Source organism: Micromonospora sp. WMMD956, assembly GCF_029626125.1.
GTDB classification, from domain to species: Bacteria; Actinomycetota; Actinomycetes; order Mycobacteriales; family Micromonosporaceae; genus Micromonospora; species Micromonospora carbonacea.
In genome coordinates this window covers 5,105,752-5,336,437 of sequence record NZ_JARUBI010000005.1, presented here as the reverse complement: position 1 = coordinate 5,336,437, position 230,686 = coordinate 5,105,752, and the positions used below count along the sequence as shown (strand labels likewise).

Annotated in this window: 76 protein-coding genes, 3 pseudogenes and 1 CRISPR repeat array (2 of these 80 running past the window's edge); of the genes and pseudogenes, 38 read left to right on the top strand and 41 right to left on the bottom strand. The window is 75.7% G+C overall.

Features of this window, described 5'->3' with window-relative positions:
- From O7628_RS23405 to O7628_RS23365, 9 genes are all read left to right on the top strand, one after another.
- Positions 1 to 993, top strand: partial view of a glycosyltransferase gene (locus O7628_RS23405; protein WP_278133676.1) — the 3' portion only. 150 nt of this gene lie to the left of the window's left edge; the window shows 993 of its 1,143 coding nt (coding positions 151-1,143); its start codon lies beyond the left edge, outside the window; it ends in the stop codon at positions 991 to 993.
- Positions 990 to 1,589: a GNAT family N-acetyltransferase gene (locus tag O7628_RS23400; RefSeq protein ID WP_278133675.1), complete on the top strand. Its 600-nt coding sequence runs from the start codon at positions 990 to 992 to the stop codon at positions 1,587 to 1,589. Before O7628_RS23405 ends, O7628_RS23400 begins: the two co-directional genes overlap by 4 nt.
- The gene (gene pseI, locus O7628_RS23395; RefSeq protein ID WP_043962757.1) at positions 1,586 to 2,635 is read left to right on the top strand and encodes a pseudaminic acid synthase; all 1,050 of its coding nucleotides are present in this window, start codon (positions 1,586 to 1,588) and stop codon (positions 2,633 to 2,635) included. The genes O7628_RS23400 and pseI overlap by 4 nt, the downstream gene beginning before the upstream one ends.
- Positions 2,636 to 2,824: 189 nt before the next feature.
- A complete protein-coding gene (gene pseB / locus O7628_RS23390) occupies positions 2,825 to 3,808 on the top strand; it encodes a UDP-N-acetylglucosamine 4,6-dehydratase (inverting) (RefSeq protein ID WP_074475803.1) in 984 nt (327 codons plus the stop codon).
- A gap of 5 nt (positions 3,809 to 3,813) precedes the next feature.
- Entirely contained in the window at positions 3,814 to 4,962 is a 1,149-nt protein-coding gene (locus O7628_RS23385) for an aminotransferase class I/II-fold pyridoxal phosphate-dependent enzyme (protein WP_278136390.1), read from the top strand.
- A 10-nt stretch (positions 4,963 to 4,972) separates the two neighbouring features.
- Complete coding sequence (locus O7628_RS23380) at positions 4,973 to 5,815, top strand: hypothetical protein (RefSeq protein ID WP_278133654.1); 843 nt, start codon at positions 4,973 to 4,975, stop codon at positions 5,813 to 5,815.
- The gene (locus tag O7628_RS23375; protein WP_278133653.1) at positions 5,805 to 7,730 is read left to right on the top strand and encodes a class I SAM-dependent methyltransferase; all 1,926 of its coding nucleotides are present in this window, start codon (positions 5,805 to 5,807) and stop codon (positions 7,728 to 7,730) included. Before O7628_RS23380 ends, O7628_RS23375 begins: the two co-directional genes overlap by 11 nt.
- Positions 7,727 to 8,458 (top strand): NTP transferase domain-containing protein, encoded by a 732-nt coding sequence (locus O7628_RS23370; RefSeq protein WP_278133652.1) that lies wholly within the window; start codon positions 7,727 to 7,729, stop codon positions 8,456 to 8,458. The genes O7628_RS23375 and O7628_RS23370 overlap by 4 nt, the downstream gene beginning before the upstream one ends.
- Positions 8,455 to 9,510 carry a spore coat protein gene (locus tag O7628_RS23365; RefSeq protein WP_278136389.1) on the top strand — a complete coding sequence of 352 codons (1,056 nt, stop codon included), beginning with the start codon at positions 8,455 to 8,457 and terminating at the stop codon, positions 9,508 to 9,510. Before O7628_RS23370 ends, O7628_RS23365 begins: the two co-directional genes overlap by 4 nt.
- Positions 9,511 to 9,559: 49 nt before the next feature.
- Here the strand turns inward: O7628_RS23365 and O7628_RS23360 are convergent, their stop codons facing one another.
- Positions 9,560 to 11,539 carry a hypothetical protein gene (locus tag O7628_RS23360; RefSeq protein ID WP_278133651.1) on the bottom strand — a complete coding sequence of 660 codons (1,980 nt, stop codon included), beginning with the start codon at positions 11,537 to 11,539 and terminating at the stop codon, positions 9,560 to 9,562.
- Positions 11,540 to 11,663: 124 nt separating this feature from the next.
- Here O7628_RS23360 and O7628_RS23355 point away from each other — a divergent pair, with 124 nt between their 5' ends.
- Both O7628_RS23355 and O7628_RS23350 read left to right on the top strand, forming a co-directional pair.
- Positions 11,664 to 12,296 carry an alpha-ketoglutarate-dependent dioxygenase AlkB gene (locus tag O7628_RS23355; RefSeq protein ID WP_074475798.1) on the top strand — a complete coding sequence of 211 codons (633 nt, stop codon included), beginning with the start codon at positions 11,664 to 11,666 and terminating at the stop codon, positions 12,294 to 12,296.
- 80 nt (positions 12,297 to 12,376) lie between these two features.
- The gene (locus O7628_RS23350) at positions 12,377 to 13,699 is read left to right on the top strand and encodes a solute carrier family 23 protein (RefSeq protein ID WP_278133650.1); all 1,323 of its coding nucleotides are present in this window, start codon (positions 12,377 to 12,379) and stop codon (positions 13,697 to 13,699) included.
- A 20-nt stretch (positions 13,700 to 13,719) separates the two neighbouring features.
- Here O7628_RS23350 and O7628_RS23345 read toward each other — a convergent pair whose 3' ends face one another.
- The 4 genes and pseudogenes from O7628_RS23345 to O7628_RS32715 form a co-directional block, all read right to left on the bottom strand.
- Positions 13,720 to 16,209: a DNA topoisomerase IV subunit A gene (locus O7628_RS23345; RefSeq protein ID WP_278133649.1), complete on the bottom strand. Its 2,490-nt coding sequence runs from the start codon at positions 16,207 to 16,209 to the stop codon at positions 13,720 to 13,722.
- An 83-nt stretch (positions 16,210 to 16,292) separates the two neighbouring features.
- A pseudogene (locus tag O7628_RS32725) lies at positions 16,293 to 16,931 on the bottom strand (toprim domain-containing protein); the annotation flags it as partial.
- Between the two features lie 6 nt (positions 16,932 to 16,937).
- Positions 16,938 to 17,567, bottom strand: a pseudogene (locus O7628_RS32720) (Hint domain-containing protein); the annotation flags it as partial.
- Positions 17,541 to 19,001, bottom strand: a pseudogene (locus tag O7628_RS32715) (ATP-binding protein); the annotation flags it as partial. The pseudogenes O7628_RS32715 and O7628_RS32720, both read right to left, overlap by 27 nt.
- Before the next feature lie 314 nt (positions 19,002 to 19,315).
- On the opposite strand from O7628_RS32715, the gene O7628_RS23335 reads away from it, so the two are divergent.
- Positions 19,316 to 20,572 (top strand): hypothetical protein, encoded by a 1,257-nt coding sequence (locus O7628_RS23335; protein WP_278133647.1) that lies wholly within the window; start codon positions 19,316 to 19,318, stop codon positions 20,570 to 20,572.
- A 52-nt stretch (positions 20,573 to 20,624) separates the two neighbouring features.
- Here the strand turns inward: O7628_RS23335 and O7628_RS23330 are convergent, their stop codons facing one another.
- Both O7628_RS23330 and O7628_RS23325 read right to left on the bottom strand, forming a co-directional pair.
- Positions 20,625 to 21,263 carry a class I SAM-dependent methyltransferase gene (locus O7628_RS23330; protein ID WP_278133646.1) on the bottom strand — a complete coding sequence of 213 codons (639 nt, stop codon included), beginning with the start codon at positions 21,261 to 21,263 and terminating at the stop codon, positions 20,625 to 20,627.
- A 53-nt stretch (positions 21,264 to 21,316) separates the two neighbouring features.
- Positions 21,317 to 21,772: an Rrf2 family transcriptional regulator gene (locus tag O7628_RS23325; RefSeq protein ID WP_278133645.1), complete on the bottom strand. Its 456-nt coding sequence runs from the start codon at positions 21,770 to 21,772 to the stop codon at positions 21,317 to 21,319.
- Between the two features lie 204 nt (positions 21,773 to 21,976).
- Between O7628_RS23325 and O7628_RS23320 the strand changes: the two genes are divergently transcribed.
- The 4 genes from O7628_RS23320 to O7628_RS23305 all read left to right on the top strand — a co-directional run bounded on the left by O7628_RS23320 (position 21,977) and on the right by O7628_RS23305 (position 26,248).
- Positions 21,977 to 23,200 carry a globin domain-containing protein gene (locus O7628_RS23320; protein WP_278133644.1) on the top strand — a complete coding sequence of 408 codons (1,224 nt, stop codon included), beginning with the start codon at positions 21,977 to 21,979 and terminating at the stop codon, positions 23,198 to 23,200.
- 82 nt (positions 23,201 to 23,282) lie between these two features.
- The gene (locus tag O7628_RS23315) at positions 23,283 to 24,548 is read left to right on the top strand and encodes a glycosyltransferase (protein ID WP_278133643.1); all 1,266 of its coding nucleotides are present in this window, start codon (positions 23,283 to 23,285) and stop codon (positions 24,546 to 24,548) included.
- Positions 24,549 to 24,679: 131 nt separating this feature from the next.
- Positions 24,680 to 25,543, top strand: coding sequence for an alpha/beta fold hydrolase (locus tag O7628_RS23310; RefSeq protein ID WP_278133642.1), 864 nt, complete (start codon positions 24,680 to 24,682; stop codon positions 25,541 to 25,543).
- Between the two features lie 75 nt (positions 25,544 to 25,618).
- The gene (locus tag O7628_RS23305; RefSeq protein ID WP_278133641.1) at positions 25,619 to 26,248 is read left to right on the top strand and encodes a hypothetical protein; all 630 of its coding nucleotides are present in this window, start codon (positions 25,619 to 25,621) and stop codon (positions 26,246 to 26,248) included.
- A 214-nt stretch (positions 26,249 to 26,462) separates the two neighbouring features.
- On the opposite strand, the gene O7628_RS23300 is transcribed toward O7628_RS23305, so the two are convergent.
- On the bottom strand, positions 26,463 to 27,371 hold the full coding sequence (locus O7628_RS23300; protein ID WP_278133640.1) for a DUF72 domain-containing protein: 909 nt from the start codon (positions 27,369 to 27,371) through the stop codon (positions 26,463 to 26,465).
- A gap of 126 nt (positions 27,372 to 27,497) precedes the next feature.
- On the opposite strand from O7628_RS23300, the gene O7628_RS23295 reads away from it, so the two are divergent.
- The gene (locus O7628_RS23295; protein WP_074475787.1) at positions 27,498 to 28,001 is read left to right on the top strand and encodes a DinB family protein; all 504 of its coding nucleotides are present in this window, start codon (positions 27,498 to 27,500) and stop codon (positions 27,999 to 28,001) included.
- Between the two features lie 59 nt (positions 28,002 to 28,060).
- Complete coding sequence (locus O7628_RS23290) at positions 28,061 to 28,972, top strand: hypothetical protein (RefSeq protein WP_278133639.1); 912 nt, start codon at positions 28,061 to 28,063, stop codon at positions 28,970 to 28,972.
- A gap of 167 nt (positions 28,973 to 29,139) precedes the next feature.
- Here O7628_RS23290 and O7628_RS23285 read toward each other — a convergent pair whose 3' ends face one another.
- Both O7628_RS23285 and O7628_RS23280 read right to left on the bottom strand, forming a co-directional pair.
- Positions 29,140 to 31,197, bottom strand: a complete 2,058-nt coding sequence (locus tag O7628_RS23285; RefSeq protein WP_278133638.1) for a glycogen debranching N-terminal domain-containing protein — start codon at positions 31,195 to 31,197, stop codon at positions 29,140 to 29,142.
- The gene (locus O7628_RS23280) at positions 31,194 to 31,604 is read right to left on the bottom strand and encodes an SCP2 sterol-binding domain-containing protein (protein ID WP_278133637.1); all 411 of its coding nucleotides are present in this window, start codon (positions 31,602 to 31,604) and stop codon (positions 31,194 to 31,196) included. Before O7628_RS23280 ends, O7628_RS23285 begins: the two co-directional genes overlap by 4 nt.
- A 187-nt stretch (positions 31,605 to 31,791) precedes the next feature.
- On the opposite strand from O7628_RS23280, the gene O7628_RS23275 reads away from it, so the two are divergent.
- Complete coding sequence (locus tag O7628_RS23275; RefSeq protein WP_278133635.1) at positions 31,792 to 32,841, top strand: NAD(P)-dependent alcohol dehydrogenase; 1,050 nt, start codon at positions 31,792 to 31,794, stop codon at positions 32,839 to 32,841.
- Here O7628_RS23275 and O7628_RS23270 read toward each other — a convergent pair.
- On the bottom strand, positions 32,828 to 33,340 hold the full coding sequence (locus O7628_RS23270) for a DUF664 domain-containing protein (RefSeq protein ID WP_278133633.1): 513 nt from the start codon (positions 33,338 to 33,340) through the stop codon (positions 32,828 to 32,830). The two genes, O7628_RS23275 and O7628_RS23270, sit on opposite strands and share 14 nt — an antisense overlap.
- A gap of 104 nt (positions 33,341 to 33,444) precedes the next feature.
- Here O7628_RS23270 and O7628_RS23265 point away from each other — a divergent pair, with 104 nt between their 5' ends.
- From O7628_RS23265 to O7628_RS23255, 3 genes are all read left to right on the top strand, one after another.
- Positions 33,445 to 33,960: a 2'-5' RNA ligase family protein gene (locus O7628_RS23265; protein ID WP_178064111.1), complete on the top strand. Its 516-nt coding sequence runs from the start codon at positions 33,445 to 33,447 to the stop codon at positions 33,958 to 33,960.
- Between the two features lie 228 nt (positions 33,961 to 34,188).
- On the top strand, positions 34,189 to 35,019 hold the full coding sequence (locus O7628_RS23260; RefSeq protein WP_278133631.1) for a glycosyltransferase family 8 protein: 831 nt from the start codon (positions 34,189 to 34,191) through the stop codon (positions 35,017 to 35,019).
- Positions 35,020 to 35,158: 139 nt separating this feature from the next.
- Positions 35,159 to 37,435, top strand: a complete 2,277-nt coding sequence (locus O7628_RS23255) for an ATP-dependent RecD-like DNA helicase (protein ID WP_278133629.1) — start codon at positions 35,159 to 35,161, stop codon at positions 37,433 to 37,435.
- 90 nt (positions 37,436 to 37,525) lie between these two features.
- Here O7628_RS23255 and O7628_RS23250 read toward each other — a convergent pair whose 3' ends face one another.
- The 4 genes from O7628_RS23250 to O7628_RS23235 form a co-directional block, all read right to left on the bottom strand.
- Positions 37,526 to 37,831: a DUF5988 family protein gene (locus O7628_RS23250; protein ID WP_246384528.1), complete on the bottom strand. Its 306-nt coding sequence runs from the start codon at positions 37,829 to 37,831 to the stop codon at positions 37,526 to 37,528.
- Between the two features lie 280 nt (positions 37,832 to 38,111).
- Positions 38,112 to 38,849: an ABC transporter permease gene (locus O7628_RS23245; RefSeq protein WP_278133625.1), complete on the bottom strand. Its 738-nt coding sequence runs from the start codon at positions 38,847 to 38,849 to the stop codon at positions 38,112 to 38,114.
- The gene (locus tag O7628_RS23240; RefSeq protein ID WP_074475777.1) at positions 38,846 to 39,787 is read right to left on the bottom strand and encodes an ABC transporter ATP-binding protein; all 942 of its coding nucleotides are present in this window, start codon (positions 39,785 to 39,787) and stop codon (positions 38,846 to 38,848) included. The genes O7628_RS23245 and O7628_RS23240 overlap by 4 nt, the downstream gene beginning before the upstream one ends.
- Positions 39,788 to 40,072: 285 nt before the next feature.
- On the bottom strand, positions 40,073 to 40,855 hold the full coding sequence (locus O7628_RS23235) for an HAD-IA family hydrolase (RefSeq protein WP_278133621.1): 783 nt from the start codon (positions 40,853 to 40,855) through the stop codon (positions 40,073 to 40,075).
- Positions 40,856 to 41,011: 156 nt separating this feature from the next.
- On the opposite strand from O7628_RS23235, the gene O7628_RS23230 reads away from it, so the two are divergent.
- A complete protein-coding gene (locus tag O7628_RS23230) occupies positions 41,012 to 42,421 on the top strand; it encodes an acyl-CoA synthetase (protein WP_178064108.1) in 1,410 nt (469 codons plus the stop codon).
- 36 nt (positions 42,422 to 42,457) lie between these two features.
- Here O7628_RS23230 and O7628_RS23225 read toward each other — a convergent pair whose 3' ends face one another.
- Entirely contained in the window at positions 42,458 to 43,120 is a 663-nt protein-coding gene (locus O7628_RS23225; protein WP_278133620.1) for a 4'-phosphopantetheinyl transferase superfamily protein, read from the bottom strand.
- A gap of 175 nt (positions 43,121 to 43,295) precedes the next feature.
- Here O7628_RS23225 and O7628_RS23220 point away from each other — a divergent pair, with 175 nt between their 5' ends.
- On the top strand, positions 43,296 to 43,748 hold the full coding sequence (locus O7628_RS23220) for a cold shock domain-containing protein (RefSeq protein WP_074476007.1): 453 nt from the start codon (positions 43,296 to 43,298) through the stop codon (positions 43,746 to 43,748).
- Between the two features lie 31 nt (positions 43,749 to 43,779).
- Here the strand turns inward: O7628_RS23220 and O7628_RS23215 are convergent, their stop codons facing one another.
- On the bottom strand, positions 43,780 to 45,183 hold the full coding sequence (locus O7628_RS23215) for an AMP-binding protein (RefSeq protein WP_278133618.1): 1,404 nt from the start codon (positions 45,181 to 45,183) through the stop codon (positions 43,780 to 43,782).
- A 1,513-nt stretch (positions 45,184 to 46,696) separates the two neighbouring features.
- Here O7628_RS23215 and O7628_RS23210 point away from each other — a divergent pair.
- Both O7628_RS23210 and O7628_RS23205 read left to right on the top strand, forming a co-directional pair.
- A complete protein-coding gene (locus tag O7628_RS23210; RefSeq protein ID WP_278133616.1) occupies positions 46,697 to 49,537 on the top strand; it encodes a LuxR family transcriptional regulator in 2,841 nt (946 codons plus the stop codon).
- Between the two features lie 518 nt (positions 49,538 to 50,055).
- A complete protein-coding gene (locus O7628_RS23205; RefSeq protein WP_278133614.1) occupies positions 50,056 to 52,881 on the top strand; it encodes an AAA family ATPase in 2,826 nt (941 codons plus the stop codon).
- Positions 52,882 to 52,951: 70 nt separating this feature from the next.
- On the opposite strand, the gene O7628_RS23200 is transcribed toward O7628_RS23205, so the two are convergent.
- The 11 genes from O7628_RS23200 to O7628_RS23150 form a co-directional block, all read right to left on the bottom strand.
- Positions 52,952 to 54,379, bottom strand: a complete 1,428-nt coding sequence (locus tag O7628_RS23200) for a glycosyltransferase (RefSeq protein ID WP_278133612.1) — start codon at positions 54,377 to 54,379, stop codon at positions 52,952 to 52,954.
- Positions 54,380 to 54,392: 13 nt separating this feature from the next.
- Positions 54,393 to 55,226 carry an ABC transporter permease gene (locus O7628_RS23195; protein WP_178064103.1) on the bottom strand — a complete coding sequence of 278 codons (834 nt, stop codon included), beginning with the start codon at positions 55,224 to 55,226 and terminating at the stop codon, positions 54,393 to 54,395.
- The gene (locus O7628_RS23190; RefSeq protein ID WP_278133609.1) at positions 55,223 to 56,260 is read right to left on the bottom strand and encodes an ATP-binding cassette domain-containing protein; all 1,038 of its coding nucleotides are present in this window, start codon (positions 56,258 to 56,260) and stop codon (positions 55,223 to 55,225) included. The genes O7628_RS23195 and O7628_RS23190 overlap by 4 nt, the downstream gene beginning before the upstream one ends.
- A gap of 84 nt (positions 56,261 to 56,344) precedes the next feature.
- Positions 56,345 to 60,334, bottom strand: a complete 3,990-nt coding sequence (locus O7628_RS23185) for a beta-ketoacyl synthase N-terminal-like domain-containing protein (RefSeq protein WP_278133607.1) — start codon at positions 60,332 to 60,334, stop codon at positions 56,345 to 56,347.
- Between the two features lie 25 nt (positions 60,335 to 60,359).
- Positions 60,360 to 69,911 (bottom strand): type I polyketide synthase, encoded by a 9,552-nt coding sequence (locus O7628_RS23180; RefSeq protein WP_278133605.1) that lies wholly within the window; start codon positions 69,909 to 69,911, stop codon positions 60,360 to 60,362.
- A 46-nt stretch (positions 69,912 to 69,957) separates the two neighbouring features.
- A complete protein-coding gene (locus O7628_RS23175) occupies positions 69,958 to 74,955 on the bottom strand; it encodes a type I polyketide synthase (protein WP_278133604.1) in 4,998 nt (1,665 codons plus the stop codon).
- Between the two features lie 36 nt (positions 74,956 to 74,991).
- Positions 74,992 to 85,932 (bottom strand): type I polyketide synthase, encoded by a 10,941-nt coding sequence (locus O7628_RS23170; protein ID WP_278133603.1) that lies wholly within the window; start codon positions 85,930 to 85,932, stop codon positions 74,992 to 74,994.
- 83 nt (positions 85,933 to 86,015) lie between these two features.
- On the bottom strand, positions 86,016 to 100,427 hold the full coding sequence (locus O7628_RS23165; RefSeq protein WP_278133602.1) for a type I polyketide synthase: 14,412 nt from the start codon (positions 100,425 to 100,427) through the stop codon (positions 86,016 to 86,018).
- A 43-nt stretch (positions 100,428 to 100,470) separates the two neighbouring features.
- On the bottom strand, positions 100,471 to 111,747 hold the full coding sequence (locus O7628_RS23160) for a type I polyketide synthase (protein ID WP_278133600.1): 11,277 nt from the start codon (positions 111,745 to 111,747) through the stop codon (positions 100,471 to 100,473).
- Positions 111,748 to 111,792: 45 nt separating this feature from the next.
- A complete protein-coding gene (locus O7628_RS23155) occupies positions 111,793 to 126,711 on the bottom strand; it encodes a type I polyketide synthase (RefSeq protein ID WP_278133598.1) in 14,919 nt (4,972 codons plus the stop codon).
- A 42-nt stretch (positions 126,712 to 126,753) separates the two neighbouring features.
- Positions 126,754 to 137,196 (bottom strand): type I polyketide synthase, encoded by a 10,443-nt coding sequence (locus O7628_RS23150; RefSeq protein ID WP_278133596.1) that lies wholly within the window; start codon positions 137,194 to 137,196, stop codon positions 126,754 to 126,756.
- A gap of 1,248 nt (positions 137,197 to 138,444) precedes the next feature.
- Here O7628_RS23150 and O7628_RS23145 point away from each other — a divergent pair.
- From O7628_RS23145 to O7628_RS23105, 9 genes are all read left to right on the top strand, one after another.
- Positions 138,445 to 139,356: a transketolase gene (locus O7628_RS23145; protein ID WP_083303085.1), complete on the top strand. Its 912-nt coding sequence runs from the start codon at positions 138,445 to 138,447 to the stop codon at positions 139,354 to 139,356.
- Positions 139,340 to 140,281, top strand: coding sequence for a transketolase C-terminal domain-containing protein (locus O7628_RS23140; RefSeq protein WP_278133593.1), 942 nt, complete (start codon positions 139,340 to 139,342; stop codon positions 140,279 to 140,281). The genes O7628_RS23145 and O7628_RS23140 overlap by 17 nt, the downstream gene beginning before the upstream one ends.
- Before the next feature lie 11 nt (positions 140,282 to 140,292).
- A complete protein-coding gene (locus O7628_RS23135) occupies positions 140,293 to 141,060 on the top strand; it encodes a hypothetical protein (protein ID WP_074479204.1) in 768 nt (255 codons plus the stop codon).
- The gene (locus tag O7628_RS23130) at positions 141,057 to 141,722 is read left to right on the top strand and encodes an SIS domain-containing protein (RefSeq protein WP_278133590.1); all 666 of its coding nucleotides are present in this window, start codon (positions 141,057 to 141,059) and stop codon (positions 141,720 to 141,722) included. The genes O7628_RS23135 and O7628_RS23130 overlap by 4 nt, the downstream gene beginning before the upstream one ends.
- Positions 141,723 to 141,777: 55 nt before the next feature.
- Complete coding sequence (locus O7628_RS23125; protein ID WP_278133588.1) at positions 141,778 to 142,863, top strand: MFS transporter; 1,086 nt, start codon at positions 141,778 to 141,780, stop codon at positions 142,861 to 142,863.
- 72 nt (positions 142,864 to 142,935) lie between these two features.
- Entirely contained in the window at positions 142,936 to 144,306 is a 1,371-nt protein-coding gene (locus tag O7628_RS23120; RefSeq protein WP_278133586.1) for a glycosyltransferase, read from the top strand.
- 14 nt (positions 144,307 to 144,320) lie between these two features.
- The gene (locus O7628_RS23115; protein ID WP_074479208.1) at positions 144,321 to 145,151 is read left to right on the top strand and encodes a phytanoyl-CoA dioxygenase family protein; all 831 of its coding nucleotides are present in this window, start codon (positions 144,321 to 144,323) and stop codon (positions 145,149 to 145,151) included.
- Complete coding sequence (locus O7628_RS23110; RefSeq protein WP_278133583.1) at positions 145,148 to 145,852, top strand: HAD-IA family hydrolase; 705 nt, start codon at positions 145,148 to 145,150, stop codon at positions 145,850 to 145,852. Before O7628_RS23115 ends, O7628_RS23110 begins: the two co-directional genes overlap by 4 nt.
- Before the next feature lie 2 nt (positions 145,853 to 145,854).
- Entirely contained in the window at positions 145,855 to 146,835 is a 981-nt protein-coding gene (locus tag O7628_RS23105; RefSeq protein ID WP_278133581.1) for an aldo/keto reductase, read from the top strand.
- Between the two features lie 77 nt (positions 146,836 to 146,912).
- On the opposite strand, the gene O7628_RS23100 is transcribed toward O7628_RS23105, so the two are convergent.
- From O7628_RS23100 to O7628_RS23090, 3 genes are read right to left on the bottom strand one after another with little or no spacing between them, the layout of a single operon-like run.
- Positions 146,913 to 148,133, bottom strand: coding sequence for a helix-turn-helix transcriptional regulator (locus tag O7628_RS23100; RefSeq protein ID WP_278133579.1), 1,221 nt, complete (start codon positions 148,131 to 148,133; stop codon positions 146,913 to 146,915).
- Positions 148,120 to 148,425 (bottom strand): hypothetical protein, encoded by a 306-nt coding sequence (locus tag O7628_RS23095; protein WP_278133577.1) that lies wholly within the window; start codon positions 148,423 to 148,425, stop codon positions 148,120 to 148,122. The genes O7628_RS23100 and O7628_RS23095 overlap by 14 nt, the downstream gene beginning before the upstream one ends.
- Positions 148,418 to 148,822 (bottom strand): DivIVA domain-containing protein, encoded by a 405-nt coding sequence (locus O7628_RS23090; RefSeq protein WP_278133575.1) that lies wholly within the window; start codon positions 148,820 to 148,822, stop codon positions 148,418 to 148,420. The genes O7628_RS23095 and O7628_RS23090 overlap by 8 nt, the downstream gene beginning before the upstream one ends.
- Before the next feature lie 143 nt (positions 148,823 to 148,965).
- On the opposite strand from O7628_RS23090, the gene O7628_RS23085 reads away from it, so the two are divergent.
- On the top strand, positions 148,966 to 149,190 hold the full coding sequence (locus tag O7628_RS23085; protein WP_178064083.1) for a winged helix-turn-helix domain-containing protein: 225 nt from the start codon (positions 148,966 to 148,968) through the stop codon (positions 149,188 to 149,190).
- Positions 149,191 to 149,383: 193 nt separating this feature from the next.
- Positions 149,384 to 150,631: a CRISPR direct-repeat array (repeat unit 28 nt; unit sequence GGATCACCCCCGCGTGCGCGGGGAACAG).
- A 312-nt stretch (positions 150,632 to 150,943) separates the two neighbouring features.
- Here O7628_RS23085 and O7628_RS23080 read toward each other — a convergent pair.
- A complete protein-coding gene (locus tag O7628_RS23080; RefSeq protein ID WP_278133573.1) occupies positions 150,944 to 151,069 on the bottom strand; it encodes a hypothetical protein in 126 nt (41 codons plus the stop codon).
- An 83-nt stretch (positions 151,070 to 151,152) separates the two neighbouring features.
- Between O7628_RS23080 and O7628_RS23075 the strand changes: the two genes are divergently transcribed.
- Positions 151,153 to 151,485 carry a hypothetical protein gene (locus O7628_RS23075; protein WP_278133572.1) on the top strand — a complete coding sequence of 111 codons (333 nt, stop codon included), beginning with the start codon at positions 151,153 to 151,155 and terminating at the stop codon, positions 151,483 to 151,485.
- A gap of 72 nt (positions 151,486 to 151,557) precedes the next feature.
- On the opposite strand, the gene O7628_RS23070 is transcribed toward O7628_RS23075, so the two are convergent.
- The 7 genes from O7628_RS23070 to O7628_RS23040 all read right to left on the bottom strand — a co-directional run bounded on the left by O7628_RS23070 (position 151,558) and on the right by O7628_RS23040 (position 227,602).
- On the bottom strand, positions 151,558 to 151,977 hold the full coding sequence (locus O7628_RS23070) for a hypothetical protein (RefSeq protein WP_278127552.1): 420 nt from the start codon (positions 151,975 to 151,977) through the stop codon (positions 151,558 to 151,560).
- The gene (locus O7628_RS23065) at positions 151,974 to 152,807 is read right to left on the bottom strand and encodes an IS5 family transposase (protein ID WP_278127551.1); all 834 of its coding nucleotides are present in this window, start codon (positions 152,805 to 152,807) and stop codon (positions 151,974 to 151,976) included. The genes O7628_RS23070 and O7628_RS23065 overlap by 4 nt, the downstream gene beginning before the upstream one ends.
- 281 nt (positions 152,808 to 153,088) lie before the next feature.
- Positions 153,089 to 183,118 (bottom strand): type I polyketide synthase, encoded by a 30,030-nt coding sequence (locus O7628_RS23060; protein ID WP_278133570.1) that lies wholly within the window; start codon positions 183,116 to 183,118, stop codon positions 153,089 to 153,091.
- A 25-nt stretch (positions 183,119 to 183,143) separates the two neighbouring features.
- Positions 183,144 to 206,747: a type I polyketide synthase gene (locus O7628_RS23055; RefSeq protein WP_278133568.1), complete on the bottom strand. Its 23,604-nt coding sequence runs from the start codon at positions 206,745 to 206,747 to the stop codon at positions 183,144 to 183,146.
- A gap of 243 nt (positions 206,748 to 206,990) precedes the next feature.
- On the bottom strand, positions 206,991 to 207,848 hold the full coding sequence (locus O7628_RS23050) for a metallophosphoesterase (RefSeq protein ID WP_278133566.1): 858 nt from the start codon (positions 207,846 to 207,848) through the stop codon (positions 206,991 to 206,993).
- A 311-nt stretch (positions 207,849 to 208,159) separates the two neighbouring features.
- On the bottom strand, positions 208,160 to 222,028 hold the full coding sequence (locus O7628_RS23045) for a type I polyketide synthase (protein WP_278133564.1): 13,869 nt from the start codon (positions 222,026 to 222,028) through the stop codon (positions 208,160 to 208,162).
- 45 nt (positions 222,029 to 222,073) lie between these two features.
- Positions 222,074 to 227,602 (bottom strand): type I polyketide synthase, encoded by a 5,529-nt coding sequence (locus O7628_RS23040; RefSeq protein ID WP_278133562.1) that lies wholly within the window; start codon positions 227,600 to 227,602, stop codon positions 222,074 to 222,076.
- A gap of 285 nt (positions 227,603 to 227,887) precedes the next feature.
- On the opposite strand from O7628_RS23040, the gene O7628_RS23035 reads away from it, so the two are divergent.
- A complete protein-coding gene (locus O7628_RS23035) occupies positions 227,888 to 228,646 on the top strand; it encodes an alpha/beta fold hydrolase (protein ID WP_074478938.1) in 759 nt (252 codons plus the stop codon).
- A gap of 55 nt (positions 228,647 to 228,701) precedes the next feature.
- Here O7628_RS23035 and O7628_RS23030 read toward each other — a convergent pair whose 3' ends face one another.
- Positions 228,702 to 229,589 carry a class I SAM-dependent methyltransferase gene (locus O7628_RS23030; RefSeq protein ID WP_278133561.1) on the bottom strand — a complete coding sequence of 296 codons (888 nt, stop codon included), beginning with the start codon at positions 229,587 to 229,589 and terminating at the stop codon, positions 228,702 to 228,704.
- Between the two features lie 23 nt (positions 229,590 to 229,612).
- Positions 229,613 to 230,686: the 3' portion of a bifunctional 3-(3-hydroxy-phenyl)propionate/3-hydroxycinnamic acid hydroxylase gene (locus tag O7628_RS23025; RefSeq protein ID WP_278133559.1), read on the bottom strand. It continues 516 nt past the right edge of the window; only the last 1,074 of its 1,590 coding nucleotides appear in the window; its start codon lies beyond the right edge, outside the window; it ends in the stop codon at positions 229,613 to 229,615.

Genomic DNA, 230,686 nt, shown 5'->3' with positions numbered 1-230,686 from the left:
GCCTCCCCGGACCGGTGCGGGGAGATGCTGCGGTCGTACGCGGCGGGGCGGCCCCAGGTGCGGGTGGTGTCCCTGACCCGCAACGTGGGGCTGGGGCTGGCCCGCAACGCGGGGCTGGCGGAGGCGACGGGCCGGTACGTGTGGTTCGTCGACAGCGACGACTGGCTGCCCCCGGGCGCCCTGCCGGCGGTGCTGGCGCGGCTGCGCCGCGACGAGCCGGACGTGCTGCTGGTGGACCACCTGCGGGTGCACGAGGGCGGCCGGCTGGAGGTCGACGCGAGCAGCCACCTGCTGCGCGGGGTCGACGGGTGCGTCCGGCTGGCCGACCGGCCCGAACTGCTGCGGGTGCAGCACACCGCCTGGAACAAGGTGGTCCGCCGGGCGTTCCTCGACGAGTTGGAGCTGCGCTTCCACCCCGGCTGGTACGAGGACATCCCGTTCAGCCACCCGCTGCTCATCGCCGCGGACCGGATCGGGGTGCTGGACCACGTCTGCTACCACTACCGGCAGGGCCGGCTGGGGGCGATCACCTCGACCCGCAGCGGCCGGCACTTCGACGCGTTCGTCCAGTACGAGCGCCTCCAGCAGTGGGTGGCGCGGCACGTCACCGAGGAGTGGATCCGCACCGACCTGTTCGGTCTGATGATCAACCACTACCTGGTGGTGGTGGGCAACGACGGCCGGGTGCACCCGAGGCTGCGGCGGGGGTTCTTCCGCCGGGTCGCCGAGCACTACCGCCGCTACCTGCCCTCGGGCGGGTACGCCCGGCCGGGCGGGGTGGCCGGGCTGAAGCACCGCCTGGTCGCCCGGGACAGCTACCTCGCGTACAAGACGTTGCGGCGGGCGCACCGGCTGGCCGGGTCGCTGCGGCCGGCGTCGCCCGCCGGGGCGGTGGCCCCCGACGCGGCGTCCGGCGGGAGCGGGCCGCTGGCCGCCGACGCCGCCGCGCCGTCCGAGGCGGACCGGGGCAGCGCCCTGGCGGGCCGGGGATGACCGGGCCGGGACCGGGCGGCACCGCCACCAGCGCCTCCAGCCCCAGCCGCGCCGGCACCGCCGCCGACAGCGCCGGAAGCGCCACCACAGGGGCCGGCGGCGGGCTGCGGCCGGCCCGCGAGGCCGACCTGGCGACGATCCTGCGCTGGCGCAACCACCCGCAGGTCCGCGAGGTCAGCCTCACCCGGCACGAGATCGGCGCGGCCGAGCACGCCGCCTGGTGGGCGGGCGTACGCGTCGACCCGGACCGGCGGGTGCTGGTGCACGAGCACCTCGGGCAGCCCTGCGGCGTGGTGACCTTCTCCGGCGTGACCAGCCCCGACCGGGCGCTGACCTGGGGCTTCTATCTCGACGTCGAGGGGCTGGACGCCCGGCGGGCGCTCCTGCCGGCCTGGCTGTCGCTGGAGGAGGCGGCGATCGCGTACGCGTTCGACACCCTCGGCGCGCGCACCCTCGGCGGGGAGACGCTGGCCACCAACCGGCCGGTGCTGGCGCTGCACCGGCGCTTCGGGTTCACGATCGTCCGGCGCTACGAGCGGGACGTCGACGGCACGCCGCACCAGGTGGTGTGGACGCAACTGAGCAGGGGAACATGACGACAGTCAAGATCGGCCCGCACGCGGTGGGCACCGGCGAGCGGCCCTTCGTGGTGGCCGAGATGTCCGGCAACCACAACGGCAGCCTCGACCGGGCGCTGGCCATCGTGGACGCGGTGGCGGCCAGCGGCGCGCACGCGCTCAAGCTCCAGACGTACACCCCGGACACGCTGACCATCGACGTGGACGCGCCGGAGTTCCGCATCTCCGGCGGCCACGAGCTGTGGGGCGGCGAGCGGCTCTACCAGCTCTTCGAGCGGGCGCACACGCCGTACGAGTGGCACGGGCCGATCTTCGAGCGGGCCCGTCGGCACGGCCTGACGGTCTTCTCGTCGCCGTTCGACGCCACCGCGGTGGAGCTGCTGGAGGAGCTGGACGCCCCGGCGTACAAGATCGCCTCGTCGGAGCTGGTGGACCTGCCGCTGATCCGGCTGGTGGCCGCCACCGGCAAGCCGATGGTGATCTCCACCGGCATGGCCACGGTCGGCGAGATCGACGCCGCGGTGACCGCCGCCCGCGAGGGCGGGGCGGGCGGCATCGTGCTGCTGGCGTGCACCGCGTCGTACCCGGCCCCGCCGCAGGACAGCAACCTGCGCCGGCTGCCGGTGCTGGCCGACACGTTCGGCGTGCCGGTCGGGATCTCCGACCACACGCCCGGCATCGGGGTGCCGGTGGCGGCGGTGGCGCTGGGCGCCTGCCTGATCGAGAAGCACGTGACGCTGCGCCGCGCCGACGGCGGGGTGGACTCGGACTTCTCGCTGGAGCCGACGGAGCTGGCCGACCTGCGCGTCGAGTCCGAGCGGGCCTGGGCGGCGCTGGGCGTCACCACGATCGGCCCGACCCCCACCGAGCGGGAGGGGCTGCGGTTCCGCCGGTCGCTGTACGTGGTGGCCGACGTGCGCGCGGGCGAGCCGGTGACCCGGGACAACGTGCGTTCGATCCGCCCGGCCGGCGGCCTGCCCCCGGCCGACCTGGACCGGGTGCTGGGCCGCACCTTCCGCCGCGACGTGCCCCGGGGCACCGCGCTGGGCTGGGACCTGGTCTGACCGGCGGACATGTCCCGTTCACCTGGCGGCCCGCTGTCGACGCGGGACGGGCATGACGCATTCACCGCCCGCGTCGCGCCCGTTCACCGTCCGGGGTGGGGCCGTTAACTCTGCCGGCTTAGCGTCACGAACCGTCCGCCGGCCGGCACCGTCCCCGGCCGGAAGATCAACCGACCTTGGGAGCACCAGTTGAGCGAGTTGAATGGGTCCTCCATTCTGATCACCGGGGGCACCGGGTCCTTCGGCCGCACCTTCCTGCGGCACGTCCTGGCCGAGGCCGACCCGGCCCGGGTGGTGGTGTTCTCCCGCGACGAGCTCAAGCAGTACGAGCTGCGCCAGCAGCTCGGCGACGACCCCCGGCTGCGCTGGTTCATCGGCGACATCCGGGACCGGCACCGCCTCACCCGGGCCATGCACGGCGTCGACCACGTCGTGCACGCCGCCGCGCTCAAGCAGGTGGACACCGCCGAGTACAACCCGTCGGAGTTCATCGCCACCAACATCACCGGCTCGCAGCACGTCGTCGACGCGGCCATCGAGGCCGGGGTGAAGAAGGTCATCGCGCTCTCCACCGACAAGGCGTCCAGCCCGATCAACCTGTACGGGGCGACGAAGCTCGTCGGCGACAAGCTGTTCGTCTCGGCCAACCACTACGCCGCCCACCACCCGACCCGGTTCGCCGTGGTGCGCTACGGCAACGTGGTGGGCAGCCGGGGCTCGGTGGTGCCGCTGTTCCGCCGGCTCGCCGCCGAGGGCAGGAGCCTGCCCGTCACCGACAAGCGGATGACCCGGTTCTGGATCACCCTGGACCAGGCCGTGCAGTTCGTCGTGGACTCGTTCGACCAGATGCAGGGCGGGGAGCTGTTCGTGCCGCGCATCCCGAGCATGCGCATCCTCGACCTGGTGGAGGCCGTCGCCCCGGACGCCACCACCCACGAGATCGGCATCCGGCCCGGCGAGAAGCTGCACGAGGAGATGATCGCCCCGGACGACAGCCGGCGGACCCTGCGCACCCCGGACCGGTTCATCGTCCAGCCGACCATCGCCACCTGGGGCTACCAGCCGCCCGCGCACTGCGAGCCGGTGCCGGACGGCTTCGCCTACCAGTCGGACAGCAACGACGAGTGGCTCGGCGTGGAGCAGTTGCGCGACATGCTCGGCATCGCCGCGTGATGGCGATGCTCCCGTACGGGCGGCAGTCCGTCACCGACGACGACGTCGCCGCCGTGGTCGCCGTGCTGCGCAGCGACTGGCTCACCACCGGCCCGCAGGTCGACGCGTTCGAGGCGGACCTGGCCGGCTGGACCGGCGGGGTCGGCTGCGCGGCCGTGTCCAACGGCACGGCCGCCCTGCACGTGGCGTACGCGGCGGCCGGCGTCGGCCCCGGCGACGAGGTGGTCGTGCCGCCGATGACGTTCGCGGCCACCGCCAGCACCGCCGTCGCGCTCGGCGCGCGGGTCGTCTTCGCCGACGTCGAGCCGGAGACGTACACCCTGGACCCGGCGGCGGTCGGCGCGGCGCTGACCGGCCGGACGAAGGTGGTGGCGGCGGTCGACTACGCCGGCCACCCCGCCGACTACGACGCGCTGCGCGCGGTGCTCGGCGGCGGCGACCCGCTGCTGCTCGCCGACGCCGCCCACTCGATCGGCGCGGCCTACCACGGCCGGCCGGTCGGGTCACTCGCCGACCTGACCACGTTCTCGTTCTTCCCGACGAAGAACCTCACCACCGCCGAGGGCGGCGCGGTCGCCGCCGTCAGCCCGGCCCTGCTGGAGCGGGCCCGCAGGTTCCGCAACCACGGACTCGTGCGCGACCGCGCCGCGCAGCGCTGGCCGGACGAGGGCGGCTGGCACCAGGAGATCCACGAGTTCGGGCTCAACTACCGGCTGCCGGACGTGCTCTGCGCGCTGGGCCGCAGCCAGCTGCGCCGGCTGCCCCGGTTCCTGGACCGCCGCGCCGAGCTGGTCGCCCGCTACGACGCGGCCCTGGCCGACCTGCCCGGCGTCTCGGTGCCCGGCCGGCGGTCCTGGGCCGAGCCGGCCTGGCACCTGTACCCGATCCGGGTGCACGAGGGCCGCCGCCGCGCCGTCTACGACGCGATGCGGGCCGCCGGGATCGGCGTGCAGGTCAACTACGTCCCCGTGCACTGGCATCCGGCGTTCGCGGAGCTGGGCTACCGGCGCGGCTCCTGCCCGGTGGCCGAGGGGTTCTACGCCGAGCAGCTCTCCCTGCCGCTGTTTCCCGACCTCACCGACGCCGACCAGGACCGCGTCGTCGACGCCCTGGCCGCCGCCCTGCACGCCGCCCCGGCGCGCGCCGCCGCCTGAGGGGACCGGGATGCACCACGCGAACCACTTCTACGGCCACGCGCACGTGCTGGCCCGCTACTGCGGCCTGGGCGACGGGCACCCGCCCCGGATCAACGGGTACGTCCAGCACGGCTGGAACATCGGCGACGGCCTCGCCCCCGGCCACCCGTACGTCGACGGCACGCCGAGCCTGCTGTGGTCGGAGCAGACCCGGCGGCGGGCCTGGTCGGTGGGGCGGCGCAACGTCGTGGTGACCGGCGCGCCGTTCGCGTACCTGCTGGCGTTGCGCGCCGACGACCCGCCCCAGGCGCAGCGGGAGGGCACCATCTGGTATCCGTTCCACGGCTGGGAGGGCCAGCACGTGCGCGGCGACCACCGGGAGCTGATCGCCCGCATCCGCGCCACCGAGCCGGGCCCGGTCACCGTGTGCCTCTACTGGCACGAGTACGGCATGCGCCGGGTCCGCCGCCTCTACGAGCAGGCCGGGTTCCGGGTGATCTGCCACGGCTACCGGGGGCACTGGTGGAAGGACACCGACCCGCTCTTCCTCGACAAGCAGCTCACCGAGCTGCGCCGGCACCGCCGGGTGGCGTCCAACCGGCTGACCAGCGCCATCTTCTACGGCATCGCGGCCGGTTGCGAGCCCGCCGTCTACGGCGACCCGATGATCCTGGCCGACGAGGACCCGACGTTCGGCGGCACCGCCCGCATCCGCCGGCAGTGGCCGGACCTGCACGGCGAGTCGGTGCACCTGCCGACGGCGGTCGAGACCGCCCGCGCCGAACTGGGCACCGACCACCGTTGCACGCCGGCCGAGCTGCGGGAGCTGCTGGGTTGGGCGACCCTCCAGGAGGAACACGTTGACCACTGACACCTCGACCCGCATCGCCCTGCCCGGCGGGGAGATGCTGGCCTGGTCGGACCTGACCGGCCGGCGGCTGCCCGGCGGCGGGCCCCTCGCCGCGCTGGCCGCCCGGGTCGTCCCGGCCGGCGCGCGGGTGCTGCTGGCCGGGCCGCACGACCCCGGGCTGGTCGACCGGCTGGCCCACGCCGACGTGACCTGCCTGCTGCGCAGCTGGCCGGACGGGTCGGCGCTGGCCGAGGACCGGCCCGTGCGGGTGGTCGTCGGCGGCCCCGGCGGGCTGCCGGCCGACGAGACGTTCGACGTGGTGATCGCCGCCGCCGGCCTGGACGCGGTGGAGTCGGTGGAGGGGACCCCGGTCGGCTGGGACGGGCTGCTGCGCCGGCTCGCCGCCGTGCTCGCCCCGGGCGGGACCCTGCTGCTGTGGCTGGACAACCCGGTGGGGCTGACCCGGATGGTCGACACCGCGCCCTGGTACGCCGGCCGCGACGACGCCGACTGGGCGATCGGCGGGGCGCTGGACGCCGGCCGCCCCGCCAACCTGGAGCAGGCGCGGGAGCGGCTGGCCGGGGCGGGGCTGCGCCCCGGCGGCTGCTTCGCCGCGTACCCCGAACCGGGCGCGCCGACCGCGCTCGTCGACGCCGACGCGCTGGCCGCGCACCCCGGCAGCGGGCTGCTGGACGCGGTGCTGCACGGCGCGTGCGCGCCGGGCCGCGCCGACCGTCCCGTGCTCCAGGACCCGGCCCGGCTCGCGGTCGACGCGCTGCACGCCGGGCTGGGCGCCGCGCTCGCCCCGGGCTGGCTGCTGCTGGCCCACCGCCCGGCCCCGGCCGTTTCCGCCTCGGCCGCCCCCGCGGCGGGCGACCCGCCGGACCCGGCCGGCACCGCCCCGGGTGCGGCCCGGACCGCGCCGGCCGGCCCCGGCGGGCTGCCGGTGCTGTGGGTGCAGACCGGGCCGCCCGGGATCGGCGTGGTGGAGGTGACGGCGGCGGCGGACGGCTGGCGGTGGCGGGTGCCCGGCCCGGTCGCGGCGGCCGCCGACGCGCCGTTCGCCACCCGCGCGGCGGCCTGGCGGGACCCGGCCGTGCTCACCGGCGCGGTGCCCGAGGGGCGGCTGCTGCGCACCGTGCTGCTCGACGCCTGCCTGCGCCGCGACCTGGCCGCCCTGCGCCGGCTGCTGCGCGGGTACGCGGCCTGGCTCGACGCGCACGCCGACGACGCCGGGCGGCTCACCGGCGCGACGGCCCTGGCCAGCCTCGACAACGTGGTGCTCGCCGGCGGCGGGGCCTGCACGGCCCGGGACGCCACCGGTGCTCCCCCGGCGTTCGCGGTGCTCGACCCGAGCTGGCGGGCCAGCGACCCGTGGCCGCTGGACGTGACGCTGGCCCGGGGCCTGTGGCGGTTCGCCGCCGCCCTGGCCACCGGCGGGTACGCCCACCCCTGGTCGTCCACCCTCGACGTGGCCGGGCTGACCGTGGTGCTGGCCGGCACCGCCGGGCGCGACCTGGACCGGGCGACGGTGACGGCCGCCGTCGACGCGGAGGTGGCGGTCACCGCGGCGCTGCGCGGGTTGGACAACGCCGACCGCGTCGCCCTCGCCGACGAACTGCGCGCCGTGGAGCCCACCGCGCCCCCGGTCGGCCTGGACAGCCACCAGCAGCTGCGCGAGGCGTGGCTGCGGCAGCGCGCCGAGCTGACCCGGGTGACGGCCCTGCTGCGCTGGACGGAGGAGCTGCTCACCTCCCGGGAACGGGCGCTGCGCCGGGCCGAGGCGACCATCAACCTGCTCAGCGGCTCGATCAGCTACCGGGTCGGCCGGCTGGCGATCACCCCCGCCCGGCTGGCCAAGCGGGGCGCCCGCGCGGCGAAACGGCGGGCCAAGGACGCCCTCGCGCCCCGCCGCGCCGAGGAGGAACAGCAGTGACCCGGATCGTGGGGATCGTGCAGGCCCGGATGGGCTCGTCCCGGCTGCCCGGCAAGGTGCTGCGACCGTTGGCCGGGCGCTCGGTGCTCGGCCGGGTGGTCCGGGCCGCCGCCGACGGCGGGGTGCTCGCCGACCTGGTGGTCGCGACCAGCACCGAGGCCGCCGACGACGCGGTGGCCGCCGAGTGCGCCCGGCTCGGCGTGGCCTGCCACCGGGGCCCCGTCGACGACGTGCTCGACCGGTTCGTGGGCGCGCTCGACGCGCACCCCGGCGACGCGGTCATGCGGTTCACCGCCGACTGCCCGCTGCTCGACCCGGAGATCGTCCGGCTGGTCGCCGACATGTACCGGGCCGTGCCGGGGCTGGACTACGCGAGCACGTCGATCGCGCGGACGCTGCCGCGCGGGCTGGACGTGGAGATCATCCGGGCGGACACGCTGCGGACGCTGCACCGCATCGCCACCGACCACCACCGGGTGCACGTGACCTCGTACGCGTACACCCATCCGGAGCTGTTCCGGGTGCTCGGGGTGACGCTCACCCCCGACCGGTCGGCCCTGCGGCTCACCCTCGACACCGAGCAGGACTGGGCGCTGGTGCGGGCGGTGACCGACCACTTCGGCGACGTCAGCGTCCCGCTGGCGAAGCTCGCCGACTGGCTGGCGGGCCAGCCGGCCCTGCGCGCCCTGAACGCCGCCGTGCGGCAGAAGCGGCTGGAGGAGTCCTGAGCACCGTGCGCGTCGGGGTCCGCTGCGACGCCGGGCCCACCCGGGGGGTGGGGCACCTGGTGCGCTGCCTCGCCCTGGCCGAGGAGTTCCTCGCCCGGGGTCACCGCGTCGAGTTCTTCGGCACCGTCGAGGGCGTCGGCTGGGCGGGCCGGCAGCTCGCCGCCCGGGGCATCCCGCTGCACCCCGGGCTGCAGCGCCCCGCCGACCTCGTGGCGGCGGCCCGCCGGCACGGCCTCGACGTGGTGGTGCTCGACTCGTACGAGCTGGACCCGGCCGGGGCGGGGGCGCTGCGCGCGGCGGGGGTGGTGACCCTCGCCGTGGTCGACGGCGACACCCGGGGGCAGGACGCCGACGTCTACCTGGACCAGAACCTGGGCGCGGCGCACGGGCCGCTGCCCGGCCGGCTGCTCGCCGGGACGGCGTACCCGCTGCTGCGCGACGCGGTGGTGGCCGCGCGGCCGGCGACGCCCCGCCCCGCGACGCCCGTGGCCCGGCCCCGGGTGCTGGCCTTCTTCGGCGGCACCGACGCGTTCGGGGCGGCCCCGGTGCTGGCCCGGGTCCTGCTGGCCACCGGGCACCCGATGGACCTGACCGTGGTCGTCGGCCGCGCCGACGTCGAGGCGGAGCTGGCGGCCCTGACCCCGGGCCGGGGGCAGGCGGTGCGGCCCGTGCCGCCCACCGACGACCTGCCCGCCCTGGTCACCGCCGCCGACCTGGTGGTCAGCGCCGCCGGCACGTCCACCTGGGAGTTGTGCTGCCTCGGCGCGCCGGCCGCGCTGGTGTGCGTGGTGGACAACCAGCGCGAGTCGTACGGCCGGGTGGTGGACGCGGGGCTCGTGGCCGGCCTCGGCGAGCTGCCCGCGCTGGCCGCCGCCGGGCTGCCCGGCCGGACGGCCCGCGCCGGGGCCGCGCGGACGCTGCGCGCCCTGCTCGACTCCCCCGAGCGCCGGGCCGCTCTGGCCGCCCGAGCCTGGGCCACGGTCGACGGGCGCGGCCGGGCCCGGGTCGCCGACGCGGTGCTCGCCCTCGTCGGCGCGCCCAGCCGCAGCTAGCCGCCCACGGAACGCCCCGCGCCGCCGCCCGCCGGGCAGCCGCTCCGGCTCAGGGCAGCCGCTCCACGCTGACCCGTTCGCGCAGCTCGGGCCGGGCGGCGAGCAGGTCCTCGACGATCCTGGCCGCCGCCGCGTCGACGGCCAGGAACCGGATCGGCCCCGGGACCGCCGCCACCACGGCGGCGCTGCGGGCCGGCTCGGCCAGCGGCAGCCGGTACACCGCCGGCCCCGACGCGCCGGCGGTGCCCTGGAGGGTGGAGACGAACAGGGTGACCAGGTAGCCCTCGCGGCGGCGGTCGCTCACCACCACCGTCACGGTGCCCGGCGCGGCCGGCGGCCGGGCCAGCGCGCGGACCGTCAGCGCCGCCGGGCCCGGGCGGGCCAGCGACCCCGACCACCAGGCCGCCGCCCAGGTGGTGACCCGGTCGCCGAACGGCTGGGCGAAGAGCCCGGTGCCGCGCGGCAGCCCGGCCGCCCCGGCGCAGGCCGCCACCACCGCGACCGCCACCGCCCACCGCGCGCCGGCCCGCTGCCCTGCGGCCCGCCGGCCCGTCCCGCCGCCGGCCCGCGTGCCGGGCACGGTCCGCCCCGGTGGTGGCAGCAGCAGGGCCAGCGCGCCCGCGCCGACGAGCAGCACCGCCAGCAGCAGGTGCAGCGTCTTGCCGTAGTAGTAGCGCGGGTCGGTGCCCAGCGCCCGGAAGTAGAGCAGGAACCCGGCCGCGAACACGCCCGCCGCGGCGAGCGCGCCCGCGTAGCGCCGCCACACCGGCAGCCGCCGGCCCGCGACCAGACCCGCGCCGACCAGGCCCACGAGGGCCAGGAACGCGTCGTAGCGGGGGAACACGCCGCCGCCGGTGGCCACGTTGTCGACCTGGTCGGTGCGCAGCAGGCCGGCGACGGCCGGCAGCGGCGTCAGCACCGCCGCCACCGACATCACCACCGCCAGCAGCCGCGGCCGGCGACGCAGCCGCCGCCGGTCCCGGACCAGCCACGCCGCCACCAGCGCCGCGACCACCGGCAGGAACATCAGGTACGCGAAGCCGACCGTCACGCACAGCGCCCCGACCACGGCCACCTGGGTGCCGGTGCGGGCCACCGGCCGGCAGGTCACCGCCACCAGCAGCACCGTCGCCGCCAGCCCGAGGCTCTCGCCGGGATAGCCGTAGACGACGAAGCGGGCCAGCTCGGAGCCGAGGCAGGCGGCCGTGACCGCGCCGGTCAGCGCGAGGGCGCGGGGCAGGTCGAGCCACGGGCCGGCGAGCCGCTGCGCCGCCCACGTCACGGCGAGCACCAGCAGCCCCCACGCCCCGACCGACCAGCCGAGGTAGTGGTCGAGGGCGTCGGCCGGGCCGGCGGGGGCCGTCGAGGAGCGCAGGAACGTGTCCAGCAGCGCGGCGGTGAGGTGGAAGCCCTGCGGATACCAGACCATCGGCTCCGGGGCGATCCGCGCCGCCGCCTGCGGGTCGGTGAACAGATACCCGCCGACCGCCCGGATGCCCTCCACCGTGGCCAGGTGCCGGCTGTTGTCCTCGCCGGTCATCGCGTACGCGAGGCGGCCGGCGAGGTCACCCGCGCGCAGGTACGGCCAGGCCAACGCGCCGGCGGCCAGCAGCGCCGCGCCCACCGGCAGCGCGTCGGCGGCGACCGGACGGGGCAGCCCCGGCCGGCGGCCGGTGGCCGCCGCGATCCCGAGCAGGACCGTGGACGCGGTCCCCGCCACCGGCACCGGGTGCAGCCCCCACGGCCAGGCCGAGAAGAGCAGCCCGGCGGCGCACGTCGCGCCGGCCAGCAGCGCGCCGGCCAGCACCAGCCGGTCCAGCAGGGTCCGGCCGCCGCGCAGCAGCCCGGCCGTCAACCCGAGCAGCACCAGCGGCAGCAGCCCGGCCAGCCCCGCCGCGTACGCCAGCAGGGGCCCGACCCACGCGGCGACGAGCCAGCCGACCAGCCGGCGGGCGGGCCAGGCCGGGCGGCCCGGCGGCGGCTGCGGCGGACCGGCCGGCGCGACGACGGTGGCGGACTGGCTCTGCACCCGGTCACGCTAGGCCCGGCCCGGCGACGGGCGGCGACGTCCACGTGTGCGGCAGGTGACCGGCGGGTGACAGGGCCGGACCGCGCTCGCACGCGTGTACGAAAGACCAGGTAGGCTGCGGGGCATGTCCGGTGCCGCCTACCAGCCGTCGATGCTCGACCTCGCCGCCGACGGGCCGTCGCCGGGCCCGCTCGCCGGGCTGCGCCGGCACCCGCTGAGCCGGGGCGCCTGGGTCGACCACCTGCCCGGCTGGGTGCGCGGCTCCGACGCCGTCCTCGACGTGCTGCTCGCCGACGTGCCCTGGCGGGCCGAGCGCCGCACGATGTACGACGCGCGGGTCGACGTCCCCCGGCTGCTCTGCTGGTATTCCGGCCACCGCGAGCTGCCCCACCCGGTGCTCACCCGGGCGCGGGCGGCGCTGACCGCCCACTACGCCCCCGAGCTGGGCGAGCCGTTCGTCACCGCCGGCATGTGCCTCTACCGCGACGGGCGCGACAGCGTCGCCTGGCACGGCGACACCCTCGGCCGCTCGGCGCACACCGACACCATGGTCGCCATCGTCTCGTTCGGCGCGCCCCGCCCGCTGCTGCTGCGCCCCCGCGGCGGCGGCCCCGGCCTGCGCTTCCCCCTCGGCCACGGCGACCTGGTGGTGATGGGCGGCTCCTGCCAGCGCACCTGGGAGCACGCGGTCCCGAAGACCGCCCGCCCCGTCGGCCCCCGGGTCAGCGTCCAGTTCCGCCCCGCCGGGGTCGCCTGAGCGCAGCCCACGGCTCCTCTGCTAGAAACGACTTCCAGGGTCCCCGCCCCACACCGCCGTCGACGCGAAAGGGCGCCGCGATGACCCAGACCCCCGCCGAGCCACGCTCCCGCTGGTCCCCCTGGTCCCTGCACGGCGACGGCCGCTCCGTCACCCCCGGCGACGTCGTGCACCCCGGCGAACGGCTCTCCTGGCCGCGCACCCTCGGCATCGGCGTGCAGCACGTCGTGGCGATGTTCGGCGCCACCTTCACCGTGCCGCTGATCACCGGCTTCCCGCCGGCCACCACCCTGTTCTTCTCCGGCGTCGGCACCCTGCTCTTCCTGCTGATCACCGGCAACCGGCTGCCCTCGTACCTCGGGTCGTCGTTCGCGTTCATCGCCCCCGTCCTGGTCGCGAAGGCCGGCGGCGACATCGGCCCCGCGCTCGGCGGCATCGTCGTGGCCGGCGCCGCCCTGGCCGCCGTCGGCCTCGTCGTCCAACTCGCCGGGGCGCGCTGGATCGACGCGCTGATGCCACCCGTGGTCACCGGCGCCATCGTGGCGCTGATCGGGCTCAACCTCGCCCCCGTCGCCTGGGACGGCGGCGGCAGCGGCACCGGCGTCAAGGCCCAGCCGCTGATCGCCGTGTTCACCCTGGTCGCGATCCTGCTCGCCACCGTCGCGTTCCGGGGCTTCGCGGCCCGGCTGTCCATCCTGCTCGGCGTCGTCGCCGGCTGGCTGTTCGCCGCCGCCCTCGGCGGCCTCGACCCGAAGGCCGTCGACGGGCTGCGCGAGGCGGCGTGGGTCGGCCTGCCCGAGTTCCACGCGCCGAGCTTCAGCCTGCGCGCGACGGTGCTGGTGATCCCCGTGATCCTCGTGCTGATCGCCGAGAACGCCGGGCACGTCAAGGCCGTCGCCGCGATGACCGGCCGCAACCTCGACCGGGACATGGGCCGGGCGTTCCTCGGCGACGGCCTGGCCACCATGCTCGCCGGCGCAGGAGGCGGCTCCGGCACCACCACCTACGCGGAGAACATCGGCGTGATGGCGGCGACCCGCGTCTATTCCACCGCCGCGTACTGGGTGGCCGGGCTGGCCGCCGTGCTGCTCGGGCTCAGCCCCAAGTTCGGCGCGCTGATCCTCACCGTGCCGGCCGGGGTGCTCGGCGGCGCGACCACCGCCCTGTACGGCCTCATCGCCGTCCTCGGCGCGCGGATCTGGATCGAGAACCGGGTCGACTTCCACGACCCGGTCAACCTGATGACCGCCGCCGTCGCCCTGATCGTCGGCGCGGCCAACTACACCCTCACCAGCGGCGAGCTCTCCTTCAACGGCATCGCCCTCGGCACCGCCGCCGCCCTGGCCACCTACCACGGCATGCGCCTCGTCGCCCGCCTGCGCGCCCCCACCCCGTCGAGCTGACCGGGCGGGGGCGCGGCGGGTCAGTCGCGTTCGATCTGGTGGCCGACCACCGTGGGGCCCAGCATCACGGCGAAGCCGCTGCCGTCGCGGCGCGGGTCCGCCGGGGGCAGCTCCACCGGGTCGCCGGTCGCCGTCGCGCCGACCGGCCGGGGGCCGACCCACGCCACCACCAGATCCGTCTCGCCCTTGAGGAACCGCTGCGCCCGCACCCCGCCGGTCGCCCTCCCCTTCGCCGGGTACGCCCCGAACGGCGTCACCTTCACCGTCGCCCCGGTGGACGTCACCACCATCGGCTCGCCGTGGGCCGGATCGTCCTCCCGGACCGCGCCGAAGAAGACCACCCGCGCCCCCGCCGGCAGGTTGATGCCGGCCATGCCGCCGCCCTTCGTCCCCTGCGGACGCACCGCCGACGCCGGGAAACGCAGCAGCGACGCCTCGGACGAGACGAACGCCAACGCCTCCGCGCCGTCGGTCAGCCAGGTCGCCCCGACCACCTCGTCGCCCTCGCGCAGGCCGATCACCTCGAACTCGTCGGAACGCACCGGCCAGTCCGGGGCGCACACCTTCACCACGCCCTGCCGCGTGCCCAGCGCCAGCCCCGGCGAGCCCTCCCCGGTCGCGCCCAGCGGGGCCAACCCCACCACCGACTCCCCCGGCTCCAGCGGCACCAGCTCGGCGGCGGACATCCCGCCGCGCAGCGACACCGTGCCGGCCTGCTCCGGCAACACCGGCAACGGCAACACGTCGATCTTGAACGCCCGGCCGGCGCTGGTCACCAGCAGCACCCGACCCCGGGCCGTGGAGTGCACGAGCGCGCGTACGGCGTCGTGCTTGACCCGGCCGCTGCGCCGACGCCCCTCGGACGCCTCCTCCGACTCGGCCGCGGTGCGGGCGACGAGCCCGGTGGCCGAGAGGATCACCTGGCACGGGTCGTCGGCCACCTCCAGCGGACCCGCCGGCGCGGACGCCGCCAGCACCTCCTTCAGGTCCCCGTCGACAAGCGTCGTGCGCCGCTCGGTGCCGAACTTCTTCACCACGGCGGCCAGCTCGTCGGAGACGACCTTCCGCAGCACCTTCTCGTCGTCGAGGATCGTGGAGAGCTGCGCGATCTCCTTGCGCAACTGCTCCTGCTCGGCCTCCAGCTCGATCCGGTCGAACTTCGTCAACCGCCGCAGCGGAGTGTCCAGGATGTAGCTGGCCTGGATGTCCGACAGCTTGAACTGGCGCATCAGGCCGTCCTTCGCGGCCTGGGCGTCGTCGCTGCCCCGGATCAGCCGGACCACCTTGTCGATGTCGAGCAGGGCGATCAGCAGGCCGTCGACCAGGTGCAGCCGCTCCTCCCGCTTGCGCCGCCGGTAGGCGCTGCGCCGGGTCACCACGTCGTAGCGGTGCCGCAGGAAGACCTCCAGCAGCGCCTTCAACCCCAGCGTCTGCGGCTGCCCGTCGACGAGGACCAGGTTGTTGACGCCGAACGACTGCTCCAGCGGGGTCAGCCGGTAGAGGTCGGCCAGCAGCGCCTGCGGGTTGACCCCCACCTTGCACTCGACGACCAGGCGGGTGCCGTTCTCCCGGTCGGTGAGGTCCTTGACGTCGGCGATGCCGGTGAGCCGCTTCGTCTTGTTGACCTCGTTGGTGATCGCGGCGATGACCTTCTCCGCGCCCACGCCGTAGGGCAGCTCGACCACGGTGATCGCCTGCCGGCCCCGGCTGCCCTCCACCGGGCCGATCTCCACCCGGCCGCGCATCCGCACCACGCCGCGCCCCGTCTCGTACGCCCGGCGCACCTCGTCGAGGCCGAGCAGCACGCCGCCGGTCGGCAGGTCGGGGCCGGGGACGAACTCCATCAGCTTGTCCAGGTCGGCGTCCGGGTGGTTGATCAGCCACCGGGCGGCGGAGACGACCTCGGCCAGGTTGTGCGGGATCATGTTGGTCGCCATCCCGACCGCGATCCCGGACGCGCCGTTGACCAGCAGGTTGGGGAACGCCGCCGGCAGCACCGTCGGCTGCGTGAGCGAGCCGTCGTAGTTGGGCTCGACGTCGACGGTGTCCTCGCCCAGCTCGCCGACCAGCAGCATCGCCTCGTGCGACATCCGCGCTTCCGTATAGCGCGCCGCTGCCGGGCCGTCGTCCGGGCTCCCGAAGTTTCCATGCCCGTCGATGAGTGGGACGTTGAGCGAGAAGTCCTGGGCGAGCCGGACCATCGCGTCGTAGATCGCGGTGTCGCCGTGCGGGTGGTAGCGGCCCATCACGTCGCCGACCACCCGGGCCGACTTCACGTGCGCCCGGTCGGGCCGGTGCCCCGCCTCGTGCATCGAGTAGAGGATGCGCCGGTGCACCGGCTTCAGGCCGTCGCGGGCGTCGGGCAGGGCCCGGGAGTGGATGACCGAGAACGCGTACTCCAGGTAGGAGTCGGAGACCTCGGTGACCAGCGGGTTGTCGAAGACCCGCGCGCCGGCCTGGTCGAAGGCGGCCAGGTCCGCCCGGGGACCGGTGTTCTTACGGCGTGCCATGGTTCAGCTCTCTCCTGCGCGGGCCACGGTCGGGCGGCGGTCGTCGGCCCGGCGGGCCGGGGCGGGGCGGGGGTGGGTGGTCGTCATGCGTCGATCGCGTCCCGGTCGACCCGGTCGGCGGACTCGATCAGCCAGTTGCGGCGCGGCTCGACCTTCTCCCCCATCAGCAGCTCCAGGATGCGCTCGGCGGCGTCGACGTCGTCGAGGGTGATCCGGCGCACCGCCCGGGTCGCCGGGTTCATCGTGGTCTCCCACAGCTCGTCGGCGTCCATCTCGCCGAGACCCTTGAACCGGGGGATCGGGGTGACGATCTGCCTGCCGGCCTTCTCCAGCTTGCGGACCGTCGCCTCCATCTCGGCCTGGGTGTAGGTGTAGGTCGTCTGCGGGTTGCGCCCCTTGGTGGTGATCTTGTGCAGGGGCGGCATCGCGGCGTAGAGCCGGCCGGCCTCGATCAGCGGTCGCATGTACCGGGCGAACAACGTGATCAGCAGGGTGCGGATGTGCGCGCCGTCCACGTCGGCGTCGGCCATGATCAGCACCCGGCCGTACCGCATGGACGACAGGTCGAAGGTGCGGCCCGAGCCGGCCCCGAGCACCTGGACGATCGCGGCGCACTCGGCGTTGTCCAGCACCTGCTGGAGGTTGGCCTTCTGCACGTTGAGGATCTTGCCGCGGATCGGGAGAAGCGCCTGATATTCGGCGGTACGCGCGACCCGGGCGCTGTTGTGGACGAACACCCCGGCTTCGAGGGCGAAGTTGTGGTAGCCGTCGACCGTCAGGTCGTAGACGTCCGCCGTCTCGTCCAGCGGCTCGACCGACACCACACGGTGGTTCACCAGGGAGGCCGCCTCGTTGTTGCGCTTGTCGATGTGGTGGCGGACGTTGCCATTGGTCGCGTTGTCCCGGCCGTGCCGCAGGTTCCACGCGTCCGCCAGGTAGTGGGTGTAGACCCACTCCTCCTTGTCGTTCATCCAGACCCGCTCGTACCCCTGGAGCTTCTGCCCCTCCGCCTTGCTGGACAGGCTGCGGTAGAGCGGCATCAGGGAGTCGCCTGGCACCAGCGCGTCGGCGCGCCGGTAGGAGCCGTCGCGCAGGCGGAACAGGTGATCGGGGGTGCAGCGCACCGCCTCGCCGTTGTCGATCGTGACCCGCACCAACGGGGCGTCGCGCTTCGTGAGCCGGGGCTCCACCAGCGGAGCGACGACGACGCGGCCGGCCTTGTTGGTGGTGTAGCCGAAGTGGCTGATGCCCTGGGCCCAGTCGGCGGCAAGATCGGCGAAGGAGCGGCTCCGGCCGGACGCCAGGGCGACCATCGTGTCGCCGGTGAAGCACCCGAGCGCGCTGTCGCCCTCGACGATGAACAGCTCGCTCCGGTCCACCCCGGTCGCGCGGCAGTCGACCAGTTTCGGCGGCATCGACGCGCCCTCCAGGGCGGTCTTGCGGCGGGCCGCGTCCTTCTGCTGCTTCTGGGTGAGCCGGACCCGGGCCGCGTCGACGATCTTCTGGAGCACCGTGCGGGCCTCGGCCTTGGTGCGCCGGTCCTCCAGCCACGCCTTGACGTGCGCCTCGACGAGGCCCTGGAGCACCTTCGTGATGCCGGCGGTGGACAGCTCGTCCTTGGTCTGCGAGGTGAACTGCGGCTCGGGGATGCGCACGTGCACCACGGCCGTCATGCCCTCCAGGACGTCGTCCAGGGTGGGCGCGTCCTCCTTGGGGCGCAGCAGGCCCCGGGCGGAGCGGGCCGCCTCGGCGAGGGTGCGGGCCAGGGCCCGCTCGAAGCCCTTGCGGTGGGTGCCGCCGTGGGCGTTGCGGATGGTGTTGGTGAAGCACTCGACGGTGCGGTCGTAGCCGGTGCCCCAGCGGAACGCGATCTCGACCTCGGCCCGCCGCTGCACGTTGGACTGCATGACGCCGTTGGCGTCGGCGGCGTTCTCCCGGTAGGTGCCCTCGCCGGCGACCAGCAGCGTGCCGGTGACCGGCCGGTCGCCCGCCGGGGCGAGGAACTCGACCATGTCGGTGAGGCCGTTGGGGAAGTGGAAGGTCTCCTCGACCGGCTCCTCGCCGGTCTCGTCGCGCAGCAGGTAGCTCACGCCGGGGACCAGGAACGCGGTGTTGCGCACCTTGAGCCGGACGGCCTCGGCGTCGAGCGTCGCGCCGGTCTCGAAGTAGCGGGCGTCGTGCCAGTAGCGGATCGAGGTGCCGGTGCGCTGGCCGCGCTTCATCGGGCCGAGGACCTGGAGGCCGGGGCCGGGGGTGAAGGCGGCGTCGGGGCCGGGGCCGGCGAAGACGCCGGGCACGCCGTGCCGGAAGGACATGGCGTGCACCTTGCCGCCGCGGCGCACGGTGACGTCGAAGCGCCGGGAGAGGGCGTTGACGGCGGACGCGCCGACGCCGTGCAGGCCGCCGGAGGTCTTGTAGCCGGAGCCGCCGAACTTGCCGCCGGCGTGCAGGCGGGTGAGCACCAGCTCGACGCCGGAGATGCCGGACTTGGCGTGCACGTCGGTGGGGATGCCCCGGCCGTCGTCGTCGACCTGCACCGAGCCGTCGGCGTGCAGGATCACCTCGACGCGCGTGGCGTGACCGGCGACACCCTCGTCGGTGGAGTTGTCGAGGATCTCGTTGACGAGGTGACCCACGCCACGGCTGTCGGTCGAGCCGATGTACATGCCGGGGCGCTTGCGGACGGCGTCCAGCCCCTCGAGGTGCGTCAGGTCGTCGGCCCCGTAGAGCGTCTCAGGCTGTGCGGTCAACTGGTCGTACTCCCAGGTCTCGGCGGTGGTGGTGCCGCTCACCGGCTCGATCACCTCGCGCGGCGCGCCGCAGCGAGCCTAACGGGCAGGTGGGACAGGACGCCGGCACCCCGCACCCCGGGCCGCGCCGCCTGCGGCGCGGGCGCCCGGGCCGGCGGGCCCGTGAGCGCCCCGGCACCGGGGGTCAACGCCGCCGGGTCCGCGGTTCATCCCGTTCCCCGACGGTACGCCGCCCGCCGGCCCCGGCCGGCGACCCCCTGATCCGGCCACGGGTCGTTGACGCCCGTCACGCGCCCGTGATGTGATCACCGTCTCGTAGAAACTTTCATATTTCCATGGATGGATGGAGGACGCGCATGTCCGTGTTCCGTCGTACCGCGCTCGCGGCGGCGCTGACCGTCGCGGCGGCGGCGCTGTCGACCGCCGTCGCGCCGGCCTTCCCGGCGGCGGCCGGCCTCCCCACCGCGGCCGTGGCGCTCGGCGACAGCTTCATCAGCGGCGAGGGGGCCGGGTCGTACTCCCCCGTCGTGGACGTCAACGGCGTCAGCCAGGGCTTCCCCGGCTGGGACGCGCCGAACAGCAACGCGTACTTCTGCCACCGCTCGCCCAACGCGTCGCTGTTCCAGGCCGACCTGCCGGGCATCACCGACCGGTTCAACCTGGCCTGCTCGGGCGGCCAGCCGTACGACATCGCCGGGGCCTCGGTCAGCCGGGCCAAGGGCCGCTCGGTCGCCTCGCAGCTCGACCAGCTCCGCGCGGTCGCGCAGACCCACGACATCGACCTGGTGCTGATCGGCCTCGGGTCGAACAACAGCTCGTTCACCTTCGGCAGCGTGGCGGAGAAGTGCGCCAACCGGTTCATCGCCGACGCCTGGACGGGCTGGTGGGAGTTCTGGGCGTACCTGGGCGGGCCGGTGCCGCAGGAGCCGTGCACCGACGCGGACCTGGCCACCTCGGCGCAGTTCAGCGCGGCCACGGCGGAGACCACGGCCGCCGTGCGGCAACTGCTGGCCACCCTCGACCAGATCGACGCCGACGGCCAGCACCGGGTCGTGTTCCAGGACTACACCAACCCGCTGCCGTTCGACCTGGCCTCGAACTACTGGGAGGAGGACGGCCGGGAAGACGACCGGGACAAGTTCCGTGACCTGGGCGCGGAGCGGTACGCGGCCGGCTGCCCGATCCACCGCGCGAGCCTCGCGCCGGGGCACCGCTTCTCCACCGGCCTGGGCACGCTGGTCCGCTCGGTGCGCGACAGCCTGGCCGGCGAGTTCCCGGCCGACGACCTGGTCTACCTGAACGTGCAGCGGGCGTTCGACGGCGCCCGGCTGTGCGAGCAGCCGACCAGCCCGTCGGGGGCGCTCGCCACGCCGATCCGGCTGATGGACGGCCCGAGCGGCAGCTTCGTGACCAGCCTCTCGGGCAAGGACAAGATCGACATTCAGCGGATCGCCAACACCTGCGTGTCGTACTTCCAGACCTGCCAGGAGTCGTGGCACCCGAACGTGGCCGGGCACAAGGCGCTGGGGCGCTGCCTGACCGGCGCGGCCGTCACCGCCAGCCGGGCGGTGGCCTGCGTCCGCGGAACCGACGGCACGATCACGGTCAGCTGAGGCGCAAGGAGGGGCCCCCTGTTAACGCATTCTGTTGCACAGGGGGCCCCTCCTAACCACGGCGGGCGGCGCCGAGGACGTGCGGGGAGGCCGGCATCGGCACCGGCGTGTCGGGGAAGTGGAACCGGTCCAGGCCGGTCAGCGTGAAGCCGGCCGCCTCGATCGCGGCGACGGTGTCCCGCCCCGTGTGGCAGCCGCCGCAGACCAGCGGCCAGCAGGTGGCGTCGACGAGGCGCTGCGCCCGGCGCAGCGGGCCGGGCCGTTCGGCGCGTACGTGCTCGAAGAAGCGCAGCTGCCCACCGGGGCGCAGCACCCGGTGGGCCTCGCGCAGCGCGGCGGCCTGGTCCGGCACCGAGCAGAGCACCAGGCAGAACACGACGGCGTCGGCGCGGCCGTCGGCGACGGGCAGCGCATCGGCCAGCCCGGCCGCCACGGTGACCGGCACCGGCGCGGCGGTGGCGGCGTCCCGCGCGGCCCGGCGCAGCCGGGGTTCCGGCTCGACGGCGAGCACGGCGGCGACCGTCGGCGGGTAGTGCGCGAAGGCCCGGCCGTTGCCGGCGCCCACCTCGACCACCCGGCCGTGCAGCCCGGCCGCGGTCCGGCTGCGGTGCGCGCCGACCCCGGCCCGGTCCATCACGTCGGTGGCCCGGCGGTAGAGCCGGGCGAAGACCGGACGGGAGACCCCGGACATCGCACCCCCTCTCGCCCGTCCGAGCCTAGCCCGCCGGCTCACGGGCGGGCCGCTCAGAGCGGCAGGGCGGCCGGCGGCGGGGTAGGTCGGGGGCCGAGGGTGAGCAGCAGCGGGCCCGCCGCCCCGTCGACCAGGTCGGCCAGCCGTGTCTCGTCGAGCACGGCGAGGAACGCCGCCTGCGCGCGACGCAACTGCCCGCGCAGCCGGCAGTTCACCGCCAGCGGGCAGGCGGGCTGCTCGCAGGGGACCACCTCGTCGTCGCCCTCGAACGCGCGGACGACCGCGCCCACGGTGAGGTCGCCGGCCGCCTCGGCGATGGCCACCCCGCCCGCGCGGCCCCGGATGGTGACCAGCACCCCGAGGCGCTGCAACCGTTGGACGACCTTGGCGACGTGGCTGCGGGGCAGCGCGAGCCGTTCGGCGAGCTCGTCCACCGTCGTGCGCGCCGGGGCGACGGCGGCCAGCATGGCGATGCGCAGCGCCATGTCGGTGGACCGGTTGAGCTTCACGCACCGACCCTAGCCAGCGGGTCCGTCCTGCGGCACGGGCCGGAGGGCCGGTGCCCGCTGTGATCCGGGCTACGCCCGACCCGGGACCTTCGACCCTGAAGGGGAATCTGAGATTCCTGTTTATTGGGCGCATCGGGAGCCCGGCGGACCGCGCCGGGCCCGGAGAGCGCCGGGCGGCAAGCCGGCCCAACCGCAGGAGGACGCGTGCTCACGGAATCTTCGGCAGCAGTGGTACGGGCGACCCTGCCCGCGGTGCAGGCGCACGGCGCGGCGATCACCGGCCGGTTCTACCAGCGGATGTTCGCCGCCCATCCGGAGCTGCTGGACCTGTTCAACCGGGGCAACCAGGCCACCGGGGCGCAGCAGGCCGCGCTGGCCGCCGCCGTGGTCGCGTACGCGGAGCACCTGGTCGGCGCGAGCGACGTGCCGTGGGGGCCGATCATGGACCGGATCGCGCACAAGCACGCCTCGCTCGGCATCACCCCGGCCCAGTACACCATCGTGGGGCGGCACCTGCTCGCCGCCGTCGGCGAGGTGCTCGGCGACGCGGTCACCCCGGAGGTCGTCGCGGCGTGGGACGAGACGTACTGGCTGCTGGCCTGCGAGCTGGTGGCCCGGGAGGCCCGGCTCTACCAGGGCGCGGGGGTCGCCGAGGGCGAGCCGGTCTGGCGGGCCTGGCGGGTGGCCGAGCGGGTCCGGGAGACCGCCGACGTGGTCTCCCTCGGCCTGGAGCCGGTCGACGGCGGCGACGTGCCCGGCTTCGTCCCCGGCCAGTACGTCTCCGTCGCGGTCGACCTCGACGGCGGCCGGGGCCGGCAGATCCGGCAGTACAGCCTCTCCGGCCGCCCGGGGGCGGCACGCTGGCGGATCACCGTCAAGCGGGTCCGCGGCGTGGCCGGCGCGCCCGACGGGATGGTCTCCGCCTTCCTGCACGACCGGGTCGCCGCGGGCGACGCGCTGCGGCTGAGCCCGCCGTTCGGTGAGGTGAGCGCGGTGGCCGGGGACGGGCCGCTGGTGCTGGTCAGCGCCGGCATCGGGCTCACCCCGGCGATGTCCGCGCTGGAGCACCTGGCGGCCACCGCGCCGCAGCGGCCGGTGACGCTGGTGCACGCCGACCGGGCCGGCACCGCGCACGCGCTGCGCGACGAGCTGCCCCGGCTGCACCACGCGCTGCCCAACCTGCGCACCGCGCTGTGGTACGAGGAGCCGGACGGGGCCGACGGTCGCCTCACCGGGCTGCCCGTGCGGGTCAGCGCCGGGCGGGTCGACCCGGAGCTGATCCCGCTCGCCACCGACGCCCACGTGCACCTGTGCGGGCCGCTGCCGTTCATGAACCAGGTCCGGGGCGGCCTGCTGCGCCGGGGCTTCCCGAGCGACCGGATCGCCTACGAGGTGTTCGGCCCCGGCATGCTGCGCGACGCGGAGTAGGGCGGGGAGGGCGACGCGGAGCAGGGCGGAGAAGTCGGCGGTCCGCCGGTTAGGCGGCGGGGGCGAGGGTAGGGACTCTGCCATGCGCATCGCGATGATCTCGGAGCACGCCAGCCCGCTCGCCGTGCTCGGGGGGCAGGGCACCGGGGGGCAGGGCGCCGGCGACGGCGGCACGGGCGGGGAGGACGCCGGCGGGCTGCACACCCACGTGGCGGAGCTGGCCGCGGAACTGAGCGGCCAGGGCCACGACGTGCGCGTCTACACCCGCCGCGACTCCCCGGCCCTGCCCGACGCGGTGCCCACCGGCGACGGTTACCAGGTGTGGCACGTGCCGGCGGGCCCGGCCCGGCGGCTGCCCTCGGACGAGCTGCTGCCGCACCTGGGCGAGTTCGGCCGGTGGCTCGCCGGCCAGTGGCGCGACGGCGGGTGGCTGCCCGACGTCGCGCACGCCCACTTCTGGACGAGCGGGCTGGCAACCGTGCACGCGGGACGCCGCGCCGGGGTGCCGGTGGTGTTGACGTACCACGCGTTGGGCGCGGCGGCGGCCCGCCGGCAGCGGGACCCGCGCGACACCGGCCCGCCGGGGCGGCTCGGCTATGAACGCGCCCTCGGCCGGGCGGCGGACCGGGTGGTCGTGCAGTCCCAGGAGGAGTTCGGCGAGCTGGTCCGCCTCGGCGTTCCCCGGTCCCGGATGGCGCTGGTCCCGGCCGGGGTCAACGAACGGATCTTCCGGCCGGACGGCCCGGCCGCCCCGCGCGACCCGGCCCGCCCGCGCGTGCTCACGGTCGGCCGGCTGGTGGAGCACAAGGGCCTCCAGGAGGTCGTCCGCGCGATGCCGGCCGTGCCGGACGCCGAGTGCGTGATCGTGGGCGGGCCCCCGGCGAGGCTGCTGCCCGCCGACGGCTTCGCCGGCCGGCTGACCGCGCTCGCCGAGTCCTGCGGGGTGGCCGACCGGGTTCGGCTGGTCGGCGCGGTCCCGCGCGCGGAGCTGGCCGCCTGGTACCGCTCGGCGGACGTGCTGGTCGCCGCCGGCTGGCACGAGCCCTTCGGGTCGACCGCGCTGGAGGGCATGGCCTGCGGGGTGCCGGTGATCGGCACCGACGTGGGCGGCATCGCCGACGCCGTCGTCGACGGCCTCACCGGCGACCTGGTCCCGCCCCGCGACCCGCGCGCGCTGGGCGTGTCCATCCGCCGGCTGCTCGCCGACAACGTGCGCCGTTTCGCGTACGCGACGGCGGCGCTGGACCGGATCCGCAGCCGGTACTCCTGGCAGCGCTGCGCCGAGCAGCTCGCTGCCGTGTACGCGTCGGTGGGCGCCGTCGCCCGGCCGGCGCCGGCGCTGGCCTGACGGCCCCGGGCCCGCCCGGCCGCGCCCGGCGACGCACCCCGCCCACCGCCCGCCGCGCCCGGCGGGCCGGCGAGGGCCCCGCCGACCACCCCAAGCTACCCGTCGGTAGCTTACGGCCGTAGGCTGGGCCGGTGAGCGCGCCCGGGGAGTACACGCAGGAGTACGTCGACGTCGACGGGGCCCGACTCGGGGTGCAGGTCCACCCCGAGCCCGACGGCCCGCCCGGCGCCCCGGTCGTGGTGATCTGGCCCGCCATGGGGGTGCGCGCCCGCTACTACCGGCCCTTCGCCGCGCACCTGCGGGACGCCGGTCTCGCCGTGGTCGTCGCCGACCTGCGCGGCACCGGGGAGAGCACGCCCGCGCCGAGCCGCGCCTGCCGGTACGGCTACGCCGAGCTGGCCGCCGACGTGGGCGCGGTGCTGGCGGCGCTGAAGCCCCGGCTGGACGGCCGGCCCACGATCCTGCTCGGGCACTCCCTCGGCGGCCAGGCCGCCCTGCTGCACCTGGCCCTGCACGGCACCGGCGCGGTGGACGGGCTGGCCCTGGTCGCCGTCGGCGTCCCCTACTGGCGGCACTACCAGGGGCCACGCCGGTTCGGGGTGCTGCCGTACAGCCAGGGGATCGCCGCGACCGCCCGGCTGCTCGGCGTCTGGCCCGGCTGGGGGTTCGGCGGCCGGCAGGCGCGCGGGGTGATCCGGGACTGGGCGTACACCGCCCGCGCCGGCCGCTTCCCCGCCCTCGACGGGGTGGACGTCGAGGCGGCGCTGCGCACGCTGGACCTGCCGGTGCTGGCGCTGAGCGTCGACGACGACCAGTACACCCCGCACGCCGCGCTGGACCACCTCTGCGGCAAGCTCCCCGTGGCCACCGTCGTGCGCGAGCGCCTCACCTCGGCGCAGGTGGGCGCCTCGCTGGACCACTTCGCCTGGGTACGCGCCAGCGGGCCGGTGGCCGCCCGGGTGGCGGCGTGGGCGGCCGGCCTGCCGAAGGCGTGACCGGCTCCCCTCCCCGTGCGTAGTCGCGCGATCGGTGGGTATGCCGCAGCGCCCGTACGGTTGGAAGGGGATCAGATGTCCGAACGACACACCGCCCTGCGCTCGATGCACGACCTCGGCCTCGCCGCCTGGTTCGGCGGCTCGCTGATGGGTGCGCTCGGCGTCAACGGCGCGGCGGCGCAGATCAACGACTCGACCCAGCGGCTCCCGGTGGCCTCCGCCGGGTGGTCCCGGTGGACGCCGATCAACGCGGCGGCGATCGGGGCCCACCTGGCCGGCGCGGTCGGCGAGCTGGCGACCGAGAGCCCCCGCATGCTCGCCCAGTCCGGCGTGGGCCGGATGAGCGCCGTGAAGACGGCCCTCACGGTCGGCGCGCTGGCGGTCACCGGCTACAGCCGGCTGCTGGGCATGCGGCTGCAACGGGCCGGCGGCCCGTCGGTCGAGGGGATCACCGAACCGAACCCGCAGACGCCGGCCGACGTCGCCTCCTACCAGCGGCAGATGCGGCTGCTCCAGTGGACGATCCCGGCGCTCACCGGCGCGCTGGTGGTGGTCACCGCGTACATGAGCGAGCAGCAGAAGCCCGGCCAGGTGTTCCGGGGGATGATCGGCCGGGTCGGCGGACTGGCGAGCGCGCCGAAGACGATCGGCAAGGTGGCGGCGATGGGCGCGGCCAAGCGCCAGATGGCCATGTCCGGCCGCTGACCGTCCACCGCGCGCCGCTCCTGCCCCGCCGCCGCCACGCCGCGGGGCGGGAGCGGCGCGGGCGGGCGACGCCCGTACGCAACCGACCAGCCGGCGGGGCCGGGCGCGCCACCCGACCCCGCGCCGTCGGGGCGCGCCTTCCCCGACGACAGCGCGGACGGTGACCTGCCGGACAACGCCCTGGAGGAGGCGACCGGCATGCGCCCGGAGGGGATCAGCCGCCGCGGCTGACCCCGGCGGGCGCGACGGCCGCCCCGCCGACGAGCTCGGCCAGCCGGGCGGCGTCGCGCTGGGCCTGGCCGCCGCAGCAGTTGTTGAACAGCACGTGCAGCTCGTCGACGCCGCCGGCCAGCTCGGTCAGCAGCTCCGCCCAGGCGCGCAGCTCCCGCTCGTCGTAGGCGTACCGGAACCTGTCCTGCTTGTCGCCGCTCTCCCAGGCCGCGCTGTGGCCGTGGAACCGGACCACCGCCGGGTCCGCGGTGGCGACCAGGATCGGCGGCACCGACGAGGCGAACCCCTGTGGCATGTCCACGCAGACGAAGGAGAGGTCGTGCTCGCGCAGGTGGGTCAACGTGCGCAACGCGGTGGCCTCGTCGGCGAACCAGGAGCCGTGCCGCAGCTCGACGCTCACCCGCCAGGGGCGCAGCCGCGCGGCCGTCTCGACGATGCGCCGCTCGGCGGCGGCGCTGCGCGCCAGCCACGGCGGAAACTGCAACAGCACCGCGCCGAGCCGGTCGGCCGCCGCGATCGGCTCCAGCGCCGCGCGGAACCGGCTCCACAGCTCGTCGTACGCCCCGGCGGGCAGGTCCCGGCGGCGCACGCGCGACGGGCCGCCGGCCGGGCGCAGGTCCCGGGGCAGCACCGAGACCGGGGTCGGGTGGCCGGTGAAGAGGCTGAACGCCTTGACGTCGAAGGTGAAGCCCGGCGGGGTGGCGGCCACCCACCCGGCGGTGGTCTCGGGCGCGGGCACCGCGTAGTACGAGGTGTCCACCTCGACCAGCCCGAACCGTTCGGCATAGAAGCCGAGGCGGCCGGCGGGGGTGTTGACGGCGCGCGGATACCACCCCGAGCGCAGCAGCAGCTGGTCGGCCCACGAGGACGTGCCCACCCTGATCTCACCCATGTGGATCAGTGGACCGCGCCCCGGCCGGATCGGCAACCGGAGCGCCGCCCGCCCGGCCGTCGGGTGGCGGAGAGTGTCGGTGGGTCCGCATAGGTTAATCGGGTGATGACCAGTGAGGATGGTGGCATGACCAGTCCCGAGCAACTCCGCACCGGCGAGCGGGCCGACCTGTTGCAGGCCCTGCGCCAGCACCGCGCGTTCCTGCGCAGGACCGTGGACGGCCTCACCGACGAGCAGGCCGCGCGGCGCAGCACCGTCAGCGAGCTCTGCCTCGGCGGGCTGATCAAGCACGTCGCCCTCACCGAGCAGTCGTGGCTGCGGTTCGCCGTCGACGGCGCCGACGCGATGCGGGCCGGCCAGGAGGACTGGGCCGACGGGTTCCGGATGGGCGACGAGACCCTGGCCGCCCTGCTCGACCGCTACGCCCGGGTGGCCGCGACGACCGACGAGCTGGTCGCGACGCTCGACCTGGACGCCGCCCACGCGCTGCCCGCCGCCCCCTGGTTCGAGCCCGGGGCGACCTGGTCCGTGCGCCGGGTGCTGCTGCACGTGATCGCCGAGACGTCCCAGCACGCCGGGCACGCCGACATCCTCCGCGAGGCCATCGACGGCGCGAAGATGATGGGCTGAGCCGGCCCGTCCGGTGGCGATGTGACGCCCGCACGCCCGATGGCGCTGAGGGACACGAGATGAACGCACACCGGATGGACCAGGAGACCGTCGAGCGCCTGCTCGCCGGCTCCGCCGGTGACCCCGTTGCCGGCCCTGTCGGCAGCTCCGTCGGCGGCCCCCGGCGCGACCAGGAGCCGCTGGTCCGGCTCCTGGCGGCGGTCCGCGCCGCTCCTAGCCCCGACGAGCTGCGGGGCGAGGGCGCGGCCCTGCACGCCTTCCGGCTGGCCCGCGCCGGGTCGGCCGGGCCGGTCCGGGCGCGGCCCACGCTCCTCGCCTGCCTGTTGGGCGCGAAGGCCGCGCTCGCGGCGCTGGCCGTCGCCGCGACCGGCGGGGTCGCGCTCGTCGCCACCCACGGCGCGCTGCCCCAGCCGCTCGACGGGGCGGGCGAGCGGGCGGAGGCACCGGCGAGCGGGCGGCCCGCGCCGAGCCGGTCGCCGGGGCGCACCGCCGGCTCGCCGGGGGGCGTCCGCGACCCCCGGGTCCCGCCGGCCCCGCTGGTCGTGCTCTGTCACCGCCTGCGCGCCGAGGCCACGGTGGACGACGCCCTTGCCGCGCCGCGCTACGCGGACCTGGTCGCCGCCGCCGGCGGCCCGGACCGCGTGGTGAGCTGGTGCGCCGAGGCGGTCGCGGCGTCCGCCCCGGCCGCCGCCACGACGCCGACGGGTCAACCGGGCGTCGACGGAAGGCCGGACGGGCGGCCCGGCCGGTCCCCGGCCACCCCCACGCTGCCGGCTGGCCCTCCGCCGGGCGGCCCCGCGTCGCCAGGGCGGCCCACGGTGCCGGCGACCCCGCCGATGCCGGGAACTCCGTCGGCGCCGGCGGGCCGACCCGCGCCGGCCGACCGGTCCATGCCGGCGACCCCGGCGGGAGGCCGGCCCACGACGACACCCACCGGCCGGCCCGTCCCGGCCACGCGCGGCGCAGGGTGACACGCCGAGTTGGCGGTACGTTGTCACCGGAGACCGCCATTGCGGTGCACAGTGTCACCTTCCCGCCCTCATTCAGGTAGCGTCCGAAGTGGCGAGTCGTCGGACGAGGGGCGAAACGACCCCAGTTCGCCCACCCGGGAGGCAGCCATGCGCACCACGATCGGCGATCACCAGTGGCGGGCTCGGTCGCCCGGCGTGCGGTCGCGGCCGTACGCGTCGGCGTGCCCCCAGCGGCCCGGGACGTCGAGCAGCTCGATCCGCCCGGCCCCCCTCGGCAACGCCGGGTTGACCAGCAGGTTCTCGCCGCAGGGCGCCAGCCCGAGGACGGTGCCGAGCAGCATCAGCAGCGCGCCCGACGACCACGACTGGGGTCGGCCGGCGTGCGGGAGCTGGACGGGGAAGCGGGTGAGGTCGCGGTGGTAGCCGGCGATCACCTCCGGCACCGGGTTGCCCAGCATCTGCACGACGTCGAAGATGCCGGCCGCGATCTGGGCCGCCGCCTCGTCGCAGCCGTACCGGCGCAGCCCGGCCGCGATGATCGCGTTGTCCGACGGCCACACGGAGCCGAGGTGCGCGCCGACCGGGTTGTAGGCCCGCTGCCCGTCGGCCAGGGTCCGCACCCCCCAGCCGGAGAAGAGCCGTGGCCCGAGGAGGTGCCGGGCCACCGCCTCGGCGTGCTGCTCGGCGACGATGCCGCTCCACAGCAGGTGCCCCATGTTGGAGGCGAGCGCGTCGACCGGCTCGCCGTCGGGCCCCAGGGCCAGCGCGTAGTACTCGCGGTGGGGCAGCCAGAAGTCCCGGTTGAACCGTGCCTTCAGCTCCGCCGCCTCCCGTTCCAGCCGGTCGGCGTACGCCGGGTCGTCCCAGAACTCGCGGGCCAGGCGCGCGCCGCGCCGCTTCGCGTCGTACGCGTACCCCTGCACCTCGCAGACGGCGCGGGGCAGCGCCGGCGCGCGTCCCTCGGCGTCGACGATCGCGCCGGGCGAGTTCTTCCAGCACTGGTTCTCCAGCCCGGTGCGGGTGTTGCGCCGCTGGTAGCGCACGTAGCCGTCGCCGAGGATGTCGCCGTACTCGTCGATCCAGTCCAGCGCCATCCGGGCGGGGTGGCGCAGCTCGCGGACCAGGTCCGCGTCGCCGGACCAGCGCTCGTACTCGTCGAGCAGGATCACGAACAGCGGGGTGGTGTCGGCCGCGCTGTAGTGCAGGTAGGTGGGTGACTCGCCGAAGACGGCGTTCTCGCCGTAGCGGTACTCGGCAACGATCTTGCCGGGTTCCTCCTCGCGGTGGTCGTCGAGCCGGCCGCCCTGGCCGAGGGCGAGCAGCCGCAGGGTGGGCGGGGCCAGCTCCGGGGTGAACGGCAGCGTCTCCAGGCAGGTGATCAGGGCGTCCCGGCCGTACAGCGCCATCGCCCACGGCAGGCCGCCCACCGGCAGCTTGCCCCGGATCGACAGCGGCGTGTACCGCAGCGCGGCGAGGTCGTCGAGGGTCCCCTCGTACGCCGCGCGGAGCCCGTCGTGCTCGGCGACCAGCTTCGGGGCGCGCTCGTGCCAGCGGCGCAGGTCCTCCCGCATGTCCCGGCGGATCTGCTCGCGGTGGGCCTCCAGGCTGGACCGCAGGTCCCGGGCCCCCGCCCCCCGCATGATCATGCCGATGTGCAGGTCGGTCGTCCACGACCCGTTCGGGGGGACGCGGATCCGGAAGGTCATCCCGTCGGGGTCCACCTCCACGGGGGCGGTGGACGAGACGACGGTCTCCCGGCCGAACCGCTCCCGCTGGTAGGTCAGCCGGAGCTGCCCCTCGGCCGACATCGGGACGGCGACGATCCGCCGTTCCCTCGGCTCCTTGATCTCGGCGGTGTCGGCGAAGTCCGAGGCGATCTCCATCCGCACCGTGTATTCCGCCGGCTCGGCCGAGTGGTTGAGCACCACGATCCGCTCGTTGAAGCTGTCGTCGATGGACCGGTGCCGGATCACCGAGACGTCGGCGTCGACGTAGTGGCTCGCCGCGCCGGGAACCAGCACGAACCTCGTCTCGAAGTACGTCATCTCGTCGCGGGACAGGGCCTTCAGCCGCTTGCCGTCGATGGTGAGCACCCAGCGGGACAGGAACCGGGTGTCGAACGAGAAGAGGCCGATGGGCGCGAGCGGATCGGGCGTCATGTCGCCCTGCGCGTCGCTGACCGCGAAGGAGTTGCCGGTCAGCACGTTGACCAGTTCCTGCTTCACGGCCGCTCACCCCCGTGCGACCCCGACGTACGCCGCGCCGCGGCCGCCCTGACCGCCGGCTCCCGGGGGTGGCGGGCGTCTGGCGGGCCGGGGAGGAGCCGGCGCAGCAGCATCAGCAGCCGCAGGTCCCCCTGGGCGGTGACGTCGTTGCGGACCAGCGCCGCGCCGATGTGGGTGCCCTCGGCGACGATCCGGTCGAACACCTCCCGGTCCCCCGCGACGACGAGGTCCGCCGCCTCCGCCGACCGGCTCACCCCGACCTGCTGGTCACCGATGGTGAGGAACCAGTGGTCGGTGCTGCCGTCGTCGCGGATGTCGAGGCGCACCGTGCCGCTGACGGTGTCCGGCAGGTCCTCGTGGCGTCCCCCGACCCAGCAGGCCAGGTAGTCCGCGGCGGATGCGGTCATCGGCCCTCCCCCTCCCGGACGACACAGGTCGTTTCCGGAGCGTTCCCGCCCGGCGGGTGATCCCGGGTCACCCGGTCCGGGTGAATCCCGGCCGGCGCGTCCGGGCCGGGCGCGGCGGCGGCCGTTTGCCCGGACGTCGAACGGGCACGCCGACGGCACGAGCCGAGCGACGGAACAGGAGAGACCCATGCGCGCGCTGCGATTGCCGGGCTGGAAGTCGGAACCCGAGCTGGTCGAGGTGGCCGAACCCACCGCCGGCCCCGGTCAGGTGGTGGTGCGGATCGGCGGGGCGGGGGCCTGCCACTCCGATCTGCACCTGATGCACGATTTCGACGCCGGGGCGGTGCCCTGGAACCCGCCGTTCACCCTCGGCCACGAGAACGCCGGCTGGGTGCACGACCTCGGCGCCGGGGTGACCGGCCTGGAGGTCGGTCAGCCGGTGGCGGTCTACGGCGCGTGGGGCTGCGGCTCCTGCGACCGCTGCCGGGTGGGCGTCGACCCGTACTGCGAGAATCCCGCCGGCGCGCCGGTGCCCGGCGGGGGCGGCGGCCTCGGCCTGGACGGCGGCATGGCCGAGTACGAGCTGGTGCCCGACGCCCGGCACGTCGTGCCGCTGCCCGACGGGCTCGACCCGCTGCACGCCGCGCCGCTGACCGACGCGGGCCTCACCCCGTACCACGCGATCCGCCGGTCGTGGCACAAGCTCGCGCCCGGCAGCACCGCGGTGGTGATCGGCGTCGGCGGCCTCGGCCACGTCGGCGTGCAGATCCTCAAGGCCACCACGGCGGCGCGCGTCATCGCCGTGGACACCCGGCCCGAGGCGCTCAAGCTGGCCGAGGAGTACGGGGCCGACCTGACGCTGCGCTCCGGCGAGGAGACCGCGCAGGAGATCCGGGGGGCCACCCCCGGCGGGCGGGGCGCGGACGTGGTCCTCGACTTCGTCGGCGCGGACGCCACGCTGCGGCTCGGCGCGGCGGCCGCCCGTACGCTCGGGGACCTCACCATCGTCGGCATCGCCGGCGGCACGCTGCCGGTGTCGTTCTTCTCCGTGCCCTACGAGGTGAGCATCCAGACGACCTACTGGGGCAGCCGGCCGGAGCTGATCGAGGTGCTCAACCTGGGCGCCCGGGGTCTGCTGCGGCCGAAGACGACCACGTTCCCGCTGGACCAGGCGGTCGACGCCTACCGGCGGCTGCGGGACGGCTCGGTGGAGGGGCGCGCGGTCATCGTCCCGTGAGCAGCAGCCCGCGCACGTAGGCGGCCTGGCCGACGTGCTGGAGGTCGTCCTCGGCGACGCTGACCAGCCGGACCCCGAGGGTCACCGGCGGGTCCCACGCCTCGTCGACCACCCGGTCCAGGTCCGCCGGCCGCAGCCCCGCCAGGAATCCCCGGGTCCGCTCCGCGACCGCGTCGTGATAGTCGACGAGCGCCCGGGCGCTCTCCGGCGCGACGGCGGCGACCTGCTCCGGGGTGTGCGCGTAGCCGGTGTCGTCCGGGTCGGCGGGCAGCCCGAACCGGTCCGCCCAGTCGCCGGTGACCCAGATCTGCTCGGCGTCGAGCACGTCGGCGACGTGGTGGTCCTGCACCCGGGTCAGGTGCCACACCAGCCAGCCCACCGGGTTCGCGCCGGGCGCGGGCGCGCGGCGTAGCTGCTCCGGGGAGAGGCCGTCGACCGCGGCGCGGACCAGGGCGGGCAGCCGGCCGTAGGTCTCGGTCAGTACGTCGCTGATCTCCACGCGCTTCCTCCTCGGTCGGGTGTGCGGTCCCCACGCCAGTACCGCAGGGGCGGGCGGCCAAACCTGGTGGCCGGCGCGGCGGGGCCCGGCCCTAGGGTGTTCGGGTGGTCGCCGCGCTGGAGCTGTATCTCGACACCGACGCGACCCGGCGGATCCGGGTCCTGTGGGACGCGTTGGAGTCCGAGGGCGTGCAGAGCATGCGCAGCCTGCTGGAGCGGCGGCACCGCCCGCACGTGTCGCTCGCGGTGGCCCCGCGGCTGGACCCGGACCGGGTGGCCGACGCCCTGGCCGGCACGACGGTGGCGGCCCCGCTGCGGCTGTCGTTCCGGCACGCCGGGCAGTTCGTCGGCCGGGTGCTCTGGCTGGGCCCGTCGCCCACGGCCGGCCTGCTGGCCCACCAGGCGCTCGTGCACGACCGGCTGGCCGCCGCCGGGATCGCGGTGGCCGAGCACTACCGGCCGGGGCGCTGGGTGCCGCACTGCACGCTGTCGATGCGCGTGCCCAACGCGCTGATGGCCGCCGCGGTGCGGCGCTGCCTGGAGGTGCTGCCGCTGGAGGCGACGGTGGTCGGCGCGGCGGTGACCGACCACGCCCGGGACATCTGCCGGCCGCTGCCCTGATCCGTCGGGACAACGACGCCGAGCTATGCGAGGAATCCTCACGGACCGTAGGCGACCGACCGAGTCCAGCACTTAAGGATGATTCAGGGGTCAATTCTGGGGGTCGATTGATCCCACCTCGCACGCGACTCAGATTACGGGTCACCGAATGCGCGATCTCCTTGCCGAAAGCGAATTCCGTACTTACATTTCACGGAGTTTACGCTCAGCCTGTGCGGAGGAGAGCACGTGGAAATCACATTGACCTTCGACGCCGCGTATGCGGCCCACGCGGCGGTCGTCATGTCGACCGTCGCCGAGTCGAACCCGGGCCAGGCGGTCCGCTACTGGCTCATCGCGGCCGACGACGTCAGCCCCTCGGCCCGCGCCGCCCTCGGCCGGGCGGCCGGGCTCGACGCCACCGTGGAGTACCTGCGGGTGGACACGTCCGTGGTGAACCTGCCGAAGGGCAGCGACCCCGTGATGGCCTACCTGTCCCCGGCGATGTACCTGCGCCTGCTGGTCCCGGCCGCGCTTCCCGACGAGGTGCGGCGGGTCCTCTACCTCGACTGCGACACGATGTGCACGAACAGCCTGGCCCCGCTGTTCGACGTGGACCTGGGCGGCGTCCCGCTGGGCGCGGTCCGGGACCCGTTCAACCGGCGGCTGCTCGACATGGGCGGAATCCCCGGCCTCGCCGATTACCGCGACCTGGACCCGTGGGCCTTCTACTTCAACTCGGGGGTGCTGCTGATCGACGTGCACCGGTGGCGGGAGTGCGAGGTCACCGAGAAGGCGCTGGCGTACCTGACCCGGCACGCCCACGAGTCGCGGTATCCGGACCAGGACGCCCTCAACTACGCCGTGTACGACAACTGGCTGCGGTTGCCCCGGCAGTGGAACGACCTGATGGCCTGGCGGCTGGAGCCCGAGTTCGGCGGGAAGCTCTCCGACTCGGCGGTGCTCCACCCGGCCGGGCCGATCAAGCCGTGGCAGCCCGGCTTCCCGAAGGGGGCCCGGCGCGACCTGTACTGGCGGCACCGCCGCCGCAACGGCGGGCTGGTCGCCGCCCGCCGCTGACCCGGCGCGCCCGGCCACCGCGCCGCCGACCCCGCCCGGGGACCGCCGCGCCGCCGGCGCCGGGGCCCGACCGCCGGACCGGACCGCAACCCGGACCGGCGGGACGGGTCACGGCGGGCGTTCTGCCATCATCGTCACGATGTCCGCCACCCCACCCGCGCCGGCCGCCGCCCGCGCCGCCGCGCCCCCGGCCGGCCCCGCCGCCCCCGCGCGCGGCGCCGTGCTCGAAGCGGTGCTGGAACGCGTCACGTACGTCAACGAGGAGACCGGGTACACCATCGCCCGGGTCGCCACCGACCGCTCCGGCGACGACCTGCTCACCGTGGTCGGCGCCCTGCCCGGCGCGCAGCCCGGCGAACGGCTGCGGCTGGTCGGCCGGTGGGGCTCGCACCCGAAGTACGGGCGGCAGTTCGAGGTGCACCAGTGCACCACCGTCCTGCCGGCGACCGTGCAGGGCATCGAGCGCTACCTGGGGTCGGGCCTGATCAAGGGCATCGGCCCGAAGATGGCGGCCCGGATCGTGGCCTCCTTCGGCGTGGACACGCTGCGCGTCATCGAGGAGGAGCCCGGCCGGCTGATCGAGGTCCACGGCCTCGGCCGCAAGCGCACCGCCGCGATCGGCGCGGCCTGGCAGGAGCAGAAGGCCATCAAGGAGGTCATGGTCTTCCTCCAGGGCGTCGGCGTCTCCACCTCACACGCCGTGCGCATCTTCAAGCAGTACGGCGACGAGTCCATCGCCGTGGTGCGCGACGACCCCTACCGCCTCGCCGCCGACGTGTGGGGCATCGGGTTCCGCACCGCCGACAACATCGCCAAGGCGGTGGGCATCCCCCACGACAGCCCCCAGCGGGTCCGCGCCGGCATCCGGTACACGCTCTCCGAGGCCGCCGACGGCGGGCACTGCTACCTGCCCGAGCCGAACCTGGTCGCCGACGCCGCGGCGATCCTGGAGGTCCCGGCGGACCTCGTCGCCGCCTGCCTGGCCGACCTCGTGGCGACCGAGGACGGCGTGGTCGGCGAGGCGGTGCCGAACCCGAGCAGCGAGGGGGCGGTCATCCCGGCCGTCTACCTGACGCCGTTCCACCGGGCCGAGTCGGCCCTCGCGGCGAGCCTGGTCCGGCTGCTGACCGACCGGGCGGACCGGATGCCGGCCTTCGCGGGCGTGGACTGGGGCCGGGCCCTGGCCTGGCTGAAGGCCCGCACGGGCGCGGAGCTGGCCCCCGAGCAGGAGCAGGCCGTGCGGCTGGCGCTGACCTCGAAGGTCGCCGTGCTGACCGGCGGCCCCGGCTGCGGCAAGTCGTTCACCGTCCGGTCGATCATCGAGCTGGCGGCGGCGAAGAAGGCGAAGATCGTGCTGGCCGCGCCGACCGGCCGCGCGGCGAAGCGGCTCACCGAGCTGACCGGCCACCCGGCGACGACCGTGCACCGGCTGCTCCAGTTGCGCCCCGGCGGGGACGCCACCTTCGACCGGGACAACCCGGTCGACGCCGACCTGATGGTGGTCGACGAGGCGTCCATGCTCGACCTGATCCTCGCCAACAAGCTGGTCAAGGCGGTGCCGCCCGGCGCGCACCTGCTGCTGGTCGGCGACGTCGACCAGTTGCCGTCGGTCGGCGCGGGCGAGGTGCTGCGCGACGTGCTCGCCGCCGGGACGGTGCCCCGGGTGCGGCTGACCCGCATCTTCCGGCAGGCCCAGGAGTCGGGCGTGGTGGTCAACGCCCACCGGATCAACGCCGGTCAGGCCCCGGTGTTCGGCGAGCACCCCGACTTCTTCCTCTTCCCCAGCGACGAGCCGGAGGTCACCGCCGAGCAGGTGGTCGACATCGTGACCCGACGGATCCCTCGCCGGTTCGGGCTGCGCCCACGCGACGTGCAGGTGCTCACCCCGATGCTGCGCGGGCCGGCCGGCGCCGGCAACCTGAACACCCTGCTCCAGCAGGCGATCGCCCCGCACCGGGAGGACGCGCCGGAGCGGCGGCACGGCGGGCGGGTCTTCCGGGTCGGCGACAAGGTCATCCAGGTCCGCAACAACTACGACAAGGGCGCGGCCGGGGTGTTCAACGGCACCGTCGGCGTGGTCACGGCCCTGGATCCCGACGAGCAGACCCTCACCGTGCGCACCGACGAGGACGAGGACATCGGGTACGAGTTCCACGAGCTCGACGAGCTCCAGCACGCGTACGCGATCACGGTGCACCGGTCGCAGGGCAGCGAGTATCCGGCGGTGGTGGTGCCGGTGACCATGGGGGCGTACACGATGTTGCAGCGCAACCTGCTCTACACCGCCGTCACCCGGGCCCGGAAGCTGGTGGTGCTGGCCGGTTCGCGCAGGGCCCTGGCCATCGCGGTGCGGACGGCCGGCACCGGTCGCCGGCACACGGCGCTGACCCACCGGCTCGCGCCCGACCGGCCCTGAGCCGCCGGTGCCCTCCCCCGACCGGCCCTGAGCCGCCGGCGGTCGGCGCGGCCCGCGGCGGGCTGCGCCGGCCGCGGGGCGCCGCCTCGCCTACTCGGCGATCCGGGTGCGGCCGGTCCAGCGGAAGACGACCGGCGCCTCGCCGCCACCGGAGTCCCGCTCGAAGTGCTCGTAGCCCCCGTAGTGTCGTACCTTGATCTTGTGTTCCACCGGGGAGACGCGGTGGCTGCGCAGCTCGGTCGGCAGGTTGGCGGGCCCACCCTCGAGCACGACGTCGATGATGCCGGCAGCCTCGCCGCTGAGGGTCATGGCCGGCACCGACCAGGCGATCCGGTCGTCATCGTTGACGATGGGGTTCGCCGTCCGGACAGTGGGGGCGGATTCGGAAACTGTCATCGCACGACCTCCGTCGCTCGTCGCTCCGCCTCGGACGCGCCGGTCGCTGCGCGGAGCGGATCACCGAACGGGGGCGGCACCCCGTTCCGCGGCAGGCGGAACGGGCGGCGGGAGAAACGCCCTCCCGACGGTCGGCGACGACCCCCGTCCGCCTCGAACGTAATCCAGATCACACTCACCGAACACCCTTAGCGACCCCCTAGCGGGCCGGGTGCCGCGTAGGCCGCTGGTGAGAGGGGAACCCGTCTCTACCGGAGGCGTTAAGAGGGGGCCCTTCCTTTCACTCCCAGCGGAAGAAGCGGGTGGCCAGGACGCTGCCGACGACGGCGGTGACCGCTAGGGCGAGCAGCTGCGGCCACGCCGGGCTGTCGCCGGCCCAGGCCGCCGCGAGCGTGTCCACGGTGGCCCCGAGCGGCGAGTAGTCGCCGATGCGGGCCAGCACCGCCGGCATCTGGTCGCGCGGCAGCCAGGCGCCGGCGAGGAAGAGCAGCGGGAAGAACAGCGCCGGCCCGATCGACTGGGCCGCCCGCGCCGACGGGGCGAGCGCCGCGATGAGCAGGCCCACGGCGAAGAGGCAGGCCACGCCGAGCAGGAACGCCAACACGAAGGCGGGCACGTTGGCCGGCGCCGGCTGGTCCAGCAGGAAGCGTACGCCGACCGCGGTGACCACCGCGCCGGCCACGCCCATCACCAGGTTGACCACCACCTGCGCCACGAGCAGCAGGGCCGGGTTGACCGGGGTGGTGGCCAGGCGGCGCAGCACCCGCCGCTCCCGGTAGATGCCCAGCGCCATCGGCAGGGTGAACAGGGCGAGCATGCCGATGGTGAGGGCCAGCGCGAGGGCCGGCAGGAAGGTCAGCTCGCCGTGCTGCCCGGCGTCACCGCCGGAGGTCCCGCGCTGCGGCAGCCCGAAGACCAGCATGAGGCCGAGCGGCAGGGCGAAGACGAAGAACAGCGACACCGGCTCGCGCAGGAACAGCTTCGCCTCGACGGCGATGAGCTTGGACAGGGCGTTCACGAGGACCTCTCGTCGGTCGACGGCGGGGTGGTGGCCCGGGCGGCGCGGCCGGTCAGCGAGACGAAGGCGTCGTCCAGGGTGGGCTGCTCGACGCGCAGGCCGGCGTAGCGGACCTGCCGCTCGGCCAGGGCCGACAGCACCGTCTGGAGGACCTGCTCCGGGCCGGTGACGGTGACCTCGTCGCCGGTGCGGCGCACCCCGGTCACCTCGGGCAGCGCGGCGAGCAGGGCGTCGTCCACCGGGTCGAGCGGGCGGAAGTGCACCCGGTGCTCGGTGCCCACCCGGGAGAGCAGGCCGGCGGGGGTGTCGATCGCCACGACCCGGCCGGTGTCGATGATGGCCAGCCGGTCGCAGAGCCGCTCGGCCTCCTCCATGAAGTGCGTGACCAGCACGACCGTCACGCCCCGGTCGCGGATGCGCTCGACCAGGTCCCAGGTGTCCCGCCGGCCCTGCGGGTCGAGCCCGGTGGTCAGCTCGTCGAGGATGGCGATCTCGGGGCGGCCGACCAGCGCGAGGGCCACCGACAGCCGCTGCTTCTGCCCGCCGGACAGCTTGTGGAAGGCGGTGTCGCGCTGGGCGGCCAGGCCGAGGTCGTCGAGCAGCCCGTCGATGTCGGCCCGGTTGCGGTAGAAGGACCGGTAGAGGTCGAGCGCCTCGCGCACGCGCAGCTTGTCGGGCAGCTGGCTCTCCTGCAACTGGGCGCCGACGCGCTGGCGCACCTCGGTGCGGTCGCGGACCGGGTCGAGCCCGAGGACGCGGACGGTGCCGCCGTCGGCGCGGCGCAGCCCCTGCACGCACTCGACCGTGGTGGTCTTGCCCGCCCCGTTGGGGCCGAGCACGCCGAAGATCTCGCCCTGGTCGACGGTGAAGGAGACGTCGTCGACGGCGATCTTGTCGCCGTACCGCTTGTGCAGGTGCTCGACCTCGATGACCGGCATGGGCGTGGTCCTCCGTCGCGTGCGGATCGCCGGCCGGCGAGGGCGGGCCCTCGGGGAATCGCGGCGTCTCTGTGCTGGGTGGTGTCGCGGGCTGGGGATGGGGTGACGGTGCTGGGGACGTGGGTGCGGGCCACGGGGCGGTCGTGGCCACGGGACGGACGACGACCGGCGCACGGGCGGTCGACGCCGGATATCATCCGGCCAACCGAGGCCCGAATCAACTCATCGGCTGACGGATCGGGGTGCCGACCGGGATCGGGACCGGTCGGCAGGGGTGCCGGGCGGTCACCCGGCGTGTCCGTCGACCCCGCCCGGTCCGACGCCCGGGGCCGCAAGCCCGTCGCCGCCGGTCGCCGGCCGGGCGGCCGGCGGCGCGTCGGGGGCGGGGCGCGGGTCGCAGAGCGGCAGCAGCTCCCCCAGCCCGGCCAGGACGACGTCCGGGCCGGCGGCGAGCAGGGTCGCCGGGTCGGACTCCCCCCACAGCGCCGCGACGGCGCGGACCCCCGCCGCGCGGGCGCTGGCCAGGTCGCTGGGCGCGTCGCCGACCATCAGCGCGTCGGCGGGCGCGACACCGAGCAGCTCCAGCGCCCGGCGCACGATGTCCGGCGCCGGCTTCGGGCGGGCCACCTCGTCGGAGCCGACGACGTGGTCGACCAGGCGCAGCAGGTCCAGCCGGCCCAGCAGGTCGCGGGCGCGCCCCCCGCTGCGGCCGGTCGCCACGGCCAGCCCGATCCCGCGCCCGCGCAGCGCGCCGAGCACCCCGGCCGCCCCGTCCACCGGCGTGACGAGGTGGGCCAGCCGGTTGCTCTCCCGCACGAACGGGTCGGCCATCGCCGCCGGCAGGCCCATCAGCCGCAGCACGTCGGGCAGGTAGCGGCCCGGGTGGCGGCAGTATTCGTCGACGGGCGCGACGCCGCCGCCGACCACCTCGGCGTACGCGAGGGCGAACGCCTCGCGGGCCACGGCCAGGCTGTCGGCCAGCACGCCGTCGAGGTCCAGGACGACCGCCCGGACTCCCCCGGCCCCGTGCTCCGCCGCACCCGCCACCGGCGTCACCTCCCCGCGCACGCACGCACCCGACACGCCGCCACAGGCCGTAGGGGTGGCCCGCCGCAGGGCGCCCCGGCTAGCGTCGGGTCGCCGGGACCCGCCGGGCCGGGTCCGCCGCGACGGCCCGACCGGCCGGCGTCCCCGCGAACCCTACCGGTGGAGAGGTGCGTCCACATGCCGCTGCTGAGCTGGCTGTCCGAGTCGGCCGACGACCGTCCGGGCGCGGTCCGCGTCGACGACCGGGCCGTGTCCTGGGTGGAGCTGCGCCGGCTCGCCACGGCGGTCGCCGACGACCTGGGCGGGGTGGACCGGGTGGCCGTCGAGGCGACGCCCACCCTGGAGACGGTGGTCGGGGTGGTCGGCGCGCTGCTGGCCGGCGCGGCGGTCGTGCCGGTGCCGCCGGACGCCGGGCCGCTGGAGCGGGACCACATCCTGCGCGACTCCGGCGCGACGGCGCTGCTCGCCCCGGCCGGCGGCGACCGGCCGGCCGGCGACGGGGGCCCGCCGGTGATCCCCGTCGACCTGGCGCGGCGGTCGGACACCGTCCACCCCGAGCCGGACCCGGCCGCCACCGCGCTGATCCTCTACACCAGCGGCACGACCGGCGCGCCGAAGGGCGCGGTGATCGGCCGGCGGGCGGTCGCCGCCTGCCTGGACGGGCTCGCCGACGCCTGGGCGTGGACGCCCGAGGACCTGCTGGTGCACGGGCTGCCGCTGTTCCACGTGCACGGCCTCGTGCTGGGGGTGCTGGGGCCGCTGCGGCTGGGCAGCCGGCTGCACCACGTGGGCCGGCCGCGCCCCGAGCGGTACGCGGCGGCCGGCGGCACGGTCTACTTCGGCGTACCGACGGTGTGGTCCCGGATCGCGGCGGACCCGGACTCGGCGCGGGCGCTGCGCCCGGCGCGGCTGCTCGTCTCGGGCAGCGCGGCCCTGCCGGCGGCGGTCTTCGCGGACCTGGCCGCGCTCACCGGCCACGAGACCGTCGAGCGGTACGGGATGACCGAGACCCTGATCACGGTGAGCGCGCGGGCGGACGGGCCGCGCCGGCCGGGGACGGTCGGCGTGCCGCTGCCCGGGGTGCGGACCCGGCTGGCCGACGAGCACGGCGCGGCGCTGCCCGCCGACGGCGAGGCGATGGGCGAGCTCCAGGTCGCCGGCCCGACCCTCTTCGACGGCTACCTCGGCCGGCCGGACGCCGACGCGGCGACCCGCACCCCGGACGGCTGGTTCCGCACCGGCGACGTCGCCACGATCGGCCCGGACGGGTGGCACCGGATCGTCGGCCGCGCCGCCACGGATCTGATCAAGAGCGGCGGGTACCGGATCGGGGCCGGCGAGGTGGAGGACGCCCTGCTGGCCCACCCGGGCGTCCGGGAGGCCGCCGTGGTCGGCACCCCGCACCCGGACCTCGGCCAGCAGGTCACCGCGTACGTGGTGGGCGACGGGGTGGACGGCCCGGAGCTGATCGACTTCGTGGCCCGCCAGTTGTCGGCGCACAAGCGGCCCCGCGAGGTGCGGCTGGTCGACGCGCTGCCCCGCAACGCCCTGGGCAAGGTGCAGAAGACCAGGCTGGCGGCGGACTGAGCGGGAGGCGGCGCCGACGCCGCCCGACGGCGGGGCTCAGCCGGCGGCCGCGGGGATGCCGATGGCGGTGAGCACCAGGCCCCGCTTGACCAGGAACCGGCCGTGGAAGGCGGTCATCGGGACGCCGCCGAGGACCGGGCCGGGCACCAGCAGGCGCGCGACGAACGTCCCGCCGGCGTCGACGGCGATGTCCGCCTCGGCGAAGTCCAGCCACCGGCCGGTCAGCGGGAACCACGCCTTGTAGACCGACTCCTTGGCGCTGAACAGCAGGCGGTCCCAGCAGACCGTGGGGTGGGCGGCGGCCAGCGCGGCGGTGCGGGCCCGCTCGGCCGGCAGCGCGATCGCGTCGAGCACCCCCTCGGGCAGCGGCGCGTGCGGCTCGGCGTCGACACCGAGGGTGGCCAGCGCCGTGGCCCGGCCGACGACGGCCGCCCGGTAGCCCTCGCAGTGCGTCATGCTGCCGACCACCCCGGCGGGCCAGACGGGGGCGCCGCGCGCGCCGGAGACGATCGGCGTCTCGGCGATGCCCAGCTCGCCCAGCGCGCGGCGGGCGCAGTGCCGCACGGTGGTGAACTCCCGGCGGCGCTTGTCGACGGCGTTGGCGACGAGCCGCTCCTCCTCGGGGAACAGGATCAGGCCGGCGGGGTCGGTGAATGCCTCGGCCACCACCGCGGCCGCAGGCAGGATCTGCTCGATCACAGCCGCCGATGCTAGGCCGCCGCGGCGGCCCGCGCCGTCCCTCGATCGGGCGCGACTCGCCGATAGGGGTGGGTACGGGTGGAGGGCGGCGGGGGCGGATGTCACCCTGAGGGGTGCCCCGGCCCGGTTGGCCGGGGGTGTGTAGTGGTCTTTGGTCTGAGGAATGCGGGTGGCGATGCTGACTGGCAGGGTGGTCCGGTTCGACGAGGTGCGGGGTTACGGCTTCATCGCTCCGGACGGCGGCGGGGACGACGTGTTCGTGCACGCCAACACGGTCGACGGCGACAAGTGGGCGCTGGGGCCCGGCGTCCCGGTGGAATACGAGGCGGTGGAGAACGAGCGCGGCCCGAAGGCGCTGACGGTGCGCGTGCTCGGGCCCGCCGTGGCGGGCGAGCGCGCCGCGCCGCTGCGGACGGTCGCGCCGTCGACGGGGCGCGGCCACGAGTCGGGCGAGGGCGGGATCGAGGACGAGGAGGGGCTCTGCGACGTGCTCTCCGAGCGGTCCTTCGTCACCGAGACCACCGAGGCGCTGCTGGTCTCCGTGCCGGACCTGACCGGGGCGCAGATCGTGGCGGTGCGCGCCCGGATGCTGGCGCTGGCGCGGCGGCACGGCTGGGTCGAGGGCTGACGCCGCCGCCCGTGCCGTAGGGGCGTCGCGGTCAGCCGGCCGCGATCAGCAGCGACTTCCTGATCCGGCCCTGCGCGCTGCGCGGCAGCTCGTCGACGAAGTGCACCCGACGGGGCCGCTGCCCGGCCGACAGGTGGCGGCCCACGTGGTCGATGAGCGCCTGGGCGGTGAGCCCCTCGGCGGCGACCACGTACGCGGTGACCTGCTCGCCCTGCGCCGCGTGCGGGGTGCCGACCACGGCGGCGTCCCGGACACCGGGATAGCTGAGGAGCACCTCCTCGACCTGCCCGGCGTGGACCCGCCGGGCGCGCCCGTGCACCACGTCCGTCCGTCGCCGCCCGATGATCCGGTGCGAGCCGTCGGCCGCGACGGTGGCGAGGTCGCCGGTGGCGTGCCAGCCGGCCGGGTCGGCGCACCGCCCGCGCCCGTCGACGTAGCCGCTGGACAGCGTCGGGCCCCGGATGCTCAGCTCGCCGACGGACTCGCCGTCGGCCGGCACCGGCCGGTCGTCACGGTCGAGGACGCGGGTCTGCACGCCGGGCAGGGGCGTCCCGGCGACGCCGGCGGGGCAGGGCGCGTCGGCCCGCCCGGTCACCGCGATCAGGGTCTCGGTGGTGCCGTACCCCTGGATGAGGGAGTGCGAGGTGAGCAGGCGGAGCCGTTCGGTCACGGCGGGGGCCAGCGGGGCGTCGGCGGAGACCAGGATCCGCGCCCCGGACAGCGACCGGGCCCAGGGGCGGTCGCGCGAGATGCGCGCCCACTGGCAGGGGACGGCCAGGTACATGGTGCCGACCGGGCCGGCGGCGGCGTCCCGGTCGAGGTGGACGAAGCGGCTGCCCACGCGCAGCGCGCCGAGCAGGCCCACCACCAGTCCGTACGCCCGGAACAGCGGGGCGCCCTGGACGAGGACGTCCTCGCCGCTCCACCGCCACGCGTCGGCCAGCAGGTCCAGGTCCGCCGCGATGGCCCGGCGGGAGACCCGGACGCCCCGCGGTGGCCCGCTCGCGCCGCCGGTGTAGAGGATCACCGCGTCGGCGTCGGGGGGCGGCTCCGGCTGGGGGGTCGAGGAGCGTCCGCTCAGGTCGACGGGGACGGTGGCCAGCCCGGCGCCGACGGCCCGGGTGGGGGCGTCGGACGGGTCGCCGCCGAGGAGCACGGTCGCGCCGGACTCCCGCAGGATGCGGCCGCGCTCCCGACCGTCGGCCCGGGGCGGCAGGGGCACCAGCGGCACGCCGGCCTGGACCGCGCCGACCATGGCGACGACCGTCTCCAGGCTGGGGGTGGCGTCGACCGCGACGGCGGCGGCGCCCCGGATCCGGTCGGCGACCGCGTCGACACAGCCGAGCAGGGCTTCGCTGGAGAGCGTCCGCCCGGCCACCCGGACGGCGTCGGGGCGGTCCGCGCCGGAGGCGCGTAACGCCGGCAGCAGTGTCATCCGCCCTAACCTCTGTCGAGGGCGCCGACGAGGCTCGGCGGTGGCAGGGACATCGCGGCCACAGAACCCTTCGCGTCATGGGTGCGGGTAGCCCCATATCCGGCCATCCCCGCGTGCTGCGGGTGCCCCGAAATTAGGCTGCGCCTATCGCCCGGCACAACCCCTAGCCGTGGCGCGCGACGCCCACCGCGACCCGGGTTCCGCCGCACCGGCGGGCAGGCGGGCCAGGCAGGACCCGCGCCGGGGCGGGGCCGGACGCCTCGGGCGGGGCGCGGCTATTCCGCGAACCGGCGGGCGGTCGCCGGGCCGCCGGGGCCCGGGCGGAATTGGAATTGCGGCACGGACCGCGCGGATTGGGCGACCCCGCCGAAACGGCATCCCTATATATCGATGCCGACCACGCTTTTTGATTCGGGCCCGATTCACTTCAGCCACTGCCGGGCCCACGCTCCGCCGCCGGCCGGTCGCGTGGAGCCCACCTTTAACGGCAAAGACCTCCTTTGTTTTTGAAGCGTCCCGAATCGGGCAAGAACGCGTCGATGCCATCGAAGGGGACGCGGCCTTCCCACGGCCCCGCCGAACCGCCGACCGGCTCCACCCTGGACGGACACCCCACCCCGGCCCGAAATGCCGAGGCCATCGATCCCCGCCGCTCGCGCGCGGCCGACCGGCGAGCCGGCCACCGTCCGCCGGCACCACCGGTCCCTCACGCAGCGAGATCCTCCCGCCCTGCGGGACGCCGCCGGACACCCGGCTCCGGGCCGCCGAGCGCGGCGGCCCGTCCACCGCCGACGTCCCCGCCCCGGGGCACCCGCCAGGGCGTGAACTGCCCGTTCCGCCCCGGGAACCGCAGCGTCACGAGGCCGGCCGCCGAGAGGGGCGGGGTGGCCGGACGCCGACGCCGGACGCCCGCCCGGCCAGCACGCAGCGCCACCACCACCGGGACCGGGCGCGGGGCGACGCCCGCCCACAGGGCGGGACCCGCAGATTCCCCGCCCAGCGTCGCGGGGAGCGCTCCCTCCCGGTCAACGGGGGTCGCACAACGCTTTCCACCCAATTGTCGGCAAGCCCCGAAAACGGCATCAACCGACCAGAGAAAGGCTCACGTATCACTTTGTGAATTCACCCGGCGACCGTCCGCTGTCAGTTCCGCCGACGTGGCCAGCGGCGGCGGAAGACACCAAACCGATGTTTGCCTATCCTTTACAACCTTCGGCTTGCCGCCCAATTGCCGGACTGCCATACTCCCACCATGCACGGCGGTCGATAGCGGGGGGATGCGTCCGGACGGGCCCTAGAATTGTCGAAGGTGCTGGCAGTGCCCTGGTCCGGGAGCATCAGCCAGTCAAGCTAATCGATGGCTCGCCGCGAACGCGTGACGGCCGTCTATATTCGCCAATACGGGAATGGGTCGAAAATTGCCGGTCTCCGATTTCGTCAGGCTCGATGGCAGACCAGGGAAGGTGGCGGGCCCCGTGACGACCGGCCCCGCGCGCCCTCCGAGGCCACGCCCATGGAGTTGAGCGAACGGTCCCACCAGCTCGACCTCCTGGCCCGCCGGCTCGGCGACCTGCGCCGACCCGCCGGTCAGGCCGTCGACGCCCGGCCGGTGATCGCGCTGACCGGTCCCGTCGGCGCCGGCAAGACCACCCTCCTCCAGGCCCTCGCCCGGCGGGCCACCGACGCCGACGTCCGCTTCCTGGGGGCGAGCGCCTCGCGGGCCGAGCGCGCGGTCCCGCTGGAGGTCGTCCGCCAACTCGTCCGGGCCACGCCGCCGGACGACGCCCGCGCCCGCCTCGAACGGCTGCTCGACCAGGGCGTCCTCACCTGGTCCGACCTCGACGACGACCAGGAGGGGCCGGCCCGGACCATCGCGGCGATCGGCGGCGCCCTGCTGGAGCTGGCCGCCCGGGGCCCCCTGGTGATCGGGATCGACGACGTCCACCACGCCGACGTGCCGTCGCTGCGCTGCCTGGACTACGTGGCCCGACGCATCCCCGGCCTGCCCGTGCTGATCGTGCTGACCGAGGCCCCCCGGACCCGTCCCTGGCACCCCGAGGTCTATGCCGAGCTGTTGCAACCGGCCCGGCTGCACCGGATCCGGGTCCCCCTGCTCACCCTGGACGGCACGCACCGGGCCCTGGCCGACCGGCTCGGCGCGCCGACGGCGCGGAGCATCGCCGAGGAGACGCACCGGATCAGCGGCGGCAACCCCCTGCTGGTGCAGGCGCTCGCCGACGACCACCTGGCCGCCGTGCCGCGCGGCGCCGCCCGGCCCGAGTCGGGCGAGGCGTTCCGGGAGGCCGTGCTGAGCTGCCTCTACCGCTGCGAGCACCTGGTGCTCAAGGCGGCCCGGGCGCTCGCGGTGACCGACGAGCCGCTGCACGGCGCGCTGCTCCCGCAGCTCGTCGACGTGCGCGCGGAGTCCGCCCTGCTCGCGATCGACGAGGCCACCAGCGCCGGCCTGATCACCGAGGGCGGGCTGCGGCACCCCGCCGTCGGCCGGGCCGTGCTCGACGGCACGACCGCCGAGGAACGCGCCCGGCTGCACCGGCTGGCCGCCTGCCTGCTGCACGAGGACGGCGAGTCGCCGGTCCTGGTCGCCCGGCACCTGCTGCGTACCGACTCGCTGGCCGAGCCCTGGATGGCCCGGACCCTGCTCGACGCCGGCGAGCAGGCCCTGCTCGACGGCGAGGTGGACGCGGCCCTGCGGTTCCTGCGCCGCGCCCACCGGGACGGCACCGACGAGTGCCTGCGGGCACGCGCCCGCTCCGCCCTCGCCCGCGCCGAGTGGCGGCTCGACCCGCAGGGCGCGATGCCCCACCTACAGGGGGTGGCCAGCGCCGTCCGGGCCGGGCACCTGGGCAGCACGCAGGCCGCCGGGCCGATCCAGTACCTGCTCTGGCACGGCCAGATCGACAAGGCCGTCGAGCTGGTCCGGCACCTGAGCGACCGCGCCGACAGCAGCGACCCGCGCTCCGCGGCCGAGCTGCTGGTCACCAAGGGCTGGATGGCCACCCTCTACCCCGGGGTGACGGTCGACCACCAGGCCCCCGTCCCGGCCCGGCGCGACCCGCTGACCATCGCGAAGGTGAAGCAGCGGCTCCAGGGCGTGACCATGCTGGCCTCCGTGCTGGAGCGGGGCGACGGCGGCGCCGTCGAGGAGGCCGAGCGGGTGCTGTCCACCATCGGGCTGGACGACGAGCGGGACATGTGGACCGCCATCTGCGCCCTGATCACCATGATCTACGCCGACCGGCTGGACCTGGCCGGCGAATGGTGCGGCCGGCTGGGCCGCAGCGCCACCGTCAGCCGGCATCCCACCCCGGCGGCGATGCTGGCCGCCCTCGACGCGGCGATCGCCGGCCGGCGCGGCGACCTGACCCGGGCGCAGGAACTGGCCGACGCCGCGCTGAACCAGCTCTCCCCGAAGGGCTGGGGCGTGGTGATCGGGATACCGCTGGCCATCCGGCTGCGGGCCCTGACGTTCCTGGGTGATCTCGACGCGGCGGCGGCCTGCCTCCAGGTGCCCGTGCCCCAGGTGCTCTTCGAGACCCCGTTCGGGCTGCACTACCTGCACGCCCGGGGGCTGCACGCGCTGGCCACGGGCAGCCCGGAGAGCGCCCTGGCCGACTTCCAACTCTGCGGGCAGCTCATGGCGGCCTGGCGGCTGGACCTTCCGGCGCTCATCCCGTGGCGCACCGAGTCGGCCCGGGCCCTGCTGCAACTCGGCCGCCGGCCGCAGGCCGAGAAGCTGGTCCGGGAGGAGCTGGGGCGGCTGCGGCCCGGTCACGTGCGCTACCGGGCCGCGGCGCTGCGGGTGCTCGCGGCGGCGGAGGACGGCCGGGACCCGATCCCGCACCTGCGCGGCTCCGTGCGGCTGCTGCGCCAGTGCGGCGACCGGATGGAACTCGCCCACAGCCTCACCGACCTGGGCCACGCCTACCAGCAGGCGGGCGACCTGCGGCAGGCCCGCAAGGCGACCCGGGCCGCCCGGACGCTGGCCCAGGAGTGCGGCCTCCCCCTGCTGCGGCCGGCCGCCGCCCCGGGCCGCGGCGGACCGGCCGGTGCCGACCCCGACGCGGCGGTGCTGGTGGAGGGGCTCAGCGACACCGAGTCGCGGGTGGCCACCCTGGCCGCGCAGGGCCACACCAACCGGGAGATCGCCGAGAAGCTCTTCCTGACGGTCAGCGCGATCGAGCAGCGGCTGACCCGCATCTACCGCAAGCTCGACGTCGACTCGCGCCGGCAGCTGGCCGTGCGGTTGCGGCTCGACCGGCCCGGCGCGATGCCGGCGGAACGCCTGGGCGCGCCCCGCAAGCCCCCCGGCCGCGACGGCGACGCCCGGCACTGACCCGCGCCGCGCCCGACGCCGCACCGCCCGCCCGGCGCACCCGAACGCCCACGTCCGGCCGCCGGACGGCCCCCTGCCCTGCCCGGGCGGAGGTGCGCCGCGACCCGACCATGTGACACCATCACCCCGCCCCGCCGCCACCTGCTGTACGTCCCGTCGACACGCGCCGCCACCCGGCCGTTCCCGACCCCCCTTACGGCGTCGCTGGCAACCCCTAACGGCCATCCGGGACCGCAGGTTTACGCGCGAAACGATGGGGTCTCGCTCCCGTTGTCGCACAACCGACCCGGTGCCAGACTCGCCTGGACATCCGGATCGCTCGCTGGGGAGCGCGGTCCGGCCAGGGACAGTTCAAGATCCACCCGGCATGGCGGCCCGGTGCGCTCCACCCCTACCCGGGGCAACGGGTGGGTGTGGTGGAGGGGCGGCTGTCCGGCTTGGGGGGGCGGTGTCCGAGCAGCGCCGGTGATCCCGGCCCGGCACCGCGGACGAGAAGGGCTGGCTTAGAAGTGGTGCTGGTGCAGCGGGAGGAACAACTGGATCGGCTCCGCAGGGCGTTCGACGCCTGCGCGGAACACCAACGCGGACACGTCGCGCTCGTGACGGGCGCGGTGGGCAGCGGCAAGACGAGTCTGCTGGAGACGTTCAGCGAGTGGGCCGGGGCCGCCGGGGGGCGGGTGCTCGGCGCGGCCGGGTCGCGGGCCGAACGCGGACTCCACCTGGGGGTCCTGGGGCAGCTGCTCCACAGTGCCCGGCTCGACCAGGAGGCGACGGCCCGGATCGAGAACCTGATGCGGGACGCCGCCTTCGCCGGGCCCCTGCCGGAGCCCGGCGGGGACGCGGCCGACGGGGCGGCCGCCGGCGACCGGGTCTGGGCGCCCCTGTTGCACGGCCTGTTCACGGCGCTGCTCGACCTCGCCGACGCCGGGCCGCTGGTCCTCGCCGTCGACGACGTGCACCACGCCGACCCGGCGTCGCTGCACTGCCTGCTCTACGTCACCCGGCGGCTGCGGCACGCCCGGATCATGGTGGTGCTCACCGAGGCGTCGACGCTGCGCCCGCCGCACCCGCTGTTCCGCGCCGAGCTGCTCAGCCAGCCGTACTTCTCGCGGATCAGCCTGCCGCCGCTGACCGTCGACGGGATCGCCCGGCTGGTCGACGCCGACGGCGGGGCCGCCGCCGCCCGGGAGGCGGCCGAACGCTGCCTGAGCATGACCGGCGGCAACCCGCTGCTCACCCGCGCCCTCATCGACGAGCGGGCCCCCGGTGGCGCGGGCGACGAGCGCGGCGCGGACCCGACCGGCGGCGACCCGTTCGACCAGGCCGTCCTCGGCTGCCTCTACCGGCACGAGCCGGGGGTGCGGCGCGTCGCGCAGGCCCTCGCCGTGCTGAACCGCCCCGTGCCGACCGAACTGCTCGGCCACGTCCTCGACGTGGTGCCCGAGTCGGCCGCCCCGGCGGTGCGGGTGCTGCGCACCGCCGGGCTGATGGAGGCCGACCAGCTTCGGCACCCGCGCATCCTGCGGTCCATCCTCACCGACATGTCGCCCGAGGAGCGCCGCGGCCTGCACCAGCGGGTCGCCGAGGTGCTGCACGAGCACGGCGCGGAGCCGGGCGCGGTGGCCGAGCACCTGGTCGCCGCCGCGTGGGCCGACGCCCCCTGGGTGGTGCCCGTGCTCTCCGACGCCGCCGCGCAGGCCCTGGCGTCGGGCCGGCCCGACGTGGCGGCGGCGTGCCTGCGCCTGGTCGCCCGCGCCGACGTCGACGAGCGGCAGCGCACCGCTGCCACCGCCATGCTGGTCAACGCCCGGTGGCAGGTCAACCCGCTCGCCGCCAACGGGCACCTAAGCGAGCTGGTGGAGTCCGCGCGGGCGGCCGGCTGGTCCACCGGGGCCGCCCTGGCCACCGTGCCGTTCCTGCTCTGGCAGGGGCGGGTGGAGGAGGCCACCGAGGCCGTCAGCGGCTTCTCCGCCGACGACGACCACGGCCCAGCCGGCCGGCTGCGGGCCATGCAGCTCCTGGTCTCCCTCTCGCACCCCGACCAGCTCGCCTCCGTCCGAGAGACGCCGAGCACGTGGAGCCGGGCGGCGACCGCGCCGACGTCGGTCAGCCCCCAGTTGCAGGCGGTCACGGTGCTCGGCACGGCGCTGCTGCCGACCGCCGACACCGACACCGTGGCCACCGCCGAGCAGCTGCTGCAACGGCACCACACCGACGACGGCGCGGTGGGGCTGCTCACCGCCCCGCTGCTCGCGCTGCTCTGGTCGGGCCGCAGCGACCGGGTCGTGGCCTGGGCGGACATCCTGCTCAACCGGCCCGCGGTCCGGCACGCCCCGGTGTGGCGGGCCGTCGTGCGGGCGGTGCGCGCCGAGGCCGCGCTGCGGCTGGGCGACCTGCCGGGCGCGGAGCACCACGCCCGCGCGGCGCTGGAGGACATCCCCGCCCCGGCCTGGGGGGTGGCCATCGCCGGGCCGCTGGCCACGCTGATCGCCTGCGCGACCGAGGCGGGCCGGTTCACCGAGGCCGACCGCTGGCTGGCCCACCCCGTCCCGGCCGGCATGTTCCGCACCCCGCTGGGCGTGCACTACCTGGCCGCCCGGGGCCGGCACCACCTGGCCATGGGGCGGCCGCACGCGGCGACCGCCGACCTGCGCCGCTGCGGTGAGCTGATGCGCGGGTGGGGCATCGACGTGGCCGGGCTGGTGCCGTGGCGGCTGGAGCTGGCCCGGGTGCAGCTCAGCGTCGGCAACAAGACCCACGCCACCCAGCTGTTGCAGGAGCAGCTGCGCGTCGCGCACGGGGTCGACGACCGGACCCGGGGCCGGTCGCTGCGGCTGCTCGCCACCACCGCCGCCCAGGACCACCGGCGCAAGCTGCTCGGCGAGGCCGTCAACCTGCTCCAGGGCTGCGGCGACCGGCTGGAGCTGGTGCGGGCCCTCGGCGACACCGGCCAGAGCCTGCAACGGGCCGGCGACTCGGCGCGCGCCCGGCTGCTGGTGCGCCGCGCCTACCAGCTGGCCCAGGACTGCGGGGCGTCCGTGCTGGCCCAGCGGCTGATCCGGCGGGACGCGGGCGGCGCGCTGCCCGCGTACCCGGCCGGGGCGGAGGCGCACGAGCCGGACGACGGGCTCAGCGAGGCCGAGCGCCGGGTCGCCGCGCTGGCCGCCCAGGGGCACACCAACCGGCAGATCTCCAGCAAGCTGTTCATCACCGTCAGCACGGTGGAGCAGCACCTCACCCGGGTCTACCGGAAGCTGGACGTCAAGCGGCGCACCGACCTGCCGGCCCGGCTCGTCGCCTACGCGGAGCCGCTGGTGGAGGAGCCCCAGGGCGCGGCGTCCTGACCGACGACGCAGGGGCCGGCGCGGTGGGTGACCACCGCGCCGGCCCCTTCTCGCGTACGGCGGAAGGGGCTCAGCCGGCGACGGGCGCGACGGCGCGACGGGCCGCCATCGCCTCGTCGCGGTGGCGCAGCACCAGGTCGGCGGCGGCGGTGACCCCGCCGGCCTGGCGCAGCCGGCGGCTCCACAGCGCCGCCCGGTCCCGGAAGGCGCGCTCGGTCAGCAGCCGGCGCAGCTTCGCCACGATGTCGTCGACGTCGAGGGCGTCGTCGTGCTCGACGGCCAGGGCGACGCCCGCGTCGACGACCCGGACCGCGCCGTCGTGGCAGTCGAACCAGAACGGCAGCACGAGCTGCGGCACGCCGAACCAGGCCGCCTCGTGGATCGCGTTGGCGGCGGCGTGGTTGAAGAAGACCCGCACGTGCGGGTGCGCCAGCACCTCCACCTGCGACGGCAGCCACGACTCGACGCGCAGGTTCGCCGGCAGCTCTCCGGCCGGCGGCAGGTGCCGCTGCCGGTCGGCGGGGAGCTTCCACAGCACGTGGTGCTCGGGGCCGAGCCGGGCGGCGACGTCGACGAGCGCGGCCACCTGGGCGGCGCTCGGGCGCATGATGGTGCCGAACCCGACGTAGACCACCGACTCGTGGGCGTCGAGCCAGCCGCGCAGCTCCGCGCCGTCGGGGCTCGGCACGATCTCGGTGGGCACCATCGAGCCGACCGTGCGCAGCGTCGCCGGCGCGGTGGCGAAGGGATACTCCAGGCCGAAGACCGTGTACGCCAGCAGCGCCCGCGCCGCCTGCGCGTACAGCGAGGGCCGCAGCTCCACGTTGGGGATACCGGCGGCCCGGCGCCGCTCGGCGGCGGCGGTGTTGCGGGCCAGCCGCTCCGGCTCCATCAGGGTCTTCAGCAGCGCCTCGCGGTGACGGCCGTTGGCGGCCTGCTGGCTCGGGCTCATGTGCAGGGGCAGCCCCGACAGCGGCACCGGGTACGTCGGCGGCAGGCTGTCCTGGAGGAAGTTCGACGGCGGCACCGACACGCTGATCACGAACGGCACGCCCCGGACGGTCATCGCGTCCATCCCGAACGAGGCGAACGAGTCGACCACCACCAGCGCCGGGGCCACCTCGTCGACCAGGGTCAGGCAGCGCTCGTACAGCTCGTGCAGGTAGTCGTAGTCGACGGAGGTGTCGACGTACGTCGCGAAGTTCTCCACCCGGCTGCCGGCGGACATCCGCCGGTGGGTCTCGTCGTCCCAGTGTTCGGGGCGCACCGCCAGGCGGGCCGGCCCCAGCGACAGGAAGCGCAGCTCCCCGCCGCCGGGCAGGCCCTCGACGTCGGCCCGCCGCTCGTCGGTGCAGGCGAAGAACACCCGGCGCGTCCCCCGCCGCTTCAGCTCGCCGGCGAGGGTGAGCAGCGGGTTGAACAGCCCGGAGCTGCCCGAGGTGACGATCAGCAGCGGGCCCTCGTCGGCCGTCGTCGCGCCGGCCGCCTGGGTCGTCATCGCGCCGGCCGCCTCAGTCCATCGCCCGGCGCATGAAGCCGCGGATGCCGACGGCGCTGAACAGCACGAACACCCCGGCCAGCACGATCAGGTCCAGCCACAGCGGCACCGACTGCACCCCGGGCGGGGCGACCAGCGACCGGGTGGCCTCGCTGACGTAGGTGAGCGGGTTGAGCGCGCAGATCACCTGGAACCAGGGGAGCTGGTCCAGGGCGCGCAGCGGGAACTGGGTCGCGCCGGTGAACATCAGCGGGGTCATGGTCACGGTGAACATGATCTGGATGCGGTGCGGCGGGACGAGGGTGCCGAACGTCAGCCCCATGGCCGCGCCGACCATCGCCCCGGCGGTGAGCACCCCGAGCACCGGCAGCAGGGTCGACAGCGGCCAGCTCACGCCGAGCATCAGCATGCCGATGGGGATCAGCACCACCCCGGCGATGACCCCCCGGATCGCCCCGAAGACGATCTTCTCGAACGCGACGAGCGGGATCGCCATCGGCGACAGCAGCCGGTCCTCGATCTCGCGGGTGAAGGAGAAGTCCATCACCATCGGCAGGGCGGTGTTCTCCAGGCCGATGAGGAACGCGTTGAGCGCGATGACGCCGGGCAGCAGCACGTTGGCGAAGTCGTTGCTGGCGTAGCCGAGGCTGGTGAGGACCTTGCCGAAGATCAGCAGCATGAACAGCGGCTGGAGGAACACCTGGGCGAAGAACGCGCCCAGCTCCCGGCTGGTGACGAACATGTCGCGCCAGAGCACCGCCCGGAAGGTGGCGAGCTGGTCCAGCCCGCGCACCGGCGCGGCCGGCGCCACGGCGGTCGACGGGGTGGCGGGTGCGGTGACGCTCACCGAAGTTCCCTTCCGGTCAGGTGGATGAAGACGTCTTCGAGGCTGGGCTGGCCGATGCTGAGGTCGCGGACCTCGCACCGCAGGTCGGTGAGGATCTTCAGCGCCATCGGCACGGCGTTGGCCGGCGCGGTGCCGGTGTAGAGCCGGAAGGACAGCGTGGCGTCCGGGTCGGCGGGGGCGTCCGGCACCGGCATCGGCGGCATCCCGGGGAACATCGGCATCCCGCCGGGCGGGCCGCCGGCCCGCAGCCGCTCGACGCGCTCCACGTCGGCGACGTTGCCCAGCGCCGCCTGCACGTCCTCGGCGGGGGCGCCGGCCGACACCACCAGGGTCAGCGTGCTGCTGCCCGGCAGGGTGCGGGTGAGCGCCGCCGGGGTGTCCAGGGTGAGCAGCTTGCCGTGGTCGACGATGCCGACACGGTCGCAGAGCTTCTCCGCCTCGTCCATGTCGTGGGTGGTCACCATGACGGTGACGCCGGCCTGCTTCAGCTCGGCGATCCGGTCGTGCACGAACAGCCGCGACTGCGGGTCGAGGCCGCCGGAGGGCTCGTCGAGGAACAGCACCTTCGGCGCGTGCATCAGCGCCCGCGCGATCATCGTGCGCTGCGCCAGGCCGCCGGAGAGGAAGTCCGTGCGGGCGTTCGCGAAGTCCTTCAGGCCCATCTGCTCCAGCAGCTCGTCGGCCCGCTTCGTGCGCACCGACCGGGACACCCGGTGGTACGCCGAGTGGAACAGCAGGTTCTGCCGGACGGTCAGCGCCCGGTCCAGGTTCACCCGCTGCGGCACCACGGCCAGCAACTGCCGGGCCGCGGCCGGCGAGCGGGCGACGTCCGCCCCGCACACGACCGCCCGCCCTGAGGTGGCCCGCACCCGGGTCGTCAGCACCCCGATCGTCGTGGTCTTGCCCGCGCCGTTCGGCCCGAGCAGACCGAAGACCTCACCGGCGGCGACGGAGAAGCTCAGTCCGTCCACCGCCGGCGGCATGTTGGGCTGGTACCGCTTGACCAGCTCCTCGACCACCACTGCCTCGTCCACGTCGCCATGCTCCCGTCCTGGTCCCGGCTGGGACAGTCGTCAATCGCTCCGATAGGGGGTGCTAGGGGCAGGCCAGGGGCGGCGTCACAGGCCCCTGGCGGCCAGCCACCGCTGCACGGTGGCGGCCAGGTCGGGCCCCCGCTCGCCGACCATGGTGAAGTGGTCGCCGTCGGCGTCCACCGCCTCGTGCGGGTACGGCCACCGCGACCGCCACCCGTCGGGTTCGCCGTGCCACTGCCCCAGCGGCCGGGTGGCCCGCACCAGCAGCGTCGCCGACTCCATCGGGGCGGGCTGCCAGGTGAGGAACAGCGGCAGGTAGCCGGCCCACGCGGTGGTGCGGTAGTCGTCCATCGGCGTGTACGCGCTGTCCCGCTCGACCATCCCGTCGAGCAGTTGCCCCGTCCAGCCGCCGAGCACCTCGCTGTCGGCCGGGTAGGTGTCCATCAGCACCACCGCGGCGGGCGGGCGGCCCTGCCGCTCCAGCTCCCGGGCGAGCACGTTGGCGACCATCGCGCCGCCGGAGTGTCCGGCGAGGACGAACGGGCCGCCGCCGACCGTCCGCAGCACCGTGTCGGCGTGCACCCGCAGCAGCGCGTCCAGGTCGGCGGGGAGCTCCTCGCCGACGGCGAAGCCGGGGTTGGGCAGCGCCCACACGTCGCGGTGGCCCCGGAAGCCGGCGGCGACGCGGGCGTACTCGTGGGGGCCGGAGAGCAGCGACATGGTGCAGCAGAACACGATCGGGGCCGCGCCGGCGCCGCCCTCGGCGAGCCGCAGGATCGCCGCCGGGCGGCTGAGCTGGCCGGGCTCGGTGAAGCTGGGGCGGAACTGGGCGAGCTTGACCAGCAGCTCGGCGTAGCCGGCGGCGTCCTCGCGGGCCTTGGGCTCGCGGAACAGGCCGCCGAGGAGGCCGCCGGCCCCCTCCGGCGGGCCGCCGCCGGCCGCCACGTTGCCGGCCGCGTCCGCGCCGAGCAGCTGGGCGAGCAGGTGCCGGGCCAGCGCCGTCGGGGTGGGGTGGTCGAACAGCAGGGTGGCCGACAGGTCCGCCCCGGTCTCCTGGCGCAGCGCGTCGCGCAGCTCCAGCGCGGTCAACGAGTCGAAGCCCAGCTCCAGGAAGTCCCGGTCGGCCTCGATCGCCCCGGGCGAGGCGTGCCCGAGCACGGTCGCCACCTGTGCCCGGACCAGGTCGAGCAGGATCCGGTGCCGGTCGCCGGCCGCGCTGGCGACGAGCCGGTCCCGTAGCAACCGCGCGGGGTCGACGACCGGTTCGTCGGCCGGCGCCTCCTCGGCGGCGTCGGACTCCGGTCGGGGCGCGAGGTGCAGCACCGGCGGCTCCGGCCAGTACCGCTCGTGGTGGAACGCGTAGGTGGGCAGGTCCACCAGGGCGGCGTCGGTGCCGGCGAAGGGCGCGGCCCAGTCGACGCCCGCCCCGCGCAGGTCGACGGTGGCGAGCGCGGCGAGCAGGGTGGCCGCCTCCGGCTGGTCCCGGCGGCCGATGGGCGCGAACGCCGCCGCGTCGGCGTCGGGCAGGCACTCCCGGCCCAGGGCGGTGAGCGCGCCGTCGGGGCCCAGCTCCAGGAAGGTGCCGACCCCGGCGGCGGCGAGGGTGGCCATGCCGGCGTGGAAGCGGACGGTGTCCCGGACGTGGTCGACCCAGTAGCCGGGGTCGGTGGCCTCGGCGGCGCTCAGCGGGGCCCCGGTGCGGTCGGACACCAGCGGCACGGCCGGCGGATGCCAGGTGACCTTCTCGGCGACCACCCGGAAGTCGGCCAGCATCGCGTCCATCCGGGCGGAGTGGAAGGCGTGGCTGACCCGCAGCGGCCGGGTCCGGTGCCCCTGCGCGGCGAGCCGTTCGCCGGCCGCCGCCACGGCGTCGGCGTCGCCGGAGAGCACCACCGACGCGGGGCCGTTGACGGCGGCCAGGGCGACCCGACCGTCGAGCAGCGGGGCCACCTGCGCCTCGGACGCCCGCACCGCCAGCATCGCCCCGCCGGCGGGCAGGGCCTGCATGAGCCGGCCCCGGGCGGCCACCAGCGCGGCGGCGTCGGCCAGCGACAGCACCCCGGCGACGTGCGCGGCGGCCAGCCCGCCGACGGAGTGCCCGAGGAGCTGCTGCGGGCGCACCCCCCATGCGGTGACCAGCCGGTACGCGGCCACCTCGTACGCGAACAGCGCCGGCTGGGTGAACTCGGTGCGGTCCAGCAGGGCCGCCTCGGGGGTGCCCGGCGCGGCGAAGACCACCTCGCGCAGCGGGCGGGTCAGGTGCCGGTCGAGCTCGGCGGCCACCTCGTCGAACGCGGCGGCGAAGACGGGGAACCGGCGGTGCAGCTCCGCGCCCATGCCGGGGCGCTGCGCGCCCTGCCCGGTGAACAGGAACGCGAGCCTGCCGGCGGGGCGGGCCACGCCGCGTACGACGTGGGGGGCGGGCCGGTCCTCGGCGACGGCGCGCAGGCCGGCGCGCAGCGCGTCGGCGTCGTCGCCGGTGACGGCGGCCCGGTGCGGCAGGGCGGCCCGGGTGGTGGCCAGCGAGTACGCCACGTCGGCCGGGGCCAGGTCGGGGTGGGCGGCCAGGTGGTCGAGCAGGCGGCGGGCCTGCCCGGCGAGGGCCGGGGCGGAGCGGGCGGAGACGATCCACGGCACCGGCGGGGCCGGCGTCCCGGCCGGCCGGGCGCGCTCGGCGTCGGCGGGGTCGGCCTGCTCGACGATGGTGTGCGCGTTGGTGCCGCTGACCCCGAACGCGGACACCCCGGCGCGGCGCGGGCGGCCGGTGTCCGGCCACGGGGTCGTCTCGGTCAGCAGCGTCACCGCCCCGGCGGACCAGTCGACGTGCGGGGTGGGCTCGTCGACGTGCAGGGTGGGCGGCAGCACCCCGTGCCGCATCGCCAGCACCATCTTGATCACCCCGGCGACGCCGGCGGCGGCCTGGGTGTGGCCGATGTTCGACTTGACCGAGCCGAGCAGCAGCGGTGCGGCGTCGCCCCGGTCCTGCCCGTACGTGGCGAGCAGCGCCTGCGCCTCGATCGGGTCGCCGAGGCGGGTGCCGGTGCCGTGCGCCTCGACGACGTCGACGTCGGCAGTGGTGAGGCCGGCGTTGGCGAGGGCGGCCCGGATGACCCGGCGCTGGGAGGGGCCGTTGGGGGCGGTGAGCCCGCTGCTGGCCCCGTCCTGGTTGACGGCGCTGCCCCGGATCACGGCGAGGACCCGGTGGCCGTTGCGGCGGGCGTCGGAGAGCCGCTCGACGAGCAGCATGCCGACGCCCTCGGACCAGCCGGTGCCGTCGGCGGCGGCGGCGAACGACTTGCACCGCCCGTCGGTGGACAGGCCCCGCTGGCGGGAGAACTCGACGAAGACCGTCGGGGTGGCCATCACCGACACCCCGCCGGCCAGGGCGAGGGTGCACTCGCCGAGCCGCAGCGCCTGGCAGGCCAGGTGCAGCGCCACCAGCGACGACGAGCAGGCCGTGTCGACGGTGACGGCCGGGCCCTCCAGGCCGAGGGTGTAGGAGATCCGGCCGCTGGCCACGGCGGCGGCGCTGCCGGTGCCGAGGTAGCCCTCGACGCCGCCGCCGACCCCGGACAGCAGGGCCGCGTAGTCGCCCTGGCTGCTGGTGGCCGCGTAGACGCCGGTGGGCGCGCCGCGCAGCGTCGTCGGGTCGATCCCGGCCCGCTCGAACGCCTCCCACGCGGCCTCCAGCAGCAGCCGCTGCTGCGGGTCCATGGCGAGGGCCTCGCGGGGGCTGATGCCGAAGAACGCGGCGTCGAAGTCCCCGGCGTCGTAGAGGAACCCGCCGTCGCGCACGTACGAGGTGCCCCGGCTCGCCGGGTCGGCGTCGTAGAGCGCGTCCATGTTCCAGCCCCGGTCGGCCGGGAACGGGGCCATGGCGTCACCGCCGGCGGCGACGAGGTCCCACAGCCGCTCCGGCGAGTCGACCCCGCCGGGGAACCGGCAGCTCATCCCGATGATCGCCACCGGTTCGCCGAGCGTGGCGGCGAGCTGCTGGTTCTGCTGGCGCAGCTTCTGGTTGTCGAGCAGGGACGCGCGCAGCGCGCTGACGACCTCGTCCAGCGAGACGCTCATTCGGGGCTCCTTGGGGCGGGCCGGGTCACGAGTCGGTGCCTTCCAGGGCCATCCGGACCAGGCCGGCGACGTCGAGCTCGCGGATCTCCGCCTCCGGGGCGGCCGGGGCGGCCGCCGTGGCCGGGCCGGTGACGGTGTGCGCGAGTTGGAGGAGCTGGTCGAGCAGGCCGGCCTGGCGGAGCTGGTCGAGCGGGATCGCGGCGAGGACCCGCCGCACCTGCTCCTCGTCGCCGGGGCCGCCCGCGCCGGGGCCGGCGTCCGGGCCGGCCTCCCCGCCGAACAGCTCCTCGTGCAGGTGGTCGGCGAGCCCGGCCGGGGTCGGGTAGTCGAACACGACCGTGGTGGGCAGGTCGTGCCCGGTCGCGGCGGTGAGCAGGTTGCGCAGCTCCACGGCGGTCAGCGAGTCGAAGCCGAGGTCGAGGAAGCCCCGGTCGGTCTCGATCGCGTCGGCGGAGGAGTGGCCGAGGACCTTCGCCGCGTCGACCCGCACCATCTCCAGCAGCGCGGCCCGCCGCTCCTGGCCGGGCAGCGACCGCAGCCCGGCCAGCAGGTCCCGGCCGGCGGGCGCGGCCGGGTCCGGCCCGGCGGCCGGGGCGGCGGTCAGCGCGTGCACGGCCGGCAGGCCGGCCAGCAGCGGGCTGGGCCGCAGCGCGGTGAACAGCGGGTGGAAGGTGGCCCAGTCGACGTCGGCGACGGTGACGCAGGTGTCCCCGGCGGCGAGGGCGTGCCGCAGCCCGGCCAGCGCCACGCCCGGCGGCATGACCCGCAGGCCCCGGCGGCGCAGCTGCTCCGGCGCGCCGTCGGAGAACATGCCCGACTCGGTCCACGGCCCCCACGCCACGGACGTGGCGGGCAGGCCCCGGCCCCGGCGGGCCTCGGCGAGCGCGTCGAGGTGGGCGTTGCCGGCGGCGTACGCGCCCTGCCCGCCGCTGCCCCACACCGCCGCGATGGACGAGAACAGCACGAACGCGTCCAGCTCGACGCCGTCGAGCAGCTCGTCGAGCAGCTCCGCGCCGACGAGCTTCGGGGCGATGACGTAGGCGAGGTCCTCCAGCGTCGTGTCGGTCAGCGGCACCACCTCGCTGACCCCGGCGGCGTGCACCACCGCGCGCAGCGGCGGCCCGTCGCGGCGCAGGTCGGCGATCAGGTCGGTCATGCCGGCCCGGTCGGCGGCGTCGCACCGGGCGACCCGGCAGTCGACGCCGAGGGCGGTCAGCTCGGCCAGCAGCTCCGTCGCGCCGGGGGTGTCGGTGCCGCGGCGGCTGGTCAGCACCACCCGCTGCGCGCCGGCGGCGGCCACCCAGCGGGCCACGTGCCCGCCGAGCGCGCCGGTGCCGCCGGTGATCAGCACGGTGCCCCGCGGCTGCCACGGCTCCGGTTCCCCGGCGGTGCCGGCCGGGACGAGGCGGCGGACCAGCACCTCGGACTCGCGGACGGCGAGCTGGTCCTCGGCGACGCCGCCGGTGAGCACGTTGCCGAGCCGCATCGCGGCCCAGCTGTCGATCGTGGCGGGCAGGTCGACCAGGCCCGCCCAGCGGGCCGGCTGCTCCAGGGCCGCGACCCGGCCCAGCCCCCACAGCGTCGCCTGCCGGGGGTTGGCCGGCGCGTCGCCGGCGCCGGTGCCGACCGCGCCCTGGGTGACGCACCACAGCCGGGCCGCCGCGTCGCGGTCGGCGAGCTCCTGGAGCAGCTGGACGGTCGCGGCGAGGCCGCGCGGCAGCGCCGGGTGCTCGGCGTGCCCGGCGTCGTCCAGCCCGAGGAAGGACAGCACCGACAGGGTCCCCTCGGCGGCGTCGAGGGCCTCGCCGAGCACGTCGGCGAGCTGCCCGCCCAACTCGTCGGGGTCGGCGGCGAGGTCGACGCCGACGGTGGTCACATCGGTGCCGAGGGTCCACGTGCACGAGTCGAGGACGGGGTCGTCGACCCGGTCGGCGGGCAGCAGCACCAGCCAGTGGCCGGGCTCCTGCGGCTCCGGGGTGGCGGCGAGGGGCTCCCAGACCGCCCGGTAGCGGGAGGCGTCCACGAGAGACCGTTCCCGGCCGCGCCGCCGCCACGCCGACAGGGCCGGCAGCACCGCGCCGAACGGCTGGTCGCGGTCGACGTCCAGCTCGCGGGCCAGGGAGTCGAGGTCCTCGGCGTCGACGGCCGCCCAGAACCGCCGCTCGACCTCGGTGTCGTCGCCCGCGCCGCCGCCGTCGACGGAGGCGGAGTCGGGGGCGGCGGTGGCCCACGGCGGCGGCTCGGGCCAGTACCGCTGCCGGTCGAACACGTACGTGGGCAGGTCGACGCGCTGCGCGCCGGTGCCGGCGTACAGGGTGGGCCAGTCGGGGCTGACGCCGTGGGTGTGCAGGGCGGCGACGGCCCGCAGCAGGGCCGCCGGCTCGGGGCGGTCCCGGCGCAGGGTCGGCGCGACCAGCGGGGCCCGCCCGCCGGCCGGGGCGCCCTCGGCGAGGACGGCCTGGGCGAGCGCGGTGAGCACCCCGTCGGGGCCGATCTCGACGTACGCGGTGGTGCCCTGCTCGCGCAGGGCCGCGACGGCGTCGGCGAAGCGTACGGCGTCGCGGGCGTGCCGCGCCCAGTACGCCGGGTCGGCCAGCTCGTCCGCGCCGACGGGCGCGCCGGTGACCGTGGAGACCATCGGCACGGCCGGGGCCCGCCAGTCCAGCCGCCCGGCGACGGCGGCGAGGTCGGCGAGCACCGGGTCCATCAGCGGGCTGTGGAAGGCGTGGCTGACGGTGAGCCGCCGCACGCGGACGCCCCGGGCGGCCCACTCGGCGGCCAGCTCCTCGACGGCGTCGCCGGCCCCGGAGAGCACCACGGCGGCGGGGCCGTTGACGGCGGCGACGGAGACCCGGTCGGCGCGGTCGCCGAGCGAGGCGAGCACGTCGGCCTCGGCCGCGGCGACGGCGAGCATCGCCCCGCCGTCGGGCAGGGCCTGCATGAGCCGGCCCCGGGCGGCGACCAGCGCGGCGGCGTCGGCCAGCGACAGCACCCCGGCGGCGTGGGCGGCGGCGAACTCGCCGATGGAGTGCCCGGCGACCGCGTCGGGCCGCAGCCCCCACGCGTCGAGGAGCCGGAACAGCGCCACCTCGACGGCGAACAGCGCGGGCTGGGTGTATTCGGTGCGGTCGAGCAGCGCCGCGTCGGCGGTGCCGGGCTCGGCGAACAGCACCGGCCGCAGCGGCCCGGGCAGGTGCGGGTCGCAGGCGGCGCAGACCTCGTCGAGGGCGGCGGCGAAGACGGGGAACGCCGCGGCCAGCTCGCGGCCCATCCCGGCCCGCTGCGCGCCCTGCCCGGAGAACAGGTACGCCACCTTCGGGCGGGGCGCGACGGCCCCGGTGACCAGCAGCGGCGAGTCGTCGCCGGTGGCGAGGGCGCGCAGCCCGGTGCGCAGGGCGATCCGGTCGGCGGCCAGGACGACGGCCCGGTGGTCCAGGGCGGCCCGGGACACCGCCGACGACCAGCCGACGTCGACCATCGGCGGGGCCTCCGGCCCGGTGAGCTGGTCGGCCCACGGCCCGGCCTGGGCTGCGAGGGCCGCCGGGGTACGCGCCGACAGCAGCACCGGCACCACCGGCAGCCGACCCGGGTCGCCGGCCGGCGTGACCGGGGCGGGCTCCTCGGGGGCCTGCTCCAGGATGGTGTGCGCGTTGGTGCCGCTGATGCCGAAGGAGGAGACGGCGGCCCGGCGCGGGTGACCGGTGACCGGCCAGGGCCGGCCCTCGGTGAGCAGCTCGACCGCGCCGACGCTCCAGTCCACCTGGTCGGTGGGCTCGTCGACGTGCAGGGTCGCCGGCAGGAAACCGTAGCGCAGCGCGAGGACCATCTTGATGATGCCGGCGACCCCGGCGGCGGCCTGGGTGTGGCCGATGTTCGACTTGATCGAGCCGAGCCACAGCGGCTCGTCGGCGGGCCGCTCCCGCCCGTACGTGGCGAGCAGCGCCTGCGCCTCGATCGGGTCGCCCAGCTTCGTGCCGGTGCCGTGGGCCTCGACGGCGTCCACGTCGGCGGCGGTGAGCCCGGCGTTGGCCAGGGCCTGCCGGATGACCCGTTGCTGCGACGGCCCGTTGGGGGCGGTCAGCCCGTTGGACGCGCCGTCCTGGTTGACGGCGGAGCCCCGGATCACCGCGAGCACGGGGTGGCCGTTGCGGCGGGCGTCGGACAGCCGCTCCACCAGCAGCACGCCCAGCCCCTCGCCCCAGCTCGTGCCGTCGGCGGCCGACGCGAACGCCTTGACCCGGCTGTCCGGGGCCAGACCCCGCTGCCGGCTGAAGCCGACGAACACGCCGGGGGTGGACATGACGGTGACGCCGCCGACGAGGGCCATGGAGCACTCCGCCTGGCGCAGCGCCTGGCAGGCCCAGTGCAGGGCGACCAGCGACGACGAGCAGGCCGTGTCGACCGACACGGCGGGCCCCTCCAACCCGAGGGTGTACGACACCCGGCCGGAGAGCACGCTGCCGGCGTTGCCGGTCATCAGGTGCCCCTCGGCGCCCTCGGCGCTGAACATGAGGTTGCGGTAGTCCTGGTAGTTGGTGCCGACGAACACGCCGGTGGGGGTGCCCCGCAGGGCCTGCGGGTCGATGCCGGCCCGCTCGATGGCCTCCCAGGACGCCTCCAGCAGCAGCCGCTGCTGCGGGTCCATGGCGAGGGCCTCGCGGGGGCTGATGCCGAAGAAGACGGGGTCGAAGTCGGCCACGCCGGTGACGAAGCCGCCCTCCCGGGCGTAGCTGGTGCCCTCGTTCTCCGGGTCGGAGTCGAACAGCCGGTCGAGGTCCCAGCCCCGGTCGGTGGGGAACTCGCCGATCGCGTCGCCGCCGGCAGCGAGGAGCTGCCACAGCTGCTCCGGATTGTCCGCGCCGCCGGGCAGCCGGCAGCTCATGGCGACGATCGCGATGGGCTCGTCGTCCACGGGCGCGGCGGCCGGCGCGGGGGCCGCCGGCTCGGGGTCGGCCCCGGTGAGCAGCTCCGCCAGGTGCGCGGCGAGCGCCGTCGGGTTCGGGTAGTCGAACGCGAGCGTGGCGGGCAGCCGGAGGTCGGTGGCGGTGGCCAGGAAGTTGCGCATGTCCACGGCGGTCAGCGAGTCCAGCCCCAGGTCCCGGAACGGGCGGGTGGCCGGCACGTCGTCGGCCGAGCCGTAGCCCAGCGCGGTCGCCGCGCACTGGCGGACCAGCTCCAGCAGCGCCTCATCGCGGTCGGCCCGGGACAGCCCGGCGAGCCGGCGGGCGAGCGCGCCCGACGGCGCGTCCGCCTCCTCCTCGGCGTCCGGCGCGGCGGCGGCCCTGCCCGCCTCGACCACCTCGGGCAGGTCGCCGATCAGCGGGCTGGGCCGGACCAGGGTGAACGCGGGCGCGAACCGGGCCCAGTCGATGTCGGCGATCAGCGTCGTCGTCTCGCCCCGGCGCAGCGCGCGGGCGAGGGCCTCGACGGCCAGGTCGGGGTCCATGCCGACCATGCCGCCCCGGCGCAGCCGCTGCTGGGCGCGCTCGTTGTCGGCGGGCAGGCCGGCCCCGCTCCACGCCCCCCACGCCACGGACAGGGCGGGCCGGCCCTGCGCGCGTCGCCGCTCGGCGAGGGCGTCGAGGTAGGCGTTCGCCGCCCCGTACGCGCCCTGGCCGGCGTTGCCGGTGGTGCCGGCGACGGAGGAGAACAGCACGAACGCGTCGAGGTCCAGGTCGCGGGTCAGCTCGTCGAGGTGGTCGGCGGCGACGCACTTGGGCGCGGCGACGGTGTGCAGGCGCAGCGGGGTGGCCGTGTCGACGATGCCGTCGTCGAGGACGGCGGCGGTGTGCAGCACGGCGCTCAGCGGCGCGTCGGCCGGGGCGGCGGCGAGGAGGGCGGCGAGCTGGGCGCGGTCGGTGACGTCGCAGGCGGCGACGGTGACCCGTACGCCGAGGTCGGTCAGCTCGGCCTCCAGCTCGGCCGCGCCCGGGGCGTCGGGGCCGCGCCGGCTGGCCAGCAGCAGGTGCGCCGCGCCGTGGCGGGCGGCCCAGCGGGCGAGGTGCCCGCCGAGACCACCGGTGCCGCCGGTGATCAGCACGGTGCCGCGCATCCGCCAGCCGCCGGCCGACTCGTCGGTGGCCTGCGGGGTCGGGCCGTCGGAGACTGCCGCGTCCGGGCCGCCGGCCGCCTCGGCAGAGGCCGGGTCGCCGGGGGTGGCCGGCTCGGGGTCGGTGATCCGGGTGAGCCGGCGCGCGTACACCCCGGAGTCGCGGACGGCGAGCTGGTCCTCGCCGCCGGTGTCGCCGAGCGCCGCGCAGAGCAGGGCGCCGGCGTGCGCGTCGAGGCTGTCGGGCAGGTCGATCAGGCCGCCCCAGCGGCCGGGGTGTTCCAGGGCGACGGCGCGGCCGAGGCCCCAGACGGCGGCGGCCGTGGGGTGCGGCGGCTGGTCGTCGGCGGCGACGGCGACGGCCCCCCGGGTCGCGCACCACAGCGGGGCCTCGACGCCGAGCGTCCCGAGCGCTTGGACCAGCGCGACCGTCCCGGTGACGCCGAGGGTGGTGGCCGGGTGGTCGGGGTGCGCCCGCCCGTCGAGGCCGAGCAGGGACAGCACGGCCGCCGGACCGTCCGCCGGGAGCACGGCGCGCAGCCCGTCGGCGAGGGTCGCGGCGTCGCCGACGGTGTCCACCTCGACGGGTACGACGTCCGCGCCGAAGTTGCCGAGCGCGCCGAGCACTCCGGCGACCAGCGGGTCGTCGGCCGTGCCGGCGGGCAACGGGACCAGCCACGTCCCGGCGAGCCAGGTCAGCGGCAGGTCGGGCAGGGCGGGCCAGGTGATCCGGTACCGCCACCGGTCGATGTCGGGCGTGGCCTCGCCCTGGGTGAGGAACAGCGGCGGGGCGGGCCAGTACCGCTGGTGCTCGAACGCGTAGGTGGGCAGCGGCACGGTGCCGGCGGGGGCGAGGACCTTCGTCAGGTCGACGGGCAGGCCGATCGCGTGCGCGGTGGCCAGGTTGGACAGCAGCCGCGTCGGGTCGTCGTCACCCCGCCGCAGGCTACCGATCGTGTGCCCGGTGACCCCGGCGTCGTCGAGGATCGCGGTGACCGGCATGGTGAGCACCGGGTGCGGGCTGATCTCCACGAACGTGGAGTGCCCGGCCGCGATAGCGACCCGGACCGCCGCGTCGAACTGCACGGTCTGCCGCAGGTTGTCATACCAGTAGTCGGCGGTCATCGACGCCGGGTCGACCCAGTCACCCGTCAACGTCGACACCAGCCGAACCCGACCCGACTGCGGGCTCACGTCGGCCAGATCCGCCCGGAGCCGCTCCGCCACCTCCTGCACCGACGGGGAATGCGACGCGTAGTCCACCGGAATCAACCGGGCCCGGACCCCCTCGGCCTGGCAGGCGTCGACCAGGTCCGCGACCGGCTGCGGCGGACCCGACACCACCACCGTCGCCGGACCGTTCACCGCCGCCACACCCACACCCGGGAACGCGGGGAGACGCTCGGCCACCGCGACGGCCGACAGGTCCACCGACGCCATCGCACCGGTCCCCCGCAACACGGCCAGGGCCCGCGACCGCAGGGCGACCGTCTTCGCCGCATCGGCCAGGGACAGGATCCCCGCCACACACGCCGCACCGATCTCACCCTGCGAATGACCCACCACCGCCTGCGGCACCACACCCACGTGCTCCCACACCGCCGCGAGGGCGACGCCGACGGCCCACAGGACCGGCTGGACGACCTCGACCCGCTCCAACCACGACTCGTCATCCCCGGTCAACACCGAGACCAGGTCGACGTCCAGGAACGGAGCCAAAGCCCGCTGACACTCCGCCAACTTCGCGTCGAAGACGGGCGTGCGGCCGACCAGACCGGCGGCCATGCGCGCCGACTGCGCACCCTGACCCGGGAACACGAACACCGGACCAGCACCCGGCGACGCAGCCACACCGGACACCACGTTGCCCGCCGGCAGGCCACCAGCGAGAGCGTCCAGCCCCGACAACAGCTCCTCGACCCCAGACCCGACCACGGCGGCCCGGTGGTCGAACGTCGACCGGGTCGTCGCCAGGGACCAACCGACCACCGCCGGCTCCACGTCGCCGCGCTCCCGCACGTACGCAGCCAGCCGTTCGGCCTGACCGGCCAGGGCCGCCTTCGACCGCGCCGACACCGGCCACACCGCCACGTCGGCGTCGACCAGACCCGGCGAACGGACCCCGGCCGGCACGTCAGCGGGCTCGTCGGGCTGTTCGAGGATGACGTGGGCGTTGGTGCCGGAGATGCCGAACGACGACACCGCCGCCCGCCGGACACGACCGGTCTGCGGCCACGGCGTCGCCTCGGTGGCCAACTCCACCGCACCCGCCGACCAGTCGATGTGCGGCGACGGCGCGTCCACGTGCAGCGTCGCCGGGACGACGCCGTGCCGCATGGCGAGGACCATCTTGATCACGCCGGCCACGCCGGCCGCCGCCTGGGCGTGCCCGATGTTCGACTTGACCGAGCCGAGCAGCAGCGGCGCGGCGTCGCCCCGGTCCTGCCCGTACGTGGCCAGCAGCGCCTGCGCCTCGATCGGGTCACCCAGCGTCGTGCCCGTGCCGTGCGCCTCCACCACGTCCACGTCGGCGGTGGACAGGCGGGCCGAGGCGAGGGCCTGGCTGATCACCCGCTGCTGGGCGGGCCCGTTCGGGGCGGTGAGCCCGTTGGACGCGCCGTCCTGGTTGACGGCGGAGCCGCGTACCACGGCGAGGACGGGGTGGCCGTTGCGGCGGGCGTCCGACAGCCGCTCGACCAGCAGCCAGCCGACGCCCTCGGAGAAACCGGCGCCGTCGGCGGCGGCGGCGAACGACTTGCACCGCCCGTCGGGGGAGAGGGCGCGTTGCCGGCTGGACCCGATGTAGAGGCCGGGGGTGGCCATGACGGTCACGCCGCCGGCCAGGGCGAGGTCGCACTCCCCCGCCCGCAGCGCCTGCACGGCGAGGTGCAGCGCGACCAGCGACGACGAGCAGGCCGTGTCGATGGAGACGGCCTGCCCCTCCAGGCCGAGGGTGTACGACACCCGGCCGGACGCGACGGCCGCCGCGCCACCGGTCATCGAGTGGCCCTCGTCGCCGTCAGGCGACATCATCAGCAGGGTCCCGTAGTCCTGCCCGTTGGTGCCGACGAACACCCCGGTGCGGCTGCCGCGCAGCGAGGCGGGGTCGATGCTGGCGGCCTCGACGGCCTCCCAGGCGGTCTCCAGCAGCAGCCGCTGCTGCGGGTCCATGGTCAGCGCCTCGCGGGGCGAGATCCCGAAGAACGCCGAGTCGAAGTCGCCGGCGGAGTCGAGGAACCCGCCCTCGCGGGCGTACGAGGTGCCCGGGTGGTCGGGGTCGGGGTGGTAGAGCCGTTCGACGTCCCAGCCCCGGTCGGCGGGGAACGGCGCGACGGCGTCCCGGCCCTGGCTCAGCAGCTCCCACAGTTCGTCGGGGTTGCGCACCCCGCCGGGCAGGCGGCAGCTCATCGCCACGATCGCGACCGGCTCCAGTTCCTGGGACTGCGCCTCACTGAGCCGACGACGGGTGTCGTGGAGATCCGCCATGACCCGCTTGAGGTAGTCGCGGAGCTTGTCTTCATTGGCCATCGGGATGCCGCTTCCTCGCAAGGGGACGGGGGTGAGCCGGGGCGGGTCAGGAGATGCCGAGGTCCTTGTCCACCATCGCGAACAGTTCGTCGTCGGTGGCGTCGTCGAGGTGCCGGCCGATGTCGGCGCCGCCGCTGGCCTGGCCGAGACGGGAGAGCATCGCCTGGAGGCGTACGGTGGCCCGCACCCGGGCCGCCTCGTCGCGCGCCACGACGTCGAGGCTGTCGGCGATCCGGTCGAGGTCGTCGAGGAGGACCGTCGGGGTGACCACGTCGTCGTGGGCGACCTCGGCGAAGAGGTACTCCGCCAGCGTCGTCGGCGTCGGGTAGTCGAAGACGAGGGTGACGGGCAGGGCGACGCCGGTGGCGGAGCCGAGCCGGTTGCGCAGCTCGACGGCGGTGACGGAGTCGAAGCCCAGCTCGCGGAACGCCCGGTGCTCGTCGACCGACTCGGCGGACGGGTAGTTGAGCACGGCGGCGACCTGGCTGCGGACGAGGCCGAGCAGCACGGCGAGCCGGTCGGCGGCGGGCAGCCCGGCGAGCCGTTCCTGGAGCGTGTCGGGGCCGTCGCCGGTCTCCACGGTGGCGATCCGCTCGGTCGCCTGGAGCCGCCGCACGTCCGGCAGGTCGCTGATCAGCGGGCCGGGCCGGGTAGCGGTGAAGGCGACGGAGAACCGCTCCCAGGCGATGTCGGCGATGGTGAGGAACGCCTCGCCGTGGTCGACGGCCTGGTGCAGGGCGGCGATGGCCGCGTCGGGGGCCATCTCGGGTACGCCGTGGCGGTGCAGCAGCTCGCCGAGCGGCCCGTCGGCCATGCCGCCGCCGGCCCACGCGCCCCAGGCGATGGAGGTGGCGGGCAGGCCGAGGCCCCGCCGGTGCTGGGCGAGGGCGTCGAGGAACGCGTTGCTGGGCGCGTAGTTGCCGACGCCGGAGCTGGCGACGCTGCCGGCGAAGGAGGAGAACATGACGAACGCGGACAGGTCCAGGTCGAGGGTCAGCTCGTGCAGGTGGTACGCGACGTCGACCTTGGCCTGGAGCACCCGTTCGATCTGGTCCAGCCGGATGTCGTTGATCATCGCGTCGTCGAGGACGGCGGAGGCGTGCACGACGGTGGTGAGGGGGTGTTCGGCGGGGATCGCCTCGATCAGCGCGGCGAGGGCGTCGCGGTCGGCGGCGTCGCACTCGACCACGCTGGCCTGCGCGCCCAGCGCGGTGAGGTCGTCGACGAGCTGCTGCGCGCCGGGCGCGTTCATGCCCCGGCGGCTGGCGACGACGATGTTCTGCACGCCGCTGCGGGCCAGCCAGCGGGCGGCGTGCCCGCCGAGTGCGCCGGTGCCGCCGGTGACGAGCGCCGTGCCATAGGGCTCCCACGGGTTGGCGGGCTGGCTGTCGCCCAGCGGCACGCGGGTGAGCCGACGGGCGAGGAGACCGCCGGGGCGTACCGCGAGCTGGTCCTCGTCTCCCGCGGCGGTGAGGGCCGCGACCAGCAGGCCGGCGCAGCGCTCGTCGACGGCCTCGGGCAGGTCGACGAGGCCGCCCCACCGCTCGGGGTGCTCCAGGGCGGCGACCCGGCCGAAGCCCCAGACGAGGGCCTGCACCGGGGAGCGCAGCAGGTCGGCGCGGCCGACGGAGGCGGCGCCGGAGGTGACGGCCCACATGGGGGCACGCAGGCCGACGTCGCCGAGGGCCTGGAACAGCGCGACGGTGGCGGCGAAGCCGCCGGGCACGGACGGGTGCAGCGGGTGGACCAGCTCGTCGAAGGCGAGCAGCGACACCACGCCGGTCACGTCTGCGGGCTCGTCGGTGCCGCCGTCGGCGGCGACGAGGGCCTCGCGCAGCAGCTTGCCGAGCAGGTCGCGGTCGGCGTCGGTGGTGGAGACGGGCACGGCGACGACGGTCGCGCCGGCCGCCGTGACGGCCTCGACGCAGGCGTCCTGCCAGGGCTCGACGATGTCGCCGGTGGGCAGGACCACCACCCAGGTGCCGCTCATGCCCCGGTTGGCGATGCCGGTCAGCGGCTTCCAGGTGTCCTGGTAGCGCCAGCTGTCGATGTCGGACTGCCGGCGGCGCTTGCGCCGCCAGGAGGTGAGCAGCGGCAGGGCGGGGCCGAGCGCGTCGACTGCCTCGTAGGCGGGGATGTCGTCGGTGGCGACGGCCTCGGCGAGGGCGGTGAGGTCGCCGCGTTCCACGGCGGCCCAGAAGCCGGCGTCGTCGGGGTTGGCCGCGCCCTGGAGCAGCGTCTCCAGGTCGACGCCGCCGCTGCCGTCGAGCCAGAACCGCTGGTGGTCGAACGCGTAGGTGGGCAGCGGCACGGTGCCGGCGGCGGCGAGGACCTTGGTGAGGTCGACGGGCAGGCCGATCGCGTGCGCGGTGGCCAGGTTGGACAGCAGCCGCGTCGGGTCGTCGTCGCCCCGCCGCAGGCTGCCGATCGTGTGGCCGGTGACGCCGGCGTCGTCGAGGATCGCCGTGACCGGCATGGTGAGCACCGGGTGCGGGCTGATCTCCACGAACGTGGTGTGCCCGGCGGCCACGGCGACCCGCACGGCGGCGTCGAACTGCACGGTCTGCCGCAGGTTGTCGTACCAGTAGTCGGCGGTCATCGACGCCGGGTCGACCCAGTCTCCGGTGAGCGTCGAGACCAGGCGGGTGTGGCCGGGCTGCGGGGTGACGTCGGCCAGGTCGGCGCGCAGCCGCTCGGCCACCTCCTGCACGGCGGCGGAGTGCGACGCGTAGTCCACCGGGATCAGCCGGGCCCGGATCCCGTCGGCCTGGCAGGCGTCCACCAGGTCCGCGACGGGCTGCGGCGGACCCGACACCACCACCGTCGCCGGGCCGTTCACCGCGGCCACACCCACACCGGGGAACGCGTGGAGCCGCTCGGCGACCGCGTCGGCCGACAGGTCCACTGACGCCATGGTGCCGGTCCCCCGCAGCACCGCCAGGGCCCGCGACCGCAGGGCGACGGTCTTCGCCGCGTCGTCGAGGGACAGGATCCCCGCGACGCAGGCGGCACCGATCTCACCCTGCGAGTGGCCGACCACCGCGTCCGGGACGACGCCGGCCGCCCGCCACACGGCGGCGAGGGCGACGCCGACGGCCCACAGGACCGGCTGCACGACCTCGACCCGCTCCAGCCACGACTCGTCGTCGCCGGTCAGCACGGAGACCAGGTCGACATCCAGGAACGGGGCGAGGGCCCGCTGGCACTCGGCCAGCTTCGCGTCGAACACCGGCGCACGGCCGACCAGACCGGCCGCCATCCGCGCCGACTGCGCGCCCTGACCGGGGAAGACGAAGACGGGGCCGGGGCCGGAGCCGACGACCGTGCCGGTGACCAGGTTGCCGGCCGGCTGGCCGACTGCCAGGGCGTCGAGCCCGGCCAGCAGCTCACCGGCGTCCGCGCCGACGACGGCGGCGCGGTGGTCGAACGTGGACCGGGTCGTCGCGAGGGACCAGCCGACCGCCGCCGGGGCGAGCTCGCCGTGCTCCCGCACGTGGGCGGCGAGCCGGGCGGCCTGGCCGGCGAGCGCGGCCTTCGACCGGGCGGACACGGGCCACACCGTCACGTCCGAGTCGACGAGCGCGGCGGCGGCAGTCTCCGCCTCGACGGCCTCGGTGGCCTCCGCGTCGACGGCCTCGGCGTCGTCCGGGGCGGCGGCCTGCGGCCGGTACTCCTCCAGGATCACGTGGGCGTTGGTGCCGCTGACGCCGAACGAGGAGACGCCGCCGCGCCGGGGGCGGCCCAGCTCGGGCCACGGCCTGCGCTCGGTGAGCAGGGACACCGCCCCGGCGGACCAGTCGACGTGCTTCGACGGCTCGTCGATGTGCAGCGTCTCCGGCATGACGCCGTTGCGCAGCGCCATCACCATCTTGACCAGGCCGGCGACCCCGGCGGCGCTCTGCGTGTGGCCGATGTTGGACTTCACCGAGCCCAGCCAGAGCGGCCGGTCGGCGGGGCGGTCCTGCCCGTACGTGGCGATGAGCGCCTGCGCCTCGATCGGGTCGCCGAGGGTGGTGCCGGTGCCGTGCGCCTCCACCACGTCGACGTCGGCGGTGCCGAGCCGGGCGTTGGCGAGGGCGGCCCGGATGACCCGCTGCTGGGAGGGGCCGTTGGGGGCGGTGAGGCCGTTGGACGCGCCGTCCTGGTTGAGGGCGCTGCCCCGGATCACGGCGAGGACGGGGTGGCCGTTGCGCTCGGCGTCGGCGAGCCGCTCGACGACGAGCACGCCGCCGCCCTCGCCCCAGCCGGTGCCGTCCGCCCCCTCCGCGAACGCCTTGCACCGGCCGTCGACGGACATGCCGCGCTGCCGGGAGAAGACGACGAAGACGCCCGGGGTGGCCATGACGGTGACGCCACCGGCGATGGCGAGGTCGCACTCGCCCCGCCGCAGCGCGTTCACGGCGAGGTGCAGGGCGACCAGCGACGAGGAGCAGGCGGTGTCGACGGTGACGGCCGGGCCGTTGAGGCCGAGGGTGAACGAGATGCGGCCGGACGCGACGCTCGTGGTGTTGCCGGTGCCGAGGTACATGTCGACGCCCTCGGGGACGTTCGGCAGGCCCATGCCGTAGTTGGAGGTGCTCACGCCGACGAAGACGCCGGTGGAGCTGCCCCGCAGCGACAGCGGGTCGATGCCGGCCCGCTCGACGGCCTCCCACGACGTCTCCAGCAGCAGCCGCTGCTGCGGGTCCATGGCGAGGGCCTCGCGCGGCGAGATGCCGAACAGGGTCGGGTCGAACGCCCCGGCGTCGTCGAGGAACCCGCCGACGCGCGTGTAGCTCTTGCCCGGCTTGTTCGGGTCCGGGTCGTAGAGGGCCTCCAGGTCCCAGCCCCGGTCGGCCGGGAACTCGGTGAGGGCGTCCCGGCCGTCGGCGACGATCTCCCACAGGTCCTCGGGCGACCGGACGCCGCCGGGGAAGCGGCAGCTCATCGAGACGATGGCGAGGGGCTCGCTGTCACGGGCCTCGACGCTCTGGAGCTTGCGCTTCGTGTCGTGCAGGTCGGCGGTCACCCGCTTGAGGAAGTACCGCAGCTTGTCGTCGCTCATCGGGTCGCACCTGCCTCGATCCGGAAGTCGGTCATCTCAGGAGATTCCAAACTCTTTGCTGATGAAGTCGAAGATCTCGTCGTCGCTGGCCGCGTCGAGATCGGGCCGGTCCTGCTCCGCGGCGGGGCCGGCGGCGAGGTCGGTCGCCTTGGCGAGCAGGTCCCGCACGCGGGCGGTGAACCGGTCCCGGGCCGCCGGGTCGAGCGGGATGGTGGTGAGCAGGCTCTCCACGGTGTCGATGCCGGAGAAGATGGGCTGGGTGGACGGGGCCGCGTCGGCGGCGATGTCGCCGGCCAGCCGCTCGGCGAGGGCGGTCGGCGTCGGATAGTCGAAGACCAGCGTCGCCGGCAGCCGCAGCCCGGACAGGGCGTTGAGCCGGTTGCGCAGGTCGACGGCGGTGAGCGAGTCGAAGCCCAGGTCGGTGAAGAGGCGGCCCGGGTCGACGGCGTCGGCGCTGGCGTGGCCGAGGACGGCGGCGATGTTGGCCCGGACCACGTCGAGCACGACCTTGAGCCGTTCGGGGCCGGCCAGGCCGGCGAGCCGCTGGGCGAGCGGCACCCCGCCGGCGCGGGCACCGGCGTCGACCGAGCGCCGCATCGGGGCCCGGACCAGGGCCCGCAGCAGCGGCGCGAGGGCGCCCGCCTCGGCCTGGGCGCGCAGCGCCGGCACGTCCAGGCGCATCGGCACGACGGCCGCCGCGTCGAGCCGCCACGCCGCGTCGAAGAGGTCGAGGGCCTGCCCGGTGGCCAGGCCCGCCGCGCCCTGCTCGGCGATGCGCCGCACGTCGGCGTCGCCGAGGTGGCCGGTCATGCCACTGGCCTGCTCCCACAGGCCCCAGGCGAGGGAGATGCCGGGCAGCCCCCGGGCCCGCCGGTGTGCGGCGAGCGCGTCGAGGAACGCGTTGGCCGCCGCGTAGTTGGCCTGGCCGGCGCTGCCCAGCGTGGCCGCCGCCGAGGAGAACAGCACGAACGCGGCGAGGTGCAGGCCGGCGGTGAGCCGGTGCAGGTGCCACGCCGCGTCGATCTTCGGCACGGCCACCGCGTCGACGCGGTCGGGGGTCATCGACTCCAGCACGCCGTCGTCGAGGACACCGGCGGCGTGCACGACGGCGGTGAGCGGGTGCGCGGCGGGCACCCCGGCCAGCAGCGCCGCGAGCGCGTCCGGGTCGGCCGCGTCGCAGGCGGCGACGGTCACCCGCGTGCCGGCCTCGGCCAGCTCGGCGACGAGGTCGCCGATGCCGTCGGCCGCCGCGCCGCGCCGCCCGGCCAGCAGCAGGTGCCGCACGCCGTGGGTGGTGGCGAGGTGCCGGGCCAGGATCCGGCCCAGCACGCCGGTGCCGCCGGTGATCAGCACGGTGCCGTCGGGGTCGACGCCGCCGGGCAGCGGCTCCACCCCCGCCGGGACCCGGCCGAGGCGCGGCGTGCGCACCTGACCAGCCCGCACCGCGAGCTGCGGCTCCCCGGAGCCGATCGCGGGGGCCAGCGCGGCGGCGCTGGCCGGATCGGCGTCCAGGTCGACCAGTTGCAGCCGACCGGGGTGTTCGAGCTGCGCGGTGCGCAGCAGGCCCCACACCGGGGCCTGGGTCAGGTTGACCGCCGGCTGCGCGCCCGCCGCGACCGCGTCGCGGGTGACCAGCACCAGCCGGGACCCGGCGAACCGGTCGTCGGCCAGCCAGGTCCGCACCGCCGCGAGGGTACGGTGCGTCGTGGCCCGCGCCTGCGCGGCGAGGCCCGGCCCCTCGTCGTCCCCGCCGCCGCCGACCCCGACGATCACCGCCTCGGGCGCGGGCTCGCCCCCGGCGAGCAGGTCGCCGAGCGAGTCCAGGTCCACGTCGCTGCGCACCCGCGCGCCGGCCGACTCGCAGGCGGCGCTCAGGGTCAGGTCGTCGCCGCCGAGCACCGCCCAGCGGGTCGCCGCCGGCACCGGGCCGGTCGGCACGGGCAGCGCCGGCCAGTCCACCTGGAACAGCGACTCGTGCCGGCCGGAGCGGGCCGCGCCGAGGGAGTCACCGGAGACCCGGCGCATGATCAGGGACTCGGCGTGCAGCACCGGCGCGCCGGTGGCGTCGGCCACCTGGAACGCGACGCCGACCTCGCCGGCCGCGCTGACCCGCACCCGCAGGGCGGTGGCCCCTGCGGCGAGCAGGGACACCCCGGTCCAGGCGAACGGCAGCCGGGGCACGGTGGCGTCGCCGCCGTCGCCCATCCGGCCGAGGAACCCGCCGATCGACATCGCCTGCAACGCGCCGTCGAGCAGCGCCGGGTGCACGCCGAACCGGCCCGCCTCGGCGTGGTGGTCGGCGGGCAGCTCCACCTCGGCGAAGACCTCGTCGCCCCGGGTCCACGCGGCACGCAGGCCGCGGAACGCCGGCCCGTACCCGAAGACGGTCGCCTCGATGCCGGAGTAGAAGTCGTCGTTCTCGACGGGAGTCGCGCCGGGGGGCGGCCACACCCCGAGGTCGAAGGCGGGCGGGTCGGTGGGGGCCGGGGCGAGCAGGCCGGTGGCGTGGCAGGTCCAGGCCACGTCGGCGAGGACCTCGTCGGAGCCGTCCCGGTAGGGGCGGGAGTGCAACTGCACGGTCCGCCGGCCGTCGTCGTCGCGTTCGGCCACGGTGAGCTGCACCTGGAGGGAGCCCAGCTCGGGTAGGACGAGCGGGGCGAGCAGCGTCAGCTCGTCCACCCTCGGGCAGCCGGCCTGCTCCCCCGCGTACGTCGCCAGCTCCACGAACGCGGTGCCGGGCAGCAGGATGTTGTCCATCACCCGGTGCTCCCCGAGCCACGGGTGGGTACGCACCGACAGCCGGCCGGTGAACACCATCCGCTCGCTGTCGGGGAAGGTGAGAGTGGCGCTGAGCAGCGGATGTCCGGCGTCCTGGAGGCCGGCGGAGGCGACGTCCTGCGCCCGGTGCACGGGCGGCTCCACCCAGAACCGCTGGTGCTCGAACGCGTAGGTGGGCAGCGGCACGGTGCCGGCGGGGGCGAGGACCTTCGTCAGGTCGACGGGCAGGCCGATCGCGTGCGCGGTGGCCAGGTTGGACAGCAGCCGCGTCGGGTCGTCGTCACCCCGCCGCAGGCTACCGATCGTGTGCCCGGTGACCCCGGCGTCGTCGAGGATCGCGGTGACCGGCATGGTGAGCACCGGGTGCGGGCTGATCTCCACGAACGTGGAGTGCCCGGCCGCGATAGCGACCCGGACCGCCGCGTCGAACTGCACGGTCTGCCGCAGGTTGTCATACCAGTAGTCGGCGGTCATCGACGCCGGGTCGACCCAGTCCCCCGTCAACGTCGACACCAGCCGAACCCGACCCGACTGCGGGCTCACGTCGGCCAGATCCGCGCGGAGGCGCTCCGCCACCTCCTGCACCGACGGGGAATGCGACGCGTAGTCCACCGGAATCAACCGCGCCCGGACCCCCTCGTCCTGGCACGCCTGCACCAGGTCCGCGACCGGCTGCGGCGGACCCGACACCACCACCGTCGCCGGACCGTTCACCGCCGCCACACCCACACCCGGGAACGCGGGGAGACGCTCGGCCACCGCGACGGCCGACAGATCCACCGACGCCATCGCACCGGTCCCCCGCAACACGGCCAGGGCCCGCGACCGCAGGGCGACCGTCTTCGCCGCATCGGCCAGGGACAGGATCCCCGCCACACACGCCGCACCGATCTCACCCTGCGAATGACCCACCACCGCCTGCGGCACCACACCCACGTGCTCCCACACCGCCGCCAAGGCAACACCGACGGCCCACAGGACCGGCTGCACCACCTCCACCCGCTCCAACCACGACCCGTCCCCGCCGGTCAACACCGAGACCAGGTCGACGTCCAGGAACGGAGCCAAAGCCCGCTGACACTCCGCCAACTTCGCGTCGAAGACGGGCGTGCGGCCGACCAGACCGGCGGCCATGCGCGCCGACTGCGCACCCTGACCCGGGAACACGAACACCGGACCAGCACCGTGACCCGACGCCACACCGGACACCACATTGCCCGCCGGAGCGCCTGCGGCGAGCGCCTCCAACCCGGCGAGCAACTCCGCCACCCCCGAGCCGACCACAGCGGCCCGCTGGTCGAACGTCGAGCGGGTCGTCGCCAGCGACCAACCGACCGCAGCGGTGTCCAGCACGCCCTGCTCCCGCACGTACGCGGCCAACCGGGCCGCCTGACCGGCCAGGGCCGCCTTCGACCGCGCCGACACCGACCACACCGCCACGTCAGCATCGACCAAGCCCGGCGAACGGACCCCGGCCCGCACGTCGGCGGGCTCGTCGCCCTGCTCGATGATGACGTGGGCGTTGGTGCCGGAGATGCCGAACGACGACACCGCCGCCCGGCGGGGCCGGTCCACCACCGGCCACGGCCGCGCCTCCGTGACCAGGTCCACCGCGCCCGCAGACCAGTCGATGTGCGGCGACGGCTCGTCCACATGCAACGACGCCGGCACCACACCGTGCCGCATCGCCTGCACCACCTTGATCACACCCGCCACACCCGCCGCCGCCTGCGCATGACCGATGTTCGACTTGACCGACCCCAACAGCAACGGCCGGTCACCGGGACGATCCTGCCCGTACGTCGCCAACAACGCCTGCGCCTCGATCGGATCACCCAACGTCGTACCCGTCCCGTGCGCCTCCACCACGTCCACATCCGACGTCGACAACCGCGCATTCGCCAGGGCCTGCCGGATCACCCGCTGCTGCGACGGACCGTTCGGCGCGGTGAGACCGTTCGACGCGCCGTCGGAGTTGATCGCGGTGCCGCGTACCACGGCGAGGACGTGCCGGCCCTGCCGGCGGGCGTCGGAGAGCCGCTGCACGAGGAGCATGCCGACGCCCTCGGACCAGCCCGTCCCGTCGGCCGACGCCGCGAACGACTTGCACCGGCCGTCGGCGGCGAGGCCGCGCTGGCGGGAGAACTCGACGAACGCGGTCGGGGTGGCCATCACCATCACGCCGCCGGCCAGGGCCAGGTCGCACTCGCCGGAACGCAGCGCCTGACCGGCCCAGTGCAGGGCGACCAGCGACGAGGAGCAGGCCGTGTCGAGGGAGACCGCCGGCCCTTCGAGGCCGAACGTGTACGCCACCCGGCCGGAGATGACGCTGCTGGTCATCCCGGTCAGCATGTAACCCTCGGCGGCCTCCGGCGAGTACGCGAGCAGGCTGCCGTAGTCCTGGCCGCTGGTGCCGACGAACACGCCGGTGCTGCTGCCCCGCAGCGTGGCCGGGTCGATGCCGGCGCTTTCGAAGGTCTCCCAGGTGGTCTCCAGCAGCAGCCGCTGCTGCGGGTCCATGGCGAGGGCCTCGCGGGGGCTGATGCCGAAGAAGCCGGGGTCGAACCGGTCGACGCCGCGCAGGAAGCCGCCGCCGCGGGCGTAGAAGGTGCCGGCGGCGTCGGGGTCGGGGTTGTAGAGGCTGTCGAGGTCCCAGCCCCGGTCGGTGGGCAGGTCGGTGACCGCGTCGACGCCGTCGGCGACGAGCCGCCACAGGTCGTCGGGGGACCACACGCCGCCGGGGAGCCGGCACGCCATGCCGACGATGGCGAGGGGCTCGTCGTCGCCGACCGCCACGCTGGTGGTGGCGGGCCGGACGGGCACCGGCGTGCCGGCGATCTCCGTGCCGAGGTGGGCGGCGAGGTCGGCCGGGGTGGGGTAGTCGAAGACGAGGGTGGCGGGCAGCCGCATCCCGAACGCGTTGTTGAGGCGGTTGCGCATCTCGACGGCGGTGAGCGAGTCGAAGCCGAACTCGCTGAACGCCCGGCGCGGCTCGATGGCGGCCGGGTCGGGGTAGCCGAGCACGGCGGCGGCCTGCCCCCGGACGATCTCGACGAGGGCGGCGACCCGGTCGGCGTCGCCGAGCGCGGCGAGCTGCTGGACGAGGGACGCGCCGGTGGTCGCGGCGGCGGCGCGGGCGGGGGTGCGGATCAGGGCCCGGTACAGCGGCGGGATGCTGCCGCCGGCGAACTGCGCCTTCATCGCGGCGAGGTCGAGGCGGGCGGGCACGAGGGCGGCGTCGGTGCGGCGGCAGGCGGCGTCGAAGAGGGCCAGGCCCTCCTCGGCCTCCATGGCGGCGACGCCGGAGCGGGAGATCCGGTTGAGGTGGACGTCGTCCAGCTCGGTGGTCATGCCGCTGCGGTCGGCCCACAGGCCCCAGGCGAGGGTGAGGGCGGCGAGGCCGCGCGCCCTGCGGTGCTGGGCGAGGCCGTCGAGGAACGCGTTGGCGGCGGCGTAGTTGCCCTGGCCGGGGCCGCCGGCGGTGGCGGCGAGCGACGAGTACGAGACGAACGCCTTCAGGTCGAGGCCGGCGGTCAGCTCGTGCAGGTGCCAGGCGGCGTCGACCTTGGGCCGCAGCACGCCGTCCATCCGTTCGGGGGTGAGCGAGGAGACGACGCCGTCGTCGCGTACCCCGGCGGCGTGGACGACGGCGGTGAGCGGGTGGGCGGCGGGGATGGCGGCGAGCAGCTCGGCGACGGCGTCGCGGTCGGCGACGTCGCAGGCGGCGGCGGTGACGGTCGCGCCGAGTTCGGCGAGTTCGGCGCAGAGCTCGGGGATGCCGGCGGCGGCCGGGCCGCGCCGGCTGGTGAGGATCAGGTGCCGGACGCCGTGGACGGTGACGAGGTGGCGGGCCATGAGCTGCCCGAGGGTGCCGGTGGCGCCGGTGACGAGCACTGTCCCGTCGCCGTCGAACGGGGTGGCGGGCGGCTCGGCGGGGGCCGGCACGCGGGTGAGCCGGGCCCCGGCGGCGACGCCGGCCCGGATGACGACCTGCGGCTCGTCGGTGTCGACGGAGGCGACGAGGGCGGCGGCGGAGCCGGCCGCGTCGTCGACGTCGACCAGCAGGAACCGGTCGGGGTTCTCCGACTGCGCGGAGCGGACGAGGCCGATGACGGCCGCGCCGGCCAGGTCGGTGAGGTCGGCGTCGGCGGCCGTGGCGACGGCGCCCCGGGTGAGCACGACGAGCCGGGAGGTGGCGTACCGCTCGTCGGCGAGGAACCGCTGCAACACGTCGAGCGCCCGGTGGGTGACCCCGGCGACGGCGCTCGGCACGTCGCCGGTGGCCGGCGGGTCGAGGAACGGCACGACCAGCACGCCGGGCGCGTCCGTGCCGGCGTCCAGCGCGGCGGTCAGGGCCGCCAGGTCAGGGTACGCGGCGACGGCCGTCCCGGTGGCGGCGAGCGCGTCGGCGAGGCCGGCGGCGTCGCCGACGACCGCCCAGTCCGCGCCCGACGGGCCGGCGGGCAGGGCGAGCGGGGCCCACTCGATGCGGTACAGCGACTCGGTGCCGCCGCCGGAGGCGACGCGGAGCTGGTCGGCGGAGACGGGCCGCAGCACGAGGGAGCCGACGGAGATGATCGGCGCGCCGTCGACGTCGGCGAGGAGCAGGGAGACACTGTCGGTGCCGGTGTGCGAGACGCGGACCCGGGCCGCCGCCGCGCCGGCCGCGTGCAGGGCGACGTCGTTCCAGGAGAACGGCAGCCGGCCGTAGCCGGGCGGCACGTCCGCGCCGGACGGTTCGCCGGCCGGCGTGGTGAGGCCGAGGGTGTGCAGGGCGGCGTCGAGCAGCGCCGGGTGCAGCCCGTACCCGCCGGCCTCGGCGGCCGGGGTCTCCGGCAGTGCCAGCTCGGCGAAGAGGTCGTCGCCGCGCCGCCAGGCGGACCGCAGCGCGATGAAGGACGGGCCGTAGTCGTAGCCCTGGGCGGCGAGGTTGACGTACAGGTCGTCGGTGGGGACCTCGGTGGCGCCGGGGGGCGGCCAGGCGGTGAGGTCGGACCAGCCGGGCGGGCCGGCGGGGGTGGCCGGGCCTCCGGCGAGCACGCCGCTGGCGTTGCGGGTCCAGCCGCGCTCGCCGCCCTCGGCCGGTTCGCCGTCGACGGCGGAGTGCAGGGAAACGGACCGGCAGCCGGTGTCGTCGGCGGGGCCGATCCAGAGCTGGATGTCGACGCCGCCGGTCTCGGGCAGGATCAGCGGCGCTTCCAGGGTCAGCTCGCGGACGTGGTCCGCGCCGACGTGCGCGCCGGCCTGCAACGCCAGCTCGACGAAGCCGGTGCCGGGCAGCAGCACGGTGTCGAAGACGACGTGGTCGCTGATCCACGGGTGGGTACGCCGGGCGAGCCGCCCGGTGAACAGGAAGCCCTCGGCGTGGGCGACGCCGACGGCCGCGCCGAGCAGGGGGTGCTGGGCGGGGCGCAGGCCGACGGCGGTGACGTCGCCGGTCCATCCGACGCCGGCCTCGGGCCAGTACCGCTGGTGCTGGAACGCGTACGTGGGCAGGTCGACCCGGGTGGCGCCGGTGCCGGCGAACCACGGCCGCCAGTCCACCGTGGACCCGTGCACGTGCAGTTCGGCGAGGGCGGCGAGCAGGGCGTCCGTCTCGGGCCGGTCCTTGCGTCCGGCGGCGACGGCGAGCACGCCCCCGGCGTCGGGGAGGATCTCGGCGGTCAGCGCGGTGAGGACGCTCGACGGCCCGATCTCCAGGTAGGTGCCCGCCCCGGCGGCGCGCAGCGCGGCGACCCCGTCGGCGAACCGGACGGCCTCCCGCACGTGCCGCACCCAGTAGTCGGCGGTGCGCAGGTCGTCGCCGTCGGCGAGCGCCCCGGTCACGTTGGACACGACGGGCAGCGCGGGCGCGGCGAAGGTGAGCGTCTCCAGGATCGCGCGGAACTCGGCGAGCATCGGCTCCATCAGCGGGCTGTGGAACGCGTGGCTGACGGTGAGCCGGCGCGTCCGCACGCCCCGGTCCCGCCAGGCCCGCTCGACCTCGTCGAGGGACCCGACGGCACCGGAGACGACCACGGACGTGGGCCCGTTGACCGCGGCGATCCCGACGTCGACCCGACCGGCGATGGACTCCGCCACGTCGGCCTCGGCCGCGTTGACCGCGAGCATCCCGCCCCCGGCCGGCAACGCCTGCATCAGGCGACCCCGCGCGGCGACAAGCGCGCACGCGTCCGCGAGGGACAGCACCCCCGCCACGTGCGCGGCCGTGATCTCACCGACCGAATGGCCGCCCACGAAGTCCGGCACCACCCCGAACGACTCCACCAGCCGGAACAGGGCCACCTCGACCGCGAACAACCCCGCCTGCGTGAACACGGTCTGATCCAACAGACCGGCGTCGGCGGAACCCGCATCGGCGAACAGCACGCGCTTGAGCGGCTGCGGCAGCAACGGGTCCAGGTGACCGCACACCTCGTCCAGCGCGGCGGCGAACACCGGGAACGCGGCGTACCACTCGCGGCCCATCCCGGCGCGCTGCGCGCCCTGACCGGAGAACAGCGCCGCGAGCGGACCCCGGTCGGCGGCCTGGCCGACCACCGCGCCGGACGGGTCCCCGGCGGCGAGGGCCCGCAGCCCGGCGGCGAGGTCGTCGCGGCCGGCGGCGGTGACGACCGCCCGGTGCTCCAGGGTGGAGCGGGTGGCGGCCGACGAGAAGGCGACGTCGAGGGGGCGCAGGTCGGCGTCGGCGGCCAGCCGGTCGGCCCAGCGGCCGGCCTGGGCGGCGAGCGCGGCGGCGTCGCGGGCCGACACCAGCACCGGCACGACCGGCCGGTCGGCCGGCGGCGCGGCGTCGGCCGGGGCCGGCTCGACGGCCGGGGCCTGCTCGACGATGACGTGGGCGTTGGTGCCGGACACCCCGAACGACGACACCGCCGACCGGCGGGGACGCGCGACGGACGGCCACGGGGTCGGCTCGGTGACCAGCGCGACGGCGCCGGCGTCCCAGTCGACCTGGGGGGTGGGGGCGTCGACGTGCAGGGTGGGCGGCACCACGCCGTGCTGCATGGCGAGCACCATCTTGATCACACCGGCGACGCCGGCGGCGGCCTGCGCGTGCCCGATGTTGCTCTTGATCGAGCCGAGCAGCAGCGGCGCGGCGTCGCCCCGGTCCTGCCCGTACGTGGCGAGCAGCGCCTGCGCCTCGATCGGGTCGCCGAGGCGGGTGCCGGTGCCGTGCGCCTCCACCACGTCGACGCCGCCGGCGGCGAGGCCGGCGTTGGCCAGCGCCTGCTGGATGACCCGCTGCTGCGACGGCCCGTTGGGGGCGCTCAGTCCGTTGGACGCGCCGTCCTGGTTGACGGCGGAGCCCCGCACCACGGCGAGGATCGGGTGGCCGTTGCGCTGCGCGTCGGAGAGCCGTTCCAGCAGCAGCACACCGACGCCCTCGGACCACCCCGTCCCGTCGGCGGCGGCGGCGAACGCCTTGCACCGGCCGTCGGCGGCCAGCCCGCGCTGCCGGGAGAACTCGACGAACGCGGCCGGGGTGCACATGGCGGTGACCCCGGCGACGACGGCGAGGGTGCACTCCCGCTGCCGCAGCGCCTGCCCGGCGAGGTGCAGGGCGACCAGCGACGACGAGCAGGCGGTGTCGATCGTGACCGCCGGCCCCTCCAGGCCGAAGGTGTAGGAGATCCGGCCCGAGACGACACTGCCGGCATTGCCGGTCATCAGGTGCCCCTCCAGGCCCTGCGCCGCACCCATCAGCACGCCGCCGTAGTCCTGGCCGGTGGAGCCGGCGAAGACGCCGGTGCGGCTGCCGCGCAGCGAGTGCGGGTCGATGCCGGCCCGCTCGAAGACCTCCCACGAGGTCTCCAGCAGCCACCGCTGCTGCGGGTCCATCGCCAGGGCCTCGCGGGGGGAGATCGCGAAGAAACCCGGGTCGAAGTCCGCGAGGTCGTGGACGAAGCCGCCCTGCCGGGTGTACGAGGTGCCGGACTGCTCGCCGTCGGCGTCGTAGAGCGCCCCCAGGTCCCAGCCCCGGTCGGCCGGGAAGTCGCCGACCACGTCCCGGCCGGACGCGACGACGTCCCACAGGTCCTCGGGCGAGCGCACCCCGCCGGGGAAGCGGCAGCTCATGGAGACGATGGCGATCGGTTCCTGCTCGCCGGCCTCCACCTCGCGCAGGCGCTGGCGCACCTGGTGCAGGTCGGCGGTGACCCGCTTGAGGTAGTCGAGAAGCTTCGCCTCGTCAGCCATGGACCGCCCACTCCTTGTGTTGACCCGTCGACCCGTGTTGGCCCATCGACCCGTGTTGGCCCGTCGCCCCGGCAGCGTTCACGTCAGGACACCCCCAGCTCCCGGTCGATGAAGTCGAAGACCTCGTCGGGGGTGGCGTCCTGGAGCTTCTCGGCGACGGTGTCCCCGCCCGTGGCCGCCGGTGCGTCGTCGGCGTTGAGGGACGCCAGCAGCGCCCGCAGCCGCTCGGTGATCCGGATCCGGGCGCTGCGGTCCGGCGCGGAGCCGGTGAGCGCCGCCTCCAGCCTGTCCAGCTCCCCGAAGACCGGCGCGACGGCGACCACCCCGCCGTCGACGACCGCCGCCCGCACGTACTCGGCGAGGCCGGCGGCGGTCGGGTAGTCGAAGACGACAGTGGCGGGCAGCCGGACGCCGGTCGCCGCGGTGAGCCGGTTGCGCAGCTCCACGGCGGTCAGCGAGTCGAAGCCGAGTTCCCGGAACGCCCGGTCGGGTTCGACGGCGTCCATCGAGGCGTGCCCGAGCACGGCGGCGGCCTGGCCGCGTACCAGGTCGAGGAGGGTCTTGCGCCGTTCGGCGTCGGTCTGCCCGGCGAGCAGGGCGGCGAGGGACTCGGCGGTCGGTCCGGCGTCGTCGGCCCGCGCGGCGGCGGCCTGCTGCGCCTCGGCGATGCCGGCGAGCAGCGGGCTGGGCCGGACGGCGACGAACCCGGGCACGTACCGCGCCCAGTCGATGCCGGCCACCAGCGTCGCCGGTTCCCGCCGGGCCACGCAGGCCGCGAGCGCGGCGAGCGCGGGGGCGGTGTCGAGGCGGGCGACGCCGGTGCGGCGGCGGCGCTCCTCCACTGCCGGGTCGGCGGCGGCCATCCCGCCGGCCGCCCACGGTCCCCAGGCGATCGACGTGGCCGGCAGCCCCTGCCGGTGCCGCTGCTCGGCCAGCGCGTCGAGGTACGCGTTGGCGGCGGCGTAGCTGCCCTGACCGGCCGCGCCGAGCTGCCCGGCCATGGCGGAGAACAGCACGAACGCGCGCAGCTCCCGGCCGACGGTCAGCTCGTGCAGGTGCAGCGCGCCGAGCACCTTGGGCCGCAGCACGGTGGCGATCCGGTCGGCGGTGAGCCCGTCGAGGACCCCGTCGTCGAGGACGCCCGCCGCGTGCACGACGGCGGTCAGCGGCGCGTCGGCGGGCACCTCGGCGAGCAGCTTCGCCAGGGCGGCCCGGTCGGCGACGTCGCAGGCGGCGACGGTGACCCGCGTGCCCGCCCCGGTCAGCTCCCGGACCAGGTCGGCGGCGCCCGGGGCGTCGACGCCCCGGCGGCTCACCAGCAGCAGGTGCTCGGCGCCCCGGGCGGCCAGCCAGCGGGCCACCTCCGCGCCGAGGGCCCCGGTGCCGCCGGTGACGAGGGTGGTGCCCCGGTGGTCGGGCTCGTCGGCGGCGGGGGTCCCGCCGGGGGCCCGGACCAGCCGGCGGACGAGGATCGTGGCCCCGTCGACCGCGACCTGGTCCTCGCCGTCGAGGCCGGCGAGGGCGGCGCAGAGCAGGTCCCAGCCGTGGTCGTCGAGGGTGGCCGGCACGTCGACCAGCCCGCCCCACCGCTCGGGGTGTTCCAGGGCGACGACCCGGCCGAGGCCCCACAGCAGCGACTGCTCCGGCCGGTCCACGGTCCCGCCCCGGGTGGTGCCGGCCGCGCCCCGGGTGACGCACCACAGCGGCGCGGCCACGTCGAGGTCGCCGAGGGCCTGGACCAGGGCGAGGGAGCGGGCGAGGAACGGCGGCACCGGCTGGGTGTCGTCGACCGCGCCGTCGGCGAGGGCCAGCAGCGACAGCACCCCGTCGGCGGGGACCCGCCCACCGTCGCCGTCGCCGGTCGCGGCGGCCAGGTGGGCGGCGACGGCGGCCCGGTCGGTCGACTCCTCGGGCAGCAGCACCAGCCGCACGTCGGCGCCCCGGCGGGTCAGCTCGGCGACGGCCGCCTCGCCCTCCCCCGCGCGGCGCTCGTCGGCGACGACCCACCAGTCGCCGGAGAGGAAGCTGACGGGCGTGCCGGTGTACGGCTGCCAGACCGCGCGGTAGCGCAGGTCGTCCAGGGTGGAGCGCTCGCGTTGCTGTCGCCGCCAGGAGGCGAGCACCGGCAGGGCCGCGCCGAGCCGTTCGAGGGAGTCGGCGGCGTCCTGCGCGGTGAGTTCCGCGAGCGCGGCCAGGTCCTCCCGCTCGACGGCGGCCCAGAACGCGGAGTCGACGCCGCTCGGGGCCTCCTCCGCGCCGGCCAGCTCGGCCTTGGTGGGCCAGAACCGATCCCGGTCGAACGCGTAGGTGGGCAGCGGCACGGTGCCGGCGGCGGCGAGCACCCGCGTCAGGTCGACGGGCAGGCCGATCGCGTGCGCGGCGGCCAGGTTGGACAGCAGCCGGGTCGGGTCGTCGTCGCCCCGCCGCAGGCTACCCAACGTGTGGCCGGTGACCCCGGCGTCGTCGAGGATCGCCGTCACCGGCATCGTCAACACCGGATGCGGGGAGACCTCCACGAACGTGGCATGCCCGGCCGCGATAGCGACCCGCACCGCGGCGTCGAACTGCACGGTCTGCCGCAGGTTGTCATACCAGTAGTCCGCCGTCATGCTCCCCGGGTCGACCCAGTCCCCCGTCAACGTCGACACCAGCCGAACCCGACCCGACTGCGGGGCCACGTCGGCCAGATCCGCCCGGAGCCGTTCGGCGACGTCCTGCACGGACGGGGAATGGGAGGCGTAGTCCACCGGGATCAGGCGGGCCCGGACCCCGTCGGCCTGGCAGGCGTCGACCAGGTCCGCGACCGGCTGCGGCGGACCCGACACCACCACCGTCGCCGGACCGTTCACCGCCGCCACACCCACACCCGGGAACGCGGGGAGACGCTCGGCCACCGCGACGGCCGACAGATCCACCGACGCCATCGCACCGGTCCCCCGCAACACGGCCAGGGCCCGCGACCGCAGGGCGACCGTCTTCGCCGCATCGGCCAGGGACAGGATCCCCGCCACACACGCCGCACCGATCTCACCCTGCGAATGACCCACCACCGCCTGCGGCACCACACCCACGTGCTCCCACACCGCCGCCAAGGCAACACCGACGGCCCACAGGACCGGCTGCACCACCTCCACCCGCTCCAACCACGACCCGTCATCCCCGATCAACACCGAGACCAGGTCGACGTCCAGGAACGGAGCCAAAGCCCGCTGACACTCCGCCAACTTCGCGTCGAAGACGGGCGTGCGGCCGACCAGACCGGCGGCCATGCGCGCCGACTGCGCACCCTGACCCGGGAACACGAACACCGGACCAGCACCGTGACCCGAGGCGACACCCGACACCACGTTGCCCGCCGGCAGACCGGACGCCAGAGCATCCAGCCCCGACAGCAACTCGGGCACGCCCGAGCCGACCACCGACGCCCGCTGGTCGAACGTGGCACGCGTGGTGGCGAGGGACCAACCGACCGCCGCCGGCTCCACGTCACCGTGCTCCCGCAGGTGCCGGGCGAGGCGGGCGGCCTGACCGGCGAGGGCCGCCTTCGACCGGGCGGACACCGGCCACACCGCCGCCCCGGCGGCGATCAGGCCCGGACCGCCCGCGTCGTCGGTGTCGGGGGGCTCGGCGGCGGGCAGGTCGTCGGGCAGTTCGAGGATGACGTGGGCGTTGGTGCCGGAGATGCCGAACGACGAAACCGCCGCCCGCCGGACACGACCCGTCTGCGGCCACGGCGTCGCCTCGGTGGCCAACTCCACCGCACCCGCCGACCAGTCGATGTGCGGCGACGGGGCGTCCACGTGCAGCGTCGCCGGGACGACACCTTCCTGCATGGCGAGGACCATCTTGATGATGCCGGCGACGCCGGCGGCGGCCTGGGTGTGCCCGATGTTGGACTTCACCGAGCCGAGCAGCAGCGGAGTCTCCCGGTCCTGGCCATAGGTGGCCAGGAGCGCCTGCGCCTCGATCGGGTCACCCAACGTCGTGCCCGTGCCGTGCGCCTCCACCACGTCCACATCCGCAGCCGACAACCCCGCCGACGCGAGAGCCTGCCGGATCACCCGCTGCTGCGACGGACCATTCGGCGCAGTAAGACCGTTCGACGCCCCGTCCTGATTCACCGCGGAACCCCGCACCACCGCAAGCACCCGATGCCCGTTACGCCGCGCGTCCGACAACCGCTCCACCAGGAGCACCCCGACGCCCTCACCCCAACCGGTGCCGTCCGCGCCGGCCGCGAACGCCTTGCACCGGCCGTCGGCGGCCAGGCCGCGCTGCCGGGAGAACTCCACGAACAGCCCCGGCGTCGCCATCACGGTGACGCCGCCGGCCAGCGCGAGATCGCACTCGCCGCGCCGCAGCGCCTGCACCGCCAGGTGCAACGCCACCAGCGACGACGAACACGCCGTGTCCACCGACACCGCCGGCCCCTCCAACCCCAACGCGTACGCCACCCGACCCGACACCACACTCGCCGCGTTCCCCGTGCCCGCGAAGCCCTCCACGTCGTCCACGGCCACCATGAGCAGGGCCCCATAGTCCTGGCCATTCGTGCCGACGAACACCCCTGTTCGCGAACCCCGCAACCCCGCCGGATCAACCCCTGCCCGCTCCACCGCCTCCCACGACGCCTCCAGCAACAACCGCTGCTGCGGATCCATCGCAAGGGCCTCACGGGGCGAAATACCGAAGAAAGCCGCATCGAAGTCGGCCGCCTCGTAGAGGAAGGCGCCGCTGCGGACGTAGGAGGTGCCGGAGGAATAGGGGTCGGGGTCGTACAGCCGGTCGATGTCCCAGCCCCGGTCGCCGGGCAGGTCGGACACGGCGTCGCGGCCGGCGTGCAGCATCTGCCAGAACCGTTCGGGGTCGACGGCCCCGCCGGGGAACCGGCAGGACATGGCGACGATGGCGACGGGCTCGTCGTCGGCGAGCGGCACGGACGCGGCCTGCGTGGCGGTTTCGGCCCCGCCGCCGAGTTCCTCGTGCAGGTGCCGGGCGAGGACGGTGGGGGTGGGGTAGTCGAAGACGAGGGTCACCGGCAGGCGCAGCCCGGTGGCGGTGGCGAGCCGGTTGCGCAGTTCCACGGCGGTCACCGAGTCGAAGCCGAGGTCCCGGAAGGCGTGGTGCGGGTCGACGGCGTCGCCGCCGGCGTACTTGAGGACGGTGGCCGCCTGGCCGCGGACCAGGTCGAGCAGCGCGGCGCGGCGCTCGTCGGCGCTCATCCGGCCGAACGCGGCGGCGGGGCCGGCGTCGTCGGTCTCCGTCGCCTCGGCGACGCCCTTGCTGGCGGCGAGCTGCTGCGCCTCGGGGATCTCGGCGATCAGCGGGCCGGGCCGGGTGGCGGTGAACGCGACGTAGAACCGGTCCCAGGCGATGTGGGAGATGGTCAGGTACGTCTCGTCGTGCTCGACGGCCTGGTGCAGCGCGGCGACGGCGAGCCGGGGGTGCATCTCGGGCGCGCCGTGGCGGTGCAGCATCCGGCCGAAGTCGCCCTCGGCCATGCCGCCGCCGCCCCAGGCGCCCCAGCCGATGGAGGTGGCGGGGAGGCCGAGGCCGCGGCGGTGCTCGGCGAGGGCGTTGAGGAACGCGTTGCCGGGGGCGTAGTTGCCGACGCCGGAGCTGCCGACGGTGCCGGCCATGGAGGAGAACAGGACGAACGCGTCGAGGTCGTGGTCGCGGGTCAGCTCGTGGAGGTTGAGCGCGGCGGTGACCTTGGCGCTGAGCGCGTAGTCGACCTGGTCGAGGGTGAGCGCGCTGACGACCGAGTCGTCGAGGACGGCGGCGGTGTGCACCACGGCGGTGAGCGGGTGCTCGGCGGGCAGGTCGGCGAGGACGGCGGCGAGGGCGTCGCGGTCGGCGGCGTCGCAGGCGGCCACGGTGACGCGTGCGCCGAGCCCGGTCAGCTCGGCCTCCAGCTCGGCGATGCCGTCGGCCTGCCGGCCGCGCCGGCTGAGCAGCACCAGGTGGGACGCGCCGTTGGCGGCGAGCCAGCGGGCCATGTGCCCGCCGAGGGCGCCGGTGCCGCCGGTGACGAGGGCGGTGCCGGAGGGCCGCCAGGTGCGGGTGGCGGGGGTGTCGCCGAGCGGGGCACGCAGCAGCCGCCGGCCGAACGCGCCGGCCCGGCGCAGGGCCACCTGGTCCTCCCCGTCCGCGCCGGCGAGGACGCGGGCGAGGCGGCGGCCGGTGGTGTCGTCGGGGTCGGCGGGCAGGTCGACGAGGCCGCCCCAGCGGTCGGGGTGTTCGAGGGCGGCGACCCGGCCGAGGCCCCAGGCGAGCTGCTGCCCGGGGTGCGGCAGCGGGTCGGCGGGGTCGGTGGAGACCGCGCCGCGGGTCAGCGCCCACAGGGGGGCGCGGACGCCCGCGTCGCCGAGGGCCTGGGTGAGGGTGACGGTGCCGGCGAAGCCGACGGGCACGTGGCGGTGGGTGGGCGTGGGCGTCTCGTCGAGGGCGAGCAGGGAGACGATCCCGGCGGCGGGGTGGGCGGCGGCGAGGTCGCGCAGCCGGGCCGCGAGGGCGTCGCGGTCGGTCCGCTCGCCGGCCAGGGCCACGGGTACGACGGTCGCGCCGTGCCGGGCGAGGGCGTCGCGGGTGAACGCGGCCAGCGCGGCACCGGCCTGCCGCCCGGCGGCTGCCTCGGTGCCGGTGTCGTCGGTGCCGGTGTCGTCGGTGCCGGTGCCACTGCCGGTGCCGGTGCCGGTGCCGGTGCCGGTGCCGGTGTCGTCCGGGCCGGTGACCAGCCACCAGGTGCCGGCGAGGGCGGGCTCGTCGCCGCCGTCCGCGCCGACGGGCAGCCACGCGTCGCGGTACCGCCACGAGTCGATGGTGGCCTGGTCGCGGTGCCGGCGTCGCCAGGCGGTGAGGGCGGGCAGCACGTCGGCGAACGCCGCCTCGGGCACGGTGCCGCCGTCGGTGGCGGCGGCGAGTTCGGCGGTGAGCGCGGCCAGGTCGCCGTCCTCGACGGCGGCCCAGAACCGGGCGTCGGACTCGTCCGCCGGGCCGGCGGGGACCGCGGCCGGGGCGGTGGTGGCGGTGGCGGGCCGGGGCCAGTAGAGCTGCCGCTGGAACGGGTACGTGGGCAGGTCGCGGCGGCGCGCGGGCAGCCCGGCGTACGCGGGTCGCCAGTCGACGGGCGTACCCCCGGTGAAGACCTCGGCGGCGGCCCGGTGGAACCGGCCGAGGTCGCCCTCGTTGCGCCGCAGGGTGCCGGTGACGGTGACCGCGCCCGGGTCGGCGGCGGCCGCCTCGACGCTCTCCTGCACGGCCATGGTGAGCACCGGGTGGGCGCTGACCTCGACGAACGTCTGGTAGCCGGCGGCGACGAGGCTGCGCACCGCCTCGTCGAAGCGGACGGTCTGCCGCAGGTTGCGATACCAGTAGTCGGCGTCGAGGGCGGCGGTGTCGAGCCAGTCGCCCTCGACGGTGGACCGGAACCGGATCTCGCCGGTGCGGGGGGCCAGCCCGGCGAGCAGTGCGAGGAGCTGCTCGCGCAGCGGCTCGACGTGCGCCGAGTGGGAGGCGTAGTCGACGGGCACCCGGCGGACCCGGGTGTCCCGGGCCTCGTAGTGGGCGACGAGTTCGTCGAGGGCGGCGGAGTCTCCGGAGACGACGACGGAGGTGGGGCCGTTGACGGCGGCGAGCGCGACGCGGCCGTCCCAGCGGGCGATGGTGGCGGTGGCCTCGTCGGCGGTGGTGGCGACGGAGACCATGCCGCCGTCCCCGGCGATGCCGGCGATGATCCGGCTGCGCAGGGCGACCACGGCCGCCGCGTCGTCGAGGGTGAGGGCCCCGGCGACGTACGCGGCGGCGATCTCGCCCTGCGAGTGGCCGACGACGGCGGCGGGGCGGACCCCGTACGACTGCCAGAGGGCGGCGAGGGAGACGCCGACGGCGAACAGGGTGGGCTGGACGACGTCGACGCGTTCCAGGGACGGCGCGTCGGGCGCGCCGCGCACCACGTCGACGGGCGACCAGTCGACGTACGGGCGCAGGGCCTCGGCGCAGGCGGCGAACGTGTCGGCGAAGACTCCGGCGGTGTCGAGGAGTTCGGCGGCCATGCCGACCCACTGGGAGCCCTGGCCGGGGAAGACGAAGGCCACCTCGCCGGGCGTACCGGTGCCGGTGACGGTGTCCGGGGCGGGCCGGCCGGCGGCGAGCTCGCCCAGCGCGGCGGTCAGGCCGGCGCGGTCGGCGGCGAGGACGACGGCCCGGTGGTCGTGGGCGGCGCGGGTGTCCACGAGGGACCAGCCGACGTCGGCGAGCGCGTCGTCGGCGACGGTGTCGAGGTGGGCGGCGAGGTCGCGGGCGCGGGCGGCGAGGGCGTCGGCGGTGCGCCCGGACAGCACCCAGGGCAGTTCCCGGGCCGGCCCGGCGGCCTGCTCCTGCGCGGGCTCCTCCTGCGCGGGCTCCTCCTCGGGGGCCTGTTCGAGGATGGTGTGCACGTTGGTGCCGCTGATGCCGAACGAGGAGACGCCGGCGCGGCGGACGCCGTCGGCGGGCTCCCACGGGCGGGCCTCGGTGAGCAGCGCGACGTGGCCGGCGGACCAGTCGACGTGCGGGGTGGGCTCGTCGACGTGCAGGGTGGGCGGCAGCACCCCGTGCCGCATCGCCAGCACCATCTTGATCACCCCGGCGACCCCGGCGGCGGCCTGGGTGTGGCCGACGTTCGACTTGATCGACCCGAGCCACAGCGGCCGGTCGGCGGGGCGGTCCTGCCCGTAGGTGGCCAGCAGCGCCTGGGCCTCGATCGGGTCGCCGAGGGTGGTGCCGGTGCCGTGCGCCTCGACGGCGTCGACCTGGTCGGCGGTGAGCCCGGCGTTGGCCAGGGCCTGCCGGATGACCCGCTGCTGGGCGGGCCCGTTGGGGGCGGTCAGCCCGTTGGACGCGCCGTCCTGGTTGACGGCGCTGCCCCGCACGATGGCGAGGACGGGGTTGCCGTCGCGGCGGGCGTCGGAGAGCCGCTGGAGCACCAGCAGGCCGACGCCCTCGCCCCAGCCGGTGCCGTCGGCGGCCCCGGCGAACGGCTTGCACCGGCCGTCGGCGGCCAGCCCGCGCTGGCGGGAGAAGCCGACGAAGATGCCGGGGGTGGCCATGACGGTGGCGCCGCCGGCGAGGGCGAGGTCGCACTCCCCCGCCTGGAGGGCCTGCGCGGCGAGGTGCAGGGCGACCAGCGACGACGAGCAGGCCGTGTCGACGGTGACGGCCGGGCCGTGCAACCCGAAGGTGTACGACAGCCGCCCGGAGATGACGCTCGCGGAGGTGCCGGTGGCGAGGTAGTTCTCGTCGACGTCCCCGGCGGCCATCAGCAGCGAGCCGTAGTCCTGGCCGTTGGTGCCGACGTACACGCCGGTGCGGCTGCCGCGCAGCGCGGTCGGGTCGATCCGGGCCCGCTCGAACGCCTCCCAGGTGGCCTCCAGCAGCAGCCGCTGCTGCGGGTCCATGGCGAGGGCCTCGCGCGGGGAGATGCCGAAGAAGGCGGGGTCGAACTCGCCGGCCCCGGCGACGAAGCCGCCCTCCCGCACGTAGCTGGTGCCGAGGTGCTCGGGGTCGGGGTGGTACAGCTCGGCGATGTTCCAGCCGCGCTCGCCGGGCATCAGGGTCATCGCGTCGGTGCCGGTGGCGAGGAGGTCCCAGAGCTGCTCCGGTGAGCTGACCCCGCCGGGGAACCGGCAGCTCATCGCGACGATGGCGACGGGCTCGCGGTGGGTGTCGGTGCCGGCGGCGACGACGTCGCCGGGGGTGTCGCCGGGCAGCCGGTTGGTCAGCCCGTGCAGGTGGGCGGCCAGCTCGGCGACGGTGGGGTGGTCGAACACGAGGGTGGCGGGCAGGGTCGTGCCCGTCTCGGCGGTGAGCCGGTTGCGCAGCTCGACGGCGGTGAGCGAGTCGAAGCCGAGGTCGCGGAAGGCGCGGTCGGGCAGCGGCCGCCCGGCCGGGTAGCCGAGCACCGCGGCGGCCTGGGTGCGCACCAGCTCGGTGAGCTGCGCCAGGGACCGGCCGACGACGACGGCCCGGACGGGGCCGCTCGCCACGGCGGGCACCCCGGGCAGGGCCGAGATCAGCGGGTTCGGCCGCCCCCAGGACGCGGCGAGGCGTCCCCAGTCGACGTCGGCGACGGTGACGGCCGGGCCGGCGGCGTTGACGACCCGGCCGAGGGCGGTGACGGCCTCGGCGGCGGGCAGCGGTTTGATGCCGCCCCGGGTGAGCCGGGCGGTGAGCGCGGCGGTGGCGGCGGCCATCCCGTCGGCGGCCCACGCGCCCCAGGCGACGGCGGTGGCGGGCAGCCCCTGGGCGTGCCGCCACGCGGCGAACGCGTCGAGGTAGGCGTTGGCCGCCGCGTAGTTGCCCTGCCCGGCGCTGCCGACGACCCCGGCGAGGGAGGAGAACAGCACGAACGCGTCGAGGTCCCGGCCGGCGGTGGCGTCGTGCAGCACCCGGGCGGCGGTGGCCTTGCCGGCGAGGACGGCCTGCATCCGGTCGAGGTCGAGGCCGTCGAGGACGCCGTCGTCGACGACCCCGGCGGTGTGCACGACGGCGGTGAGCGCGGGCAGCCCGGCCACGAGCGCGGCGACCGCCTCGCGGTCGGTGACGTCGCAGGCGACGACCCGCACCGCCCCGCCCAGCTCCTCGACCAGCTCGGCGGCACCGGGGGCGTCCGGGCCGCGCCGGGACGCGAGGACCACCTCGGCCGCCCCGTTGGCCAGCAGCCACCGGGCCGTGTGCCGGCCCAGCGCGCCCGTGCCGCCGGTGACCAGCACCGTCCCCGACGGACGCCACCCCGACCCGACCGGCGGCGCGGCGGCGGGCACGAGCCGTCGGCCGAGGACGCCCTGCGGGCGGATCGCCACCTGGTCGTGGCCGGCGTCGGCGAAGACGGCGAGCAGGGCGTCCCCGCTCGCCCGGTCGAGCCGGTCGTCGCCGCTGTCGCTGCCGGTGGCGGGCAGGTCGACGAGGCCGCCCCAGCGGTCGGGCTGTTCGAGGGCGATCACCCGCCCGAGGCCCCAGGCCGCCGCGGCCGACGGGTCGGCGATCCGCTCGCCGCCGACGGAGACCGCCCCCCGGGTGAGGCACCACAGCCGGCCGGGCAGTCCGGTGTCGGCGAGCGCCTGGGCGAGGGTGAGCAGGAGTGCGGTGCCGGTGGGCACGGCGGGGGCGTCCGGCAGCGGTACGTCCCGCTCGGGCAGCAGGCAGACCACCCCGGCCCACCCCGTCTCCCCGCCGTCTCCCCGCTCCCCCGCAGCCTCCCGCTCCCCGCCGACGTGCTCACCGTCCACCACGCCCGGCTCCCCGAGCCGCCGCAGCGCCTCCCCCAGCTCGCCCCGCCCGACCCCACTGCCGACGCCGAGCACCTCGACCCGCGCCCCACCCCGGCGCAGCGCCGCCACCACCCCGCGATCTTGCAGTTCCGGCCCCGACAAAAGCCTCGTTCCGCCCGTTTCGGGGGCCGCAAGTGCAAGATCGGCGGGGTGGGTGGGGGTGACGATCAGCCAGCGGCCCGGCCGGGGCGCGGCCGGGGTCGGGTGGACGGGGTGCCAGGCGACGCGGTACGTCCAGGCGTCCAGCGTCGCGTCGCGCTGGCGGGCCCGCCGCCACGACGACAGCACCGGTACGGCGGGGGCGAGCGCCTCGATCGCGGCGGGATCGTCCTGCACGGCCAGGTGGGACGCCACCTCGGTCAGGTCGCCCCGCTCGACGGCGGCCCAGAAGTCGCCCTCGGATCCGGCGGCGTGCACCGCCTGCGCGGCGGCGACCGCGGCGGCCTCGGGCCAGTACCGCTCCCGCTGGAACGCGTACGTCGGCAGGTCCACCCGGGACGCGCCGGTGTCGGCGAACCACGGCCGCCAGTCCACACCAACGCCGTTGACGTGCAGCTCCGCCAGCGCGGCCAGCAGACCCGACACCTCCGGCCGATCCCGACGCTGGGCGGCCACCGCGAGCACGGAAGCCTCGGGCAGCGCCTCCGCCGTCAGCGCCGTCAACACACTCTGCGGACCCACCTCCAGGAACGTGTCCACCCCCGCCGCCCGCAACGCCGCCACCCCATCGGCGAACCGCACCGCCTCCCGCACATGCCGCACCCAGTAGTCGACACTACGAACCTCATCGGGATCGGCCAGCCCACCGGTCACGTTCGACACCAACGGCAGCACCGGCGCGGAGAACGTCAACCTCGACAGCACCGCCCGGAACTTCTCCAGCATCGGCTCCATCAACGGACTGTGGAACGCGTGACTCACCGCCAACCGACGCGTCCGCACCCCCCGACCCCGCCACACCTCCTCCAACATGTCGAGGGCATCCACCGCACCCGACACCACCACCGACCCAGGACCGTTGACCGCCGCGACCCCCACCCGGTCGGACAACCCGTCCAGCGACGACAGCACCTCCGCCTCGGCCGCATTGACCGCCAACATCCCGCCACCGGCCGGCAACCCCTGCATCAACCGACCCCGCGCCACCACCAACGCACACGCATGCTCCAGCGACAACACCCCCGCCACATACGCCGCAACGATCTCACCAACCGAATGCCCACCCACAAAGTCCGGCACCACACCGAACGACTCCACCAACCGGAACAACGCCACCTCGACCGCAAACAACCCCGCCTGCGTGAACACCGTCGAATCCAGCAGCGCCGCCTCGGCGGAACCCTCCGAAGCGAACAGCACCGACTTCAACGGCTGCGGCAACCCACGATCCAGGTGCCCACACACCTCGTCCAACACCGACGCGAACACCGGGAACGCCGCAGACAACTCCCGACCCATCCCCGCCCGCTGCGCACCCTGACCGGAGAACAGCACCGCGAGCTGGCCGCGCGGAGAGGCCGTACCGGACAGGACGTTGCCGGCCGGGGTGCCGGCGGCGAGGGCGCGCAGCCCGGCGAGGAGGTCGTCGCGGCCCGTGGCCGCCACCACCACACGGCTGTCCAGGGCGGCCCGGGCGGTGACCGACGACCACGCCACGTCGAGGGGGCGCGCGTCGGCGTCGGCGTCGAACCAGGCCGCCCAGCGGCCCGCCTGCGCGGCGAGGGCGGCGTCGGTGCGGGCGGACAGCAGCACCGGCACCGCCGGCAGCGCCCGCCCGGGTGCGACGGCCTCGGCGGCGTCCTCGGGCTCGGGGGCCTGCTCGATGATGGTGTGCGCGTTGGTGCCGGAGACGCCGAACGACGACACGGCGGCCCGGCGGGGCCGGTCCACGGCCGGCCACGGCCGCGCCTCGGTGGCGAGCTCCACCGCGCCGGCGGACCAGTCGATGTGCTGCGACGGCGCGTCGACGTGCAGGGTGGGCGGCACGACGCCGTGCCGGATGGCCTGCACCATCTTGATCACACCGGCGACGCCTGCGGCGGCCTGGGTGTGGCCGATGTTCGACTTGACCGACCCCAGCAGCAGCGGCGTGCCCCGCCCCTGCCCGTACGTGGCGAGCAGCGCCTGCGCCTCGATCGGGTCGCCGAGCCGGGTGCCGGTGCCGTGCGCCTCCACGACGTCCACATCCACGGGCGACAGGCGCGCCGAGGCGAGGGCGTGGCGGATGACGCGCACCTGGGAGGGGCCGTGCGGGGCGGACAGCCCGTTGGACGCGCCGTCGGAGTTGACGGCGCTGCCCCGCACCACGGCGAGGACCGGGTAGCCGTGGCGTCGGGCGTCGGAGAGCCGGGCGAGCAGCAGCATGCCGACGCCCTCCGACCAGGAGGTGCCGTCGGCGGCGGCGGCGAACGCCTTGCACCGGCCGTCGGCGGCCAGCCCGCGCTGCCGGCTGAACCCGACGAAGACCGCCGGGGTGGGCATGACGGTGACGCCGCCGGCCAGGGCCAGCTCGCAGTCGCCGTTGCGCAGCCCCTGGGCGGCGAGGTGGATCGCGACGAGCGACGACGAGCAGGCGGTGTCGACGGTGACGGCCGGCCCCTCCAGGCCGAGCGTGTACGCGACGCGGCCGGAGATGACGCTTGTCGCGTTGCCGGTGAGCAGGTGCCCCTCGCCGTTCTCGGCCTGCGCCATGATCCCGTCGTAGCCGTGCGAGGCCGCGCCGACGAACACGCCGGTGCGGCTGCCCCGCATGGTGGCCACGGGCAGGCCGGCCCGCTCGAACGACTCCCACGCGGTCTCCAGCAGCAGCCGCTGCTGCGGGTCCATCGCGAGGGCCTCGCGGGGGGAGATGCCGAACAGGTCGGCGTCGAAGTCGGCGGCGTCGTAGACGAAGCCGCCCGCGGAGACGTAGCTGGTGCCTGGGTGGTCGGGGTCGGGGTGGAACAGCCGGTCGAGGTCCCAGCCCCGGTCGGCGGGGAACGGGCCGATGCCGTCCCCGCCGTCGCGGACGAGATCCCAGAGCTGCTCGGGCGAGGCGACGCCGCCCGGGTAACGGCAGCTCATCGCGACGATGGCGATGGGTTCGCCGTCGCGGGCCTCCAGCTCCCGCAGCCGACGCCGGGTGCGCCGCAGCTCCGAGGTCGTACGCTTCAGGTACTCGACGTACTTCTCGTCCTCGTTGCTCACCGTGGACCCACCTCACTCGGCATGCCGTGGTCGTTGCGGCTGGTCACGACGTCTCCAGCTCGCGGTCGATCAGGTCGAAGATGTTCTCGGCGGTGGCCGACTCCAGGTCGTCGTCGCCCGCGTCGGACTGCCGCTCGGCCAGCCGGTCCAGCAGGCCGTGCAGCCGGTCGGTGATGCGGCGGAACTCGTCGTCGGCCGGGTCGAGGCCGGCGAGGGCCGCCTCGATGCGGTCGAGGTCCAGGCCGGCCCCCGTCGCCGGGCCGCCCGCCGCATCGGCTGGACCGCCCGCCGGGGCGAGTTGCTCGGCGAGGTACGCGGCGAGCGCGGCAGGCGTCGGGTTGTCGAAGACGAGGGTGGCGGGCAGCCGCAGCCCGGTGGCCGCGCCGAGCCGGTTGCGCAGCTCGACGGCGGTCAGCGAGTCGAAGCCGAGCTCGCGGAAGGCGCGGGTCGGCTCGATGCCGGCCGGGTCGCCGTGGCCGAGGACGACGGCGACGTTCGACAGCACCAGGTCGCGCAGGGCGCGTACCCGCTTGTCGGCGGTGAGGCCGGCGAGCCGCGCCGCGTACGCCTGCCCGTCGGTGGCCTCACCGGCGGCGGCCCGGCGGCCGGCGGCGCGGACCAGCCCGGTCAGCAGCGGGTGCACGGGCGCGCCCGGCGCGGCGACCCCGGTGCTGATCTTCGCGGGCATCAGCACGGCCCGCTCCGACCGCCAGGCCGCGTCGAACAGGGCGAGGGCCTCGTCGTTGGACAGGGCGGCCATGCCGCCCCGGTCGAGGCGGCGGATGTCGGCGGCGTCGAGGTGCCCGGTCATGCCGCTGGCCTGCGCCCACCGGCCCCAGGTGAGGGAGACCGCCGGCAGGCCGAGGGCCCGCCGGTGCTCGGCGAGGGCGTCGAGGAACGCGTTGCCGGCGGCGTAGTTGCCCTGCCCCGGGCCGCCGAACACCCCGGCGGCGGCGGAGAACAGCACGAACGCGGTCAGCTCGTGGCCGGTCGTGGCACGGTGCAGGTTCCAGGCGGCGTCGACCTTCGGCCGCAGCACGGCGGCGAGGCGGTCGGGGGTCATCGACTCCAGCACCCCGTCGTCGAGGACGCCAGCCGCGTGCACGACGGCCCGCAGCGGATGCCGGGCGTCCACCAGGGACAGCACGTCGGCGACGGCGTCCGGGTCGGCCAGGTCGGCGGCGACGATCGACACGTCCGCGCCGAGCGCCTTGAGGTCGGCCAGCAGCGCGTCGGCGCCCTCGGCGTCGGGGCCGCGCCGGCTGACCAGCAGGAGCTGCCGGGCGTCGTGGGCGGTGACCAGGTGCCGGCAGAGCAGCGCGCCGAGGGTGCCGGTCGCGCCGGAGACGAGGACGGTGCCGTCGAGGCGGGGCGGCTGCGGGATGCTCAGGGCGAGCTTGCCGACGTGCCGGGCCTGACTGAGGAAGCGGAACGCCTCCGGGGCGCGCCGGACGTCCCAGTCGCGGCGGGGCAGCGGGCGCAGCGCGCCGGCGGCGAACAGCGCCACCAGCTCGGCGAGCATCTCGCCGATCTTGTCCTGGCCGGCCTCGATGAGGTCGAACACCTGGTAGCTGACGCCGGGGTGGTCGGCGGCGACCCGCTGCGGGTCCCGCTTGTCGGTCTTGCCCATCTCGACGAACCGGCCGCCGGGGGCGAGCAGCCGCAGCGACGCGTCGACGAACTCGCCGCTGAGCGCGTTGAGCACCACGTCGACGCCGCGCCCGCCGGTGCGGTCGCGGAACGCGTCGACGAAGTCGAGGCTGCGGGAGGAGGCGACGTGCGCGTCGTCGAAGCCGGTGGCGCGCAGCGCCGGCCACTTGCCGGGGCTGGCCGTGCCGTAGACCTCCGCGCCGAGGTGGCGGGCGATCTGCACGGCGGCCATGCCGACGCCGCCGGCCGCCGCGTGCACCAGCACCGACTCGCCGGCGTCGAGGCGGGCCAGCTCGACCAGGCCGTACCAGGCGGTGAGGAAGACCACCGGCACGGCGGCGGCCTCCGCGTAGGACCAGCCGGCGGGGATGCGGGTGACGAGGCGGTGGTCGGTGACGGCGACGCTGGCGAACGAGCCGGAGAACAGGCCCATCACCCGGTCGCCGGGGGCCACGCCGGTGACGCCGGGGCCGACGTCGAGCACCACGCCCGCGCCCTCGTTGCCGAGCACCTCCTGGTCGGGGACCATGCCGAGGGTCAGCACGACGTCCCGGAAGTTGAGGCCGGAGGCGCGCATCGCGACGCGTACCTGCCCGGCCGGCAGCGCCTCGGTGACCTCGGGGCAGGGCAGCACGGCCAGGTTCTCCAGGGTGCCCTTCTCGGTGACGTCGAGCCGCCACGGCACGTCGTCGCCGGGCAGGGCCAGCGTGCCGGCGTCGCGGGCCCGCACCAGCCGGGGCACGAGCAGCGCGCCGTCGCGCACGGCGACCTGCGGCTCGCCGCAGGCGACGGCCGCCGGCACGGCCGCGAGGCAGCCGGCGTCGTCGTCGGCGTCCAGCAGCGTGAACCGGCCGGGGTGCTCCGCCTGCGCCGAGCGGACCAGCCCCCACAGGGCGGCGCGCGCCAGGTCGCGGGGGGCCTCGCCGGGGGCCGCGCCGACCGCCCCGGCGGTGCGCAGCACCAGGCGGGCCCGTTCCAGGCCGGGCTGGGCCAGCCAGCCCTGCACGAGCGCGAGGGCGTCCCGGGCCGCGTCGTGCGCGGCGTCGCCGGCCCGCGCCGGGTCCGCGCCGACCCACTGCGCGACCACCACATCGGGTACGTCTCCGCCGCGCTCCACCTCGGCGGCGAGGGCGCCCAGGTCGGCGTGGGCGGTCACGGGGTGCCCGGCGGCGGCCAGCGCGGCGGAGAGGCCGGCCGGGTCGTCGCCGAGCAGCGCCCAGCGGGTGCCGCCCGCCACGTCGGTGCCGCCCGCCGCGCCGGGGCGGTCCGACGGCGTCTGCTCCAGCGGCGTCCGGTCCGGCGAAGTCCCGCCCAGCGGCGTCCAGTCGAGGTGGAACAGGCAGTTGCGGCGCAGGGCGGCGGCCTCGTCGGCCCGGCCGGCGGCGACCGGGCGGAACGTCAGCGACTCGACGGTGGCGACGGGCTGCCCGGCGGCGTCGGCGAGCGTGACGGCGAGGGTGTCGGGGCCGAGGGGGCGCAGCCGCACCCGCAGCCGGGTCGCCCCGTGGGCGTGCAGGCCGACGGCACGGAACGCGAACGGCATCCAGCCGGTGCCGGCGGCGTCGCCGTCGGAGTTGCCGTCGCCGTCGCGGTTGCCGTCGCCGAGCAGCCCGGTGAGGCCGCTGGCCTGGAGCGCCGCGTCGAACAGGGCGGGGTGCAGGCCGAAGCGGGGCGCGTCGGTGGCCACCGCGTCGGGCAGGGCCACCTCGGCGTACGCCTCGTCGACGCCGCGCCACACCCGGAGCAGACCCCGGAAGGCCGGGCCGTAAGCGAGGCCGCCGCCTGCCATGTCGGCGTACCAGGCGTCGAGGTCCGCGTCGACCTCGACGGCGTCGGCGGGCGGCCACTCCCCCGGCACGACCAGCGGGGCGGGGAGCTGCGGCAGCAGCAGGCCCTCGGCGTGCCGGGTCCACTCGCCGTCGCCGTCGCCCTCGGGGCGGGAGTGCACGGTGACGGTCCGCTCGCCGCTGTCGCTGGGCGCGCCGACGCGTACCTGCACCTGCACGGCCCCGGCCGGCGGCACGACGAGCGGGCTGATCAGGGTGAGGTCGCCGACCTGGCCGGCGTCGACCTCGTCGCCGGCCCGGACGACCATGTCGACGATCCCGGTCCCGGAGACGATCACCGCCCCGCCGACGGCGTGGTCGGCGAGCCACGGGTGGGTACGCACCGACAGCCGGCCGGTGAGCACGACCGTCTGGTCGTCGGCGACGGGGATCGCGGCGCTGAGCAGGGGGTGCCCGGCGTCCTGGAGGCCGGCGGCGCCGACGTCCCGGACCTGGTGCGCGGGCGGCTCCAGCCAGTACCGGCCCCGGTCGAACGCGTACGTGGGCAGGTCGACGGTTCCGGCTGCGGCGAGGACCTTCGTCAGGTCGACGGGCAGGCCGATCGCGTGCGCGGCCGCCAGGTTCGTCAGCAACCGGGTCGGGTCGTCATCACCCCGACGCAGGCTGCCCAACGTGTGGCCGGTGACCCCGGCGTCGTCGAGGATCGCCGTCACCGGCATCGTCAACACCGGATGCGGGGAGACCTCCACGAACGTGGTGTGCCCGGCGGCCACGGCGACCCGGACGGCGGCGTCGAACTGCACGGTCTGCCGCAGGTTGTCATACCAGTAGTCCGCCGTCATGCTCCCCGGGTCGACCCAGTCCCCCGTCAACGTCGACACCAGCCGAATGCGGCCCGGCAGGGGAGTCACGTCGGCCAGGTCCGCCCGGAGCCGTTCGGCGACGTCCTGCACCGACGGGGAATGCGAGGCGTAGTCCACCGGAATCAACCGCGCCCGGACCCCGTCGGCCTGGCACGCCTGCACCAGGTCCGCGACCGGCTGCGGCGGACCCGACACCACCACCGTCGCCGGACCGTTCACCGCCGCCACACCCACACCCGGGAACTGCGCGAGGCGTGCGGTCACCGCGTCAGCGGACAGGTCCACCGACGCCATCGCACCGGTCCCCCGCAACACGGCCAGGGCCCGCGACCGAAGGGCGACCGTCTTCGCCGCATCGGCCAGGGACAGGATCCCCGCCACACACGCCGCACCGATCTCACCCTGCGAATGACCCACCACCGCCTGCGGCACCACACCCACGTGCTCCCACACCGCCGCCAAGGCGATGCCCACGGCCCACAGGACCGGCTGGACGACCTCCACCCGCTCCAACCACGACTCGTCATCCCCGGTCAACACCGAGACCAGGTCGACGTCCAGGAACGGAGCCAAAGCCCGCTGACACTCCGCCAACTTCGCGTCGAACACGGGCGTGCGGCCGACCAGACCGGCGGCCATGCGCGCCGACTGCGCACCCTGACCCGGGAACACGAACACCGGACCAGCACCCGGCGACGCAGCCACACCGGACACCACATTGCCCGCCGGCAGACCGGACGCCAGAGCATCCAACCCCGACAGCAACTCGGGCACGCCCGACCCGACCACCGACGCCCGCTGGTCGAACGTGGCACGCGTGGTGGCGAGGGACCAACCGACCACCGCCGGATCCACGTCACCGTGCCCCCGCACGTACGCAGCCAACCGGGCCGCCTGACCAGCGAGCGCCGCCTTCGACCGCGCCGACACCGGCCACACCGTCACCTCAGCGTCGACCAGCCCCGGCGAGCGGACCCCGGCCGACGCGTCGGCGGGCTCGTCGCCCTGCTCGACGATGACGTGCGCGTTGGTGCCGGACATGCCGAACGACGACACGGCCGCCCGACGCGGTCGGCCCGCCCCGGGCCACGGCAGGGCCTCGGTGACCAGCTCGACGGCTCCGGCGGTCCAGTCGATGTGCCCCGAGGGGGCGTCCACGTGCAGGGTGGCGGGCACGGTCCCGTGCCGCATGGCGAGGACCATCTTGATGATGCCGGCGACGCCGGCCGCGGCCTGGGTGTGCCCGATGTTCGACTTGACCGAGCCGAGCAGCAGCGGAGTCTCCCGGTCCTGCCCGTACGTGGCCAGCAGCGCCTGCGCCTCGATCGGGTCACCAAGCGTCGTGCCCGTGCCGTGCGCCTCCACCACGTCCACGTCCGCAGCCGACAACCCCGCCGACGCGAGAGCCTGCCGGATCACCCGCTGCTGCGACGGACCATTCGGCGCAGTAAGACCGTTCGACGCACCGTCCTGATTCACCGCGGAACCCCGCACCACCGCAAGCACCCGATGCCCGTTACGGCGAGCGTCCGACAACCGCTCCACCAGGAGCACCCCGACGCCCTCACCCCAACCGGTGCCGTCCGCCGCCTCGGCGAACGCCTTGCACCGGCCGTCGGGGGCGAGGGCCCGTTGGCGGGAGAACTCGGCGAAGGTGGCGGGGGTGGTCATCACGGTGACGCCGCCGGCCAGCGCGAGATCGCACTCGCCGCGCCGCAGCGCCTGCACCGCCAGGTGCAGGGCGACGAGGGACGACGAACACGCCGTGTCCACCGACACCGCCGGCCCCTCCAACCCCAACGCGTACGCCACCCGACCCGACACCACACTCGCCGCGTTGCCGGTGCCGGCGAAGCCCTCCGCCGCATCGGCTGACATCATCAACAGGGCCCCATAGTCCTGGCCATTCGTGCCGACGAACACCCCTGTTCGCGAACCCCGCAACCCCGCCGGATCAACCCCTGCCCGCTCCACCGCCTCCCACGACGCCTCCAGCAACAACCGCTGCTGCGGATCCATCGCAAGGGCCTCACGGGGCGAAATACCGAAGAAAGCCGCATCGAAGTCGGCGGCGTCGTGGAGGAAGCCGCCCTGGTCGGCGTAGCTGGTGCCGGGGGTGGCGGGGTCGGGGTCGAAGAGCCGGTCGAGGTCCCAGCCCCGGTTGGTGGGGAAGTCGCCGATGGCGTCGACGCCGTCGGCGACGAGCCGCCAGAGCTGGTCGGGGTCGGCGACACCGCCGGGGTAGCGGCAGGCCATGCCGACGATGGCGACCGGGTCGTCGCCGTCCACGGTGGCCACGGCGGCGGCCGGGGCGGGCTCGGTGGCGTCGCCGAGGAGGCCGCCGAGCAGGAAGCGGGCCAGCACGACCGGGCTGGGGTGGTCGAAGACGAGGGTGGTGGGCAGGGCCTGCCCGGTGGCGGCGGCGAGCCGGTTGCGCAGCTCCACGGCGGTGAGCGAGTCGAAGCCGAGGTCCCGGAAGGCGGTGGTGGCCCCGATGGCGGCGGGCCCGCCGTCGTGGCCGAGCACGTCGGCGGCGTGGTCGCGGATCAGGTCGGCGAGGGTCTCCTCGCGGCGGGCCGGGGCGAGCCCGGCGAGGCGGCGGCGCAGGGTCGCGGCGGGCCCGTCGTCGCCGTCGTCGATGGGTGCGCCGCCGTCGAGGGCGGCCTTCGCCTCGGGTACGCCCTCCAGCAGGGGCCGCCGTCGGGCGGAGGCGTAGGCGGGGGCGAACCGGGTCCAGTCGACGTCGGCCACGGTGAGGGTGACATCGTCGTGGTCGAGGGCCTGCGCGAGCGCGCCCATGGCGACGGCGGGGTCCATGGCGGGTACGCCCCGGCGGCGGAGCTGCTGGTCGGAGTCGGCCCCGTGCATGCCGCCGTCGGCCCAGGGGCCCCAGGCGACGGCGGTGCCGGCGTGCCCGTCGGCGCGGCGCTGCTGCACGAGCGCGTCGAGGTGGGCGTTGCCGGCGGCGTACCCGGCCTGGCCGGCGCTGCCCCAGGTGGCGGCGATGGACGAGTAGACGACGAAGGCGTCGAGGTCCCGGTCGGCGAGCAGCTCGTGCAGGTGGGTCGCGCCGGCGGTCTTGCCGCCGGTGACCTCGGCCAGTTCGGCGGCGGTGACCTCGGCGAGGGGGGTGGTCTGGGCGACGCCGGCGGTGTGCACGACGGTGCGCACGGGCGGGCCGTCGGCCTCGACGCGGCGCAGCAGGTCGGCGAGGGCGGCCCGGTCGGCGATGTCGCAGGCGGCGACGGTGACGCGGGCGCCGAGGGCGGTGAGTTCGGCTTCGAGGTCGGCGGCGGCGGGGGCGGCGGGGCCGCGCCGGCTGACGAGGACGACGTGTTCGGCTCCGGCGGCGGCGAGCCAGCGGGCGGCGCGCGCGCCGAGGCCGCCGGTGCCGCCGGTGATCAGGGCGGTGCCGGTGGGCGTGTAGCGGCGGGCCGGGGGGCGGTCGCCGAGGGGGGCGCGGACGAGGCGGCGGGCGAAGACGCCGGGGCCGCGTACGGCGAGCTGGTCCTCGCCGGTCGTGCCGGTGAGGATCGCGGCGAGCCGGCCGGCGGCGCGGGCGTCGGGTCGGGTGGGCAGGTCGACGAGGCCGCCCCAGCGGTGCGGGGCCTCGACGCTGACGACCCGGCCGAAGCCCCAGGTGGCGGCCTGGGCGGGGTCGGCGAGCCGGTCGTACGCGGCGGCGGCGACGGCACCCCGGGTGACCAGCCACAGCGGGGCGTCCTGGCCGGCGTCGCCGAGGGCCTGGGTGAGGGCGAGGGTGGCGGCGAGGCCGGGCAGGGCGGCGTCGTCGGCCGGTGGTGCCCAGGCGAGCAGGGAGACGACCCCGGCGAGCGGGGTGCCGCCGAGGGCGGCGGCGAGGGCGACGCGGTCGGCGTCGGGGGCGACGGTCAGCGGCAGCGGGTCGGCCCCGGCTGCGGTGAGCGCGGCGCTCACCGCGCTGACGGCCGGGTCGTCGACGAGGCCGGCGGGGAGCGCGAGGAGCCAGGTGCCGGCGAGCCGGCCGGGGGTGGGTTCGGCGGTGACCTGCCATTCGGCGCGGTACCGCCAGCCGTCGAGGACGGTGTGTTCCTGCCGCTGCCGCCGCCAGTCGGCGAGGGCGGGCAGCAGGGCGCGCAGGGAGTCGACGGTGGCGTCGTCGAGGTGGAGGGTGTCGCGCAGGGCGTCGAGGTCGGCGCGTTCGACGGCGTCCCAGAACCGGTGGTCCAGCGCGCCGGTGCCGGTGGCGGGGTCGGCGGGGGCCTCGGCGGGCACCCAGTAGTGCTGCCGCTCGAACGGGTAGGTGGGCAGGTCGACGAGGCGGCCGCGCCGGTCGGCGAGGACGTCGGCCCAGCGGACGGCGGTGCCGGCGACGTGCAGGTGGGCGAGCGCGGCGAGCAGGGCGCGGCGTTCGGGGCGGTCGCGGCGCAGCGCGGGCACGACGGCGGCGGTGGCGACGTCGGGGGCGGTGGCGACGTCGGGGGCGGTGGCGACGGTGGCGAGGGTCTCCTCGGCGGTGGCGGCGAGGACGGCGTCGGGGCCGACCTCGACGAAGGTGCCGACGCCGTGTGCCCGCAGGGCGCGTACGCCGTCGGCGAAGCGGACCGCCTCCCGCACGTGCCGCACCCAGTAGTCCGGGGTGCGGATCGCCGCCGGGTCGGCCAGCTCACCGGTCACGTTGGACACGATGGGCAGGGTCGGCGCGCGCAGGTCGAGCCCGGCGACGACGGCGGCGAACCCGGCGAGCATCGGCTCCATCAGCGGGCTGTGGAACGCGTGGCTGACCTTCAACCGCCGCGTCTTCACCCCACGGGCGGCCCACAGCCCGGCCACCTCGTCCACGGCTGCCTCGGCACCGGAGACGACGACAGAAGTCGGACCGTTGACCGCGGCGATCCCGACCGGGCCGGCCACCCCGTCCAGGGCGGCGGCCACGTCCGCCTCGGACGCCGCGACCGCCAGCATCGCCCCACCGGTCGGCAGCGCCTGCATCAGCCGGCCCCGCGCCGCCACCAGCGTCGCCGCGTCGGCGAGGGTGAACACCCCGGCGACGTGCGCGGCGACGACCTCCCCGATGGAGTGGCCCGCGACGAGGTCCGGGGCGATCCCGAACGAGCCGAGGAGCCGGTGCAGGGCCACCTCGACGGCGAACAGGCCGGCCTGGGTGAACACGGTCTGGTCGAGCAGCGCGGCCTCGGGCGTGCCGGCGTCGGCGAACAGCACCTCCCGCAGCGGCCGGGGCAGGTGCGCGTCGAGCGCGGCGCACACCTCGTCGAGGGCCTGCGCGAACACCGGGAACGCGGCGGCCAGCTCCCGGCCCATGCCGGCGCGCTGGGCGCCCTGCCCGGAGTAGAGGAACGCGACGGCGCCGCGTTCGGCGGCGGAGCCGGTGACGAGGCCGGGGGCGGGCCGGTCGTCGGCGAGGGCGGTCAGGGCGGCGAGCAGCCCGTCGGTGTCGTCGGCGAGGACGACGGCCCGGTGTTCCAGGGGGCTGCGGGAGGTCACCGAGGACCAGGCGACGTCGGCGGGGTGCGGGGCGGCGTCGGCGACGTACCGGGACCACTGCTCGGCCTGGCGGCGCAGCGCGGCGCGCGTGCGGCCGGTGAGCAGCACGGGCGCGGGCGGTTCGGGCCGGTCGGCGGCGGTCGCGGGGGCGGCGGCCTCGGGTTGTTCGAGGATGAGGTGGGTGTTGGTGCCGCTCATCCCGAACGAGGAGACGGCGGCCCGGCGGGGCCGGTCCACGGCGGGCCACGGGGTCGGCTCGGTGACGAGGGTGACCTTGCCGGCGGCCCAGTCGACGTGCGGGGTGGGCGCGTCGACGTGCAGGGTGGCGGGCACGGTGCCGTGCCGCATCGCCAGGACCATCTTGATGATGCCGGCGATGCCGGCGGCGGCCTGGCTGTGGCCGAGGTTGGACTTGATCGAGCCGAGCAGCAGCGGCGCGGCGTCGCCCCGGTCCTGGCCGTAGGTGGCGAGCAGGGCCTGGGCCTCGATGGGGTCGCCGAGGGTGGTGCCGGTGCCGTGGGCCTCGACGACGTCGACGAGGTCGGGGGTGAGCTTCGCGCCGGCCAGGGCCTGCCGGATGACCCGCTGCTGGGCGGGGCCGTTGGGGGCGGTGAGGCCGTTGGACGCGCCGTCGGAGTTGACGGCGGAGCTGCGGATGATCCCGAGGACGGGGTGGCCGTTGCGGCGGGCGTCGCTGAGGCGTTCGAGCAGGAGCATGCCGACGCCCTCGGACCAGCCGGTGCCGTCGGCGGCGGCGGCGAACGACTTGCACCGGCCGTCGGCGGCGAGCCCGCGCTGGCGGGAGAACTCGACGAACGGGCCGGGGGTGGCCAGCACGGTCGCGCCGCCGGCGAGGGCGAGGCCGCACTCGCGCTGGCGCAGGGCCTGGCAGGCGAGGTGGACGGCGACCGACGACGAGGAGCAGGCGGTGTCGACGGTGACGGTGGGCCCCTCCAGGCCGAAGGTGTAGGCGAGCCGGCCGGAGACGACGCTGGCGGCGGAGCCGGTGAGGACGTAGCCCTCGACGCCGGGGGCGCGGTGCAGCACGGCGGCGTAGTCCTGGCCGGAGGTGCCGACGAACGCGCCGGTGCGGCTGCCGCGCAGGGACAGCGGGGCGATGCCGGCGCGTTCGAACAGCTCCCAGGTGACCTCCAGCAGCAGCCGCTGCTGCGGGTCCATGGCGAGGGCCTCGCGGGGGCTGATGCCGAACAGGGCGGCGTCGAAGCGCCCCGCGTCGTAGAGGAACCCGCCGGCGGCGGTGTACGAGGTGCCGGGGTTGTCGGGGTCGGGGTGGTGCAGCCGGTCGAGGTCCCAGCCCCGGTCGGTGGGGAACTCGCCGATGGCGTCGCCGCCGGCGGAGACGAAGTCCCACAGCGCCTCGGGTGAGGTGATGCCGCCGGGGTAGCGGCAGCTCATCGCGACGATGGCGACCGGCTCGGACTCCTCGGCGGTGACCTCGCGCAGCCGCTGGCGGGTCTGGTGCAGCTCGGCGATGACCCGCGTGAGGTACTCGCGCAGCCTCTCTTCGTCCGCCATGGTTGATCTCGCTCCCTCGTGTGGCACCGGTACGTGTCGCGTGACTCAGGAAAGCCCGAGGTCCCGGTCGACAAGATCGAAAAGCTCCTGGTTGCTGGCGACGCGCAGCCGGTCGGCCACCTCGGCGGCCTCGTCGGGCCGCTCCCCGACGCCCCGGTCGGCGGCGCCGAGGCGTTCCAGCAGCCGGTGCAGCCGCATGGTGACCCGGACCCGACCCAGGTCGTCGGTGTCGCGCCGGACGAGGGCGGCCTCCAGCTCGTCGAGTTCCTCGACGGTCGGCAGCGCCTGCACGGACGCCTCGCTGACCAGCTCGCCGCGCAGGTGCTCGGCGAGGGCCTGCGGGGTGGGGTAGTCGAACACCACCGAGCTGGCCGGGCTGAGGCCGGTCTCCTTCGCGAGCCGGCCGCGCAGCTCCACGGCGGTCAGCGAGTCGAAGCCGAGGTCCCTGAACGGCCGGTCGGCCTCCAGGGCGTACGGGCTGTCGTGGCCGATGACCTCGGCGGCGGCGGTGCGGATCAGGTCGACCAGCAGCCGGGTCTGCTCGGCGGCGGTGAGGTCGGCGAGCCGCTTGCGCAGCCCGGTGCGGACCTCGTCGCCGCCGTCGGCGGCCGGGTCGACGCCGGCGTGCTGGGCCGCCACCTCGGGCAGGTCGGCGATGAGGGGCCGGGGCCGGGCGGAGGCGAAGACGGGGGCGAAGCGGGCCCAGTCGACGTCGGCGAGGGTGAGCACGGTGCCGTCGCCGGTGATCGCGGCGCGCAGGGCGGCCATCGCGGGTTCCCGGTCGAGCAGGGACACCCCGCGCCGGCTCATCGCGACGGCGTGCTCGTCGCTGACCATGCCGCCGCCGGCCCACGGTCCCCAGTTGACGGAGACGACCCGGGCCCGGCCGGCGGGCCGGGACTGCGCCCACGCGTCGAGGAAGGCGTTGCCGGCGGCGTACGCGCCGTGGTCGCCGACGCCCCACGCGGCGGCGATGGACGAGAAGTAGACGACCAGCTCCAGGTCGTCGGGGTCGAGGAACTCGTCGAGGTGGCGGGCCCCGGCGGTCTTGCCGGCGACGACGTCGGCGAGTTCGTCGGTGCCGACGACGCTGACCGGGTTGAGCCGGCCGACGCCGGCGGCGTGCACGACGGCGCGCACGGTCTCGCCGTCGCGGCGCAGGCCGGCGACGAGGTCGGCGACGGCGTCGCGGTCGGCCAGGTCGCAGGCCACGGCGCGGGCGTGCGCGCCGAGGTCGGCCAGCTCGGCGAGGGTGGCGGCGACGCCGGGGGCGTCGGGGCCGCGCCGGCTGACCAGGATGAGCCGGCGCGCGCCGTGCCGGGCCAGCCAGGCGGCGGCGTACGAGCCGATCGCGCCGGTGCCGCCGGTGATCAGCACGGTGTCCGGCGGCTGCCAGGCGGGGGCGTCGGGCCGCTCGGCGCGGGCGGCGCGGGCGAGGCGGCGCAGGTGGGTGCCGAGGGGACGCACGGCGAGCTGGTCCTCGGCGTCGGTGTTGGTCAGCGCCCGCAGCAGGTGGTCCCCAGCGGCCGGGTCCAGCTCGGCGGGCAGGTCGAGCAGGCCACCCCAGTGGGCGGGGTGTTCCAGGGCGGTGACCAGGCCGAGGCCCCAGGTGGTCGCCTGGGCGGGGTGGGCGATGGGGTCGCCGGGGCCGGTGCTGACGGCCTGCCGGGTGAGCAGCCACAGCGGCCCGGCGGGGGCGGCGTCGGTGACGGCCTGGACGAGGGCGAGGTTGCCGGTCAGCCCGGCGGGCACGGCCGGGTGGTCGGGGTGGGGCCGCTCGTCGAGGGCCAGCAGCGACACGGTACGGGTGGCCGCGCCGGCCGCCGGGCCGAGCAGCGCGGCGAGTTCGGCGCGGGTGACCGTGGCGGGGTCGACGGCGAGGGTCCGCACGCTGCCGCCGTGCGCGGCGAGCAGCGCGCCGATCCGGTCGGCGGCGTCGGCGGCCGACTCGGAGGTGCCGGCGTCGGGGTCGACGGTGGCCGTGGGGGCGTCCGTTCCGGCGGGGACGACCAGCAGCCACTCGCCCGTGGCGGGGCCGGCGGTGAGGCGGCGCTGCGGCCAGGTGATGCGGTAGCGCCAGCCGTCGACGAGCGCGTCGGTCTGCCGCTGCCGGTGCCAGTGGGCGAGGGTGGGCAGCTGGTCGCGCAGCGGCCGGTCCGGGTCGACGCCGAAGCGGGTGGCGAGGGCGTCGCCGTCGGCGTCGGCCACGGCCTGCCAGAACGCCTCGTCGGCGGGGCCGGCGGCGGGGGCGGCCGGCTCGGCGGTGCGCAGCACGTCGCCGTCGCCGACGGGCCAGAACCGCTGGTGCCGGAAGGCGTACGTGGGCGGGGTGACCGGGTCGGCGGCGGGCAGCAGCGCCGCCCAGTCGACCCGTACGCCGTGGCAGTGCAGCCGGGCCAGCGCGCCGAGCAGCGCCTCGGCCTCGCCCCGGCCGGGCCGCTGGACGCCGGTGACGAGGGTGCGGCCGGCGTCGGGCAGCGCGTCGGCGGCCAGCGCGGTGAGCACGGTGTCGGGGCCGACCTCCAGCAGCGTGGCGACGCCGAGGGAGTGCAGGTGCTCGACGGTGTCGGCGAACCGGACGGCGTCGCGCACGTGCCGCACCCAGTAGTCGGGGGTGCAGATCAGCTCCGGGTCGGCGACCCGGCCGGTCAGGTTCGACACGAGCGGCACGGCGGGCGGGGCGTAGTCGAGGCCGGCGGCGACGGCGGCGAACTCGGCGAGCATGGGCTCCATCAGCGGGCTGTGGAAGGCGTGGCTGACGGTGAGCCGCTTGGTGCGTACGCCGAGGGCGGTGAAGTGGTCGGCCAGGTCGGTGAGGGCGTCGCCGGCGCCGGAGACGACCACGGCGGCCGGGCCGTTGACGGCGGCGACGGCGACCCGCCCGGCGTACGGGGCCAGGGTCGCGGCGACGTCGGCCTCGGGCGCGGCGACGGCGAGCATCCCGCCGCCGGCCGGGAGGGCCTGCATGAGCCGGCCCCGGTTGCCGACGAGCGCGCAGGCGTCGGGGAGGCTGAGCACCCCGGCGACGTGCGCGGCGGTGATCTCGCCGACGGAGTGCCCGGCGACGAGATCGGGGACGACGCCCCAGCCGGCGAGGAGCCGGTGCAGGGCCACCTCGACGGCGAACAGGCCGGCCTGGGTGAACACGGTCTGGTGGATCAGGTCGGCCTCGGCGCTGCCGTCGGCGGCGAACAGCACCTCCTTGAGCGGCCGGGGCAGGTGCGCGTCGAGGTGCTGGCAGACCTCGTCGAGGGCTTCGGCGAAGGCGGGGAACGTCCGGTACAGCTCGCGGCCCATGCCGGCGTGCTGCGCGCCCTGGCCGGAGAAGAGGACGGCGAGGGTGCCGCCGGGCTCGGCGACGTCCCGGGTGAGGGCGGGGTGGTGCTGGCCGGCGGCGAGGGCGCGCAGCCCGGCCACGTACGCGTCGCGGTCGGCGGCGAGCAGCACGGCCCGGTGCCGCAGGTGGGAGCGGCCGGTGGCGAGCACCCGGGCGACGGCGGCGTCGCTGGCGGCTGCGGCGTCGGCGGCGCGGGCGGCTCCGGTGCCGGCGGCGGTGGCCTCGGCCCAGTCGGCGAGGCGGACGGCCTGGGCGGCCAGCCCGTCGGCGTCGTCGCCGGAGACCACCCAGGGCAGCAGCGGCGGGGCGGGCGGCTCCGCGTCGCCGGCCTGCGGCTGCGGCCGGTCGTCGGCGGGCGGGGCCTGTTCGAGGATGACGTGGGCGTTGGTGCCGCTGACCCCGAACGCCGACACGGCCGCCCGGCGGGGCCGGTCCACGGCGGGCCACGGGGTCGGCTCGGCGAGCAGCGCGACCGCGCCGGCCGCCCAGTCGACGTGCGGGGTGGGCTCGTCGACGTGCAGGGTCGGCGGCAGCAGGTCGTGCTGGAGCGCCATCACCATCTTGATGACGCCGGACACGCCGGCGGCGGCCTGGGTGTGGCCGATGTTCGACTTGATCGAGCCGAGCAGCAGCGGCCGGTCGGCGGGCCGGTCCTGCCCGTACGTCGCCAGCAGCGCCTGCGCCTCGATCGGGTCGCCGAGCCGGGTGCCGGTGCCGTGGCCGTCGACGGCGTCCACGTCGGCGGCGGTGAGCCGGGCGTTGGCCAGGGCCTGCTGGATGACCCGCTGCTGGGCGGGCCCGTTGGGGGCGGTGAGCCCGTTGGACGCGCCGTCGGAGTTGGTGGCGGAGCCGCGTACCACGGCGAGGACCCGCCGGCCGTCGCGGCGGGCGTCGGAGAGCCGCTGGAGCAGCAGCAGGCCGGCGCCCTCGCCCCAGCCGGTGCCGTCGGCGGCCCCGGCGAACGACTTGCACCGGCCGTCGGCGGCGAGGCCGCGCTGCCGGGCGAACTCCAGGAACGGGCCGGGGGTGGCCATCACGGTGACGCCACCGGCGACGGCCGTGTCGCACTCGCCGGCGCGCAGCGACTGCACGGCCAGGTGCAGCGCCACCAGCGACGACGAGCAGGCGGTGTCGACGGAGACGGACGGGCCCTGGAGGCCGAAGGTGTAGGAGAGCCGCCCGGAGACGACGGCCGCCACGTTGCCGGTGGCCTGGTAGCCCTCGGTCTCGGCGCGGGCGGCCATCAGCAGCGTGGCGTAGTCCTGGCCGTTGGTGCCGACGAAGACGCCGGTGTTGCTGTCGCGCAAGTCGGCGGGGGCGATGCCGGCGCGTTCGAACAGCTCCCAGCCGGTCTCCAGCAGCAGCCGCTGCTGCGGGTCCATCACCAGCGCCTCGCGCGGGGAGATGCCGAACAGCGCCGCGTCGAACCCGGCGACGTCGGCGACGAAGCCGCCCTCGCGCACGTACGACGTGCCGGGGGTGTCGGGGTCGGGGTCGTAGATGGCGTCGAGGTCCCAGCCCCGGTCGGCGGGGAACCCGGCGATGGCGTCGCGGCCGTCGGCGACGAGCCGCCACAGGTCCTCGGGGCTGGCGACGCCGCCGGGGTAGCGGCAGCTCATCGCGACGATGGCGATGGGCTCGTCGAGGGCGGCGGCGGCCCGGGTGGGCGCGGCGGCCTGCTCGGTGACGCCGAGGATGCGGTCGGCCAACCAGCCGGCGAGCAGCGTCGGGGTGGGCCGGTCGAAGACGAGGGTGGCGGGCAGCCGCAGGCCGACGGCCTCGCCGAGCCGGTTGCGCATCTCCACGGCGCTGAGCGAGTCGAAGCCGATCTCCCGGAACGGCCGGTCCGCGCCGATCGCCTCGGCGGAGGCGTGCCCGAGCACGGCGGCGGCGTGCACCCGCACCAGCTCCAGCAGGGTGCGGCGGCGCTCCGGCTCGGCGAGGCCGGCGAGCCGGCCGCGCAGCGGGGACGCCTCGGCCGGCTCGTCGTCGTCGCGGGTGCGGGCGGCGAGGATCCGGGCCACCTCGGGGACGTCCTCGATCAGCGGCCGGGGGCGGGTCATCGCGAACGTCTGGTGGAACCGGTCCCAGGCGATGTCGGCGACGGTGAGGGTGGTGTCGTCGTCGGCGAGGGCGCGGGCGAGCACGGCCACGGCCAGGTCGGGGCGCATCGGCCGGACCCCGGAGCGGAACATCTGGTCGGCGGCGCCGTCGGTGTCCAGCATGCCGCCGCCGTCCCACGCGCCCCAGGCGACGGCGGTGGCGGCGAGGCCCCGGCGGCGGCGGTCCTCGGCGAGGGCGTCGAGGAACGCGTTGCCGGCGGCGTAGCCGCCCTGGAGGCCGCCGCCCCACACGCCCGCGCCGGAGGAGAAGAGCACGAACGCGGACACGTCGCCGCCGAAGACCTCGTCGAGGTTGACCGCCCCGGCGACCTTGGCGTGCAGGCCGTCGGCCAGCTCGGCGACGTCGGTGCCGGCGAGCGGGCCGGCGTGGGCCACCCCGGCGGCGTGGAACACGGCGTCGACGGTGACGCCGTCGGCGGCGAGCCCGTCGACGAGGGCGCGCAGCGAGGCGGCGTCGGCCACGTCGCAGGCCGCGACGGTGACGGCCGCGCCGAGGCCGGTCAGCTCGGCCTCCAGCTCGGCCGCGCCGGCCGCCGCCGGGCCCTGCCGGCTGGTCAGCACCAGGTGCGCCGCGCCCTCGCGGGCCAGCCAGCGGGCCACGTGCGCGCCGAGGAAGCCGAGGCCGCCGGTGACCAGGGCGGTGCCGGCGGGCCGCCAGCCGGGCCGCTGCGGGGCGGGGTCGGCGGCGGCGCGGGCGAGCCGGCGGGCGAACAGGCCGGAGGTGCGGACGGCGACCTGGTCCTCGTGGCCGACGCCGGCCAGGACGGCGGCGAGCCGGCCCCGGGCGCGCCGGTCGAGCTTCGCGGGCAGGTCGACGAGGCCGCCCCAACGGTCGGCGTGTTCCAGGGCGGCGACCCGGCCGAGGCCCCAGACGAGGGCCTGCCGGGGGTGGTCGAGCGGGTCGGCGCGGCCGGTGGAGACCGCGCCGCCGGTGGCGCACCACAACGGGGCGGTGATCCCGGCGTCGCCGAGGGCCTGCACGAGAGCGAGGGTGCCGGCGAGGCCGGCGGGGACGACGGGCCGCTGCGGGTGGGGCGTCTCGTCGAGGGCCAGCAACGACAGCACGCCGGTGACGGCGGCGGCGTCGACGTCGGCGAGCCGCGCGGCCAGGGCCGCCCGGTCGGCGTCGGCGACGGCCAGCGGGGTCACGTCCGCCCCGGCCTCGCCGAGGGCCTGCACGACCTGACCGACGATGGGCTGGCCGGCGTGTTCGGCGGGCGCGACGAGCAGCCAGGTCCCGCCGAGGGCGGCGCTGGCGGCGGCGGTGAGCGGCGTCCACTGCACCCGGTAGCGCCAGGCGTCCACGGTGGACTCGTCGCGGCGGCGCTGCCGCCACGAGGACAGCAGCGGCAGGGCCTCGCCGAGGACGCGGGCGTCGGCGGTGTCGATGCGCATGGCGGCGGCGAGGGCGTCGGCGTCGGCGCGTTCGACGGCGTCCCAGAACTGCCGGTCGGCGGGGTCGTCGACGGCGGCGGCCGGTCCGGTGCGCACGGGGGCCTCCGGCCAGTAGCGCTGCCGGTGGAAGGCGTACGTGGGCAGTGGCACGGCCGGGCCGGTGCGCACGCCGCAGACGGCGTTCCAGTCGGCCTCGACGCCGCGCACGTGCAGCTCGGCCAGGGCGGTGAGGATCCTCGCCCAGCCGCCGTCGCCCCGGCGCAGGGTGTTGACCACGGCCGCCTCGTGTTCGGCGGCGTCGATGGTCTCCTGCATGCCGAAGCTGAGCACGGGGTGCGGGCCGACCTCCAGGAAGACCTGGTGGCCGTCGGCGAGCAGGTTGCGTACGGCCTGCTCGAAGTTCACGGTCTCGCGCAGGTTGCGGTACCAGTAGCCGGCGTCGAGGGTGGTGGTGTCGGTCTGCTCGCCGGTGAGCGCGGAATAGAACGGCAGCTCGGCGGGGCGGGGGGTGATCCCGTCGAGGCTGGCCAGGAGCCGGTCGGCGACGGCCTCGACCTGCGGGGAGTGGGAGGCGTACTCGACGTCGATGCCGCGGGTGCGCACGCCGTCGGCGGCGCAGGCGGCGACGAGGTCGGCGAGGTCGGCGACGTCGCCGGCCACCACGACGGACCCGGGGCCGTTGACCACGGCGACGGAGAGCCCGCCGGCCCACCGCTTGAGCAGGTCGCGGGCCCGGTCGGCGGGCAGGGCCACGGAGACCATGCCGCCCCGGCCGGCGATGTCGACGAGCACCTGGCTGCGCAGGGCGACGATCTTGGCGGCGTCCTCCAGGGTGAGGGCCCCGGCGACGCAGGCCGCGGCGATCTCGCCCTGGGAGTGGCCGACGACGCCGCCGGGGCGGACGCCGAGCGAGCGCCACAGCCGGGCCAGGGAGACCATCACGGCCCACAGGGCGGGCTGCACGACGCCGGAGGCGACCAGCGGCGGGGCGCCCTCGGCCCCGCGCAGCACGTCGGTGAGGGACCAGTCCACCCAGGGGGTGAGGACGGCCTCGCACTCGGCGATGGACGCGGCGAACACCGGGGAGCTGTCGAGCAGGTCGACGGCCATCCCGGGCCACTGGGAGCCGTGGCCGGAGAAGACGAAGACGGGGGCGGTGTTGCGCAGCGCCGCGCCGGTGACGACGCCCGCGACGGTCTCGCCGTCGACCAGGGCGGTGAGGCCCTGGGCCAGTTCGGCCCGGTCCTGGCCGAGCACGACGGCGCGGTGGCCGAACGCCGCCCGGGTGGTGGCGAGGGCGTGGCCGACCTCCGCCGGTTCGACCTCGGGGTGGGCGGCGAGGTGCGCGCGCAGCCGGGCGGCCTGCTCCCGCAGCGCGGCCCGGTCGGCGGCGGAGAGCACGAACGGCACGAGGCCGGCGTCGGCGGCGACGCCGGGCCGGGACTCGGCGGCGACGGCCGGCTCGGGGGCCTGTTCGAGGACGACGTGGGCGTTGGTGCCGCTGATGCCGAAGGAGGAGACGGCGGCGCGGCGGGGCCGGTCGACGGCCGGCCACGGGGTCGCCTCCGTGGCCAGGGCCACGGCCCCGGCGGTCCAGTCGATGTGCGGGGACGGCTCGTCGACGTGCAGGGTGGGCGGGACGAGCCCGTGCCGCAGCGCGAGGACCATCTTGATGACCCCGGCGACGCCGGCGGCGGCCTGGGTGTGGCCGATGTTCGACTTGATCGAGCCGAGCAGCAGCGGCCGGTCGGCGGGCCGGTCCTGCCCGTAGGTGGCCAGCAGCGCCTGGGCCTCGATCGGGTCGCCGAGGGTGGTGCCGGTGCCGTGCGCCTCGACGGCGTCCACGTCGGCGGCGGTGAGCCGTGCGTTGGCCAGGGCCTGCCGGATCACGCGCTGCTGCGAGGGGCCGTTCGGGGCGGTCAGCCCGTTGGACGCGCCGTCCTGGTTGACGGCCGTGCCGCGCACGATCGCGTGGACCCGCCGGCCGTCGCGCTGCGCGTCGGAGAGCCGCTGCACGAGCAGCACGCCGACGCCCTCGCCCCAGCCGGTGCCGTCGGCGGCGGCGGCGAACGACTTGCACCGCCCGTCCTGCGACAGTCCGCGCTGCCGGGAGAACTCGACGAACGTGCCCGGGGTGGCCATCACCGTCACGCCGCCGGCCAGGGCCAGGTCGCACTCCCCCGACCGCAGCGCCTGCGCCGCCAGGTGCAGGGCCACCAGGGACGACGAGCACGCCGTGTCGACGGTGACGGCCGGTCCCTCCAGGCCGAACGTGTACGCCACCCGCCCCGACAGCACACTGCCGGAGGTGCCGGTGCCGATGTAGCCCTCCACCTCGGCGGGCAGGTCCATCAACCGGGAGGCGTAGTCGTGGTACATGACGCCCGCGAAGACGCCGGTGCGGCTGCCCCGCAGCCGGTGCGGGTCCAGGCCGGCGGACTCGAACGCCTCCCACGACGCCTCCAGCAGCAACCGCTGCTGCGGATCCATCGCCAGGGCCTCGCGGGGCGAGATCCCGAAGAACCCGGGGTCGAACTCCGCCGCACCGTAGAGGAAGCCGCCGTGCCGGGTGTACGAGGTGCCGCTGTTGGCCGGGTCGGGGTCGAACAGGGTGTCGAGGTCCCAGCCCCGGTCGGCGGGGAACTCGCTGATCCCGTCGCCGCCGGTGGCCAGCAGCTCCCACAGCTGGTCCGGGTTGTCCGCGCCGCCGGGGAAGCGGCAGGCCAGGCCGACGATCGCGATCGGGTCGTCGAGGCCGGTGGTGGTGGCCGCCTCGGCGGGGGTGACGGTGGCGGCCCGGTTGCCGGCGAGTTCCGCGTACACCTGGCCGGCGAGGATGCGCGGGGTCGGGTAGTCGAACACCAGCGTGGAGGCCAGCCGCAGCCCGGTGGCCGCGTTGACCCGGTTGCGCAGGTCCACCGCCGTCAGCGAGTCGAAGCCCAGCTCCCGGAACGCCCGGTCCGCCGGCACGGCGTCCGCGCCGCCGTGCCCGAGGACCTGCGCGACGAGGCCCCGGACGAGGGCGTCGACCTGGTCGCGGGCGTCCTGCGGGTCCAGGCCGGCGATCCGGTCGGCCCAGTTGCCGTGGCCGGCCTGCCGGCGGGTGGGCACCGCGCCGAGCAGCACCCGCAGCAGCGACGGCACCCGGCCGGCGACGACCCGGGACCGCATGGCCGGCACGTCGAGCACGGCCGGCACGACGGCGGGCCGGCCGGCGGCGAGGGCCGCGTCGAACAGGTCGAGGCCGGTGTCGGCGCTCATCGGCGAGATGCCGGCGCGGGCCGAGCGGGCCCGGTCCGCGTCGCCGACCGTCGCGGCCATCCCGGCGGTGTCCCACATGCCCCAGGCGAGGCTCGCGGCGGGCAGGCCGGCCTGCCGGCGGTACGCGGCGAGGGCGTCCAGGAACGTGTTCGCCGCCGCGTACGCGGCCTGGCCGGGCGAGCCGAGCACCCCGGCGACGGAGGAGTACACGACGAACAGGTCGAGGTCCCGCCCGGCGGTCGCCTCGTGCAGGTGCCACGCGGCGTCGGCCTTCGGGGCGAGCACCCCGGCCAGCCGCTCGGGGCTGATCGCGGTGACCACGCCGTCGTCGAGGACGCCGGCGGTGTGCACGACGCCGGCCAGCCGGCCGGTGACCCCGGCGACGAGGGCGGCCACCCGGTCGGGGTCGGTGACGTCGGCGGCGACCACCTCGACGCGGGCGCCCAGGCCGGTGAGCCGCTCCGCCAGGGCGTCCGCGCCGGGGGCGGCCGGTCCCTGGCGGGACACCAGCAGCAGCGACCGGGCCCCGTACGCGGTGACGAGGTGCTCGGCGACGAGCGCGCCGAGCGCGCCGGTGCCGCCGGTGACCAGGACGGTGCCGTCGCCGAGCGCGGGGGCGGCCGGGGGGTCGGCCGGGGCGGCGGCGCGCACGAGGCGCGGGGTGAACACGGCGTCGCCGCGCAGCGCCACCTGCCCGCCGGTGCCGGCGGGGTCGTCGACCACCCCGGCGAGCACCGCCAGGGCGGCGGCGTCGACACCGGCGGCGTCGACGTCGGCGGCGGCCAGGTCGGCGAGGACGATCCGGTCGGGGTGCTCGGACTGCGCCGAGCGCAGCAGGCCCCACACGGCGGCCCCGGCGAGATCGGTGACCGGGTCGTCGTCGCGGGTGGCCACCGCGCCCCGGGTCAGCACGACCAGCCGGGTGTCGGCCAGCGCGTCGGCGGCCAGCCACGCCTGCACCACGCCGAGCACGTCGGCCGCGACGGCCCGGACGGCGTCGGGCAGATCAGCGGCGGGGGTGGAAGACACGGGGAGCACGAGGGCGCGGGGCAGCGGCTCCCCCGCCTCGTCGGCGGCGGCCAGCACCGCCGCCACGTCGGCGAAGACGGGCAGGTCGAGGGCCCGCACCGGGCCGGGCGGGGTCGCGGCGAGCAGCGCCCAGCCGGTGGGCTCCTCGGCGGGCGGCACCTCCTCGGCCTGCCAGACGACCTCGAACAGCGAACGGGCGGCGACGCCGGGGGCGGTCAGGCCGGTCATCTCCCGCAGCGCGAGGGAGTCCACCGACACCACGGGGACGCCCGCGCCGTCGGTGGCGACGAGCCGCACCGCCGAGCCGTCGCCGGTCAGCCGCACCCGCAGCGCCGTCGCGCCGGACGCGTGCACCTGCGCGCCGGAGAACGCGAACGGCACCCGGGGGCCGCCGCCCACGGCGGCGAGCAGCGCCCCGACGGGTTGCAGGGCGGCGTCGAGCAGCGCCGGGTGCACGCCGAACGCGGCGGCGGGCCCGGCCGCCTCCTCGGGCAGGGCGACCTCGGCGTACACCTCGCCGTCGCCGGCCCACAGCCGACGCAGCCCCCGGAACGCGGGCCCGTAGGCCAGGCCGCGCCCGGCGAGGGCGTCGTACCACTGGGCGAGGTCGACCTCGGTGGCCGCGACGGGCGGCCACACGCCGAGGGCGGGCTCGTCGTCGACGGCCGGTTCGAGGACGCCCTCGGCGTGCCGGACCCAGCCGCCCTCCGGGTCCTCCTCAGCCTGGGCGTGCACGGTCACCGCGCGGGCGCCGGTGTCGTCGGCCGCGCCGACGCGCACCTGCACGCGGACGCCGCCGGCCTCCGGCAGGGCCAGCGGCGCGGCGACGGTCAGCTCCCGCACCCGGGACGCGCCGACCTCGTCGCCGGCCCGCACGACCAGCTCGACCAGGGCCGCGCCGGGCAGCACGACGACGCCGGAGACGGCGTGGTCGGCGAGCCAGCCGTGGGTGGCCAGGGACAGCCGGCCGGTGAGCAGCACCATGTCCTCGCCGGCCACGGAGACCGCCGCGCCGAGCAGCGGGTGCCCGGCCGCGCCGAGGCCGACGCCGGTGACGTCGGCGATCCGGCCGACCGGCTCCAGCCAGTACCGCTGGTGCGCGAACGCGTACGTGGGCAGGTCCACCCGGCGCGCGCCGGCCCCGGCGAGCAGGGCGTCCCAGTCGACGGGCAGGCCGTCGACGTGCAGCCGGGCCAGGGCCTCCAGCAGGGCGCGCGGCTCGGGGCGGTCCTTGCGGGCCAGCGGCACGAGCACGGCGGTCGGGTCGGTGAGGCAGCTCTGCGCCATCGCGGTGAGCACCCCGTTGGGGCCCAGCTCGACGTACGTGCCGACGCCGGCCTCGGCGAGCAGGTCGACGGCGTCGGCGAACCGGACGGCCTCGCGGACGTGCCGGACCCAGTAGTCGGGGCTGCACAGCAGCTCCGGCTCGGCGACCCGGCCGGTCAGGTTCGACACGATCGGCACGGTGGGCGGGGAGAACGTCAGCCCGGCGGCGACGGCGGCGAACTCGGCGAGCATCGGCTCCATCAGTTCGCTGTGGAACGCGTGGCTGACCCGCAGCCGGTGGATGGGGGTGCCCCGCTCGGCCCAGTGGGCGGCCACCTGCTCCACGGCGGCGGCGTCGCCGGAGACGACCACGGCGGCGGGGCCGTTGACGGCGGCGACGCCGATCCGGCCGGTCACCCCGGCGAGGGACTCGACCACGGACGCCTCGTCGGCGGCGACGGCGAGCATCGCCCCGCCCGCCGGCAGGGCCTGCATGAGCCGGCCCCGGGCGGCGACCAGCGTCGCGGCGTCGGCGAGGGTGAGCACCCCGGCGACGTGCGCGGCGGCCAGCTCGCCGATGGAGTGGCCGACGAGGTAGTCGGGGGCGAGCCCGAACGACCCGGCGAGCCGGAACAGCGCCACCTCGACGGCGAACAGCCCGGCCTGGGTGAACACGGTCTGGTGCAGCAAGTCGGCCTCGGGCGTGCCGGCGTCGGCGAACATGACCTCGCGCAGCGGCCGGGGCAGGTGCTCATCGAGCGCCGCGCACACCTCGTCGAGGGCCTGCGCGAACACGGGGAACGCCCCGGCCAGCTCGCGGCCCATGCCGGGGCGCTGCGCGCCCTGCCCGGAGAACAGGAACGCGACCCGGCCCCGGGGCGCGGCGGCGCCGGTGACGACCGGCGCGGCCGGCTCGTCGGCGGCGAGGGCACGCAGCCCGGCGAGCAGCTCGGCGCGGTCGGCGGCGACGACGACGGCCCGCCGGGGCAGCCCGGCGCGGCGCAGCGACGACGCGGCGACGTCGACGGGGCGGGCGTCGGGCGCGGCGTCGAGGTGGTCGGCCCAGCGGCGGGCCAGCGCGGCGAGGGACTCGGGGCTGCGGGCCGACAGCAGGACCGGCGACAGCGGCGGGACGACGGCCGGCGCGGCCGGGTCGGGCTCCTCGGCGACCGGGGCCTGTTCGAGGATGACGTGCGCGTTGGTGCCGGAGATGCCGAACGACGACACGGCGGCGCGGCGGGGGCGGTCCACCTGCGGCCAGGGGCGGGGCTCGGTGAGCAGCGACACGGCCCCGGCCGACCAGTCGATGTGCGCAGACGGCGCGTCGACGTGCAGGGTGGCGGGGAGCCGGCCGTGCCGCAGCGCCTGCACCATCTTGATCAGCCCGGCGACGCCGGCGGCGGCCTGGGTGTGGCCGAGGTTGGACTTGACCGAGCCGAGCCACAGCGGCTCCGCCCCGGCCCGGTCCTGCCCGTAGGTGGCCAGCAGCGCCTGCGCCTCGATCGGGTCGCCGAGGGTGGTGCCGGTGCCGTGCGCCTCGACGGCGTCCACGTCGGCCGGGGCGAGCCGCGCGTTGGCCAGGGCCTGCCGGATGACCCGCTCCTGGGAGGGGCCGTTGGGCGTGGTGAGGCCGCTGCTGGCCCCGTCCTGGTTGACGGCGCTGCCCCGGATCACCGCGTAGACGCGGCGGCCGTCGCGCTGGGCGTCGGAGAGCCGCTGGAGCAGCAGCACGCCGACGCCCTCGGCCCAGCCGGTGCCGTCGGCGGCGTCGGCGAACGACTTGCACCGCCCGTCGGGGGCGAGGCCGCGCTGCCGGGAGAACTCGGCGAACACGCCGGGGGTGGACAGCACGGTGACGCCGCCGGCCAGGGCCAGGTCGCAGTCGCGCTGGCGCAGCGCCTGCACGGCGAGGTGCACGGCGACCAGCGACGACGAGCAGGCCGTGTCGACGGTGACGGCGGGCCCTTCCAGCCCGTACGTGTAGGCGACCCGGCCGGAGACGAGGCTGCCGGAGTTGCCGGTGCCGAGGTAGCCCTCGACGCCCTCGGGCAGGTCCAGCACCCGGGAGGCGTAGTCGTGGTACATCACCCCGGCGAAGACGCCGGTGCGGCTGCCGCGCAGCCGCTGCGGGTCCAGGTCGGCGGACTCGAACGCCTCCCACGCGCTCTCCAGCAGCAGCCGCTGCTGCGGGTCCATGGCCAGGGCCTCGCGCGGCGAGATGCCGAAGAAGGCCGGGTCGAACTCCGTGGCGTCGTAGAGGAAGCCGCCCTGGTCGGTGTAGGAGGTGCCCGGGTTGTCCGGGTCGACGTGGAACAGCCGCTCCAGGTCCCAGCCCCGGTCGGTGGGGAAGTCGCCCAGCCCCTCGCGGCCGGCGTCGACGAGGTCCCACAGGTCGTCCGGGCCGCGTACGCCGCCGGGGAACCGGCAGGCCATGCCGACGACGGCCATCGGCTCGCGGTCCTTCGCCTCCACCTCGCGCACCCGCCGCCGCGCCTCGCGCAGGTCGGCCGTGGCACGCCGGAGGTAGTCGAGGAACTCCGCCTCAGTGGGCATCGGGCCACTCCGTATCGGGATCAGACGTCCGGGACATCCGGGTCAGGCCGTTCCGAGCTCGTCGTCGAGCAGGTGGAAGATCTCCTCCGCGGTGGCGGAGGCGAGCCCGCCGTCGCCGGTGCCGTCGGCGGCGGCGTCGGCCTCGGTGTGCGTCCACGCCGACAGCAGTTCCCGCAGCCGGTCGGCGACGGCGGCGCGGTCGGTGTCGTCGGCGGCGACGGCCCGCATGACGGTCTCCAGCTTGCTCAGCTCGCCGAGCACCGACAGCGCGGACGTGCTGCGCTCGGCGAGCAGCGCGCCCCGCAGGTAGCCGACGAGGGCGGTGGTGGTGGGCCGGTCGTAGACGAGGGTGGACGGCAGCCGCAGCCCGGTGGCGGCGGTGAGCCGGTTGCGGAACTCCACCGCCGTCAGCGAGTCGAAGCCCAGCTCCACGAAGCCCTTGTCGGCGTCGATGTCGCGCAGCGACGCGTACCCGAGGACCGCCGCCGCGTGGGTGCGGACCAGGTCGGACAGCACCCGGTCGCGCTCGGCCTCCGGGGTGGCGGCGAGGGTGTCGCGCAGCGCCGCCGCCGCGTCGGCGGCCGGTGCCGCCGCCGGTGCCGCCGCGCCGGCCGGGCGGACCAGGCCGTGCAGCAGCCGGGGCAGCGCCGGCCCGAGCCGGCCCAGCACCCCCAGGTCCAGGGCGACGGGCACGACCACCGGGTCGGCGTGGCGCAGCCCCTCGGTGAACAGCTCCATGCCCTCGTCGGCGTCGAGGGGGCGGAAGCCGCCCCGGCTCATCCGCCGCTCGTCGACGTGACCGGGCCGCCCGCCGGGCAGGTCGGGGTTGGCCCACGGCCCCCACGCCATCGACGTGACGGTGAGCCCGCGCGAGCGCCGATGCTGGGCGAGCGCGTCGAGGAAGGCGTTCGCGGCGGCGTGGTTGGCCTGCCCGGGGCCGCCGAACAGCCCGGACGCCGACGAGAACAGCACGAACGCGGCGAGGTCCAGCTTCTCGGTCAGCTCGTGCAGGTGCCAGGCGGCGTCGACCTTCGGCCCGAGGACGGCGTCGAAGCGGGCCGGGGTGAGCGCCGGCAGCACCCCGTCGTCGAGGACCCCGGCGGCGTGCACGACGCCGACGAGGGGCCGGTCGGCGGGGATCTCGTCGAGCAGCACGGCGAGCGCGGCGCGGTCGGTGACGTCGGCGGCGACCACCTGCGCGGCGACGCCGAGGCCGGTCAGCTCGGCGACGAGGTCCGCCGCGCCGGGGGCGTCGGGGCCGCTGCGGCTGGCCAGCAGCAGCCCGCGTACCCCGTGCCGGGTGGCCAGGTGCCGGGCGACGAGCCGGCCGAGCGCGCCGGTCGCGCCGGTGACCAGGACGGTGCCGGCGGACAGGTCGGGGGCCGCCGCCTCGGCCGGCGGCGGGCCGAGCCGGGCCAGCCGGGGCGCGCGGAGCTGCCCGGCGCGGACGGCGAGCTGCGGCTCCCCGGTGGCCAGGGCCGCCGGCAGCGCCGCCGCCGAGCGGGGGTCGTCGTCGAGATCGAGCAGGACGATCCGGCCCGGGTGCTCCGACTGGGCGGAGCGCACCAGGCCCCACACGGTGGCGGCGGGCAGGTCGGTGAGCCGGTCGTCGGCGGCGACGGCGACCGCGCCCCGGGTGACCACGACGAGCCGGACCGGCTCCAGCTCCGGCCGGGCCAGCCAGTCCTGGGCCAGGGCGAGGGCCTCGTGGGCGGCCAGGTGCGCGGCCCGCGCCGGGCTCGGCTCGTCGGCGCGCTGCCCGGTCACGGCGGCGAGCACCGCGTCGGGCCGGGCCGCGCCGCCGGCCACGGCCGCGACCAGGTCGTCCAGGCTCGGGTACGCCTCGACGCCCGGCCACCCGGCGCTTCCGGCGAAGGCTTCGGCGGCCGGACCGAGCGCGGCGAGGGCGGCGGGCCGGGCGGCGGCCGGTTCCGGGGTGACCCAGTCGAGGCGGTGCAGGGACCGGTTGGCGGTGCGGCGGGCGGCGCTGAGCTGGTCGGCGGTGATCGGCCGCAGCACGAGGGCGTCGAGGGAGGCGACGGGCACGCCGCCGGTGTCGGTGACGGTGGCCGCCACCGACCCGTCGGCGGCGGTGAGGCGCACGCGCAGTTCCCGGGCCCGGGTGGGCGCGATCGCCACCCCGGTCCAGGAGAACGGCAGCCCCGGCTGCGCGCCGCTGCCGGTGCTGTCGCCGTCGGCCTCGCTGCCGGCGCTGCCGGCCCCGCTGTGGGCGCTGCCGGCGCCGGCGCGGCCGAGGGTGCTCGCGCCGATGGCGTGCAGGGCGGCGTCGAGCAGGGCCGGGTGCACGGTGAACGGGGCCGCGTCGCCGGGCGCGTCGGCGTCGAGGGCGACCTCGGCGAGGAGGTCGTCGCCGTGCCGCCAGGCGGCGCGCAACGCCCGGAACACCGGACCGTAGTGGTAGCCCTGCTCGGCGAGGTGCGGATACAGGGCGTCGAGGGCGATCGGTTCCGCCCCGGGCGGGGGCCACGCGGCGGCCGGGGCGACGGTCACCGGCCGGGTGGGGGCGAGCAGGCCGTGGGCGTGCCGCTGCCACTGCCGGCCGGCCGCCCCGGGCTGGTCGCCGCCGTCGCCCCCGGACGGGTGGGCCTCGCCGACGGACGAGTGGACGGAGACGGGCCGCAGCCCGTCCTCGCCGGCCGCGCCGACGCGGACCCGCAGGTCGACGCTCCCCTCCTCCGGCACGGCGAGCGGTGCTTCCAGGACCAGTTCGGTCACGTGGGCGGCGTCGACGTGCCGGCCGCTGAAGGAGGCCAGCTCGACCAGCGCGGTGCCGGGCAGCAGGACGGTGCCGAGCACGGCGTGGTCGGCGAGCCACGGGTGGGTGGCCAGGGAGATCCGGCCGGTGAGCAACAGGCCCTCGTCGCCCGGCAGGTCGGCCACCGCGCTGAGCAGCGGGTGGTCGGCGGCATCGAGGCCGACCGCCGGCAGCCCGGCCCGGCTCGCGCCGCTGCCCTGCAACCAGTAGCGGTCCCGCGCGAACGGGTAGGTGGGCAGGTCGACGGTGTCGGCCTCGGCGAGGACCTTCGTCAGGTCAACGGGCAGGCCGATCGCGTGCGCGGCGGCCAGGTTGGTCAGCAGCCGGGTCGGGTCGTCATCACCCCGGCGCAGACTGCCCAACGTGTGGCCGGTGACCCCGGCGTCGTCGAGGATCGCGGTGACCGGCATCGTGAGCACGGGGTGCGGGCTGATCTCCACGAACGTGGAGTGCCCGGCCGCCACGGCGACCCGCACGGCCGCATCGAACTGGACGGTCTGCCGCAGGTTGTCATACCAGTAGTCCGCCGTCATGCTCTCCGGCTCGACCCAGTCACCGGTGAGCGTCGAGACGAGCCGGACCCGGCCCGGCTGCGGGGCAACGTCGGCCAGGTCGGCGCGCAGCCGCTCCGCCACGTCCTGCACCGACGGCGAGTGCGACGCGTAGTCCACCGGAATCAGCCGGGCGCGGATGCCCTCGTCCTGGCACGCCTGCACCAGGTCCGCGACGGGCTCCGGCGGACCCGACACGACCACCGTCGACGGGCCGTTCACGGCGGCCACACCCACACCCGGGAAGCTGGACAGGCGAGAAGCCACCGCATCGGCGGACAGGTCCACCGACGCCATCGCACCCGTCCCCCGCAACACCGCCAGGGCCCGCGACCGCAACGCGACCGTCTTCGCCGCATCCTCCAGGGACAGGATCCCGGCGACACACGCCGCGCCGATCTCGCCCTGCGAGTGACCCACCACCGCCTGCGGCACCACACCCACGTGCTCCCACACCGCCGCCAAGGCAACACCGACGGCCCACAGGACCGGCTGGACGACCTCCACCCGCTCCAACCACGACTCGTCATCCCCGATCAACACCGAGACCAGGTCGACGTCCAGGAACGGAGCCAGGGCCCGCTGACACTCCGCCAACCGCGCGTCGAACACCGGCGTCCGACCGACCAGACCGGCCGCCATGCCTGCCGACTGCGCACCCTGACCCGGGAACACGAACACCGGACCAGCACCATGACCCGACGCCACACCGGACACCATGTTGCCCGCCGGCAGACCGGACGCGAGGGCATCCAGGCCGGCGAGCAGGTCGGCCATGCCCGACCCGACGACCGACGCCCGCTGATCGAACGTGGCACGCGTGGTGGCGAGGGACCAGGCCAGCGCGGCAGGGTCGAGGGTGTCGAGGTCGCGTACGTGGGTGGCCAGCCGGGCGGCCTGGTCGCGCAGCGCCGCCGCCGACCGGGCCGACACCGGCCAGACGAGGACGTCGGCGTCGACCAGCCCCGGCGCGGGGTCCTCGACGGGGGCGTCGGCGGGTTCCTCCGGCTGCTCGATGATGACGTGGGCGTTGGTGCCGGACATGCCGAACGACGACACCGCCGCCCGGCGGGGCCGGTCCACCACCGGCCACGGCCGCGCCTCCGTGACCAGGTCCACCGCGCCCGCAGACCAGTCGATGTGCGGCGACGGCTCGTCCACGTGCAACGACGCCGGCACCACACCGTGCCGCATCGCCTGCACCACCTTGATCACACCCGCCACACCCGCCGCCGCCTGCGCATGACCGATGTTCGACTTGACCGACCCCAACAGCAACGGCCGGTCACCGGGACGATCCTGCCCGTACGTCGCCAACAACGCCTGCGCCTCGATCGGATCACCCAACGTCGTACCCGTCCCGTGCGCCTCCACCACGTCCACATCCGCCGTCGACAACCGCGCATTCGCCAGGGCCTGCCGGATCACCCGCTGCTGCGACGGACCGTTCGGCGCGGTCAACCCGTTCGACGCACCGTCCTGGTTCACGGCGCTGCCCCGCACCACGGCGAGGACCCGGTGCCCGTTGCGGCGGGCGTCAGAGAGCCGTTCGACGAGGAGCATGCCCACGCCCTCGGACCAGCCCGTCCCGTCGGCCGACGCCGCGAACGACTTGCACCGGCCGTCGGCGGCGAGGCCCTGCTGGCGGGAGAACTCGGCGAACGTGCCGGGGGTGGCCATCACGGTGACGCCGCCGGCCAGGGCCAGGTCGCACTCGCCCCGGCGCAGCGCCTCACCGGCCAGGTGCAGCGCGACCAGCGACGACGAGCAGGCGGTGTCGACGGTGACGGCGGGCCCTTCGAGGCCGAGCGTGTACGCGACGCGACCGGAGATGATGCTGTGCGCGGCACCGGTCATCAGGTAGCCCTCGGTGCCCTCGGGCACCTCGGTGAGCCCGGTGCCGTAGCCGGAGGTGGACGCGCCGACGAACACGCCGGTGCGGCTGCCCTTGAGGCTGCCGGGGTCGAGCCCGGCGCGTTCCAGGACCTCCCAGGAGGCCTCCAGGGTGAGCCGCTGCTGCGGGTCCATGGCGAGGGCCTCGCGCGGCGAGATGCCGAAGAAGGCGGGGTCGAAGGCGGGGACGTCGTAGAGGAAGCCGCCGGCCGGGGCGTATCCGCTGTCCGGGGTGGTGGTGGCCCAGCCCCGGTCGGTGGGGAAGTCGCCGATGGCGTCGACACCGTCGGCGACGAGCCGCCACAGCTCCTCGGGGCTGCGGGCGTCGCCGGGGTAGCGGCAGGCCATGCCGACGATGGCGACGGGTTCGTCGGTGCCCACGGCGACGCGGGCCTCGGCGGTCGCGGTGGTGGTGGTGCCGAACGCGGTCTCGCGCAGGTGCCGGGCCAGGTCGGCGGGGGTCGGGTGGTCGAAGACGAGGGTGGACGGCAGGCGCAGCCCGGTGACCTCGTTGAGCCGGGTACGCAGGTCAACGGCGGTGAGCGAGTCGAAGCCGAGGTCGGCGAACGGCCGGCCGCGCAGGTCGTCGGCGGTGGCGTGGCCGAGGACGCGGGCGGTCTGCGCGTTGACGATGGCGAGCAGTTCGCGTTCCTGCTCGGCCTCGGGCAGGTCGGCGAGGTGGCGCAGGGCGTCGGCGACGCCGGCCGGCGCGGCGGCGGCCTCGGCGTCGGCTTCGGCGAGGGCCCGCACCTGGGGCAGCTCGGACAGCAGCGGGCTGGGCCGGGTGAGGGTGAACGCGGGGTGGAAGCGGCCCCAGTCGACGTCGGCGACGGTGACGCAGGGGGTGGGCCGGCGCACCGCCCGGTCGAGGGCGACGAGGGCGTGCTGCGGGTCGATGGTGGGCAGGCCCATCCGGTGCAGCGCCTCGGTGGCGGTGTTCTTGGCGGCCATGCCGTCGGCCCCGCCCCACGCGGTCCAGGACACGGCGGTGGCGGCGAGGCCCCGGTCGCGGCGGTGCACGGCGAGCGCGTCGAGCAGCGAGTTGCCGGCCCCGTACGCGCACTGGCCGGCGCTGCCCCACACGCCGGAGATGGAGGAGAACAGCAGGAACGCGGTCAGCGGCCGGTCGGCGAGGCAGTCGTGCAGGTGCAGCGCGCCGAGCACCTTGCCGGCGACGACGTGGGAGAACTCGTCGAGGGTGGTGCCGGTGAGCGGGGTGAGCTGGTCGGTGCCGGCGGCGTGCACGACGGCGGTCAGGTCGGGCAGCGTGTCCAGCAGCGCGGCGACGGCGGCCCGGTCGGTGACGTCGCAGGCGGCGGCGGTGACCCGCCCGTCGTCGGCGTACCCGTCGAGGAGGCCGGGGGTGGCGGCGCCGCGCCGGCCGACGAGGACGACCCGGCGGGCCCCCTTGTCGAGCAGCCAGCGGGTGACGTGGCCGCCGAGCGCGCCGGTGCCGCCGGTGACCAGGACGGTGCCGTCGGCCCACCAGTCGGTGGCGGGCCGGTCGGGGGCGGCGGCCGGGGCGAGGCGGCGGCCCCAGACGCCGCCGGGGCGGACGGCGACCTGGTCCTCGCCGCTGCCGCCGGCCAGGACGGCGGCGAGCCGGCGCAGCACGCTCTCGTCGGGGTTGGCCGGCACGTCGACGAGGCCGCCCCAGCGGTGCGGCTGCTCGACGGCGGCGGCCCGGCCGAGGCCCCACACGAGGGTCTGGAGGGGGTGGTCGACCCGGTCGGCGGGGCCGGCCTTGACGGCCCCGCTGGTGACGCACCAGACGGGCGCGGCGACGTCGAGGTCAGTGAGGGCCTGGAGCAGCACGAGGGTGGTGGCGGCGGCGGCGCTCGTGCCGGGGTGGGCGGGCAGCAGCGCGTCCTGGCCGGCGACGAGGTGCAGCACCCCGGCGACGGGCGCGTCGCCGACGGCGGCGCGCAGCCGGTCGGCGAGGGCGGCCCGGTCGAGGTCGTCGGCCCCGACGCGCAGGGTCGCCGGCTCGTCGCCGCCGGCCCGCAGCAGGCCGGCGAGGCCGTCGGCCCAGGCGGGCGCGGCGTCGGCGGGCAGCACGAGCAGCCAGCGGCCCGCCGGCCGGTCCCCCTCGGCGACCGGCACGGGCTTCCACACCACCTGGTACGACCAGCCGTCCGCCACGCCCGAGTCGTGCCGGTCGCGTCGCCAGGCGGCGAGGACGGGCAGCGCGGGCAGCAGGGCGTCCACGGGGTCGGCGTCGCCGGCCGGGGCGCTGCCGAGTTGGTCGCGCAGGGCGTCGACGTCGGCCCGTTCGACGGCCGCCCAGAACGCGGCGTCGGCGGTGGACTCCGTGCCGGCGGGGGCGGGCGGGGCCGTCAGGTCGGGCCAGTAGCGCTCGCGGTGGAACGCGTATCCGGGCAGCCGGACCCGGCGGGGGTCGGCGCCGGCGAACAGTTCCCGCCAGCCGACGGGCACCCCGGCGACGTGCAGCTCGGCGAGCGCGGTGAGCAGGGACGCCGGCTCGGGGCGGTCGCGGCGCAGCAGCGCCACGGCGGCGGTGGGGTCGGCGTCGGGCCCGAGGATGTCCCGGGTCAGCGCGGTGAGCACCCCGCTGGGGCCGACCTCGAGGTACGTGCCGACGCCGTGGGCGCGCAGCCGTTCGACACCGTCGGCGAAGCGGACCGCCTCGCGGACGTGCCGCACCCAGTAGTCCGGGGTGCGGACCGCCTCCGGGTCGGCCAGGTCACCGGTCAGGTTGGACACGATGGGCAGGGTCGGCGCGCGCAGGTCGAGCCCGGCGACGACGGCGGCGAACCCGGCGAGCATCGGCTCCATCAGCGGGCTGTGGAACGCGTGGCTGACCTTCAACCGCCGCGTCTTCACCCCACGCGCGGCCCACAGCTCGGCGAGTTTGTCGACGGCGGCCTCGGCACCGGAGACGACCACGGCGGCGGGGCCGTTGACGGCGGCGATCCCCACGCGTCCGGCGTGCTCCTCCAGGCTCGCCGCCACCTCGCCCTCGGACGCCGCGACCGCCAGCATCGCCCCGCCGGGCGGCAGCGCCTGCATCAGCCGGCCCCGCGCCGCGACGAGCGCGCAGGCGTCGGCGAGGGTGAACACCCCGGCGACGTGCGCGGCGGTGATCTCGCCGATCGAGTGGCCGATCAGCACGTCGGGGGTGACGCCCCAGGACTCCAGCAGCCGGTGCAGGGCCACCTCGACGGCGAACAGCCCGGCCTGGGTGAACACCGTCTGGTCGAGCAGCGCGGCGTCGGGCGTGCCGGCCTCGGCGAACAGGACGGTCTTCAGCGGCTTCGGCAGCCGGGGGTCGAGGTGCGCGCAGCCCTCGTCGAGGGCGGCGGCGAACGCCGGGAACGCGGCGGCCAGCTCCCGGCCCATGCCGACGCGCTGCGCGCCCTGCCCGGAGAACAGGAACGCGAGTTGCCCGCCGCGCGGCGCGCCGGTGACGAGGCCGGGGGAGGTGTCGCCGGCGGCGAGCGTACGCAGGTCGCGCAGCAGGCCGGCGCGGTCGGCGGCGAGGACGACGGCCCGGTGTTCCAGCGCGCCCCGGGTGGTGACCGACGACCAGCCGAGGTCGGTCAGCCGCGCCCCGGCACCGGTGCCGGTGCCGGCGGCTCCGGTGCCGGCGTCGGGCTCGGCGGCTCCGGTGCCGGGGTCCGCGGCTTCGGCGCTGTGGTCGGCGGCTCCGGTGCCGGGGTCGGCGGCTTCGGCTTCGGCGGCGGCGAGCCAGTCGGCCCAGCGGGCGGCCTGGGCGGGCAGCGCGGCGGCGTCCCGGGCGGACAGCAGCACCGGGACCAGGCCGGCGGTCGCCACCGGCGCGGGGATGGCCGGTCGGGTCGCCGGGGCGGCCTCGGCGGGCGGGGCGCCGGGGGCGGTCGGGGCGGCGTCCGGCGTCTCCGCCGGGGCCTCCTCGATGATCACGTGGGCGTTGGTGCCGCTCATCCCGAAGGAGGAGACGCCCGCGCGGCGGGGCCGCTCCCCCGCCGGCCAGGGCTGCGCCTCGGTGAGCAGGGACACCGCGCCGGCCGTCCAGTCGACGTGCGGGGTCGGCTCGTCGACGTGCAGGGTGGCGGGAAGCTGGCCGTGGCGCAGCGCCAGCACCATCTTGATGACCCCGGCGACACCGGCGGCGGCCTGGGTGTGGCCGATGTTCGACTTGACCGAGCCGAGTCGCAGCGGCCGGTCCGCCGGGCGACCCTGCCCGTACGTGGCGAGCAGCGCGGTGGCCTCGATCGGGTCGCCGAGGCTGGTGCCGGTGCCGTGGGCCTCGACGGCGTCCACGTCGGCGGGGGTGAGCCGCGCGCCGGCCAGCGCCTGGAGCACCACCCGCTGCTGGGCGGGCCCGTTGGGGGCGGTCAGCCCGTTGGACGCGCCGTCCTGGTTGACGGCGGAGCCCCGCACCACGGCGAGGACGGGGTGGCCGTTGCGGCGGGCGTCGGACAGCCGCTCGACGAGGAGCACGCCGACGCCCTCGCCCCAGGCGGTGCCGTCGGCGGCCCCGGCGAACGCCTTGACCCGGCCGTCGACGGCGAGGCCGCGCTGCCGGGAGAAGCCGATGAACGCGGCCGGGGTGGACATGACGGTCGCGCCGCCGGCCAGCGCGAGGGTGCACTCCCCCTGCCGCAGGGCGTGGCAGGCCAGGTGCAGCGCCACCAGCGACGACGAGCAGGCGGTGTCGACGGAGACGGCGGGGCCCTCCACGCCGAGCACGTACGAGATGCGGCCGGAGACGACGCTGGCGGCGGTGCCGGTGAGGACGTACCCCTCGACTCCGGGCGGGGGCGACTGGAGCAGCGCCGCGTAGTCCTGGCCGGTGGTGCTGGCGAAGACGCCGACCTGGTGGCCGCGCAGCGTCGCCGGGTCGATGCCGGCGTGCTCGAACGCCTCCCAGGAGGTCTCCAGCAGCAGCCGCTGCTGCGGGTCCATGCCCAGTGCCTCGCGCGGGGAGATGCCGAAGAACCCGGCGTCGAACTCGGTGGCCGAGTCGAGGAACCCGCCCTGCCCGACGTACGAGGTGCCGGGGTGGTCGGGGTCGGGGTGGACGAGCCGGTCGACGTCCCAGCCCCGGTCGGCGGGGAAGTCGGAGATGGCGTCCCGGCCGTCGGCGACGAGCCGCCACAGGTCCTCGGGGGACCGCACGCCGCCCGGGAACCGGCAGCCGATGCCGACGATGGCGATGGGCTCCCGGTGGGCCGCCTCCAGCTCCCCGAGTTTCCTCTTCGTCTGGTGAAGATCCGCGGTCACCCATTTCAGGTATTCCCGGAGAGTGTCCTCAGTCGCCATTAGCGCCACCTTTTCGGGCCGGAACAAACAGGCGACCCAATACCGTCCACAGACGCCTCAAGCCGCGACACCAAGGCCCATCAAGCCCGACCACGAATTGCATTAACCAACAGTGTTGACCGCGCCCACCAGGTCTTACTTACCGGAGGAAGGTAAATGTCGACCGGCGGCGGTCACAACCCCTACGGTGCCCCTAGGGTCGCCCCTACCAGAACCAGGCTCGGACCGGCCGCAGGCTGGGCCGGGGCCGCCCCGAGGGGGCCGCCGGGCGCGCGGGCGGGGGCGGTACCGACGGGGGGCGGCCACGGAGCGCCGTCGACTTTCGGCCGCCCGGATCCCGGCCCGGGCGGCGGCCGGACGGGCGCGCCCCCGATCGCGCCGTTCCGCCGATGTCGAACAATCGGCCGCCGACCCGCGGTAAGGAAACGTCAGGCCACCCCTTGTCATTTTTTCGTTTGCGGCGGGCCGTGGCGCTCCGCGCCCCACCGGGCGGAGCTCCCTGGGGGCCGACGCCGGCATCGGGTGGGGCATTGGGCGGGCCGGGGTGGCGGACGCCGCCGCCGGGGCCGGGACGCGGCACGGGCAGATCCGGCCCGCAATTCCCACCGTCAGGCATTGCGAATGCGGGCCGAAAGAGCACCCGAACGAAGTGCACAATATGAAACAATAATGTGACCCACATCACGTTTAAAGCGAGAAAAGGCGTTATCCGGTCCCGCCCCACCCGCTCGGTCCACCCCGGATCGCCGAGGTGGCAACGCATTCCGCACTCAGCGCTGCACATCCCACCGCGGCTCGCCGAAACGAATTCGCCCTTGACGGATTCGCGGCAGCCCAGCAATGTGATTGGAGGCGGCAGCATTACCCCGAATTGGAGAAATCGTTGGCGATGTCGACCGGTCGGCACGCTGCCGGCGGGCGGACCGGCGCGGGGCCCTCCCGACCGTCGGGCGGCCGACCCCCGCGGCCCGCCGGGCACGACCGCCGGGCCCGGCGCGACGGCCCGTCCGGCGACGACCCGCACCTGCCCACCTGAACCACCCGCCCACCCTGAGTTGCCCGACCGCCGGCGACCGCGCCATCGCGCCGACGCCCGCGATCCCCGTGTGTGATCCGTCCCGCGCCGCTCGGCGCGCTCCTCCGCGATGCCCGAACGTCACCGTGTCGGCCCGCCTCGGCGGCCGACTCCACCACGCGTATCAACCTGCCCGCAGCCATCGGGCCGGATCCTGACAGGAAGGCGCACGCATGCAGCCCAGCATCAGCTATGCCACACCTGTGCCACCGCCGGACGACAGGCTCTCCCACCGGCGGGAGTCGCCCCTGCCGACGCGGCTGGCCCGGACGGGACAACTGGCCGACCGCAGCCGCGCGGCGGTGCTGGAAATGATCTACCGCGCCGGCTCGGGACACGTCGGTTCGTCACTGTCCTGCGTCGACATCATCAGCGTGCTGCGATTCGACCAGATGAACTGGTCCGCGACGCGGCCCCGCAGCGAAAGCGACGTGTTCATCCTCTCCAAGGGCCACGCGGCCCCGGCCTGGTACGCCTCCCTCATGGTCGGCGGCGACCTGGGACCCGAGGAGGTCGGCACCCTGCGCCAGATCGACAGCCGGTTGCAGGGGCACCCGGACCGCACCCGGCTGGACCTCGTGGACCTCAGCACCGGCGCGCTGGGCCAGGGGCTCTCCGTGGCCGTCGGGCGGGCCCAGGCCAAGCGGCTGCGGGGCCGGGGCGACTTCGTGTACTGCCTGGCCGGCGACGGGGAGTTGCAGGAGGGCCAGATCTGGGAGGCGGTGACCGTGGCCGGCGCGCGTCGACTCGCCAACGTCGTGCTGGTCGTCGACCACAACGGCAGCCAGAACGACGGGCTGCTGTCCGAGATCATGCCGTTGGCCGGGCTGGCCGAGCGGTTCCGCGCCTTCGAGTGGCACGTCCAGGACGTCAACGGCCACTCCCACCTGTCGCTGATGGACGCCCTGGCCAACGCCCGCGACAACCAGGCGCAGCCCTCCGTGGTCATCGCGCGCACCCGCAAGGGGCATCTCGGGCCCGGGAGGATCGCGCTCAACGGATCACACAGCGCGACCCTCACCACGGAGGAGTACGAGTCGGCGATGCGCTACCTGGAGGGGAGGCGCGATGAAAGCCACCCGTGACTGGTTCGGCGAGTCCCTGGCCGACCTCGCGGCCGAGCACGAGGACATCGTGGTGGTGAACTGCGACCTGGCCTCGGCCACCAAGACGGCCGCCTTCCGGGCGCGGTTCCCGCACCGGTTCTTCGAGGTCGGCATCGCCGAGGCCAACGCCGTGGGCGTCGCGGCCGGCCTGGCGCAGGAGGGCTTCCGGCCGTTCGTCGCGAGCTTCGGGCACTTCCTGACCGGGAAGTACCTGGAGATATTCCAGTCGGTGGGGCTCAACGACGCCGGCGTCGTGCTGGTCGGCACCCACGCCGGCCTGGCCATCGGCAAGGACGGGCCCACCCAGATGGGTCTGCGGGACGTCGCGCTGATGCGGACCCTGCCCAACGTGGAGATCCTGCATCCCGTCGACGGCGTGGAGACCCGGGAGATGATGCGCCACGTCGTCGGCCACCGCCGGCCCGCCTACCTTCGGCTCTGCCGCCAGCCGCAGCGCGAGGTGCACGACCCGCGGCACCGGTTCGTGCCCGGCGCGCCGGACGTCCTGCACGCGGGGCGCGACGTCGTCGTCTTCTCGATGGGCGGCACGGTGGGCGTGGTCCTGGACGCGCTGGACACCCTGGCCGCGCGGGGCATCACGCCGACCGTCGTGAACGTCTCCTCGTTGCCGGTCGACGCCGCGGCGCTGGGCGACATCGTCGACGCGCACCGACGGGTGTTCGTCATCGAGGACCACTACGTCCGGGGCGGGCTGGCCGACGAGATCGCCCGGATCGTCCTCGACCGGGGGCACCGGGTCGCGTTCCGCGCCTGGGGTGTCCCCGACTACGGCCAGGCGGGCGACCCCCGCGACCTCTACGCCCGTTACCGGCTGGACCGCGACGGCGTGGTGCACCACCTGACGAGCTTCGCCGACGCCGACCTGGCGACGGCCCCGCGATGAGGAGGAACGTCTTGGAACAGCAGGTACGCAACAGCCGGGACCTGGTGGACGGGCTGGCCGACCGGCCGTACGTGTTCGTGGAGCACCGCCTCGGGGCCGGCGAGACGGTGGACTTCCGGTCGCATCCCCACGGCCACCGCAGCTTCGTGGTGGTCGCCGGCCGGGTGCGGGTCGAGCAGCGCTCCGGCAGCGGGTCGCCGCGCGAGTACGGCGCGCTGCGGGGATGGCACGCCCCGCCCGGGGCGGTGTACCGGTTCACGCAGGTCGGCACGGTGCCGGCGATCGTCGTCGAGGCCGGCTCGGACCACGGGGACGCGGCCACCGGGGCCTCGGCGGTCACCGACTGCCTGGACATCGACGACTACCTCGTGGAGAAGCCCTGGGGCCACGAGGTCTGGTACACCAACAACCTGCCCGGCGCGACGTACGCGCTGAAGCAGATCCACATGACGGCGGGCCACCAGTCGTCGTTGCAGTCGCACCAGCGCAAGGTGGAGACGAACTACGTCGTCACCGGCGAGGCGGTCGTGCTCAACGGGACGCCCGCGCCGGCGGACCCGGGGGCGGTGGTCGACGCCGCGGCCATCCCCCGGGCCGGGCACGGACCGGGTTCGAGTTGGACGTCGGACGCCAACGTCCTGCACCGCGTCATCGCGGACACCGACTACACCTCGGTCGAGGTGTCGACCACCGAGTTGGACGACGTGATCAGGTGGGCCGACGACACCAACCGGGGAAACGGGCGGATCGACGCGGAGCACCTGGGGCGGGCCCGGTGAGCGTCGAGGACCTGGTGGGGCTCTACCTCGCCGAGAAGATCGCGATCTGCGAGCAGTTCCCCGTCGCGTCGGTGGCGGCGCTGGCGGAGATGCTGTTCGACACCTACGAGGCCGGCGGCACCGTCTACGCCATGGCCAACGGCGGCAACTCGGGGACCCTCGACCACGCCTACTGCGACTTCAAGCACCACCCCTTCGTCTCGGAGGACAAGTCCCGGCCGTTGCCGCGGTCGGTGAAACGACTGTCGTTCGTGAACCTGTGCGGCTCGCCGGCGGAGCTGACCGGCCTGGTGAACGACCTGGGCCCGGACGAGATGTACGTGGCGTCGCTGGAGCCGGTGGTGACCCGCGACGACCTGGTGATGGCCTACTCCGGCAGCGGCAACTCGCCGAACGTGGTCCGCGCGCTGGAGGTCGCCGGGCAGGCGGGCGCCAGGACGTTCGCCATGACGAAGGGCGACGGGGGCCGCTGCCGCACCCTCGCCGACGTCTGCATCGTCGTGCCCGGGTCGTCGCGGTTCCCGGGACAGACCGGTAGCAACAACAACAACTTTCACTTTGAGGACGCTATGCTGTCACTCAATCACATCCTGGTCGGCCTGTTGAAGCAACGCGTGGCGGAGCGCCTCGCCCGCCTCCCCTCCGGAGTCGCCTCATCCTGAGCCGGCTGCCCGTGAGCGACAGGCGCGCACGCCGAGCGACGAGGAGGCGACCCCGGTGATCGTTACGCAGCCACGGACCGCGGAGGCCCGGGACAGCACCCGGCTGACCGTCACCTACTTCCTGGGCTACGGCCTGGTCGGCCTGCTCTCGGCGGTCCTCGGCCCGTCGATGCAGACCTTCCTGGCCATGACCGGGTCCCCGCTGCGCACACTGGCCATCCTGTTCACCGCCGACGCCTTCGGCTCGGTGTGCGGCTCCCTCATCGCCGGGCGGCTGCTCAACCGGATCGGGACGCACGTGCAGGTGGCGGTGGGGCTGGTCGCCGTCGCGGTGGTCCTCGCCGCGATCCCGCTGCTGCGGTGGCCCGTCGCGCTCGCGGTCCTGTTCTGGGCGCTGGGGCTGGCGAAGACGTTCGTCTTCGTCACGGTCAACACGCTCCTGCTGTGGGTGCGGCGGGCGAAGGTGGGCCCGTTCATCAACGCGGCCGACTTCTTCCTCGGCGCGGGGTCGCTGGTCATGCCGCTGATGATCGGCCTGTCGATCACCTGGACCGGCGGCGTCCGCCTCGCCTACTGGCTGGTCTGCGGGTGCGCGGTCGCGTTGACGCTGTGGGTCCTGCGCACCCGCGCGCCCCGCCCCGAGTCCGAGCAGCGGGGCAGGGGCGGCGGCCGGCACTACCTGATGATCGGCGGCGTGGCGGTCCTGCTGTTCCTCTACGTCGGCGCGGAGATCAGCATCTCGGGTTGGCTCCCCTCGTTCGTCCTGCTCCGTGGGCTGACCGACGACGCCGCCACCGCTGCATACTTCACCTCGCTGTTCTGGGTCGCGGTCACGGTGGGACGCCTGCTGTGGGTGCCGTTCGCCCAGCGGCTGCATCCCGCGGTGATCGTGGCGTCGAGCGCGGCGGTCTGCGCGCTGGCCGTGACGGTCATCGTCAACAACGCCTCGTCGGTGGCGGTCGTGACCGCCGGCGTGGTCACCGTCGGGCTCGGCATGTCGTCGATCTTCCCGTCGGCCTTCGCGATGCTCGCCCGCCGGGTGGAGATGACCGGCATGGTCAGCGGCGTCTGCCTGTGCGCGGCGAGCCTCGGCGCCATGTTCTTCCCCTGGTTGGCCGGGCAGGCGCTGACCGCTCCATGACCCGCACATTCCCGAAGATCGGCAGAACGGAGGCGGCAGGTGCTCAGCATTCAACAGCCAGACCCCCGACCGGTGCTCCCCCGACTGGAGGCGCTGCTCGGCCCGGACCGCGCCGACGCGCTGCGGCTGGCGGCCGCCCGGATCCGGGACCGGCTGGCCGGCGGCACCCTCTGGCACGTCAACTCCACCGGGGCCGGCGGGGGCGTCGCCGAGACCCTCCAGATGGCCCTTCCCCTCTACCGGGACCTCGGCGTGTCGGCGACCTGGGCGGTGATCAACGGCGACGCCGACTTCTTCACGATCACCAAGCGGCTCGGGGTGGCCCTCTACGGCAGCCCGGGTGACGGCGGTCCCCTCGGGCCTGCCGAGCGGGGGCTCTACCTGCGGACGCTGGCCTCGGCCCGCGACGACCTGCTGTCGCGGGTCCGGCCCGGCGACATCGTGGTCCTGCACGACCACCAGGCGGCCGGCCTGGCCGAACCGCTGCTGGACCGGGTCGGCGCGGTCTACTGGCGCTGCTACGTCGGCGTCGACGCGCCGACCGAGGCGTCCGAGGCGGCCTGGGACTTCCTCACGCCGCTGCTGACCGGCGTACGCGAACTGATCTTCTGCGCGGACACGCTCGTGCCCGACCGCTTCGCGGCCCGCCCGGTCCGGATCCGGCCGCTGTTCACGTCGCCGTTCACCGCGAAGAACTGCGAGCTCGACGCCGCCACCGTCGAGCACCTGCTGGCCCGGTGCGGCCTGCATCCGGAGCACGAGGCGCCCGGCCCGGCGACGCTGCGCACGCCGGTCGGCGAGGTCGGCATCCGGCGACCGCCCCAGGTGATCGCGCAGGAGCGGCCCCGCCCCGGTCAGCCCCTCGTCACCCAGGTCTCCCGGTGGGACCGCCTCAAGGACATGCACGGGGTCCTGGCCGGCGTCACCTCCCACGTGGACGACGGCTACCTCGCGCTCGTCGGGCCGGACACCGCCGCCATCCCCGACGACATCGAACAGCAGGTCTGGTACGACCGCTGCGTCGAGGCGTGGCGGGCGCTGCCGCCGCGCCAGCGCGCACGGGTGGCGCTGGTCTGCCTGCCGATGGCGGACCTGACGGAGAACGCCCTGCTGGTCAACGCGGTCCAGCGCGGTTCGGACGTGGTGGTGCAGAAGAGCCTCGCCGAGGGGTTCGGCCTGACGGTCACCGAGGCGATGTGGAAGTCACGGGTGGTGGTGGCGAGCGCCGTCGGCGGCATCCGGACGCAGATCACCGACCAGCTCGACGGCCTGCTGGTGGACGATCCGACGGACCTGGCGGCCTTCGGCCGGGTCCTGCGCCGAGCGGTCGGACGGGAGGTGGACACGCAGATCCTCGGCAAGCGGGCGCACGACAAGGTAAGGGCCGAGTTCCTTCCCGACGGGGAGGTCCTCTCGACCGCGACCATGATCGACGAACTGTGAAAGGCGGTGACCCCGTGCGAGACACCGGAACCGGGCGGCTCGACCCCGATCAGGTGGAGTTCTTCAGGTCGAACGGCTACGTCGTCGGCGACGACCTGCTGAAGCCCGCCGCCTTCGCCGGCCTCCGCGAGCACTTCGAACGCAAGCTCGCGGCCCTGCCGGCGGACGAACGCCCCGAGGACATGGACGTCCCCCACTTCACCGACCCGGAGCTGTTCCGCTGGCTCCTCGACCCCGACGTGCTGGACGTCGCCGAGAGCATCCTCGGGCCGGACATCGCGCTCTTCTCGGCCCACTTCTTCTGCAAGCCCGCCGGCGACGGCAAGGGCGTGCCCTGGCACACGGACGCGTGGTTCTGGCGGGAGACGATCCACCCGCCGGAGCAGGCCGTCACCATCTGGCTGGCGATCGACCCGTCCACCGCCGAGAACGGCAACATGGTGGTGATCCCGGGCAGCCACCGGCAGCAGGCGGACGGGCCCTACCGGGAGGTGCGCTCCGAGGAGAGCGTGTTCACCTGGGAGCTGGACGTGTCGAAGATGCCGGTCGACACGGACCGGGCGGTGCCGATCCCGCTGCGGCCCAACCAGTTCAGCATCCACTCGGGCGGCCTGCTGCACAGCAGCGCGGTCAACCGCAGCACGATCCGCCGCTGCGGCTTCACCATGCGCTACATGAGCACGGCCGTACGCTTCAACCACGAGGGGGTCGGCCACAAGCACCAGATCTTCCTCGCCCGGGGCGAGGACCGCGCCGGCAACGTGTACGCGCAGCCCTGGCGGGCGTATCCCGAACTGGTCGACGCCCGCGGCAAGGGCCAGCGCGTGGTGACCGCGGACCGGTGAGGACCCCCGACCTGGTGCTCGACGTGGGCGGCGGCGACCCGGTGCGGCTGCGGTGCGCCGCCGTCCTGTTCGACATGGACGGCACGCTGGTCGACTCCCACGCCTGCGTCGAGTGGAAGTGGCGCACCTGGTGCGCCGGGCACGGCATCGACGCCGACGCGCTGCTGGCGGTCGCCCACGGCCGCCCCCAGGCGGAGACGGTACGCATCGTCGCGCCGGAGCTGGACACCGAGCGGGAGCTCGACCACCTGACCCGCCTGGAGGAGGGCTGCACGACGGGCATCGTCGAGGTGCCGGGGGCGTCCGCGCTGCTCGACGCGCTGCCGGCCGGGAGGTGGGCGGTGGTCACCTCGGCGTGGCGTCGCCTCATGGCGATCAGGATGGGCTGCGCCGGCCTGCCCCTGCCGGCGGTGACCGTCACCGCCGACGACCCGGTGGACGGCAAGCCGTCGCCGCACGGCTACCTGTCCGCCGCGGCCCGGCTGGGGGTGCGCCCCGCGGACTGTGTGGTCGTGGAGGACACGCCGGTGGGCCTGGCGGCCGGGCAGGCGGCCGGCATGCGCACCATCGCGCTGGCCACGACCTTCCCGGCCGACCGGCTCCCCGCCGGGCTCGTCGTGCCCGACCTCACGCAGGTCCGCCTGCACCGGCCGGGAGGCGGCGGGCCGTCCCCCGCCACCGGCCGCGACCGAAAGGAATGAGAATGGAGTACGTCAAGCTGGGCGCGACCGGCCTGGACGTGTCGCCGCTCTGCCTCGGCGGCATGAGCTTCGGCGACCCGGCCAGGGGCGGCGACCCGTGGACCCTCGACGAGGACGGCAGCCGCGACATCGTCCGGCGCGCCCTGGACCACGGCATCAACTTCTTCGACACGGCGAACGCCTACTCCGACGGCAGCGGCGAGGAGATCCTGGGCCGGCTGCTGCGGCAGTTCGCCCGCCGGGACGAGGTGGTCGTGGCGACCAAGGTCTTCCTGCCCATGCGGTCGGGGCCCAACGGCTCCGGCCTGTCCCGCAAGGCCATCCTCACCGAGGTCGACAACAGCCTGCGGCGGTTGGGCCTGGACCACGTCGACCTCTACCAGGTCCACCGCTGGGACCACCGCACGCCGATCGAGGAGACGCTGGAGGCCCTGCACGACGTGGTCAAGGCCGGGAAGGTCCGCTACCTCGGCGCGTCGTCCATGTTCGCGTGGCAGTTCGGCAAGGCGCTGCACACCGCGCGGCTGCACGGCTGGACGCCCTTCGTCAGCATGCAGAACTACTACAACCTCATGTACCGGGAGGAGGAGCGGGAGATGCTGCCGCTCTGCGCGGACCAGGGCATCGGGGTGCTGCCGTGGAGCCCGCTGGCGCGGGGCAAGCTCGCGCGGGAATGGACGGTGGAGACCACCCGCGCCCGGCACGACGACTTCGGCCGCAGCCTCTACGCCGCCACGGAGAGCGCCGACCGCCGGGTGGTGGAGCGGGTCGGTGAGATCGCCGCCGAACTCTGCGTGACCCGGGCGCAGGTGGCCCTGGCGTGGCTGCGGCGGCAGCCGGCCGTGACCGCCCCCGTCATCGGGGTCACCTCCGTCAAGCACCTCGACGAGACGGTGGCCTCCCTGGACGTGACGCTCTCCGACGACGACCTGCGGAGGCTGGCGGAGCCGTACGTCCCGCACGCGGTGGTCGGGCACGAGTGACCCGCCGGGCCGGCTCGCGGCCCGCTCCCCACGCTTCGCGATCCGCCCGACGCGCCGGGCACGGGCTGCCCGGCCCGTCACCCGACCCCGAGGGCCGTGGCGAGCCGGGCCACGTCCGCCGGGAGCGGTTCGTGGCACGCCAGGTCGGTGAGCAGCGTACGGGCCACCGGCCGTAACCGGACCTCGGCCGGCGCGGTCCGGTCCGCGTCGACCAGGGCGCGCCCGGCGGCGAGCGGGTCGCCGGCCCCGAGGTGCCCGCGGCCGGCGTCGAGCAGGTACGCCGCCCGGTGCTCGGCGGGCAGCCGCCGCCAGTGCTCCGCGCCGACGACCCGTTCGTGCAGGAGCACCGCCTCGCCGCCGTTGCCCAGCTCGACGGCGGCGGCGACCCGGGCCATCCGCACCGCCGTGGGGCCGAACCCGGTCCAGTGCCGGTCGCGCTCCCCGCCGGCCTCGCCGCTCTCGCCTGTCTCGTCGGCGATCCGGGCCGCCTGGTCGACCAGTTCCCCTGCGCCGCGTTCGTCGCCGGCTCCGGCGGCGGCCAGGGCCGCCTGGACCAGCAGCGTTCCGTGCAGCGCCAGGTCCGGGGGCGGGCCGGCGCGCCACGCCTCGGGGGCGATGCGGTGCGCGGCGGCGACCGTGACGGCCAGGGCCGGGCGGGAGCGGCCGAGGGCTCGCAGCGCCTGCCCCAGCGGCACGGCTGCCGCCGCGACCAGCAGCGGGTCGCCGACGGCCACGGACACGGCCCGGTCGGCGGCCAGCCAGCCGAGGTCGCCCACGCCGAGCTTCACCAGCACCGCCGACGTGATCCGGTACGCCTGCACCAGCGGTTCCGCAGCCCCGTCGCCCTGGGCGGCGTGGGCGTGTCGGGTGTCGCCGAGCAGCTCCGGCAGGATCCGCAGCAGTTGGGGATAGTCGGCGTGCTGGTAGGTCAGCCAGGCGTGCCGTACCCGCTGGTCCAGCTCGCCGACCGGCGGTGCCGACCGCCGCGCCCGCGGCCCGGTCAGGGCGGTGTCGTAGCGGTCGAGGGCGGCGCGTACCCCGTCGACGCCCTGCGCGGCGGCGCGGGCGGCCGGCGACGGGAGGGCGTCGCGGCCGAGCAGCGTCACCGGGTCGACGCGCAGCGCGGCGGCGAGTTCCTGGATCACGGTGTACCGGTCGAGGGCGCGGACCCCGCGTTCGACCTTGTCGACCCAGCTCTTCGACTTGCCGAGCCGGTCGGCGAGCATCTGCTGGGTCATCCGCCGCCGGGTCCGCAGCCGGGCGACCCGGCGTCCGATCGGCAGCTCACGGTTGGTCACGACGACACCCCCGGTCGTTTGCGGCCCGGGTGCCCTCCTCGGCCGCCCACATCTCCAACGGTCGGGCGCACCAGCCGACGATCCGGTCGGTTATCTCGGCGCTGCTCATGCCGGTGATCTCCGCGTGGGCGTCCGGGAGGTACGAGGTCAGGTAGCGGACGAGGGTCCGCACGTTGCACCGGCACAGCTCCTTGAGCTGGCGCTTACGGGTCAGGCACGGCCACGGGTCGCCGCAGACCAGGCAGTTCCAGTCCGGCCGCGACGGGCCGTGCAGCGCCGGATAGTCAGTCATCGCCCGGCCCCTCCCCCGGCCGGCGGTGGCAGCCCTCCCGGCGGGGCGAGTAGGGCGGCCACAGGGGCGGGCGTCGATACTCGTTGCGGGGCCGCCGCGCCGAGGCGTCGGGCCGCCAGCGCCGCGCGCGGAGTTCCGCTGCGGCTGCCTGGTGGCGGCGGGCCTCGTCCTGGGCGGCGACGAGTTCCCGGTAGAGGGCGTCGAGGTCGGCCTCCAACCGGCGCAGGAACCTACGGACCGCCTCCGGGTCGAAGCCGCGCCGACCGAACCGGGTCAACGGAAACTCCTGCCACCGCACGTCGGCAGGGGTCAGCAGGTTCCGCTTGGGCTGGTACTCGCGGGTACCGCCGATATCGCTGGAGGGCTTGTCCCCAACCGCGTCAGTGCTCGGCTCCATGTGACTCCGTCTCTGGCTGTTGACACCGCGCCTTGCCGGCCGCATCTCGCAACCAACATACGTCACAGCTTGACTTAAGTCAGACCTTGACATATTGCTGATCTTGTGGTGGGTGAGGACCTTGCCGACCTAGACTTCCCCTCGTGCCATACGAGCAGGCTGAGTACCGCCGCATCGCTGACGGCATCGCCGGGCAGATCAAGTCCGGAGAGCTGAAGGCACACGACAAGCTGCCCTCCACCGCCGAACTCGCAGACAAGAACCACGTCTCGCTCGCGACGATCAATCGGGCCTTCGGCCTGCTGCACGATCGCGGCCTGGTGTACGGCAAGCAGGGCAAGGGCGTCTTCGTGGCTGAGACGAAGTAGTCACAACAGCAGCCGGACGGGCCAAGGCTCAAATGAAGGACCGCCCCCTTCGGGAGCAAACCCCGCAGTTCACCGCCGCCATCGCCGGCCCATGAAGAGTCACTCTCCCCGCGTGCGCCGGAAACAGCCGGAACGGATGGAGTTCAGCACCGCCCAGCCAGGAAACGCCAGTGATGACAAGGTGTTGCTGTTCGGGATCACCCCCGCCGCGCGGGGAACAGACACGCCACACCACCCACACGGGAACGCCCTCGGGATCACCCCCGCGTGCGCGGGGAACAGGGCTTGTGCGAGTGCGGCCCGGTCGAGGAATGCGGATCACCCCCGCGTGCGCGGGGAACAGAGGCCGATACCCCGGCGGATGATTGCGTGGACCGGATCACCCCCGCGTGCGCGGGGAACAGGGCTTCCGCTTGTGCCCCTGTCCCACCCACTCGGGATCACCCCCGCGTGCGCGGGGAACAGTACCGGCGGACGATGAGCCGGTAGCCCATCCCGGGATCACCCCCGCGTGCGCGGGGAACAGGCAGGCGTCGTGATCGGTGGCTGCGGCTGGGCGGGATCACCCCCGCGTGCGCGGGGAACAGGGCGGAGCCAGCGCCGGCTACCACCGCGCCGGCGGATCACCCCCGCGTGCGCGGGGAACAGCGCTTCCGGGCGTCCACCGGAGGTCCAGAAGCGGGATCACCCCCGCGTGCGCGGGGAACAGCGTGTCCAACCCGACCAGCCCGTTCTGGCTCGAGGATCACCCCCGCGTGCGCGGGGAACAGGCCGCGGCGATCGCCCGCAGCTCGCCCTTCTCGGGATCACCCCCGCGTGCGCGGGGAACAGGACGTCGGCCTCGCCGGCTACGTCGGCGGCATCGGATCACCCCCGCGTGCGCGGGGAACAGGTCCGGTCGTCGCAGATGGTGGCGCAGGCGGCGGGATCACCCCCGCGTGCGCGGGGAACAGTCTTCCCTCTGCCGGTCTGCCTCGGGCCCGAACGGATCACCCCCGCGTGCGCGGGGAACAGGGCATGCACCCCATCCACGGCGTGATGGTCACCGGATCACCCCCGCGTGCGCGGGGAACAGGCCAACGACTCCAACCCCGACTCCATCCAACTGGGATCACCCCCGAGCGCGCGGGGAACAGTCGGTTCCGAACCCGCCCGCTTGTCGCCATGACGGATCACCCCCGCATGCGCGGGGAACAGGGGAAGTGAAGCGGTTGGTTGCGCTTGATGATGGGATCACCCCCGCGTGCGCGGGGAACAGATGCCGTCGCAGCCGGGCGTGTATCCGGTGGTGGGATCACCCCCGCGTGCGCGGGGAACAGGACTCGGCGAGCATCGGCAGCTCGGCGGCGGCAGGATCACCCCCGCGTGCGCGGGGAACAGCTATTCCGGCGGTGTCACCCTGATCGACACCGAGGATCACCCCCGCGTGCGCGGGGAACAGACTTCCTGACCTGGGCCGCTAAAGATCAACAATGCTGATTTCATTCACTTGCCCGCTCAAGATCCTCCTCGCCCGTACCGCCCGGTTGCCGATAAGCAAAGCACCCCTGACGCTCCGCGCACAACGCACCCCGCCCCCGCTCCTGCCATCCCCACCACCCACGACCGCCACCGTTCGGCAACTTCATCCTGGAGTCGTTGCCCCCCGCCGGACGCAGCCCTAACCCAGGCCACCCGGCAAGGGGCGGCCTAGGGTCTGCCCGTCTTCCCCCACTCCGGCCGCCAACGGCGGCTCACCAGGCCGTCGAGTCGGTCAAAGGGCTCCACCCAGGTTGCCGTCGGGGCCGCCCAGCTCCCGGCGGATGAAGCCGAACAGCTCGGCGTCGCTGGCCCCGTCGAGCGTCGGCGTCACGGGCGCGCCTGCGGAGCGTCGCCTCATGCGGGTCAGGATGGGCTGCGCCGGCCAGCCGGGATCGTGATCAAGGATCGGCGGCTTGAGCAGGGTGTCGATATCATGCCCGGATGGGTAGATTCCTTGCACTCTTCAACGGCGCGGCTGATGAGGTCGGCAAGGCCGAACTCAGCGAACAGCAGCAGAGTGACTTCCTTGAGGCCTGGGCGTCATGGGCGCAGGCCAACGAGAAGGCTCTCGTCGACCCCGGTGCTCCGTTGAACGCGAAGAAGCTGGTCACGGTACAGGGGGTCGAGGACTTCACCGACGCCATGATCGGCTATGCCGTCGTGGAGGCGGGCTCGCACGATGAGGCCGTTGAGATCTTCTCCGGGCATCCGCACCTGGGGCTGTACGCCGGAAACTCGATCGCGGTCCTTGAGTGTCCGGCTCCGCCTGGCTGATCTCAGAGGGTGGTTCGGGAGGCTTTGTCCGATGCGGGTTTGACGGTTCGTTAGCGGCCCTGGTGGTGGGGGTTACGCGGACGCCGTCGGCGGGGCCAGGGTGAACAGTCCGGCCTCGGGTTCGGTGAGGATCTGGCGGGCGACGAGGCGTTTGAGCTTCGCGCGGAGATTCTCGGTGTCCTTCGCGGTGGTGCCGGCGGCGAGGGCCTGGCAGATGTCCTTGGCGCGCATCGGTGCGTTGGCGCCGTGGAACACGGCGAGGATCTGTTGGTAGGCGGGGCTGGCGACGGTCGGGTCAGCAGGTGCCGCCGGATCGAGTGGGCCGCCCAGGCTCAGGAGCGTCTTGCGGGTGATGGCGAGTTCGGCGACCTCGGTCTCGGCCGCGGTGAGCTGCTCGTCGAGGGAAGCGATCTGGGCGCGGAGCCGCTCGACGGCCAGGCCGGCGGCGTTCTCGCGTTCGGTGAGCAGGGCCAGCAGCGTCGGCTGCGTCACCGTTGGTCGCGCCAGGACGTGGTGGCGGTGCCGGTCAACCGGCGGATGAGGTTCGCCGTCGAGGCCCACCAGGTGCGTGACACCGCGGAGGCGGGTCGGCTCTCGTACTCGCGGACCAGACGGCGGTGCAGCATCAACGTGCCGTTGGTCTGCTCCACCACCCACCGGCGCTTCACCGGCACGAACCCGGCCGTCGTGTCGGACCGCAGGACCTGCTCGACATCGATACCTCGGACCGCGCCGTGGATCTGCACGTCGTCTTTGAACCCGGCATCGACCCACGCCTTGGTCACCGTCGGCGTGTGCGCGAGGACGTTGTCCAGCAGCCTCACACCGATCGCATTGTCGGTGACCGACGCCGCGGTGACCACCACCGCGATGATCAACCCCAGCGCGTCCACCGCCAGGCCCCGCTTACGGCCCGGCACCTTCTTCGCCGCGTCCTTGCCGGTCGTCGCCGCCGGGACGTGGTTGGCCGCCCGAATCGACTGAGTGTCCAGCACCACCGCGGTCGGATCCTCCCGACGGCCGGCCTTCTCCCGCGCCTGACACCGCAGCAGATCATGAATCACCTGGTCAGTGCCGTCGTCACGCCACTGGGCGAAGTAGTAATACGTCGCGGACTTCGGCGGCAGATCGTGCGGCAGGTACGCCCACTGACAACCCGTCCGGTTCTGGTAGAAGATCGAATTCACGATCTCCCGCAGCTCGTAGCGACCCTGATGCCCCGACACCGACGGATGCCGGTCCTTCCACGCCTGCAGGAACGGACCCACCACCGCCCACTGCTCATCGGTCAGGTCACTCGGATACGCCGCACGCTCACCCATGATCAGCCCAACGCCGGCCGGACCTACCGGTTACGACCACGGCTCACATTCACATGCCAGCCCAAACCCATATTGGACGAAAGCTACCGAACCACCCTCTCAGGCCGGAGCCTCGCTGTCGGGCGCGTGACTTCGTTCGGGGCCTGATGGGGAAGGGCCGGCACGCCGTCGGACAGTTCATGGCCGATGCGGCGGGCCGGCCCGTCTGGACCCCAGCGGCATTGCCCAGGTGCCGTCGATGACCTGCGTCATCTCGGCACCATCAGGCGGCCCGAATCGGTTCAGAAGCCTCCACCCATGGTGCCGTCGGGGCCGCCCAGCTCCCGGTGGATGAAGTCGAACAGCTCGGCGTCGCTGGCCGCGTCGAGCGTCGGCACCACGGGCGCATCGACCGACGCGGGCCGGTCGTCGCCCCAGCGGGCCAGGAACGCCTGCATCTGCACCAGCAGCTTCTGCCGGGTGAGCTGGTCGGGCGCGCTGGCGGCGAACAGCCCGTCCAGCTTCTCCAGCTCGGACAGCAGCCCCTCGGTGGCCGTCGCCCCGTCGGCCACGACGAGCGTACGCAGGTGGCGGGCCAGGGCCAGCGGCGTCGGGTAGTCGAAGACGACGCTGGCCGGCAGGGTCGCCCCGGTGGCCGCCCGGAGCCGGTTGCGCAGCTCCACGGCGGTCATCGAGTCGAAGCCGACCTCCCGGAACGCCCGCCCCGGGCCGAGGTCACCGGCGTCGGGCAGGCCGAGCACCGCCGCCGCCTGGGCGGCCACGAGGTCGACGAGCACGGCGTCGCGTTCGGCGTCGGTGAGCGGGCGCAGCCGCTCCCGCAGCGCGTCGGCGGCCCCGTCGTCGGCAGGTTCGGCGCTGTGCAGGCCGCGCAGCGCCTCCCGGGCCTCGGGGACCTCCCCGAACAGCGGGCGGGTCCGCACGGCGGCGATGGCCGGCACGAACCGGTCCCACCGTACGTCGGCCACCACGACCTGCGCGCCGTCGGCGACGGCCTGCCGCAGCGCGGCGGTGGCCAGGTCGGGGGCCATGCCGGGCAGGCCGCGGCGGCTGAGCTGGTCGAGGTCGGCGTCGGCGAGCCCGTCGGCCCAGGGGCCGAACGCCACCGACGCCACCGGCAGCCCGGCCCGCCGCCGGTTCTCGGCGAGGACCTGGAGCAGGGCGTCGCCGGCAGCCTGGCCGGACCTTCCGCCGGAGCCCCACACCCCGGAGGTGGAGGAGCAGAGCACCAGCGCGCCGAGGGCCGCGCCCTCCAGCTCGTCGGCGTAGCGGGGGATGTCGCCGACGGTGGCGACGAGGTCGGCGGCGAGGCCGGCGAGGGTCAGCTCCGCCAGCGGCGCGGTGCCGGTGTCGGCGGGCACGTGCAGCAGCGCCGTCACCGGCCTCCCGTCGGCGGCGAGCTGCGCCATCCGGTCGGTGAGCTTCCCGCCGGCCGGCTGGTCCAGGGGCACCACGGCCGCGCCCTGCCGGCCCAGCCAGGCCGTCGCGTGGCCGGCGACGGTGCCCGCCCCGCCGGTGACGAGGACGGTGCCGTGCGGCGTCCAGCCGCCGCCCGTACCGTCGGCCGGGTCGGTGGCCCGGACCAGCCGCCGCGCGTACGCGCCCGAGGCGCGGACGGCGAGCTGGTCCTCCCCCTCGGTGTTGGTGAGCGCGGCGACCAGCGCGGCGGCGAGGTCGGCGGTGACCGTGCCGGGCAGGTCGACGAGGCCGCCGACGTGCCGGGGGTGTTCCAGGGCGGCGGCCAGGCCGAGGCCCCAGGTGGTGGCCTGCCACGGCCGGGCGGCCGGCGCGTCGTCGGTGGCGACGGCACCGGCGGTGGCCAGCCACAGCGGCAGCGGCGCCTCGGCCGGCAGGCCGGTGTGCGCCTGCAACAGCAGCAGGTTCGCCGCGAGGCCGGCGGGCAGGGCGTCCTGCCCGGGGTGCGGGGCCTCGTCGAGGGCGAGCAGGGACAGCAGCCCGGTCGGCTGGTGCGTGGCGCAGGCCAGCGCCAGGTCGGCGGCGAGGCCGTCCCGGTCGACGGCCGCCGGGTCCACGGTGAGCAGGTGCACGGCCGCCCCACCGGCGCGCAGCGCGTCGGCGACCGCGTCGGCGGCCTCCCGGGGCGGCGCGACGAGCAGCCAGGTGCCCGGGTCGGCGGCGGTGAGCCGCTGGGGCCGCCAGGTGACCCGGTAGCGCCAGCCGGCGATCGTGTCGTCCTCGTGCTGGCGGCGTCGCCACGACTCCAGCTCCGGCAGGAGGTCCCGCAGCGGCTGGCTGGTGTCGATGCCGAGCCGGTCCAGGTCGCCGTCGGTGACCGCCCGCCAGAACGCGGCGTCGGCCCGGTCCGCCCCGCCGGCCGGCGACGCGGTGAGGGTGGGCCAGTAGCGCTGCGGCTGGAACGCGTACGTGGGCAGCTCCGGCAGGTCGCGCGGGGCGGGCCGGGGGCCGGCGAGCGGGGCGAGCAGCGCCGCCCAGTCGAGGTCCCGGCCGGTCGCGTAGCGGGTGGCGAGGGCGGCGAGCAGCGCGGTCGGCTCCGGCACGCCGGCCCGCAGGGCGGCCACGGCGGTGGCGTCGTCGGGCAGCAGCTCCGCGTTCATCGCGGTGAGCACGGCGGCGGGGCCGATTTCGAGGTACGTGTCGACGCCCGCCCCGCGCAGCGCGGCGATCCCGTCGGCGTAGCGGACGGCCTCGCGGACGTGCCGCACCCAGTAGTCGGCGGTGCGCAGGTCGTCGCCGTCGGCGAGCGCCCCCGTCACGTTGGACACGACCGGCACCAGCGGCGCGGCGAAGGTGAGCGTCTCCAGGGTCGCGCGGAACTCGGCGAGCATCGGCTCCATCAGCGGGCTGTGGAACGCGTGGCTGACCGTGAGCCGGCGGGTGCGGACGCCCCGGTCCCGCCAGGTTCGCTCGATCTCGTCGAGGGCCCCGACAGCGCCGGAGACGACCACGGCCGACGGGCCGTTCACGGCGGCGATCCCGACGTCGGCGCGACCGACGATGGACTCCGCCACCTCGGCCTCGGCCGCGTTGACCGCGAGCATCCCGCCCCCGGCCGGCAACGCCTGCATCAACCGACCCCGCGCCGCAACAAGGGCACACGCGTCCGCCAGCGACAACACCCCCGCCACGTGCGCGGCCGTGATCTCGCCGACCGAGTGGCCGCCCACGAAGTCGGGCACCACCCCGAACGACTCGACCAGACGGAACAGCGCCACCTCGACCGCGAACAGGCCCGCCTGCGTGAACACCGTCTGGTCCAACAGGTCGGCGTCGCCGGTGCCCGCATCGGCGAACAACACCGACTTCAGCGGCTGCGGCAGCAGCGGATCCAGGTGCGTGCACACCTCGTCCAACGCGGCGGCGAACACCGGGAACGCCCCGTACAGCTCCCGACCCATCCCGGCACGCTGCGCGCCCTGACCGGAGAACAGGACGGCGGTGCCGCCCGTCGCCGTCGGGGCGGGCCCGACGAGGGCGGTATGGGTGCTGCCGGCGGCGAGGGCCCGCAGCGCCGCGAGGCGGGTCTGCGGGTCGGCGGCGACGACCGTCGCCCGGTGGGCCAGGTGCGCCCGGCCCTCGGCCAGCGCCCAGGCCACCGCCCCGGCCTCGGCCGCACCGACAGCGACCGTGCCGGCGTCGGCCGTACCCTCGCCCGGGGTTGCCGGGTCGGAGCCGGCCGGGGTTGCCGGGGCGGCGAGCCGGCGGGCCAGCCGGTCGGCCTGGTCGCGCAGCCCGGCGGCCGTGGCGGCGGAGACCGGCCAGGGCAGCGCCGCGCCGCCCGCCGCCGACCGCCCGGCGAGGCCGGCGGACCCGGCGGGCTCGACGGACGCAGCGGGGTCGACCGGTTCCTCCGCCGGTGCCTGTTCGAGGATCACGTGGGCATTCGTGCCGGAGATGCCGAACGACGACACCCCGGCCCGGCGGGGGCGGCCGTCGGCGTCCCACGGGCGGGCCTCGGTGAGCAGCGCCAGCGGGGACGCCGCCCAGTCCACGTGCGGGGACGGCTCGTCGGCGTGCAGGGTCGCCGGCAGCGTGCCGTGCCGCAGGGCGAGCACCATCTTGATCAGGCTGGCCGCGCCGGCCGCCGCCTGGGTGTGCCCGATGTTCGACTTCACCGAGCCCAGCCACAGCGGACGGTCGGCGGGCCGGTCCGGCCCGTACGCGGCCGTCAGCGCCTGCGCCTCGATCGGGTCGCCGAGGGTGGTGCCGGTGCCGTGCGCCTCGATGGCGTCGACGTCGGCCGGGGTGAGCCCGGCGTTGGCGAGGGCCTGCCGGATGACCCGCTGCTGAGCGGGCCCGTTGGGGGCGGTGAGCCCGTTGGACGCGCCGTCCTGGTTGACGGCGCTGCCGGCCACCACGGCCAGGATCCGGCGGCCGTCGCGGCGGGCGTCGGAGAGGCGTTGCAGGAGCAGGACGCCGACGCCCTCGCCCCAGCCGGTGCCGTCGGCGTCCGCGCCGAACGCCTTGACCCGCCCATCGGCGGCGAGGCCGCGCTGCCGGGAGAACTCCAGGAACGCCCCCGGCGTCGACATGACGGTCACGCCGCCCGCGAGGGCCAGGTCGCACTCGCCGGACCGCAGCGCCTGCGCCGCCAGGTGCAACGCGACCAGCGACGACGAGCACGCCGTGTCGACGGTGACCGCCGGCCCGTGCAGCCCGAACGAGTACGCCAGCCGGCCGGACACCACGGACGCGCCGTTGCCGGTGGCCTGGTAGCCCTCCACCTCGGAGCGGGCGCCCAGCAGCAGCGTCGCGTAGTCCTGCCCGTTGGTGCCCATGAAGACGCCGGTGGCGGAGCCGCGTACCCGGTGCGGGTCGATGCCGGCCCGCTCGAACGTCTCCCAGGTGGTGTGCAGCAGCAGCCGCTGCTGCGGGTCCATGGCCAGGGCCTCGCGGGGGTTGATGCCGAAGAACGCGGCGTCGAAGTCGGCCACGGCGTCGAGGAAGCCGCCGCTGCGGGCGTAGCTGGTGCCCACCCGGTCCGGGTCGGAGTCGAACAGGGCGGCGAGGTCCCAGCCCCGGTCGGTGGGCATCGGCCCGATCGCGTCGCCGCCGTCGAGCAGCAGCTCCCACAGCTCCTGCGGCGACGACACCCCGCCGGGGAAGCGGCAGGCCATCGAGACGATGGCGATGGGCTCGTCGGCCGCCGGCCGGGCCGCGACCAGACCGACCGCCGGGTCGGCGTCGGCCGCGCCGGCCACCAGTTCCGTACGCAGGAACCGGGCCAGTTCCGCCGCCGACGGGTGGTCGAAGACGACGGTCGACGGCAGGGTCAGCCCGGTGGTCCGGCCCAGCCGGTCCCGCAGTTGCACGGCGGCGAGGCTGTCGAAGCCGAGTTCCCGGAACGCCCGGCCGGCGGGCACCTGGTCGGTGGAGTCGTGCCCGAGCACCGCCGCCGCCTCGGCGCGGACCAGGTCGACCAGCAGGTTCTCCTGGCCGGTGGCCGGCAGCGCGGCGAGCCGCGCCCGCAGGCCGCTGGTGGCGGCGTCGGCCTCCGGCCGCTGCGCCTCGACGGCGGGGGCCGGGGCGACCCGGTCGAACAGGCGGCTCGGCCGCGCCGCGGTGAACGCGGCGACGAACCGGGACCAGTCCACGTCGGCGACGACCGGCGCGGGCTCGGCGGCATTGACCCAGCGGCCCAGCGCCGCGACGGCGGCCCCGGGGTCGAGGGGGGTGAACCCGCGGCGGCGCAGGCCCTCGGCGGTTTCCCCGGCGGCCATGCCCTCGGCCGCCCACGGGCCGTAGGCGAGGGCGGTGGCGGGCAGCCCCTCGGCCCGGCGGGCGGCGACGAGGGCGTCGAGCAGGGCGTTGCCGGCGGCGTAGCCGGCCTGGCCGCCGCCGCCCCAGACGCCGGCGACGGACGAGAACACGACGAACGCGTCGAGGTCACGGCCCCGGCAGGCGGCGTCCAGGTGCAGGGCCCCGAGCACCTTCCCGGCGAGGGTCGCCGACAGGTCGGCGGCGGTCACCTCGTGCGCCGGGACGGCCCCGCCGGCCGCGCCTGCGGTGTGCACGACGGCGGTGAGCGCGGGCAGCCCGGCGACGAGGGCGTCGACGGCGGCGGCGTCGGTGACGTCGCAGGCGACGACCCGCACCGCCCCGGCCAGCTCCTCGGTCAGCTCGGCGGCACCGGGGGCGTCCGGGCCACGCCGGGACGCCAGGACCACCTCGGCCGCACCGTTGGCCAGCAACCACCGGGCGGTGTGCCGGCCCAACGCACCCGTACCACCGGTGACCAGCACCGTCCCCGACGGACGCCACCCCGACCCGACCGGCGGCGCGGCGGGCACGAGCCGCCGGCCGAAGACGCCGTTGCGACGGATCGCCACCTGGTCCAGGGTGCCGTCGGCGAGCACCGCGACAAGCGCGGCGCGGGTGCTGCGGTCGGCGCGGGCGGGCAGGTCGACCAGCCCGCCCCAGCGGTCGGGCTGTTCCAGGGCAACGGCGCGGCCGAGGCCCCAGGCGAGCGCCGCCCAGGTGTCGGCGGCCCGCTCACCGGCCGTGACCGGCAGGGCGGCGCGGCTGAGCGCCCACACCCGGCCGGGCAGGCCCGCGTCGGTCAGCGCCTGGACGAGCGCGAGCAGCGTCGCCGTGCCGGCCGGCACGCCCGGCGCGTCGGGGAGGGCCTCGTCCTGCCGGGGCAGCACGCACAGCACGCCCGCCCAGCCGTCCACGCCGGTGCGGCGCAGCCGCTCGCCCAGCTCAGCCCGGTCGGGGGACGGCGGGGCGGTCAGCGTGTCGACGGCCGCGCCGGCCTCGGTGAGCGTCTTCGCGACGCCCGCGTCGGTGCCGCCGCCGACGGTGACGACGAGCCACCGGCCGGTCAGCCCGGCCGCCGGGGCGAACCGCGCGGGCTCCCACCCGATGCGGTACGACCAGCCGTCGAGCGTGGTGTCGCGGGTGCGCGCCTGCCGCCACTGCGACAACGCGGGCAGGGCCGGGGCGAGGGCGTCGAGGGCGGTGTCGTCGCCGAGTTGGGTGGCGAGGGCGGTCAGGTCGCCGCGTTCGACGGCGGCCCAGAACTCGGCGTCCCCGCCACCGTCGGTGTCCTTGCGGGGGCGCGGCAGAGCTTCGGGCCAGAACCGCTGGTGCTGGAACGCATACGTCGGCAGGTCCACCCGCCGCGCCCCCGTGCCGGCGAACCACTGCCGCCACGACACCGGCACCCCACCGACGTGCAACTCCGCCAGGGCAGCCAGCAGCCCGGTCGCCTCCGGCCGGTCCCGACGCTGCACGGCGACCGTCAGCACACCCTCGTCACCCGGCAGCACGTCGGCCGCCAGGGCCGTCAACACGCTCTGCGGCCCCACCTCCAGGAACGTGTCCACACCGGCCTTGCGCAGCACGGTCACCCCGTCGGCGAACCGGACCGCCTCGCGGACGTGCCGCACCCAGTAATCCGGGGTACGGATCTCGTCGGCGTCGGCCAGGGCCCCGGTCAGGTTCGACACCACCGGCAGCAACGGCGCGGCGAAGGCGAGCGTCTCCAGGATCGCCCGGAACTCGGCCAGCATCGGCTCCATCAACGGACTGTGGAACGCGTGACTCACCGCCAACCGGCGCGTCCGCGCACCCCGCTCCCGCCACACCCCCTCGACCTCGTCCAGGGCCTCAACGGCACCCGAGACGACCACGGCCGACGGGCCGTTGACGGCCGCGATCCCGACATCGGCCCGACCGGCAATCGACTCCGCCACCGCCTCCTCGGCCGCAGCCACCGCGAGCATCCCGCCCCCGGCCGGCAACGCCTGCATCAGGCGACCCCGGGCGGCCACGAGCTGACACGCGTCCGCGAGGGACAACACCCCCGCCACGTGCGCGGCCGTGATCTCACCGACCGAGTGCCCGCCGACGAAGTCCGGCACCACCCCGAACGACTCCACCAGCCGGAACAGGGCCACCTCGACCGCGAACAGACCGGCCTGCGTGAAGACGGTCTGGTCGAGCAGTTCGGCCTCAGTCGTGCCCGCCTCCGCGAACAGCACCGGCTTGAGCGGCTGCGGCAGCAGCGGATCCAGGTGCGCGCACACCTCGTCCAACGCGGCGGCGAACACCGGGAACGCCCCCGCCAGCTCCCGACCCATCCCGGCACGCTGCGCGCCCTGACCCGAGAACAGGACCGCGAGCTGACCGCGCTCGGCGGCCGTGCCGGTGACGATCGCTGCGGAGGGGTCGCCGCCGTCGAGCGCCCGTAGCGCGGCGAGCAGCCCGTCCCGGTCGGCGACCAGGGCGACGGCCCGCTGCTCCAGGGTGGGACGCGTCGTCACCGACGACCACGCCACGTCCAGCGCGGCAAGCGACCCGTCACCGGTCAACCACCGGGCCCACCGACCCGCCTGACCAGCCAACGCCGCATCCGTGCGGGCCGACAGCAGCACCGGCACCACCGGCGGCGTCACCCGCTCCACCACCACACCCTCGACAACCTCCACCGGAGGCTGCTCGATGATCACATGCGCATTCGTCCCCGAGATCCCGAACGACGACACCGCCGCCCGACGCGGCCGGTTGACGACCGGCCACGGCGTCGCCTCAGTCGCCAGCACAACCGCCCCCGCAGCCCAATCGATGTGCGGCGACGGCTCGTCCACGTGCAGGGTCGACGGCACCACCCCATGCCGCATCGCCAACACCATCTTGATGATCCCGGCGACACCAGCCGCCGCCTGCGTGTGCCCGATGTTCGACTTGACCGACCCGAGCAGCAGCGGGGTCTCACGGTCCTGGCCATAGGTGGCCAGCAGCGCCTGCGCCTCGATCGGATCACCCAGCGTCGTGCCCGTGCCATGCGCCTCGACCGCGTCCACATCAGCCGGGGTCAGCCGCGCGTTGGCCAGAGCCTGCCGGATCACCCGCTGCTGCGAGGGGCCGTTCGGGGCGGTGAGGCCGTTCGACGCACCGTCCTGGTTGACGGCCGTACCCCGCACCACGGCGAGGACCCGGTGCCCGTTACGCCGGGCGTCCGACAGCCGCTCAACGAGCAGCATCCCGACGCCCTCCGACCAACCCGTCCCATCAGCGGCGGCAGCGAACGACTTGCACCGCCCGTCCTGCGAAAGCCCCCGCTGCCGGGAGAACTCGATGAACGTGCCGGGGGTGGCCATGACGGTGACGCCGCCGGCCAGGGCCAGGTCGCACTCCCCCGACCGCAGCGCCTGCGCCGCCAGGTGCAGGGCCACCAGGGACGACGAGCACGCCGTGTCGACGGTGACCGCCGGCCCCTCCAGGCCGAACGTGTACGCCACCCGCCCCGACAGCACACTGCCCGACGTGCCCGTACCCACGTAGCCCTCCACCTCGGCGGGCAGGTCCATGAGGCGCGTCGCCCAGTCGTGGTACATCACGCCCGCGAACACGCCGGTGCGGCTGCCCCGCAGCCGGACCGGGTCGACCCCGGCGGACTCGAACGTCTCCCACGACGCCTCCAGCAGCAACCGCTGCTGCGGATCCATCGCCAGGGCCTCCCGGGGCGAGATGCCGAAGAACCCGGGGTCGAACTCCGCCGCGCCGTAGAGGAAGCCGCCGTTGCGGGTGTAGGAGGTGCCGCTGTTGTTCGGGTCCGGGTCGAACAGGGTGTCGAGGTCCCAGCCCCGGTCGACGGGGAACTCGGAGATCCCGTCGCCTCCGTCGGCCAGCAGCGCCCACAGGTCGTCGGGGCTGGCCACCCCGCCCGGGTAGCGGCAGGCCATGCCGACGATCGCGATCGGCTCGTCGGTGTCCTTCGTCGCGCTGGCGACCAGGTCGGTCGCCGACTGGCGTACGCCGGCCAGCTCGGACCACAGGTGCTCGGCGAGCACGGCGGGGGTCGGGTAGTCGAACACCAGCGTCGAGCCGAGCCGCAACCCGGTTGCCGCGTTGACCCGGTTGCGCAGGTCCACCGCCGTCAGCGAGTCGAAGCCCAGCTCCCGGAACGCCCGGTCCGCCGGCACCGCCTCCGCGCCTCCGTGCCCGAGCACCTGCGCGACGAGGCCACGGACCAGGAGCACGAGTTGCGCCCGGCCTTCGTCCTCGGTGAGGGCGGCGAGCCGCTCGGCCCACCCCCCGCTGCCCTGCCCCGCCTGGCGGCGGCTGGTGGTGCTCGCGCCGACGAGGGTGCGCAGCATGGGCGGCACCACGCCACCGGAGGCGGCGGCCCGCAGGGCGGGCACGTCGATGGTCGCCGGCACCAGGGCAGCACGGTCCGCCGCGAGGGCCGCGTCGAACAGCTCCAGACCGGTGGCCGCGCTCATCGGCGTCAGACCCGCCCGCGCCGACCGCGCCCGATCCGCGTCACCGAGCAACGCCGCCATCCCGTCGGTGTCCCACATCCCCCACGCCAGGGACACCGCCGGCAGACCAGCCCCCCGCCGGAACGCCGCAAGACCGTCCAGGAACGCATTCCCCGCCGCATACGCGGCCTGACCCGGCGAACCGAGCACCCCCGCGATGGAGGAGAACACCACGAACAGGTCCAGGTCCAGACCAGCCGTCGCCTCATGCAGGTGCCACGCCGCGTCCACCTTCGGCGCAAGCACAGCCGCCAGCCGTTCCCCGGTGAGCCCCTCGACGAGCCCGTCGTCGAGCACCCCGGCCGTGTGCACCACCCCGGCCAGCCGACCACCGTCGGCGGCGAGCCGCCCGACCAGGGCACGCACGGCCTCGGCATCCGTCACGTCACACGCCGACACCTCCACCGACGCGCCCAGCCCCGACAGCCGCCCCACCAGCTCATCCGCGCCGGCAGCGGCGGCACCCCGACGCGACACCAACACCAACGACCGCACCCCGTGCGTCTGCACCAGATGCTCCGCGACCAGAGCGCCCAACGCGCCCGTACCACCGGTCACCAACACGACACCGTCGCCCAGCGGGGCAACCGCCGGCACGTCAGGCACCGACGCGCGCACCAGACGCGGCACCCACACCCCGCCCGAACGCACCGCCACCTGACCACCGACGGCGGCATCGTCGAGGGCGCCGGCCAGCACGGCCGGCAGTTCGGTCGCGCCGTCGTCGTCGGCGTCCAGGTCCGCGAGGACGATGCGGCCGGGGTGTTCCGACTGGGCCGAGCGGAGCAGGCCCCACACGGCCGCGCCGGCCAGGTCGGTCACCCGGTCACCGTCGCGCGCCGCGACCGCGCCCCGGGTGACGACGACGAGCCGCGTGTCGGCGAGCGCGTCGGCCGCCAGCCACGCCTGCGCCGCGCGCAACGCCTCCGACGCGACCGCCCGCACCACATCGGGGGCGGCGTGGGCGGCGGCGACCGGCAGCACGAGGGCGCGCGGGGCGTCGGCCCCTGCGGCCACCGCCGCCAGCAGGGCCGCCACGTCGGGGTACGCCGCCAAACGGCCCTCGCCCGCCGGCGCGTCGAGGAACCCGGTCATGGTGGTGTCCTCGGGGACGAGCAGCGCCCAGCCAGCGGGGCCACCGGTCGGGGCGACCTCGGCGGCCTGCCACACCACCTCGAACAACGACCGCGACGCCGCACCCGCGACACCAACCCCGGTCAACTCCCGCAGCGCCAGCGAATCCACCGACACCACCGGCGCACCCGACTCGTCCACCGCAACCAGACGGACCCCGGAACCGACCCGGGTCAACCGCACCCGCAGTGCCCGCGCACCCGACGCGTGCACCTGCACACCCGAGAACGCGAACGGCACCCGCGCCGCCGACGCCTCCTCACCGAGCAGCAACCCGATCGGGTGCAACGCCGCATCCAGCAACGCCGGATGCACCCCGAACCCGCCCGAGCTTCCCACCTCATCGGGCAGGGCCACCTCGGCGAACACCTCGCCGTCACCGGCCCACACCCGACGCAGACCACGGAACACCGGCCCGTACACCAGACCAAGACCCGCCAGACCCGCGTACCAGCCGGACAGATCCACCTCCGACACACCCACCGGCGGCCACGCACCCAGCACCGGCTCCTCGGCGGAGGCTGCCGCCAACACGCCCTCGGCGTGCCGGACCCACCCGGCATCGCCGTCGCGTCGGGAGTAGACGGTCACCGGCCGCTCCGGCGCGTCGGCGGGGCCGTCGACGCGTACCTGGATGCGCACGCTTCCCGTGTCGGGCACGACCAGCGGCGCGGCCATGGTCAGCTCCCGGAGCCGGGGCAGCCCCGCCTCGTCGCCGGCCCGGACGGCCAGCTCCACGAGCGCGGTGCCCGGCACGAGCGTCGCGCCGGAGACCGCGTGATCCGCCAGCCACGGGTACGCGGCGAGGGACAGCCGGCCGGTGAGCACCACCTCGTCGTTGCCGGCCAGGTCCACGGACGCGCCGAGCAACGGGTGCCCGGCCTCGCCCAGCCCGGCCCCCGACACGTCGCCGGTCCGGGGCCGGCCGGAGTCGGGCCAGTACCGCTGGTGCTGGAACGCGTACGTCGGCAGGTCGACCCGCGCCGGGCCGCTGCCGGCGAACCACTGCCGCCAGGTCACGGGCACCCCGTGGACGTGCAGCTCGGCCAGCGCGGCGAGCAGCGCCCGCGCGGCGGGCCGGTCGCGGCGCTGGGCGGCAACGGCGCGCACGCCCTCCTCGCCGGCCAGCACGTCGGCGGCCAGGGCCGTGAGGACGCTCTGCGGCCCGATCTCCAGGAACGTGTCGACACCGGCGGCGCGCAGCGCGGCGACCCCGTCGGCGAACCGCACGGCCTCGCGGACGTGCCGCACCCAGTAGTCCGGCGTGCGGATCTCGTCGGCCTCGGCCAGGGCCCCGGTCACGTTCGAGACCACCGGCACCAGCGGCGCAGCGAAGGCGAGGCCGTCGAGGACGGCCCGGAACTCGGCCAGCATCGGCTCCATCAACGGGCTGTGGAACGCGTGACTCACCGCCAGCCGGCGGGTACGCACACCCCTGCCCTGCCACTCCCGCTCCAGGTCGTCGAGGACGTCGGCGGCACCCGACACGACCACGGCCGACGGTCCGTTCACCGCCGCGATCCCGACCCGGTCGCCCCGTCCACCGAGCGAGGCCAGCCCGTCCAGCGAGGCGAGCACCTCGGCCTCCGGCGCGGCCACCGCCAGCATCCCGCCGCCAGCGGGCAGGGACTGCATCAGCCGGCCCCGCGCCCCGACGAGGGTGCACGCGTCCGTCAGCGACAACACCCCCGCCACGTGCGCGGCCGTGATCTCACCGATCGAATGCCCACCCACGAAGTCCGGCACGATCCCGAACGACTCCACGAGCCGGAACAGCGCCACCTCGACGGCGAACAGACCGGCCTGCGTGAACACCGTCTGGTCCAACAGGTCGGCGTCGCCGGTGCCCGCATCGGCGAACAACACGGACTTCAGCGGCTGCGGCAGCAGCGGATCCAGGTGCGTGCACACCTCGTCCAACGCGGCGGCGAACACCGGGAACGCCCCGTACAGCTCCCGGCCCATCCCGGCACGCTGCGCGCCCTGGCCCGAGAACAGCAGGGCCAACTGCCCCCGCTGCTCCGCGGCCCCGACCACCACGGCGCCCGACGGCTCACCGGTGGCCAGAGCCCGCAGGGCAGCCAGCAGATCGTCCCGGCCCTCGGCGACCACCGCCGCGCGCTGCTCCAACGCCGGGCGCGTCGTCACCGACGACCACGCCACGTCCAGCGCGGCAAGCGACCCGTCACCGGTCAACCACCGGGCCCACCGACCCGCCTGACCAGCCAACGCCGCATCCGTGCGGGCCGACAGCAGCACCGGCACCACCGGCGGCGTCACCCGCTCCACCACCACACCCTCGACAACCTCCACCGGAGGCTGCTCGATGATCACATGCGCATTCGTCCCCGAGATCCCGAACGACGACACCGCCGCCCGACGCGGCCGGTTGACGACCGGCCACGGCGTCGCCTCAGTCGCCAGCACAACCGCACCCGCAGCCCAATCGACATGCGGGGACGGCTCATCCACGTGCAGGGTCGACGGCACCACCCCATGCCGCATCGCCAACACCATCTTGATGATCCCGGCGACACCAGCCGCCGCCTGCGTGTGCCCGATGTTCGACTTGACCGACCCGAGCAGCAGCGGGGTCTCACGGTCCTGGCCGTAGGTGGCCAGCAGCGCCTGCGCCTCGATCGGATCACCCAGCGTCGTGCCCGTGCCATGCGCCTCGACCGCGTCCACATCAGCCGGGGTCAGCCGCGCGTTGGCCAGAGCCTGCCGGATCACCCGCTGCTGCGAGGGGCCGTTCGGGGCGGTGAGGCCGTTCGACGCACCGTCCTGGTTGACGGCCGTACCCCGCACCACGGCGAGGACCCGCCGGCCGTCCCGCTGCGCGTCGGAGAGCCGCTGCACCAGCAGCATGCCCACGCCCTCCGACCAGCCCGTCCCGTCCGCCGACGCGGCGAACGACTTGCACCGGCCATCCTGCGACAGCCCGCGCTGCCGGGAGAACTCCACGAACGTGCCCGGGGTGGCCATCACCGTCACGCCACCGGCCAGGGCCAGGTCACACTCCCCCGACCGCAGCGCCTGCGCCGCCAGGTGCAGCGCGACCAGCGACGACGAGCACGCCGTGTCCACGGTCACCGCCGGCCCCTCCAGGCCGAACGTGTACGCCACCCGACCCGACAGCACACTGCCCGACGTGCCCGTACCCACGTAGCCCTCGGTGTCCGGCGGCAGGTCGGCCAGTCGGGAGGCGTAGTCGTGGTACATGACGCCGGCGAAGACGCCGGTGCGGCTGCCCCGCACCCGCGCGGGGTCGACCCCGGCGGACTCGAACGTCTCCCACGACGCCTCCAGCAGCAACCGCTGCTGCGGATCCATCGCGATCGCCTCACGCGGCGAGATCCCGAAGAACGCCGGGTCGAACTCGGCCGCCCCGGCGAGGAAACCGCCGTGCCGGGTGTACGAGGTGCCGCTGCGGTCCGGGTCGGGGTCGAACAGGGTGTCGAGGTCCCAGCCCCGGTCGGCGGGGAACTCGGAGATCCCGTCCCCACCGTCGGCCAGCAACGCCCACAGGTCGTCCGGGCTGGCGACCCCACCCGGATAACGGCAGGCCATGCCCACGATCGCGATCGGCTCGTCGACGCCGGTGACGGCGCGGGCCGCCCCCCGGCGGTCGGTGAGCTGGCCGGATACCTGCTCGTAGAGGTGCTCGGCGAGCACGGCGGGGGTCGGGTAGTCGAACACCAGCGTCGAGGCCAACCGCAGCCCCGTCGCCGCGTTGACCCGGTTACGCAGGTCCACCGCCGTCAACGAGTCGAACCCCAGCTCCCGGAACGCCCGGTCCGCCGGCACCGCCTCCGCACCACCGTGCCCCAACACCTGCGCCACCAGGCCCCGCACCAGCAGGTCGATCTGGGCGCGGGCCTCGTCGGGGTCCAGCCCGGCGAGTTGGTCGGCCCAGTCCCCGCCGCCGCCCTGGCCGGCCTGTCGGCGGGTGGTCGTCGTGCCGACGAGGGCGCGCAGCACCGCCGGGACCGGGCCGCCCGCGCCGAGGGCGGCCCGCATGGCCGGCACGTCGAGCACGGCCGGCACCAGGGCGGGGCGTCCGGCCGCGAGGGCCGCGTCGAACAGCTCCAGACCGGTGGCCGCGCTCATCGGCGTCAGACCCGCCCGCGCCGACCGCGCCCGATCCGCGTCACCGAGCAACGCCGCCATCCCGTCGGTGTCCCACATGCCCCACGCCAAGGACACCGCCGGCAGACTAGCCCCCCGCCGGAACGCCGCGAGCCCGTCCAGGAACGCGTTCCCCGCCGCATACGCGGCCTGACCCGGCGAACCGAGCACCCCCGCGATCGACGAGAACACCACGAACAGGTCCAGGTCGAGGCCGGCGGTGGCCTCGTGCAGGTGCCACGCCGCGTCCACCTTCGGCGCGAGGACCCGGGCCAGCCGGTCGGCGTCGATGCCGGTGACCACCGCATCGTCGAGCACCCCGGCCGTGTGCACCACCCCGGCCAGCCGACCACCGTCGGCGGTGAGCCGCCCGACCAGGGCGCGCACGGCCTCGGCATCCGTCACGTCGCAGGCTGCCACCTCCACCGACGCGCCCAGCCCCGACAGCCGCTCGACCACGGCGTCCGCGCCGGCAGCGGCGGTGCCCCGACGCGACACCAACACCAACGACCGCACCCCGTGCACCGACACCAGATGCTCCGCGACCAGAGCGCCCAACGCGCCCGTACCACCGGTCACCAGCACCGCACCGTCGCCGACAGCGACGGGGGTGTCCGTGGCCGACGCGCGCACCAGACGCGGCACCCACACCCCGCCCGAACGCACCGCCACCTGACCACCCACGCCCGCGTCGTCGGCGACCCGGGCGAGCAGGCCCAGGGCGTGCGCGTCGAGGTCGCCGTCGACGTCGGCGAGGACGATGCGGCCCGGGTGCTCGGTCTGCGCCGAGCGGAGCAGGCCCCACACGGCGGATCCGGCGAGGTCCACGACGGGATCGTCCGGCCCGGCGGCCACCGCGCCCCGGGTGACGACGACGAGCCGCGTGTCGGCGAGCGCGTCGGCGGCCAGCCACGCCTGGGTGGCCGCGAGGATGCCGCTGGTGACCGCCTTTGCCGCCTCGGGAACGGCGGCGTCGGGGGCGGCGACCGGCAGCACGAGGGCGCGCGGGGCGTCGGCCCCTGCGGCCACCGCCGCCAGCAGGGCCGCCACGTCGGGGTACGCCGGCAGGCCGGGCAGTGTCGCCGGCAGGTCCCCGCCGGTCAGCAGCGCCCAGCCGGACAACTCGCCGGTCGGGGCGGCCTCGGCGGCCTGCCACACCACCTCGAACAACGACCGCGACGCCGCACCGCCGGCACCGACACCGGTCAACTCCCGCAACACGATCGAGTCCACCGACACCACCGGCGCACCCGACTCGTCCACCGCGACCAGACGGATCTCAGAGCCCGATCGCGTCAACCGCACCCGCAGCACCCGCGCACCCGACGCGTGCACCTGCACACCCGAGAACGCGAACGGCACCCGTGCCGCTGCCGGCCCCTCGTCGGCGAGCAACAGCCCGATCGGGTGCAACGCCGCATCCAGCAACGCCGGATGCACCCCGAACTCCGCCGCGCCCTCGACCTCATCGGGCAGGGCCACCTCGGCGAACACCTCGCCGTCGCCGGCCCACACCCGACGCAGCCCGCGGAACACCGGCCCGTAGACCAGGCCGAGGCCCGCCAGAGCCTCATACCAACCCGACAGATCCACCTCCGGCGCAGCCACCGGCGGCCACGCACCCAGCACCGGCTCCTCGGCCGACACCGGCTCCAGCACACCCTCGGCGTGCCGCACCCACCCGGCGTCACCGTCGGTCTCGGCGTGCACCGCGACGGGCCGGGCACCGGTCGGGTCGGGCGCGCCGACGCGCACCTGGACCCGTACGCCGCCGGTGGCGGGCAGCACGAGCGGCGCGGCGATGGTGAGTTCCCGGAGGCGGGAGACGCCCGCCTCGTCGCCGGCCCGGACGGCCAGCTCCACGAGCGCCGTGCCGGGGACGACGACCGTGTCGGAGACGGTGTGCTCGGCGAGCCACGGGTGGGTGGCGACGGAGAGGCGGCCGGTGAGCACGACCATGTCCTCGCCGGCGACGGTGACGGCTGCGCCGAGCAGGGGGTGCCCGGCCGCGCCGAGGCCGGCGCCGGTGACGTCGCCCGCGCGGGCGCGGCCGATGCCGAGCCAGTACCGCTCGTGCTGGAACGCGTACGTGGGCAGGTCGACGCGCTGCGGGTCGGTGCCGGCGTACCACTGGGTCCAGGTGACGGGCACGCCGTGGACGTGCAGCTCGCCCAGCGCGGCGAGCAGCGCCCGCGCGGCGGGCCGGTCGCGGCGCTGGGCGGCGACGGCGAGCACGCCCTCGTCACCGGCCAGCACGTCGGCGGCCAGGGCCGTGAGGACGCTCTGCGGCCCGACCTCCAGGAACGTGCCCACTCCGGCGGCGCGCAGCGCGGTGACCCCGTCGCCGAAGCGCACCGCCTCCCGCACGTGCCGCACCCAGTAGTCGGCCCGGGTCAGCTCCTGCGGGTCGGCGAGCGCCCCGGTCAGGTTGGACACGACCGGCACCAGCGGCGTACGGAACGCCAGCCCGTCGAGGACGGCCCGGAACTCGGCCAGCATCGGCTCCATCAGCGGGCTGTGGAACGCGTGGCTCACCGCCAACCGGCGCGTCCGCACACCCCGCTCCCGCCAGAGCTGCTCGACCTCGTCGAGGGTCTCGACGGCACCGGAGACGACCACGGACGTGGGCCCGTTCACGGCGGCGATCCCGACGTCGGTGCGACCGGCGATCGAGGCGAGCACGTCGGCCTCGGCGGCGTTGACCGCGAGCATCCCGCCCCCGGCCGGCAACACCTGCATCAGGCGACCCCGGGCGGCCACGAGCTGACACGCATCGGCCAGCGACAACACCCCGGCCACGTGCGCGGCCGTGATCTCACCGACCGAATGCCCACCGACGAAGTCCGGCACCACCCCGAACGACTCCACCAGCCGGAACAGGGCCACCTCGACCGCGAACAGCCCGGCCTGCGTGAACACCGTCTGATCCAGCAACGCCGCCTCGGCGGAGCCTTCCGGAGCGAACAGCACCCCCCGCAGCGGCTGCGGCAGCAACGGATCCAGGTGACCACACACCTCGTCCAACGCGGCGGCGAACACCGGGAACGCCTCCGCCAACTCCCGACCCATCTCGGCACGCTGCGCGCCCTGACCGGAGAAGAGGACGGCGAGCTGGCCCGTGGGGGTGCCGGCGGCGGTGACGACGGTGCCGGACGGGTCACCGGTGGCGAGGGCGCGCAGCCCGGCGAGGAGTTCGTCGCGGTCGGCTGCCGCGAGCACGGCGCGGTGTTCCAGGGTGGCCCGGGTGACGACGGAGGACCAGCCCACGTCGGCGGGGCGGGGGGCCGGGTCGGCGGCGACCCAGCGGGCCCAGCGGTCGGCCTGGGCGGCGAGGGCCGCCTCGGAGCGGGCCGACAGCAGCACGGCCGCCGGCACCGCCGTCGGGTGCGCATCGCTGGAACCGGCGGACTCGTCGCCGGGACCAGCGGGAGTGTCGCCGGGTCGGGCGGGCCGGGGGTCGGCGGGGGGCTGCTCGATGACGACGTGGGCGTTGGTGCCGCTGACGCCGAACGAGGAGATGGCGGCGCGGCGGGGGCGGCCCGTCTCGGGCCAGGGCCGGGCCTCGGTGGCCAGTTCGACGGCGCCGGCCGTCCAGTCGATGTGCGGGGACGGCTCGTCGACGTGCAGGGTGCGGGGGACCACCCCGTGCCGCATCGCCATGATCATCTTGATGATGCCGGCGGCCCCGGCGGCGGCCTGGGTGTGGCCGATGTTCGACTTGATCGAGCCGAGCAGCAGCGGCCGGTCGACCGGCCGGTCCTGCCCGTAGGTGGCCAGCAGCGCCTGCGCCTCGATCGGATCGCCGAGGGTCGTGCCGGTGCCGTGCGCCTCGACCGCGTCCACGTCCGCCGGCGACAGCCGCGCGTTGGCGAGAGCCTGCCGGATCACCCGCTGCTGCGAGGGGCCGTTCGGGGCGGTGAGGCCGTTCGACGCACCGTCCTGGTTGACGGCCGTACCCCGCACCACGGCGAGGATCCGCCGGCCGTCCCGGCGCGCGTCGGAGAGCCGCTGCACCAGCAGCATGCCCACGCCCTCCGACCAGCCCGTCCCGTCCGCCGACGCGGCGAACGACTTGCACCGCCCGTCGGCCGACAAACCCCGCTGCCGGGAGAACTCCACGAACGTCCCCGGGGTGGCCATCACCGTCACGCCACCGGCCAGGGCCAGGTCACACTCCCCCGACCGCAGCGCCTGCACGGCCAGGTGCAGGGCCACCAGCGACGACGAGCACGCGGTGTCCACGGTGACCGCCGGCCCCTCCAGGCCGAACGTGTAGGCGACGCGTCCGGAGACGACGCTGCCCGAGTTGCCGGTGCCGATGTAGCCCTCCAGGCCCTCGGGCAGCTCCTGCACCTGGGAGGCGTAGTCGTGGTACATCAGGCCGGCGAAGACGCCGGTGCGGCTGCCCCGCACCCGCGCCGGGTCGAGGCCGGCGGACTCGAACGTCTCCCACGACGCCTCCAGCAGCAACCGCTGCTGCGGATCCATCGCGACGGCCTCCCGGGGCGAGATCCCGAAGAACGCCGGGTCGAAGTCCGCCGCCCCGGCGAGGAAACCGCCGTGCCGGGCGTAGGAGGTGCCGGGGTGGTCGGGGTCGGGGTGGAAGAGGGACTCCAGGTCCCAGCCCCGGTCGGCGGGGAACTCGGAGATCCCGTCCCCACCGTCGGCCAGCAGCGCCCACAGGTCGTCGGGACTGGCGACCCCACCCGGGTAACGGCAGGCCATGCCCACGATCGCGATCGGCTCGTCGCCGCCGCCGGTGGCGGCGACCGCCTCGGGCCGGTCGGCGGTCGCCCCGGTGAGCTGCTCGTGCACGTGCGCGGCGAGGGCCGCCGGGGTCGGGTAGTCGAACACCAGCGTCGACGCCAACCGCAGCCCCGTCGCCGCGTTGACCCGGTTACGCAGGTCCACCGCCGTCAACGAGTCGAAACCCAACTCCCGGAACGCCCGATCCGCCGGCACCGCCTCCGCACCACCGTGCCCCAACACCTGCGCCACCAGGCCCCGCACCAGCACGTCCACCTGGGCGCGGGCCTCGTCGGGGGCGAGCGCGGCGAGGCGCTGGGCCCAGCCGCCGGCCGCGCCGCCGCCGGCCTGCCGCCGGGCGGTCACGGTGCCGACGAGGGCGCGCAGCATCGGCGGTACGCCGGTGGCGGTGGCCGCCGCGCGCAGCGCCGGCACGTCGACGACGGCGGGGACGAGCGCGGCGGCGTCGGTGGCGACGGCGGCGTCGAACAGGGCGACGCCGACGGGCCCGTCGATCAGGCCGAGGCCGGAGCGGGTGACCCGGGACCGGTCGGCGGCGCTGAGGGTGGCGGCCATGCCGTCGGTGTCCCACATGCCCCAGGCCAGGGAGTGCGCGGTCAGGCCCCGGGCGCGGCGGTGGGCGGCGAGCGCGTCGAGGAAGTGGTTGGCGGCGGCGTACGCGCCCTGGCCCGGGGAGCCGAGGACCCCGGCGATGGAGGAGAACACCACGAACAGGTCCAGGTCGAGGCCGGCGGTGGCCTCGTGCAGGTGCCACGCCGCGTCGACCTTCGGCGCGAGGACCCGGGCCAGCCGGTCGGCGTCGATGCCGGTGACCACCGCGTCGTCGAGCACCCCGGCCGTGTGCACCACCCCGGCCAGCCGACCACCGTCGGCGGTGAGCCGCCCGACCAGGGCGCGCACCGCGTCGGGGTCGGTGACGTCGCAGGCGAGCACGTCGACCCGCGCGCCGAGGGCGGTCAGCTCGGCGGCGAGGTCGGCCGCACCGTCGGCGGCGGGGCCGCGCCGGCTGACCAACGCGAGGGAGTCCACGCCCCGGTCGGTGACGAGGTGCCGGGAGAGCAGTGCGCCGAGGGCGCCGGTGCCGCCGGTGACCAGGACGGTGCCGCCGAGGGGACGTCGGGCGGGCGCGGGTGGGGTGTCGGCGCGTACCAGACGGGGGGTGAGGATCGTGTCGGCGCGGACGGCGAGCTGCGCGGCGGCCGGGTCGTCGGCGGCGGCGGCGAGCAGCGCGACGGCGGGCGCGTCGAGGTCCCGGTCCAGGTCGGCCAGGACGATCCGGCCGGGGTGCTCGGACTGGGCGGCGCGCAGCAGGCCCCACACGGCCGCGCCGGTCAGCTCGTCGGCGGGGTCGGCGTCGGTGGCCCGGACCGCGCCCCGGGTGACCACCGCGAGGCGGGTGTCGGCGAGGGCGTCGGCGGCGAGCCACGCCTGGACGGCGGCGAGCACGGCGGCGGTGCCGGCCCGCACGGCGGCGGGCAGCGCGTCGGCGGGCAGGCCGGCGGGCGTGGCGGGCACGGGCAGCAGGACCAGCGGGGGTACGTCGGCGGCGGCCAGCTCGGCGACGCCCGGGTGGGCGGGGACGCCGGGCAGCGCGGGCGTGGCGGGGCCGAGCAGGGCGGCGCGGGGCGCGTCGGCGGGGGCGAGCGGCTCGGGCCGCCAGTCGACGCGGAACAGCGACCGGGCGGCGAGGGTGGCCGCCGACGGGTCGCCGCCGGTCATCTCGCGCAGGACGAGGGAGTCGACGGTGACCACGGGCCGGTCGGTGTCGTCGACGGCGAGCAGCCGCACGGCGGTGCCGGCGCGGGTGAGCCGGACGCGGAGGGTGTCCGCGCCGACGGCGTGCACCTGGACGCCCGCGAACGCGAACGGGGCCTTGGGGCCGGTGGTGCCGTCGCCGGGCAGCAGGGCGGTGGGGTGCAGGGCGGCGTCGAACAGGGCGGGGTGCACGCCGAAGCCGGCGCTGCCGTCGGCGGTCGCGGCGGGCAGGGTCACCTCGGCGTAGACGGTGTCGTCGCCGGCCGTCCAGGCGCGGCGCAGGCCCTGGAACACCGGCCCGTAGGTCATGCCGTGGCCGGCGAGGGCGTCGTACCAGCCGGCGAGGTCGGCCTCGACGGCGTCGGCGGGCGGCCACGCGCCGAGGCCGGCGTCGGCGGTGGGCTCGACGGCGGTGAGCAGGCCCTCGGCGTGCCGCACCCAGTCGCCGTCGGGGTCGTGGTCGGGCTGGCTGTGCACGGTGACGGCCCGCCCGCCGACGCCGTCGCGGGGGCCGACGCGGACCTGGACGCGCACCGCGCCCTGGGCGGGGAGCACGAGCGGGGCGGCGATGGTCAGCTCCGCCACCCGGCAGGGGCCGAACTCGTCGCCGGCGCGCAGCGCCAGCTCGACGAGCGCGGTGCCGGGGACTACGACCGCGCCGGCGACCACGTGGTCGGCCAGCCACGGCTGGGCGGCGACGGAGAGCCGGCCGGTGAGCACGGCCGCGTCCTCGCCGGCCAGCCGGACGGCGGCGGCGAGCAGCGGGTGCCCGGCCGCGCCGAGGCCCGCCCCGGAGACGTCGGAGGCGCGGCCGGCGGGCCGCAGCCAGAAGCGTTCCCGCGCGAACGCGTACGTCGGCAGGTCGACCCGGGTCGGGGCGGCGTCGGCGAGCAGCGGGGCCCAGTCGACGCGTGCTCCGGCGGCGTGCAGCTCGGCGAGGGCGGCGAGCAGGGCGCGGGGCTCGGCGCGGTCGCGGCGCTGGGCCGGCACGGCGAGCAGGTCGTCGTCGCCGGTCAGGGCGTCGCGGACCAGGGCGGTGAGCACCGCGCCGGGGCCGATCTCGACGAACGTGTCCGCCCCCGCGGCGCGCAGCGCGGCGACCCCGTCGGCGAACCGGACGGCCTCGCGGACGTGCCGCACCCAGTAGTCGGCGGTGCGCAGGTCGTCGCCGTCGGCGAGCGCCCCGGTCACGTTCGACACGACCGGCACCAGCGGCGCGGCGAACGACAGCGTCTCCAGGGTCGCCCGGAACTCGGCCAGCATCGGCTCCATCAACGGGCTGTGGAACGCGTGGCTCACCGTGAGCCGGCGCGTCCGGACGCCCCGGTCCCGCCACACCCGCTCGATCTCGTCGAGGGCCCCGACGGCACCGGAGACGACCACAGCCGACGGGCCGTTGACCGCCGCGATCCCCACCTCGACGCGGCCGGCGATCGACTCCGCCACCTCGGCCTCGGCCGCGTTGACCGCGAGCATCCCGCCCCCGGCCGGCAACGCCTGCATCAACCGACCCCGCGCCGCAACAAGGGCACACGCGTCCGCCAGCGACAACACCCCCGCCACGTGCGCGGCCGTGATCTCGCCGACCGAGTGGCCGCCCACGAAGTCGGGCACCACCCCGAACGACTCGACCAGACGGAACAGCGCCACCTCGACCGCGAACAGGCCCGCCTGCGTGAACACCGTCTGGTCCAACAGGTCGGCGTCGCCGGTGCCCGCATCGGCGAACAACACCGACTTCAGCGGCTGCGGCAGCAGCGGATCCAGGTGCGTGCACACCTCGTCCAACGCGGCGGCGAACACCGGGAACGCCCCGTACAGCTCCCGACCCATCCCGGCACGCTGCGCGCCCTGACCGGAGAAGAGCAGGGCGACGGGGCCCCGGTCGGCGGCGCGACCGGTGACGACGGCGTCGGTGGGCTCGCCGTCGGCGAGGGCGGTCAGGGCGGCGGCCAGCTCGGCGTGGTCGGCGGCGAGGAGCACCGCGCGGTGCTCCAGGGCGGTGCGGGCGACGAGCGACGTCCAGCCGACGTCGGCCAGCCGGGGCAGGTCGCCGCCGGTGGCCCCGTCGGCCCAGCGGCGGGCCCAGCGGGCGGCCTGGCGGGTCAGGCCGCCCTCGCCCCGGGCGGAGAGCAGCACCGGCACCAGCGGCGGGGCGGGCGGCCCGGCGGCGTCGCCGTGCGGCCGGTCGGCGGCCCCGCCGTCCCGCCGCTGCGCGGTTTCGCCGGGCGGCTGCCCGGCGGTCGCGTCGTCGGCCACCGGCGCGGGCGGCTGCTCGATGATCACGTGGGCGTTGGTGCCGCTGACCCCGAACGACGAGACGGCGGCGCGGCGCGGCCGGTCCACCTGCGGCCACGGCCGGGCCTCGGTGAGCAGCTCGACCGCGCCGGCCGTCCAGTCGACGTGCGGGGTGGGCTCGTCGACGTGCAGGGTCGCCGGCAGGGTGCCGTGCCGCAGCGCCTGCACCATCTTGATCACCCCGGCGACGCCGGCGGCGGCCTGGGTGTGGCCGATGTTCGACTTGATGGAGCCCAGCCACAGCGGCTGGTCGGCGGGGCGGTCCTGCCCGTACGTGGCCAGCAGCGCCTGCGCCTCGATCGGGTCGCCGAGGGTGGTGGCGGTGCCGTGCGCCTCGACGGCGTCCACGTCGGCGGTGGTGAGGCCCGCGTTGGCGAGGGCGGCGCGGATGACGCGCTGCTGCGACGGCCCGTTCGGGGCGGTGAGCCCGTTGGACGCGCCGTCCTGGTTGACGGCGGAGCCGCGCACGACGGCGAGGATGCGGTGGCCGCGCCGCTGGGCGTCGCTGAGGCGTTCGACGAGGAGGACGCCGACGCCCTCGCCCCAGCCGGTGCCGTCGGCGGCGGCGGCGAAGGAACGGCACCGCCCGTCGGCGGCGAGGCCGCCCTGCCGGGTGAACTCGACGAACGCGCCGGGGGTGACCATGACGGTCACGCCGCCGGCCACGGCGAGGTCGCACTCGCCCTGCCGCAGCGACTGCACGGCCAGGTGCAGGGCCACCAGCGACGACGAGCAGGCCGTGTCGACGGTGACGGCCGGGCCCTCCAGGCCGAACGTGTAGGAGACGCGGCCGGAGATGACGCTGTGCGCGCCGCCGGTGAGCCGGTAGCCGTCCAGGTCGGGGGTCTCGTCGCCGGTGCCGTAGCCGGACGGGGACGCGCCGACGAACACGCCGGTGGGGGTGCCGTGCAGGCTGTCGGGGGTGACACCGGCCTGCTCGAACGCCTCCCAGGTGGCCTCCAGCAGCAGCCGCTGCTGCGGGTCCATCGCGAGGGCCTCGCGTGGGGAGATGCCGAAGAAGACGGGGTCGAAGTCGGTGGCACCGTCGAGGAACCCGCCGTGCCGGGTGGAGGAGCGGCCGGGCGCGTCGGGGTCGGCGGCGAGGAGCCGGTCGAGGTCCCAGTGCCGGTCGGGGGCGAACTCGGTGATGCCGTCGCGGCCGGAGGCGACGAGGTCCCACAGCCCGTCGGGGTCGCTGACGCCGCCCGGGTAGCGGCAGCTCATGCCGACGATGGCGATGGGCTCGTCGGCGGTGGCCGGGCCGGTGCCGCCGGCGGAGTCGTCGGCGGCGGGCGCGTCGTCGTCGAGCCGCAGCAGGGCGGCCAGGTGCCCGGCGAGGGCGGCCGGGTTGGGGTAGTCGAAGATGAGGGTGGTGGGCAGGGCCAGCCCGGTCGCGGCGGTGAGCTGGTTGCGCAGCTCCACGGCGGTCAGCGAGTCGAAGCCCAGCTCCTTGAACGCCCGCTTCGGCTTGACCGCGTCGGTGCCGCTGTGGCCGAGGACGGCGGCGGCGTGGCCGCGTACCAGGTCGGTGAGCTGCCGGTCGCGTTCGGCGCGGGTCACGGCGGCCAGGTCGCGGCGCAGGGCGGCGGCGTGGTCGGTGCCGCCGTCGGCGGGGCGGGCGGCGAGGGCGTCGCGGGCCTCGGCGATGTCGTCGAGCAGTGGGCGGGGCCGGGCGGACGCGTACGCGGGGGCGAAGTGCTCCCAGGCGACGTCGGCGACGACGAGGCAGGTCTCGCCGTGCTCGACGGCGCGGCGCAGGGCGAGCAGCGCGGCGGCCGGCTGCATCGGGTTGAGGCCGCGCCGGCTGAGCAGCCGCTGCGCCTCCTCGGTGGTGGCCATGCCGCCCTCGGCCCAGGCACCCCAGGAGACGGAGGTGGCGGCGAGTCCCCGGGCGCGGCGCTGCTCGGCGAGCGCGTCGAGGTACGCGTTCGCGGCCGCGTACGCGCCCTGGCCGCCGCTGCCCCACACGCCGGAGATGGAGGCGAACGTGACGAACGCGTCGAGCTGCCGGTCGCCGAGCAGCTCGTCGAGGTGCGCCGCACCGGCGACCTTGCCGGCCAGGACGTGTTCGAGGACGTCGAGGTCGGTGTCGACGAGGGCGGTGAGCTGGGTGATGCCGGCGGCGTGCAGCACGGCGGTGAGCGGGGCGACGTCGTCGAGGCCGGCGACGAGGGCGGCGACCTGCTCGCGGTCGGCCATGTCGCAGGCGGCGACGGTGACCCGTACGCCGGTGGCGGTCAGCTCGTCGGCCAGCGCGGCCGCGCCGTCGGCGGCGAGTCCCCGGCGGCTGGTGAGCACCAGGTGTTCGGCGCCGTTGGCGGCGAGCCAGCGGGCGGCCTGCGCGCCGATCGCGCCGGTGCCGCCGGTGACGAGGACGGTGCCGCGCGGCTGCCACGACGTGACCGGGCCGGTGGTGCGGGTGGCGGCGCGGGCGAGGCGGCGCACGAACGTGCCGTAGGGGCGGACGGCGAACTGGTCCTCATCGCCGCCGCCGGCCAGGATGCGGGCGACCTCGGCCCAGCAGGCGGCGTCGGGCGCGGCGGGCAGGTCGACGAGGCCGCCCCACTGGCCGGGGTGTTCCAGGCCGACGACCCGGGCGAGGCCCCACAGGGCGTGCTGGGCGGCGCTGGCCACCGGCTCGGCCGGGTCGGTGCCGACGCCGCCGACGGTGAGGCACCACAGCGGGGCGGGCACGTCGGCGTCCCGCAGCGCCTGCACCAGGCGGGTGGTGGCGACCAGGCCGGTGGGGACGGCGGGGTGGCCCGGGTACCGGTCGTCGGCGAGGCCGAGCAGCGACACCACGCCGGCCAGGGGCGCGTCCCGGTGGTCGGCGAGCGCGGCGGCCAGGTCCTCGCGGGTGGCCCCGGCGGGGTCGACGGCGACGCGGCGCACCCGCCGGCCGTCGGCGGCGGCTTCGAGGGCGTCCACCCAGCCGGCCACGGTGGCGTCGCCGGCCGGCAGGACCACGAGCAGGTCGCCGGCCACCGTCGGGCCGGCGGGCGGGCCGGCCGGCTTCCAGACGATCCGGTACGACCAGCCGTCGAGCACGGCCCGCTGCAACCGGGCCTTCCGCCAGGACGACAGCACGGGCAGCGCCGGGGCGAGCACCTCCAGGTCGGCGGGCGCGCCGTCGAGCTGGGCGGCGAGGGCGGCCACGTCGGAGCGTTCGACGGCCGACCAGAACTCGACGTCGACGACGTCGGGGCTGACCGGGCCGGCGGCGGTGGCGGCGGCCGTCCGCTCGGGCCAGTAGCGCTGCCGCTGGAACGCGTACGTGGGCAGGTCGACCAGGACGTCGGCGGGGGCGAGGACGCGGCGCAGGTCGACGGCGAGGCCGTGGGCGTGGGCGGCGGCGAGGCTGGTGAGCAGCCGGCCGGCGGCGTCCTCGCCGCGGCGCAGGGTGGCCAGGGCCCGGCCGGCGGTGCCGGTGTCGTCGAGGACCGCGGTGAGCGACATGCTCAGCACCGGGTGCGGGGAGACCTCGACGAAGTCGGTGTGCCCGGCGTCGACGGCGGTGCGCACGGCGGTGTCGAACAGCACCGGCCGGCGCAGGTTCTCCGCCCAGTAGTCGGCGTCGAGGGCCGCGCCGTCGATCCAGGTGCCGGTGACGGTGGAGAGGATCCGCACGTCGGCGTCGCGGGGCACGACGCCGGCCAGGTCGGCGCGCATCCGGTCGGCGACGGGCTGCACGGCCGGCGAGTGGGAGGCGTAGTCGATGTCGATGAGCCGGGCGCGCACGCCCTGCGCGGCGTACGCGGCGGCGAGGTCGGCGACGGCCTGCGGCGGGCCGGAGACGACGGTGGCGTGGGGCCCGTTGACGACGGAGACGCTCAGCCCGTCGGGGAGCCGCCCGGCGACCTCGGCGGCGGGCAGGTCGACCGCGACCATTCCGCCGGTGCCGGCGATGCCGGCGAGGGCGCGGGCCCGCAGGGCGAGGATCTTGATGGCGTCGGCGAGGGTCAACGCCCCGGCGACGTGGGCGGCGACGATCTCGCCCTGGGAGTGGCCGACGACGGCGCGGGGCGTCAGGCCGGCGTGCCGCCACACCCGGGCCAGGCCGACGCCGACGGCGAACAGGGCCGGCTGGACGACCTCGGTGCGGGTCAGCCACGAGTCGTCGTCGCCGGTGAGGACGGCGACCAGGTCGACGTCGAGCCAGCGGTCGAACTCGGCCTGGCACTCGGCGAGGGCCTCGTCGAAGACGGGGCAGACGCCGATCAGGCCGGCGGCCATCGAGACGTACTGGGCGCCCTGGCCGGGGAAGACCCAGACGGGCCCCTCGCCGGGTTCGCCGGCCACGCCGGTGACGACGGTCCCGGCGGGGGTGCCGGCGGCGAGGGCGTCGAGGCCGGCGAGGAGCTGCGCCGGGTCGGCGGCGACGACGGCGGCCCGGTGCTCGAACTCGGAACGGGTGGCGGCGAGGGACCAGGCGAGCCGGGCCGGGTCGAGGCCGGCGCGGGCGCGGACGTAGCGGGCGAGGCGGGCGGCCTGGGCGCGCAGGGCCGCCGTGGACCGGGCGGACAGCGCCCACACGGTCGCGGTGGGCGCGGCGAGCAGGCCGGGCCGGTCCTCGGGTGCGCCGGCGGCGGGCGCGGCGTCGGCCTGTTCGAGGATGACGTGGGCGTTGGTGCCGGAGATGCCGAACGAGGAGACGGCGGCCCGGCGCGGGCGGTCCACCTCGGGCCAGGGGCGGGGCTCGGTGAGCAGCGACACCGCCCCGGCCGACCAGTCGATGTGCGGCGACGGGGTGTCGACGTGCAGGGTGGCCGGCAGCAGGCCGTGCCGCATCGCCATGACCATCTTGATGATCCCGGCGATGCCGGCGGCGGACTGGCTGTGCCCGATGTTCGACTTGATCGAGCCGAGCCATAGCGGGTCGCGCCCGTCGCGGTCCCGCCCGTACGTGGCCAGCAGCGCCTGCGCCTCGATCGGGTCGCCCAGGGTGGTGCCGGTGCCGTGCGCCTCGACGGCGTCCACGTCGGCGGGGGTGAGGCGGGCGTTGCTGAGCGCCTGCCGGATGACCCGCTGCTGCGCCGGCCCGTTGGGGGCGGTGAGCCCGTTGGACGCGCCGTCCTGGTTGATCGCGGAGCCGCGCACCACGGCGAGGACGCGGTGACCGTTGCGCTGGGCGTCGGAGAGCCGCTCGACGAGGAGCAGGCCGACGCCCTCGGCCCAGCCGGTGCCGTCGGCGGCGGCGGCGAACGACTTGCACCGCCCGTCGGAGGCGAGGCCGCGCTGCCGGGAGAACCCGACGAACGCGCTGGGGGTGGCCATGACGGTCACGCCGCCGGCGAGGGCCAGGTCGAACTCGCCGGAGCGCAGCGCCTGGCAGGCCAGGTGCAGGGCGACCAGCGACGACGAGCAGGCGGTGTCCACGGTGACCGCCGGCCCCTCCAGGCCCAGCGCGTACGCGATGCGGCCGGAGACGACGCTGGTGGCGGTGCCGGTGAGCAGGTAGCCCTCGTCGGCGCCGTCCGCGCCGCCGTCCTGGCCGACGCCGTAGCCGTTGGCGGCGGTGCCGACGAACACGCCGACCTTCTGCCCGCGCACCGACGACGGGGCGATGCCGGCGGACTCGAACGCCTCCCACGACGTCTCCAGCAGCAGCCGCTGCTGCGGGTCCATGGCGAGGGCCTCGCGGGGGCTGATGCCGAAGAACTCGGCGTCGAACTCGGCCGCCTCGTAGAGGAAGCCGCCCTGCTGGGTGGTGGAGCGGCCGACCCGGCCGGCCTCCGGGTCGTAGAGGTTGTCCAGGTCCCAGCCCCGGTCGGCGGGGAAGCCGCCGATGGCGTCGCCGCCCGCGGCCACCAGGTCCCACAGCTCGTCGGGCGACGACACCCCGCCCGGGTAGCGGCAGGACATCGCCACGATGGCGATCGGCTCCCGGGCCGCCGCCGTGAGCTGCTGGTTGAGCTGCTTGAGCCGGCTGGTCTCCTTGAGGGAAGCCCGAAGCGCCTCGACGACCTTATCTGCAGACGTGGACATCAGTTACTCCGTACGTGGGCCAAGGTCAGGACTCGGAGCCGTCGAGCGCCAGCCTGATGAGGGTGTCGGCGTCCATCTCGTCGATGTCGACGTCCCCGCCGCCGGGGGCGGGCTCGGTGTCGTCGCCGTCGGTGAGCTTGAGCAGCAGGTCGAGGAGACCGGCCTCGCGGATGCGGGCCAGCGGGATGGTGGCCAGGGCCTGACGCACCGCCGTCTCGGCCGGGTCGGCCGCCTCCTCCCGCTGCGCCTCGGGGAGCAGCGCGGTGAGCAGGTGGTCGGCCACGGCGGCCGGGTCGGGGTGGTCGAAGACGAGCGTGGTGGGCAGGGGCAGGCCGGTGGCCCGGGTGAGCCGGTTGCGCAGCTCCACGGCGGTCAGCGAGTCGAAGCCGAGCTCCTTGAACGCCCGCCGTGGCTTGACCCGCTCCGGGCCGGGGTGGCCGAGGACGGCGGCGGCCTCCGCGCGGACCAGGTCGGTGAGGTGCCGGTCCTGCTCGTCGCGGGGCAGGGCGCGCAGCCGGTCCCGCAGGGCCTGCCCGCCGTCGGCCGGCGCGGCGTCGTCGTCGGGGCGTTCGGCGGGTCGCGCCTCGGGCAGGTCGGCCAGCAGCGGCCGGGGCCGCGCCGACGCGTACGCCGGGGCGAACGTCGCCCAGTCGACGTCGGCGACGGTGAGGCAGGCCCGCCCGCGCCCGACGGCGACCCGCAGGGCGTGCACGGCGTCGGCCGGGGACATCGCCCGCAGCCCGCGCCGGGCCAGTTCCCGCTGGGCGTCGTCGGTGGCCATCCCGCCGTCGGCCCACGGCCCCCACGCCACGGAGGTGGCGGCGAGTCCCCGGGCGCGGCGGCGCTCGGCGAGCGCGTCGAGCCAGGCGTTGCCGGCCGCGTAGCCGGCCTGCCCGCCGCTGCCCCAGATCCCGGCGATGGACGCGAACAGCACGAACGCGTCGAGCGGCCGGTCGCCGAGCAGCTCGTCGAGGTGCGCCGCCCCGGCGGCCTTGCCGGTCAGCACCCCGGCGAGCCGGCCGAGGTCGGTGTCGACGAGCGGGGCCACGTCGTTGAGGCCGGCGGCGTGCACCACGGCGGTCAGCGGGGCCGGGTCGGCGTCGACGCGGGCGAGCAGCGCGGCGACCGCGTCCCGGTCGGCCACGTCGCAGGCGGCGACGGTGACCCGTACGCCGAGGGCGGTCAGCTCGTCGCACAGCTCCGCCGCGCCCGGCGCGTCCTCGCCGCGCCGGCTGGTCAGCACCAGGTGTTCGGCCCCGTTGCCGGCGGCCCAGCGGGCCACGTGCGCGCCGAGCGCGCCGGTGCCGCCGGTGACGAGCACGGTGCCGGAGGGCCGCCACCGGTCGGCCGCCGCCGCGTCGGCGGGGGTGGCCCGGGTCAGCCGGCGCGCGTACACGCCGGTGGGCCGCACGGCGAGCTGGTCCTCGTCGCCGGCGGCGGTGAGGGCCGCCGCGATCCGGGCGGGGTCGACGCGGCTGGCGCTACCGACGCGGTCGACGCGGGCAGCGGGGTCGGCTTCGGCGGCGGGCAGGTCGAGCAGGCCGACCCGGAGCTGCGGCAGCTCCAGGCCGGCGACGCGGCCGAGGCCCCACAGTCCGCCCTGGGCGGCGCTGCGGACGGCGTCGCCGTCGCCGGTGCCGACCGCGCCCCGCGTCACGCACCACAGGGCCGTGCTCGCCCCGGTGTCGTGCAGGGCCTGCGCCAGCGCCAGCGTGGCCGCCGTGCCGACGGGCACGGCCGGGTGCTGCGGGTGCGGGTCGTCGGCCAGGCCGAGCAGGGAGACGACGCCGGTGATGGGCCCGTCGGCGAGCGCGGCGGTGAGCCGCCGGGCCAGGCCGCCCCGGGTGGCGGTGGCCGGGTCGGCGGGCAGCCGCCGCACGTCCGCGCCGGCCGAGGCGAGCGCGGCGGCGACGTCGTCGGCGGTGTCGCCGTCGGGCCCGACGAGCAGCCAGCCGCCGGCCGTCACCGGGGGGTCGCCCAGATCGATCCGCCGCCACCCGACCTGGTACGACCAGCCGTTCACCGCCGCGTCCCGGGTGCGGGCCCGTCGCCAGGTGGTGAGGGCGGGCAGGGCCGGGGCGAGGGCGTCGAGGGCGGTGTCATCGCCGAGTTGGGTGGCGAGGGCGGTCAGGTCGCCGCGTTCGACGGCGGCCCAGAACTCGGCGTCCCCGCCACCGTCGGTGTCCTTGCGGGGGCGCGGCAGAGCTTCGGGCCAGAACCGCTGGTGCTGGAACGCATACGTCGGCAGGTCCACCCGCCGCGCCCCCGTGCCGGCGAACCACTGCCGCCACGACACCGGAACCCCACCGACGTGCAACTCCGCCAAGGCCGCGAGCAGCCCGGTCGCCTCCGGCCGGTCCCGACGCTGCACGGCTACCGTCAGCACACCCTCGTCACCCGGCAGCACGTCGGCCGCCAAGGCCGTCAACACGCTCTGCGGTCCCACCTCCAGGAACGTGTCCACACCGGCCTTGCGCAGCACGGTCACCCCGTCGGCGAACCGGACCGCCTCGCGGACGTGCCGCACCCAGTAATCCGGGGTACGGATCTCGTCGGCGTCGGCCAGGGCCCCGGTCAGGTTCGACACCACCGGCAGCAACGGCGCGGCGAAGGCGAGCGTCTCCAGGATCGCCCGGAACTCGGCCAGCATCGGCTCCATCAACGGACTGTGGAACGCGTGACTCACCGCCAACCGGCGCGTCCGCGCACCCCGCTCCCGCCACACCCCCTCGACCTCGTCCAGGGCCTCAACGGCACCCGAGACGACCATGGCCGACGGGCCGTTGACGGCCGCGATCCCGACATCGGCCCGACCGGCAATCGACTCCGCCACCGCCTCCTCGGCCGCAGCCACCGCGAGCATCCCGCCCCCGGCCGGCAACGCCTGCATCAGGCGACCCCGGGCGGCCACGAGCTGACACGCGTCCGCGAGGGACAACACCCCCGCCACGTGCGCGGCCGTGATCTCACCGACCGAATGGCCGCCCACGAAGTCCGGCACCACCCCGAACGACTCCACCAGCCGGAACAGGGCCACCTCGACCGCGAACAGACCGGCCTGCGTGAAGACGGTCTGGTCGAGCAGTTCGGCCTCAGTCGTGCCCGCCTCCGCGAACAGCACCGGCTTGAGCGGCTGCGGCAGCAGCGGATCCAGGTGCGCGCACACCTCGTCCAACGCGGCGGCGAACACCGGGAACGCCGCGGACAGATCCCGACCCATCCCGGCACGCTGCGCGCCCTGACCCGAGAACAGGACCGCGAGCTGACCGCGCTGATCCGGGGCACCGACGACCACGGCCCCAGACGGCCCTCCCGCCGCCAGGGCCCGCAACGCGGCCAGCAGTTCGGCGCGGCCGGCGGCCGTCACCACCGCCCGCTGCTCCAACGCCGGGCGCGTCGTCACCGACGACCACGCCACGTCCAACGCGGCAAGCGACCCGTCACCGGCCAACCACCGGGCCCACCGACCCGCCTGCCCGACAAGAGCCCCCTCCGTGCGGGCCGACAACAGCACCGGCACCACCGGCGGCGTCACCCGCTCCACCACCACACCCTCGACAACCTCCACCGGAGGCTGCTCGATGATCACATGCGCATTCGTCCCCGAGATCCCGAACGACGACACCGCCGCCCGACGCGGCCGGTTGACGACCGGCCACGGCGTCGCCTCAGTCGCCAGCACAACCGCACCCGCAGCCCAATCGACATGCGGGGACGGCTCATCCACGTGCAGGGTCGACGGCACCACCCCATGCCGCATCGCCAACACCATCTTGATGATCCCGGCGACACCAGCCGCCGCCTGCGTGTGCCCGATGTTCGACTTGACCGACCCGAGCAGCAGCGGGGTCTCACGGTCCTGGCCATAGGTGGCCAGCAGCGCCTGCGCCTCGATCGGATCACCCAGCGTCGTGCCCGTGCCATGCGCCTCGACCGCGTCCACATCAGCCGGGGTCAGCCGCGCGTTGGCCAGAGCCTGCCGGATCACCCGCTGCTGCGAGGGGCCGTTCGGGGCGGTGAGGCCGTTCGACGCACCGTCCTGGTTGACGGCCGTACCCCGCACCACGGCGAGGACCCGGTGCCCGTTACGCCGGGCGTCCGACAGCCGCTCAACGAGCAGCATCCCGACGCCCTCCGACCAACCCGTCCCATCAGCGGCGGCAGCGAACGACTTGCACCGCCCGTCGGGGGACAGCCCTCGCTGCCGGGAGAAGCCGACGAACGCGCTCGGCGTGGCCATCACGGTGACGCCGCCGGCCAGGGCCAGGTCGCACTCCCCCGACCGCAGCGCCTGCGCCGCCAGGTGCAGCGCGACCAGGGACGACGAGCACGCCGTGTCCACGGTCACCGCCGGCCCCTCCAGGCCGAACACGTACGCGACCCGGCCGGAGGCGACGCTGCCGGCGGTGCCGTTGACGAGGTACCCCTCCAGTTCCTCCGATGCCGCCAGGCGGCCCGCATAGTCGTGGTGGATCAGGCCGGCGAAGACGCCGGTGGTGGCCTTCGTGTGGCGCGGGTCGATGCCGGCGTGTTCGAACGCCTCCCACGACGTCTCCAGCAGCAACCGCTGCTGCGGATCCATCGCCAGGGCCTCACGAGGACTGATCCCGAAGAACCCCGGGTCGAACTCCGCCGCCTCGTACAGGAAACCACCCTGCCGCGTCGTCGACGTCCCCGCCCGATCCGCATCCGGGTCATACAACGCGTCGAGATCCCAACCCCGATCCCCCGGGAAACCACCGATCGCATCCCCACCCGACGCCACCAGGTCCCACAACTGCTCGGGGCTGGACACCCCACCCGGGAACCGACACGACATCCCGACGATGGCGATCGGGTCGTCGTCGTCCCGGGCGACGGCACGGGTGGTGGCGGTCGGCGCGGCGGAGTGGCCGAGTTGCTCGTGCAGGTGCTCGGCGAGGCGTTCCGGCGTCGGATAGTCGAACACCAACGTCGCCGTCAACCGCAACCCCGTCGCCGACGCCAACCGGTTACGCAACTCCACCGACGTCAACGAGTCGAACCCGAGCTCCTTGAACGCCCGCCCACCCGCAACCGCCTGCGCCGACGCATGCCCCAGCACCGCCGCCGCCTGACCGCACACCAGATCCACCAACAACCGACGCGCCTCGTCCTGCGAAAGCCCGACCAGCCGCTCGGACCAGCCCGTGCCGGCCCCGGCCTGCCCGGCGCGTGCCTGGCGGCGCGGCCCGGTCCGGGCCAGCAGCCGGACGATCGGCGGGACCTGGCCGGCGTCGCCGGTGACCCGCAGCCGGGCGGCGACCACCGCCGCCCGGGGCCCGGCGGTGGCGGCGTCGAGGAGGGCGGCACCCTCGTCGGCGGTGAGGCCGGTCATGCCGAGCCGGCCCAGGCGCTGCCGGTCGTCGGCGCCGAGCTGAGCGGTCATCCCGCCCGTGGCCCACATGCCCCAGCCGATGCTGGTCGCCGGCAGCCCGATGGCGCGGCGGTGCTGGGCGAGGGCGTCGAGGAACGCGTTCGCCGCCGCGTAGTTGCCCTGACCCGGCGAACCCAACGTCGCCGCGATCGACGAGAACACCACGAACGCCGACAGATCCAGATCCGCCGTCGCCTCGTGCAACGCCCACGCGCCGTCCACCTTCGGCCCCATGACCGTGGCCACACCGTCGGCGGACAGGGAGCCGATCGTCGCGTCGGCGATCACCCCGGCCGTGTGGATGACGGCGGTCAGCGGATGCGCCGGATCGATCCCGGCCACCAGGCCCGCCACCTGTCCTGCGTCGGCCACGTCCACCGACACCGCGGTGACCTGAGCACCCGCCCCGGTCAGCTCCGCCACCAACGCCGCATAGTCGGAACCCTCCACCGGCAACCGACGCGACGCCAACACCAACCGACGAGCCTGACCCGAGGCGACCAGATGCCGCGCCACCACCCCGGCCAGCGTCCCGGACGCACCCGTGACCAGCGTCGTGCCGTCCGGATCCACCGCAGCCGGGACCGTCAGCATCACCTTGCCCACGTGCCGGGCCTGGCTCAGGTGCCGCAACGCCTGCCGGGCCTGCCGCACATCCCACACCCGCACCGGCAACGGCGACAGCGCACCACTCTCGAACAACGCCAACAGCTCGCCGAGCATCTGCCCGATCCGCTCGCCGCCCGCCTCGTTCAGGTCGAACGCCCGGTAGGCAACCCCCGGATGCTCCGCCGCCACGACGGCGGCATCACGTACGTCGGTCTTGCCCATCTCGACGAACCGGCCACCACGCGGCAACAACCGCAACGACGCATCCACAAACTCACCCGCAAGCGCATCCAGGACCACATCCACCCCGGCACCACCGGAAGCGGACGCGAACACCTGCTCGAACTCCGTCGACCGCGACGAACCGATCCGCCCCGGAGCCACCCCCAACTCCCGCAGCGTCCCCCACTTGCCGGGGCTCGCGGTCGCGTAGACGGTCGCGCCGAAGTGGTGGGCGAGCTGGATCGCCGCCATGCCGACGCCACCCGCACCCGAGTGGACCAACACCGACTCACCCGACCGCAACCCCGCCAGATCGTGCAACGCGTAATACGCCGTCAGGAACACCACCGGCACCGACGCCGCCTCGACAAACGACCACCCCGACGGCACCCGCGCCACCCGCAACCGCTGCGCCACCACCTCCGGCCCAAACCCAGGCTCGAACAGGCCGAACACCCGATCACCCGGGATCAGGTCATCCACACCCGGGCCGACCTCCACCACCACACCCGCACCCTCACTACCCATCACCGCCGACGGATCCGGATACATCCCCAACGCGATGAGGACGTCGCGGAAGTTCACGCCGGTGGCGCGTACCGCGATGCGGACCTCGCCGGGCGCGAGGGCGGCCGGGGCGGCGGCGACGATCTCGACGCCGTCGAGCGTGCCGGGGCGCACCGCGGCGACGTGCCACGCACGGTCCGCCGGCGGGGTCAGCTCCGCGCCCGGCTGACGCACGAGCCGGGGTACGCACACCGCGTCGCCCCGCAGCACGAGCTGGCCGCCGACGGTGGACGGGTCGGCCGCGACGGTCGCCAGGACGGCGAGCGCCTGCGGGCCGACGGCCTCGTCGGTGTCGGCGAGCACGATGCGGTCCGGGTGCTCCGACTGCGCCGAACGCAACAGACCCCACACCGCCGCACCCGCCAGATCGGACACCCGGTCCTCATCCCGCGCCACCACGGCACCCCGGGTCACCACCACCAACCGCGAATCGGCGAGGGCGTCGGCGGCAAGCCACCCCTGCACCACACCCAACACACCCGCGACGACATCCCGCACCGCGTCCGGCACCGCGGCCCCCGCAGCGCCGACGGGCAGCAGCACGAAAGCCGGGGCGGGCCGCCCCGCCTCCACCGCCGCCACCAGCGCCGACACGTCCGCGAAAGCGGGCACGGCGTCGGGCAGGCCGGCATCGCCGAGCGCCACCCAGCCGGATCCGTCGGCGGCGGGGACGACGTCCTGCGGCTGCCAGGTCACCTCGAACAGGGAACGGTCGGCGGCGCTGGGCGCGGCGACGCCGGTCAGCTCCCGCAGGACGAGGGAGTCGACGGAGACGACCGGCGCACCGGACCCGTCGACCGCGACGAGCCGCACCCCGGAGCCGGCGCGGCTCAGCCGCACCCGCAGCGCGCGGGCACCGGCGGCGTGCACCTGCACACCGGTGAACGCGAACGGCACCCGGGGCCCGGTGCCGGCGTCGAGCAGGCCGATCGGGTGCAGGGCGGCGTCCAGCAACGCCGGGTGCACCCCGAAGCCGGTCACGCCACCGGCCTCCGCGTCGGGCAGGGCCACCTCGGCACACAGCTCGCCGTCGCCCGTCCACACCCGCCGGAGCCCCTGGAACACCGGCCCGTACGCCAGCCCGTGCCCGACGAGCGCGTCGTACCAACCGGACAGGTCCACCTCGGACATGCCGACCGGCGGCCACGCCCCCACGGTCGGTTCCTCGGCCACGGCCGGCTCCAGCACGCCGTCCGCGTGCCGGACCCACTCCGCGTCCGCATCCTCGTCGGGCTGGGAATGCACGGCCACGTCCCGGCCGCCGCTGTCGTCGGCCGCGCCGACGCGCACCTGCACCCGCACCCCACCGGAGACCGGGAGGGTCAGCGGCGCGGCGATGGTCAGCTCCCGCACCCGCGACGCACCCACCTCGTCGCCCGCCCGCACCACCAACTCCACCAACGCCGCACCCGGCACCACCACCGCACCGGCAACCACGTGATCGGCCAACCACGGATGCGTCGACACCGACAACCGACCCGACAACACGATCTCGTCGTCACCGGCCAGGCGCACCGCCGCGCCGAGCAGCGGATGCCCCGGGGCGGCGAGCCCCGCCCCCGACACGTCGCCGGCCCGCCAGGCCGCCGCGTCGGGCCAGTACCGCTGCCGCTGGAACGGGTACGTCGGCAGGTCCAGCGGGCGCACGGCCGTGCCGCCGCCGGTGAGGGCGGCCCAGTCGACGGGCACGCCGGCCGCGTACGCCTCGGCGAGGGCCGCGAGCAGCGCGGACGCCTCGGTGCGGCCCCGGCGCAGGGTCGGCACGACCACCGGCCCGGCGGTGTCCGCGTCGCCGGCGAGGCAGTCGGAGATCATGCCGGCGAGCACCCCGTCGGGCCCGACCTCCAGGTACGTGCCGACGTGGCGCTGCCGCAGGTAGGCGATCCCGTCGGCGAAACGGACGGCCTCCCGGACGTGCCGCACCCAGTACCCGGGGTCGCACAGCTCGTCCGGGTCGGCGGCCACGCCGGTCAGGTTGGACACGACGGGCAGCGTCGGCGGCTGGAAGGTGAGCCCGTCGAGGACGGCCCGGAACCCGGCCAGCATCGGTTCCATGAGCGGGCTGTGGAAGGCGTGGCTGACCCGCAGCCGGCGGGTGCGTACGCCCCGGTTCCGCCAGTCGGCCTCGACGGCGTCGAGGGCGTCGGCGGCGCCGGAGACGACGACGGCCGTCGGCCCGTTGACGGCGGCGATCCCGAGCCGGTCGGTCAGGCCCCCGATGGAGGCGCGGACGTCGGCCTCGGCAGCGGCGACGGCGAGCATGCCGCCCCCGGCGGGCAGCGCCTGCATGAGCCGGCCCCGGGCGGCGACCAGCGCGCAGGCGTCGGCGAGGGACAGCACCCCGGCGACGTGCGCGGCGGTGATCTCGCCGACGGAGTGGCCGCCCACGAGGTCGGGGACGACCCCGAACGACTCGACGAGGCGGTAGAGGGCCACCTCGACGGCGAAGAGGCCGGCCTGGGTGAACACCGTCTGGTCGAGCAGCTCCGCGTCGGGGGAGCCTTCGGTGGCGAACAGCACGTCGCGCAGCGGGCGGGGCAGCAGCGGGTCGAGGTGTCGGCAGGCGTCGTCGAGCGCGGCGGCGAACGCGGGGAACGCCCCGTACGCCTCCCGGCCCATGCCGGGGCGTTGCGCGCCCTGGCCGGAGAAGAGGACGGCGAGCCGGCCGGGTCGGACGGTGCCCCGGACGACGACGGACGACGGCTCGGCGGCGGCGACGGCGGCCAGGCCGGCGAGGAGGCTCTGCCGGTCGCGGGGCAGCAGCACCGCGCGGTGTTCGAACGCGGACCGGCCGGTGGCGAGGGCGTGACCGAGGTCGGGCAGGCCGACGGCCGGGTTCTCCCCCAGCCAGTTGCTCAGCCGGCGGGCCTGCTCGGCCAGGGCGTCGCCGGTGCGGGCGGAGAGCACGCAGGGCGTGGTGAGGTCGCCGGTGGTGACGGCGGCGGGGACGGTCACGGTCGGCGCGGGCGTCGCCTCGGGGGCCGCTTCCAGGATGGTGTGGACGTTGGTGCCGGAGATGCCGAACGACGACACGGCGGCGCGGCGCGGCCGGTCCACCTCGGGCCAGGGACGCGGCTCGGCGAGCAGCGAGACGGCCCCGGCCGACCAGTCGATGTGCTCCGACGGGGTGTCGACGTGCAGGGTGGCGGGGAGCTGGCCGTGCCGCATCGCCATGACCATCTTGATCACCCCGGCGACGCCGGCGGCGGCCTGGGCGTGGCCGATGTTCGACTTGATCGAGCCGAGCAGCAGCGGCCGGTCGGCGGGCCGGTCCTGCCCGTACGTGGCCAGCAGCGCCTGCGCCTCGATCGGGTCGCCGAGCGCCGTGCCGGTGCCGTGGGCCTCGACGGCGTCCACGTCGGCGGTGGTGAGGCCCGCGTTGGCGAGGGCCTGCCGGATGACGCGCTGCTGCGCCGGCCCGTTGGGGGCGGTGAGGCCGCTGCTGGCCCCGTCCTGGTTGACGGCGCTGCCCCGGACGACGGCGAGGACGCGGTGGCCGTTGCGTTGGGCGTCGGAGAGCCGTTCCAGCAGCAGCATGCCGACGCCCTCGGCGAAGCCGGTGCCGTTGGCGCCCGCGCCGAACGCCCGGCACCGCCCGTCGGGCGACAGGCCGCGCTGGCGGGAGAACTCGGCGAGCATGCCGGGGGTGGACATGACGCTGACCCCGCCGGCCAGGGCGAGCTGGCACTCGTTCTGCCGCAGCGCCTGGGCGGCCAGGTGCAGGGCGACCAGCGACGACGAGCAGGCGGTGTCGACGGTGACGGCGGGGCCTTCGAGGCCGAACAGGTAGGAGATGCGGCCGGAGGCGACGCTGCCGGCGCTGCCGTTGCCGACGTACCCGTCGAGCTCGTCGGACGTGCCGAGGGCCTTGCCGGCGTAGTCGTGGTAGATGAGGCCGACGTAGACGCCGGTGCTGCTGCCCCGGGCGGTCAGCGGGTCGATGCCGGCCCGTTCGAACGCCTCCCAGGACGTTTCCAGCAGCAGCCGCTGCTGCGGGTCCATGGCGAGCGCCTCGCGCGGCGAGATGCCGAAGAAGGCGGCGTCGAAGTCGGCGGCGTCGTAGAGGAACCCGCCGCGCTGCGGGGTGGCCGTGTCGGTGCCGGCGTCGCCGCTCAGGTCGGCGAGGTCCCAGCCCCGGTCGGTGGGGAAGGGCGCGATGACGTCCGCGCCGGCGGTGACGAGGTCCCACAGTTGTTCGGGGGTGCGCACGTCGCCGGGGAAGCGGCAGGCCATGCCGACGATCGCGATGGGCTCGTCGACGCCGGTCGCGGCGGCAGCGGCGGGGGCCGGCGCGGGGGCGGCCCGGCCGCCGACCTCCCGGTCGAGGAAGTCGGCGAGCACGGCGGGCGTCGGGTAGTCGAAGGCGACGGTGGCGGGCAGCCGCAGCCCGGTGGCGGCGGCGAGCCGGTTGCGCAGCTCGACGGAGGTGAGCGAGTCGAAGCCGAGTTCCTTGAACGGCCGCTGCGGGTCGACGGTGTCGGCGGAGCGGTGGCCGAGCACGGCGGCCGCGGCGCCGGCGACGAGGTCGAGGAGCTGGCCGCGTCGATCGGCGGGGCTGAGGGCGGCGAGCCGCTCGCCCAGCGACAGGTCGGCGGCGGCCCGGGTCGCCGCCCGCCGCCGGGCGTGGGGCTGGCGCACGAGGTCGCGCAGCAGCGCGGGGACCGGTCCGCCCGTGGCCGCCGGCACCTTCATGAGTACGAGGTGCGCGCCGCCGTGCCGCTGCGCGGCGTCCAGGAGCGCGAGACCCTCGGCGTCGGTGAGCGGGGAGCTGCCGGCGCGGATGGCGCGCCGGTGCTCGGTGGCGTCGAGGTGGGCGGTCATCGCGCTGGTGATGGCCCAGAGCCCCCAGGCGAGGCTGGCCGCCGGCAGGCCCCGGCTGCGGCGGTGCTGGGCGAGGGCGTCCAGGAACGCGTTCGCCGCCGCATAGTTGCCCTGACCCGGCGAACCCAACGTCGCCGCGATCGACGAGAACACCACGAACGCCGACAGATCCAGATCCGCCGTCGCCTCGTGCAACGCCCACGCGCCGTCGACCTTCGGCCCCATGACCGTGGCCACGCCGTCGGCGGACAGGGAGCCGATCGTCGCGTCGGCGATCACCCCGGCCGTGTGGATGACGGCGGTCAGCGGATGCGCCGGGTCGATCCCGGCCACCAGGCCCGCCACCTGCGCCGGGTCGGCGACGTCCACCGACACGGCCGTGACCTGAGCACCGGCATCCGTCAGCTCCGCCACCAACGCCGCATAGTCGGAACCCTCGACCGGCAACCGACGCGACGCCAACACCAACCGACGGCTCTGGCCCGTCGCGACCAGATGCCGCGCCACCACCCCGGCAAGGGTGCCCGACGCGCCCGTGACCAGGGTCGTGCCCTCGGCATCGGCGGGCACCGGCACGGTCAGCACGACCTTGCCCACGTGCCTCGCCTGGCTCAGGTGCCGCAACGCCTGCCGGGCCTGCCGCACGTCCCACACCCGCACCGGCAACGGCGACAACACACCCCGCTCGAACAACGCCAACAGCTCGCCGAGCATCTGCCCGATGCGTTCGCCGCCTGCGGCGTTCAGCTCGAACGCCTGGTACGTCACGCCGGGGTGTTGGCGGGCGACCAGTTCCGGGTCGCGTACGTCGGTCTTGCCCATCTCGACGAACCGGCCGCCACGCGGCAACAACCGCAACGACGCATCCACGAACTCACCCGCAAGGGCGTCGAGGACCACATCCACACCCGCGCCACCCGACGCCGAGGAGAACACCGCCTCGAACTCCGTCGACCGCGACGACGCGATCCGCTCCGGAGCCACCCCCAACTCCCGCAACGTCCCCCACTTGCCCGGACTGGCAGTCGCATAGACCGTCGCGCCGAAGTGGTGGGCGAGCTGGATCGCCGCCATCCCCACGCCACCCGCACCCGAGTGGACCAACACAGACTCACCCGACCGCAACCCCGCCAGATCGTGCAACGCGTAAAACGCCGTCAGGAACACCACCGGCACCGACGCCGCCTCGACAAACGACCACCCCGACGGCACCCGCGCCACCCGCAACCGCTGCGCCACCACCTCCGGCCCGAACCCAGGCTCGAACAACCCGAACACCCGATCACCCGGGATCAGATCATCCACACCCGGGCCGACCTCCACCACCACACCCGCACCCTCACTACCCATCACCGCCGACGGATCCGGATACATCCCCAACGCGATCAACACATCGCGGAAGTTCACCCCGGCCGCCCGCACCGCGATGCGGACCTGGCCCGGGGCGAGGGGCTGGGCGGTGCCGGGCAGCAGGTCGACGCCGTCGATCGTGCCGGGGGCGACGGCGGCCACGTGCCACAGGTCGCCCTGCGGGGTGAGGGCGTCACCGGCGGGCCGGGTGACCCGGGGCGTGAGGACGGCGCCGGCCCGGACGGCGAGCTGACCGCCGGTGGGGGCGGGGTCGGCGGCCACCGCCGCGAGCAGCGCCACCGCGTCGGCGTCCAACGGACCGTCGAGGTCGGCGAGCACGATGCGGTCGGGGTGCTCCGACTGCGCCGAACGCAACAGACCCCACACCGCCGCACCCGCCAGGTCGGTCACCCGGTCGCCGGGCAGGACCGCCACGGCGTCGCGGGTCGTCACGGCGAGCTTCGTGTCGGCGAGTGCGGCGGAGGCCAGCCACGCCTGGACGGCCCCGAGGGCGTCCGACGTCGCGGCCCGGACCAGGCCGGGCAGGTCGTCGCCGGAGGGCCGGCCCGGGGTGCTCCCGGGGACCCGGTCCGGGGCGGAGCCGGCGTCGCCGGCCGCGCCCGGGCCGACGGGCAACAGGACGAGGCCCGGCGCGGGCCGTCCCGCCTCGACGGCCGCCACCAACGCCGCCACGTCCGGGTACGCCGGCACGTCGCCGGGCAGGTCGACCTCGCCGAGCGCCACCGCGCCCGACACGTCGGCGGCCGGGGTCACGTCCTCGGCGCGCCAGGTGAGTTCGAACACCGACCGGTCGGCGGCGCTGGGCGCGGCGACGCCGGTCAGTTCCCGCAGGACGAGGGAGTCGACCGAGACGACCGGCGATCCGGACCCGTCGACCGCGACCAGCCGCACCCCGGAACCGGCACGGCTCAGCCGCACCCGCAACACCGACGCACCGGCGGCGTGCACCTGCACACCGCTGAACGCGAACGGCACCCGGGGGCCCGACGTCTCCTGCTCCGACAGCAGTCCGATCGGGTGCAGGGCGGCGTCCAGCAACGCCGGGTGCACCCCGAACCGGCCGGCGCTCTCGGCGGCGTCGTCGGGCAGGGCCACCTCGGCGTACACGTCGCCGTCGGTGCCGGTCCACACCCGGCGCAGCCCCTGGAACACCGGCCCGTACGCCAGCCCGTGCCCGACGAGCGCGTCGTACCAACCGGACAGGTCCACCTCGGACGTGCCGACCGGCGGCCACTGCCCCACCACCGGCTCCTCGGCCACGGCCGGCTCCAGCACCCCATCGGCGTGCCGCACCCACTCCGCATCCGCATCCTCGCCGGGCTGGGCGTGCACCGTCACCTCACGGGCACCGGCACCGTCGGCCGCACCGACCCGCACCTGCACCCGCACCGCCTCGGAGGCCGGCAACGTCAACGGCGCGGCGAGCGTCAACTCCCGCACCCGCGACGCACCCACCTCGTCGCCCGCCCGCACCACCAACTCCACCAGCGCCGCACCCGGCACCACCACCGCACCGGCAACCACGTGATCGGCCAACCACGGATGCGTCGACACCGACAGCCGACCGGTCAGCACCACCTCGTCGTCACCGGCCAGGCGCACCGCCGCACCGAGCAGCGGATGCCCCGCCACACCCAGACCGGCAGCCGACACGTCACCCACCTGCCACGTGCCCACCTCGGGCCAGAACCGCTCCCGCTGGAACGCGTACGTCGGCAGGTCCACCCGGGACGCGCCGGTGTCGGCGAGGACGGCGGCCCAGTCGACCGGCACGCCGGCCGTGTGCAGGTCGCCGAGCGCGGCGAGGAACTGGCGGGGTCCGTGCTCGTCGCGGCGCAGCGAACCGACCACGACGCCGGGCTGGCCGGCGGCGGCCCGGTCGAGGGCGTCCTGCACCACCACCTTGAGCACGGGGTGGGGGCTGGCCTCGACGAACGTGCGGTAGCCGGCGGCGATCAGCGCGTCCACGACGGGGGCGAGGCGCACCGGTTCGCGCAGGTTCCGGTACCAGTAGTCGGCGTCCAGCTCGACGGTGTCGATGGGCTCGCCGGTGACGGTGGAGTGGAACGCCACCTCGGTGGGGTGGGCCTCGATCGTGCCGAGCGCGGCGGCCAGGTCCTCGCGGACGGCCTCGACGTGCCCGCAGTGCGACGCGTAGTCCACGGCGATACGACGGGCCCGGATGTCGCGTTCCGCGCAGGTGGCGAGCAGTTCGTCGACGGGGCCGGCGTCGCCGGACACCACGGTCACGGCGGCGCCGTTGACGGCGGCGACGGACAGGGCGCCGGCCCAGGGCGCGATGAGCTGCGCGGTGTCGGCGGCGGACAGCGGCACGGACACCATGCCGCCCAGCCCGGAGATGGCGAGCAGGCCCCGGCTGCGGGCGACGACGAGCCGCATCGCGTCGGGCAGGGTGAGCGCGCCGGCTGCGCAGGCGGCGGCGATCTCGCCCTGCGAGTGGCCGATGACGGCGTCGGGCCGGACGCCGCACGCCTTCCACACCTCGGCGAGGGAGACCATGACGGAGAACAGCAGCGGCTGGACGACGTCCACCCGGTCCATCGGCGGGGCGGCGGGCGCGCCGCGCAGGACGTCCTCGGGGTTCCAGTCGACCAGCCGGGACAGTTCCGCCGCGCACTGGTCCATCCGGTTCCGGAAGACCGGCGAGGACTCCAGCAGGTCGAGGGCCATCCCGGCCCACTGGGAGCCCTGGCCGGGGAAGACGAAGACGACCTTCGGCGTACCGTCGGGGATGCCGGCGTGGTGGTCGGCCTCGGCGACCGCGGCGAGCCCGGCCAGCGCGGAGTCCCGGTCGGCGGCCACGGTGACCTGCCGGTACGGGTGGTGGGCGCGGCCGGTGGCGAGCGAGTACGCGAGGTCGACGAGGTCGAGGGCCGGGTCGTCGGCGAGACGGGTCCGCAGCCGGGCCGCCTGGTCGCGCAGGGCGCGGGCGCTGCGGGCCGACACGAGCAGCGGTACGGCGTCGGCGGCGACCAGGCCGGGCGACGGCGTCGCCGGGCGTTCGGGGCGGGGTGCCGGGGCGGCGGCGGGGGCCTGCTCGATGATGGCGTGGGCGTTGGTGCCGCTGATGCCGAAGGAGGAGACGGCGGCGCGGCGGGGCCGGTCGACGGCCGGCCAGGGCGCGGCGTCGGTGGTGAGGGTGACGGCCCCGGAGGTCCAGTCGATGTGCGGGGACGGCTCGTCGACGTGCAGGGTCGGCGGGACGAGCCCGTGCCGCATCGCCATGACCATCTTGATCACCCCGGCGACGCCGGCGGCGGCCTGGGTGTGCCCGATGTTCGACTTGATCGAGCCGAGCAGCAGCGGCCGGTCGGCGGGCCGGTCCTGCCCGTACGTGGCCAGCAGCGCCTGCGCCTCGATCGGGTCGCCGAGGGTCGTGCCGGTGCCGTGGGCCTCGACGGCGTCCACGTCGGCCGGGGTGAGTCGCGCGTTGGCGAGGGCCTGCCGGATGACGCGCTGCTGCGACGGCCCGTTCGGGGCGGTCAGCCCGTTGGACGCGCCGTCGGAGTTGACGGCGCTGCCCCGCACGACGGCGAGGACCCGGTGGCCGCGCCGCCGGGCGTCGGAGAGGCGCTCGACGAGGAGGATGCCGACGCCCTCGCCCCAGCCGGTGCCGTCGGCGGCGGCGGCGAACGCCTTGCACCGGCCGTCGGGGGCGAGGCCGCCCTGGCGGGAGAACTCGGAGAACATGCCCGGCTGGGCCATCAGCGCGACGCCACCGGCGAGGGCCATGTCGCATTCGCCGGAGCGCAGCGCCTGCGCGGCGAGGTGCAGGGCCACCAGGGACGACGAGCACGCCGTGTCGACGGTGACGGCCGGGCCCTCGAAGCCGAAGGTGTAGGCGACGCGGCCGGAGGCGACGCTGCCGGCGGTGCCGGTGAGCAGGTGCCCTTCGAGCCCTTCGAGGCCGTCGCTGCCGGTGGCGGCGTAGCCGGAGGACGCGGCGCCGATGAAGACGCCGGTGCTGGTGCCGTGGCCGGTGGCGGGGTCGATGCCGGCGTGTTCGAACGCCTCCCACGACGTCTCCAGCAGCAACCGCTGCTGCGGATCCATCGCCAGGGCCTCACGAGGACTGATCCCGAAGAACCCCGGGTCGAACTCCGCCGCCTCGTACAGGAAACCACCCTGCCGCGTCGTCGACGTCCCCGCCCGATCCGCATCCGGGTCATACAACGCATCCAGGTCCCAACCCCGGTCGGCCGGGAAACCACCGATCGCATCCCCACCCGACGCCACCAGGTCCCACAACTGCTCGGGGCTCGACACCCCACCCGGGAACCGACACGACATCCCGATGATGGCGATGGGCTCGTCGGTGCCCGCCGGGCCGGCGGCGCGAGCGGCGGCCGGCGCGGCGGCGGGCGTCTCGCCCAGCCGCTCGTGCAGGTGCTCGGCCAGACGCTCCGGCGTCGGATAGTCGAACACGAGCGTCGCGGTCAGCCGCAGCCCGGTCGCCGAGGCCAGCCGGTTACGCAGCTCCACGGAGGTGAGCGAGTCGAACCCGAGTTCCTTGAACGCCCGCCCACCCGCAACCGCCTGCGCCGACGCGTGCCCCAACACCGCCGCCGCCTGACCACACACCAGATCCACCAACAACCGACGCGCCTCGTCGGGGGCGAGGCCGGCGAGGCGGTCCGCCCAGGAGGTGCCGGTGCCGCCGGTCACGCCGCCCGCCTGGCGGCGTCCGCCGGCGCGGGCGAGCAGCCGCAGGATCGGCGGGACCTGGCCGGCGTCCCCGGTGATGCGGAGGCGAGCCGCCGCGATCGCCGGCACGGCCCTGGCGGTGGCCGCGTCGAGCAGGGCCGCGCCCTCGTCCGCGGTGAGGCCGGCCATGCCGAGCCGCCGCAGGCGCTGCGCGTCGTCGCGGTCGAGGTGCGCGGTCATGGCGCTGGTGGTGGCCCACATGCCCCAGCCGATGCTGGTCGCCGGCAGCCCGATGGCGCGGCGGTGCTGGGCGAGGGCGTCCAGGAACGCGTTCGCCGCCGCATAGTTGCCCTGACCCGGCGAACCCAACGTCGCCGCGATCGACGAGAACACCACGAACGCCGACAGATCCAGATCCGCCGTCGCCTCGTGCAACGCCCACGCGCCGTCGACCTTCGGCCCCATGACCGTGGCCACGCCGTCGGCGGACAGGGAGCCGATCGTCGCGTCGGCGATCACCCCGGCCGTGTGGATGACGGCGGTCAGCGGATGCGCCGGGTCGATCCCGGCCACCAGGCCCGCCACCTGCGCCGGGTCGGCGACGTCCACCGACACCGCGGTGACCTGAGCACCCGCCCCGGTCAGCTCCGCCACCAACGCCGCATAGTCGGAACCCTCGACCGGCAGCCGACGCGACGCCAACACCAACCGACGAGCCTGACCCGAGGCGACCAGATGCCGCGCCACCACCCCGGCCAGCGTCCCGGACGCACCCGTCACCAGGGTCGTGCCGTCCGGGTCCACCGCGGCCGGGACCGTCAGCACCACCTTGCCCACGTGCCGGGCCTGGCTCAGGTGCCGCAGCGCCTGCCGGGCCTGCCGCACATCCCACACCCGCACCGGCAGCGGCCGCAGCGCACCACTCTCGAACAACGCCAACAACTCGGCCAGCATCTGCCCGATGCGCTCGCTGCCCGCCTCGTTGAGGTCGAACGCCCGGTAGGCGACCCCGGGGTGGAGCTGCGCGACCGCGTCGGCGTCGCGGATGTCGGTCTTGCCCATCTCGACGAACCGGCCACCACGCGGCAACAACCGCAACGACGCATCCACGAACTCACCCGCGAGCGCATCGAGGACCACATCCACCCCGGCACCACCGGAAGCGGACGCGAACACCTGCTCGAACTCCGTCGACCGCGACGAACCGATCCGCCCCGGAGCCACCCCCAACTCCCGCAGGGTCCCCCACTTGCCGGGACTGGCGGTCGCGTAGACGGTCGCGCCGAAGTGGTGGGCGAGCTGGATCGCCGCCATGCCGACGCCACCCGCACCCGAGTGGACCAACACCGACTCACCCGACCGCAACCCCGCCAGATCGTGCAACGCGTAGTAGGCCGTCAGGAACACCAGGGGGACGGAGGCGGCCTCGGCGTAGGACCAGCCGGCGGGGATCCGGGCCACCCGCTGCCGCTCGGCGACGACCTGCGGGCCGAAGCCCGGCTCGAACATGCCGAACACCCGGTCGCCGGGCGCGAGGCCGTCGACGCCGGGGCCGACCTCCAGCACGACGCCCGCGCCCTCGCTGCCCATCCGGGCCGCCGCGTCCGGGTACATGCCGAGCGCGATGAGGACGTCGCGGAAGTTCACGCCGGTGGCACGCACGGCGATGCGGACCTGCCCGGCCCCCAGCTTCGCGGCCGGGGCGGCGACCAGGTCGACGCCGTCGATCGTGCCGGGGGCGACGGGCGCGAGGTGCCAGAGGCCCGACGCCGGGGGCGTCAGCTCGTCGCCGGTCAGCCGCGTCAACCGGGGTACGCGCACCGCGCCCCCGCGGACGGCGAGCTGGCCCCCGGTGGGGGCGGGGTCGGCGGCCACCGCCGCGAGCAGCGCCACCGCGTCGGCGTCCAACGGACCGTCGAGGTCGGCCAGCACGATGCGGTCCGGGTGCTCCGACTGCGCCGAACGCAACAGACCCCACACCGCCGCACCCGCCAGATCGGACACGCGGTCCTCGTCCCGCGCCACCACGGCACCCCGGGTCACCACCACCAACCGCGAATCGGCGAGGACGTCGGCGCCAAGCCACCCCTGCACCACACCCAACACACCCGCAACCACATCCCGCACCGCACCCGGAACAGACCCACCGGCAACGGCAACGGGCAGCAGCACGAACGCCGGGGCGGGTAGCCCCGCCTCCACGGCCGCCACCAGCGCCGGCACGTCCGCGTACGCGGGCACGGCGTCGGGCAGGCCGGCGTCGCCGAGCGCCACCGCGCCGGACACGTCGGCGGCCGGGGTCACGTCCTCGGCGTGCCAGGTCACCTCGAACAGGGAACGGTCGGCCGCAGTCGGGGTCGGGGCGGTGCCCATCTCCCGCAGGACGAGGGAGTCGACGGAAACCACCGGCGCACCGGACTCGTCGGCGGCGACCAGCCGCACCCCGGAACCGGCGCGGCTCAGCCGCACCCGCAGCGCGCGGGCACCGGCGGCGTGCACCTGCACACCGCTGAACGCGAACGGCACCCGCGGGCCGGTGCCGGTGCCGGCGTCGAGCAGGCCGATCGGGTGCAGGGCGGCGTCCAGCAACGCCGGGTGCACCCCGAAGCCGGTCGCGTCGGCCGCCGCCTCGTCGGGCAGGGCCACTTCGGCGTACACGTCGCCGTCGGTGCCGGTCCACACCCGGCGCAGCCCCTGGAACACCGGCCCGTACGCCAGCCCGTGCTCCGCGAACGCCGGATACCAGCCGGCCAGTTCCGCCTCGGTCGCCCCGGCGGGCGGCCACACGCCGACGGTCGGCTCCTCGGCGGCGGCCGGCTCCAGCACGCCCTCGGCGTGCCGCACCCACTCCGCGTCCGGCTCGTCGTCGGGCTGGGCGTGCACCGTCACCTCACGGGCACCGGACTCGTCGGCCGACCCGACGCGCACCTGCACCCGCACCGCCTCGGAGGCCGGCAACGTCAACGGCGCGGCGATCGTCAACTCCCGCACCCGCGACGCACCCACCTCGTCGCCCGCCCGCACCACCAACTCCACCAGCGCCGCACCCGGCACCACCACCGCACCGGAGACGACATGATCGGCCAACCACGGGTGCGTCGACACCGACAGCCGACCGGTCAGCACCACCTCGTCGTCACCAGCCAGGCGCACCGCCGCACCGAGCAGCGGATGCCCCGCCACCCCCAGACCGGCAGCCGACACGTCACCCACCTGCCACGTGCCCACCTCGGGCCAGAACCGCTCCCGCTGGAACGCGTACGTCGGCAGGTCCACCCGGGACGCGCCGGTGTCGGCGAACCACGGCCGCCAGTCCACACCAACGCCGTTGACGTGCAGCTCCGCCAGCGCGGCCAGCAGAGCCGACACCTCCGGCCGATCCCGACGCTGGGCGGCCACCGCGAGCACGGAAGCCTCGGGCAGCGCCTCCGCCGTCAGCGCCGTCAACACACTCTGCGGACCCACCTCCAGGAACGTGTCCACCCCCGCCGCCCGCAACGCCGCCACCCCATCGGCGAACCGCACCGCCTCCCGCACATGCCGCACCCAGTAGTCGACACTACGAACCTCGTCAGGATCGGCCAGCCCACCGGTCACGTTCGACACCAACGGCAGCACCGGCGCGGAGAACGTCAACCTCGACAGCACCGCCCGGAACTTCTCCAGCATCGGCTCCATCAACGGACTGTGGAACGCGTGACTCACCGCCAACCGACGCGTCCGCACCCCCCGACCCCGCCACACCTCCTCCAACATGTCGAGGGCATCCACCGCACCCGACACCACCACCGACCCAGGACCGTTGACCGCCGCGACCCCCACCCGGTCGGACAACCCGTCCAGCGACGACAGCACCTCCGCCTCGGCCGCATTGACCGCCAACATCCCGCCACCGGCCGGCAACCCCTGCATCAACCGACCCCGCGCCACCACCAACGCACACGCATGCTCCAGCGACAACACCCCCGCCACATACGCCGCAACGATCTCACCAACCGAATGCCCACCCACAAAGTCCGGCACCACACCGAACGACTCCACCAACCGGAACAACGCCACCTCGACCGCAAACAACCCCGCCTGCGTGAACACCGTCGAATCCAGCAGCGCCGCCTCGGCGGAACCCTCCGAAGCGAACAGCACCGACTTCAACGGCTGCGGCAACCCACGATCCAGGTGCCCACACACCTCGTCCAACACCGACGCGAACACCGGGAACGCCGCAGACAACTCCCGACCCATCCCCGCCCGCTGCGCACCCTGACCGGAGAACAGCACCGCGAGCGGACCCCGGTCGGCGGCACGGCCGGCGACGACCGCGCCGGACGGCTCGCCCGCCGCCAGGGCGCGCAGCCCGGCGAGGAGGTCATCCCGGCCCGTGGCCGCCACCACCGCGCGGCTGTCCAGAGCGGCCCGGGAGGTGGCCGACGACCACCCCACGTCCAGAGGACGGGCATCCGGATCGGCGTCCAGCCAGGCCGCCCAGCGGCCCGCCTGCGCCGCGAGGGCGGCGGGGTGCGCGGCGGACAGCAGCACCGGCACCGCCGGCACGTCCCGGGCGGGGGCCTCGGCTGCGGTGGCGGGCTCGGGCGGCGGGGCCTGTTCCAGGACGAGGTGGGCGTTGGTGCCGCTCATGCCGAAGGCGGAGACGGCGGCGCGGCGGGGCCGCCCGGCGTCGTCGGTCCACGGGCGGGCCCGGGTGAGCAGGGTGACCGCGCCGCCGGTCCAGTCGACGTGCGGCGTGGGCTCGTCGGCGTGCAGGGTCGCCGGCAGCAGCCCGTGCCGCATGGCGAGCACCATCTTGATCACACCGGCGACCCCGGCGGCGGCCTGGGTGTGGCCGAGGTTCGACTTCAGCGAGCCGAGCCAGAGTGGCCGGTCGGCGGGCCGGTCCCTGCCGTACGTCGCGAGGAGCGCCTGCGCCTCGATCGGGTCGCCGAGCCGGGTGCCGGTGCCGTGCGCCTCGACGACGTCCACGTCCGCCGGCGTGAGCCCGGCGTTGTCGAGGGCCTGCCGGATGACGCGCTGCTGGGCGGGGCCGTTCGGCGCGGTGAGGCCGCTGCTGGCCCCGTCGGAGTTGACGGCGCTGCCCCGGATGACGGCGAGCACGGGGTGGCCGTTGCGGCGGGCGTCGGACAGCCGCTCGACGAGCACCATGCCGACGCCCTCGGCCCAGCCGGTGCCGTCGGCGTCGGCGGAGAACGCCTTGCAGCGGCCGTCGGCGGCCAGCCCCCGCTGGCGGGAGAACTCGACGAACCCGCCGGGGGTGGCCATGACGCTGACGCCGCCGGCCACGGCGAGGGTGCACTCGCCGTCGCGCAGGGCCTGACCGGCCAGGTGCAGCGCGACCAGCGACGACGAGCAGGCGGTGTCGATGGTGACGGCCGGCCCCTCCAGGCCGAACGAGTAGGCCAGCCGGCCGGAGATGACGCTGGCGGCGGTGCCGGTCAGCACGTAGCCTTCGGCGCCCTCGGGGAGGCGGCGCAGCACGGTGGCGTAGTCCTGCCCGGCGGTGCCGACGAACACGCCGGTGCGGCTGCCGCGCAGGGAGCCGGCGTCGATGCCGGCGCGTTCGAACACCTCCCAGGTGGTCTCCAGCAGCAGCCGCTGCTGCGGGTCCATCGCGAGGGCCTCGCGGGGAGAGATGCCGAACAGGGTCGGGTCGAAGTGGCCGGCGTCGTCGAGGAACCCGCCCCGGTCGCTGTACGAGGTGCCGGGGTGGTCGGGGTCCGGGTCGTACAGCCGGGCCAGGTCCCAGCCCCGGTCGGTGGGGAACGGGCCGGTCGCGTCGGTGCCGGCGGCCACGAGGTCCCACAGGTCCTCGGGGGAGCCGACGCCGCCGGGGAACCGGCACGCCATCGCGACGACGGCGATCGGTTCGGGTTCGGCGCTCTCCAGTTCCCGCAGGCGTCGGTGCGCCTGGCGGAGCTCGGTGGTCACCCACTTGAGGTGTTCGAGGAGCTTCACTTCGTCCGCCATGACCCACCCGCCCGGAGCTTGCTACCGATCGATTCCGCCGAACACTGAGGAAGCCACCACCGCACCGCCGGCCCTGGGAATCACCGGTATCCGACCCTCACCGTGAGTGGACGGTACTGAGCGCGCTACGACGGCCCAACCCCTACGGGACCCCTCATTCAGCCCCCGCGCGGCACCCTCCGGCGGGCGGATATCCGCAGGATGAGGCCGGTGGGACGGCCCCGCTCACCCGTCCGGCGGCGCTCAACGGCGGGACCGGGCGGGGGCCGGGAGGATCTGGCGGGGCCGTCCCGGCGGGGTGGCCCGGCGACGCCACTCGCGCGGGTAGCCGACCGACACCTCCTCGAACCGGACGCCGTCATACCAGGTGGTGCGGGGGATGTGCAGGTGGCCGTAGACGGCGACGCGGGTGTCGTAGCGCAGGTGCCAGTCGGCGGTCAGGTCGGTGCCGCACCACTGGGCGAACTCGGGGTAGCGCAGGATCCGGGTAGGCTCGCGGACCAGCGGGTAGTGGTTGACCAGCACGGTGGGCAACCCGCCGCGTTCCGCGTCGAGCCGCCGCTCGGTGTGGATCACCCGCGCCCGGCACCAGGCGTCCCGGCTCGGATACGGGTCGGGGTGCAGCAGGATCTCGTCGGTGCAGACCACGCCGGTCTCGTGCGCCCGCGCCAACGCCTGCTCCCGGGTGTACGTCCCCGGGGGCCGCCACGTGTAGTCGTACCCGACGAAGAGCGGGGCGATCAGGACCGGGTCCCCGCCGGGGTCCCACACCGGATACGGATCCTCCGGCGTGACCACGCCCAGGCGGCGGCACAGCGCGACGAGGTGCCGGTAGCGTTCCTCGCCGCGCAACTGGACGGTGTCGTCGCGGGGCGTCCACAGCTCGTGGTTGCCCGGCGCCCAGATCACCCTGGCGAACCGGTCGCGGAGCAGGCCGAGCGCCCACTCGACGTCCTTGGCGAACTCGCCGACGTCACCGGCGACGATCAGCCAGTCGTCGTCGTGGTCGGGGCGCAGGGCCTCGACGATGGCGCGGTTCTCCGCGTACACGACGTGCAAGTCGCTGATCGCGAGGAGTCGGCCGCCCTGGGAGCCGGTCACCGGGCACCTCCCGTGTCTGCGGGCACCCGCCCGCACCCCGCCTCCGCCCGTCCCGCGCCGGAACGGGACGGCACCCTGTCGGGCTCCGACCCTACGGAGACCGGCAGGAGCCGCCACACCCCTAGATGCACCACCGGACCCCTAGCTCCACCCTCCCCCGTCCCTCTCCCCGTCCCCCGGGAGTCTCGCCCCGGTGATCAAGAGGTTTGCGTCACCGTCGAGATCAACTTTGACGCTTTCCTCTTGATCACCGGAGCGAGGGGGCGGGGGGAGGGAGGAGGGGGGAGGGGGTGGGGGTGGGGGTGGGTGGGTCAGGATTTGCCGAATTCGCGTTGGATGATGGCGAAGATGTCGTCCTCGGTGGCGTTGGACAGGTCGTCGGCCACGGCCTCGGCCGGGGCGGGCGACTCGGAAGCCGGCGAGGCGGGGGACGGTGACGACGGGGCGGTGTCGCCCCGCCAGCGGGCCAGCAGGTCCTCCAAGCGGCGGGTGATCTCCGCGTCGTCGCGGCGCTCCCCCGGCACGGTTCGCAGCAGCTCGTCGAGCCGTTCGATCTCGGCGACGACCGGGGTCGCCGCCCCGTGCGGCACCAGCTCGGCGCGCAGGTGCTCGGCGAGCGCGGCCGGCGTCGGATGGTCGAAGACGAGGGTGCTGGGCAGGGCGAGTCCGGTCTCGGCGGTGAGCCGGTTGCGCAGCTCCACGGCGGTCAGCGAGTCGAAGCCGAGGTCCAGGAAGCCCCGGGCGGCCCGGATCGCCGCCGTGCTGCGGTGCCCCAGCACGGTGGCGGCGGTGCCGCGTACCAGGTCGAGCAGGACGCGGTCCCGCTCGGTGTCACCGGCGGCGGCCAGCCTGTCCCGCAGCTGCTGCGGGGCGCCCGAGTCCGCCGGCGGCTCCGGTCGGTCGGCCGTGCCGGCCTCGGGGATGCCGCCGAGCAGCGGGCTGGGCCGCAGGGCGGTGAAGGAGGCGGCGAACCGGTCCCAGGCGACGTCGGCGACGACGACGCTCGTGTCGTCCCGGTCGAGAGCCGCCTGCAACGCGGTGACCGCCAGCTCCGGGTCCATCGCCGGCAGCCCCCGGCGACCGAGCTGTTCCTGCTGCTCGCCGTGCGCCATCCCCGCGCCGGCCCACGGGCCCCACGCCACCGCGGTCCCGGCGGCACCCTGGGCGCGCCGCCGGGCCACCAACCCGTCGAGATACGCGTTGGCCGCCGCGTAGCCGGCCTGCCCGGCCGAACCCCACACCCCGGCGATGGACGAGAACACCACGAACGCGTCCAGCTCCGGCAGCAACGCGTCGAGGTGCGCCGCCCCGTCGACCTTGGCACGCAGCACGTGGGTCAGCTCGTCGGCGGTCAGCTCGCCCAACGGGGTGGAGTGCGCCGCGCCCGCCGCGTGCACGACGGCGCGGACGGGGTCACCGGAGTCGGCCAGGCCATCGAGCAGCGCCCCCAGCGCCGACCGGTCCGCCACGTCACAGGCGGCAACAGTCACCCGCACCCCGGACGCCCGCAACCGCTCCACCAGCTCCCCCGCACCCGGGGCCCGCTCACCACGCCGACTCGTCAACACCACGTGCTCGGCACCCGCACCGGCCGCCCACCCGGCGACCCGCGAGCCCAACGCCCCCGTGCCACCCGTGACCAGCACCGTCCCCGACAACCGGAACTCCCGCCGCACCGGGTCACCACCCGCCCGCGCCAGCCGCCGCACGAACACCCCCGACGAACGGACGGCCACCTGATCCTCGACACCCGCCGCGAGCACCTGACACACCCGACGAACCACCCGCGCGTCCACCCCGTCCGGCAGATCCACCAGACCACCCCACCGACGCGGCTCCTCCAACGCCGCCACCCGGCCCAGGCCCCAGACGGCAGCGGCGGCCGGGTCGACGCGCCCATCCGACGCGCCCACGGACACCGCGCCCCGGGTCACCCACCACACCCGGCCGCCCAGGTCGGCGGCGGCCAGCGCCTGCACCGCCCCCAACGCCTCGCCCACACCGACGCCGGCCAGCGACAGCAGCGACACCACACCGGTGACCTCGCCGACGTCACGGAGCGACTTCGCCACCAGTTCGCGGTCGTCCGCCGGGCCGTCGAGCGTCAGCGTCCGGACCTGCGCCCCGGCCGCGGCGATCCCGTCCGTCACGGCCGCGAGCACCGGGGCGCCGATCCCGTCGTACGGCACCAGCACCAGCCAGGTGCCGGTCAGCCTCCCCGGCGTCTCGGGGAGGGCCTGCCACTCGATGCGGTAGCGCCACGAGTCGACGGTGGACTGCTGCTGACCCGCCCGCCGCCACCGGGCGAGCTTCGGCAGCAGGTCGCTCAGCGACTGCTCCGCCGCCAACTCCACACCGAGGCCGGTCAGGTCCTCCCGCTCCACCGCCGCCCAGAACCGCTCGTCGGTCGCCGAGCTCCCGGTGGTGGTCACGGCGGCGGCCGGCGGCGCGTCGTGCAGCCAGTAGCGCTGGTGGTGGAAGGCGTAGGTGGGCAGGTCCACGGTGCGGGGCCGGCCGCCGGTGTGGGTGAACCACGCGGCCCAGTCCACGGGCGTGCCGGTGACGTGCAGCTTCGCCAGGGCGGTGACCAGGGCGGTCGTGTCGGGCTGGTCGCGGCGCAGTGCCGTGATCAGGTGCACCGGCCGCTCCGCCGGGGTGTCGGCGGCCATCGCCGTCAACGTCGCATCCGGCCCCACCTCCACGAACGAGGTGGCCCCCAGCCCGTGCAGGGTGGCGACCGCGTCGCCGAACCTCACGGCCTCCCGCACGTGCCGCACCCAGTACCCGGGATCGGTGATCTCCCCCGCCTCGACGACTCGGCCGGTCACGTTCGACACGACCGGCAGCCTCGGCGTCTGCCAAGCCAGGCCGGTCAGGACCGTGCGGAACTCGGCGAGCATCGGCTCCATCAACCGCGAGTGGAACGCATGACTCACCGACAGCCGCTTCACCCGCCAACCCCGCCCGGCGCACTCCCCCGCGACCCGGTCCAACTCAGCGACCGGGCCCGACAACACCACCGACCGCGGCCCGTTCACCGCCGCCACATCCACACCGCCACCCGCCAGCGCACGCACCTCGGCCTCAGCCGCGCCGACCGCCAACATCCCACCACCGGACGGCAACGCCTGCATCAACGAACCCCGCGCCGCCACCAACGCACACGCGTCCTCCAGCGACAACACACCCGCCACGTACGCGGCCGTGACCTCACCGATCGAATGACCCACCAGATAGTCACCCGTCACACCGAACGAGGCCAGCAACTCGTGCAGAGCCACCTCCACAGCGAACAGGCCCGCCTGCGTGTATGCCGTCTGATCCAACAACCCAGCAAGCTCGGAGCCCGGCTCCGCGAACACCACCTCCCGCAACGGACGGCCGAGGCGACCCACGAACAGGGCACACACCCGATCGAACGCCTCCGCAAACACCGGGAACCCGTCATACAACTCCCGACCCATCCCCGACCGCTGCGCACCCTGCCCCGCGAACAACAACGCCCGACGACCCGACACCACCTCACCGGTCACCACACCCGGCGCTGCCACACCGGTGGCCAGCGACTCCAGGCCGGACAGCAGGTCGTCACCCGTCGTGCCGAGGATGACGGCGCGGTGTTCCAGGGCGGCGCGGGCGGTCGCCAGGGACCAGGCGACGTCCGTCGCCGTCGGCCCCGCGTCGGGGCCCAGGTGCTCGGTGAGCCGGATGGCCTGCGCGGCCAGGGCTTCCGGCGTGCGCGCCGACACCAGCCAGGGCACCACGGGCAGGTCGACGTGCCCGGAGGGCTCGGCCTCGACGGGCTCCGCCTGCTCAAGGATCACGTGGGCGTTGGTCCCGGAGATGCCGAACGAGGAGACGGCGGCCCGACGTGGCCGGTCCACCGCCGGCCACTCGCGGCGCTCGGTGACCAGGCTGACCGCGCCCGACGCCCAGTCCACCTTCGTGGAGGGCGCTTCCACGTGCAGGGTCGCCGGCACCACGCCGTGCCGCAGCGCCTGCACCACCTTGATCACACCGGCGACACCCGCCGCCGCCTGGGTGTGGCCGATGTTCGACTTGACCGAGCCGAGCAGCAGCGGCGCGGCGTCGCCCCGCCCCTGCCCGTAGGTGGCCAGCAGCGCCTGCGCCTCGATCGGGTCACCCAGCGTGGTGCCCGTGCCGTGCGCCTCCACCACGTCCACGTCGGCCGGCGACAGCCGGGCGTTGGCAAGGGCCTGCCGGATCACCCGCTGCTGCGACGGACCATTCGGCGCGGTCAACCCGTTCGACGCACCGTCCTGGTTGACGGCGCTGCCGCGCACCACCGCGAGGACACGGTGCCCGTTACGCCGGGCGTCGGACAGCCGCTCGACGAGGAGCACCCCGACACCCTCGCCCCACCCCGTCCCGTCCGCCGACTCCGCGAACGACCGGCACCGCCCGTCGGGGGAGAGGCCGCCCTGCTTCGCGAACTCGACGAAGGTCGCCGGCGACGCCATGACCGTCACGCCGCCCGCGAGGGCCAGGTCGCACTCGCCCGAGCGCAGCGACTGCGCCGCCAGGTGCAACGCCACCAGCGACGACGAGCACGCCGTGTCCACGGTGACCGCCGGCCCCTCGAACCCGAACGAGTACGCCACCCGCCCCGACAGCACGCTGGTCGCGTTGCCGGTGAGCAGGTGACCGCCGACCTCCTGGTCCCGGCCCATGGCCGTGGACGCGTACCCCTGGAAGCTGGCACCCGCGAAGACGCCGACCCGCTCCCCCTTCAGGCGGTACGGGTCCAGTCCCGCCGACTCGACCGCCTCCCAGGACACCTCCAGCAGCAGCCGCTGCTGCGGGTCCATCGCGAGGGCCTCACGGGGCGAGATGCCGAAGAAACCGGCGTCGAACGCCCCCGCGTCGTAGACGAAGCCGCCCTGGCGGGGGAACGAGGTGTCGGACAGCCGGCCGTCGAGGAAGCTGTCCCAGCCCCGGTCGAGGGGGAAGTCGGAGATGCCGTCGCGGCCGGCGGCGACCATGTCCCACAGCTCGTCGGCGGTGTCGACTCCGCCGGGCAGGCGGCAGGCCATGCCGACGATCACGATGGGGTCGTCGTCGACGGCCGTGGCCCGCTCCCGCTCGGCAGCCCCGGCCGGAATGCCGGTCAGCTCGGCGGCGAGGTGGGCGACGAGCGCCAGCGGCGTCGGGTGGTCGAAGACAAGGGTGCTGGGCAGGGCGAGGCCGGTTTCGGCGGTGAGCCGGTTGCGCAGCTCCACGGCGGTCAGCGAGTCGAAGCCCTGCCGCTGGAACGCCCGGTCGGCGGGGACGGCGTCCGGCGTCGCGTGCCCGAGCACCGCGGCCACCTGGGCGCGTACGAGGTCGAGCAGGTGGGTCTCCCGTTCGGCGGGCGTCAGGGCGGCGAGCCGGCGGCCGAGCTGGGCCTGTTCCTCGCCCGCGTCTGCGGTGTCGGGCGACGCGGATCGCGCCTCGGGGATGTCGTCCAGCAGCGGGCTGGGCCGCAGGGCGGTGAACGAGGCGGCGAACCGGTCCCAGGCGACGTCGGCGACGACGACGCTCGTGTCGTCCCGGTCGAGAGCCGCCTGCAACGCGGTGACCGCCAGCTCCGGGTCCATCGCCGGCAGCCCCCGGCGGGCCAGTTGTTCCTGCGCCTCGCCCTGAACGGCCATGCCGGCACCCGCCCACGGGCCCCACGCCACGGCCGTGGCGGCGGCGCCCCGGGCCCGTCGGCGCGCGACGAGGGCGTCGACGTAGGCGTTGGCCGCCGCGTAGCCGGCCTGCCCGGCCGAGCCCCACACCCCGGCGATGGACGAGAACACCACGAACGCGTCCAGCTCCGGCAGCAACGCGTCGAGGTGCGCCGCCCCGTCGACCTTGGCGCGGAGCACGTCGCGCAGCTCGTCCGGCGTGACGTCGCCCAGCGGGGTGAACTGGGGCGCTCCGGCGGCGTGCACCACGGCGCGGACGGGGTCACCCGCGTCGGCGAGGCCGTCGAGCAGCATGCCCAGAGCCGACCGGTCCGCCACGTCACACGCCACGACCGTCACCCGCGCCCCGGACACCCGCAACCGCTCCACCAACTCCCCCGCACCCGCAGCCCGCTCGCCACGCCGACTCACCAACACCACATGCTCGGCACCCGCCCCGACCGCCCACCCGGCGACCCGCGAGCCCAACGCCCCCGTGCCACCCGTGACCAGCACCGTCCCCGACAACCGGAACTCCCGCCGCACCGGGTCACCACCCGCCCGCGCCAGCCGCCGCACGAACACCCCCGACGAACGGACGGCCACCTGATCCTCGACACCCGCCGCCAACACCTGACACACCCGACGAACCACCCGCGCGTCCACCACGCCCGGCAGATCCACCAGACCACCCCACCGACGCGGCTCCTCCAACGCCGCCACCCGACCCACGCCCCACACCGCCGCCGCGACCGGGTCGGCCGACGCGTCCGACCTGCCCACCGACACCGCGCCCCGGGTCACCCACCACACCCGGCCGCCCACGCCGCAGTCGTTCAGCGCCTGGATCACGGCGAGGCTCTCGGCCACGCCCGCTTCCCCGGGCAGCGACAGCAGCGACAGGACGCCGGCGACCTCACCCGGGCGGGGCAGCGCGGCCCGCAGCCGCCCGGCCGCGTCGTCCCGGCTCGTCCCCGTCGGGTCGAGGCCGACCGTCAGGACCTCCGCGCCCTGCTCGGCCAGGCCCTCGGCGAGGGGGTGGTCGGCCTGCGCCGGTGGCACGAGGACCAGCCACGTCCCAGTCAACCCCGCCGACGGTACGGTCGGAGCGGGCCGCCACTCGACGCGGTAGCGCCACGAGTCGACGGTCGAACGCCGCTGACCCGCCCGCCGCCAGCGGGCGAGCTTCGGCAACAGGTCGCTCAGCGACTGCTCCGCCGCCAACTCCACACCGAGACCGGTCAGATCCTCCCGCTCCACCGCCGCCCAGAACCGCTCGTCGACGTCGTCACTCGCTCGCCGGGTGCCGCCGGCAGCCGACGCGGGCTCGGGCCAGTACCACCTGCGGTGGAAGGCGTAGGTGGGCAGGTCCACGGTGCGGGGCCGCCCACCGGTGTGGGTGAACCATGCCGCCCAGTCCACGGGCGTGCCGGTGACGTGCAGCCGGGCCAGGGCGGTGACCAGCGCCGTCGTCTCCGGCTGGTCGCGACGCAGCGCCGCCACCAAATGCACCGGCCGGTCGACGGGCGTGTCGGCCGCCATCGCCGTCAACGTCGCATCCGGCCCCACCTCCACGAACGAGGTCACCCCCAACCCGTGCAGGGTAGCCACGGCATCGCCGAACCGGACCGCCTCCCGCACGTGCCGCACCCAATAGTCGGGGCCGGTGATCTCGGCCGCCTCGACAAGCTTCCCGGTCAGGTTCGACACGATCGGCAACCTCGGGACCCGCCACTCCAGGGCTGCGAGGCCCGCGCGGAACTCGGCCAGCATCGGCTCCATCAACCGTGAATGGAACGCATGACTCACCGACAGCCGCTTGACCCGCCAACCCCGCCCGGCGCACTCCCCCGCGACCCGGTCCAACTCAGCGACCGGGCCCGACAACACCACCGACCGCGGCCCGTTCACCGCCGCCACATCCACACCGCCACCCGCCAGCGCACGCACCTCGGCCTCAGCCGCACCCACCGCCAACATCCCACCACCAGACGGCAACGCCTGCATCAACAAGCCACGCGCCGCCACCAACGCACACGCGTCCTCCAACGACAACACACCCGCCACGTACGCGGCCGTGACCTCACCGATCGAATGACCCACCAGATAGTCACCCGTCACACCGAACGAGGCCAGCAACTCGTGCAGAGCCACCTCCACAGCGAACAGGCCCGCCTGCGTGTACGCCGTCTGATCCAACAACCCAGCAAGCTCGGAGCCCGGCTCCGCGAACACCACCTCCCGCAACGGACGGCCGAGATGGTCGGCGAACAGGGCACACACCCGATCGAACGCCTCCGCAAACACCGGGAACCCGTCATACAACTCCCGACCCATCCCCGGACGCTGCGCACCCTGACCCGTGAACAACAACGCCCGACGACCCGACACCACCTCACCGGTCACCACACCCGGGGCAATCTCACCGGCGGCCAGCGACTCCAGGCCGGACAACAGGTCGTCACCCGCCGCGCCCAGCACGACCGCCCGGTGCTCCAACGCCGCCCGCGACGTGGCGAGGGACCAACCCACGTCGACCGGCGACCACCCGGAACGCCCCCGGACGAAGTCCGCCAGGCGCGCCGCCTGCCCGGCGAGGGCATCGGCCGATCGCGCCGACACCAGCCACGGCACCACCGGCAACTCCACCGGCCCGGACGACCCGATCCCGGCCTCCACGGCCTCCACCGGATCCGCCTGCTCCACGATCACGTGTGCGTTCGTCCCGGAGATCCCGAACGACGACACCGCCGCCCGACGCGGCCGGTCCACCACCGGCCACGGCGTCGACTCCGTCACCAACTCGACCGCGCCCGACGCCCAGTCCACCTTCGTGGAAGGCTCGTCCACGTGCAGGGTCGCCGGCACCAGGCCATGTCGCAGGGCGAGGACCATCTTGATGATCCCGGCGACGCCCGCCGCCGCCTGGGTGTGGCCCAGGTTCGACTTCACCGAGCCCAGCAGCAGCGGCGTCTCCCGCCCCTGCCCATAGGTCGCCAGCAGCGCCTGCGCCTCGATCGGGTCACCCAACGTCGTGCCCGTGCCGTGCGCCTCCACCACGTCCACGTCGGCCGGCGACAGACCCGCCGACGCGAGGGCCTGCCGGATCACCCGCTGCTGCGACGGACCATTCGGCGCAGTCAACCCGTTCGACGCACCGTCCTGGTTCACCGCGCTGCCCCGCACCACCGCGAGGACCCGACGGCCGTCCCGGCGGGCGTCCGACAGGCGCTGCACCAGCAGCACCCCGACGCCCTCGCCCCACCCCGTCCCGTCCGCCGACTCCGCGAACGACCGGCACCGCCCGTCGGCGGACAGCCCGCGCTGCCGGGAGAACTCGACGAACGCGCCGGGGGTGGCCATCACGGTCACGCCGCCGGCCAGCGCGAGGTCACATTCGCCCGAGCGCAGCGACTGCGCCGCCAGGTGCAATGCCACCAGCGACGACGAGCACGCCGTGTCCACGGTGACCGCCGGCCCCTCGAACCCGAACGAGTACGCCACCCGCCCCGACAGCACGCTCGCGGAGGCACCGGTGGCGCCGTAACCGGCGAGCTGTTCGCCGCCGTTGCGGATGAGGTTGTCGAAGTCCTGCCCGTTGGTGCCGGCGAAGACGCCGACGCGCCCGCCGCGCAGCGTGAGGGGGTCGATCCGGGCGTCCTCGATCGCCGCCCAGGACACCTCCAGCAGCAGCCGCTGCTGCGGGTCCATGGCGACGGCCTCACGCGGGGAGATGCCGAAGAACCCGGCGTCGAACGCCCCCGCGTCGGCGAGGAACGCCCCCTGCGTCACGTACGACGCCCCGGGGTGCCCGGGGTCGGGGTGGTGCAGCGCGGTCAGGTCCCAGTGCCGGTCGGTGGGGAAGTCCGACATGGCGTCGACGCCGTCGGCGAGCAGCCGCCAGAACTCCTCCGGTGAGCCGGCCCCGGCGGGGAAGCGGCAGCCCATGCCGACGATGACGATCGGGTCGTCGTCGACGGGTCGTACCGTCGGGGTCGTCGCGGACGGCGAGTGGCCGCCCAGCAGCTCGGCGCGGACGTGGGCCGCCAGGGCGGTCGGGTTGGGGTGGTCGAAGGCGAGCGTGGCGGGCAGGGTGAGCCCGGTGGCCGCGTCGAGGCGGTTGCGCAGCTCGACGGCGGTCAGCGAGGTGAAGCCGAGGTCCCGGAACGCGCGTTCGGCGGGCACCCGGTCGGCGCTGCCGTGGCCGAGCACCGCCGCCACCTCGGCGCGCACCAGGTCGCGCAGGGCGTCGAGCTGCTCGGCGTCGGTGAGCCCGGCGAGCCGGTCCCGCAGGGCGCCGCCACCGGCGGCCCGGTCGGCGGTGGCGGCGTCGGTGACCTGCGGCGCGGTCAGCAGGCCCCGGATCAGCGGGTCGGGGCGGCGACCGGCGGCGCTGCCGGCGACCCGGTCCCAATCGACGTCGGCGACGACGAGGTGGGTCTCGTCGTCCTCGATCGCGGCGGTGAGCGCGCGGGCGGCCGTGGCGGGGTCCATCGCGCCGAAGCCGTTGCGGGCCATCCGACGTTCGAAGTCGCCGGCGCTGACGCCGCCGTCGGCCCACAGCCCCCAGGCGATGGACGTGGCGGGCAGCCCTCCGGCCCGGCGACGCCGGGCGAGCGCGTCGAGCCAGGCGTTGCCGGGGGCGTAGTTGGCCTGGCCGGGTCCGCCCATGGTGCCGGCGAGGGAGGAGAACAGCACGAACGCGGACAGCTCGTGGCCCCGGGTCAGTTCGTCGAGGTGGCGGGCCGCGTCGACCTTGGCGCGCAGGGCGGTCGCCATCCGGTCCACGGTGAGGGCGTCGACCACGGTGTCGTCGAGCGCCGCCGCCGTGTGCACGACGGCGGTGAGCGGCAGGTCGGCCGGGATCGCCGCGAGCAGGTCGCGCAGGGCGTCCCGGTCGGCGGCGTCGCAGGCCGCGACGGTGACACGGGTGCCGAGGGCGGTCAGTTCCCCGGCGAGGGCGGCCGCGCCGGGGGCGTCGGGGCCACGGCGGCTGACCAGCAGCAGGTGCTCGGCTCCGGCCGCCGCGAGGGCGCGGGCGACGTGCCCGCCGAGCGCGCCGGTCCCGCCGGTGACGAGGGTGGTGCCGCGCGGGGTCCAGGCGCGCGCGGGGGCGGCGGGCCGGCGGGCGCGGGTCAACCGCCGGGCGTACGCGCCGGTGGCGCGCACCGCGAGCTGGTCCTCCGTGCGCTCGCCGCCGAGCAGCCGGCGCACCTGCCGGACGGCACGCGCGTCGGCGGTCGGGGGCAGGTCCACGAGTCCGCCCCAGCGTTGGGGGTGCTCGGCGCGCAGCACGCCGCCGAAGCCCCACAGGGCCGCCTGGTCGCAGTCTACGGGCTGGTCGCGGGGGTCGACGGAGATCGCGCCCCGGGTGGCGATCCAGAGCCGGGCGGGGAGGGCGGAGTCGCCGAGGGCCTGGGCGAGGGCGACGGTGTGGGCGAGGCCGGCGGGCACGGAGGCGGCGTCGGGGTGCGCGCCGGGGGCGAGGCCGAGCAGCGACAGAACGCTGCCGGGTCGTCCCTGGCCGTCGGCGTACGCGTCGGCGAGGTCGCTGGCGAGGCCGGCCCGGTCCCGGTCGGCGGCGACCCGCAGCACCCGTACGCCGGGCGCGGCGAGCGCGGTCGCCCACTGGTCGGCCGCCCCGTCGTCGGGCACGACGAGCAGGAGGTCGTCGTGTTCCCGCCGGGGGTGGTCGGGCAGGGGCTGCCAGGTGACGTGGTACCGCCACGGGTCGGAGCTCGGCCCGGCGGGGCCGTGGGGGCGGGTGCGGGCGTCGAGCCAGTAGCGCTGGTGCTGGAAGGCGTAGGTGGGCAGGTCCACGGTGCGGGGCCGGCCGCCGGTGTGGGTGAACCACGCGGCCCAGTCGATCGGCGTGCCGGTGACGTGCAGCTTCGCCAGGGCGGTGACCAGGGCGGTCGTGTCGGGCTGGTCGCGGCGCAGCGCCGCCACCAAATGCACCGGCCGGTCGACGGGCGTGTCGGCCGCCATCGCCGTCAACGTCGCATCCGGCCCCACCTCCACGAACGACGTCACCCCCAACCCGTGCAGGATGGCGATCGAATCGCCGAACCGCACGGCCTCCCGCACGTGCCGCACCCAGTACCCGGGATCGGTGATCTCCCCCGCCTCGACGACTCGGCCGGTCACGTTCGACACGACCGGCAACCTCGGCGTCTGCCAAGCCAAACCGTCAAGCACCGCACGGAACCCGGCCAGCATCGGCTCCATCAACCGCGAATGGAACGCATGACTCACCGGCAGCCGCTTGACCCGCCAACCCCGCTCGGCACACCGCTGGGCGATCACGTCCAGGTCGGCGACCGGCCCCGACAACACCACCGACCGCGGCCCGTTCACCGCCGCCACATCCACACCGCCACCCGCCAACGCCCGCACCTCGGCCTCGGACGCACCCACCGCCAACATCCCACCACCGGACGGCAACGCCTGCATCAACAAGCCCCGCGCCGCCACCAACGCACACGCGTCCTCCAACGACAACACACCCGCCACATGCGCCGCCGTCACCTCACCGATCGAATGACCCACCAGATAGTCACCCGTCACACCGAACGAGGCCAGCAACTCGTGCAGAGCCACCTCCACCGCGAACAGGCCCGCCTGCGTGTACGCCGTCTGATCCAACAAGGCCGCCAGATCCGAACCCGGCTCCGCGAACACCACCTCCCGCAACGGACGATCCAGACGCCCCACGAACAGGGCACACACCCGATCGAACGCCTCCGCAAACACCGGGAACCCGTCATACAACTCCCGACCCATCCCCGACCGCTGCGCACCCTGACCCGCAAACAACAACGCCCGACGACCCGACACCACCTCACCCGTCACCACACCCGGGGCAGCCGCACCCGACGCCAGCGACTCCAGGCCGGACAACAGGTCGGCGCGGTCGGTGCCGAGGAGCACCGCCCGGTGGTCGAGGGCCGCCCGCGACGTCGCCAGGGACCAGCCCACGTCGACCGGCGACAGTCCGGGATTGTCCTGGACGTGCCCGACCAGGCGATACGCCTGCCCCGCCAGGGCCTCGGCCGAACGCGCCGACACCAACCACGGCACCACCGGCAGGCCGACGGGACCCGACGGATCGACCTCAGCCTCGGCCTCCACCGGCTCCGCCTGCTCCACGATCACGTGCGCATTCGTCCCCGAGATCCCGAACGACGACACCGCCGCCCGACGCAGCCGGTCCACCACCGGCCACCGCGTCGACTCCGTCACCAACTCCACCGCACCCGACGCCCAGTCCACCTTCGACGACGGCGCATCCACGTGCAGCGTCGCCGGCACCACACCGTGCCGCATCGCCTGCACCATCTTGATCACACCGGCCACGCCCGCCGCCGCCTGCGTGTGACCCAGATTCGACTTGATCGACCCCAACAGCAGCGGCGTCTCGCGTCCCTGCCCGTACGTCGCCAGCAGCGCCTGCGCCTCGATCGGGTCACCCAACGTCGTGCCCGTGCCGTGGCCCTCCACCACGTCCACGTCCGCCGGCGACAACCGCGCGTTGGCCAGAGCCTGCCGGATCACCCGCTGCTGCGACGGACCATTCGGCGCGGTCAACCCGTTCGACGCACCATCCTGGTTCACCGCGCTGCCCCGCACCACCGCGAGGACGCGGTGACCGAGCCGACGGGCGTCGCTGAGGCGTTCCACGACGAGCACGCCGACGCCCTCCGACCAGCCGGTGCCGTCGGCGCCGTCGGCGTACGACTTGCACCGCCCGTCGGGGGCCAGGCCGCGCTGCCGGCTGAAGTCGACGAACGTCTCCAGGGTGGTCATCACGGTCACGCCGCCGGCCAGCGCGAGGGTGCACTCGCCGGAGCGCAGCGACTGCACGGCGAGGTGCAGCGCGACCAGCGACGACGAGCAGGCGGTGTCGACGGTGAGGGCGGGCCCCTCGAACCCGAACGTGTAGGCGACCCGGCCGGAGAGCACGCTGCTGGCGGTGCCGCCGCCGATGAACGCGTCCAGGGTCTCGGGCACCTCGGCCAGCCCGGCGGCGTAGTTGTGGTACATCATGCCGGCGAACACGCCGACGCGGCTGCCGCGCAGGGAGAGCGGGTCGATGCGGGCGTCCTCGATCGCCTCCCAGGACGCCTCCAGCATGAGCCGCTGCTGCGGGTCCATGGCGAGGGCCTCGTACGGCGAGACCTTGAACAGCTCCGGGTCGAAGTCACCGGCGTCGTGCAGGAACCCGCCCTCGCGGGCGTACGTGCTGCCCCGCCGCTGCCCGGTCGGGTCGTACGCGGCGTCGGTGTCCCAGCCCCGGTCGGTGGGGAAGCCGGTGACGCCGTCGGTGGCGGTGGCGACGAGTTCCCACAGTTGCTCGGGGGAGCGGACGCCGCCCGGGTAGCGGCAGCTCATCCCGACGATGGCGATGGGCTCGTGGTTCCTGGCGTCGGCGGCCTTGAGGCGTTCGCTGGTCTCGGCGAGGTCGGCGGTGACGCGCTTGAGGTACTCACGGAGCTTGGCTTCGTTCGCCATCGGGATTCACCTGTCGCGTTGGTCGGCAAGCGGGCGGTACGCCGGTCAGGAACGACCGAACGTGCTGTCGATGAAGTCGAAGAGTTCGTCGTCGCTGGCGTCGTCGATCACCTGGGCGACGCCGGCGGTGTCACCGGTGTCGCCGCCCCAGCGGGTGAGCAGCGCCCGGAGCCGGGCGGTGACGGCGGCGCGGGTCTCCTCGTCGGCGGTGAGTTCGGCGAGGTCGTCAGCCGGGGTCGCGGCGAACGCCGCCTCCAGCCGGTCCAGTTCGTCGAGGATGGTGGGCGCGGACCGGCCGGGGCCGAGCTGTGCCACCAGGTGCCCGGTGAGCGCCTCCGGGGTGGGGTGGTCGAAGACGAGGGTCGCCGGCAGCGTCAGCCCGGTGCGGGCGGTGAGCCGGTTGCGCAGGTCCACGGCGGTCAGCGAGTCGAAGCCCAGTTCGGTGAAGGACTGGCCGGGGCCGACGGCGGCGGCCGTGGCGTACCCGAGGACCTCGGCGACCTGGCCGGTGACGAGTTCCTCCACGAGCCGCCGGCGGTCGGCGTCGGGGGCGGCGGCGATCCGGTCGCGGAGGCCGCCCGCCGGGGCGGCGGTCCCGGCGGCGCTGCGCCGCGCGCCGACGCCGGCCAGGCCACGCAGCGGCGCGGGCAGGTGGTCGACGGTGGTGAGGGCACGCAGCGCGGCGACGTCGAGGCGGACGGGCAGCAGCAGCGGCTGCCGGCTGCTGCGGCTGGCGTCGAAGAGGGCGAGCGCCTGGTCGGTGCCGAGGGGGGCGATGCCCTGGCGGGTCATCCGTTCCCGGCGGGCGGCCCCCAGGTCTCGGGTCATGCCGCTGCCGGCCTCCCACAGCCCCCAGGCCAGGGAGGTGGCGGCGAGGCCGGCGGCGCGCCGGTGCTGGGCGAGCCCGTCGAGGAACGCGTTGGCCGCCGCGTAGTTGCCCTGCCCGGGGCCGCCGAGGGGGCCGGCGATGGAGGAGAACAGCACGAACATCGGCAGGTCCAGGTGCCGGGTGAGGTCGTGCAGGTGCCAGGCGGCGTCGGCCTTGGGGCGCAGCGCGGCGGCGATCCGTTCGGGGGTGAGCGCGGTGACGGTCGCGTCGTCGAGGATCCCGGCGGCGTGCACGACGCCGGTGAGGGGGTGTTCGGCGGCGACGGTGGCGAGCAGCGCGGCGACCTGGTCGCGGTCGGCGACGTCGCAGGCGACGAAGCGGGCGTGCGCGCCGAGGCGGGTGAGGTCGGCGAGGAGGTCGGCGGCGCCGGGGGCGTCGCCGCCGCGCCGGCCGGCGAGGAGCAGGTGCCGGACCTTGTGGGCGGTGACGAGGTGGCGGGCGAGCAGGCCGCCGAGGGTGCCGGTGGCGCCGGTGACGAGCACGGTGCCGTCGGGGAGGAGGTCGACGGCCCCCGTGGGGTCGGGTTCGGCGGGGGCGACCCGGGGCGCGAGGAGCCGGCCGGCGCGGAGGGCGAGCTGGGGTTCGTCGCTGGCCAGGGCCCGGCCGAGCAGGTCGGCGTCGATGTCGGGGCCGGCTTCGGGGTCGAGGTCGACCAGCACGAACCGGCCGGGGTGTTCCAGTTGCGCGGAGCGCACCAGGCCCCAGACGGCTGCGCTGGGCAGGTCGGTCACGTCGCCTGTGGCGTCGGCGGGGACCGCGCCGCGGGTGAGCACGACGAGCCGGCGGTCGGCGTGCCGGTCGTCGGCCAGCCAACCCTGGACTGCGGCGAGGGTGTCGGCGAGCCGGGCACGGGTGGCGTCGAGGGGGTCGCCGGGCGGGGTGTCGGCGGCGGGCAGCAGCACGAACCGGGGGTCGAGCCGGCCGGCGTCGACGGCGGCGGCGAGCGCGGGGAGCCCGCCGGGGGCCAGCGCGGAGGCGTCGAGCGCGACGATGCCGCCCGCCGGGCGGGGCGGCAGGGGCAGCGCGGTCCAGCGCAGTTCGAACAGGGGCAGGTCGGCGGGGCCGGTCGCGTCGAGCTGGTCGGCGGCGACGGGCCGGGAGACGAGCGAGCCGATCCGGGCGACGGGCGCACCGGTGGCGTCGGCGAGGGCGAGGGCGACGGCCGAGCCGGCGCGGGTGACGTGTACCCGAAGGTGGGTCGCGCCGACGGCGGCGAGCGCGACGCCCGACCAGGCGAACGGGAGTCGGGCCCCGGCGGTCTCGTCGGCGGTGTCGGCGTCGGTGAGGCCGACGACGTGCAGCGCCGCGTCCAGCAGCGCGGGGTGCAGACCGAACCCGTCGGCGGTGACGCCGTCGGGCAGCGCGACCTCCGCGAACACGGCATCGGGGGTACGCCAGGCGGCGCGCAGCCCCCGGAAGGTCGGCCCGTGGTCGACGCCGAGGCGGTGGAGCTGGGCGTAGATCGGTTCGACGGGCACGGCGGTGGCGTCGGCGGGCGGCCATTCGGTGAGCGCCTCGGGCGCGTCGCCGCCGCCGGGGGCGAGGACGCCGTCGGCGTGCCGGGTCCAGTCGCCGCGCGGATCGTCGGCGGGCCGGGAGTGGATGGCGACCTGGCGGCGGCCGTGTTCGTCGGGGGCGGCGAGGCTGAGCTGCACCGCGCGGGCCCCCTGCTCGGGCAGGACGAGCGGGGCGGCGAGGGTCAGTTCCTCCAGCGTGTCGCAGGCGGCCTGCGCCCCGGCGTGCAGGGCCAGCTCCACGAGCGCCGTGCCCGGCACGACGACGGAGCCCCACACGACGTGGTCGGCCAGCCAGGGCTGGGTACGCACCGACAGCCGGCCGCCGTACAGGCGGGTGTCGGCGTCGGCGGTGACGAGTTCGGCGGTGAGCAGGGGGTGCCCGGCGCTGCGGACCCCGAGGCCGGAGGCGTCGGCACCGGACGGGGCGGCGTCGAGCCAGTAGCGCTGGTGGTGGAAGGCGTAGGTGGGCAGGTCCACGGTCCGGGGCCGCCCGCCGGTGTGGGTGAACCACGCGGCCCAGTCCACGGGCGTGCCGGTGACGTGCAGCTTCGCCAGGGCGGTGACCAGGGCGGTCGTGTCCGGCTGGTCGCGGCGCAGCGCCGCCACCAGGTGCACCGGCCGCTCCGCCGGGGTGTCGGCGGCCATCGCCGTCAACGTCGCATCCGGCCCCACCTCCACGAACGACGTCACCCCCAGCCCGTGCAGGATGGCGATCGAATCGCCGAACCGGACCGCCTCCCGCACGTGCCGCACCCAGTACCCGGGGTCGGTGATCTCCCCCGCCTCGACGACTCGGCCGGTCACGTTCGACACGACCGGCAACCTCGGCGTCTGCCAAGCCAAACCGTCGAGCACCGCACGGAACCCGGCCAGCATCGGCTCCATCAACCGCGAATGGAACGCATGACTCACCGACAGCCGCTTCACCCGCCAACCCCGCCCAACACACTCCCCCGCGACCCGGTCCAACTCAGCGACCGGGCCCGACAACACCACCGACCGCGGCCCGTTCACCGCCGCCACATCCACACCGCCACCCGCCAGCGCACGCACCTCGGCCTCAGCCGCACCCACCGCCAACATCCCACCACCGGACGGCAACGCCTGCATCAACGAACCCCGCGCCGCCACCAACGCACACGCGTCCTCCAACGACAACACACCCGCCACATACGCGGCCGTGACCTCACCAATCGAATGACCCACCAGATAGTCACCCGTCACACCGAACGAGGCCAGCAACTCGTGCAGAGCCACCTCCACCGCGAACAGGCCCGCCTGCGTGTAAGCCGTCTGATCCAACAACCCAGCAAGCTCGGAGCCCGGCTCCGCGAACACCACCTCCCGCAACGGACGGCCGAGATGGTCGGCGAACAGGGCACACACCCGATCGAACGCCTCCGCAAACACCGGGAACCCGTCATACAACTCCCGACCCATCCCCGGACGCTGCGCACCCTGACCCGCAAACAACAACGCCCGACGACCCGACACCACCTCACCCGTCACCACACCCGGGGCAGCCGCACCCGACGCCAGCGACTCCAGGCCGGACAACAGGTCGGCGCGGTCGGTGCCGAGGAGCACCGCCCGGTGGTCGAGGGCCGCCCGCGACGTCGCCAGGGACCAGCCCACGTCGACCGGCGACAGTCCGGGATTGTCCTGGACGTGCCCGACCAGGCGATACGCCTGCCCCGCCAGGGCCTCGGCCGAACGCGCCGACACCAACCACGGCACCACCGGCAGGCCGACGGGACCCGACGGATCGACCTCAGCCTCGGCCTCCACCGGCTCCGCCTGCTCCACGATCACGTGCGCATTCGTCCCCGAGATCCCGAACGACGACACCGCCGCCCGACGCAGCCGGTCCACCACCGGCCACCGCGTCGACTCCGTCACCAACTCCACCGCACCCGACGCCCAGTCCACCTTCGACGACGGCGCATCCACGTGCAGCGTCGCCGGCACCACACCGTGCCGCATCGCCTGCACCATCTTGATCACACCGGCCACGCCGGCGGCGGCCTGGGGATGGCCGAGGTTCGACTTGACCGATCCCAGCAGCAGCGGCGTGGCACGGTCCTGGCCGTAGGTGGCGAGCAGCGCCTGCGCCTCGATCGGGTCACCCAACGTCGTGCCCGTGCCGTGGCCCTCCACCACGTCCACGTCGGCCGGCGACAGCCGGGCGTTGGCGAGGGCCTGCCGGATCACCCGCTGCTGCGACGGACCATTCGGCGCGGTCAACCCGTTCGACGCACCATCCTGGTTCACCGCGCTGCCCCGCACCACCGCGAGGACGCGGTGACCGAGCCGACGGGCGTCGTCGAGGCGTTCCACGAGGAGGATGCCGACGCCCTCGGCGAGGGCCGTGCCGTCGGCGCCGTCGGCGAACGCCTTGCACCGGGCCGACATGGACAGGTTGCCCTGCCGGGTGAAGTCGACGAAGACGGCGGGGGTGGGCATCACGGTGACGCCGCCGGCCAGGGCCAGGTCGGATTCGCCGGAGCGCAGCGACTGCGCCGCGAGGTGCAGGGCGACGAGCGACGACGAGCAGGCGGTGTCGACGGTGACGGCCGGGCCCTCGAACCCGAGGGCGTACGCCACCCGGCCGGAGCTGATGCTGCCGGCGTTGCCGAGGCCGAGGTAGTCGACGACGCCGTCGGGCACGTCGGCGGCCCCGGCGGCGTAGTCGCCGTGGGTGAGGCCGGCGAACACGCCGACGCGGCCGCCGCGCAGCCCGGTCGGGTCGATGCCGGCGGACTCGAACGCCTCCCAGGACACCTCCAGCAGCAGCCGCTGCTGCGGGTCCATCGCGAGGGCCTCGCGGGGGGAGATGCCGAAGAACCGGGGGTCGAAGTCACCGGCGTCGTGGACGAAGCCGCCCTCGGCGACGCAGGAGGTGCCGGGGCGTTCCCGGGCCGGGTCGTGCAGGTCGGTGAGGTCCCAGCCCCGGTCGGCGGGGAAGGGGCCGACGGCGTCGCCGGAGGCCGCGACGAGGTCCCACAGCGCGTCGGGTGAGGTGATCCCGCCGGGGAAGCGGCACGCCATCCCGACGATGGCGATCGGCTGCCCGGCGGCGTCCTCGACGTCGCGCAGGCGTTGCCGGGTCCGCCGCAGGTCGGTGGTGACCCTCTTCAGATACTCCCGGAGCTTCTCTTCGGTGTCCATCAACCTGACCCATCGCGGTGGCCGGCGGAGACCTGACGCAGGCGACGGGACGAATGCGCGAATTCCTCAGGCCAGATCGGTTCTACGTCCTTTGCACAATGCGGCCGGCAGCCCCGGGTCCCCTCTGCCGGGGAAAGTTATGGCGTCGCGATGACCTGCGACAACCCCTAACCCGCGCGGCGGTCCGCTAGGGGTGGCCGCCCCCGGTGGATCCGATTAGCGTCCTTTTGATCGCACCGGTGCCGGCGGATCCCGGCACCACCGCTGGAAGGACCGCGTGTACGCATGACCGACTCAGACAACGGCCTGTGGGTCCGCCGGTTCCACCCGGCGCCGGCCGGGGCGCGGCGGCTGGTGTGCCTGCCGCACGCCGGAGGGTCCGCGAGCTTCTACTTCCCCGTGTCGCGGGCGCTGTCGCCGGCCGTGGAGGTGCTCGCCATCCAGTATCCGGGGCGGCAGGACCGCCGCCAGGAGCCGTGCGTGGACAACCTGCCGGAGCTGGCCCGACAGGTGTTCGGGGTGCTGCGGCCGTGGCTGGACCAGCCGTTGGCGATCTTCGGGCACAGCATGGGCGCGACGCTGGGCTTCGAGGTGGCGCGGCTGATCGAGGCGGAGACGGGCGCTCCGGCGGCGCACCTGTTCCCGTCCGGGCGGCGGGCCCCGTCGTGCCCCCGGCACGAGACGGTGCACCTGCTCGACGACGAGGGGCTGCTCGCCGACGTGCGCAAGCTCAGCGGCACGGACCTGGCGGTGCTCGGCGACGCGGAGCTGCTGCGGGCGGCGCTGCCGGCGATCCGCAACGACTACCGGGCGGCGGAGACGTACGAGTACACGCCGGGGCCGAAGCTGGGCTGCCCGGTGACGGTGTTCACGGGCGACGCCGACCCGAAGACGACGGTCGACGAGGCGCGGGCGTGGGAGCGGCACACCACGGGCGCGTTCGACCTTCAGGTGTTCCCGGGCGGGCACTTCTTCCTGGCGCAGCACCAGCCGGCGATCCTGCGTACGATCTCGGCGGCACTGGCGCGTACGCCGGTGTCCTGACCGCGGTGGTTCGTGGCGCGGCCCCCGCCGGACACCGGCGGGGGCCGCGTCGCTGTCACGGCTTGTGCGCGACGGCGATGACGTAGTCGAGCAGCGCGAGTTCCTTCTTGATGAGCGTCTCGTCGCGCCAGTGGTTGGCCATGCCCTTGACGGCGCTGCGGTCGGCCTCGGCCTGGAACGCGGGGTCGGACGGGCGGCTGGCCTGGAACCGCCGCCAGCCCTCCCAGGTGCGGTCCTGGATGGACTGCACGTCGACGTTGCCGAAGCCGGCGGCGGTGAGCTGCTCGGCGTAGCCGGCGCGGTCGTGCCAGTTCTCGTCGGGGATGCTGAACTTGATGAAGCTCAGCGGGCCCGAGCTGATCGACATGCGGGCGGTGTCGTTGCTGAGCGGGATGATGTCGGCGGTGGCGAGGGTGCCGCCGGGCTTGAGCACCCGGAACGCCTCGGCGAAGAAGGCGCTGCGCGGATAGAAGTGGAACGCCGACTCCAGGGCGACGACCCGGTCGAAGGTGCCGTCGGCGAAGGGCAGCGCGAGGGCGTTGCCGAGCTGGAACTCGGCCTGCTCGGCGAGGCCCTCGCGGCGGGCCCGCTGCTGGGCGTGCTCGACGTGGCGGGGGGTGACGTTGATGCCGTGCACCTTGGCGACGCGGCGCTCGCGCAGCCAGGCGAAGTCCTGGTCGCCGTAGCCGAAGCCGACGTCGAGGACGGTGTCGTCGGGCTTGAAGCCGGCCGCGTCGGCCAGCTTCATGGCCAGCGCCTCGCCGGCCACGTCGAGGCTGGTGACGCCGTCCTCCCAGTAGCCGACGTTCATGTAGCGGGTGGTGCGGGCGGCGAACTCCACGTTCGGGGACTGGATCTCGTAGAAGCGGCGGACCCGGGTCACCGGGTCCTTCGTGGCCAGGGTGCGGATGACCCGGCCGAGGGTGCGGAGGTTCTCCAGCATGTCACTCCTTGCGCAGCAGGTGGTCAGGGTTGCGGCACCCGGGCGGAGACCTGCTGGCGCAGGTCGTCCACCAGGGCGGCCAGGCCGGTGGGGCCGGCGGCGACGCCGAAGACGTAGAAGTCGGGCCGGACCAGCACGGCGTCGGCGGCCGCGCCGGCCAGGTAGCCGAGGTGGACGCCGTCGAGGTCGACCACGTCGGTGGGGGCCGCGTCGGCGTCGGCGGGGCGGACGGTGACCCGGCGGACGCCGAGGTCGTCGAGGAACGCGGCGTCGTCGGCGTCGAGGGTGGCGGCCGGGTCGGGGGCTCCCGGGTCGGCGCGGGTGATCAGCACGAAGCCGCCGCCGACGACGTCGTCGAAGCGCCCGGTGCGCCCGCCGGCGGCCACCCGCCCCTGGGGCGCGGGGTCGCCGGCGTGGGGGGCCGGCGTGCCGTCGGGGCGGCGGTGCAGCACCCCGTCGACGATGGCCTCGCGCAGCGACCGGGCGTGCTTGGCCTGGGTACGGCGGCGCAGCGCGGCGAGCATCACCGAGTCGCGGCCGGCGGCCTGCTTCGGGTCGGTCTCGCAGATCACCCTGCCGGAGTCGATGGACATCCGGATGGCGTGCTGCACGTGCGCCTTGCGTTCCACCTCGTACGTGTCGAGCAGGGTGGCGTCGGCGATTCCCCGGCGCACCAGGTCCAGCTTCCAGGCCAGGTTGATGACGTCGCGGAAGCCGGAGCTCATGCCCTGGCCGAGGAAGGGCGGCATGACGTGGGCGGCGTCCCCGGCGAGGAACACCCGGCCGGAGCGCCACGTGTCGGCGTAGCAGGCCTGGGTGGTGTAGACGCCGTACCGGTCGAGCCGGGCGGTGTCGGGGGTGATGTCGAACAGGCCGAGCAGCCGCCACACGCTGGCCTCGGTCTCGAACTCCGCCAGGGTCTCCCCCGGCACCCGCATGAACTCCCAGCGCCGGTGGTCGGGGCCGGCGGAGACGGCGGTGCGGGGGCGGGCCGGGTCGCAGATCTGGAGGTTGTTGGGCTTGAACTCGACGGGCTCGTTCAGCACGACGTCGCAGACCAGCCAGTCGTAGCCGAACCCGAGGTCGGTGACGGTCGC

Excerpts from the sequence above, each read along its gene's own strand:
- O7628_RS23400 (WP_278133675.1), top strand. The coding sequence starts at position 990 with ATGACCGGGCCGGGACCGGGCGGCACCGCCACCAGCGCCTCCAGCCCC.
- pseI (WP_043962757.1), top strand. The coding sequence starts at position 1,586 with ATGACGACAGTCAAGATCGGCCCGCACGCGGTGGGCACCGGCGAGCGG.
- O7628_RS23385 (WP_278136390.1), top strand. The coding sequence starts at position 3,814 with ATGCTCCCGTACGGGCGGCAGTCCGTCACCGACGACGACGTCGCCGCC.
- O7628_RS23380 (WP_278133654.1), top strand. The coding sequence starts at position 4,973 with ATGCACCACGCGAACCACTTCTACGGCCACGCGCACGTGCTGGCCCGC.
- O7628_RS23355 (WP_074475798.1), top strand. The coding sequence starts at position 11,664 with ATGTCCGGTGCCGCCTACCAGCCGTCGATGCTCGACCTCGCCGCCGAC.
- O7628_RS23350 (WP_278133650.1), top strand. The coding sequence starts at position 12,377 with ATGACCCAGACCCCCGCCGAGCCACGCTCCCGCTGGTCCCCCTGGTCC.
- O7628_RS23345 (WP_278133649.1), bottom strand. The coding sequence starts at position 16,209 with ATGGCACGCCGTAAGAACACCGGTCCCCGGGCGGACCTGGCCGCCTTC.
- O7628_RS23335 (WP_278133647.1), top strand. The coding sequence starts at position 19,316 with ATGTCCGTGTTCCGTCGTACCGCGCTCGCGGCGGCGCTGACCGTCGCG.
- O7628_RS23330 (WP_278133646.1), bottom strand. The coding sequence starts at position 21,263 with ATGTCCGGGGTCTCCCGTCCGGTCTTCGCCCGGCTCTACCGCCGGGCC.
- O7628_RS23315 (WP_278133643.1), top strand. The coding sequence starts at position 23,283 with ATGCGCATCGCGATGATCTCGGAGCACGCCAGCCCGCTCGCCGTGCTC.
- O7628_RS23305 (WP_278133641.1), top strand. The coding sequence starts at position 25,619 with ATGTCCGAACGACACACCGCCCTGCGCTCGATGCACGACCTCGGCCTC.
- O7628_RS23300 (WP_278133640.1), bottom strand. The coding sequence starts at position 27,371 with ATGGGTGAGATCAGGGTGGGCACGTCCTCGTGGGCCGACCAGCTGCTG.
- O7628_RS23295 (WP_074475787.1), top strand. The coding sequence starts at position 27,498 with ATGACCAGTCCCGAGCAACTCCGCACCGGCGAGCGGGCCGACCTGTTG.
- O7628_RS23290 (WP_278133639.1), top strand. The coding sequence starts at position 28,061 with ATGAACGCACACCGGATGGACCAGGAGACCGTCGAGCGCCTGCTCGCC.
- O7628_RS23280 (WP_278133637.1), bottom strand. The coding sequence starts at position 31,604 with ATGACCGCATCCGCCGCGGACTACCTGGCCTGCTGGGTCGGGGGACGC.
- O7628_RS23275 (WP_278133635.1), top strand. The coding sequence starts at position 31,792 with ATGCGCGCGCTGCGATTGCCGGGCTGGAAGTCGGAACCCGAGCTGGTC.
- O7628_RS23255 (WP_278133629.1), top strand. The coding sequence starts at position 35,159 with ATGTCCGCCACCCCACCCGCGCCGGCCGCCGCCCGCGCCGCCGCGCCC.
- O7628_RS23250 (WP_246384528.1), bottom strand. The coding sequence starts at position 37,831 with ATGACAGTTTCCGAATCCGCCCCCACTGTCCGGACGGCGAACCCCATC.
- O7628_RS23240 (WP_074475777.1), bottom strand. The coding sequence starts at position 39,787 with ATGCCGGTCATCGAGGTCGAGCACCTGCACAAGCGGTACGGCGACAAG.
- O7628_RS23230 (WP_178064108.1), top strand. The coding sequence starts at position 41,012 with ATGCCGCTGCTGAGCTGGCTGTCCGAGTCGGCCGACGACCGTCCGGGC.
- O7628_RS23220 (WP_074476007.1), top strand. The coding sequence starts at position 43,296 with ATGCTGACTGGCAGGGTGGTCCGGTTCGACGAGGTGCGGGGTTACGGC.
- O7628_RS23215 (WP_278133618.1), bottom strand. The coding sequence starts at position 45,183 with ATGACACTGCTGCCGGCGTTACGCGCCTCCGGCGCGGACCGCCCCGAC.
- O7628_RS23210 (WP_278133616.1), top strand. The coding sequence starts at position 46,697 with ATGGAGTTGAGCGAACGGTCCCACCAGCTCGACCTCCTGGCCCGCCGG.
- O7628_RS23200 (WP_278133612.1), bottom strand. The coding sequence starts at position 54,379 with ATGACGACCCAGGCGGCCGGCGCGACGACGGCCGACGAGGGCCCGCTG.
- O7628_RS23185 (WP_278133607.1), bottom strand. The coding sequence starts at position 60,334 with ATGAGCGTCTCGCTGGACGAGGTCGTCAGCGCGCTGCGCGCGTCCCTG.
- O7628_RS23180 (WP_278133605.1), bottom strand. The coding sequence starts at position 69,911 with ATGGCCAATGAAGACAAGCTCCGCGACTACCTCAAGCGGGTCATGGCG.
- O7628_RS23175 (WP_278133604.1), bottom strand. The coding sequence starts at position 74,955 with ATGAGCGACGACAAGCTGCGGTACTTCCTCAAGCGGGTGACCGCCGAC.
- O7628_RS23170 (WP_278133603.1), bottom strand. The coding sequence starts at position 85,932 with ATGGCTGACGAGGCGAAGCTTCTCGACTACCTCAAGCGGGTCACCGCC.
- O7628_RS23160 (WP_278133600.1), bottom strand. The coding sequence starts at position 111,747 with ATGGCGGACGAAGAGAGGCTGCGCGAGTACCTCACGCGGGTCATCGCC.
- O7628_RS23155 (WP_278133598.1), bottom strand. The coding sequence starts at position 126,711 with ATGCCCACTGAGGCGGAGTTCCTCGACTACCTCCGGCGTGCCACGGCC.
- O7628_RS23150 (WP_278133596.1), bottom strand. The coding sequence starts at position 137,196 with ATGGCGACTGAGGACACTCTCCGGGAATACCTGAAATGGGTGACCGCG.
- O7628_RS23145 (WP_083303085.1), top strand. The coding sequence starts at position 138,445 with ATGCAGCCCAGCATCAGCTATGCCACACCTGTGCCACCGCCGGACGAC.
- O7628_RS23140 (WP_278133593.1), top strand. The coding sequence starts at position 139,340 with ATGAAAGCCACCCGTGACTGGTTCGGCGAGTCCCTGGCCGACCTCGCG.
- O7628_RS23105 (WP_278133581.1), top strand. The coding sequence starts at position 145,855 with ATGGAGTACGTCAAGCTGGGCGCGACCGGCCTGGACGTGTCGCCGCTC.
- O7628_RS23095 (WP_278133577.1), bottom strand. The coding sequence starts at position 148,425 with ATGACTGACTATCCGGCGCTGCACGGCCCGTCGCGGCCGGACTGGAAC.
- O7628_RS23090 (WP_278133575.1), bottom strand. The coding sequence starts at position 148,822 with ATGGAGCCGAGCACTGACGCGGTTGGGGACAAGCCCTCCAGCGATATC.
- O7628_RS23080 (WP_278133573.1), bottom strand. The coding sequence starts at position 151,069 with ATGAGGCGACGCTCCGCAGGCGCGCCCGTGACGCCGACGCTCGACGGG.
- O7628_RS23075 (WP_278133572.1), top strand. The coding sequence starts at position 151,153 with ATGGGTAGATTCCTTGCACTCTTCAACGGCGCGGCTGATGAGGTCGGC.
- O7628_RS23065 (WP_278127551.1), bottom strand. The coding sequence starts at position 152,807 with ATGGGTGAGCGTGCGGCGTATCCGAGTGACCTGACCGATGAGCAGTGG.
- O7628_RS23060 (WP_278133570.1), bottom strand. The coding sequence starts at position 183,118 with ATGTCCACGTCTGCAGATAAGGTCGTCGAGGCGCTTCGGGCTTCCCTC.
- O7628_RS23055 (WP_278133568.1), bottom strand. The coding sequence starts at position 206,747 with ATGGCGGACGAAGTGAAGCTCCTCGAACACCTCAAGTGGGTGACCACC.
- O7628_RS23045 (WP_278133564.1), bottom strand. The coding sequence starts at position 222,028 with ATGGCGAACGAAGCCAAGCTCCGTGAGTACCTCAAGCGCGTCACCGCC.
- O7628_RS23040 (WP_278133562.1), bottom strand. The coding sequence starts at position 227,602 with ATGGACACCGAAGAGAAGCTCCGGGAGTATCTGAAGAGGGTCACCACC.
- O7628_RS23035 (WP_074478938.1), top strand. The coding sequence starts at position 227,888 with ATGACCGACTCAGACAACGGCCTGTGGGTCCGCCGGTTCCACCCGGCG.
- O7628_RS23030 (WP_278133561.1), bottom strand. The coding sequence starts at position 229,589 with ATGCTGGAGAACCTCCGCACCCTCGGCCGGGTCATCCGCACCCTGGCC.